212 protein-coding genes, 3 tRNA genes, 1 other RNA gene, 1 pseudogene and 2 riboswitches (2 of these 219 running past the window's edge) are annotated in these 228,337 nt (G+C 74.2%); of the genes and pseudogenes, 141 read left to right on the plus strand and 76 right to left on the minus strand.

The window, feature by feature from the left end:
* Positions 1-290 carry the 3' portion of an ECF transporter S component gene (locus I598_RS14345; protein WP_068203576.1) on the plus strand. It extends 283 nt beyond the left edge of the window, so the window shows 290 of its 573 coding nt (coding positions 284-573); its start codon lies beyond the left edge, outside the window; the stop codon is at positions 288-290.
* A 416-nt stretch (positions 291-706) separates the two neighbouring features.
* On the opposite strand, the gene I598_RS14350 is transcribed toward I598_RS14345, so the two are convergent.
* Positions 707-937, minus strand: coding sequence for a DUF4231 domain-containing protein (locus I598_RS14350; RefSeq protein ID WP_232314174.1), 231 nt, complete (start codon positions 935-937; stop codon positions 707-709).
* 47 nt (positions 938-984) lie between these two features.
* On the opposite strand from I598_RS14350, the gene I598_RS14355 reads away from it, so the two are divergent.
* From I598_RS14355 to I598_RS14380, 6 genes are all read left to right on the plus strand, one after another.
* Entirely contained in the window at positions 985-1,605 is a 621-nt protein-coding gene (locus I598_RS14355) for a mycothiol-dependent nitroreductase Rv2466c family protein (RefSeq protein ID WP_068203578.1), read from the plus strand.
* A 29-nt stretch (positions 1,606-1,634) separates the two neighbouring features.
* Entirely contained in the window at positions 1,635-2,558 is a 924-nt protein-coding gene (locus tag I598_RS14360) for an LLM class F420-dependent oxidoreductase (RefSeq protein ID WP_068203580.1), read from the plus strand.
* A gap of 245 nt (positions 2,559-2,803) precedes the next feature.
* A complete protein-coding gene (locus I598_RS14365; protein ID WP_068203582.1) occupies positions 2,804-4,579 on the plus strand; it encodes a glycosyltransferase family 2 protein in 1,776 nt (591 codons plus the stop codon).
* Positions 4,576-5,307: an efflux RND transporter periplasmic adaptor subunit gene (locus I598_RS14370; protein ID WP_068203584.1), complete on the plus strand. Its 732-nt coding sequence runs from the start codon at positions 4,576-4,578 to the stop codon at positions 5,305-5,307. Before I598_RS14365 ends, I598_RS14370 begins: the two co-directional genes overlap by 4 nt.
* Positions 5,304-7,400, plus strand: coding sequence for a glycosyl hydrolase (locus tag I598_RS14375; RefSeq protein ID WP_068203586.1), 2,097 nt, complete (start codon positions 5,304-5,306; stop codon positions 7,398-7,400). The genes I598_RS14370 and I598_RS14375 overlap by 4 nt, the downstream gene beginning before the upstream one ends.
* A 63-nt stretch (positions 7,401-7,463) precedes the next feature.
* On the plus strand, positions 7,464-8,819 hold the full coding sequence (locus tag I598_RS14380) for a uracil-xanthine permease family protein (protein WP_068203588.1): 1,356 nt from the start codon (positions 7,464-7,466) through the stop codon (positions 8,817-8,819).
* Positions 8,820-8,821: 2 nt separating this feature from the next.
* Here I598_RS14380 and I598_RS14385 read toward each other — a convergent pair whose 3' ends face one another.
* The 3 genes from I598_RS14385 to I598_RS14395 all read right to left on the minus strand — a co-directional run bounded on the left by I598_RS14385 (position 8,822) and on the right by I598_RS14395 (position 10,013).
* A complete protein-coding gene (locus I598_RS14385) occupies positions 8,822-9,484 on the minus strand; it encodes a LytR C-terminal domain-containing protein (protein ID WP_068203592.1) in 663 nt (220 codons plus the stop codon).
* A gap of 37 nt (positions 9,485-9,521) precedes the next feature.
* Positions 9,522-9,818, minus strand: coding sequence for a type II toxin-antitoxin system VapB family antitoxin (locus I598_RS14390; RefSeq protein ID WP_068203594.1), 297 nt, complete (start codon positions 9,816-9,818; stop codon positions 9,522-9,524).
* Positions 9,819-9,928: 110 nt separating this feature from the next.
* Positions 9,929-10,013 (minus strand) — tRNA-Ser (locus I598_RS14395).
* Positions 10,014-10,177: 164 nt separating this feature from the next.
* Between I598_RS14395 and ffs the strand changes: the two genes are divergently transcribed.
* From ffs to I598_RS14420, 5 genes are all read left to right on the plus strand, one after another.
* Positions 10,178-10,274, plus strand: an RNA gene (gene ffs, locus I598_RS14400) — signal recognition particle sRNA small type.
* 357 nt (positions 10,275-10,631) lie between these two features.
* Positions 10,632-11,528, plus strand: coding sequence for a MetQ/NlpA family ABC transporter substrate-binding protein (locus I598_RS14405; RefSeq protein WP_068203596.1), 897 nt, complete (start codon positions 10,632-10,634; stop codon positions 11,526-11,528).
* Between the two features lie 154 nt (positions 11,529-11,682).
* The gene (locus I598_RS14410) at positions 11,683-12,900 is read left to right on the plus strand and encodes a methionine ABC transporter ATP-binding protein (protein WP_068203598.1); all 1,218 of its coding nucleotides are present in this window, start codon (positions 11,683-11,685) and stop codon (positions 12,898-12,900) included.
* Positions 12,897-13,550 carry a methionine ABC transporter permease gene (locus I598_RS14415; RefSeq protein WP_068203600.1) on the plus strand — a complete coding sequence of 218 codons (654 nt, stop codon included), beginning with the start codon at positions 12,897-12,899 and terminating at the stop codon, positions 13,548-13,550. The genes I598_RS14410 and I598_RS14415 overlap by 4 nt, the downstream gene beginning before the upstream one ends.
* A 73-nt stretch (positions 13,551-13,623) precedes the next feature.
* The gene (locus tag I598_RS14420; protein WP_157557256.1) at positions 13,624-14,478 is read left to right on the plus strand and encodes a hypothetical protein; all 855 of its coding nucleotides are present in this window, start codon (positions 13,624-13,626) and stop codon (positions 14,476-14,478) included.
* Between the two features lie 14 nt (positions 14,479-14,492).
* On the opposite strand, the gene I598_RS14425 is transcribed toward I598_RS14420, so the two are convergent.
* The 3 genes from I598_RS14425 to I598_RS14435 are packed head-to-tail and all read right to left on the minus strand — an operon-like array spanning position 14,493 to position 16,551.
* A complete protein-coding gene (locus I598_RS14425) occupies positions 14,493-15,284 on the minus strand; it encodes a hypothetical protein (RefSeq protein ID WP_068203604.1) in 792 nt (263 codons plus the stop codon).
* Positions 15,281-15,997: an ABC transporter ATP-binding protein gene (locus I598_RS14430; protein ID WP_068203610.1), complete on the minus strand. Its 717-nt coding sequence runs from the start codon at positions 15,995-15,997 to the stop codon at positions 15,281-15,283. Before I598_RS14430 ends, I598_RS14425 begins: the two co-directional genes overlap by 4 nt.
* Positions 15,994-16,551 carry a TetR/AcrR family transcriptional regulator gene (locus I598_RS14435; protein WP_083973355.1) on the minus strand — a complete coding sequence of 186 codons (558 nt, stop codon included), beginning with the start codon at positions 16,549-16,551 and terminating at the stop codon, positions 15,994-15,996. The genes I598_RS14430 and I598_RS14435 overlap by 4 nt, the downstream gene beginning before the upstream one ends.
* 89 nt (positions 16,552-16,640) lie before the next feature.
* Between I598_RS14435 and I598_RS14440 the strand changes: the two genes are divergently transcribed.
* The 19 genes from I598_RS14440 to I598_RS14530 all read left to right on the plus strand — a co-directional run bounded on the left by I598_RS14440 (position 16,641) and on the right by I598_RS14530 (position 36,141).
* Entirely contained in the window at positions 16,641-19,547 is a 2,907-nt protein-coding gene (locus I598_RS14440) for a DNA polymerase III subunit gamma and tau (protein WP_068203612.1), read from the plus strand.
* Complete coding sequence (locus I598_RS14445; RefSeq protein WP_068203613.1) at positions 19,544-19,966, plus strand: NUDIX hydrolase; 423 nt, start codon at positions 19,544-19,546, stop codon at positions 19,964-19,966. Before I598_RS14440 ends, I598_RS14445 begins: the two co-directional genes overlap by 4 nt.
* The gene (locus tag I598_RS14450; protein WP_068203614.1) at positions 19,963-21,540 is read left to right on the plus strand and encodes a serine hydrolase domain-containing protein; all 1,578 of its coding nucleotides are present in this window, start codon (positions 19,963-19,965) and stop codon (positions 21,538-21,540) included. Before I598_RS14445 ends, I598_RS14450 begins: the two co-directional genes overlap by 4 nt.
* 141 nt (positions 21,541-21,681) lie before the next feature.
* Positions 21,682-22,629, plus strand: a complete 948-nt coding sequence (locus tag I598_RS14455; protein WP_068203615.1) for an ABC transporter ATP-binding protein — start codon at positions 21,682-21,684, stop codon at positions 22,627-22,629.
* Positions 22,626-23,453, plus strand: a complete 828-nt coding sequence (locus I598_RS14460) for an ABC transporter permease (protein ID WP_083973357.1) — start codon at positions 22,626-22,628, stop codon at positions 23,451-23,453. The genes I598_RS14455 and I598_RS14460 overlap by 4 nt, the downstream gene beginning before the upstream one ends.
* Before the next feature lie 35 nt (positions 23,454-23,488).
* A complete protein-coding gene (locus I598_RS14465; RefSeq protein WP_157557258.1) occupies positions 23,489-24,751 on the plus strand; it encodes a sensor histidine kinase in 1,263 nt (420 codons plus the stop codon).
* The gene (locus tag I598_RS14470; RefSeq protein ID WP_068203620.1) at positions 24,748-25,353 is read left to right on the plus strand and encodes a response regulator transcription factor; all 606 of its coding nucleotides are present in this window, start codon (positions 24,748-24,750) and stop codon (positions 25,351-25,353) included. Before I598_RS14465 ends, I598_RS14470 begins: the two co-directional genes overlap by 4 nt.
* A gap of 70 nt (positions 25,354-25,423) precedes the next feature.
* A complete protein-coding gene (gene recR, locus I598_RS14475; RefSeq protein WP_068203622.1) occupies positions 25,424-26,023 on the plus strand; it encodes a recombination mediator RecR in 600 nt (199 codons plus the stop codon).
* Positions 26,024-26,108: 85 nt separating this feature from the next.
* On the plus strand, positions 26,109-26,630 hold the full coding sequence (locus I598_RS14480) for a DUF5063 domain-containing protein (RefSeq protein WP_157557339.1): 522 nt from the start codon (positions 26,109-26,111) through the stop codon (positions 26,628-26,630).
* A gap of 47 nt (positions 26,631-26,677) precedes the next feature.
* Positions 26,678-27,457: a TSUP family transporter gene (locus I598_RS14485; RefSeq protein ID WP_068203624.1), complete on the plus strand. Its 780-nt coding sequence runs from the start codon at positions 26,678-26,680 to the stop codon at positions 27,455-27,457.
* 109 nt (positions 27,458-27,566) lie between these two features.
* Positions 27,567-28,865, plus strand: a complete 1,299-nt coding sequence (locus tag I598_RS14490) for an aspartate kinase (RefSeq protein WP_068203626.1) — start codon at positions 27,567-27,569, stop codon at positions 28,863-28,865.
* A 6-nt stretch (positions 28,866-28,871) separates the two neighbouring features.
* The gene (locus tag I598_RS14495) at positions 28,872-29,987 is read left to right on the plus strand and encodes an aspartate-semialdehyde dehydrogenase (RefSeq protein ID WP_068203628.1); all 1,116 of its coding nucleotides are present in this window, start codon (positions 28,872-28,874) and stop codon (positions 29,985-29,987) included.
* Between the two features lie 593 nt (positions 29,988-30,580).
* Complete coding sequence (locus I598_RS14500) at positions 30,581-30,967, plus strand: GntR family transcriptional regulator (protein ID WP_068203629.1); 387 nt, start codon at positions 30,581-30,583, stop codon at positions 30,965-30,967.
* Positions 30,964-31,947: an ATP-binding cassette domain-containing protein gene (locus I598_RS14505; RefSeq protein WP_083973360.1), complete on the plus strand. Its 984-nt coding sequence runs from the start codon at positions 30,964-30,966 to the stop codon at positions 31,945-31,947. The genes I598_RS14500 and I598_RS14505 overlap by 4 nt, the downstream gene beginning before the upstream one ends.
* Positions 31,944-32,699 carry a hypothetical protein gene (locus tag I598_RS14510; protein ID WP_068203631.1) on the plus strand — a complete coding sequence of 252 codons (756 nt, stop codon included), beginning with the start codon at positions 31,944-31,946 and terminating at the stop codon, positions 32,697-32,699. The genes I598_RS14505 and I598_RS14510 overlap by 4 nt, the downstream gene beginning before the upstream one ends.
* The gene (locus tag I598_RS17725) at positions 32,696-33,481 is read left to right on the plus strand and encodes a hypothetical protein (protein WP_068203632.1); all 786 of its coding nucleotides are present in this window, start codon (positions 32,696-32,698) and stop codon (positions 33,479-33,481) included. The genes I598_RS14510 and I598_RS17725 overlap by 4 nt, the downstream gene beginning before the upstream one ends.
* Before the next feature lie 50 nt (positions 33,482-33,531).
* Complete coding sequence (locus I598_RS14520; protein ID WP_068203634.1) at positions 33,532-34,536, plus strand: ABC transporter ATP-binding protein; 1,005 nt, start codon at positions 33,532-33,534, stop codon at positions 34,534-34,536.
* On the plus strand, positions 34,533-35,354 hold the full coding sequence (locus I598_RS14525) for an ABC transporter permease (RefSeq protein WP_068203636.1): 822 nt from the start codon (positions 34,533-34,535) through the stop codon (positions 35,352-35,354). Before I598_RS14520 ends, I598_RS14525 begins: the two co-directional genes overlap by 4 nt.
* Positions 35,355-35,409: 55 nt before the next feature.
* Positions 35,410-36,141 carry a glutamine amidotransferase gene (locus I598_RS14530; RefSeq protein ID WP_068203638.1) on the plus strand — a complete coding sequence of 244 codons (732 nt, stop codon included), beginning with the start codon at positions 35,410-35,412 and terminating at the stop codon, positions 36,139-36,141.
* Positions 36,142-36,162: 21 nt separating this feature from the next.
* Here the strand turns inward: I598_RS14530 and I598_RS14535 are convergent, their stop codons facing one another.
* Positions 36,163-36,660 carry an NUDIX domain-containing protein gene (locus I598_RS14535; RefSeq protein ID WP_068203646.1) on the minus strand — a complete coding sequence of 166 codons (498 nt, stop codon included), beginning with the start codon at positions 36,658-36,660 and terminating at the stop codon, positions 36,163-36,165.
* 351 nt (positions 36,661-37,011) lie between these two features.
* On the opposite strand from I598_RS14535, the gene I598_RS14540 reads away from it, so the two are divergent.
* Positions 37,012-38,127 carry a 3-deoxy-7-phosphoheptulonate synthase gene (locus I598_RS14540; protein WP_083973362.1) on the plus strand — a complete coding sequence of 372 codons (1,116 nt, stop codon included), beginning with the start codon at positions 37,012-37,014 and terminating at the stop codon, positions 38,125-38,127.
* 75 nt (positions 38,128-38,202) lie between these two features.
* On the opposite strand, the gene I598_RS14545 is transcribed toward I598_RS14540, so the two are convergent.
* A complete protein-coding gene (locus I598_RS14545) occupies positions 38,203-39,183 on the minus strand; it encodes a type IV toxin-antitoxin system AbiEi family antitoxin domain-containing protein (protein WP_068203648.1) in 981 nt (326 codons plus the stop codon).
* A 273-nt stretch (positions 39,184-39,456) separates the two neighbouring features.
* Between I598_RS14545 and sigK the strand changes: the two genes are divergently transcribed.
* Together sigK and I598_RS14555 are read left to right on the plus strand one after the other, a co-directional pair.
* Positions 39,457-40,023 (plus strand): ECF RNA polymerase sigma factor SigK, encoded by a 567-nt coding sequence (sigK, locus tag I598_RS14550; RefSeq protein ID WP_068203650.1) that lies wholly within the window; start codon positions 39,457-39,459, stop codon positions 40,021-40,023.
* Positions 40,016-40,834, plus strand: coding sequence for an anti-sigma factor (locus tag I598_RS14555; RefSeq protein WP_068203652.1), 819 nt, complete (start codon positions 40,016-40,018; stop codon positions 40,832-40,834). The genes sigK and I598_RS14555 overlap by 8 nt, the downstream gene beginning before the upstream one ends.
* A gap of 195 nt (positions 40,835-41,029) precedes the next feature.
* Here the strand turns inward: I598_RS14555 and I598_RS14560 are convergent, their stop codons facing one another.
* A complete protein-coding gene (locus I598_RS14560; RefSeq protein ID WP_068203654.1) occupies positions 41,030-41,728 on the minus strand; it encodes a fasciclin domain-containing protein in 699 nt (232 codons plus the stop codon).
* A 111-nt stretch (positions 41,729-41,839) separates the two neighbouring features.
* On the opposite strand from I598_RS14560, the gene I598_RS14565 reads away from it, so the two are divergent.
* Entirely contained in the window at positions 41,840-42,478 is a 639-nt protein-coding gene (locus I598_RS14565) for a hypothetical protein (protein WP_068203656.1), read from the plus strand.
* 38 nt (positions 42,479-42,516) lie between these two features.
* The gene (locus I598_RS14570; RefSeq protein ID WP_068203658.1) at positions 42,517-44,553 is read left to right on the plus strand and encodes a cytochrome c biogenesis protein DipZ; all 2,037 of its coding nucleotides are present in this window, start codon (positions 42,517-42,519) and stop codon (positions 44,551-44,553) included.
* Between the two features lie 80 nt (positions 44,554-44,633).
* On the opposite strand, the gene I598_RS14575 is transcribed toward I598_RS14570, so the two are convergent.
* The 5 genes from I598_RS14575 to I598_RS14595 form a co-directional block, all read right to left on the minus strand.
* Positions 44,634-45,974, minus strand: a complete 1,341-nt coding sequence (locus I598_RS14575; RefSeq protein ID WP_068203659.1) for a DUF4232 domain-containing protein — start codon at positions 45,972-45,974, stop codon at positions 44,634-44,636.
* A 103-nt stretch (positions 45,975-46,077) separates the two neighbouring features.
* Positions 46,078-47,277 (minus strand): NAD(P)/FAD-dependent oxidoreductase, encoded by a 1,200-nt coding sequence (locus I598_RS14580; protein ID WP_068203660.1) that lies wholly within the window; start codon positions 47,275-47,277, stop codon positions 46,078-46,080.
* Between the two features lie 85 nt (positions 47,278-47,362).
* Positions 47,363-48,073, minus strand: coding sequence for an HdeD family acid-resistance protein (locus I598_RS14585; RefSeq protein ID WP_068203661.1), 711 nt, complete (start codon positions 48,071-48,073; stop codon positions 47,363-47,365).
* Positions 48,074-48,194: 121 nt separating this feature from the next.
* Positions 48,195-49,169, minus strand: a complete 975-nt coding sequence (locus I598_RS14590) for a LacI family DNA-binding transcriptional regulator (protein ID WP_068203663.1) — start codon at positions 49,167-49,169, stop codon at positions 48,195-48,197.
* A gap of 28 nt (positions 49,170-49,197) precedes the next feature.
* Positions 49,198-50,250: a serine hydrolase domain-containing protein gene (locus I598_RS14595; RefSeq protein ID WP_068203665.1), complete on the minus strand. Its 1,053-nt coding sequence runs from the start codon at positions 50,248-50,250 to the stop codon at positions 49,198-49,200.
* Positions 50,251-50,391: 141 nt separating this feature from the next.
* Between I598_RS14595 and I598_RS14600 the strand changes: the two genes are divergently transcribed.
* Positions 50,392-50,940 carry a DnaJ family domain-containing protein gene (locus I598_RS14600; protein ID WP_068203667.1) on the plus strand — a complete coding sequence of 183 codons (549 nt, stop codon included), beginning with the start codon at positions 50,392-50,394 and terminating at the stop codon, positions 50,938-50,940.
* Positions 50,941-51,001: 61 nt separating this feature from the next.
* Here I598_RS14600 and I598_RS14605 read toward each other — a convergent pair whose 3' ends face one another.
* Positions 51,002-51,496: a low molecular weight protein-tyrosine-phosphatase gene (locus I598_RS14605; protein WP_068205324.1), complete on the minus strand. Its 495-nt coding sequence runs from the start codon at positions 51,494-51,496 to the stop codon at positions 51,002-51,004.
* Between the two features lie 152 nt (positions 51,497-51,648).
* The gene (locus tag I598_RS14610; protein ID WP_068203670.1) at positions 51,649-51,888 is read right to left on the minus strand and encodes a hypothetical protein; all 240 of its coding nucleotides are present in this window, start codon (positions 51,886-51,888) and stop codon (positions 51,649-51,651) included.
* Positions 51,889-52,115: 227 nt separating this feature from the next.
* On the opposite strand from I598_RS14610, the gene I598_RS14615 reads away from it, so the two are divergent.
* Complete coding sequence (locus I598_RS14615; RefSeq protein ID WP_157557260.1) at positions 52,116-52,898, plus strand: hypothetical protein; 783 nt, start codon at positions 52,116-52,118, stop codon at positions 52,896-52,898.
* A gap of 202 nt (positions 52,899-53,100) precedes the next feature.
* Here I598_RS14615 and I598_RS14620 read toward each other — a convergent pair whose 3' ends face one another.
* On the minus strand, positions 53,101-53,865 hold the full coding sequence (locus tag I598_RS14620) for a hypothetical protein (RefSeq protein ID WP_198155704.1): 765 nt from the start codon (positions 53,863-53,865) through the stop codon (positions 53,101-53,103).
* Positions 53,858-54,520: a helix-turn-helix domain-containing protein gene (locus tag I598_RS14625; RefSeq protein WP_068203676.1), complete on the minus strand. Its 663-nt coding sequence runs from the start codon at positions 54,518-54,520 to the stop codon at positions 53,858-53,860. Before I598_RS14625 ends, I598_RS14620 begins: the two co-directional genes overlap by 8 nt.
* Positions 54,521-54,578: 58 nt before the next feature.
* On the opposite strand from I598_RS14625, the pseudogene I598_RS14630 reads away from it, so the two are divergent.
* A pseudogene (locus I598_RS14630) lies at positions 54,579-55,037 on the plus strand (transposase); the annotation flags it as partial.
* A 185-nt stretch (positions 55,038-55,222) separates the two neighbouring features.
* On the opposite strand, the gene I598_RS14635 reads toward I598_RS14630, so the two are convergent.
* The 3 genes from I598_RS14635 to I598_RS14645 all read right to left on the minus strand — a co-directional run bounded on the left by I598_RS14635 (position 55,223) and on the right by I598_RS14645 (position 58,684).
* Positions 55,223-55,299, minus strand: a tRNA-Pro gene (locus I598_RS14635).
* 98 nt (positions 55,300-55,397) lie between these two features.
* The gene (locus I598_RS14640) at positions 55,398-56,312 is read right to left on the minus strand and encodes a metallophosphoesterase (protein WP_068203677.1); all 915 of its coding nucleotides are present in this window, start codon (positions 56,310-56,312) and stop codon (positions 55,398-55,400) included.
* Positions 56,309-58,684, minus strand: a complete 2,376-nt coding sequence (locus tag I598_RS14645) for a transglycosylase domain-containing protein (RefSeq protein ID WP_068203679.1) — start codon at positions 58,682-58,684, stop codon at positions 56,309-56,311. The genes I598_RS14640 and I598_RS14645 overlap by 4 nt, the downstream gene beginning before the upstream one ends.
* Before the next feature lie 121 nt (positions 58,685-58,805).
* Between I598_RS14645 and I598_RS17730 the strand changes: the two genes are divergently transcribed.
* Positions 58,806-58,964 (plus strand): DUF4177 domain-containing protein, encoded by a 159-nt coding sequence (locus tag I598_RS17730; RefSeq protein ID WP_157557261.1) that lies wholly within the window; start codon positions 58,806-58,808, stop codon positions 58,962-58,964.
* A gap of 5 nt (positions 58,965-58,969) precedes the next feature.
* Positions 58,970-59,437, plus strand: a complete 468-nt coding sequence (locus I598_RS14650; RefSeq protein WP_068205325.1) for a RidA family protein — start codon at positions 58,970-58,972, stop codon at positions 59,435-59,437.
* A 350-nt stretch (positions 59,438-59,787) separates the two neighbouring features.
* On the opposite strand, the gene I598_RS14655 is transcribed toward I598_RS14650, so the two are convergent.
* Complete coding sequence (locus tag I598_RS14655) at positions 59,788-60,465, minus strand: Crp/Fnr family transcriptional regulator (protein ID WP_068203680.1); 678 nt, start codon at positions 60,463-60,465, stop codon at positions 59,788-59,790.
* Positions 60,466-60,593: 128 nt separating this feature from the next.
* On the opposite strand from I598_RS14655, the gene nth reads away from it, so the two are divergent.
* Positions 60,594-61,403, plus strand: a complete 810-nt coding sequence (nth, locus tag I598_RS14660) for an endonuclease III (protein ID WP_083973366.1) — start codon at positions 60,594-60,596, stop codon at positions 61,401-61,403.
* 14 nt (positions 61,404-61,417) lie between these two features.
* Here the strand turns inward: nth and I598_RS14665 are convergent, their stop codons facing one another.
* Genes I598_RS14665 through I598_RS14675 form a run of 3 tightly spaced genes read right to left on the minus strand, consistent with a single transcriptional unit; the run spans position 61,418 to position 63,517 of the window.
* Entirely contained in the window at positions 61,418-61,783 is a 366-nt protein-coding gene (locus I598_RS14665) for a nuclear transport factor 2 family protein (protein WP_068203682.1), read from the minus strand.
* Positions 61,784-61,792: 9 nt separating this feature from the next.
* Positions 61,793-62,731 (minus strand): alpha/beta fold hydrolase, encoded by a 939-nt coding sequence (locus tag I598_RS14670; RefSeq protein WP_068205327.1) that lies wholly within the window; start codon positions 62,729-62,731, stop codon positions 61,793-61,795.
* 42 nt (positions 62,732-62,773) lie between these two features.
* Positions 62,774-63,517: a winged helix-turn-helix transcriptional regulator gene (locus tag I598_RS14675; RefSeq protein ID WP_068203684.1), complete on the minus strand. Its 744-nt coding sequence runs from the start codon at positions 63,515-63,517 to the stop codon at positions 62,774-62,776.
* An 86-nt stretch (positions 63,518-63,603) separates the two neighbouring features.
* Between I598_RS14675 and I598_RS14680 the strand changes: the two genes are divergently transcribed.
* Entirely contained in the window at positions 63,604-64,338 is a 735-nt protein-coding gene (locus I598_RS14680; protein ID WP_068203685.1) for a hypothetical protein, read from the plus strand.
* A gap of 15 nt (positions 64,339-64,353) precedes the next feature.
* Here the strand turns inward: I598_RS14680 and I598_RS14685 are convergent, their stop codons facing one another.
* Positions 64,354-65,007 carry a YceI family protein gene (locus tag I598_RS14685; RefSeq protein WP_068203687.1) on the minus strand — a complete coding sequence of 218 codons (654 nt, stop codon included), beginning with the start codon at positions 65,005-65,007 and terminating at the stop codon, positions 64,354-64,356.
* 137 nt (positions 65,008-65,144) lie between these two features.
* On the opposite strand from I598_RS14685, the gene I598_RS14690 reads away from it, so the two are divergent.
* Both I598_RS14690 and I598_RS14695 read left to right on the plus strand, forming a co-directional pair.
* The gene (locus tag I598_RS14690; protein WP_068203689.1) at positions 65,145-65,609 is read left to right on the plus strand and encodes a TlpA family protein disulfide reductase; all 465 of its coding nucleotides are present in this window, start codon (positions 65,145-65,147) and stop codon (positions 65,607-65,609) included.
* Complete coding sequence (locus I598_RS14695; protein WP_068203691.1) at positions 65,606-66,064, plus strand: DUF4395 domain-containing protein; 459 nt, start codon at positions 65,606-65,608, stop codon at positions 66,062-66,064. Before I598_RS14690 ends, I598_RS14695 begins: the two co-directional genes overlap by 4 nt.
* A gap of 27 nt (positions 66,065-66,091) precedes the next feature.
* Here the strand turns inward: I598_RS14695 and I598_RS14700 are convergent, their stop codons facing one another.
* Positions 66,092-66,469, minus strand: coding sequence for a DsrE family protein (locus tag I598_RS14700; protein ID WP_068203696.1), 378 nt, complete (start codon positions 66,467-66,469; stop codon positions 66,092-66,094).
* Between the two features lie 153 nt (positions 66,470-66,622).
* Here I598_RS14700 and I598_RS14705 point away from each other — a divergent pair, with 153 nt between their 5' ends.
* The 3 genes from I598_RS14705 to I598_RS14715 are packed head-to-tail and all read left to right on the plus strand — an operon-like array spanning position 66,623 to position 69,493.
* Positions 66,623-67,186, plus strand: coding sequence for a heme-binding beta-barrel domain-containing protein (locus tag I598_RS14705; RefSeq protein ID WP_068203698.1), 564 nt, complete (start codon positions 66,623-66,625; stop codon positions 67,184-67,186).
* A 14-nt stretch (positions 67,187-67,200) separates the two neighbouring features.
* The gene (ygfZ, locus tag I598_RS14710) at positions 67,201-68,349 is read left to right on the plus strand and encodes a CAF17-like 4Fe-4S cluster assembly/insertion protein YgfZ (RefSeq protein ID WP_232314176.1); all 1,149 of its coding nucleotides are present in this window, start codon (positions 67,201-67,203) and stop codon (positions 68,347-68,349) included.
* Between the two features lie 7 nt (positions 68,350-68,356).
* Entirely contained in the window at positions 68,357-69,493 is a 1,137-nt protein-coding gene (locus I598_RS14715) for an FUSC family protein (RefSeq protein WP_068203701.1), read from the plus strand.
* 17 nt (positions 69,494-69,510) lie between these two features.
* Here the strand turns inward: I598_RS14715 and I598_RS14720 are convergent, their stop codons facing one another.
* A complete protein-coding gene (locus I598_RS14720) occupies positions 69,511-71,514 on the minus strand; it encodes an MDR family MFS transporter (RefSeq protein WP_232314177.1) in 2,004 nt (667 codons plus the stop codon).
* Between the two features lie 119 nt (positions 71,515-71,633).
* Between I598_RS14720 and I598_RS14725 the strand changes: the two genes are divergently transcribed.
* The 5 genes from I598_RS14725 to dtd are packed head-to-tail and all read left to right on the plus strand — an operon-like array spanning position 71,634 to position 74,101.
* Positions 71,634-71,924, plus strand: coding sequence for a type II toxin-antitoxin system Phd/YefM family antitoxin (locus I598_RS14725; RefSeq protein ID WP_068203703.1), 291 nt, complete (start codon positions 71,634-71,636; stop codon positions 71,922-71,924).
* A 4-nt stretch (positions 71,925-71,928) separates the two neighbouring features.
* A complete protein-coding gene (locus I598_RS14730; RefSeq protein WP_068203705.1) occupies positions 71,929-72,351 on the plus strand; it encodes a type II toxin-antitoxin system VapC family toxin in 423 nt (140 codons plus the stop codon).
* 9 nt (positions 72,352-72,360) lie between these two features.
* Entirely contained in the window at positions 72,361-72,687 is a 327-nt protein-coding gene (locus I598_RS14735) for a DUF2516 family protein (RefSeq protein WP_068203707.1), read from the plus strand.
* A complete protein-coding gene (locus tag I598_RS14740) occupies positions 72,681-73,679 on the plus strand; it encodes an asparaginase (protein ID WP_068205329.1) in 999 nt (332 codons plus the stop codon). The genes I598_RS14735 and I598_RS14740 overlap by 7 nt, the downstream gene beginning before the upstream one ends.
* Entirely contained in the window at positions 73,676-74,101 is a 426-nt protein-coding gene (gene dtd / locus I598_RS14745) for a D-aminoacyl-tRNA deacylase (protein WP_068203708.1), read from the plus strand. The genes I598_RS14740 and dtd overlap by 4 nt, the downstream gene beginning before the upstream one ends.
* A 91-nt stretch (positions 74,102-74,192) precedes the next feature.
* Here dtd and I598_RS17735 read toward each other — a convergent pair whose 3' ends face one another.
* Together I598_RS17735 and I598_RS14755 are read right to left on the minus strand one after the other, a co-directional pair.
* Entirely contained in the window at positions 74,193-75,281 is a 1,089-nt protein-coding gene (locus I598_RS17735; RefSeq protein ID WP_068203714.1) for an LPXTG cell wall anchor domain-containing protein, read from the minus strand.
* Positions 75,282-75,410: 129 nt separating this feature from the next.
* A complete protein-coding gene (locus I598_RS14755) occupies positions 75,411-77,303 on the minus strand; it encodes a DUF4012 domain-containing protein (RefSeq protein ID WP_068203715.1) in 1,893 nt (630 codons plus the stop codon).
* Positions 77,304-77,461: 158 nt separating this feature from the next.
* Between I598_RS14755 and I598_RS14760 the strand changes: the two genes are divergently transcribed.
* The 6 genes from I598_RS14760 to I598_RS14790 all read left to right on the plus strand — a co-directional run bounded on the left by I598_RS14760 (position 77,462) and on the right by I598_RS14790 (position 86,398).
* The gene (locus I598_RS14760; RefSeq protein WP_068203717.1) at positions 77,462-79,078 is read left to right on the plus strand and encodes a helix-turn-helix transcriptional regulator; all 1,617 of its coding nucleotides are present in this window, start codon (positions 77,462-77,464) and stop codon (positions 79,076-79,078) included.
* 251 nt (positions 79,079-79,329) lie between these two features.
* A complete protein-coding gene (locus I598_RS14770) occupies positions 79,330-81,912 on the plus strand; it encodes a glycosyl hydrolase family 18 protein (protein ID WP_083973372.1) in 2,583 nt (860 codons plus the stop codon).
* Between the two features lie 102 nt (positions 81,913-82,014).
* Positions 82,015-83,682 carry a glycosyl hydrolase family 18 protein gene (locus I598_RS14775; RefSeq protein ID WP_068203726.1) on the plus strand — a complete coding sequence of 556 codons (1,668 nt, stop codon included), beginning with the start codon at positions 82,015-82,017 and terminating at the stop codon, positions 83,680-83,682.
* 210 nt (positions 83,683-83,892) lie between these two features.
* The gene (locus I598_RS14780; RefSeq protein WP_068203728.1) at positions 83,893-84,480 is read left to right on the plus strand and encodes an RNA polymerase sigma factor; all 588 of its coding nucleotides are present in this window, start codon (positions 83,893-83,895) and stop codon (positions 84,478-84,480) included.
* A gap of 14 nt (positions 84,481-84,494) precedes the next feature.
* Positions 84,495-85,898 carry a hypothetical protein gene (locus I598_RS14785; protein WP_157557262.1) on the plus strand — a complete coding sequence of 468 codons (1,404 nt, stop codon included), beginning with the start codon at positions 84,495-84,497 and terminating at the stop codon, positions 85,896-85,898.
* A 56-nt stretch (positions 85,899-85,954) separates the two neighbouring features.
* On the plus strand, positions 85,955-86,398 hold the full coding sequence (locus I598_RS14790; RefSeq protein ID WP_068203732.1) for an OsmC family peroxiredoxin: 444 nt from the start codon (positions 85,955-85,957) through the stop codon (positions 86,396-86,398).
* 241 nt (positions 86,399-86,639) lie between these two features.
* Here the strand turns inward: I598_RS14790 and I598_RS14795 are convergent, their stop codons facing one another.
* Positions 86,640-87,758 (minus strand): NAD-dependent epimerase/dehydratase family protein, encoded by a 1,119-nt coding sequence (locus I598_RS14795; protein WP_068203734.1) that lies wholly within the window; start codon positions 87,756-87,758, stop codon positions 86,640-86,642.
* Between the two features lie 321 nt (positions 87,759-88,079).
* Here I598_RS14795 and I598_RS14800 point away from each other — a divergent pair, with 321 nt between their 5' ends.
* Positions 88,080-90,977, plus strand: coding sequence for an FAD-binding and (Fe-S)-binding domain-containing protein (locus tag I598_RS14800; RefSeq protein ID WP_083973624.1), 2,898 nt, complete (start codon positions 88,080-88,082; stop codon positions 90,975-90,977).
* A 10-nt stretch (positions 90,978-90,987) separates the two neighbouring features.
* On the opposite strand, the gene I598_RS14805 is transcribed toward I598_RS14800, so the two are convergent.
* Complete coding sequence (locus I598_RS14805; RefSeq protein ID WP_068203739.1) at positions 90,988-91,620, minus strand: TetR/AcrR family transcriptional regulator; 633 nt, start codon at positions 91,618-91,620, stop codon at positions 90,988-90,990.
* Positions 91,621-91,680: 60 nt separating this feature from the next.
* Here I598_RS14805 and I598_RS14810 point away from each other — a divergent pair, with 60 nt between their 5' ends.
* Genes I598_RS14810 through I598_RS14820 form a run of 3 tightly spaced genes read left to right on the plus strand, consistent with a single transcriptional unit; the run spans position 91,681 to position 95,201 of the window.
* Positions 91,681-92,394, plus strand: coding sequence for a hypothetical protein (locus I598_RS14810; RefSeq protein WP_232314178.1), 714 nt, complete (start codon positions 91,681-91,683; stop codon positions 92,392-92,394).
* On the plus strand, positions 92,391-94,541 hold the full coding sequence (locus tag I598_RS14815; protein WP_068203744.1) for a YhgE/Pip domain-containing protein: 2,151 nt from the start codon (positions 92,391-92,393) through the stop codon (positions 94,539-94,541). The genes I598_RS14810 and I598_RS14815 overlap by 4 nt, the downstream gene beginning before the upstream one ends.
* Positions 94,542-94,595: 54 nt before the next feature.
* Positions 94,596-95,201: a nitroreductase family protein gene (locus tag I598_RS14820; protein ID WP_068205330.1), complete on the plus strand. Its 606-nt coding sequence runs from the start codon at positions 94,596-94,598 to the stop codon at positions 95,199-95,201.
* A gap of 25 nt (positions 95,202-95,226) precedes the next feature.
* Here the strand turns inward: I598_RS14820 and I598_RS14825 are convergent, their stop codons facing one another.
* Positions 95,227-95,721, minus strand: coding sequence for a MarR family winged helix-turn-helix transcriptional regulator (locus I598_RS14825; RefSeq protein ID WP_068203746.1), 495 nt, complete (start codon positions 95,719-95,721; stop codon positions 95,227-95,229).
* A 39-nt stretch (positions 95,722-95,760) separates the two neighbouring features.
* On the opposite strand from I598_RS14825, the gene I598_RS14830 reads away from it, so the two are divergent.
* The gene (locus I598_RS14830) at positions 95,761-96,741 is read left to right on the plus strand and encodes a DMT family transporter (RefSeq protein WP_068203748.1); all 981 of its coding nucleotides are present in this window, start codon (positions 95,761-95,763) and stop codon (positions 96,739-96,741) included.
* Here the strand turns inward: I598_RS14830 and pdxR are convergent.
* Entirely contained in the window at positions 96,657-98,135 is a 1,479-nt protein-coding gene (gene pdxR / locus I598_RS14835; protein WP_068203750.1) for a MocR-like pyridoxine biosynthesis transcription factor PdxR, read from the minus strand. The two genes, I598_RS14830 and pdxR, sit on opposite strands and share 85 nt — an antisense overlap.
* 77 nt (positions 98,136-98,212) lie before the next feature.
* On the opposite strand from pdxR, the gene I598_RS14840 reads away from it, so the two are divergent.
* Positions 98,213-99,196 (plus strand): aldo/keto reductase, encoded by a 984-nt coding sequence (locus I598_RS14840; protein WP_068203756.1) that lies wholly within the window; start codon positions 98,213-98,215, stop codon positions 99,194-99,196.
* A 24-nt stretch (positions 99,197-99,220) separates the two neighbouring features.
* On the opposite strand, the gene cofC is transcribed toward I598_RS14840, so the two are convergent.
* Both cofC and cofD read right to left on the minus strand, forming a co-directional pair.
* Complete coding sequence (gene cofC / locus I598_RS14845) at positions 99,221-99,919, minus strand: 2-phospho-L-lactate guanylyltransferase (protein WP_083973374.1); 699 nt, start codon at positions 99,917-99,919, stop codon at positions 99,221-99,223.
* 17 nt (positions 99,920-99,936) lie between these two features.
* Positions 99,937-100,878, minus strand: coding sequence for a 2-phospho-L-lactate transferase (gene cofD / locus I598_RS14850; RefSeq protein ID WP_232314179.1), 942 nt, complete (start codon positions 100,876-100,878; stop codon positions 99,937-99,939).
* A 77-nt stretch (positions 100,879-100,955) separates the two neighbouring features.
* Between cofD and I598_RS14855 the strand changes: the two genes are divergently transcribed.
* Both I598_RS14855 and I598_RS14860 read left to right on the plus strand, forming a co-directional pair.
* A complete protein-coding gene (locus I598_RS14855; RefSeq protein ID WP_068203758.1) occupies positions 100,956-101,276 on the plus strand; it encodes an MTH1187 family thiamine-binding protein in 321 nt (106 codons plus the stop codon).
* A gap of 161 nt (positions 101,277-101,437) precedes the next feature.
* The gene (locus I598_RS14860; RefSeq protein ID WP_068203759.1) at positions 101,438-103,276 is read left to right on the plus strand and encodes a restriction system modified-DNA reader domain-containing protein; all 1,839 of its coding nucleotides are present in this window, start codon (positions 101,438-101,440) and stop codon (positions 103,274-103,276) included.
* 46 nt (positions 103,277-103,322) lie between these two features.
* Here I598_RS14860 and I598_RS14865 read toward each other — a convergent pair whose 3' ends face one another.
* Positions 103,323-104,282, minus strand: a complete 960-nt coding sequence (locus tag I598_RS14865) for a zinc-binding dehydrogenase (protein ID WP_068205332.1) — start codon at positions 104,280-104,282, stop codon at positions 103,323-103,325.
* A 57-nt stretch (positions 104,283-104,339) separates the two neighbouring features.
* Between I598_RS14865 and I598_RS14870 the strand changes: the two genes are divergently transcribed.
* Complete coding sequence (locus I598_RS14870) at positions 104,340-105,326, plus strand: hypothetical protein (RefSeq protein WP_068203760.1); 987 nt, start codon at positions 104,340-104,342, stop codon at positions 105,324-105,326.
* A gap of 4 nt (positions 105,327-105,330) precedes the next feature.
* Here I598_RS14870 and I598_RS14875 read toward each other — a convergent pair whose 3' ends face one another.
* From I598_RS14875 to I598_RS14895, 5 genes are all read right to left on the minus strand, one after another.
* Positions 105,331-105,795, minus strand: a complete 465-nt coding sequence (locus I598_RS14875) for a VOC family protein (protein WP_335583266.1) — start codon at positions 105,793-105,795, stop codon at positions 105,331-105,333.
* Between the two features lie 69 nt (positions 105,796-105,864).
* On the minus strand, positions 105,865-107,091 hold the full coding sequence (metX, locus tag I598_RS14880) for a homoserine O-acetyltransferase MetX (RefSeq protein WP_083973376.1): 1,227 nt from the start codon (positions 107,089-107,091) through the stop codon (positions 105,865-105,867).
* Positions 107,092-107,124: 33 nt separating this feature from the next.
* A complete protein-coding gene (locus I598_RS14885; protein WP_068203762.1) occupies positions 107,125-107,895 on the minus strand; it encodes a hypothetical protein in 771 nt (256 codons plus the stop codon).
* A gap of 43 nt (positions 107,896-107,938) precedes the next feature.
* A complete protein-coding gene (locus I598_RS14890; protein ID WP_068203763.1) occupies positions 107,939-109,000 on the minus strand; it encodes a zinc-binding dehydrogenase in 1,062 nt (353 codons plus the stop codon).
* A gap of 152 nt (positions 109,001-109,152) precedes the next feature.
* Positions 109,153-109,650, minus strand: coding sequence for an inorganic diphosphatase (locus I598_RS14895; protein WP_068203765.1), 498 nt, complete (start codon positions 109,648-109,650; stop codon positions 109,153-109,155).
* 158 nt (positions 109,651-109,808) lie between these two features.
* Here I598_RS14895 and dacB point away from each other — a divergent pair, with 158 nt between their 5' ends.
* The 20 genes from dacB to I598_RS14995 all read left to right on the plus strand — a co-directional run bounded on the left by dacB (position 109,809) and on the right by I598_RS14995 (position 130,969).
* Positions 109,809-111,227 carry a D-alanyl-D-alanine carboxypeptidase/D-alanyl-D-alanine endopeptidase gene (gene dacB, locus I598_RS14900; protein WP_068203766.1) on the plus strand — a complete coding sequence of 473 codons (1,419 nt, stop codon included), beginning with the start codon at positions 109,809-109,811 and terminating at the stop codon, positions 111,225-111,227.
* Positions 111,228-111,262: 35 nt separating this feature from the next.
* Positions 111,263-112,327, plus strand: a complete 1,065-nt coding sequence (locus tag I598_RS14905) for a zinc-dependent metalloprotease (RefSeq protein ID WP_068203771.1) — start codon at positions 111,263-111,265, stop codon at positions 112,325-112,327.
* Between the two features lie 13 nt (positions 112,328-112,340).
* Positions 112,341-113,399: a tRNA lysidine(34) synthetase TilS gene (gene tilS / locus I598_RS14910; RefSeq protein WP_068203773.1), complete on the plus strand. Its 1,059-nt coding sequence runs from the start codon at positions 112,341-112,343 to the stop codon at positions 113,397-113,399.
* A 10-nt stretch (positions 113,400-113,409) separates the two neighbouring features.
* Positions 113,410-113,961: a hypoxanthine phosphoribosyltransferase gene (gene hpt, locus I598_RS14915; RefSeq protein ID WP_068203774.1), complete on the plus strand. Its 552-nt coding sequence runs from the start codon at positions 113,410-113,412 to the stop codon at positions 113,959-113,961.
* Positions 113,962-114,069: 108 nt separating this feature from the next.
* Positions 114,070-116,190: an ATP-dependent zinc metalloprotease FtsH gene (ftsH, locus tag I598_RS14920; RefSeq protein WP_068203776.1), complete on the plus strand. Its 2,121-nt coding sequence runs from the start codon at positions 114,070-114,072 to the stop codon at positions 116,188-116,190.
* 17 nt (positions 116,191-116,207) lie between these two features.
* Positions 116,208-116,816 carry a GTP cyclohydrolase I FolE gene (folE, locus tag I598_RS14925; protein ID WP_472382569.1) on the plus strand — a complete coding sequence of 203 codons (609 nt, stop codon included), beginning with the start codon at positions 116,208-116,210 and terminating at the stop codon, positions 116,814-116,816.
* A gap of 3 nt (positions 116,817-116,819) precedes the next feature.
* Positions 116,820-117,758, plus strand: a complete 939-nt coding sequence (gene folP / locus I598_RS14930; protein WP_068203777.1) for a dihydropteroate synthase — start codon at positions 116,820-116,822, stop codon at positions 117,756-117,758.
* A 14-nt stretch (positions 117,759-117,772) separates the two neighbouring features.
* A complete protein-coding gene (gene folK, locus I598_RS18190) occupies positions 117,773-120,109 on the plus strand; it encodes a 2-amino-4-hydroxy-6-hydroxymethyldihydropteridine diphosphokinase (RefSeq protein ID WP_232314180.1) in 2,337 nt (778 codons plus the stop codon).
* Between the two features lies 1 nt (position 120,110).
* Positions 120,111-120,584 (plus strand): DUF3180 domain-containing protein, encoded by a 474-nt coding sequence (locus tag I598_RS14940; protein ID WP_068203779.1) that lies wholly within the window; start codon positions 120,111-120,113, stop codon positions 120,582-120,584.
* Between the two features lie 227 nt (positions 120,585-120,811).
* The gene (locus I598_RS14945) at positions 120,812-121,114 is read left to right on the plus strand and encodes a hypothetical protein (protein WP_157557263.1); all 303 of its coding nucleotides are present in this window, start codon (positions 120,812-120,814) and stop codon (positions 121,112-121,114) included.
* A 38-nt stretch (positions 121,115-121,152) separates the two neighbouring features.
* Positions 121,153-121,755 carry a hypothetical protein gene (locus tag I598_RS14950; protein WP_157557264.1) on the plus strand — a complete coding sequence of 201 codons (603 nt, stop codon included), beginning with the start codon at positions 121,153-121,155 and terminating at the stop codon, positions 121,753-121,755.
* Positions 121,752-122,777, plus strand: coding sequence for a peptidoglycan-binding domain-containing protein (locus tag I598_RS14955; RefSeq protein WP_083973378.1), 1,026 nt, complete (start codon positions 121,752-121,754; stop codon positions 122,775-122,777). The genes I598_RS14950 and I598_RS14955 overlap by 4 nt, the downstream gene beginning before the upstream one ends.
* Before the next feature lie 8 nt (positions 122,778-122,785).
* A complete protein-coding gene (locus I598_RS14960) occupies positions 122,786-123,412 on the plus strand; it encodes an ABC transporter ATP-binding protein (RefSeq protein WP_232314181.1) in 627 nt (208 codons plus the stop codon).
* Positions 123,413-123,474: 62 nt separating this feature from the next.
* Positions 123,475-124,503, plus strand: coding sequence for a hypothetical protein (locus I598_RS14965; RefSeq protein WP_157557265.1), 1,029 nt, complete (start codon positions 123,475-123,477; stop codon positions 124,501-124,503).
* 58 nt (positions 124,504-124,561) lie between these two features.
* Entirely contained in the window at positions 124,562-125,086 is a 525-nt protein-coding gene (locus tag I598_RS14970; RefSeq protein WP_068203794.1) for a PH domain-containing protein, read from the plus strand.
* Positions 125,083-126,762 carry a PH domain-containing protein gene (locus I598_RS14975; RefSeq protein ID WP_068203796.1) on the plus strand — a complete coding sequence of 560 codons (1,680 nt, stop codon included), beginning with the start codon at positions 125,083-125,085 and terminating at the stop codon, positions 126,760-126,762. Before I598_RS14970 ends, I598_RS14975 begins: the two co-directional genes overlap by 4 nt.
* Positions 126,759-127,733 carry a Rossmann-like and DUF2520 domain-containing protein gene (locus I598_RS14980; RefSeq protein WP_068203799.1) on the plus strand — a complete coding sequence of 325 codons (975 nt, stop codon included), beginning with the start codon at positions 126,759-126,761 and terminating at the stop codon, positions 127,731-127,733. The genes I598_RS14975 and I598_RS14980 overlap by 4 nt, the downstream gene beginning before the upstream one ends.
* Positions 127,730-128,701: a pantoate--beta-alanine ligase gene (gene panC / locus I598_RS14985; protein ID WP_068203804.1), complete on the plus strand. Its 972-nt coding sequence runs from the start codon at positions 127,730-127,732 to the stop codon at positions 128,699-128,701. The genes I598_RS14980 and panC overlap by 4 nt, the downstream gene beginning before the upstream one ends.
* Before the next feature lie 85 nt (positions 128,702-128,786).
* Positions 128,787-129,296, plus strand: coding sequence for an aspartate 1-decarboxylase (gene panD / locus I598_RS14990; protein WP_083973626.1), 510 nt, complete (start codon positions 128,787-128,789; stop codon positions 129,294-129,296).
* Positions 129,293-130,969 (plus strand): L-aspartate oxidase, encoded by a 1,677-nt coding sequence (locus tag I598_RS14995; RefSeq protein ID WP_068203806.1) that lies wholly within the window; start codon positions 129,293-129,295, stop codon positions 130,967-130,969. The genes panD and I598_RS14995 overlap by 4 nt, the downstream gene beginning before the upstream one ends.
* 208 nt (positions 130,970-131,177) lie before the next feature.
* On the opposite strand, the gene nadC is transcribed toward I598_RS14995, so the two are convergent.
* A complete protein-coding gene (gene nadC, locus I598_RS15000) occupies positions 131,178-132,131 on the minus strand; it encodes a carboxylating nicotinate-nucleotide diphosphorylase (protein WP_068203808.1) in 954 nt (317 codons plus the stop codon).
* 77 nt (positions 132,132-132,208) lie between these two features.
* On the opposite strand from nadC, the gene lysS reads away from it, so the two are divergent.
* The 7 genes from lysS (at position 132,209) to I598_RS15035 (ending at position 138,171) form a co-directional block, all read left to right on the plus strand.
* Positions 132,209-133,723 carry a lysine--tRNA ligase gene (gene lysS, locus I598_RS15005; protein ID WP_068203809.1) on the plus strand — a complete coding sequence of 505 codons (1,515 nt, stop codon included), beginning with the start codon at positions 132,209-132,211 and terminating at the stop codon, positions 133,721-133,723.
* Positions 133,724-133,734: 11 nt separating this feature from the next.
* Positions 133,735-133,920: a hypothetical protein gene (locus I598_RS15010; protein ID WP_068203810.1), complete on the plus strand. Its 186-nt coding sequence runs from the start codon at positions 133,735-133,737 to the stop codon at positions 133,918-133,920.
* A 73-nt stretch (positions 133,921-133,993) separates the two neighbouring features.
* Positions 133,994-134,326, plus strand: a complete 333-nt coding sequence (locus tag I598_RS15015) for a histone-like nucleoid-structuring protein Lsr2 (RefSeq protein ID WP_068203811.1) — start codon at positions 133,994-133,996, stop codon at positions 134,324-134,326.
* 99 nt (positions 134,327-134,425) lie between these two features.
* Positions 134,426-135,487 carry a lactonase family protein gene (locus I598_RS15020; RefSeq protein WP_068203812.1) on the plus strand — a complete coding sequence of 354 codons (1,062 nt, stop codon included), beginning with the start codon at positions 134,426-134,428 and terminating at the stop codon, positions 135,485-135,487.
* A 26-nt stretch (positions 135,488-135,513) separates the two neighbouring features.
* Positions 135,514-136,818 (plus strand): glycosyltransferase, encoded by a 1,305-nt coding sequence (locus I598_RS15025; RefSeq protein ID WP_068205336.1) that lies wholly within the window; start codon positions 135,514-135,516, stop codon positions 136,816-136,818.
* Between the two features lie 47 nt (positions 136,819-136,865).
* A complete protein-coding gene (locus tag I598_RS15030; protein WP_068203813.1) occupies positions 136,866-137,306 on the plus strand; it encodes a nitroreductase family deazaflavin-dependent oxidoreductase in 441 nt (146 codons plus the stop codon).
* Between the two features lie 124 nt (positions 137,307-137,430).
* The gene (locus tag I598_RS15035; protein ID WP_068203814.1) at positions 137,431-138,171 is read left to right on the plus strand and encodes a phosphoglyceromutase; all 741 of its coding nucleotides are present in this window, start codon (positions 137,431-137,433) and stop codon (positions 138,169-138,171) included.
* Positions 138,172-138,403: 232 nt separating this feature from the next.
* Here the strand turns inward: I598_RS15035 and phoU are convergent, their stop codons facing one another.
* A complete protein-coding gene (gene phoU / locus I598_RS15040; protein WP_068203816.1) occupies positions 138,404-139,087 on the minus strand; it encodes a phosphate signaling complex protein PhoU in 684 nt (227 codons plus the stop codon).
* 158 nt (positions 139,088-139,245) lie between these two features.
* Between phoU and I598_RS15045 the strand changes: the two genes are divergently transcribed.
* The 6 genes from I598_RS15045 to pstB all read left to right on the plus strand — a co-directional run bounded on the left by I598_RS15045 (position 139,246) and on the right by pstB (position 145,598).
* Positions 139,246-140,532, plus strand: coding sequence for a sensor histidine kinase (locus I598_RS15045; RefSeq protein WP_068203818.1), 1,287 nt, complete (start codon positions 139,246-139,248; stop codon positions 140,530-140,532).
* A complete protein-coding gene (locus I598_RS15050) occupies positions 140,529-141,239 on the plus strand; it encodes a response regulator transcription factor (protein WP_068203820.1) in 711 nt (236 codons plus the stop codon). Before I598_RS15045 ends, I598_RS15050 begins: the two co-directional genes overlap by 4 nt.
* Before the next feature lie 335 nt (positions 141,240-141,574).
* Positions 141,575-142,696, plus strand: a complete 1,122-nt coding sequence (locus tag I598_RS15055) for a phosphate ABC transporter substrate-binding protein PstS (RefSeq protein WP_068203822.1) — start codon at positions 141,575-141,577, stop codon at positions 142,694-142,696.
* Positions 142,697-142,829: 133 nt separating this feature from the next.
* Positions 142,830-143,813, plus strand: a complete 984-nt coding sequence (pstC, locus tag I598_RS15060; RefSeq protein ID WP_068203823.1) for a phosphate ABC transporter permease subunit PstC — start codon at positions 142,830-142,832, stop codon at positions 143,811-143,813.
* Positions 143,813-144,775: a phosphate ABC transporter permease PstA gene (gene pstA, locus I598_RS15065; RefSeq protein ID WP_068203824.1), complete on the plus strand. Its 963-nt coding sequence runs from the start codon at positions 143,813-143,815 to the stop codon at positions 144,773-144,775. The genes pstC and pstA overlap by 1 nt, the downstream gene beginning before the upstream one ends.
* Before the next feature lie 43 nt (positions 144,776-144,818).
* A complete protein-coding gene (gene pstB / locus I598_RS15070) occupies positions 144,819-145,598 on the plus strand; it encodes a phosphate ABC transporter ATP-binding protein PstB (RefSeq protein ID WP_068203825.1) in 780 nt (259 codons plus the stop codon).
* Between the two features lie 72 nt (positions 145,599-145,670).
* Here the strand turns inward: pstB and I598_RS15075 are convergent, their stop codons facing one another.
* Complete coding sequence (locus tag I598_RS15075; protein WP_068203827.1) at positions 145,671-146,144, minus strand: hypothetical protein; 474 nt, start codon at positions 146,142-146,144, stop codon at positions 145,671-145,673.
* Positions 146,145-146,392: 248 nt separating this feature from the next.
* Here I598_RS15075 and I598_RS15080 point away from each other — a divergent pair, with 248 nt between their 5' ends.
* The 3 genes from I598_RS15080 (at position 146,393) to ispF (ending at position 148,243) form a co-directional block, all read left to right on the plus strand.
* Positions 146,393-146,875, plus strand: a complete 483-nt coding sequence (locus tag I598_RS15080) for a CarD family transcriptional regulator (RefSeq protein ID WP_068203829.1) — start codon at positions 146,393-146,395, stop codon at positions 146,873-146,875.
* Positions 146,876-146,985: 110 nt separating this feature from the next.
* On the plus strand, positions 146,986-147,723 hold the full coding sequence (gene ispD, locus I598_RS15085) for a 2-C-methyl-D-erythritol 4-phosphate cytidylyltransferase (protein WP_068205337.1): 738 nt from the start codon (positions 146,986-146,988) through the stop codon (positions 147,721-147,723).
* A gap of 10 nt (positions 147,724-147,733) precedes the next feature.
* Positions 147,734-148,243: a 2-C-methyl-D-erythritol 2,4-cyclodiphosphate synthase gene (gene ispF, locus I598_RS15090; RefSeq protein WP_068205338.1), complete on the plus strand. Its 510-nt coding sequence runs from the start codon at positions 147,734-147,736 to the stop codon at positions 148,241-148,243.
* 7 nt (positions 148,244-148,250) lie between these two features.
* On the opposite strand, the gene I598_RS15095 is transcribed toward ispF, so the two are convergent.
* Positions 148,251-149,612 (minus strand): D-arabinono-1,4-lactone oxidase, encoded by a 1,362-nt coding sequence (locus tag I598_RS15095; protein ID WP_232314182.1) that lies wholly within the window; start codon positions 149,610-149,612, stop codon positions 148,251-148,253.
* A gap of 44 nt (positions 149,613-149,656) precedes the next feature.
* On the opposite strand from I598_RS15095, the gene I598_RS15100 reads away from it, so the two are divergent.
* The 3 genes from I598_RS15100 to rlmB are packed head-to-tail and all read left to right on the plus strand — an operon-like array spanning position 149,657 to position 153,299.
* Positions 149,657-150,826, plus strand: coding sequence for an alanine racemase (locus I598_RS15100; protein ID WP_068203833.1), 1,170 nt, complete (start codon positions 149,657-149,659; stop codon positions 150,824-150,826).
* Positions 150,827-150,871: 45 nt separating this feature from the next.
* Positions 150,872-152,302, plus strand: a complete 1,431-nt coding sequence (cysS, locus tag I598_RS15105) for a cysteine--tRNA ligase (protein WP_068203838.1) — start codon at positions 150,872-150,874, stop codon at positions 152,300-152,302.
* Position 152,303: 1 nt separating this feature from the next.
* Positions 152,304-153,299 (plus strand): 23S rRNA (guanosine(2251)-2'-O)-methyltransferase RlmB, encoded by a 996-nt coding sequence (gene rlmB, locus I598_RS15110; protein WP_068203839.1) that lies wholly within the window; start codon positions 152,304-152,306, stop codon positions 153,297-153,299.
* A 502-nt stretch (positions 153,300-153,801) separates the two neighbouring features.
* Here rlmB and I598_RS15115 read toward each other — a convergent pair.
* From I598_RS15115 to I598_RS15130, 4 genes are all read right to left on the minus strand, one after another.
* Positions 153,802-155,094, minus strand: a complete 1,293-nt coding sequence (locus I598_RS15115) for a DUF4032 domain-containing protein (RefSeq protein WP_068203840.1) — start codon at positions 155,092-155,094, stop codon at positions 153,802-153,804.
* Between the two features lie 146 nt (positions 155,095-155,240).
* Positions 155,241-156,356, minus strand: coding sequence for an ABC transporter ATP-binding protein (locus I598_RS15120; RefSeq protein WP_068203842.1), 1,116 nt, complete (start codon positions 156,354-156,356; stop codon positions 155,241-155,243).
* 178 nt (positions 156,357-156,534) lie between these two features.
* Positions 156,535-157,377 (minus strand): trehalose-phosphatase, encoded by an 843-nt coding sequence (gene otsB / locus I598_RS15125; RefSeq protein ID WP_068203844.1) that lies wholly within the window; start codon positions 157,375-157,377, stop codon positions 156,535-156,537.
* Positions 157,370-158,836, minus strand: coding sequence for an alpha,alpha-trehalose-phosphate synthase (UDP-forming) (locus tag I598_RS15130; RefSeq protein WP_068203845.1), 1,467 nt, complete (start codon positions 158,834-158,836; stop codon positions 157,370-157,372). Before I598_RS15130 ends, otsB begins: the two co-directional genes overlap by 8 nt.
* A gap of 203 nt (positions 158,837-159,039) precedes the next feature.
* Between I598_RS15130 and I598_RS15135 the strand changes: the two genes are divergently transcribed.
* The 3 genes from I598_RS15135 to I598_RS15145 all read left to right on the plus strand — a co-directional run bounded on the left by I598_RS15135 (position 159,040) and on the right by I598_RS15145 (position 162,188).
* The gene (locus I598_RS15135) at positions 159,040-160,974 is read left to right on the plus strand and encodes a protein kinase domain-containing protein (RefSeq protein WP_232314183.1); all 1,935 of its coding nucleotides are present in this window, start codon (positions 159,040-159,042) and stop codon (positions 160,972-160,974) included.
* Positions 160,975-161,138: 164 nt separating this feature from the next.
* Entirely contained in the window at positions 161,139-162,008 is an 870-nt protein-coding gene (locus I598_RS15140) for a DsbA family protein (RefSeq protein WP_068203846.1), read from the plus strand.
* Positions 162,009-162,112: 104 nt separating this feature from the next.
* A tRNA-Thr gene (locus I598_RS15145) sits at positions 162,113-162,188 on the plus strand.
* A gap of 68 nt (positions 162,189-162,256) precedes the next feature.
* Here the strand turns inward: I598_RS15145 and I598_RS15150 are convergent.
* Positions 162,257-163,084: an SGNH/GDSL hydrolase family protein gene (locus I598_RS15150; RefSeq protein ID WP_232314184.1), complete on the minus strand. Its 828-nt coding sequence runs from the start codon at positions 163,082-163,084 to the stop codon at positions 162,257-162,259.
* A 22-nt stretch (positions 163,085-163,106) separates the two neighbouring features.
* Positions 163,107-163,757 (minus strand): uracil-DNA glycosylase, encoded by a 651-nt coding sequence (locus tag I598_RS15155; protein ID WP_068205340.1) that lies wholly within the window; start codon positions 163,755-163,757, stop codon positions 163,107-163,109.
* A 234-nt stretch (positions 163,758-163,991) separates the two neighbouring features.
* On the opposite strand from I598_RS15155, the gene I598_RS15160 reads away from it, so the two are divergent.
* The 4 genes from I598_RS15160 (at position 163,992) to groL (ending at position 167,321) form a co-directional block, all read left to right on the plus strand.
* Positions 163,992-164,297: a DUF3263 domain-containing protein gene (locus I598_RS15160; protein WP_068205341.1), complete on the plus strand. Its 306-nt coding sequence runs from the start codon at positions 163,992-163,994 to the stop codon at positions 164,295-164,297.
* A gap of 69 nt (positions 164,298-164,366) precedes the next feature.
* Positions 164,367-165,059 carry a LytR C-terminal domain-containing protein gene (locus tag I598_RS15165; protein ID WP_068203849.1) on the plus strand — a complete coding sequence of 231 codons (693 nt, stop codon included), beginning with the start codon at positions 164,367-164,369 and terminating at the stop codon, positions 165,057-165,059.
* A gap of 160 nt (positions 165,060-165,219) precedes the next feature.
* Positions 165,220-165,423 carry a cold-shock protein gene (locus tag I598_RS15170; RefSeq protein WP_068203856.1) on the plus strand — a complete coding sequence of 68 codons (204 nt, stop codon included), beginning with the start codon at positions 165,220-165,222 and terminating at the stop codon, positions 165,421-165,423.
* A 272-nt stretch (positions 165,424-165,695) separates the two neighbouring features.
* On the plus strand, positions 165,696-167,321 hold the full coding sequence (gene groL / locus I598_RS15175) for a chaperonin GroEL (RefSeq protein ID WP_068203858.1): 1,626 nt from the start codon (positions 165,696-165,698) through the stop codon (positions 167,319-167,321).
* Positions 167,322-167,454: 133 nt separating this feature from the next.
* Here groL and I598_RS15180 read toward each other — a convergent pair whose 3' ends face one another.
* From I598_RS15180 to I598_RS15195, 4 genes are all read right to left on the minus strand, one after another.
* A complete protein-coding gene (locus I598_RS15180) occupies positions 167,455-167,745 on the minus strand; it encodes a WXG100 family type VII secretion target (RefSeq protein WP_068203860.1) in 291 nt (96 codons plus the stop codon).
* Between the two features lie 175 nt (positions 167,746-167,920).
* Positions 167,921-168,649: an HD domain-containing protein gene (locus I598_RS15185; RefSeq protein WP_068203862.1), complete on the minus strand. Its 729-nt coding sequence runs from the start codon at positions 168,647-168,649 to the stop codon at positions 167,921-167,923.
* 129 nt (positions 168,650-168,778) lie between these two features.
* Positions 168,779-170,446, minus strand: coding sequence for a sensor histidine kinase (locus tag I598_RS15190; protein WP_083973386.1), 1,668 nt, complete (start codon positions 170,444-170,446; stop codon positions 168,779-168,781).
* A complete protein-coding gene (locus I598_RS15195; protein WP_068203863.1) occupies positions 170,443-171,174 on the minus strand; it encodes a response regulator transcription factor in 732 nt (243 codons plus the stop codon). The genes I598_RS15190 and I598_RS15195 overlap by 4 nt, the downstream gene beginning before the upstream one ends.
* A gap of 86 nt (positions 171,175-171,260) precedes the next feature.
* On the opposite strand from I598_RS15195, the gene I598_RS15200 reads away from it, so the two are divergent.
* Complete coding sequence (locus I598_RS15200) at positions 171,261-172,496, plus strand: winged helix DNA-binding domain-containing protein (RefSeq protein ID WP_068203864.1); 1,236 nt, start codon at positions 171,261-171,263, stop codon at positions 172,494-172,496.
* A 74-nt stretch (positions 172,497-172,570) separates the two neighbouring features.
* A complete protein-coding gene (locus tag I598_RS15205; RefSeq protein ID WP_068203865.1) occupies positions 172,571-174,034 on the plus strand; it encodes a hypothetical protein in 1,464 nt (487 codons plus the stop codon).
* On the opposite strand, the gene I598_RS15210 is transcribed toward I598_RS15205, so the two are convergent.
* The gene (locus I598_RS15210; protein WP_068205343.1) at positions 174,025-174,627 is read right to left on the minus strand and encodes an NYN domain-containing protein; all 603 of its coding nucleotides are present in this window, start codon (positions 174,625-174,627) and stop codon (positions 174,025-174,027) included. The genes I598_RS15205 and I598_RS15210 overlap by 10 nt on opposite strands.
* A 75-nt stretch (positions 174,628-174,702) precedes the next feature.
* Between I598_RS15210 and I598_RS15215 the strand changes: the two genes are divergently transcribed.
* Positions 174,703-175,479, plus strand: a complete 777-nt coding sequence (locus tag I598_RS15215; RefSeq protein WP_232314185.1) for a type 1 glutamine amidotransferase — start codon at positions 174,703-174,705, stop codon at positions 175,477-175,479.
* A 109-nt stretch (positions 175,480-175,588) separates the two neighbouring features.
* Positions 175,589-179,989: a S8 family serine peptidase gene (locus tag I598_RS15220; protein ID WP_068203867.1), complete on the plus strand. Its 4,401-nt coding sequence runs from the start codon at positions 175,589-175,591 to the stop codon at positions 179,987-179,989.
* A gap of 129 nt (positions 179,990-180,118) precedes the next feature.
* Here the strand turns inward: I598_RS15220 and I598_RS15225 are convergent, their stop codons facing one another.
* From I598_RS15225 to I598_RS15240, 4 genes are all read right to left on the minus strand, one after another.
* Complete coding sequence (locus I598_RS15225; RefSeq protein WP_068203869.1) at positions 180,119-180,856, minus strand: PspA/IM30 family protein; 738 nt, start codon at positions 180,854-180,856, stop codon at positions 180,119-180,121.
* Between the two features lie 60 nt (positions 180,857-180,916).
* The gene (locus I598_RS15230; RefSeq protein ID WP_232314186.1) at positions 180,917-182,962 is read right to left on the minus strand and encodes a TPM domain-containing protein; all 2,046 of its coding nucleotides are present in this window, start codon (positions 182,960-182,962) and stop codon (positions 180,917-180,919) included.
* Positions 182,963-183,070: 108 nt separating this feature from the next.
* Entirely contained in the window at positions 183,071-184,276 is a 1,206-nt protein-coding gene (locus I598_RS15235; RefSeq protein ID WP_068203871.1) for an AI-2E family transporter, read from the minus strand.
* 58 nt (positions 184,277-184,334) lie between these two features.
* Positions 184,335-185,243, minus strand: a complete 909-nt coding sequence (locus I598_RS15240; protein WP_068203872.1) for an NAD(P)-dependent oxidoreductase — start codon at positions 185,241-185,243, stop codon at positions 184,335-184,337.
* A gap of 96 nt (positions 185,244-185,339) precedes the next feature.
* Between I598_RS15240 and I598_RS15245 the strand changes: the two genes are divergently transcribed.
* Positions 185,340-185,678 carry a winged helix-turn-helix transcriptional regulator gene (locus tag I598_RS15245; protein ID WP_068203873.1) on the plus strand — a complete coding sequence of 113 codons (339 nt, stop codon included), beginning with the start codon at positions 185,340-185,342 and terminating at the stop codon, positions 185,676-185,678.
* Positions 185,679-185,690: 12 nt separating this feature from the next.
* Here I598_RS15245 and I598_RS15250 read toward each other — a convergent pair whose 3' ends face one another.
* The 4 genes from I598_RS15250 to I598_RS15265 all read right to left on the minus strand — a co-directional run bounded on the left by I598_RS15250 (position 185,691) and on the right by I598_RS15265 (position 191,914).
* Positions 185,691-186,689 (minus strand): TIGR03557 family F420-dependent LLM class oxidoreductase, encoded by a 999-nt coding sequence (locus I598_RS15250; RefSeq protein ID WP_068203874.1) that lies wholly within the window; start codon positions 186,687-186,689, stop codon positions 185,691-185,693.
* Positions 186,690-186,865: 176 nt separating this feature from the next.
* Positions 186,866-188,545 (minus strand): DNA repair helicase XPB, encoded by a 1,680-nt coding sequence (locus I598_RS15255; RefSeq protein ID WP_068203875.1) that lies wholly within the window; start codon positions 188,543-188,545, stop codon positions 186,866-186,868.
* A 67-nt stretch (positions 188,546-188,612) separates the two neighbouring features.
* Entirely contained in the window at positions 188,613-190,943 is a 2,331-nt protein-coding gene (locus tag I598_RS15260; protein WP_068203876.1) for a helicase-associated domain-containing protein, read from the minus strand.
* A 56-nt stretch (positions 190,944-190,999) separates the two neighbouring features.
* Positions 191,000-191,914 (minus strand): NAD-dependent epimerase/dehydratase family protein, encoded by a 915-nt coding sequence (locus tag I598_RS15265; protein WP_068205345.1) that lies wholly within the window; start codon positions 191,912-191,914, stop codon positions 191,000-191,002.
* 339 nt (positions 191,915-192,253) lie between these two features.
* Between I598_RS15265 and I598_RS15270 the strand changes: the two genes are divergently transcribed.
* From I598_RS15270 to I598_RS15290, 5 genes are all read left to right on the plus strand, one after another.
* Entirely contained in the window at positions 192,254-193,744 is a 1,491-nt protein-coding gene (locus I598_RS15270) for a sugar transferase (protein ID WP_232314187.1), read from the plus strand.
* Positions 193,745-193,800: 56 nt separating this feature from the next.
* Positions 193,801-194,490 (plus strand): TetR/AcrR family transcriptional regulator, encoded by a 690-nt coding sequence (locus tag I598_RS15275; RefSeq protein WP_068205347.1) that lies wholly within the window; start codon positions 193,801-193,803, stop codon positions 194,488-194,490.
* Between the two features lie 113 nt (positions 194,491-194,603).
* Positions 194,604-194,987, plus strand: a complete 384-nt coding sequence (locus I598_RS15280) for a cold-shock protein (protein WP_068203878.1) — start codon at positions 194,604-194,606, stop codon at positions 194,985-194,987.
* 43 nt (positions 194,988-195,030) lie between these two features.
* Entirely contained in the window at positions 195,031-195,819 is a 789-nt protein-coding gene (locus tag I598_RS15285; protein ID WP_418268498.1) for a DUF3027 domain-containing protein, read from the plus strand.
* On the plus strand, positions 195,816-198,884 hold the full coding sequence (locus I598_RS15290; protein ID WP_068203881.1) for a sacsin N-terminal ATP-binding-like domain-containing protein: 3,069 nt from the start codon (positions 195,816-195,818) through the stop codon (positions 198,882-198,884). Before I598_RS15285 ends, I598_RS15290 begins: the two co-directional genes overlap by 4 nt.
* Positions 198,885-198,887: 3 nt before the next feature.
* Here I598_RS15290 and I598_RS15295 read toward each other — a convergent pair whose 3' ends face one another.
* Positions 198,888-199,133 (minus strand): DUF2530 domain-containing protein, encoded by a 246-nt coding sequence (locus tag I598_RS15295; RefSeq protein WP_068203884.1) that lies wholly within the window; start codon positions 199,131-199,133, stop codon positions 198,888-198,890.
* Positions 199,134-199,235: 102 nt separating this feature from the next.
* Here I598_RS15295 and I598_RS15300 point away from each other — a divergent pair, with 102 nt between their 5' ends.
* The 5 genes from I598_RS15300 (at position 199,236) to rfbB (ending at position 204,314) form a co-directional block, all read left to right on the plus strand.
* Entirely contained in the window at positions 199,236-200,330 is a 1,095-nt protein-coding gene (locus I598_RS15300) for a hypothetical protein (RefSeq protein WP_068203885.1), read from the plus strand.
* Positions 200,311-201,129 (plus strand): GSU2403 family nucleotidyltransferase fold protein, encoded by an 819-nt coding sequence (locus tag I598_RS15305; RefSeq protein WP_068203886.1) that lies wholly within the window; start codon positions 200,311-200,313, stop codon positions 201,127-201,129. Before I598_RS15300 ends, I598_RS15305 begins: the two co-directional genes overlap by 20 nt.
* A gap of 79 nt (positions 201,130-201,208) precedes the next feature.
* Positions 201,209-201,601, plus strand: a complete 393-nt coding sequence (gene tagD / locus I598_RS15310) for a glycerol-3-phosphate cytidylyltransferase (protein WP_068203887.1) — start codon at positions 201,209-201,211, stop codon at positions 201,599-201,601.
* A 112-nt stretch (positions 201,602-201,713) separates the two neighbouring features.
* Positions 201,714-203,171 carry an NCS2 family permease gene (locus I598_RS15315; protein WP_068203888.1) on the plus strand — a complete coding sequence of 486 codons (1,458 nt, stop codon included), beginning with the start codon at positions 201,714-201,716 and terminating at the stop codon, positions 203,169-203,171.
* 147 nt (positions 203,172-203,318) lie between these two features.
* Positions 203,319-204,314 (plus strand): dTDP-glucose 4,6-dehydratase, encoded by a 996-nt coding sequence (gene rfbB / locus I598_RS15320; protein ID WP_068203889.1) that lies wholly within the window; start codon positions 203,319-203,321, stop codon positions 204,312-204,314.
* Between the two features lie 61 nt (positions 204,315-204,375).
* Here the strand turns inward: rfbB and I598_RS15325 are convergent, their stop codons facing one another.
* Complete coding sequence (locus I598_RS15325) at positions 204,376-204,993, minus strand: dTDP-4-dehydrorhamnose 3,5-epimerase family protein (protein WP_068203890.1); 618 nt, start codon at positions 204,991-204,993, stop codon at positions 204,376-204,378.
* 113 nt (positions 204,994-205,106) lie between these two features.
* Between I598_RS15325 and rfbD the strand changes: the two genes are divergently transcribed.
* Entirely contained in the window at positions 205,107-205,919 is an 813-nt protein-coding gene (rfbD, locus tag I598_RS15330; protein ID WP_068205348.1) for a dTDP-4-dehydrorhamnose reductase, read from the plus strand.
* A 3-nt stretch (positions 205,920-205,922) separates the two neighbouring features.
* Here rfbD and rfbA read toward each other — a convergent pair whose 3' ends face one another.
* The gene (gene rfbA / locus I598_RS15335) at positions 205,923-206,786 is read right to left on the minus strand and encodes a glucose-1-phosphate thymidylyltransferase RfbA (RefSeq protein ID WP_068203893.1); all 864 of its coding nucleotides are present in this window, start codon (positions 206,784-206,786) and stop codon (positions 205,923-205,925) included.
* Positions 206,787-206,899: 113 nt separating this feature from the next.
* Between rfbA and I598_RS15340 the strand changes: the two genes are divergently transcribed.
* The 6 genes from I598_RS15340 to I598_RS15365 all read left to right on the plus strand — a co-directional run bounded on the left by I598_RS15340 (position 206,900) and on the right by I598_RS15365 (position 214,633).
* Positions 206,900-208,534: a DUF2142 domain-containing protein gene (locus I598_RS15340; protein ID WP_068203895.1), complete on the plus strand. Its 1,635-nt coding sequence runs from the start codon at positions 206,900-206,902 to the stop codon at positions 208,532-208,534.
* Between the two features lie 124 nt (positions 208,535-208,658).
* On the plus strand, positions 208,659-209,606 hold the full coding sequence (locus tag I598_RS15345) for a glycosyltransferase (RefSeq protein ID WP_068203897.1): 948 nt from the start codon (positions 208,659-208,661) through the stop codon (positions 209,604-209,606).
* On the plus strand, positions 209,603-210,829 hold the full coding sequence (locus I598_RS15350) for a glycosyltransferase (RefSeq protein ID WP_068203899.1): 1,227 nt from the start codon (positions 209,603-209,605) through the stop codon (positions 210,827-210,829). Before I598_RS15345 ends, I598_RS15350 begins: the two co-directional genes overlap by 4 nt.
* Positions 210,826-212,550 (plus strand): methyltransferase domain-containing protein, encoded by a 1,725-nt coding sequence (locus tag I598_RS18195; RefSeq protein WP_232314188.1) that lies wholly within the window; start codon positions 210,826-210,828, stop codon positions 212,548-212,550. The genes I598_RS15350 and I598_RS18195 overlap by 4 nt, the downstream gene beginning before the upstream one ends.
* Positions 212,550-213,287 carry a class I SAM-dependent methyltransferase gene (locus I598_RS15360; protein WP_068203901.1) on the plus strand — a complete coding sequence of 246 codons (738 nt, stop codon included), beginning with the start codon at positions 212,550-212,552 and terminating at the stop codon, positions 213,285-213,287. The genes I598_RS18195 and I598_RS15360 overlap by 1 nt, the downstream gene beginning before the upstream one ends.
* A gap of 56 nt (positions 213,288-213,343) precedes the next feature.
* Positions 213,344-214,633: an MFS transporter gene (locus I598_RS15365; RefSeq protein ID WP_068203903.1), complete on the plus strand. Its 1,290-nt coding sequence runs from the start codon at positions 213,344-213,346 to the stop codon at positions 214,631-214,633.
* Between the two features lie 31 nt (positions 214,634-214,664).
* On the opposite strand, the gene serC is transcribed toward I598_RS15365, so the two are convergent.
* Positions 214,665-215,792, minus strand: a complete 1,128-nt coding sequence (gene serC, locus I598_RS15370; protein ID WP_068203905.1) for a phosphoserine transaminase — start codon at positions 215,790-215,792, stop codon at positions 214,665-214,667.
* 106 nt (positions 215,793-215,898) lie between these two features.
* Here serC and I598_RS15375 point away from each other — a divergent pair, with 106 nt between their 5' ends.
* From I598_RS15375 to I598_RS15390, 4 genes are all read left to right on the plus strand, one after another.
* Positions 215,899-216,597: a metal-dependent transcriptional regulator gene (locus tag I598_RS15375; protein WP_068203907.1), complete on the plus strand. Its 699-nt coding sequence runs from the start codon at positions 215,899-215,901 to the stop codon at positions 216,595-216,597.
* A gap of 132 nt (positions 216,598-216,729) precedes the next feature.
* Positions 216,730-216,904, plus strand: a riboswitch (cyclic di-AMP (ydaO/yuaA leader).
* Positions 216,905-216,906: 2 nt separating this feature from the next.
* A complete protein-coding gene (locus I598_RS15380) occupies positions 216,907-217,689 on the plus strand; it encodes a C40 family peptidase (RefSeq protein ID WP_068203909.1) in 783 nt (260 codons plus the stop codon).
* Positions 217,690-217,941: 252 nt separating this feature from the next.
* A riboswitch (cyclic di-AMP (ydaO/yuaA leader) is annotated at positions 217,942-218,126 on the plus strand.
* Positions 218,127-218,129: 3 nt separating this feature from the next.
* The gene (locus tag I598_RS15385; RefSeq protein ID WP_083973391.1) at positions 218,130-218,942 is read left to right on the plus strand and encodes a C40 family peptidase; all 813 of its coding nucleotides are present in this window, start codon (positions 218,130-218,132) and stop codon (positions 218,940-218,942) included.
* 161 nt (positions 218,943-219,103) lie between these two features.
* Entirely contained in the window at positions 219,104-220,045 is a 942-nt protein-coding gene (locus tag I598_RS15390; protein ID WP_068203911.1) for a universal stress protein, read from the plus strand.
* Between the two features lie 63 nt (positions 220,046-220,108).
* Here the strand turns inward: I598_RS15390 and I598_RS15395 are convergent, their stop codons facing one another.
* The 4 genes from I598_RS15395 to I598_RS15410 all read right to left on the minus strand — a co-directional run bounded on the left by I598_RS15395 (position 220,109) and on the right by I598_RS15410 (position 223,350).
* The gene (locus tag I598_RS15395; protein ID WP_068203913.1) at positions 220,109-220,933 is read right to left on the minus strand and encodes an ABC transporter permease; all 825 of its coding nucleotides are present in this window, start codon (positions 220,931-220,933) and stop codon (positions 220,109-220,111) included.
* Positions 220,930-221,955, minus strand: a complete 1,026-nt coding sequence (locus I598_RS15400; RefSeq protein ID WP_068203915.1) for an ATP-binding cassette domain-containing protein — start codon at positions 221,953-221,955, stop codon at positions 220,930-220,932. The genes I598_RS15395 and I598_RS15400 overlap by 4 nt, the downstream gene beginning before the upstream one ends.
* A gap of 61 nt (positions 221,956-222,016) precedes the next feature.
* On the minus strand, positions 222,017-222,406 hold the full coding sequence (locus I598_RS15405; protein WP_068203917.1) for a GntR family transcriptional regulator: 390 nt from the start codon (positions 222,404-222,406) through the stop codon (positions 222,017-222,019).
* The gene (locus I598_RS15410) at positions 222,403-223,350 is read right to left on the minus strand and encodes a hypothetical protein (RefSeq protein WP_068203919.1); all 948 of its coding nucleotides are present in this window, start codon (positions 223,348-223,350) and stop codon (positions 222,403-222,405) included. The genes I598_RS15405 and I598_RS15410 overlap by 4 nt, the downstream gene beginning before the upstream one ends.
* 93 nt (positions 223,351-223,443) lie before the next feature.
* Between I598_RS15410 and I598_RS15415 the strand changes: the two genes are divergently transcribed.
* Positions 223,444-224,913, plus strand: coding sequence for a serine hydrolase domain-containing protein (locus I598_RS15415; RefSeq protein ID WP_068203920.1), 1,470 nt, complete (start codon positions 223,444-223,446; stop codon positions 224,911-224,913).
* A 121-nt stretch (positions 224,914-225,034) separates the two neighbouring features.
* Here the strand turns inward: I598_RS15415 and I598_RS15420 are convergent, their stop codons facing one another.
* Both I598_RS15420 and I598_RS15425 read right to left on the minus strand, forming a co-directional pair.
* The gene (locus I598_RS15420) at positions 225,035-227,068 is read right to left on the minus strand and encodes a pectinesterase family protein (RefSeq protein WP_157557266.1); all 2,034 of its coding nucleotides are present in this window, start codon (positions 227,066-227,068) and stop codon (positions 225,035-225,037) included.
* A protein-coding gene (locus I598_RS15425; RefSeq protein WP_083973393.1) for a pectinesterase family protein crosses the window boundary here: on the minus strand, positions 227,065-228,337 show its 3' portion. The gene runs 308 nt beyond the window's last position; 1,273 of the gene's 1,581 nt are visible here — the last part of the coding sequence; its start codon lies beyond the right edge, outside the window — the gene reads right to left on this strand; the stop codon is at positions 227,065-227,067. The genes I598_RS15420 and I598_RS15425 overlap by 4 nt, the downstream gene beginning before the upstream one ends.

The raw sequence follows: 228,337 nt of genomic DNA on the forward strand, positions 1-228,337 counted from the left end.
CCGTCGAGATCGCCTTCCTCGTCACCCGCTACCGCGTGTGGAAGTCGTGGCTGTTCTACCTCGACGCCGTCGTCTTCGGCGCCCTCTACGTCGCCTCCGGCTGGGCGGCGTTCAACATGTCCGCCATGGCGCCGGGCGTGCTCGCCGTCTTCGTCGCGCTGATGATCGGCAGCTTCGTCGTCTGCACCGCCATCGGCCTGTTCCTCGCCCGGCGCCTCGCTCAGGCCGGCGTCGCACGCGGTCTCGCCCCCACGGCGCGAGTCAGCGCAGGTTTCGGCGAGTCAGCGTGAACTTCGTTCAATCAGCGCACGGTGGCGCGAGTCAGCGCGGATGGGCGCGAGTCAGCGTGGACTTCGTTCAGTCAGCGCAGGTTGCCGCGAGTCAGCGTGCGTCGGGTTCGGACGTCGGAGGGTGCCGCGCGTCGTCGCGTTCACGGGCCCCGGGGGGCCCTCCACTTCGGGTTGGACGACGACGCGCGGCACCCTCCGACGTCCTTTGCCCTCGCGTTCCGCGAGAGTCACGTCGTCCGAGCGCTGACTCACGCCGTCGTGCGCTGACTCGCGGAAACCCGCGCTGACTCGCGGGGACCTGCGCTGACTGGCGGGGACCTGCGCTGACTGGCGGGACCTGCGCTGACTGGCGCCGTCGTGCGCTGACTGGCGGGAACCTGCGCTGACTGGCGCCGTCCTGCGCTGACTCGCGGCGTTCAGGCGCGGCGGTCGGGCTCGTCGAAGCCGACGGGGCGGCGCAGCGCGCGCTGGAGGTAGCGGACCTCGCGGACGGCGATGCCCGCGGCGAGGGCGAACGGCAGCCAGGCCCAGGGACGGCCCCGAAGAGCGGCGACCAGGGCGACCACGGCGATCAGCCCCGCGCCGACGACGGTCGCGACGCTCGCCCAGCGCACCGACCGGACGGCGGCGACCACGTTCTGCAGCACGTTGCGAGCGTAGCCCTCGACGTCGTCGGCGGGGGTACCGTGCCCAGGTGACTTCCACCGAGACCACCACACCTGTCGTCGACGTGTACGTCGACCCCTTCTGCCCGTTCGCCTGGGTGACGTCCCGCTGGGCGCTCGAGGTCGCGGAGCACCGCGACGTGGCCCTCACGTTCAAGCTGATGAGCCTGTACCTGCTGAACCAGGACAAGGACATCCCGGACGGCTACCGCACGATGCTGGACTCGAGCCGCGGACCGGGACGGGTCGCGGCGGCCGTGCAGACGGAGCACGGGCCGGAGGCGTTCAGCCGCTACTACACGGCGTGGGGCACGCGCTGGCACGACGCCGGCGTGAAGGACGTCGACGTCGTCGTCGCGGAGTCGCTCGCCGAGGCCGGCCTGCCCGCCGAGCTCGCCCAGGCCGCGACGTCCGACAAGTACGACGCCGCGCTGGAGCAGAGCCACCACGCGGGCATGGACCCGGTGGGCGACGAGGTCGGCACGCCGACCTTCCACGTGGACGGGGTCGCGTTCTTCGGGCCGGTGCTCACGCGCGTCCCGCGCGGCCAGGAGGCGGTGGGGATCTTCGACGCGGCGGTGACGCTGGCGGCCTACCCGCACTTCTTCGAGCTGAAGCGGACGCGCACCGAGTCCCCCGTCCACGCCTGACACGCCACCAGCACGAACCAGGAGCCACCATGACCCTCGACCTGCGCATCTTCACCGAGCCCCAGCAGGGGGCGTCCTACGACACCCAGCTCGCCGTCGCGCGCGCGGCGGAGACCCTCGGCTTCAGCGCGTTCTTCCGCAGCGACCACTACGTGGCGATGGGCGGCGACGGCCTGCCCGGCCCCACCGACTCGTGGACCACCCTCGCCGGGCTGGCCCGGGAGACGTCGACGATCCGGCTGGGGACCCTGGTGTCGTCGGCGACGTTCCGGCACCCGGGCGTGCTGGCGATCCAGGTGGCGCAGGTCGACGAGATGTCGGGCGGCCGCGTGGAGCTGGGGCTGGGCACGGGCTGGTTCGCGGCGGAGCACGCGGCGTACGGCATCCCGTTCCCGGACAAGAGGTTCGGGATGCTGGAGGAGCAGCTCGAGGTGATCACCGGGCTGTGGGGCACGCCGGTGGGGGAGACGTACAGCTTCTCCGGCGAGCACTACACGCTGACGGACAGCCCGGCGCTGCCGAAGCCCGCGCAGGCGCGGATCCCGATCGTCGTCGGTGGTGGCGGCCCCCGCCGCACCCCGGCGCTGGCGGCCCGGTTCGCCGACGAGTACAACCAGTCGTTCCCGGAGATCGACTCGATCGGCCCGCGCATCGCGGTGATCGAGGAGGCGCTCGCGGCGGCGGGCCGTGCGCCGGGGTCGCTGACGCAGTCGGTGGCGCTGGTGACGGCGGTCGGTGCGGACGAGGCGGAGTTCGCGCGCCGTGCGACGGCGATCGGCCGGGAGCCGGCGGAGCTGCGGGAGCACGGGATCGCGGGCACGGTCGCGGAGGCCGTGGACCGCCTCGGTGCGCTGCGCGAGGCGGGCGTCGAGCGGGTGTACCTGCAGGTCCTGGACCTGCAGGACCTCGAGCACCTGGACCTGGTCGCGCGCGAGGTCGCCACGCAGCTCTGAGCCCGGGGCGCGGCCGGCCCGCTCCCCGGAGGAGCGGGCGTGTGAACGGGCGGTTGCGCGGGGCGAACGGTCCCGTTGCGGGCTCGTGGAGATTCGGGACGCGTCCCGCTTCACCCGTGACACGCGCCACACCGCGGCCTACGTTGAGCAGCAGACGAGGAAGTGGGTTCCCCAACGCGGGGGACCCACTTTCTGCGTTCCCGGGGCCTTTCCCGCTGTGCTGTACCTCTCGAAGGGACACGCCGATGACCACGCTCGACACGCGCAGCTCGGAGCTGCCGTTCCCCGCAGGGCCTCCACCGGCGCAGACCACGACCATCCAGGGCGACCCCCAGGCCGCCGCCCGCCGTCGGGACGCGAACGCCGCCGCGCACTCGCCGTCGCTGATGCTCATCATGATGCTCGCCACGCTGGGTGCGGTGGCGTACGGGGTGTTCCTCCTCGACCCGGACCACCGGGGCGACTGGCTGCCGTACGTGCTCGTGATCGTCGCGGAGTGCCTGCTGCTGGGGCTCGCGCTGCTGGCCATGTGGACGGTGCTGTCGTCGGGCTACAACCCGCGCGACTTCGCCTACCACCACGCGCGGGACCGCATGTTCGACGCCCCGGAGATCCTCCGCACGGGCGCCACGGACGACCCGACCCGGTGGCGCCTGTACCTGCACGACCGACCCGTGGCCGTCGACATCTTCATCACGACCTGCGGGGAGGACGTCGACACGATCGCCCGCACCGTGCGGGCCGCGATGGCGGTGCACGGCGAGCACCGCACCTGGGTGCTGGACGACGGCCGCGACGACGAGGTGCGCGACCTCGCCGCGACCCTCGGCGCCCGGTACGTGCGGCGGCTGTCCAGCGGCGGCCAGAAGGCCGGCAACATCAACCACGCGCTGAGCATCGCCAAGGGCGAGCTGTTCGTGGTGCTGGACGCGGACTTCGTGCCGAAGCCGGACCTGCTCGTCGAGACCGTCCCGTTCTTCGTGCGCGACGACGTCGCGTTCGTCCAGTCGCCGCAGACGTACGGCAACATGCACACCCTCATCTCGCGGGGTGCGGGGTACATGCAGGCGGTGTTCTACCGTTTCGTGCAGCCCGGCCGGAACCGGTTCAACGCGGCGTTCTGCGTCGGGACGAACGTGGTGTTCCGGCGCGAGGCCATCGACGACATCGGCGGCATGTACACGGACTCGAAGTCGGAGGACGTGTGGACGTCCCTGCAGCTGCACGAGCGAGGCTGGCGGTCCGTCTACATCCCGCAGACCCTCGCCGTCGGCGACACGCCCGAGACCATCGTCGCGTACGCGAAGCAGCAGCTGCGCTGGGCGACGGGCGGGTTCGAGATCCTCCTGCAGCACAACCCGCTGTCACCCCGCCGGCGGCTGACCGTCGACCAGCGGCTGCAGTACTTCGTCACCTCGACGCACTACCTGTCGGGGATCGCGCCGCTGCTGCTCCTGCTGGTGCCGCCGCTGCAGATCTACCTGGACCTCGCCCCCATGCGGCTCGACGTGTCCGTCGGCACCTGGCTGCTGTACTACCTCGGCTTCTACGGGCTGCAGATCGCGCTCGCGTTCTTCACGCTGGGGTCGTTCCGCTGGGAGGTGCTGCTGCTGTCGGCGGTGTCCTGGCCCATCTACGTCAAGGCGTTCTGGAACGCCCTGACCGGCAAGCAGCAGGCCTGGTCGGTCACCGGGCGCACGGGCGGCGCCACGTCCCCGTTCGAGGTGATCGTGCCGCAGGTGCTGTGCTTCGTCTTCCTGCTCATCACCTCCGTGGTGGGGGTGTGGAAGCACGGCGGCGACGACGGCCTGCCCGGCCTCGCCGTCGCGTGGAACATCACCAACACCGTCATCCTCGGCGGCTTCCTCGTGACGGCGCTGCGCGAGCACCGGGCCGCCGTGCGCGAGCAGCGCGCCGCCCGCCGTCCGGCCCGGGCCACCCGCCCGGTCCGCACGACCCGCACCACCCGGAAGGTCGCCCGGACCGACCGCCAGACCGTGACCACCGGAGGTGCCGCATGACCTGGGCCACGCGCATGAAGCTCGCCGTCGGCGTCGTCGTCATCCTGGCGCTCTGCGCCACCCTCACCCTGGTGCTCAACCGCCGGCTGACGCAGGCGCTGTCGTCGCAGGCCACGATCGTCTCCGAGGAGGTCGCCGTCGGCACCGACTACGCGGGCACGATCGTGGAGTCGTTCGTCGACGAGGGTGACGCGATCGAGGCCGGCGAACCGATGTTCCGCCTGCGCAGCCTCGTCCTCGCCCACGACCTGTCCATCGGGCTGGTGTCGAAGAAGGCCGCCTCGTACGAGGTGACGGACGACGGCGAGATGACCGTGGTCGCGCCGGTCGACGGCGTGGTGGCGGAGATCGACGCCACCCCCGGTGGGTTCGTCCAGTCGGGCACCGTCATCGCGACGCTGTACGAGGAGGGGACCACCCGGGTCGACGCGCGCCTGCTGCTCGACCCCGCCGACTTCGCCCGCATCGAGAAGGGCACCTACGTCCGCATCGTCCTGCCCGACCAGTCGGAGCTGCCGGGGGAGGTGGACACGATCGGCGTGCAGAACACCCGCAACCGCGCCGAGGCGACGGTGAGCGTCGTCAGTCCCACGCTCACCCAGCAGGCCGCCGAGGCTCTCGTCCTGCCGGGCACCCCCGTCGTCGCGCGCGTCGAGCTCCGCGACGAGGGACCGATGGCGGGCCCGGACCTCGCCTTCCAGCGGTTCCTGCAGAGGCTGGGCCTGTGAGGCGGCCGCTCGCCGCGGGCGCCGCGGTCGTCCTCACCCTGCTGACGGCGTGCACGACGACGGACGCCGTGACCGCACCGGTGCCGGCCGCCTCGGGCGTCGCGGTGGCCGACGCGCAGGCGCCGGACGTCGACCCGGCGTCGCTGCCCGCCGCCGACACCCCCGCCGTGCCCCTGCGTCTCGCCGAGGGCCTCGCGCCGCCGACGAACCGCTGGTTCTCCGGCCTGGTGTTCGGTGACACCCCGCAGCCGGTGTTCCCGCTGCCGGTCTCGATGGGGCTCACCGCGTCCGGGTTCGCCTACGGGCTGCCCGAGGTGTCCGCCGACGGGACGCTCGTCATGGGCGGGCACGCACCGCAGGTCCAGGCCGACCTGCGCGAGCCGGTCACGGGCGTCGTGTCGGGCTACGACGCCGCCACCGTCGCCGTCGACCTCGTCGCGGGCGACGACGCGGTGTTCGGCACCCTGCACCTCACCCGCGGCTCCCCGGTCGTCGCGTACACCGCGGGGCGCGACCACGACCTCGACCTCAACCAGCCGTTCGCCGCCGCCGACGGGCTCCCGGACGACGTCGCGGCGGCCCAGGTCGCGGGCCGCACCCACGTGCTCGTCGGCGCGGACGGGCTGGACGTGGGCGAGGTCCTCGCCGACGGCGGCACGTCGCTGGCGCTCGCGGCCGGGGACACGGTGTCGTGGCTCGTCGCGCCGGACGGCGGCGAGGACGTGCTCGGCGACCTCGTCGAGGCGGTGCGCGACCCCGTGGTCTCCGCCGAGGTCGGGTACACGACCGCGGCGGACGAGGTCACGACGTCGGTGACGTACGTGACCGCCGGGGGTGGGGACGCCGTGGTCGTGCGGTTCCCGCACCAGGCGGGCGCCGCCGACGACGCGACCTGCGACCTGGGCACGTACGCGACGGTGCTCGGCACCGCGTCCGTGTGCGTCGCGTCCACCCTCGGCTGGACGGCCCCCGCCCGCGAGCCCGCCGCGGCGCCGGACCTGTCCGGCCTCGACGGCGGCCTGCGCGACGAGATCGCCGACCAGGTCGGGGCCGACGTCGAGGCGTCGCTCGCGGAGGTCCGCCCCGCGGACACCTACTTCGGGGGCAAGGCCCTGGCGCGCGACGCCAACCTGTGGCTGCTCGCGCGGGAGCTCGGGCTCGACGACGCCGCGGCGGAGCTGCACGAGTCCCTCGTGACGGACCTGCGCACCTGGACCGAGCCGGACGGCTGCACGACCCGGCCGGAGCGCTGCTTCACGTTCGACGAGTCGCTGCGCAGCGTCGTCGGCCAGGCGCCGTCCTTCGGCAGCGACGAGGGCAACGACCACCACTTCCACTACGGCTACTTCCTCTACGCGGCCGGGGTGCTGGCCGCCGAGGACCCCGCGCTGGGGGACGAGGTCGCACCCGTCGTGGACCTGCTCGCCGCGGACGTCGCCGCGGCCGCGGCCGTGCCCGTCGAAGGGGGTGCCCCCCTGCCCGCCCTGCGGGTGTTCGACGTCGTCATGAGCCACTCGTGGGCGTCGGGGCCGTCGCCGTTCGCGGACGGGAACAACCAGGAGTCGTCGTCGGAGGCCGTGAACGCCTGGAACGGGCTGGCGCTGTGGGCGGACGCCCGTGGCGACGAGGCCCTGGCAGGCCAGGCCCGCTGGCTGCTGTCCGCGGAGGCCGCCGCCGCCCGCGCCTACTGGACGGACTTCGACACCACGGACCCGGTGGTCGAGGGTCTGGAGGCCTCCGTGACGTCCCTCGTCTGGGACGGCAAGCGGGAGCGGGCGACGTGGTTCTCGGCGGAGCCGAGCGCCGCGCTGGGCATCCTCGTGCTGCCCGTCACGGGCGTGTCGACGTACCTGGGCGGGGACCAGGACCGGGTCCGCGCCAACCTCGTCGAGGCCCTCGGCACCGACGACCTGTGGGCGGACCCGGCCGCCTGGGACGTCATGTTCGGCGACCAGCTGCTGTCGTACGCCGCCCTGCTCGGGCCCGACGACGCCGCCTCCGCGCTCGAGGTCGCCCGCGACCTGCCCGACGAGCGCATCGACGACGGCTCCACCCGGTCCTGGCTGCTCGCCTGGCTCGGCTCGCAGGCCTGACCGCACCGACCCGCGCCGGTACAGTGAGGCAGCCCTTCACACCTTCTTCACGGACGGAGCATCATGCAGCGCGGATGGACCAGGCACGGCGACGGGCGCCGGGTCGCACCGGGGGAGGTCGTCGCCCCCGGCGAGCGGCTGTCGTGGCCGCGGACGATCGGCATCGGACTCCAGCACGTCGTGGCCATGTTCGGCGCGACGTTCCTGGTGCCGATCCTCACCGGCTTCCCGCCGTCGACGACGCTGTTCTTCTCGGCGATCGGCACCATCGGGTTCCTGCTCATCACGGGCAACCGCCTGCCGAGCTACCTGGGGTCCAGCTTCGCGTTCATCGCGCCGATCGGTGCCGCCACGGCGTCGGGCGGCCACTCGGCGGCGGTCGGCGGCATCCTCGTCACCGGCCTGCTCCTGGTCGTCGTCGGGGTGGTCGTGCACTTCGCCGGCCCGCGCTGGATCGACGTCGTCATGCCGCCGATCGTCACCGGCGTCATCGTCGCGCTCATCGGCCTCAACCTCGCGCCGGCGGCGTGGAACAACTACTCGCAGGCTCCCGTGACGGCCACGGTGACGCTCGCGTCGGTGATCCTCATCTCCGTGCTGTTCCGCGGCATCCTCGGTCGCCTGTCCATCCTGCTCGGCGTCCTCGTCGGGTACGTCGTCGCGGTGGTGCGCGGCGAGGTGGACTTCACCCAGGTCGACCAGGCGAGCCTGTTCGGGCTGCCCGAGTTCACCGCCCCCACGTTCGACCCGTCGGTGCTCGGGCTGTTCCTGCCCGTCGTGTTCGTCCTCGTCGCCGAGAACGTCGGCCACGTGAAGTCCGTGGCGGCGATGACCGGTCAGAACCTCGACGACAAGATGGGTCGTGCGCTGCTCGCCGACGGCGTCGCGACGACGCTGGCTGGCACCGGCGGAGGGTCCGGCACCACCACGTACGCGGAGAACATCGGCGTCATGGCGGCCACCCGCGTCTACTCGACGGCCGCCTACTGGGTGGCGGGGATCGGTGCGCTGCTGCTGTCGTTCTCGCCGGTCTTCGGGGAGATCGTCAACAGCGTCCCGGTCGGCGTCCTGGGCGGCGTCACGACCGTCCTGTACGGCATGATCGGCGTGCTCGGCTTCCGCATCTGGGTGCAGAACCGGGTGGACTTCGCCGACCCGGTGAACCTCACCACCGCCGCCGTGCCGCTCGTCATCGGGATCGCGAACTTCCGGTGGACGGTCGGCGACCTGGTGTTCGAGGGCATCGCCCTGGGCACCGCCGCGGCGCTCGTGGTCTACCACCTCATGCGGACGATCGGCCGCTGGCGCGGGACGACGACGGAGATCGCCTCCCCGGCGTCGGCGTCGATGACCGACGCACCCGACGGCACGGACCCGGTCCGCGCGGCGGACGACGCGTCCGGCGTCAGCTCCGACTGAGGTCACCCCTCGGGCGGGGCCTCTTCCTGGGGGTCCCGCCCGAGGCCGTACTCGCGCGCGACCGGGGTGAGCTGGTCGAGCGGCACGCAGCCGGGGCGGTTCTGCAGCGGCTGGTCGGCGGCCAGGGGGACCTCCTCGACCGGCAGCGGCTCCACCCACTCGCTGCCGACGACGAGGTCGACGACCCCGCCGTTGCGGTCGTCGAGGATGAGCTCGATGTCGGAGAACTGGGCGGCGAGCGTGTAGGCCGCGGCGATGCCGTTGGCGCCGTAGCGGATCTCGGACAGCCCGTCGACGGACCGGGAGAAGTCACCCGAGTCGCGGACGTCGAACCCGCGCTCGCTGAGGACCTCCTCGTTCGCGCCGGCGAGGGCGAACCGGTCGTCGGCGGCGTTGTAGATCCGCACCCGCACCTCGTCGTACGGCAGCGGCAGCGTGCCGTCCTCGGACTCCGGCAGGCAGGCGGGACGCATGGCGGTGACCGCCGTGACGGGGGTGTGGATCGGCTCGGCGAACGGCGCCTCGATGGTGTCCGTGTAGATGGCCAGCGCCCCGAGCCCGGCGAGGACGAGGAAGGTCAGGAGCAGCCCGAAGACGACGGCCTGGCGTTCGTGCTTGCGTCGGCGTCGAGCGACGCGTGCAGGGTCCGGGGCAGTCGAGGTCACGCGACGAAACTACCCGAGATTCCGGCGATCGCCGGTCTCACGCCACCGTGAGGACGCGAGCGTGCAGGATGGGGCGCTGCTGGAGCGCGGCGCGGACGGCGCGGTGCAGCCCGTCCTCGAGGTAGAGCACGCCGCGGTACTCGACGACGTGGGCGAACAGGTCGCCGAAGAACGTGGAGTCGTCCGCGAGGAGCGCGTCGAGGTCGAGGGTGCGCTTGGTGGTGACGAGCTCGTCGAGGCGGACCTGGCGCGGCGGGACGTCCGACCAGTCCCCGACGCCGTCGCGTCCGTGGTCCGGGTACGGGCGTCCTGCTCCCACGGCCTTGAAGATCATGGCTGCCATCGTAGGGGGCGGTGCTCGCGGGCCCTCCGGTACCTGTGGCGGTGGCGTGCAGGTCCGGGGACGACGAAGGCCCGCACCGTGCGGTGCGGGCCTTCGGCCGGCGGAGGATGGGGGATTCGAACCCCCGAGGGCGTGAACCCAACACGCTTTCCAAGCGTGCGCCATAGGCCGCTAGGCGAATCCTCCTTGGTGCCACCCGCGACACGTCTGTGCAGGCAACTCCAGCAGAATAGCGGACGCAGGGGCTCGACTCCGAATCGGCGGGTTGTGAGGTGCGCGACCCGTCGGGGGCGGCCGGCGGGAGCAGACGCCGGGTTTCGGAACGAGGGCCGGTCTCGGCTAGGGTGGGGGCAGACCCCTCGTGCGGCACCATCTCGCCGAACTCCCCCAGGGCCGGAAGGCAGCAAGGGTAAGTGAGCTCTGGTGGGTGCGCGAGGGGTCCTTTGCGTTCTCCGGCGCGGCAATCTGCCCCATTTGGGCGGCGGTCTCGCGATGTGGACGCACGACCATCCGCTGGATGGGATTTTCCGCCGTTCGAGTTGGAGATCCGTCCGTCGTGGTGTTCCTCTGGGGTCATGCACCGCACCGTCAGCCCAGCACCCAGCCCCGCGCGCCGCACCCGGCGCGCCGGCATGTGCTGTCCTGCGGCCAGCGGGCGAATGCGCCAGGGCTGACCAGCCCTCGCACCCGCCGTCGTCCACCGACGGCGCCGCCCGCCGCGCGCTGATGGCCGCGGCTCGCACCCCCCTCTCTCCGCACCGGCGAGACCCGCCGTCGTGCAGCCCTGCCCCGAAGGACACCACCGTGAACCTGCGCACCACCCTGCTCACCGCCGGCGCCGTCGCCTCCGTCCTCGCCCTGACCGCCTGCGGCGGCGACAGCGAGGCCGCCGCCCCCGCGGCCGGCACCCCCGAGGACCCGATCCGCATCGGCGTCGTCTCCTCCGGCGAGGACTACTGGACCACCTTCACCGAGGCCGCCGCGGCCGAGGGCATCACCGTCCAGATCGAGAACTTCTCCGACTACCAGCTCCCCAACCAGGGGCTGAGCGACGGTGACCTCGACCTCAACCAGTTCCAGCACCTGCAGTTCCTCGCCGGCTACAACGTGGCCCGCGGCGAGGACCTCACCCCCATCGGCGCCACCGCCGTCTACCCGCTCGGCCTCTACTCGGCGAAGCACGCGAGCCTCGACGAGATCCCCGCCGGCGGCCAGGTCGCCATCCCCAACGACGAGACCAACCAGGCGCGCGCCCTCCTCGTCCTCCAGGAGGCCGGCCTCATCGCCCTCCAGGGCGGCGGCAACTCGTTCTCCACGCCGGCCGACGTGATCGCCGAGGAGTCGAAGGTCACCGTCACCCCCGTGGACGCCGCGCAGACCGCGCTCGCCCTGCAGGACGTCGACGCCTCGATCATCAACAACGACTTCGTCGGCGATGCGGGCCTCACCGTGGACGACGCGATCTTCTCCGACGACCCGGACGCGTCCGCGGCCGAGCCGTACATCAACATCTGGGTGTCGCGTGCCGAGGACGCCGACGACGAGACGCTGAACCAGCTCGTCGACATCTTCCACACCACCGAGGTCGAGGAGGGCGTCATCGCCGCCTCGGGCGGCACCGGCGTCATCAAGGACAACGACGCCGCCGACCTCCAGACCATCCTCGACGGCATCGAGTCGAACCTCGCCGACCAGGGCTGACCCGTCGCCGCGAGTCAGCACTGCCGGGCGCGAGTCAGCGCAGGTGCCCGCGAGTCAGCGTGCGAACCCGGGTGTTCCTGCGCTGACTCGCGCCCATCTGCGCTGACTGGCGCCGATCTGCGCTGACTCGCCCAGCCGTTCTGAAAGGAGAGTCGTGAGCGAGCCCATCATCAGCTTCCGCGACGTCGTCAAGGAGTTCCCCGCCCATCGAGGGCTCGGACGTGGCCGACGTCGCGACGCCGCGGTGCGCGCCGTCGACGGCGTCACGCTGGACGTCGAGGCAGGCGAGATCTTCGGGGTCATCGGCTACTCGGGCGCCGGCAAGTCGACGCTCGTGCGGCTCGTCAACGCGCTGGAGACGACGACGGCGGGGTCCGTCGTCGTCGACGGCACCGACCTGACCGGGCTGAGCGAGGCGCGGCTGCGCCCCGTGCGGGCCGGGATCGGGATGATCTTCCAGCAGTTCAACCTGCTGTCGTCGCGGACCGTCGCGGGCAACGTCGCATACCCGCTGGAGGTCGCGGGCTGGTCCCGCGCCGACCGCGACGCCCGGGTGGCCGAGCTGCTCGACTTCGTCGGCATCGCGGACAAGGCGAGCGTCTACCCGTCGAAGCTGTCCGGCGGGCAGAAGCAGCGCGTCGGCATCGCCCGCGCGCTCGCCGCGAACCCGAGGATCCTGCTCGCCGACGAGGCCACGAGCGCCCTCGACCCCGAGACCACGGCCGACGTCCTCGCGCTGCTGCAGCGCGTGAACCGGGAGCTCGGCATCACCGTGGTGGTCATCACCCACGAGATGGAGGTCGTCCGGTCGATCTGCCACCGGGTGGCGGTGATGGAGCACGGGCGCGTCGTCGAGCTCGGCGACGCGTACGGCATCTTCAGCTCCCCGGCGCACGCCGTGACCCGCCGGTTCGTCGCCTCCGCGCTGCGGGACCGGCCTTCCGACGCCGTCCTGACGCGCCTGCGCACCCGGCACGCGGGGCGCATCGTGTCCGTCCGGGTGGACGAGGTCGCGGGGTCGTCGGCGCAGGTCATGGGTGCGCTGGCCGACCACGGCGTCACCGGCACCATCGTCTACGGCGGGATCTCCGAGGTGGCCGAGCGTCCGTACGGCTCGCTCACGCTCGAGCTCGTCGGGTCCGACGACGCCGTGCACGCCGCGCTCGACGCGCTGCGGTCCGTGACCGCCGTCGTCGACCACGGCACGGCGGCCCACCCGCTCGACACCGACGACATCCCCAGCGGCCGGGCACCGGGCGCCGAGGGGACCGACCGTCCGGCCGGCGACCGGCCCGCGCCGCCCGCTCGCCCGCCTCTCGGTGGCGGGCTGTTCGGCGGCACCACCGGCACCGTGGAAGGGAACGCCCGATGAGACCGGATCTTGTCCCCCTGCTGGTCGACGCGTTCGGCCAGACGATGTACATGGTGCTCATCACGCTGGTGGTGGGCGGGTTCTTCGGCCTGGTGATCGGGCTCGGCCTGTACCTGACGCGGCCCGGCAACCTGCTGGCGAACCGGGGCGTGTTCGCGGTGCTGAACGTGGCGGTGAACATCGTCCGGCCGGTGCCGTTCCTCATCTTCCTCGTGGCGCTGGGCCCGGTGACGCGCGCGCTGGTGGGCACCACGATCGGTATCGAGGCGTTCACGTTCGCGATGTGCGTCATGGCGTCGTTCGTGTTCGCGCGTCTCGTGGAGCAGAACCTGGTGTCCATCGACCCGGGTGTCATCGAGGCGGCGCGCGCGATGGGGGCGTCACCGCTGCGGATCGTGCGCACGGTGGTGGTGCCCGAGGCGCTGTCCCCGCTGATCCTGGGGTACACGTTCCTGTTCGTCGGGGTGCTCGACATGTCCGCCATCGCCGGGTACCTGGGTGCCGGCGGTCTGGGCGCCTTCGCGATCGACTACGGCTACCGCCAGTTCGACTGGGCGGTCACGGCGATCGTGGTGGTCGTCATCATCGTCATCGTGCAGCTCGTGCAGTGGTTGGGCAACGGCCTGGCGAGGCGGGCGCTGCGCCGCTGAGCCGCGGTGCCTCGAACCTCAGGGGTCGCTCAGGAACCGTGTGGTTGCCCGGGCGAACCGGCATCATCGGCGGATGACCAGCGACCGACCCGGGGCGCACGGCGTCCGACCTGTGCTGAAGGTGCTCGGCGGCCTCGCCCTCGTGGTGGTCCTGGCGCTCGCCGCCGTCGTGGTGTGGGCTGTCGTCACGGTGACCGGCCGGTCGGGCGGTGGCCTGGCCGACGAGCTGGCCGAGCGGGTCGCGATCGGCATCGCGGACGACGTCGAGGGGTCGTACGCCGAACCGCTCGACGCGGAACGTCTCGCCCAGCAGGCGGTCGCCGACCCGCGGCTGCCATCCGACCCGGCCGTCGACTACGACGTCGTCGCGCTCGCCTGGGAGGGCGACTCGGGGGAGGACGGCGCGATCGTCGACGTCGCGATCCACGTCGACGTCGCCTCCTGGTCGGACGGCGCGATGTTCGGCGAGCGGCGCGACGCGAGCTCCGCGACGCAGTGCTGGCGGCTCGTGGTGCGGGCCCACGAGCACGACGACGTCGCGGACCACGAGCAGATCGACTGCCCGCCGGGCGCCCTCGCGGCCGGCGCGACCGCGCGACCGTCCCCGACGCCGCTGCCGTCGCTCGGCCCCGACGCCGAGCAGGTCGTCCTCGGCGTCCTGGACGCGCTGCCCGACGGCGCGACGGCCGACGACGCCGAGACGGCGCTCGCGGCGGCGTTCGACGAGTTCGTCGACGTGCGCGCCGAACGGGAGGGCGCCGAGCTGGTCGCGACGGTCGGCGTCCTGCGGTCCCGGGACTGCGTCGTCGGGGTGCGGCCCGACGGCGAGGCGGCGTGGCGGTTCAGCGACTTCGACCGGATCCTGCTCGAACCGGGGGAGCTCGGCTGCGCCCCGGGCCTCTACCTGCGTCCCGTCGTCACGCACTGACGGCGACGCCACGGTCAGACGTCGGTGAGGCGCCGCCACTGCACGACGAGTGCGCCGAGGGCGGCGGGGACCACCGCGGCGGTGAGCGCCAGGGCAGCACCTGGCACGCTCGCCGCGGCGGCCTCCCCGCCGGTGCCCGTCCACAGCGACGGCACCGCCCACGGGAACCACGCCCCGCCGCCGAGCATCACCACGACCTGCGTGACCGCGACCGTCCCGATCAGAGCCCCCACGGTCGCCAGCGGGCTGCGCGTCCAGGTCGCGACCGCGGCGAACGGCACCGCGAGCCCCGCCGCGAGCACTCCCGCGACGACGGCCCGCCCGGCGGCTGCCGCGTCGGCAGCGTCCCACCCCGCACCCGGGTCGAGCGCCGACGTCACCGCCGCGCAGGCGACCACGACCGCCGTCGCCACCACCGCGCAGCCGGCCGCCCAGGCGAGGACGACGACGGCGCGGGCGAGCGCGACGACGTCGCGGGGCACGGCCAGCGCGAACCAGCCTCCCGCGCGCCCGTCGGCCAGCGGCACGCCGAACGCGGCCGCCAGCGCGAACCCGCCGGCCAGCAGCACGGCCACGGAGAGGACCTGGCCGGCGGCCGTCAGCTGGTCGGCCGCGGCGTCGGCACCGCCGAACCCCGCCAGCTTGGCGCCGCCCGTGCCGACCAGGGCTCCGGACCGGGCGAGCGCCACCAGCCCGACGCAGGCCGCCGGGACGAGCAGCACGAGCAGCGGCGTCGCGAGCCTGACGACGGTCGACCGTCGCCAGGCGACGGCCTCGACCCGCAGCGCCGTGGCGAGCCCGGTCACCGTGTCCCCCCGTCCGCGGCGAGCACCGCCCCGAAGAACCGCTGCTCCATCTCCGCACCCGGCGCGAGCCCGCCCACGACCCGCCCCGCGTGCACGACCAGCACGCGGTCCGCGACGCGCGCCACCTCGTCGAGGTGGTGGCTCGACACGAGCACGGCCGCGCCGGCGTCCGCGAGGGACCGCACGAGGGTGCGCACGACGACGACCCCGCGGGGGTCGAGGGTCGCCGTGGGTTCGTCGAGCACGAGCGCGGCGGGGGTGTGCACGGCAGCGCACGCGATGCCGAGCCGTTGCGCGTTCCCGGCCGACAGGGTGCGGGCGCGGGCGTCGGCCCAGGCGCCGAGGTCGAGCCGGTCGAGAGCGGCGGCGCAGGCGGAGGGCACGGAGCCGCGGTCGAGCCCGTGCAGCAGCGCCGCGGTGCGCAGGTTCTCCCGGACCGTGAGGTCGGGGTCGACGAGCCCGGCGCCGACGCAGTGCCCGAAGCGGCGGGCGGCGGCGGGGGTGAGCCGGGCCGGGTCCTGGCCGTGGACGCGGGCGCGCCCGCCGTCGGGCCGCAGGCGACCGGTGAGCACGCGCAGGGCGGTGGTCTTCCCGGCGCCGTTGAGCCCGACGAGGGCCACGACCTCACCCGGCGCGACGGCGAGGTCGAGGCCGTCGAGGGCGGTGCGGCCGGCGAACGTGTGGCGCACCCCCGTGAGCTCGAGCGCGCTCATGGCGTGCCGGCCAGGACGTCGAGCGCGCGGCCCACGGTGGCGTGCAGGGGTGCGGCGGGGTCGGCGGCGAGCAGCGCGGCCGTGCAGGCGGCGAGGCAGGCCGCGGCCGCGACGGAGGCGTCGAGACGGGGCGTGCCGTCGGCGACGAGCCGGTCGACGATCGCGGTCTCGGTGGCGGCGGTGGCGGCGACGACGGCGGGGCGCAGCGTGGGTTCGGCGGCGACGACGGCGACGCGGCGGCGTGCGACCTCGTCGTCGTCGGGGTCCACAGCGTCGAGCGCGGCGAGGAGCCCGCGGCGGACCCGTTCGAGGGGCGGCAGGTCGGCCGGTTGCGCGCCGACGGCGGCGGCGACGAGGGGGTCGAACGGGTCGGTGACGACGACGGCATCCTTCGTGGGGTAGTGGCGGAAGAACGTCATGGGGGTGATGCCGGCGGCGTCCGCGATCCGGTCGACGGTGGTCGCGGCGTAGCCGTGCTGCTCGAACAGGTCGAGGGCGACGGCCTGGATGCGGTCGCGGGTCCGTCGTGCGCGGGGGGTCGCCGGGATGCTCACCCGTCGATCGTCCCACAGATGTGAGTAACTAACATTTCAGGTCGGGCCCGGCCTCGTGCCTGTCGGCGTCGGCGTCTATCGTTGGCCCGGTGACCACCGCTCTGTACCGCCGCTACCGGCCCGAGACGTTCGCCGAGGTGATCGGCCAGGAGCACGTCACCGCCCCGCTGATGCAGGCGCTGCGCAGCGGGCGCGTCAACCACGCCTACCTGTTCTCCGGCCCGCGCGGCTGCGGCAAGACGACGTCGGCGCGCATCCTCGCGCGCACGCTCAACTGCCACCGCAACACCCCCGAGCAGCCGATCGACACCCCCTGCGGCGAGTGCCCGTCGTGCGTCGAGCTCGCGCGTGGCGGCTCCGGCTCGCTCGACGTGGTGGAGATCGACGCCGCGTCGCACGGCGGGGTCGACGACGCCCGCGACCTGCGCGAGCGCGCGACCTTCGCGCCCACGCGCGACCGGTACAAGATCTTCGTCATCGACGAGGCGCACATGGTGTCGCCCGCGGGCTTCAACGCCCTGCTGAAGATCGTCGAGGAGCCCCCGCCCCACATCAAGTTCGTCTTCGCGACGACGGAGCCCGACAAGGTCATCGGCACCATCCGGTCGCGGACGCACCACTACCCGTTCCGGCTGCTGCCGCCCGACGTGCTCGGCCCGTACCTGGAGCAGCTCTGCACCGCCGAGGGCGTCGAGCTCGGTGCGGGCGTGACCCCGCTGGTCACGCGTGCCGGCGGCGGCTCCGCCCGGGACACCCTGTCCGTGCTGGACCAGCTCATCGCCGGCGCCACGGGAAAGACCGTCGAGTACGACACCGCCGTCGGCCTGCTCGGCTTCACGCACGCCACGCTGCTCGACGACGTCGTCGACGCGATCGCCGCGCGCGACGGCGGCTCGATCTTCCGCGTCGTGGACCACGTCGTCGCGACGGGGCACGAGCCGCGCCGGTTCGTCGAGGACGTCCTCGAGCGGCTGCGCGACCTCATCGTCATCGCCGTGTCCGGGGACGCCGCGGGCGCCGTGCTGCGCGACCTGCCCGCCGACCAGCTCGACCGGATGCGGCACCAGGCGGCGAACCTCGGGGTCGCGGAGCTGTCCCGTGCCGCCGACCTCGTCAACGACGCCCTCACCGAGATGGCCGGGGCCACGTCACCGCGCCTCCACCTGGAGCTGCTGTGCGCGCGGCTCCTGCTGCCCGGCGCCGACGACGGCACGCAGGGCCTCGCCGCCCGGCTCGACCGGCTCGAGCGGGGCGCCGTGGCCGCCGGGCCGGTCGCGCCCGCCGGGCAGGCGCCCGTGTCCGCCGCCCCCGCAGGAGCGACGGCCGGTGTCGGCGGAACCGGAGCCGCCGCAGCCGTGCCGGCGACACCTGCCCCGGGCGTCGCCGGGGCGGACGGCGGGCTGTCCGGTGTCGCCGCCGCGCGGGCCGCGCTCCTGGCGAGCCGCCGATCCACCGGTTCCGCGGGGTCCGCGGCCTCCGCCGTGGAGGTGCCGGCCCCTGCCCCTCCCTCTGCCGGAGGACCCTCCGGGCCCGGCGACGGCGCGCACCCCGACCGCGACGTCGAGGTGACGGCGAGTGCGGCGACGCCGTCGAACCCGGCGGACGACGCGGGGCAGGATCCCGACGTGGCGCCGCAGGCGGCCGACGGGAGCCCGGAGGTCGGTGCCCGCACCGCCGTCGTGGCCGCGCCGTCCCCGCATGCTCCGGCGAGCACGGTCCCCGAGCAGGCCGTGACCGGTGCGCCGAGCACCGAGGCCGCCGCCGCGACCTCGGCCCAGGGCGAGCCTGAGCCCTCCGAGCCCGCGCCGTCCGTGGCGCCCGCCGCCGTCGAGCCCGAGCCCTCCGAGCCGGAACCCCGCACGGCGGGCGCGGCCGACGCCGCGGCCGACGCCTCACCGTCGCGGCCCGCGGCCGCGTCGGACGGCTCGGCCGACGGCCAGGCAGCCACGGCCGCCGGCACGCCGACCACGCCGAGCACGCCGGTCGGCAGCGTCTCCGCGCCCGCCGGCACGACCGCGGAGGATGTGCGGCGCCGCTGGGACGAGGTGGTCGCGAACCTCACGAGCCCGGTGACGCGCGCTCTGGTGGACCAGAACGCGCAGGTCGCCTCGCTGACGGGGGACCGGCTGCTGCTCGCGTTCCAGACCGAGCCGCTGGCCCGCAACTTCTCGCAGCCCCGCCACCTCGAGGCGTTCGGCGACGCGCTCTACCAGACGCTCGGGCTGCGCGCGCAGGTCGACGTGACCGTCGGGGCCCCCGGTCCCGGCGACGGCCCTGCCGCCGGCCGGCAGGACGCCGGCTCCCCGCAGGCCTCGACCGGCCGTCCGCCCGGGGGACCCGTCGGCGGTACCGGGAACGCCCGGTCCGGGCGCTCCGGCGGTGCGGGCCCCGATCGGGGGGGACGGTCCGGGCACCACGCCGCGGGCGACGCCCTGGCCGACGAGGACCCGGGCGACCCGGGCGACCCCTGGCCGGACGTCCCGCCACCCCCGGACGCGCCCGACGCTCCCGACGTGGCCGACTCCGGCCGCGGGACCGGTGCGGGGCCGACCGGTGCCACCGGTCCGGCGCCGGGCAGGGGAGCGGCCGAGGCTGCCGACGCCGCCTGGCTCGCGGGCACCCCGACGCGCGCGGTCGCGCCCGCGGCTGAGCCCGCGCCGGCGCAGCCGCCTGCCGGTCGGTCGGGGGGCAGCGCGTCGTCGGCCGCACCCGCCGGCGACCGTCCCTCCAGCGGCACGAACGGCCCGAGCGGCGCAGGCGGCACGCCGTCGTCCGGCGCGCGCGCCGCGGCGGCGCGGGCGGCGGCCCGTCCCACGGCGTCGGCCGTGCCGGACCGTCCGGCCGCCCCGGAGCCGCCGCCGGACCCCGGCTACGCCGACGGCGACGACGCCTCCGACGACGACCCGGACATCGCGTCCACCGGTCTCGTCGGCGTGCCGCTGGTGGTCAAGATGCTCGACGGCGCGGTCATCGACGAGGTCGTCGACCAGCCGTGACGACGCCGACCACCCTGCACATCGTGGCGGCCGTCATCGAGCGCGACGGCCGCGCCCTGCTGGTCCGCAAGCGCGGCACGACCGCGTTCATGCAGGTGGGCGGCAAGATCGAGCCGGGGGAGGACCCGATCGCGGCGCTCGTGCGGGAGTGCGCGGAGGAGATCGGGCTCGTCGTGGACGCCGCGCTGGTGCGCCCGCTGGGCCGCCACCACGCGGTGGCCGCGAACGAGCCCGACCACGTGGTGGACGCGCACGTGTTCGCCGTCGACCTGCCCGACGGCTTCGAACCGGCACCCCGGGCGGAGCTCGCCGAGGTGGTGTGGGTCGACCCGGCCGCACCGGCGACCACGCATCCCGTCGCGCCGCTGTCCGTGGACCTGCTCGCCCGTGCCGGAGGTCGGGCAGACTGGCCCGCGTGACGACGACGCACCTGCTGCCCCGCGCGAACCCCGAGTCCCAGGGGGTCGACCCCGCCGCCCTGACCAGGCTGGTCGAACGTCTCGACGGGATCGACGACGTCCACAGCCTCCTGGTGCTGCGGCACGGGCACGTGGTGGCCGAGGCGTGGTGGGACCCGTTCACCGCCGCGGAGCCCCACAAGATGTTCTCGGTGTCGAAGTCGGTGACCGCCACGGCCGTCGGGCTCGCCGTCGCCGAGGGCCTGCTGGACGTCGACGACCGCGTGCTCGACCTGCTGCCCGACGACGCGCCGTCCGACCCGGGGGAGAACCTCGCCCGGATGCGGGTGCGCGACCTGCTGACGATGACGTCAGGTCACGACGCCGACACGATGCTGTTCACGCTGCACGACCTGCACCGGCCGGGCGGGTCCTGGGCGCGGGACATCCTCGCGGCGCCCGTCCCGCACGAGCCGGGCACCCGGTTCGTCTACAACACGGGGGCGACGTACCTGGTCAGCGCGATCCTGCACCGGCTCACGGGCGAGCGGATGCTCGACTGGCTGACGCCGCGGCTGTTCGCGCCGCTCGGCATCGTGGGCGCCACGTGGGAGCAGTGCCCGGCCGGGATCGACGTCGGCGGGTACGGGCTGCGGCTCACCACCGAGCAGCTCGCTGCCCTCGGGCAGCTCTGGCTGCAGCGGGGCCGGTGGGAGGGACGCCAGCTGGTCCCGGCGGCCTGGGTGGACGAGATGACGTCCGCGCAGGTGCCGAACGGCCCGCGGGACGAGCCGGGGGAGCCTGGCGACTGGTCCCAGGGGTACGGCTTCCAGTTCTGGCGGTGCCGGTTCGGCGCCTACCGCGCCGACGGCGCCTTCGGGCAGTTCTGCGTCGTGTGGCCCGAGCACGACCTCGTCGCCGTCCTCACGAGCGGGACGGCGCGCACCGCGGCCGAGCTCACGGCGGTGCTCGCCGAGCTCGGCCCGGCGTGCTCGCCGGCGCCTGCCGAGGTTGCCGTACCGGCGTCGGACGGCGTCCCGTTCGCGCCGCCCGGTCTCGCCGTGTCGTGGCCGCGAGGTGCGGCGGGCACGCCGCTGGGGGCGATGGTCGAGGGCGCGCCGTTCGTCCTGGCGCCGCACGCGGGGGACCACCTCCCCGGCGGGTCCCCGGACGCCGACCCGGACACCGGCGACGAGGCCGACCCGGACGCCGCACCGGGCAGCCCGGACGACGAGCGGGCCGGTGCGTTCCTGCGCTGGCACGCCGTCGCCGTCCACCACGCCCCCGACGGGATCGAGCTGCGCTGGACGACGGAACCGGACGGGCCCTGGCACACCGTGCGCTGCGGCGTCGGACGCTGGACCACCGGTGAGGTGGTGCTGGTCGACGAGCCGATCCGGGTCGCGGGCGCCGCGGCCTGGACCGCGCCCGACACCCTGCTGCTCCGCCTGCTCTGGCAGGGGACGCCGTTCGCGCTGGACGTCACGCTGCGGTTCGGCGGCGACGGCGAGGGGCGGCACGTCGAGGTGGCCGTCGACCAGAACGTCGCGTTCGGGCCCACCGCCCTGCTGCGCGCGACCGGCCTGGGGGCCTGACCGGCCCGCCGGCCGGCACCGGACCGCGCCGGACCGCACCGGACCGGGATGACAGATGTCACGCCGCACCCGTGCGCTCCGCACACGAACCGGTGAGAGGTGGCACTACCTGCGACGACGCCCCCGCGGCAGGCTGGGGTCATGACCGAGAACATCATCTCCCTGCGCGGCGTCCGACGCCGCTACGGCCGGTTCGAAGCGGTGCGCGGCGTCGACCTCGACGTCCGCCGCGGCGAGCTGCTGGCCCTCCTCGGGGTCAACGGCGCCGGCAAGACCTCGCTGGTCGAGCTCGTCGAGGGCCTCGCGCCCGCCGACGGCGGCACGATCAGCGTCCTCGGGCACGACCCGTACCGCGAGCGGCACCGCGTCGTCGGCGGCCTCGGGATCATGCTCCAGGAGGCCGGCTTCTCCGCCGACCTCACCACCGCCGAGACGGCCCGCATGTGGGCCGGCACCCTCGGCGCCCCGCGCGACGTCGACGAGGTGCTCGCCTCGCTCTCCCTCGACGGGCGGGCGGACGTCCGCGTCGGCAGCCTGTCCGGCGGCGAGCGCCGCCGCCTCGACCTGGCGCTGGCGATCCTCGGGCGTCCCGAGCTGCTCATCATGGACGAGCCCACCACGGGCCTCGACCCGGAGAGCCGTCGCGCCGTGTGGCGGCTGGTGCGTGGCCTGCTCGACGACGGCATGACGGTGCTGCTCACCACGCACTACCTGGAGGAGGCGGAGGCGCTCGCCGACCGCATCGCGATCATGCGGGCGGGGCGGGTGGTCCGGGAGGGCACGGTCGCCGAGACCGTCGCCGCGGAGCCCGCCCGCATCGAGTTCGTCCCGCACTCCGACGGCGGCGAGCGGCTCACGCTCACCCCGTCCGACCTGCCCGTGCTCGCCGGGACGGTGGGCGTCGAGGTCGACCGCGACCGCGTGCTGCTGCAGACCACCGCGCTCCAGCGCGACCTGGAGGGCCTGCTGGTGTGGGCCCGTGAGCGCGGAGTGGTCCTGGAAGAGCTCGATGCGCGCGCCGCGTCGCTCGAGCAGGCGTTCCTGTCCCTGGCGCAGGGCGCCGACACCGACGAGGAGGTTGCCGCATGAGCACCACGACCGTTCCTGCCCCTGCCGCCCGCGCGACCGCGCCGCGGTTGCGGAGGCTGATGTCCCTGACCCGCGCGGAGACGCTGCTGCTGCTGCGCAACCGCACGGCACTGATGTACGCGCTGGCGCTGCCGGTGGCGTTCGTCCTGCTGTTCTCCGTCGTCGGTGGCATCGGTCGCGAGGACGCCGTCGGCCAGGAGGTCTCGGCGGGCGTCCTGGTCACGCTGCTGACGATCTCGTTGATCTTCGTCGTCTACTACAACATCACCACCGCGTACGTGGCCCGCCGTGAGGACCGGGTGCTGCAACGACTCCTCACCGGCTCGGCGTCGCGGCTCGACGTGCTGCTCGCACCCGCCGTCCCGCCCGCCGTGATCGTGCTGGCCCAGGTGGTGCTCGGGTACGTGGCGGTCACGCTGCTGCTCGACCCGCCCGGCCTGGTGAACCCGGTGCTGGTGCTGCTCGCCGCGGTCGGCGGCACGGCGGTCATGGTGGCGCTCGCGGCGGCCACGGCCGGCATGTCGAGGACGGTCGAGTCGGTGCAGCTCACCACGCTGCCCGTCATCGTGCTGGTGCTGCCGTTCGCGGGGATGTTCCCGCTGCCGCAGGGCAGCGTCATCGACACCGTCGCGCGGTTCACGCCGCTGCGCGGCGTCACGGACCTGCTGTGGCTCGGCCTGACGGGCCGGGACGCGGACGGCGCCACCCTGACCTTCGCCGAGACGTTCGTGGCGGCCGCGCAGCCGCTCGGCGTCGTGATCCTGTGGACGGCGCTGGCCGCCTGGGCCGCACGACGGTGGATGCGCTGGGCCCCGCGTCGGTGACCGGCGCGCACCGAGGGGCGTGGCAGGCTGGCGGGGTGACCTCCCACCGGCCTGCCGCGTCCCTCGCGGGCGGTGCCCGCGGCGTCGAGCTCTACACGCGGGTCACCCTCTACCTGTTCGTGCCGCTGGAGGCGTTGTTCTACGTCTACGCGGTGGTCGCCGTCGCGGACAGCGCGGAGCCGCTGCCGTCCGCCGGCGCCCTCGGCGCGCTGCTGGTGACGGCGGTCGTGCACATGGGGCTGTGCTTCTGGACGATCCACGTCGGGTTCGACGAGCCGCTGGTCGACGGCGGGCGCCCGCACCCGGCGATGGTCGCGATGCTCACGGCGACGGCGGTGCTGGCGGCGCTCGCGCTGGTGGTCCTGCCGGGCGGGGAGGGCTGGGCCGACGCCCGGTCGCTGACGATCGGCGTGTGCGGCGCGGCGACCTTCGGGGCGCTGGCCGTCGGGTTCCCGTTCCGCCGGCTGGCGGTGGCGGCGGTCGGGCTGCCGGTGCTGGTCGTCGCGCTGGCCGCGCTGGACGGCGGGCTCGGGGCGGGCACCGTGTCCCTGGCGGTCTTCCTCTACGCCGCGACCCTGTTCTGGACGGGCACGGTCCGGCTGTCCGTGTGGGTGCTGGAGGTGGTGCGCGAGCTGGAGGCGACCCGCGAGGTCGCGGCCCGGCTCGCGGTCGCCGAGGAGCGGCTGCGCATCTCGCGGGACATGCACGACGTCGTCGGGCGGGCGCTGTCCGCGGTGGCGGTCAAGAGCGAGCTGGCGGCGGCGCTGGCCCGTCGCGGCGACCCGCGGGCCGCGGACGAGATGGACGAGGTCCGCACGCTGGCCCACGACTCGCTGCGCGAGGTGCGCGGCGTCGTCGCGGGCTACCGGTCGGCGGACCTCGCGACCGAGCTCGCCGGGGCGCGGTCCGTGCTGCGCGCCGCCGGGATCGCGGTGCGCGTCGTCGGGGACGTCCCCGCCCTCGACCCGTCGCGCCAGGAGGCGCTGGCCTGGGTGGTGCGGGAGGCCGTGACGAACGTGGTGCGGCACTCGCACGCCACCCGCTGCCGCCTCGACCTGGACCGCGACGCCGCCGCCGGCGACGTCGTGCTGCGGGTCACCAACGACGGCGTGGCGCGCACCGCCGACGCGGTGGGCGCGGCCGACGCTCCCGGCGACGTGCCCCGCCCGCCCGGCGGCACCGGCCTGGCCGGGCTGCGCGAACGCCTCGCCGCCGTCGGCGGCAGCCTCGACGTCGCCGCGCACGGCCACGAGTTCACCGTCACCGCCCGCGTCCCGAGCCCTGGAGCGACCGCATGATCCGCATCGTCCTCGCCGACGACGAGACCCTCATCCGGGACGCCGTGGCGCGGCTGCTCGACCTGGAGGACGACCTCGAGGTCGTCGCGGTGGCGGGCAGCGGCCCCGAGGCGCTCGCCGCGATCCGCCGGGAGCGCCCCGACGTCGCGGTGCTCGACCTGCAGATGCCGGGCGCGGACGGCATCGAGGTCGCCGAGGCGCTGCTCGCCGAGCAGCCGGCGTGCGGGATCGTCATCGTCACCGGGCACGGCCGGCCGGGGCACCTGAAGAAGGCGCTCGGGTCCGGGGTGCGCGGGTTCCTGCCGAAGTCGGTGCCGGCGACGGTGCTGGCGGACACGATCCGGCAGGTCGCCGCCGGGGGCCGGTACGTCGACCAGGAGCTCGCGGCGGAAGCCATCGCCGCGGGGGACTCGCCGTTGACGGCCCGCGAGGCCGACGTCCTGGAGCTCGCGGCCGACGGCGCCCCCGTCGAGGAGATCGCGGCCCGCGCCGCGCTCGCCCCGGGCACGGTGCGCAACTACCTGTCGTCGGCGGTCGCGAAGCTCGGAGTCACGAACCGGCACGAGGCCGTGCGGCTCGCCCGCGCGAAGGGCTGGGTCTGAGTCTGAGCCCGCCGGTGCGGCGCCCCGCGAGGTGCGCGGGAGCGTCACCGGCGGGCCGTAGGCTGAGGGCGTGTACGAAGGCGCGGTCCAGGACCTGATCGACGAGCTCGGCCGGCTGCCCGGCGTCGGGCCCAAGAGCGCGCAGCGGATCGCGTTCCACCTGCTCGCCACGGACGCGTCGGACGTCCGCCGCCTGGTCGACGCGCTGACGGAGGTCAAGGCGCGCGTCCAGTTCTGCGAGACGTGCGGCAACGTGGCGGAGTCCCCGACGTGCCGCGTGTGTGCCGACCCGCGCCGCGCCGACGACGTCATCTGCGTCGTCGAGGAGCCGAAGGACGTCGTCGTCGTGGAACGCACCCGCGAGTACCGCGGCCGGTACCACGTGCTCGGCGGGGCCATCAACCCGCTGGAGAACGTCGGCCCCGACGACCTGCGCATCAGCCAGCTCCTCACCCGGCTCGCGGACGGCACGGTCACCGAGGTGATCCTCGCCACCGACCCGAACGTCGAGGGCGAGGCCACCGCCACGTACCTGTCCCGGCTCATCGCCCCCATGGGCGTCACCGTGTCCCGCCTGGCGTCCGGACTGCCCGTCGGGGGAGACTTGGAGTACGCGGACGAGGTGACCCTCGGCCGTGCGTTCGAAGGACGACGGGTCGTCGGGGCCTGACCGGCCCGCGCGGTCCACGACAGGACAGGTGAGCACCGTGCCAGAGATCGCAGCAGACTCCGAGCTCCGCGAGGTCGCGGAGCTGATGTCCGCGCAGGCCCGCACGTTCCTGTCGACCACCACCCAGGTCGCGTCCGGCGGGTTCCCCGGCGCGGAGATTTCCCTGCTCATCCTCGCGACGTCCGACCTGCTGGCCGCGGGCGCCCGCCTCGCCGCGATCGTCGACGTCGTCCCCGCCGAACGGTTCGAGCCCGACACCGGGCGCCAGACCGACGTCGACCCGCTGCGCGACGCCCTGGCGCAGATGTTCGACGGCTTCGACGACTACGCCGAGGTCGCGGACCCGCTGCTCGGCCCCGAGGTCGTGCCCGCCACCATCTCCGGCGACCTCGCGTGCGTCACCGAGGAGGTCGCCAAGGGCCTCCAGCACTTCGACGACGGCCACGAGCTCGAGGGCCTGTGGTGGTGGCAGTTCAGCTACCTGTCGATCTGGGGGGACCGCGCGTCCTCCGTGCTGCGGGTCCTGCAGGCCGTGCTCGCCCACCTGCGCCTCGACGTCGAGGACGACGTCGCCGCCGAGGCCGAGTACGACGCCCTGCACTCCTGACCGGACTCCCGGGGCCGCCGCACGCGAGCGCCACCTAGGATCGGCGGGTGCTCGATCTCGACGTCACCACGATCCTCCTGCTCGTCCTCGCGGGCCTCGCCGCCGGGTGGGTGGACGCCGTCGTCGGTGGCGGCGGGCTGATCCAGCTCCCCGCGCTGCTGCTCGTACCCGGCATCTCACCGGTGCAGGCGCTCGCGACGAACAAGCTGGGCTCCATCATGGGGACCTCGGTCAGCGCGCTCACGTACTACCGGCGCGTCGGGCCCGACCTCACCACCGCGGCGCCGATGGCGCTCACCGCGCTGGTCGGTGCGTACGGCGGCGCCGCCCTCGCGAGCTACATCCCCGCCGAGCTGTTCACCCCCATCATCCTCGTCGTGCTCATCGCCGTGGCTGTCTTCACGATCCTCAAGCCGCAGCTCGGCGCCCACGACGACCTGCGCTGGGAGGGCAACCGGCACCGGTGGACCGCCGCCGGGATCGGTGCCGTCATCGGCGCGTACGACGGCCTCCTCGGACCCGGCACCGGCACGTTCCTCGTCATCTCCCTGGTGAGCATCCTCGGGTACGCGTTCCTCCCGGCGTCGGCGCTGGCGAAGATCGTCAACTTCGCCACCAACCTCGGTGCGCTGCTGTTCTTCGTGCCGCACGGCGCCGTGATCTGGGGGCTCGGCCTCGCGATGGGCGCGGCCAACCTGGTCGGCGGGTACGTCGGCGCGCGGATGGCGGTCGCGAAGGGCAGCGGGTTCGTGCGCGTGGTGTTCGTCGTCGTCGTCGGGGCGCTGATCCTGCGGCTCGGGTACGACGTCCTCACCGACCTCGTGTGACGGTCGCGCCCTGGCGTCGACGGGACGGGCCGCTACCATGGTCGGCGCAAGCATCAGCACCGGCGGACCGTTGAGAGAGACGGAGGCCGGCGAGGAGGAAGCAGCACACATGGCACTGATCGTGCAGAAGTACGGTGGGTCGTCCGTCTCGGACGCCCAGTCCATCAAGCGGGTGGCGAAGCGCATCGCCGAGGCCCGACGCGCAGGGAACGACGTGGTCGTCGTGGTGAGCGCCATGGGCGACACCACGGACGAGCTCCTCGACCTCGCCGGGCAGATCAGCCCGAGACCCCCGCAACGAGAGCTCGACATCCTGCTCACGGCAGGCGAGCGGATCTCCATGTCGCTCCTCGCGATGGCGATCACCAACCTCGGCGTCAAGGCGAAGTCCTTCACGGGCCAGCAGGCCGGCCTCATCACCGACGCCGTCCACGGGCGGGCCCGCATCGTCGACGTCGTCCCGCACCGCATCCGCGAGACGATCGAACGCGGCCAGGTCGCGATCGTCGCAGGGTTCCAGGGCGTCAGCAGCAACAACGACGTCACGACGCTCGGTCGCGGCGGGTCCGACACCACCGCCGTCGCGCTCGCCGCCGGCCTCGACGCCGACGTCTGCGAGATCTACACCGACGTCGACGGCGTGTTCACCGCCGACCCGCGCATCGTCCCCAGCGCCCGCAAGATCGAGCGCACCACCTACGAGGAGATGCTCGAGCTCGCGGCGTCCGGCGCCAAGGTGCTCGCGCTGCGCAGCGTCGAGTACGCCCGCCGCTACGGCGTCCCCGTCCACGTCCGCAGCTCGTTCTCCGGCGCGACCGGCACGATGGTCGTCGGCACGCACGGCGACCTCATCGACCCGAACGCCTCGCACGACCAGGAGGAAGCCATGGAAGACCCGATCATCTCCGGCGTCGCGCACGACCGCAGCGAGTCCAAGATCACCATCGTCGGCGTGCCCGACGTGCCCGGCCAGGCCGCGCGCATCTTCGAGGTCGTCGCCGGCGCCGGCGCGAACATCGACATGATCGTGCAGAACGTGTCGGCCGCGGCCACCGGCCTCACCGACATCTCGTTCACCCTGCCGCACGGCGACGCCCGTCCCACGATGGCCGCCCTCAACGCCGTCAAGGACGAGCTGAAGTTCGCCGAGCTCGAGGTCGACGACCAGATCGGCAAGCTGTCGCTCGTCGGCGCCGGCATGAAGTCCCACCCGGGCGTGTCCGCGCGCCTGTTCGGCGCGCTGCGGGACGCGGGCGTCAACATCGAGATGATCTCCACCTCGGAGATCCGCATCTCCGTCGTGACCCGCGAGGACTCCCTCGACGACGCGGTCCGCGCCGTGCACACCGCCTTCCAGCTGGACTCCTCCGACGGCGAGGCCGTCGTCTACGCCGGGACGGGGCGGTGATCTGACATGGCTCTCATCAACGACTCCGGGGTGAACGTCGCCGTCGTCGGCGCGACCGGCCAGGTGGGCGGGGTCCTGCAGCGGCTCCTCGCCGAGCGGGCGTTCCCCGTGCGCGACCTGCGCTTCTTCGCGTCCGCGCGCTCGGCCGGCACGACGCTGACCTACGAGGGCGTCGAGGTCGTCGTGGAGGACGTCGCGGCGACCGCGACCGACGACCTCGCCGACATCGACGTCGCCATCTTCTCCGCCGGCGGCGGCACGTCGCGCGAGCACGCGCCCCGGTTCGCCGAGGCGGGCGCCGTCGTCATCGACAACTCCTCCGCGTGGCGCCTCGACCCCGAGGTGCCGCTGGTCGTGTCCGAGGTGAACCCCGAGGCGATCGCCGAGGCCGCCAAGGGCATCGTCGCGAACCCGAACTGCACCACGATGGCCGCGATGCCGGTGCTCAAGCCGCTGGCCGACGAGGCCGGGCTGGAGCGGCTGCGGGTCGCGACGTACCAGGCGGTGTCCGGGTCCGGGCTCGGCGGCGTGCGCGAGCTCGCCGACCAGGCGCGGGCCGCCGTCGCCGGTGACCTGGAGGGCCTCGCGCACTCCGGGTCGGCCGTGGCGTTCCCCGAGCCGGAGAAGTACGTCGCACCCATCGCGTTCGACGTCATCGCGCTCGCCGGGAACCTCGTGGACGACGGGTCGGGCGAGACCGACGAGGAGCAGAAGCTCCGGAACGAGTCCCGCAAGATCCTCGGCCTGCCCGACCTCGCTGTGGCCGGGACGTGCGTGCGGGTGCCCGTCTTCTCCGGGCACTCGCTCGCCATCCACGCCGAGTTCTCGTCGCCCATCACCCCCGAGCGGGCGCGCGAGCTGCTCGCCGCGGCACCGGGCGTCGAGCTCGTCGACGTCCCCACGCCGCTGCTGGCGGCCGGGGCCGACCCGTCGTACGTGGGCCGCATCCGCACCGACCAGTCCGTGCCGGGCGGCCGGGGCCTCGTGCTCTTCGTGTCCAACGACAACCTGCGCAAGGGCGCGGCGCTCAACGCAGTCCAGATCGCCGAGCTCGTCGCTGCCGACCTGGCCGAGCTGTCGACCATCGACCTCGCCGAGGCGGCGGCCGCCGCCGACATCTGACGCGTCGCGCGAGTCGGCGCACGTCGGCGTGAGTCAGCGCACGACGGCGCGAGTCAGCGCACGACGGCGCGAGTCAGCGCAGGTCGGCGTGAGTCAGCGCACGACGGCGCGAGTCAACGCGCAAGGGCCCGACGGCGAGAGATCGCCGTCGGGCTTCGTCGTGCCTGGGTGACCTGACGGCGTGGCAGGACGTGGCAGATGTGTTGCCACGTCCACCAGACCTGTCAAAGAGGCGTGCGAACTTTGACAGGTGGGACGGACGAGCCGTTCATCACATCCGTGACGGATGTCGGCGCGACCCCGGCCGCGCGCGAGGCGCTCTGCGCCACCGGTCGGCGCTCTATGCAGGGTTCGAAGAGGTCGGACGGCGTGCCGTGCCGTGTCGCGCCGATCTGCGCTGACTCGCGCCCGGCTGCGCTGACTCGCGCCGTCGTGCGCTGACTGGCGCCGCTGTGCGCTGACTCGCGCCCGGCTGCGCTGACTCGCGCCCGACCGCGCTGACTCGCGCCGACGGGTTGACGCCGTCGTGCATCCATGGTTCATTAGTGGAGTAATGAACCCCAGTACTACAGAACCATCGTGAGGAGGCCCGCGTGTTCGACGGACCCGAGCCGATCTACGTCCAGATCGCACGGATGATCCGGGCGCAGGTGCTCGCCGGTGATCTCGCGGAGGAGGAGCAGGTCATGTCCACCACCCAGTTCGCGACGACGTTCCGCATCAACCCGGCCACCGCCGCCAAGGCGTTCGCCGGTCTGGTGGACGAGGGCGTGCTCTACAAGCGCCGCGGTCTCGGCATGTTCGTCGCGCCCGGCGCGCGGGAACGCCTGCTCGACCAGCACCGCAAGGCCTACTTCGACGACGTCCTCGCCCCCGCCCTCGCCCAGGCGGCGGTCCTCGGGATCAGCGCCGACGACGTCGTCGCCTACGTCCGGGGCACCGACGGCCACGCCCGACCGACCACCACGGAGAAGTCATGACGCCCGCACCCTTCGGCGCCCGCCTCGACGACGTCGTCGTCGAGTTCGGCAGGCAGCGCCGGCTGACCACCGACGGCAGCACCGTCACCAGCGACGCGACGACCGCTCTCGCCGGCGTCGGCCTGACGCTGCGCCCCGGCGTCATCACCGGCGTGCTCGGCCGCAACGGGGCCGGCAAGTCCACGATGCTGTCCCTGCTGGGCGCGTTCACCCGGCCGACGTCGGGCACCGTCCGGCTCGGCGCCGGGGACGTCGCCCCCGAGCAGTGGGAGGACCCGTGGGAGAACCCCTGGGTCACCGCCAACGTGCAGGTGGTCCGCGAGAGCGGGGACCTCCAGGACGACGAGAAGGTCGTCGAGACGCTCAAGTACTACGAGGCGATGCGGCCCGCCTGGGACGCCGAGCTCGCGGGCCGGCTCCTCGACCTGTTCGAGGTCGACGTCCGCAAGAAGCCGGCGGCGCTGTCCCGCGGCAAGCGGTCCGCCGTCGGCGCGACCATCGGCCTCGCCGCCCGGGCGCCGATGACCGTGTTCGACGAGGTCTACCTCGGCATGGACGCGCCCACCCGGTACGCGTTCTACGACGAGATCCTCGCCGACTACGCCGAGCACCCGCGCACGATCCTGCTGTCCAGCCACCTGGTCGAGGAGGTCGAGCGGCTGTTCGAGGACGTCGTCGTGCTCGACCGCGGCCGGGTGCTCCTCGCAGAGACGGCGGAGGAGATGCAGGCCCGCGGGTTCAGCCTCACCGGTCCCTCGTCGGCCGTCGACCGGCTCGTCGGCGGGCGCCGGGTGCTGCACCGCCAGCAGCTCGGCGCCACCGTCCAGGTCACACTCGAGGGCACGCCGGTCGACGGCGAGGCCGCCGCCGCGCGCGACGCCGGCGTCGAGATCGGGTCCCTGCCGCTGCAGGACCTGTTCGTCCGGCTCACCGACCCGCGGCGCGACCGCGCCGCCGACGATGCGAGGGCCGCCCGATGACGATCTCCCTGGACGAGCGCGCGGCGTTCGAGGCCGAGATGCGCCGGCGCGGGTTCCGCCGGGTCGTCGACTGCGTGACCGGCGGCGGCGTGATCTTCGGCGCCGGGTTCTGGGCGGTGTTCACGCTGTTGGCCGTGATCGTGCCCGTCATCGTCGACCACTACGGCAACGAGATGGGGGGCGGCGTCCTCATCGGCGCGGAGTACAGCGCCCGCTGGTTCGCCTTCACGCTCGGGATCATCCTCGTGTCGATGATCATGACGAACCACGTCGCCGCCGGTGGCACCCGCCGGTCGCTCTTCACCGGTTCCGTCGTCGCCGCCGTCCTCACCGGGGCGGTCTACGGCGTGCTCAACGTCGCCGCGTTCCTCGTGGAACGGGCCGTGTTCACCGGCTTCGGCTGGACCTGGCACGCCCCGGGCGACGTCCTGCCCGACGGGATCGGCTGGTGGGCGGGCGTCGCGCTGTCCGAGCTGCTCGTCGTCACCGTCTACGTCATGGTCGGCATCGCCGTCGCGGTGGGCTACCAGAACCACGGCGTGTGGACCGGCACCCTGCTGATCGTGCCCGCGCTCGTCCTGCTCGCCGCCGTCGAGGTGGCCGCCGGGACCGGCACCGCCGACGACCTGCTCGGCCACCTCCGCACGGGCTCCGGCCCGCTGTGGTACGCCTTCGGCCTGGTGGTCGTGGCGGCCGCCGCGGGCTGGATGCACGTCCACCTGTCCCGGCTGCGACTGCGACCCACGCGATGAGCGCCGCCCTGCCGACCGCCCCCGGCCGAGCGACGCGCCCCGGCGAGCTCCGCGCCCACACCGCCCAGCGGCGTGCCGCGTCGATCGCGCGCCGCCGGTTCGCCCGCGGCCTGACGCTCGCCGGGCTGCTCTTCTGGACGGCGTGGACCTTGCTCGTCCTCGGGGCGCCGCTCGTCGTCGCCCGCTGGGGCGGCGAGCTGGACGGCCTCACCTACGACGCGGCCGGCAGCCCCGCGCGCTGGGTCGTCTTCGGCACCGGCGTGGCCACCACCGCCGGGCTGCTGCGCATCCACGTCGCCGCCGGCGGCAGCCGGGCGGCGTTCGTCCGGGGCGCGGCAGGCGCCGCGCTGCCCGTCGGGGCGGTCTTCGGCGTCCTCACCGTCGCCCTCGTCCTCCTCGAGCGGGCCACCTACGCCCGGGCCGGCCTGCCCTGGCAGGGCGCCGCGGCGGCGCTCGACCCCGCGACCTGGACCGGTGCCGCGGTCGTCGTCGTCACCGAGGCGATCGGCGCCGTCGCCTACGTCCTCGTCGGCGTGGCGGTCACGGCCGTCTACCGCCGGTTCGGCGCCCTGCGCGGCACGCTCCTGGCCCTGCCCCTGCTGGTGCCCTGCGTCGTCGTCGACCTCACCACCCGCTCCGGCGTCTTCGGCCTGCCTGTGCGCGGCGCCTACGCCGACACCGCGCTCGGCGCACCCCTCGCCGTCGCCGGGGCCCTCCTGGCCGCCGCCGCGGCGGCGGTCCTCGCGCACCGGCTGCTGCGCACCGTCCCGCTCCGCCCCTGACCCGCCCACCGACCGCACCACCCAACGCACCACCCAACGAGGAGAGCATCATGGAAGCACCCGTCGTGGAGGTGACGAACCTCCGCAAGACCTACGGCCCCAAGGTGGCCGTCGACGACGTGTCGTTCACGGTCCGGCCCGGCGAGATCTTCGGGATCCTGGGCCCCAACGGCGCCGGCAAGACCACCACCGTCGAGACGCTCGCCGGGCTGCGGCACGCCGACGCCGGGACGGTGCGCGTCGCCGGGATCGACACCCAGCGCGACCCCGCCGCCGTCCGCGACATCCTCGGCGTGCAGCTCCAGGAGGCGACGCTGCACGACAAGATCACCGTCGCGGAGGCCCTGCACCTGTTCGCCGGGTTCTACGCCGACCCCGCCGATCCCGCCGAGCTGATGGACATGCTCGACCTGGCCCCGCACGCCGGGCGCCAGTTCGCCAAGCTGTCCGGCGGGCAGAAGCAGCGCCTGTCCATCGCGCTCGCCCTCGTCGGCAACCCGCGCATCGCCGTCCTCGACGAGCTCACCACCGGTCTCGACCCGCAGGCGCGGCGCGCCACCTGGGACCTCGTGGAGCGGGTGCGGGACCGCGGCGTGACGATCCTGCTGGTCACCCACTTCATGGAGGAGGCGGAGCGGCTCTGCGACCGCCTCGTCGTCATCGACGCCGGACGGGTCGTCGCCGAGGGCACCCCGCGTGGCCTGATCGACGGCCTCGACGACGGCAGCACCGTCGTCCTGCGGTTCGGGGTCGCGCAGGCGTCCCGCGCCGTCGAGGTGCTCGACCGTCTCGTCGGGCCGGACCACGACGTGCGGCAGGTCGAGGCCCTCGACGCCCCCGGCGAGATCGCGGTCACGGGGACCGCGCGCGTGCTCTTCGCCGTCGTCCCCGCCCTCGCGGCGGCCGACCTGGTGCCGGACGACGTCCGCACCGTCACGCGGACCCTCGAGGACGTGTTCCTCGCCGTCACCGGCCGCACCTACGACCCCGGCACCCACCGCGAGGACTCGGCGGCCAGTCCTCAGCCCGCCCTGGCCGAAGGAGGCCGGTCATGACCACGACCACCGTCCCCACCACGCGGGCGCAGGCGGCCCGCCGCAGCTCCGGCTGGCGCGGCCTCGGCCTCCTGCTGCGTACCGAGACCCGCGTGTGGCTGCGCGACTTCACGTCGGTGTTCTTCGGCGTCCTGTTCCCGTCGGTGCTGCTGATCGGGGTCGGCTACGCGATCCCCGGGATGCGGGAGCCGATGACCCAGGACATCCCCCCGGACTCCGCCTGGTACGGCATCCCGGCGATCATGGCGTACCTGCCCACGGTCCTCGCCATGGCGGTCGGCACGCTCGCCGTGCTGTCCCTGCCGGTCACCTTCGCGACCTTCCGCGACAAGGGCGTCCTGCGGCGGTTGTCCACCACCCCGATGCGTCCGCAGGGGATCATCGTCGCGCACCTCGTCATCAACATCGTCACCAGCCTGGCCGGGGTCGCCCTCGCCCTGGTCGTCACCCAGGTGGCGTTCGACCTCGTGGCTCCCGACAGCGTGGGCGTCGTCGTCGTCGGCCTCGTGCTGGGCATCCTGTCGATGTTCTCGCTGGGCATGCTCATCGCCGCGCTCGTCAACAAGCCGTCGACGGCGAACGCCGTCGGGTCGCTGATCTACTTCCCGCTGCTGTTCCTGGCGGGGCTGTGGACGCCGGGACCGATCATGCCGGACTTCATCCGTGAGGTCGGCGTGTACACCCCGATGGGGGCTGCCGCGCAGGCCATGGACGCCGGCTGGTTCGGCGGGGACCTCCCGCTGCAGCAGTACGTCGTCATGGCGGTGTGGACCGCCGTGCTCCTGCCGCTGTCGATCCGCCTGTTCCGCTGGACCTGACCGGTCCGCGCCGCCCCTCGCGCGCTCGCGCGGGGGGCGGCCTAGCGTGGTGGTCATGAAGCCGTTCCTGCTGCTGGCGACGCGCGCCGAGGACGTCGCCGCCGACGGCGAGTACGCGGCGTTCTGCCGGTTCGGCGGCCTGGAGCCCGCCCGGCTGCACCGGGTGCGGCTGGAGGCCGGGCCGATGCCGGACCTCGACCTCGACGACTACGCCGGGATCGTCGTCGGCGGCGGCCCGTACAACTCCTCGGACCCCGAGGTCGAGAAGTCGGACGACCAGCGCCGCGTCGAGCGGGAGATGAACGCCCTGCTCGACGTCGTCGTCGCCCGGGACCTGCCGTTCCTCGGCGCGTGCTACGGCGTCGGGACGCTCGGCGCGTACGCCGGGGGAGCGATCGACCGCACCTTCGGCGAGGACGTCGGGCTCGCCACGATCGAGCTCACCCAGGAGGGTGCCGCCGACCCGCTGCTCGCCGGGCTGCCGCCGGCGTTCTCCGCGTTCGTCGGGCACAAGGAGGCCGTGCGCACCCTCCCGTCCGGGGCGGTGCGGCTCGCGCTGTCACCGCGGTCGCCCGTGCAGATGTTCCGGCTCCAGGACAACCTGTACGCCACCCAGTTCCACCCCGAGCTCGACCTCGCCGGGCTGGTCCAGCGGGTGCGCGTCTACCGCGACCACGGGTACTTCGCCCCCCAGGACGCTGACGCCGTCATCGCCCGGGCGTCGTCGCGCCGGGTCACGCAGCCGCCGAAGATCCTGCGGAACTTCGTCGAGCGGTACGGGGGCTGACGTCGGCCAGGCCGGCTGCGTTCAGCGGACGAGCACGGTGCCGTCGTGCGGGGCGGCGAGGTAGCGCTCGACGAGCGCCAGCCGCTCGCGGGTCGAGGCCGCGAGGTCCGCGGGCAGGTCGTCGGGCGGGAACCAGCCGACCTCGGTCGACTCGTCGTCCGCGACGTGCGCGGCCGACGCCGCCTCCGCCGAGACGGGTCGCGCCACGAAGCACAGGTCGAGGTACGCGGTGCGGTCGCCGTTCGGGTAGGTGACCTCCGGCGTGGTGGACACCGCGGCCAGCGCCTCCACCTCGACCTCGACGCCGGTCTCCTCCAGCACCTCCCGCGTGATCCCGCGCGCCGGCTCCTCGCCCGGCTCGAGGATGCCGCTGACCAGCGCCCACAGGCCGTTGTCGGCGCGCCGGCCGAGCAGGAGGCGGCCCGCGTCGTCGCGCACGACGGCGGTCACGCCGGGAAGCCACAGGGGAGCGGTGCCGACGTGGGCACGCAGGGCGAGGACGAAGTCGGGGACCGGCATGCGCCGACGCTAGCCGACACCGTGTCCGTGCGGGCCGCCGTCGGGCCGCTGTGCGGTCCCTCACGAACCGGGCCCGCATCGTGGACACGCCTGGACGACGCGCTCGGGGGCGGCGTACTGTCGTCGCCGTGAACATCCGTTGGTATTGGCGCTTTACGCCGGCTCCGCTGGGAGCTCGGCGGGCTCGCGCCTGACCGACACCTTCCACCGGAGCCAGCACAGGGCCTGGGACGCGTCTGCGTCCGGGCCCTTCGTCGTCGGACGGGCCTCCGGTCGGGATCGGGTGCTGTGCGGCGACCACGCCGGTCCACCCCAGCCCCGAACCCGACGCACCGACGACCTGGAGCCCCGATGAGCAGCACCGCCACCCCGGCGCGCGACGCCCGCCCGGACCATACTGAGCTGATGGCCGAGACCTCCGACCTGCGCGTCCGCGCGCTGGACCCCCTGCCCGCACCGCGGTCCCTGCGCACCGAGCTGCCGCTCGGCACGACGCGCAGCGACCTCGTCACGACGTCCCGCCGTGAGGTGCGCGACGTCCTGCGCGGCGAGGACGACCGGCTCGTCGTCATCGTCGGCCCCTGCTCCGTGCACGACCCGGCCGCGGCCCTCGACTACGCGAACCGCCTCGCACCCGTCGCCCGCGAGCTCTCCGAGGACCTCGTCGTCGTCATGCGCGTCTACTTCGAGAAGCCGCGCACCACCGTCGGGTGGAAGGGGCTCATCAACGACCCGCACCTGGACGGCTCCCACGACGTCCACCACGGCCTGCGGCTCGCCCGCGAGGTGCTGCTCGGCGTGCTCGACGCCGGCGTGCCCGCCGCGTGCGAGTTCCTCGAGCCGACCAGCCCGCAGTACATCGCGGACGCCGTGACCTGGGGCGCCATCGGGGCGCGCAACGCCGAGTCGCAGGTGCACCGCCAGCTCGCGTCGGGGCTGTCGATGCCGGTCGGGTTCAAGAACGCCACCGACGGCGACGTGCAGATCGCCGTGGACGGCTGCATCACCGCCGCCAGCGAGCACACGTTCTTCGGGGCGGACGCCGAGGGCCGGGCCGCCGCCGTCGAGACGGCCGGGAACCCCGACTGCCACGTCATCCTCCGTGGCGGGCGGGGTGGCCCGAACTACGGTGCGGACGACGTCGCGGCGGCCCTGGCCACCGCCCGCACCTCCGGGCTCGGCGGCGCCGTCGAGGCGGGCGTCGTGGTGGACGCCTCGCACGGCAACTCCGGCAAGGACCACGTGCGTCAGGCGGAGGTCGTCCGCGAGATCGCCGCGCGCCTCGCCGACGGCGAGCGCGGCATCTCGGGTCTCATGATGGAGAGCTTCATCGAGGCGGGCGCCCAGGCTCCGGGGCCGCTCGACGAGCTGGTGTACGGCCGGTCCGTCACCGACAAGTGCATGGACTGGTCCACGACCGCCGAGCTGCTCGGCGTGCTCGCCGGCGCCGTCCGCGCGCGCCGCTGACCCTCGAGGCCGTCGAGCGTCTCTGGATGTCGCGATGCGAGCGCTGATGCGCGACGTCCAGAGACGCTCGGCCCGTCAGGGGAGACGCAGGACGACGTCGGGCCGCACCGGGCGTGGTCGCCACCCCGACTCCCGCAGCAGCGCGGAGACCTCCACGCCGACGCGGCCGTGCCAGGCGTCGGCCCCCGTGCAGCGGCGCACGACGGTCCGTCTTGTCACGAGGAGGTTCTGCCGCTCCCGGTCGCGGAACACGGCGCGGGGGAGCGAGTGGACCTCCTGACCGTCGACCTCGACGAGCAGCCACGTGCCGTCCGGGAGCAGCCACGCGAGATCGACCCGGCCGACCCGGCCACCGGCCAGGAACGGGAGCTGGACGACGTCGGGCGGGACGCCCTCGTCGAGGCACGACAGCCGCGCCCAGGTCTCGGCCGGCGACTCGGCGCGTCCGTCGGCCTGCGACCACCACTCGTGGGTGCGCGCCACGCCCCGTCGTCCGGCCGCGGCGCGGTGCGCGGCAGCGAGACCCGCACGGGTGACGAGACCCTGGTGGAGCGCGGAGTCCATCAGTGCGACCGCGTGGCGCCGGCCGACCTCGGGCACGGCCTGCGTCAGGGCCCGGTCCACCGGCACGCAGGGGAGAAGACCGTCGACGAGCACCGGGTCCGCGACCGGCGAGCGTCGTAGCCGGACGCCGGATCGCGTGGCCCGCGGCGCGCCGGTGGGCACCGAGACCTCGGGCGTGATGGAGAGGGGCGCACCCTGCGCGCCGTGGAGGACGAGTGCGCACAGCCCGGTCGCGACGGAACCCGGATGGGCGAGGAGCCCGAGGACCGCGGACCGCCGGCGACGACGGTCGGGGCCGTCGGCCGCACCGGGCGGGGGCCCGAGGTCGACGACGCCTCGGACGGGCCGCTCCCACTCCTTGGCGCGAACCCTGGCGGCGACCTGGGCGTTCGTCAGGCCCGCCGCCGCGCACTGCCGGACGGCGAGCAGCCCTTCCTGGCGGGCGGCCAGGGCGACCAGGTGGACGGGGAGGGGAGAGGGACGACCGGACACCTGGGGGAGCGAACCAGGTCGGCGGGCGCGCCGCCGTCGTCATCCACAGGTCTCGTCCGTCGAGCGTCTCTGAATGTCGGGAGTCCGGCGTTGGTTCGCGACATTCAGAGACGCTCGGCGGACGGGCGCTCGGCGGTGGCGGCCGTGGCTGCGGTGGGGATGGACCCATCCGCGCGGCCGTCGGCACCGAACCACTGGTGTCCCGGACGGTCCGGGACGACGGCGGGAGGCACGCAGATCGACCCGGCACGCACCGTGCGGCACACTGTTCGGGTGCCACCACCGGGGACGACACCGATCGACGACGCGCTCGTCGCGTGCGCCGACGGCGACGCCGCGACCTTCGGCGCCGTGTACGACGCGCTCGCGCCCGTCGCGCACGGCACAGCGCTCGCGGTCCTGCGCGACCCGGACCACGCCGCCGAGGTGACGCAGGAGGTGATGGTCGAGGTGTGGCAGACAGCAGCACGGTTCGACCCCGCCCGCGCCTCCGCGCGCACCTGGGTCGCGACGCTCGCCCGACGGCGGGCCGTCGACAGGGTGCGGTCCGAGCAGTCGCGACGCGACCGCGACCAGCGTGACGTGGACTCCTCCCGGGCCGGTGCGGACCGGGACGTCGTCGCCGAGGACGTCGAGCGTCGGCTGGAGGGTGCCGCGGTGCGCCGCTGCCTCGACTCGCTCACGCCGACCCAGCGGGAGGCCGTCGTCGACGCCTACTACGGCGGGCGGACCTACCGGGAGGTCGCCGACCGGCTCGGCGCCGCGCTCCCGACCGTGAAGTCCCGCATCCGCGACGGCCTCGGCCGCCTGCGCGACTGCCTGGGGGTGAACCGTGGCTGACGACTACCGCGACGCCTGGGACCTGTTGCCCGCGTACGCGCTCGACGCCGTCGACGACCTGGAGCGGCGTGCCGTGGAGCGGCTGCTCGCCGACGACCCGGCCGCGCGCCGGGCGCTGGACGAGTACCGCGACGTCGTGGCCGCGTTCACCGTGGAGGCAGAGCCTCCGGCGCACGTGCGCGACGCCGTGCTGGCGCGCATCGCCGATGCGCCTGCGGGCGCTGCCGAACCCGACGCGACCGCCCCTCCCGTCCCGCTGGTGCGGCCCGGCACGTCGCCCGGCGACGACGTCGGCCAGGACGGGACGCCGGTGTCGCCCGCCGGGTCGACGTCCGACGGCGTGGTGCCGATCGACCGGCCCCGTCGCCGCCGCTGGACGTTCGTGGCGGCCGCGGCCGCCGCGGTGGTCGCGGTCGCCGTGCCGACGACGGTCGCGGTGCAGGCCCGCCAGGAGCAGGCCGTCATGCAGGAGCGTGCGGACGCCGTCGCCCGGATGATGGCCGACCCGTCCGCTCAGCTCATGCGGGGTGAGGTCACCGGCGGCGGTGAGGCGACGGTGCTGGTGGCGGGTGACGACTACCTGTTCAGCGCGACCGGGCTGCCCGGCCCGGGCGACGGGCAGGACTATCAGCTGTGGGTCGTGGGGGCGGACGGCGCGGTCTCCCCGGCGGGCGTGCTGCCGACCGACGACGGCGCGACGGAGCAGCTGGTGCAGGACGTCCCGGGTGTGGGCGTCGCGGTGACGATGGAGCCCGAGGGCGGTTCGGAGCAGCCGACGTCGGACCCGATCGTCGTGCTCGCACAGGGATGACCCGGAGCGAGCTGGCGAGTGCAGGGGCAGCGCGACCATGGGTACCGCGGATGACCCGGAGCGAGCCGGCGAGCCCGACCCGGCCACGTGCACCGGTGCCGGACCGGCCCAGACGCGAACCGGCCCGCCTCGTCGGGTGACGAGACGGGCCGGTGGTTCCGCTCCGGGCGCCCCCTGCGCGCCCGGGGCGTGGGATCACATGGTCGGCATGAGGACGGAGTCGATGAGGTACACGGTGGCGTTCTGCGTCATGACGCCGCCGCAGACGACGTTCGCGTCGTTGACCATGAGCTCGTCGCCGGAGCCGGTGACCTCGAGGGTGTCGCCCTGGACGGTGGTGTGCTCGCCGGGCAGGTCCTCGGGGAGGGTCTGGCCCTCGACGACGTGGTAGGTGAGGACGGACGTCAGGAGGTCGGCGTCGGTCGACAGGGTGTCGAGGGTGGCGGCGTCGACGGCCTCGAAGGCTTCGTCGACGGGGGCGAAGACGGTGAACTCGCCGCCGTTGAGGGTGTCGACGAGGTTGACGTCGGGGTTGAGCTCGCCGCTGACGGCGGACACGAGCGTGGTGAGCATCGGGTTGTTGGACGCGGCGACCGCGACGGGCTCGGTGGACATGCCCTCGATGGAGCCGGCGCCGTCGGGCACCTGCTCGGCGTACGCCTCGCAGCCGGGGCCGACGAGGTTGGCGGCGGGGTCCATGGCCATGTCGGACTCCATGTCCTCCTCCATGGGGGACTCGGAGGCCATGTCGTCCTCCATCGGGGTCTCCTCGGTCATGGTGTCCTCGGAGCCCGACATGTCACCGCTGTCGTCGGAGGAGCAGGCGCCGAGCGTCAGCAGGGCCAGGGTGGCGAAACCGGCGGCGGCGGTGCGGGTGCGAGTGGATGCCTTCATCGTTCTCTCCTTGCCTCGTCGCCCCGACCTCTCCGGGGCTTCACGGGTGGTTCGGAGCGGTGCGGCGGGTGGATGGCTCCGGATCGAACTTTTTCTCGGCAGACTCGGGTCATGAGCGCGAGGGCGGCGGTGCGGCGGTTCGACGGGGCGATCCTCGGCGTGGGGACGACGTCGGGCACCCGGCTGGTGGTGGGTCGCTGGGCGAGGTCGCCGTTCGGCGCGTTCGCGGACGTGATGGTCGAGGACGTGGCGGGGCGGCGCCTGCTGATGGCTCCGGCGCACGTGGCGGGCTTCGTCGCGACGACCTACGGGTTCGACGACGTCTGGGAGGGGCCGGTGGTCGCGCGGCGGGAGGCGGCGCCCGCCGAGGGCGCGGCGGCGGCCTCGCGGGCGATCACGGTCGTGGCGGGTCCGCTGCGGCTGCGCGCGGTCGTCGGGCCGCGTACCGCGCTCGGGCGGCTGCTGCGCACGGTGCCACGCCCGCTCGCGACCTCGTCGTCGTTCACCCTGGTCACGGACCCGGTGGCGCGGCTCCTGGTGGGTGGCGTCCGCACCCGCGGGTCGGCGGGCGGGGGCCGGCTGGAGACGTACGGCGCGACGGACGTGCACGCCGTCGTGGCGGTCGAGGCGACGTGGGACGGGGCGGACCTCGGGTCGTTGGCGGACGTCGACCCGCCGGTGCGGTTCGGGTTCGGCTCGACGCCGCGGCGTCCGTCGTTGACGACGGTGACCACCACGGTGCGGGGGTAGCGGGCCATCCGCGGGGCCGCCGGCTCCGAACCGGGGTCATGGAGACGCTCATCCTCATCGGTCTGCTCGGCGGTCTGATCACCGGGATCTCGCCGTGCATCCTGCCGATGCTGCCGGTCATCTTCTTCGCGGGCGGGGTCGAGGGGGCTCGGGAGCGGTCCGCCGACGCCTCGGACGACGCGGACCCGGACACGCCGGACGGCGAGCACGCCCGGGACGGCGCCGCGCAGCCCGTCGCGGCGGCGACGTCGGGCGGGGGCGTCGACCCGGCGCTGTTCGCCGGGGCGCCGCCGGTGCGGGTGGGTCGCGGGGGTCGCGTGGTGACCGGCGCGGCGGCCGGTCGCGGGCCGGTGTCGGTGCCGATCTCCGGTGACACCTTGCCGGACGCTGCCGATGCCGGCGACACCGGTGCCGGGTCCGTCGCGCCGGCGGGCATCCCGGGCGACGCGGACGTGTCACGACGTCGGGCCGCGCGGTCGTGGCGGCCCTACCTGGTGATCGCGGGTCTGGTGGTGAGCTTCAGCGTCTTCACGCTGCTGGGTTCGCTCATCCTGGGTGCGCTGGGGCTGCCGCAGGACCTGCTGCGCTGGCTGGGCATCGGGCTGCTCGTCGCGATCGGCGTGGGGATGATCGTGCCTCGCTTCGAGGAGGTCCTGGAGCGGCCGTTCCTGCGGGTCGCCGCGTGGGGCTCGCGTCGCGGGCCGAGCCAGGATCGTGGCGCGTTCCTGCTGGGGCTGGGCCTGGGCGTGCTGTACGTGCCGTGCGCGGGGCCGGTGCTGGCCGCGATCACGGTGGCGGGCGCGACGGGCGACATCGGTCCCGGCACCGTGGCGCTCACGGTGAGCTTCGCCGTCGGCGCGGCGATCCCGCTGCTCGTCTTCGCCCTGGCCGGACGTCGGGTGGCCGAACGGGTGCGCGGCTTCCAGCGGCACCAGCGCGGCATCCGGGTCGCCGGGGGCGCCGTCATGATCGCCCTGGCCGGGGCGCTCGCGCTGAACCTGCCGGCCCAGCTCCAGCGGGCCCTGCCGGACTACACCGGCACGCTGCAGGAGCGGCTCGACTCCAGCGACGCCGTCGACGAGGCGCTGGGCCTGGGCGGCATCGTCACGGACACGAACCGCGAGCTGTCGAACTGCACGAGCGGGTCGACCGAGCTCGCGGACTGCGGCACCGCGCCGCCGCTGACCGGGATCACGCAGTGGCTGAACACGCCGGGCAACGCTCCCGTGGACCTGGCGGACCTGCGCGGCAAGGTGGTGCTGATCGACTTCTGGACGTACTCCTGCATCAACTGCCAGCGGGCGCTGCCGCACGTCAACGCCTGGTACGACGCGTACGCCGACGCCGGGCTGGAGGTGATCGGGGTGCACACGCCGGAGTTCGCTTTCGAGCGCGAGACGCGCAACGTGATCGCGGGCGCCGAGGACCTCGGCGTCGACCACCCGATCGCGCAGGACAACTCCTACTCCACGTGGACGGGCTACCGGAACCGGTACTGGCCGGCGGAGTACCTCATCGACGCCGACGGCACGGTGCGCTACCTGAAGTTCGGCGAGGGGGACTACGCCACGACCGAGCAGCACGTCCGGGACCTGCTGCGCGCGGCCGACCCGACCGTGGAGCTCCCGGAGCCGACCGACATCGAGGACTCCACCCCGGACGGCTCCACGACGCCGGAGACGTACCTCGCGCTCAACAAGGTCTTCAACTACTCGGGGCCGACGGCGTACGGGAGCGGGGAGCGGGAGTTCGAGGCGCCGGAGGAGCAGCCCGCGGACACGTTCTCGCTCGCCGGGACCTGGGAGGTCGACTTCCAGGGGGCGACGTCGGTGTCCGACGACGCCCGGCTGCGGCTCGGCTACCGGTCCACGGACGTGTACGCCGTCCTCGGCGGCGAGGGCACCGTGACCGCGCGGGTTCTCGCCGACGACGGGACGGTGCGGGCCGAGCGGGAGATCGACGTCACGGGGAGCCCGACGCTCCACGACGTGCTGCGCGGGGACTCCCCGACGTCGGGCACGGTCGAGCTGGACGTCCCGCCGGGCGTGACGGTGTACACCTTCACCTTCGGGTGACGAGCCCGGGCGCGGGCGTCCCCACCCGTCTCGCGCCGGCCCCCGCGGAGCGGGACGGGTGGGGTCGCTCGCGCCCGGTCTCAGGGGACGGACCACCCCGACGACGCCTGGACCCACGGGCTGACGCGCACCTCGGCGCCGTCGAGGACGTCGAGGGTGGCCGGCCCGGCCTCCGTGCCGAGACCCGGCGCGATCTCGGGGACGAGGCGCACGGGGTCGGCGTCGGTGACGGTCGTGACCTCCACCGCGACGGTGACGTCCGGGTCGTTCGCGGTGGACATGGCACCCCACTGGAGGGTCGACATCACGGACTCCCCGGCGGGCACCACCACCCGCCCCGGGACGACGCCGTCCGCCGCGGCGACGACCCGGACGTCGTCCTGGGGTGCGTCGGCGGCGTCGAGGAACACGAGCCGGGGCACGCCGTCGACGGCGCACGACCGGCCGGACGTGTTGCGCGCCAGGACGGAGAGGTAGCGCTGCCCGGCTGCGGCGTCCGGGGCGGAGAGGGTCGGTTCGAGGTCGTCGCCGGTGCAGTCGGGCGCGTCGTGATCCGCGGGCCAGGCCTCCACGCCGTCGGGCAGGGGCACCGTGTGCGGCACGACGGCGGGTGGTTCGAGCCCTGCGACCCAGACCTGCACCGGCTCGCCGTCCGGCACGGTGATCTCGGCCTCGGAGGGGGTCACGACGGACGCCTCGTCCTGCGTGGCGAGCCACGCGGCGAGCTCCTGCGCGGCGGCCGCCGACGTGGCGGTCACGGTGAGCAGGCTCGGCGACGCCTGGTTCCACGTGAAGACGGCGGAGGTGACGTCGGGGCGGGCGGCGACGTCGGCGACGAGCCGGGCGGTGGCCTCCCGCGGCACGAGCCCGGCCGCGTACGTGGCGGTGCCGTCCGCGGTCCGCAGGGTGGCCGGTGGGGTGAACAGGTCGGCCCGGGCCACGAGGTCCGCGGCGACGGCGAGGTCGGCCGGGTCCGGCACGGTGACGGTGGTGTCGTCGACGGACACCGCACCGGCGGCCAGCAGCCGGTAGGCGAGCGCGACGGTGCCGTCGTCGGGCGAGTAGAGCTCGACGGGGCGCTCGCCGGCGTCGTCCGGCTCACCGGAGACGACCGTGACGTGGACGGCCGACGGCGTGCCCCAGCCGGTCGGGGCGAGCGCGGACGCGGCGTCGTCGGCGGCCTGCTGCGCGGCGTCGGGCGCGAGGTCGGGGTCGAGGTGCACGGTGACGCTCACGGCCCCGCCGTCGGCCTCGTCCCAGGCCTGCGCCTCGACGTCGACGACGCCGGGTACCTCGGCGGCCTGCCCGACGTCGTCGCGGACCCCGGACGGCAGCCCCGCGTCCCACGGGCTCCACCAGAGCAGGCCGAGGAGCGCGACCGCCACCACGACGACGGTCAGGGCGGCGAGGCGGCGAGGCACGTCGACGATCCTGGCACCTCGCGTGCCGGTCCGGGTGAGGGGGCGGTGCAGGACGTGTGTCGGCGCTCCCCCCGATCACGTCCAGAGACGCTCGACGGGCAGGTCAGGCGGCGAACGCCTCCAGCGCGGCGCGGTCGACGGGTCCGGTGGCGCGGATCAGCTCCTCGGCGTCGTCCATGCGGTCCCACACGTTGATCCCCATCGCGCCCTGCACGCGACCGCCGTCCACCCAGAACAGCACGCACTCGCGGTCCGCCACGGACCCGCTGACGACGACCTCGCCCTCGGTGAGCCCCTTCGCCTCCATGCCGAGGTCGAGCTGGTCGGAGTAGAAGTAGGGGAGCACGTCGTAGGGCGCGCTCTCCCCGAGGATCGCGCGGGCGGCGTGCCTGCTCGTCTCGTCGGCCGTGGCCCAGTGCTCGAACCGCAGCAGGCGCCCGTAGCGCAGCGACGGGACGGCGGCGATGTCGCCCGCCGCCCAGACGTCGGGCGCGCTGGTGCGCAGGGTCCCCTCGACGGCGAGGCCGCCGCCCGCGGAGCCCGGCACCAGCTCGATCCCGGCCTGCGACGCGAGCTCGGTCTCCGGCGTCACGCCGATCCCGACGACGACGGTCACCGCGTCGAGCGTGGTGCCGTCGTCGAGGCGTACGCCGGTGGCGTGTCCGTCGCCGAGCACCTCCACGACGCTGCGGCCGTGCAGCAGCCGCACCCCGTGCTCGGTGTGCACGCCGGTGAAGATCGCCGCCGCCTCGGCGCCGAGCACGCCCAACGGGTGCGCCTCGCGCCCGACGACGGTGACGTCCCGCCCGAGCTGCCGCGCCGACGCCGCGACCTCCATGCCGATCCAGCCGTCCCCGACGACCACGACCGGGCCGTCCTCGGCGAGCGCTGCGGCGAGCCGGTCGGCGTCGGCGACGCTGCGCAGGTGGTGCACGCCGTCGTGGTCCGCGCCGGGCACGTCGAGGCGTCGCACGCGGGAGCCGGTGGCGAGCAGCAGCCGGGAGTACCGCAGGGTGCCGCCGGGCGCCGTGTCGACGGTGCGGCCCGCGACGTCGAGGGCGAGGGCGGTGGTGGCGGTGCGCAGGTCGACGCCGTGGTCGGCGTACCAGCCGGCGTCGAGCGGGGTCAGGGTGTCCCGGCCGGCCTCGCCGCGCAGGTAGTCCTTGGACAGCGGCGGCCGCTCGTAGGGCACCTCCGCCTCGGCGGCGACGACGACGAGGTCGCCGTCGTAGCCCTGCTCGCGCAACGTCTCGGTCGCGCGGGCCGCGGCGAGCCCGCCTCCGACGACGACGATCGGATCCATGCTGATCCTCCATGACCTGGGTGGGTGCTCGTCTCACACCTTGTCACGGGGCTCGCGCGCGCGCCGTGGGGCGGCGGCGAGGGGATCAGCGGGGTCGGTCGACGGCGGAACCGTCGCCCTCGTCCCACTCGTCGCCGGTCGGGCCGCCGGTCGTCGTCCGGTCGGTGGCGTCCTCGCGGGGTCGGGGGGCCCGGCCGCGGGCGCCGGCGCGCTTGTCGAGGTCCTTCTGGCGCGTGGTGGTGGAGAGCCCGCCGACGGCGAGGACGGCCCCGGAGAGCACGAGGTAGAGGCCGAGGAGCATCGCGACGGTGGTGACGTCGTCGGTGGGGCGGGCGAGGACGGCGACGCCCAGGATGATCCACAGGACCGCGTTGACGAGCTGCCAGTCCCACGCGAGGTTGCGGGTGACGCGGCCACGGAGCCCGGCGATGACGCCGAGCACGCCGGCGATGCACGCCCAGATCCCGACGGCGAGGAACACGACGGACGAGGTCATCGACGGCCACAGCACGATGAGCGCGGCGGCGACGATGCTGATGATCCCGGCGATCAGCCGCCACTGCTGACCGTCGTCCTGCGCGGACCGGGCGGCGTACCCCTCGAGGGCGAGGAGGATGCCCTGCGCGGCGATCGCGATGCCGATGAGCCACCGCAGCGCCTCCAGCCCGCCGTCCGGGTTGACGAAGAGCAGCACCCCCACGACGAGGTAGGCGACGGCGCGGAGGTAGACGAGCCCCCACAGCCTGCGGGCAGTGCCCATCGTCCGCTGGGAGAGCGGTGTGCCGCTGTCGGTCATCGAGGGCCTCCCCGTCGCCGGTCCTGGGTCGATGGTACGAGCGGGGTGCGCCGGAAGTGCTGTGGACACGCCCGTCGTCGAGCCGCGCTGACGTGCGCGGAGACCGGTGCGATCCGCCGGCTCAGGACGAGGAACGCCGGACGACGACGCTCGGCTCCGTCGGCGAAGGCGGCAGCGGGGCGCCGTCGAGCACCGCCTCGACGCACGCCGCGAGGTGCGCGGCCTGGGCGGCGGACGGCTGGCTGATGCTGGTCAGCGGCGGTGCGGCCAGCGCGGCGGCGGGCACGTCGTCGAGGCCGATCACCGCGAGGTCGCCGGGGACGGCGAGCCCCGCCGCGCGGGCACCTGCGAGGACCGCCAGGGCGACGTCGTCGTTGTAGCAGGCGACGGCGTCGACGCCCGTCTCGACCCAGGACCGGACGGTCTGCGTCGCGGGCAGGCGGAGGTCGAGGGTGACGCACGGCGGCTCCGGCAGGCCGAGCCGGGCGCACTCGGTGCGGATACCGTCCGTGCGCAGGTCCGCGAACTCCCGCAGCCGCCGGTCCGGCGTCGTGGCGACGGCGACCTGCCGCCGTCCCCGCTCGACCAGGTGCTGCACCTGGAGGGCGCCCAGCCCGCGCTGGTTCCCGGCGTCGATGCCCGGGTGGCCGCCGTCGCCGGCGTCCCCCGCCCCGACCACCTCGATGCCCGCCTGCCGCAGGGCCCGCAGGTCCTCGTCGGGGAAGTGCGTCAGCCCGACGACGACGCGCGGCGTCACCGCCCGCCACAGGTCGCTCAACGGGCGCGACGGACGATGGTGGTGCACCAGGAGGAAGAGGCCGCGGTCGGCGAGCGCGTCGGTGAGCAGGTCCAGCACGGTGTCCACCACGGGGCCCGTCGGCCAGTCGGGCAGGACGCACACGACCAGGTCGCTCCGCCCGCGCCGCAGGGCGCGGGCCGCCGCCGACGGCGCGTACCCGAGCCGGACGGCGGTGGTTCGGACGAGCTCGCGGGTCGCGGTCGAGATGTTGGCGCCCGGGGTGTCGTTGAGCACGTAGCTCACCGTTGTGCGGGACACCCCGGCGGCGCGCGCGACGTCGGCGCTGGTGACAGGCATTGTCGGACCTCCGGTGGTTGCCCGCACTCTACGCGGGCCCGGTGTCCTCCGCGTCGCCCTGCTCACCGTCGCCCGGGTCACCGTCGAAGAGGGTCGCGAGCGCGCCGATCACCGGCCACGCACCCTCCGAGCTGTTGCCGAGCACGCTCACCGTGGTCGCCGTCGCCGGGTCGTGCGTCGACCGGAACGACACCCCCGGGTCGTAGCCCTCGATGATGAGCGCGTCGCCCGTGCTGTGCACGAACACGCCCATGCCGCTGCGCATGTCCTCACCGGGCACCTCGTGGCGGGGCCGGACCATCTCCGCGACCGTCGCGGGACCGACGATCCGGCCGGCGAGGAACGCGCGCCAGAAGTCGTGCAGGTCTGTGGCGGTGGTCCACGCGCCACCGTCACCGTTCCCCAGCACCGGCAGGTGCAGCACGTTCGTCACGTTCCCCGACTCCTCGAGGTAGCCGTGGGCGGTGTGGCCCGGCAGGTCGTCGGAGCGGAGGTAGTCGGTGGCGGTGAGACCGGCCCGGTCGAGCACCTCGCCCCGGACCAGGTCGTGGAACGTGCGGCCCGCGACCCGCTCCGCGACCACCGCAAGGACCATGTACCCGCCGTTGTTGTACATGAAACGGGTCCCGGGCGGCGACGCCTGCGGGAACCCGGTGAGCTCCGGCAGGAACGCCGCCGCCGAGTCGAAGACGTGCACCGGCTGCCGCAGGACGTGGTCGTGGGGGTCCCAGTCGGCCTCCTCGTCGAGGTAGTCGCCGATGCCCGAGGTGTGGGTGAGCAGGTGCTCCACCGTGACGGCGTCGTCGATCTCCGGCAGGTCGTCGCGCAGGATCGTGCGCACCGGCGTCGTCAGCGCCAGCGCGCCCTGCTCCACGAGACGCAGCACCGCCAGCGCCGTGAACATCTTGGAGCCGCTCGCCATCGCGAACCGCGTCGACGGCGTGCACGGCACCCCGAGCGCGCGGTGGGCGAACCCGTGCGCCTGCTCCAGGACCCGTTCGTCGCCGACGTCGATCGTGACGACACCCGTGAACGCGTCCTCCTGCACCGCCCGCGCGAGCGCCTCCTCGTCGATCCGCATCTCCCGATTGTGCGTCGACGGAGGCCTGCTCGCGCAGCGAATTTGCCGGCGGCCGCGCGGAACCTCATGCGTCGGTTGTCGACGGGTGAGGAGGGACGGCGTCGGACGGAGGGGTTCGGCGTCGGTTCGTAGGGTGGGTCCATGAGCGACGACGACCCCGTCCGCCGGGCGGCGCAGTACCGCGTGGACCGGGACGCGGCCCGCGACCGGGCCGCGCAGGAGCCGGCCCGCGCCGACCGGACCGGCCCGGCCGACGAGGGCACCGCCGAGCCGCAGGACCGGCCGCCGCGCCGCATGGACGACCGTGCCCTGTGGGTCGACACCGTCATCGACCAGGCGATGCGCCGCGGTGAGTTCGACGACCTGCCCGGTCAGGGCAAGCCGCTGCGAGGGATCAAGGGCACCCACGACCCCGACTGGTGGCTCAAGAACCTCGTCGAGCGCGAGCAGATCACCGGCGTCCTGCCCGCCGCCCAGCTGCGCCGCGACGCCGCCGAGCTCGACGACACCGTCGATCGCGAGAGCGACGAGCGCGGCGTGCGACGGGTCGTCGAGGACTTCAACGCCCGCGTCGTCGACGCGCGACGGCAACTCCTGGGCGGCCCGCCCGTCGTCACGCCCACGCGCGACGTCGACGCCGAGGTGCAGAGGTGGCGCGAACGCCGCCGTGCCCGCGGGATCCGCGACTGACCGGAGGCGTGTCGGTCGGGCGTCGTCACGGACGCGGCAGCCCGGCCCGGACCCGGAATCCTCAGGCGGAGGTGTGGGCCGCGAGACCGGCGCGGACGTGCTCGACGATGCCGTCGGCCGCCGCTTCGATCTCCGCGATCGTCGTCTCGAACCCGGCCTGGTCGCCGTACCAGGGGTCCTCCACGTCGATCAGGTGCTCGTCCAGCAGGCCGACGGTCGGGGCCGCCGGGTCGAACGACCGGAACATGCGGACCGGCGCGTTCGGCGCGAGGGACCGCAGCCGGCGAGCGTGCTGCGACGTCATCGCCAGGACGAGGTCGCGCTCCCCGAGATCGGCCGACGTCACCTGCCGCGCGCGGTGCCCGTCACCCGCCGGGTAGCCGTGCGAGGCCAGGGTGCGGCGGGCGCGCGGGTCGACGGGGTTGCCCCGCTCCTCGTCGCTGACGCCGGTCGAGTCGACCACGACACGGTCGGCCAGGCCGGCGGCCTCCAGCCGGTCCCGCAGCACGATCTCGGCCATGGGGGAGCGGCAGATGTTTCCGGTGCAGACGGTCATCACGCGGTACGGGCTCACCCGTCCATCATCCACGATCCGCACGGTCCGGCGGTCGGTCGTCCCGGTGACGTGCGTCGCGTCCGGGCGCGCCGGAACCTCTGCTCCACCTCGCTCCTGACCTGGTGCGGCGCCGGTCCCGTGCGCCCGCGCCCTCACGGGCGGTGAGGCCGCTTCTCGTTGCCGCGCCGGTAGTTTCCCGTGGCCCGGGCGAGCAGGAGCTGGACCTCGTCCTCGTCAGCGCGGTCCGCGGCCCGCTCCAGCGCCGCAACGAGCCGTGCGGCCGCCGCGCCGGCGACCGTCACGACGACGCGTCCTTCGCGCGCGACCCGGACCCGGCCGTCCTGGGTGACGTGGTGATCGAACGGGTGGGGGAACGCCTCGGAACTTGCCATCACGCCACGCTAGGAGGTGCCGGACGGCGTGCGCACGATCTTTTCGAACGTGTGGTCGCCCACGAGACGTTCCAGGTCATCGCGGAGCCGTGACAGCTGACCGGACGCCGTCGCGATCCAGGGCGGCATGGGCGTCAAGCTGCGCATGGGCGAGCAGGGCACTCGCGCGACCGCAGATCTCGATGTCTCCACGCGTGCGCGTGGAGAAGATTTCGAGCAGGCGTTCGGTGACCGGCTCGCACGCGGTGGGGTTGAGGGTTCCGGCATCCAAGGGTGCGCTGCGCCGTGACCCCGATGCCCCGGCCCGGGTCGCCTGCACGGCCTCGGTGCGTGCGGTGCGACTCCACGACCCCGGGCTTGCCGAGCCGCAGTACGTGATGCACCCCTACCGGGTCTCGATCCCGTTCCTCGGCAAGGCGTGGGCAGGCCTGGACGTCGAGGTCTCCGACCCCGAGATCGGTCCGTTCGCCCACACCCGCAGGCAGATCGACGGGCACCTAATGGAGTTCGGCGACCACTTCGGGTTCGGCGACCTGCAGCCGGTCGAGCTCGTCGATCTGGAGTACCAGATCTCAGAAGGTCCACGCCGTCACCGACCCCGACGACGTGCGGGCCCACGACCTGGTGGACCTGCAGCTGCTGTGGTTGCGCGCCCCGACCTGAGCGTGCTGCGGCAGATGTGCGTGCGCACCTTCGCCTTCCGCAATCAGCAGTCCTGGCCCCCGCTGCCGCTGCGGCCGATGGATGACTGGTCCCTGGCGTATGCCGACGCGCGCGACGAGACTCTCGTCGACGGGACCACTCCGATCCTCGCGACGCTCGACGAGGCCCGCGCCTGGCTCGCCGACAAGGTGCGCGAGATCGACGAGGTCTACGCACGCTGCAGACCTGGGCGGACGCGACACTGGTGCCGGTGCACGAAAAGGTCTGCGCCGCTTCGCAAGCCCCAGAAAGCCCCCAGCGACCACGAAGAGGTCTCTCGGAGGAAGCGAGCAGGACCGCTGCCCTGAACAAACGCCTAGGTCAGCGGCCCTTCTCGGCTGGTCGGGGTGACAGGATCTGAACCTGCGACCTCTTCGTCCCGAAGGGCAGTAGCACTGCTCGCGACCTGGGGAAGCGCACGTGTTTCCGCGCTTTGTCGTCCTTGGCTGTCGGTCGCCGTCGGACCGGCAGGGAGGCCGTAGATGCTCACTTAGTGCCCGGGGTAAACCACTAGTTCGTGAGGATCCGCAGTGCTGCCTGGCCTTCGCGACGGGCCTCACCCGGGATCGCATTCCAGTAGCGGGAGTCGTCGGGCAGTTTCCGCGTCAGTGTGGCGATGCGCTGACGGTCCGAACCGGCAAACGTCTCACGGATGGCGAATGGGTCATCGAGGCAACACAGCAGCGCGGCCGCGTCTTGAAGATGACGCTCGGGGTTGCGGGAGTCGGTGCGGTAGGCCGCGGCCTTGAGGATGAGCGCCCCGAACACGTTGGGCACACTGATGGTCGTCCGGCACTCGTCGATGACGAGATCTGCGTTGACGGTGCGGCGCAGCGCCTGGGTGCCGCCTTCGATCGCGACGAGGTCGTGGCCGCGGATCAGCTCGACCACACTCGGTGCAGCGTGGTCTGCGACCAGGACGTCGACGACGTCACTCGTGACCAGGTCGATGCGGTCGGTTCCGCGGACGAACCGGTGCGCGGTGCGCTCGCGCGGGTCGATCGAGGTGAGCATCCGGTATCCGAGGGACTCCAGGGCGCGCGCGGCCTTGGCCGGTAGGCCGCGCGTGGTCTCAACGTGCAGCACGATGTCGACATCGTTGGTCGGCCGGACGACGTCCAGGCCGTGGTGGATCGTGTGGAACTGGGTCATGAGCCCGCCGACGAGGGTCCACGCGGTGTGCGGTAGTGCGCCGGCGATCTCGGCAACATTAGGCCAGGGCGCGAGCCATCCGCCCGGTGGGGTCGCGACGGCGATGGTGGTGCGGTCAGCCACGCAGCTTCTCCAGGGCATCGGTGAGGGCGTCCAGGCCGGCGACGCGCTCGCGGACATCGAGCGACCCGGCAAGGTCCAGTGCGGCGAGCGCGGTGCCTGCATCGGCGAGGCGCGTGATCGTGGCGATCGGGAATGCGGTCGCGCGGAGTGTGATCCTGCCATCGGTGTCTCGGGTCAGCCCGAACCGGCGTTCCAGGTTGCCGAGTTCGTCCACGGCGACGTAACCGTCGATCGCGTTGGCCTCCGCCAGCCCGAGCTGGGGCCGCACGGCGCTCGTGCCGACGATCGCACCCCTCAGGCGCCCGGCGACGGTCGAGTGCCCGGCGTACCGGAAGGTATCGGCGCGATCCCTCGCCCTGTCGACCAGGTCCGCGGAACTCATGGTTCGAAGCCGCGCCTTGAGCCGGGACCGTTGGCTGGCGCCCATCCATGACGCCTCGAGCCCTGACAGGATTGCGACCGAGCCCCACGCCGTCTCCGGCAACCACGCCCTGGTGCGTCGTTGACCGCGCTCGGCAAGAAACGCCTCGATCGAGTCCGAGTCGATGACCCCACGTGCGAGTGCCGTCAGCTCACCCTGGGCGACGAGATGCTGCACCTGCCGAGTCGAGACCCCCAGGCGCTCGGCTGCATCCCGCACGGCAACCAACGACATGACAGACAGTTTCGCCTAAGCGAAACAATCAGTCAATTGATCACGCTGAGGAGCCAAGGACCCCTTGTATCGTGCGCGCCGGACTCTGCACACCGGCGCCGACCTGCTGACCGACAAGCAGCAGGCACGTCTCGAGGCGGTGTTCGCCATCGAGGAACATGTAGAGGTCGAGGCGACCTGGGGCATCTACCAGCGCATGATCACCGCCTACCGCCACCCCGACCGCGCCCAGGGCCAGGCTCTCATGACCGCCGTGATCGACTCCCTGACACGCGGCGTCCCCGCCGCGCTGAGCGAGCTCGTCACCCTCGGCCGGACCCTGAAGAAACGCGCCGCCGACGTGCTGGCATTCTTCGACCTGCCCGGCACGAGCAACGGCCCCACCGAGGCCATCAACGGTCGTCTCGAGCACCTGCGCGGCTCCGCCCTCGGCTTCCGCAACCTGACCCACTACATCGCCCGGTCCCTGCTCGAGGCCGGAGGCTTCAGACCGCTGCTACACCCTCAGATCGGATGAGCCACTCTGCCGGAGCCCTGGCCTCGACCCCTACCCAGCCGCCACCACCGGCGCCCGGCGTGTCACCCGAGCACCCCCTCATCTGCGCTGAGCCAGTTAATGAAGCACCCCGGTTTCGTGGCGCTCGGGGTAAGACGAAAGGCCCTCCGCGCCAAGCGTTTCCGCTGGCCGGAGGGCCTTCCTGGTGGTCGGGGTGACAGGATTTGAACCTGCGACCTCTTCGTCCCGAACGAAGCGCGCTACCAAGCTGCGCCACACCCCGAGGGATCACGTCCGCTCGACGAACCTGGGCCGAGCCCGGGCCCCGCGTGCGGAAGCCTGCTCAGAATAGCCGACGATCGGCCCGGAACGAAAATCAGATCAGCGCCGTGCGGTGAACGTGATCAAGGTCGCCTCCGGGCGGCACGCGAACCGCACCGGCGCGTACGGGGAGGTGCCGGCACCGGCCGACACGTGCAGCCACGTCGAGCCCTCGCCGCCGTGCTCGTCGGGGCGCGCGTCGGGCCAGCCGTGCAGGCCCTTGACGCGGTGGCGGTCGATGTCGCAGTTGGTCACCAGCGCGCCGTAGAACGGCAGGCAGAGCTGCCCGCCGTGGGTGTGCCCGGCGATGATCGCGTCGACGTCGTCGGCGTGCATCTGGTCGAGGACCCGCACGTACGGGGCGTGGGTGACGCCGAGGCGCAGCACGGTGCCCGACGGCGCCTCGGCGGCCTCCGGGTAGACGTCACGGTCGATGTGCGGGTCGTCCACGCCCACGAGGGTCACGGGGCGGCCGTGGACCTCGACGACGTCCCGGCGGTTGTCGAGGTCCGCCCAGCCGGCGGCGGACATCGCCTTCGCGAGCTCGTCGGCCGGCAGGTCGGGCTGCCGGCGGAACGGGAGCCGGGCGTCCGGCAGCAGGTAGCGGGCCGGGTTCTTGAACGAGGGGGAGTAGTAGTCGTTCGACCCCATGACGAACGCGCCCGGGAAGGCCAGGAGCGGTTCCAGCGCGTGCAGGAGAGGGGCCAGGGAGTCCGGGTGGGCGAAGTTGTCGCCGGTGTTCACCACGAGGTCGGGCTCCAGGGCCGCCAACGACCGCACCCACTCGATCTTGCGGCCCTGGCCCGGGGTGAGGTGCAGGTCGGACACGTGCAGCACGCGCACGTCACGCTCGCCGGGAGTCAGCACGGGCACGGTCACGCGACGCAGCGTGAAGAGCTTCGTCTCCAGGTGCGCGTAGGCGAGTCCGGCCGCCGCGACGCCGACAGCGCCGCCGAGCAGCTTCAGCGGGTTCAGTCGTCGCTCCCGCCGTCGCCGCCACGACCGCCGCCGTTCCCGTTCCCGTTGCCGGGGCCGTTGCCGTTCCCGGGGCCGCCGGAGTCACCGGAGTCGCCGTCGTCCGAGCCCGAGTCGCCGCCGTCGTCGCCGGAGTCCTCGTCGGAGTCTCCGTCGTCGGTCGTCGGAGGGGCGGGCGGCGCGGCCACCTGGCCGATGAGGTCCGGGTCGGGCTCGCCGAAGTCCTGGACCGGCATGCCCTTGACCGCCTGGTCCATGTACGTCTTCCAGGCGGGGGCGGCCACGGACGAGCCGTACAGCGGCTCGAAGTACTCGCCGTCGACCCACAGGCCGTTCGTGTGGTCCTCCGTCTGGCTCTCGATCGACCCGACCCACACCGAGGTCGCGAGCTGCGGCGTGAAGCCGCTGAACCAGGTCTGCGCGGCCAGCTGCGAGGTGCCCGTCTTGCCGGCCACCGGACGGCCGTCCTCGAGGCCGCCGAGGCGACGCGCGGTGCCGTCGGTGAACACGCGCTCCATGGCGTACACCATGGTGTTGGCGATGTTGCTCGCGAGGGCGTTCTTGTCGCAGTCGGCCTGCGGCACCTCGTAGCTCTCGCCGCCCGGGCCGGTCACCTCGTTGATCGCGACCGGCGAGCAGTAGGTGCCGCCCGAGGCGATCGTCGCGTACATCGACGCGACGGCCAGGGGAGACGTCTCCTGCGTGCCGACGATCATCGGCGCGACGACGTCGATGTCCTTCTCCTTGACGTCCGTCGTGCGCAGCGGGCCCCGGTCCTCGACGTCGCCCGTGCTCTTGCTCGTCGGTCGGAAGCCCATCTCGTAGGCGGTGTGCCGCAGGTCGCACAGGTTGAGCTGGTAGCCCATGGACACGTAGGCCGTGTTCACCGACTCGTAGGTGGCCTGGAGCACCGGCATCGTGCCGCCCGTGTTCCCCTCCGCGTTCCGCGGGTCCCAGGGCGACGTACCCAGACCGTTCGTGCACGGCGACGCCTGGAAGTTCCCGACCGTGTAGGTCGTGTGGTTCGCGCTGACGCGCTCGTTCAGCGTGTGCCCGGACCGCAGCCACTCCGCCAGCACCACCGGCTTGAAGTTGGACCCCGGCTGCAGGCCGCCCGACGCGCCGTGCAGGTAGTCCGCGTTGAAGTTGACGGTGGTGTCACGGCTGGCCTTGTCGCCCTCCGCGGTCCCCGAGTACGGCACGTTCTGCGCCATGGCGAGGATCTCGCCCGTGCCCGGCTCCACCGTGACGATCGCCGCCTCCAGGTTGGAGTCGTCGTCCTCCGGCACGGCCTGGTTGATCGTCTTGTACGCCGCCTTCTGCTTCTTCCAGTCCAGCGTCGTGTGGATCTCCAGGCCGCCCCGGTACAGCAGCTCCTGACGGTCCGCGCGGGTCTCCCCGAACGCGGGGTCCAGCAGGACCTCCTTGATGACGTAGTCGCAGAAGAACGCCGCCTGGTTCGCGGCCTGGCAGCCCGCCGACGTCGGGGTGACGTCCAGGGTGTCCTCGATCGGCGTCGCCTGCGCCTCGTCGCGCTGCTCGTTCGTGATGTAGCCGAGCTTCCACATGTTCTGCAGGACGGCGTTGCGCCGCTCCTCCGCCTTGTCCGGGTTGCGCGTCGGGTCGAAGAGGCCGGGAGCCTTCGTCACGCCCGCGATCGTCGCCGCCTCGACGGGCGTGAGGTCCGCCGCGGACTTGTCGAAGTAGTAGCGCGACGCCGACTCCACGCCGTACACGCTCGCCGAGCCGAACTGGGCGACGTTCAGGTAGCCCTGGAGGATCTCCTCCTTCGAGATCTGCTTCTCGAGCGCGACCGCCATCTTCGCCTCGCGCAGCTTGCGGTTGAGGGAGTCCTCGTGCGCGTCGATCACGGCGAACGGGTCGTCGTCCTGCAGCGCCGACTCGATCAGCATGTTCTTCACGTACTGCTGCGTGATCGTCGACGCGCCCTGGGTCGAGTCGCTGCTGAAGTTGTTCACCGCGGCACGCGTGATGCCGCGCGCGTCGATCCCGTTGTGCTCGTAGAAGCGCTCGTCCTCGATCGCGATCACCGCGTGCTGCATGTGCTCCGAGATCTGGTCCAGCGGCACCACGATGCGGTTCTGGTAGTAGAACGTCGCCAGGAGCCGGCCGTTCGACGCGTAGATCCGCGACTGCTGGGACAGCGGTCGCGGCTCCAGCTCCGCCGGGACCTCGTCGTAGATCTCGATCGTGCTGTCGGCGGCGGCGTTCGCGCCCGCCACGGCAGGGATCACGAACCCGGCGGCGAGCACGCCACCGGCCCCCGCGGCCAGCACGAAGGCGAGCAGCAGGGCGACCAGCTGGCCGGCCGGGATCGTTCGGGTGATGCGGCGGGACTCGGGTGACGCCATGGTGAACAGCCTAGAGGTTGACCTCCGGGCCACGACCCGAACCCGACGGGGCGCGTGTGCAGGTCCTGTGGAATGGTCGTGCCGGGCATCGAGCAGAGGGCCGCCGGGCTACCATCGCGCCATGGCTACCACGTGGGAGTACGCGACCATCCCCCTCCTGATCCACAACACCAAGGCGATCCTCGACCAGTGGGGTGCGGACGGCTGGGAGCTGGTCCAGGTCGTGCCCGGACCTGACGGCACCGGCCTCGTGGCCTACCTCAAGCGTCCCGGGGCGTGACCGTCGTGAGCGTCGAGGCACGCCTCGCCGAGCTCGGCATCACCCTCCCGGGCGTCGCCGCACCCGTCGCGGCCTACCAGCCCGCCGTCCGCTCCGGTGCGCACGTCTACACGGCCGGGCAGCTCCCGTTCGTCGACGGCGCCCTGCCCGTCACCGGCAAGGTCGGCGACGGCGAAGGCCTCGTCGACCCGGCGACCGCCGCGGACCTAGCCCGTACCTGCGCGCTCAACGCCCTCGCGGCCGTCCGCAGCGTCGCCGGCACCCTCGACGGCGTCCGCATCGTCAAGGTCACGGGCTTCGTCGCGAGCGACCCGTCGTTCACCGGTCAGCCGGCCGTCCTCAACGGGGCCAGCACCGTCCTCGGCGAGATCTTCGGCGACGCGGGCACCCATGCCCGCTCCGCCGTCGGCGTCGCGGTCCTGCCGCTGGACTCCCCGGTCGAGGTCGAGATCATCGCGGAGCTCCCCGCCTGATCCCGACGGGGTTGCGGTGATCGTCGCGCTCGCGCTCGCGGGGTGACGGTGAGGTGCGCGCGGCCGCGTTCACGCGCCCCAGGGGGCGCTCCACCTCGGGCAGGAGACGGCCGCGCGCACCACACCGCCACCCCGCTCCGTCGTCGGCTCACGTCCGGCGCACGACGACGACGCATCGTGACCACAGGTGTCGTCGAGCGAGGCGCGACCCAGACGACGAAGCGGGAGGGCGAGGGTGCTCCGCGTCGTCGTCCCACCCGAAGTGGAGGTCGCGCAGCGACCGTGAACGCGACGACGCGGAGCACCCTCGCCCTCCCGCAAGGAGTCGAGGACGAAGGCCGAGCGGAACCTCAGCGGGCGCGACGTTCCAGCCGGTCGAGGTCGAGGAGCACGACGGCGCGGCCCTCGCGGCGCACCCAGCCGCGGGTGGCGAAGTCGGCCAGCGCCTTGTTGACGGTCTCGCGGGACGCGCCGACGAGCTGGGCGAGCTCTTCCTGCGTGAGGTCGTGCGCGACGCGGACGCCCTCGTCGTTGGTCTCGCCGAACCGGTTGGACAGGTCGAGCAGCGCCTTGGCGACCCGGCCGGGGACGTCGGAGAAGACGAGGTCCGCGAGGGTCTCGTTGGTGCGGCGCAGACGGCGGGCGAGCGCACCGAGGAGCGTCGTGGCGACGCTGGGGTGCTGGGCGATCCACTGCACGAGGGCCTGGTGCCGCAGCTCGTAGATGAGCGCCTCGGACACCGACGACGCGGTGGCGGTGCGGGGGCCGGGGTCGAACAGGGAGAGCTCGCCGAACATCTCCCCGGGGCCGAGGATCGACAGGAGGTTCTCGCGGCCGTCGCTCGACCGGCGTCCGAGCTTGATCTTGCCCTGCGCGATCACGTAGAGACGGTCGCCCGGCTCGCCCTCGCGGAACAGGACGTCCCCGCGGCTCAGCTCCACGGGCACCATGGAGGCGAAGAGCGCCTTGGACTCCTCGCTCTCCATGTCCGAGAAGAGGGGGGCAGAGAGCACGACGGTGTCGTCCACAGCATTCCTCACGATCTCTCAGGGCCGACCTGGCGCCGGCCCGGTCTGCGCACAAGTGTGTTCCAGGTCTCAGTCTGCCTCACCAGGGGGCTCCGCGCCCGGAGGCTCGTCGCGTCGACGGCCGGGGGATGAACGACCGGCGCGCGCCGGAAGTTCCGTCAGGAGCGGGACCGGCCGGTGTCGGAGGCGGTGGATACGCTGCGGTGGTGCCCACGGTGAACCGCCAGCAGCCTACCCCGTCCGGTGAGTCGCACCTGTCGTTGGTGCGTCGTGCGCGGAAGGTGGACCGGGTGCTGGCCGAGACGTACCCGGACGCGCGGGCGGAGCTGGACTTCACGACGCCGCTGGAGCTGTTGGTGGCGACGGTGCTGTCGGCGCAGACGACGGACGTGCGGGTGAACGCGACCACGCCGACGCTGTTCGCGCGGTACCCGGACGCGGTGGCGCTGGCGGCGGCGGACCCGGCGGAGATGGAGGAGATCCTGCGGCCCCTGGGGTTCTTCCGGGCGAAGTCGCGGGCGACGATCGGGCTGGCGCAGGCGCTGGTGGAGCGGTTCGACGGCGAGGTGCCGCCCCGGCTGGCAGACCTGGTGACGCTGCCGGGCGTGGGTCGCAAGACGGCGAACGTGGTGCTGGGCAATGCGTTCGGCATCCCCGGGATCACGGTGGACACCCACTTCGGCCGGCTGTCGCGCCGGCTGGGCTTCACCACGGAGGAGGACCCGGTCAAGGTGGAGCACGCGGTGGGCGCGCTGTTCGAGAAGCGCGACTGGACGATGCTCAGCCATCACCTGGTGTGGCACGGGCGGCGCGTGTGCCACGCGCGGCGTCCGGCGTGCGGGGCGTGCCCGGTGGCGCGCTGGTGCCCGTCGTCGGGCACCGGGGAGCAGGACCCGGTGGCGGCTGCGAAGCTGCTGAAGCCAGGGCCGCGCGGCTAGGGCACGGCTGCCGGTCAGGCAGGTTCGGACGCCGGTGCGAGGGTGGCGGCCAGCACCCGCCAGCTCTCGCCCGCGCGCACCCAGAGCCGCGTGTAGGTCAACCGCGCGGAGACCGCGGTGCCGCCCTGGATCGCGTCCACCGCGGCGACCAGCCGGGTCACTCCGCTCAGGGCGTCCTCCTGGACGTCCAGCGACTCCTCCTCCAGGCGGGTGATCTGCAGCAGACCCGAGCGGTAGCCCTCCAGGTCGTCGTCCTTGGAGAAGACGGACCCGTCCGGGCCGACGCCGACGCAACGGGGATGCAGCAGCTCCTCCAGGGCGCTGACGTCGCCGCCACGCTGGGCGGCCTGGAGCGCGCGCTCGGCCTCGAGAAGACTCATCGCCCGAGTCTAGGCAGCGGGGAGGCTCATCATCGGCGCCAGCCACTCCGTGAGGAGTGCGTTGACCTGCTCGGGCGCCTGCTCGGGCAGGAGGTGCCCGGCGCCGTCGACGGTCTCGAACCGGAAGCGGCGGGCGAGGGCAGCGCCGTCGACGTCGGCGTTCCCTGGTCGCCAGAACGCGTCGACGGAGCCGTGGACCTGCAGGACGGGCACCTCGATGGGCCGGCGCAGCGCGGCCAGGTAGTGCCGGCCGTCGGGCCGCACGGAGGTGCGGGTGAGCCACCGGACCGCCTCGACGGCGCTGTGCGCGGCGAACGGGATGCGCAGCACGTCGCGGTAGCGGGCGAGGTCCTCCTCCGGCAGCGGCGTGCCGCCCCCGGCGCTCAGGACGGCGTCGACGCCGCGCCCGTCGACGAGCCGTCGCTCGGGCAGGGACGGGATCTGGGCGAGCGTCAGGAGCCGCTTCGCGGCGGGGGTGAGGAGGCGCCGGGGCGGGACGTGCAGCCGCAGCGGGTGCGGGGCGGACAGCGCGGCGACGCCCGCGGTGATCCCGGGCTGCAGGGCGGCCATCGCCCAGGCGAGGATCCCGCCGGTGCCGCAGCCCACGACGACCGCCTGCTCGTGCCCGAGCGACCGGACGACGCCGGCGACGTCTCGCGTGCGGGTGGGGACGTCGTAGCCGGACGGTGGCTTGTCGGAGGCGCCGGTGCCGCGCAGGTCCATCGCGGCGACGCGGATCCCGGCGTCGGCGAGGCCGGTGAGCTGGTGGCGCCAGGTCCACCAGAACTGGGGGAACCCGTGCAGCAGCACCACGAGGGGTCGGCGGTCGCCGTGGGTCCGTGCGGGCCCGGCGGTGGCGACGTGGAAGCGGGACCCGTTGGCGGGCACGAGCTCGTGGCGCCAGGGACCCTCGACCAGGGCACGGCTGTAGTCGGTGGCGTCGGACATGGCGGTCACGCCCGCAACCTACCGGCTCGGAGGCCGACCGGCTCAGCCGCCGGAGGTCACCGGCGCGGCGGAACCCTGGCTGCCGGACTCGCTGCCGCTCTCGGCGACGCGGTCCTTGGGCGGGTCGAACCGGTAGCCGACGTTGCGGACGGTGCCGATGAGCTGCTCGTGCTCGGGGCCGAGCTTGGCCCGCAGGCGCCGGACGTGCACGTCGACGGTGCGGGTGCCGCCGTAGTAGTCGTAGCCCCAGACCTCCTGGAGCAGCTGGGCGCGGGTGAACACGCGGCCCGGGTGCTGCACGAGGTACTTGAGGAGCTCGAACTCCTTGTAGGTGAGGTCGATGGGGCGGCCGCGCAGCCGGGCGGTGTAACCGCCGGCGTCGATGGCGAGCTCGCCGGCGGAGATCTCCTGCGGGGAGTCGTCGGCCGGTCCGCGGGCGGACCGCTCGACGACGAGCCGCAGCCGGGCCTCGACCTCGGCGGGGGAGGCGTTCTCCAGCAGGAGGTCGTCGGCGCCCCACTCGTGGTTGACGACCGTGAGCCCGCCCTCGGTGAGGACGAGCACGAGCGGCACCGTGAGACCGGTGGCGTGCAGCAGTCGACAGGTCGTGCGGGCGGCGACCAGGTCGCGGCGCGCGTCGAGCAGGACGACGTCGGCGTCCGGGGCGTCCACCAGGGCGGACGGCTCCATCGGCAGCACACGCACCTTGTGCGTGAGCAGGCCGAGTGCGGGCAGCACCTCGACCGAACCGCCGGTCGCCGGGGTCAGGATCAACAGCTCGGCCACGCGTGCTCCTCCCGTTGCCGCTGGTGGCAAAGGTACCGTGCCGTGAGCGACAGGTCACAACCGACCACCATGGGAGACTCGACCCCGTGACCGTGACCTCCCGCGCCGTGACGACCGCCGTGCTCGCCACCCTCCTGGCGGTCGCGTCGTTCGTCGGGCCGCTGTGGACGGCGGTCGCGGCCGCGCTGCTCGTCGTGCTGCTGGCCGTGGGCTGGGCCCCGCTGCTGCGGCTCCCTGCGGAGGGTGCGACGACGCTCGTCGTCCTGGTCGCGGGGCTGGGCGGTCTGGCGGTCACGTGGTTCACGCAGGGCGAGCCGGTGCTGCGGAACCTGCCGCTGGTGATTGCGATGTCGCTCGTGCTGGCCTTCGTCGCCCAGATGCTGCGGCGCGGCGGCCGGCCACGGCTCGTGGAGTCGGTGAGCGGCATGACGGCGGGCGTCGTGGCGGCCGTGTGCGCGGCGGGCTGGGTGGCGGCGGTGCGCACCGACGCGGGCGCGGACCTGGTGACGACGAGCGCGGTGGCCCTGGCCGTGGGGTCGGCGGTTTCTGCGCTGCCGATCGCGGCGGGCTGGACCGGGTCGCTGCTCGCGGCGGCGCTGGGCGCGGCGGCCGGCGTGGGCGCGGCGTCCGCCCTGCCGGAGGTGGAGCCGCTGCTGGGGCTGGTCGTGGGTCTGGTGGCGGGTCTGGTGGCGGCCGCCCTGCGGTTCCTGTTCGACCGGCAGCCCACGCTGGCGCGACGACGGGCGGCCCTGGCCGCCGTCGCGGTCCCCGTCACGGTGACGGGGATGCTGGTCCTGGTGGTCGGTCGCCTGCTCGTCTGACGGCCGGGCCGCGCGTCACTCGGCGCGGATCGCCTCGCCGGCGAGCTCGATGCGGACCTTCTTGGCGACGAGGACGCCGCCGGCCTCGAGGGCCACGTTCCACAGCAGGCCGAACTGCTCCCGCTCGAAGTCGGCGGTGGCGCTGAACCCGAAGAGGTTGCGGCCGTAGGGGTCGGTCCCGGCGCCGCCGAACTCGGCGTCGAGCGCGATGGGCCGCGTGATGCCGCGGATCGTCAGCTCGCCGTGCAGCACGAAGCTGGTGCTGCTCCCGGGGTCCCGCTGGAGGCCGAGCCGACCGGGGCTGCTGCGCTTGAGCATCGCCCACGAGAAGATCGGGTCGGGTGCCGGCTGCCACTCGATGCCCGTCGAGCGGAACTCGATGGTCGGGTGGTTCTCGACGTCGAGGAAGTCGGGGCTCTTGAGGTGGGTGTCGCGGTCGTCGAGGTGCGTCGAGATGGAGGCGGACTCGATGGTGGCGGTGACCCAGGAGTCGAGGGGGTCCTCGGCCACGTGGATCGTCGCGGACCCGGTGCCGAACTCGCCCCGGACGGGGCTGACCATCATGTGCATGGCGAGGAACCCGATGCGCTTGTGCGCCTCGTCGAGGTCGTACCTCCCCGGTGCGGGGATGACCAGGTCGTTCCAGGTCCGGGTGGGCGCTGCGGGCATCGTGGGCCTCCTGAGGGGCGGCGCGGGGAGCACGGGACGGGCACAAGGGTGCGTCGGGGGTGAGGCCCCGGGCAACGACCCGGGAACATCCATGCAAACCGATATGTTCCCACCCTGGCACGGAGGAGGTCACGCGAATGTCCGAACAGTGGACGATGCTCGCTCTGCTCGTCGCCGTCACCACGCTCGTCGGCCTGGTGTGGCGCCGGGCCCAGGGTCGTGTCCGGACGACGGTACCGGCTGCCGGGTCGGGGGTCGACGACGGGTGGGGCGCCGAGGTGGAGACGGCCGGGGCGACGCTCGGTGAGCGGGCGACGTTCCTCCAGCTGTCGGCCGAGGTCTGCTCCGCCTGCCGTTCCACGGCGCGGACGCTGCGCGCCGTGCGGGACGCCGAACCGGGGGTCGAGCACGTCGAGGTCGACGTCGACGACCGGCCCGACCTCGTGCGGCGCGCCGGTGTGCTCCGCACCCCGACCGTGCTCGTCCTGGACCCCACGGGTTCCGAGGTGGCCCGTGCGTCGGGCACGATGTCCTCCGACCAGGCGCGCGAGGCCCTCGCCGCCGTCGACCGCTCCGGTCGATCCCCGAGGAGGACCCCGTGACGACCGCCACCACCCGCACCGGCATCGACCCGCGCGGCCCGCGCGTCGGCGCGGGCATCACCGCCGCGCTGCTCGCCGTCGTCGTCCTGCTCGGCGCGACCACGCCCGCGCTGCTGCTGCTGGCGTTCGTCGCGCTGTCGTTCGTCCCCGGCGCCGTCAAGGGCCCGCAGGCCACCTGGCAGGGGTGGCTGTTCCGCGTCCTCGTGCGGCCGCGGCTGGCGCCGCCGACCGAGCTGGAGGACGTCGCACCGCCCCGCTTCGCCCAGCTCGTGGGTCTCGTGGTGACGGGCGTCGGCGTCGTGGCGGGCCTCGCGGGCGCGACGGCGGTCGTGCCGTGGGCGGCGGGCGTCGCGTTCCTCGCGGCCGCGCTCAACGCCACGCTGGGGCTGTGCCTCGGGTGCGAGGCCTACCTGCTGCTGAGCCGGCTGCGCCGGCGCGCAGGTCGCGCCACCTGACGCAGCGCGCGTCGGCGCCGCCCGGGGTCAGTAGACGAGCGCCTGGGCCCCCGGCCGCAACGACTCCTCGACGAACACCGCCGCACCCGCGATCCGCACCCCCGGCAGCACGTCGTCCTCGGTGATGCCGCGGCGGGCCGCGCACTGCGTGCAGACGGTGACGGTCCCCGCGGCCAGGACGGCGTCCAGCAGGTCCGCCGCCGGGGCGGCGTGGTCGAGCTCGAGCTCAGCCGCCCGCCCGGGCACCCCGAACCAGGCGGCCTCGCCCGTCAGCCACAACGACACCTCGACGCCCGCGGCCACCGCCGCTGCCGCCACCGTGAGCACCTGGTTCGCGGCCTCCGGCCGGTCGGTCCCCGAGGTCGACTTCAGGACGAGCGTGCGCGCCGGTGTGGTGTCGGTCATAGCGCGACCCTAACCGCACGTCGGTGGGTACGATCTGAGCATGTCGGTCCACGCGCTCGAGATCTTCTTCACCAGCCTCCTGGTCGTCACCGTCGGCGTCATCACCTGGTTCGCCGGGTACGTCGTCTACAAGCTGTTCCAGGGTCAGCGCTGATGCCTTTCGCCTTTCCCGACGGCCTCGCGCCCGAGGTGTACCCCCTGGCCTGGCTGGTCGGCCGGTGGGCGGGCACGGGAGTCGTCAAGTACGAGGGCATCGACGAGACGCCCTTCGTGCAGGAGCTGGTGTTCGACCACGACGGCGGCCCCTACCTGCGTTTCGAGTCGACGATCCGTGTCCGTTCCGGTGCGGCCGCCGACGGCGAGGTGCCCGACGGCGAGACCGGCGACGACGCCGGGTTCGACACCGTCTGGTCGACCGAGACCGGGTACTGGCGCATCTCGACGGACCGCCCCGACGGGCTGCCCGAGGACAAGCACGTCGTCGAGGCGCTCGTCACGGACGCGTCCGGGCGGCTCTCCCTGTTCCTCGGCGCCGTCGGTGACGGCCGGGTCGACCTGGCCACCGACTTCGTCGCCCGGACCTCCACCGCGGCCGAGGTGACCGCCGCGAAGCGGCTCTACGGCAACGTCGAGGGCCGTCTCCTCTGGGTCGAGGAGCTCGCCGCCTTCGGTCACCCGATGGCGTCGTACGCGTCCGGGGAGCTCGACCGCCAGTGACGTACCGCAGCCCGTTGCTCAGCAGGTCCGGGGCGGTCGCCGCCACCGGACCCGACGCCGGCGTCGCCTGGCACTACGGCGACCCGGTCGCCGAGCAGCGCGCCCTGGTCCGCGGCGGCGCCGTCGTCGACCAGTCGCACCTGGGCGTCGTCCGGCTCACCGGGCCGGACCGCCTCACCTGGCTGCACTCCATCACCTCGCAGGACGTGCAGGCGCTGCCGCCGCGCACCTCCACCGAGCTGTTCGTGCTGTCCCCGCAGGGCCGCGTCGAGCACGCGCTCGCCGTGGTCGACGACGGCACCTCCACCTGGCTCGTCACCGAGGCCGACCACGTCGAGCCGCTGGTCGCCTGGCTGACCCGGATGCGGTTCATGATGCGTGTCGAGATCGACGACGTCACCGGCGAGTACGCCGCGCTCGGCGAGCCCGTCGACGCCGAGGGCACCGCCGACGAACCCGTCACCTGGCGGGACGCCTGGCCCCACGTCGCGCCCGGCGGGACCCGGTACGGCGCACCGGCCGACGAGCACCCCGGCGCCGACCGTCCGTGGCGCCTCGTGCTCGTCCCGCGCGCCGACCTGGACGCCGCCGTCGCCGCGCGCGAGGCCGCGGGCTGGCGGCTCGCCGGCACGTGGGCGTCCGAGGCGCTGCGCGTCGAGGCGTGGCGGCCCCGCCTGGCCCGCGAGGTCGACGACCGCACCGTCCCGCACGAGCTCGACTGGCTGCGCACCGCCGTCCACCTGCACAAGGGCTGCTACCGCGGTCAGGAGACGATCGCGCGCGTGCACAACCTCGGCCGCCCGCCGCGGCGCCTCGTGTTGCTCCACCTGGACGGCTCCCAGCACGTCGTGCCCGACGCCGGCGCCGAGGTCCGCCTCGACGGCCCGGACGGCAAGGTCGTCGGCGTGGTGACGACCCTCGCGCGGCACCACGAGCTCGGCCCCGTCGCGCTCGCCGTGGTCAAGCGCAACGTCCCGCAGGACGCGCTGCTCGCCGTCGTCGGACCGGTCGGTCCGGGCCCCGGCGCCGAGGAGATCGTCGTGGCCGCCACCCAGGAGGTCGTCGTCCCCGGCGACGGCGTCTCCGCGGACCGGCCCGAGTCGCGCGGCGAGACGATGCGCGGCCTCACCCCTCGCGGCAGCGGCGCGCAGAGCCTGCTGTGACCCGCCCGTGAGCGACGGCCCCGAGGCCCGCCCGGCGGGCGAGGTCGCGGGCGCCGCGCTCCGGACGCTCGTCCGGCAGGTCCGGCTCCGCCAGGGGTTCGGGCGGGTGCGCAGCGGGTTCTGGCCCGTCGTGCAGGCGTCCCTCGCCGCCGGTGCCGCGTACGCGATCGCCCACTACGGGCTCGGCCACGACCAGCCCTTCTTCGCGGCCGTCGCCGCGTGGGTCTGCCTCGGCTACACGTTCGACCGGGACCCGCGGCGTGTGGCCGAGGTCGCCGTCGGCGTCGCGGTGGGCGTCGGGATCGGCGACGTCGTCGTCCACCTCATCGGGTCCGGCTGGTGGCAGCTCACCGTCGTCCTGCTCGTCTCCGCGCTGCTCGCGCGCTTCATCGACCGCGGGCCGCTGCTCGTCACGCAGGCCGGGGTCCAGGCGATCGTCGTCGTGGGGCTGCCGGCCGCGACAGCCTCCGCCGGGCCGCTCAGCCGCTGGACGGACGCCCTCGTCGGCGGTCTCGTCGCGCTCGCGGTGACCCTGCTGACACCCGACGACCCACGACGCCGGCTGCGCGTGCTCGCCGGGGAGGCGACCACCGAGCTCGCCGAGACCCTCGAGTCGGTGGCGCGCGGGCTGCACGACCAGGACGTCGACGAGCTGGCGTCGGCGCTGGTGCGCGGGCGGGCGTCGGAGCCGGTCCTCGCCGACTGGATCCAGAGCGCCCGGCGGTCCGCCGAGGTCGCGCGGGTGAGCGTCAACCGGGCGCGACGCGACGACATCCTGCGGCTCGTCGACCAGGCCGTCCTGGTGGACCGGGCCATGCGCAGCGTGCGGCTGCTGGCCCGGCGCGCCCCGACGGTGGTCGCGGCGGACGGCACGTGGCCCGAGGTGGGTCCCACCGCGGAGGTCGTGGAGCGCTGCGCCGCGGGCGTGCGCCTGCTGGCGGGTGCGCTGGCCGACGGCACCTCGACGGAGGGCGCGCGCGAGGTGCTGTCAGACGCGGCGCGGCGGGCCGACCCGCACGCGCTGGGCGGCGACCACTTGCGGGTCGCGTCGCTCGCGCTGCTGGTCAGGTCTCCGCTCGTGGACGTCCTGGAGGCCGCCGGAACGGACGCGCGGGACGCGCGGGCGATGCTCCCCGAGCTCTGAGGCACCCGGGGCGGCGCTCAGCCCCGCGCGTCCTCCGGGTCGCGGTCGAGGATCGCGGCGATCTCGTCGGCCAGCGCGTCGATCTCCGGCTCGTCGCCGGGCCACTCCCGCACGAGCTGCTGGATGCGGCGCCGCTCGGCCTCGCGCAGCACCTCCGCGGCCAGGTCGGTCTGGTCGTTGGCGAGCACGGTGTCGCCGTCGAGCACCACCATGCCGCGGGCCGCGAGGCCGGTCGCGACCGCGCGCACCGTGGAGGGCGCGGCGTGGGCGCGCGCCGCCATGACGTCCACCTCGCGGGTGCGCTTGAGCGCGACGCGCGTGACCATCCACGCCTCCTCGGGGGACAGGTCGGCGTCGGGGGCGGTGATCTCGTAGACCCGCAGCGGGTCGGCGCGCCCGACGCGGCGCCACAGGATCATCCGGAGCTCTTCGAGCGACGTGCGGCTCGACGGCAGCGCGAACGCCTCGCCCGCCGCGAGGCCCGCGGCCTCGGTCGGCTCGGTGTCCCGGGTGGCCGTGCGGAGCTCGACCTGGGGGAGCAGCCAGGCGAACGCGAACGCGACCAGCGCCACCGGTACCGCGAACAGGAACACCGTCTGGATGGTGGCGGTGTAGCCGTCGAGGAACCAGCCCTGCACCTCCGGCGGGCACTGGGCCAGCCCTGCCACGCTCGCCTCGAGCGACTCGGGTCCGCACGCGCCCGTGGCGCCCGCGGGCGGCGCGGTGGTGAGGTTCGTCGTGAGCCCGCCTGCGAAGATCGTGCCGAAGACGGCGACGCCCACGGACGAGCCGATCGTGCGGAAGTACGTCGCGCCCGACGTGGCGGTGCCGAGGTCGCGGTACGCGACGGCGTTCTGGACGGCGATGACGAGCACCTGGTTGATCAGGCCGAGCCCGAGGCCGAGCACGAACATGCTGCCCGCGGCCTGCAGGGTCGACGTGTCGCGGTCCATCAGGGACAGCAGGTACAGGCCGACGGCGGTGGTCGCCGTCCCGATGATCGGGTACGGCTTGTACCTCCCCGTCCGGGTGATGAGCTGGCCGGACACGATGGACGTGAGCAGCAGCCCCAGCATCATCGGGGTCATCTCGAGGCCGGACGCGGTGGGGGAGGAGCCCTTGACGGTCTGGAGGTAGAGCGGCAGGTAGGTGATGGCGCCGAACATCGCGAAGCCCGACACGAACCCGACGACCGCGGCGACGCTGAACACCTTGTTCGAGAACAGGCGCAGCGGGAGCACCGGCTCCGTGGCCCGGCGCTCGACCACGACGAACGCGACGAGTCCCGCAACGCCGAGCGCGGCCCACGTGTAGGTGGTCAGCGAGCTCCAGCCCCACACGGTGCCGCCCAGGCTCGTCACCAGCACGATCGCCGTGGAGACGAACGCGAGCAGGACGATGCCGGCGTAGTCGATCCGCGGCCGCGATCCCGGCTTGATGCGGGGCAGCACGGAGGCCACCACGACCAGCGCGACGATCCCGATCGGCACGTTGATGTAGAACACCCACTGCCAGGACAGGTTGTCCACGAAGAAGCCGCCCAGCAGCGGGCCCGCCACCGACGACACGCCGAAGACGGCCCCGAACAGGCCCTGGTACCGGCCCCGTTCCCGCGGCGAGACGACGTCGCCGATGATCGCCTGGCTGAGCACCATCAGCCCGCCGCCGCCGATGCCCTGCAGCGCGCGCCAGGCGATGAGCTGGCCCATCGTCGTCGACGTGCCGCACAGCATCGACCCGACGAGGAAGATGACGATGCAGACGATGAAGAGCTCCTTGCGGCCCAGCAGGTCGCCGAGCTTGCCCCACAGCACCGTCGTGGCCGTGGAGGCCAGCATGTACGCGGTCACGACCCACGACAGGTGGTCGGCGCCGCCCAGGTCGCTGACGATCGTGGGGAGCGCGGTGGAGACGATCGTCTGGTCGAGCGCCGCGAGCAGCATCGCGAGCATCAGGCCGGCGAAGATCGCCCAGACCTTGGACTGTGGAAGTGCCTGCGGGTCTGCCGTCTGAGCGCTCACCAGGGTGCCCTCCTCGTCCGTCGCTCCCTGGGAGCCTGCCACGACTGCCCGGTGAGCGCCCGGCGACGCCGACCGCCCGGCCTGTTCGCCGGGGTCGACCTGCGGTAGCGTCACCGGTCATGGAGGTCGCCGTCAGTGCCTTGCGTGCCGAGCTGAAGTCGTGGATCGAGAAGGCCCGAGGAGGCGAGGAGGTCGTCATCACCGACCGGGGTGTGCCTGTCGCGCGCCTGACCGGCGTGGCCAGCGCCGACCTCCTGTCCGACCTGGTGCGCGAGGGTCTCGTGACCCCCGCGCGTGCCGAGCGCCCGCTGCACGCCGTCCCCGCGCCGGAACCCGCCACGTCGGCCCCGGTCGCGGCCGCCCGCGGCACGTCGGCGCTGTCGGGTCTCGTCCGGCGCATCCGCCGCTGACCCGATGGCCCTCGTCTACTTCGACGCCAGCGCCCTGGTGAAGCTCTGCGTCCGCGAGCCCGGCTCCGAGCTGGCCAGCGCCCTGTGGAACCGTGCGGACGTCGTCGTGACGTCGTGCCTGTCCGATGTCGAGCTGCGGGCCACGCTCGCCGCGGGCGGCCGCGCCGGCGTCCTCGACGACGCCGCTCGGCGGCGCGCCGCCGAGCGGTGGGACGCGCTGTGGCCCGCGCTGCACCGGGTCGAGCTGACCGAGTCCCTGGCGGGGTCGGCGTCCGCGCTCGCCGGCGGTCCGCACCCGCTGCGCGGCGCCGACGCCGTGCATCTCGCCAGCGCGCTCGCCGTCGCGGGGCCCGACACGCTCGTCGCGGCGTGGGACGAGGGTGTCGCGTCCGCGGCGCGCTCCCACGGGCTGCGCGTCCTGCCGTAGCCTGGGCGCGTGATCGGCAACCTCCAGCTGTACGTCCTCATCGCCCTGGCGGTCGTGGTCTTCGTCGTGCAGGTCTACGCGCTCGTCGACGCGCTGCGTCGTCCGGCCCGTGGCTACACGTCCGAGGGCAAGCTCACCAAGCCGATCTGGCTGCTCATCCTCGGCGTGGCGACGGCCATCGGGTTCCTCGGGCTCCCGCCCCTCATGGTGACCTCGCGCAGCTTCCTCAACCTCATCGCCTGCGTCGCCGCGATCGTCTACCTCGTGGACGTGCGCCCGCGCCTGCAGCCGTACGGCACCGGCAAGGGACGCCCGCAGCGTCCCAGCGGCTGGTGACCGCCGCCGTCGCCCGGGGCGCGGCACCGCTCGCCGAGGTCGTCCGCGGCGACCTCGTGGAGTCCGTGCACCTGGGCCACCTGGTCGTGCTCGACGCCGCCGGTGACGTCGTCGTGTCCGTCGGCGACCCGGCCACCACCATCTGGCCGCGATCGTCCCTCAAGCCCGTGCAGGCCGTCGCCATGCTCCGTGCGGGGCTGGACCTGCCGTCCGAGCACCTGGCGCTCGCCGCCGCGAGCCACGACGGCACGGCCCGGCACGTCGAGGTGGCGCGCGCGATCCTCGCGGGCGCGGGCCTGACGCCCGACGACCTCGCCAACACCCCTGACCTGCCGCTCGACCCGGCCACCGCGGCCGGCTGGCAGGTCGCCGGGCACGGGCCCGACCGGCTCACCCAGAACTGCTCCGGCAAGCACGCCGCGATGCTCGCCACGTGCGTCGCCGCAGGGTGGCCCACCGACGGCTACCTGGCCCTCGACCACCCGCTGCAGCAGGCCGTCCGCGCCGCCGTCGCCGAGCTCTGCGGCCCCGACGGCGCCGTGCACGCCACGGTCGACGGCTGCGGGGCACCGCTGTTCTCCACGACGCTCGTCGGCCTGGCCCGCGGCTTCTCCCGCCTCGTGACCGCCCCCGCCGGGAGCCCTGAGGCGCGGGTCGCGGCCGCGATGTCCGGCCACCCCGCGCTCGTCGGCGGGGAGCACCGGGACGCGACCGCCGCGATGCGGGCCGTGCCCGGGGCGGTCGCGAAGGACGGTGCCGACGGCGTGTACGCCGCCGCGCTGCCCGGCGGTGCGGCGATCGCCTTCAAGGTGCTCGACGGCGCCGGGCGTCCCCGGCCGGCCGTGCTCGTCCGTGCCCTGCTGCTCGCCGGGGCGGCCGCCGTGCCCGGCGCCGACGTCGACGCCCTGGACGCGCTCGCCCGGACCCCGGTGCTGGGCGGCGGGCAGCCGGTCGGCGAGGTCCGGGCCGTCGTCGGGCAGGAGCAGGCATGAGGGCCGTGGTGCAGCGTGCGACGCGCGCGAGCGTGACCGTCGACGGCGAGGTCGTCGGGAAGATCGACCGGCCGGGTCTCGTCGTCCTCGTCGGGGTCACCCACGACGACGGCCCCGACGACGCCGCGACGATCGCGCGCAAGGTCGCGGAGCTGCGCATCCTGCGCGGCGAGCGGTCGGCCTCCGACGAGGGCGCACCTGTGCTCGTCGTCAGCCAGTTCACGCTCTACGGCGACGCGCGCAAGGGGCGGCGCCCCACCTGGCAGGCGGCAGCGCCCGGTCCGGTGGCCGAGCCGCTCGTGGACGCGGTCGTCGCCGACCTGCGCGGGCGCGGGCTGGAGGTCGCCACCGGCGTGTTCGGCGCCGACATGGCGGTCGAGCTCGTCAACGACGGGCCGATCACGCTCCTGCTGGAGACCTGAGGCCGGCGTCCCCGCCCGACGACCCGGAAGCGGACGCACCGCGGGCCCCCGACGGGTGCGCGTCGGGGGCCCGTGGTGCGTCCGAGGGAGCTCAGTCCTCGGCGTGCCGGCGGCGTCGCACCAGCAGGACCGTGGCGGTGCCGACCGCCAGCAGGCCCGCGGCCAGCGCGATCAGGCCGGCGACCTCGCCGCCCGTGCGAGGCAGCTCGCTCTCGCCCGGGTCGTTGGGGTTCGCTCCGGGGTCGTTCGGGTTCTCGCCCGGGTCAGGGGTGTCGCCCGGCTCGCCCGGGGGCACCTCCTCCTCGACGCAGTTCTCCGTGTCGTCAGGGTAGGTGACCGTGACCGTCACCTCGGGGTTCACGGCGAACGTGACGTCGACGTCACCCACGGCCCAGCCGAAGTCGCGGGTGTTCTGCCACATGTTGTTGACCAGCTCCCACCCCTCGTCGGCCGGCAGGTCGACGAACCGTTCCGGGTAGGCGCCGGGCCAGAGCACGCGGCCCGACAGCGGCTGGTCGGCGTGCACGTAGTCCTCGCCGTCGGGGTTGTCCCAGGTGAGCGTCACCGTGTCGTTCGGTGTGCCGGTCACCTCGACGGCGTAGTCGAGGTAGGTCACCCCGGCCACGCAGAGCGGGGTGAGGGTGTCCACGTCGATGGTGGGCTCGGGGGTGCCCGGCGGGGTGGCGCAGGCGGGCGACGCCTCGGGGTAGCCGACCGTCGCCGTCGCCGTCGGGTTCACCTCGAACTCGAGGGACACCGAGGGGCGCACCCAGTCGAACTCGTCACCGACGACCCACTCGCCGTCGACGAAGCTCCAGCCGGGCCAGTCGAGGGCCTCGCCCTCGGGACCGACCTCGGCGCCGGGCCACAGGACCCGGCCCGTGAGCGGGAGGCCCGCCTGCACGACGTCGTCGCCCTCCGGGTTGACCCAGGTGATGTCGACGGTGTCCGGCGGGTCCTCGAGGTTCTCGACGTCCACGGCGTACCGCAGGTACGGGACGTCGCCGTCGCAGATCGGCTCCAGCACGTCGACGGTGAGGACGGGCGGCGGGGCGTAGCCGTCGACCTCTGCGGAAGGGCTCTCCTCGGGCGAGGGCTCGACGTCCGCCACCGCTGTCCCGGCCCCGCCGAGCACGAGCGTCGCGGCGAGCACCGTCCCCGCTGCGGCGCGTGCGCGCACCGCTCCTCGTCGACTCATCCGGCTGCCCTCCTGGTCGGTCCCTGCGAGTGCAGAGTGCTGCCCACGCTAGTGAGGAGGGAAGTCGTACGGATCAGGCGGTGCGGGTGAAACCGGCCGGAAAACGATGTTTCACCCGCAGACGGGGACGTCGAGGACATGCAGCCCCGACGACGACACGGTCGGGGTGGCCCACACCTCGAGGTCGCCCGGCCGGGCGGACCCCTCGCCGCGCGCCGCCGTGGCCGACTGGCCGACCGTGACGTCGACGGCGGTCGAGTCGCCCGGGTCGAGGTCGACCGTGACCGCGACGCGGTCCCGGCCGTGGACGTCGAGCGTCTCGCCCGCCACGGGCCCGTCGTCCCGCGTCAGCCGGGGGACGTCGCCGCCCCGGGTGCCGTACGCGGACAGCGTGAGCTGCATGCGACCCCGGTCGGGGTCGTCCGGCGGCCCCGCGACGTAGTCCGGCAGGGAGGCCGCGGCGTCGGCGTCCAGCCGGTTCGTCAACGTGACCCGGACCGTGTCGGCGCGTCCCTCGCCGGTGCAGACCGACTCCGCGACGCCCACCTGCACCTCGAGGTAGGCGCTGAGCTTGCCCACGACCAGGTCGTCGAGGAAGACCCCGACCGCGTCGCGCGCCCGGTCGTCGGCGAACGTCCCCGCCACGAGGGTCCCGGCGAGGTCGGCCTGCTCGTCCGGTCGCGCCGACCAGACGAGCAGCCGGTGCTCCCGGGCGGCCCGCTCGAACGCGGCCAGCAGGTCGGCCGGTGCGACGTCGCCGTTCGAGAGCTCGTCGAGGACGGCTGCCGCCACCACCGCGTAGAACCGGTCGGCCTGCTCGTCGTCGAGCACCTCGTAGGTGCGCCGCAGGAGGAGGTCGACGACGGTCTCCGGCTCGGCGGTCACCCGGTCCGTGCCGATCGCCGCAGCGATGCCCCGCGGGAGGTCGACCCGTACCGGTCCGGTGGCCTCCAGCAGGTACGACAGCGCCACGGGATCGGTGGCGAGCACGCCGTCCACCTCGACGTCCTGCGACCGCCGCCACATCTCGGCGGCCAGAGGGCCGGTGGTCGCGAAGTCGGGGGTGAGCGTCACGTCCTGGACGAAGCGCCCGAGCCGGGTCGTGTAGGCCGCCTCGTCCGCCGGGTCGAGCGGCAGCACCGGGCGGCGGAACGGACCGACGTCACCGGTCGCGGCCTGGGCGCCCACCGCCACGCGGCCACCGTCGATCTCCACCTCCATGAGTGCGCCGGGGATGCCGCCGGCCGCGCGCAGCTCCGCGTTGGACATGCCGAGCAGCAGGTACCGCCGCGGTCCGTCCGCCCCGAGCATGGCGGGCAGGAGGGTGGTCGTGCGCTCGGCCGTGGCGAGGAGCCGGTCGAGGGCGCCGAGCTGGTCCGCGAGGTCGACGACGGGCCCCACGAACTCGGCCTGGACACGCTCGAGGTCGACGGCGTCGAGGTCGGCGTGCGCGGCCGTCACCACGTCGTGCGCGTGCGCCGTGTCGGCCGCTACCGCCGCGAGGGGGGCGAGGTCGATGCCCCCGTCGTCGGTGCGCGTCGTGCGGGCGGCGGCGTCCGCCGTCATGGCCAGCGCGGGCAGGGCGACGTCGGCGACGTCGTCGATCACCGCGGAGACGGTCGTGGCGGCGCCGACCGACGGCCCGATGCCGGGCAGGTGTGCGGCGAGCCACCACACGGGGCCGTCGGTGGCGTCGCGGGCCGTCTCGGTCGACTCCTGCAGGGCGAGCAGCGCCGGGTCGTCGGCGAGGGACGGGGCGTCCGGTGCGGGGTCGCGGAGCCTGTCCCGGATCGCCTGGGAGACGGCGGGGACGGTGGTGGCGGCCTCGTCGAGCGCGTCCCGTGCCACGAAGGCGTCGCGGACGATGAGGACGGCGCAGACGCCGACGACGACTGCCAGCAGGAGGATCGTCCCGAGGATGCCGAGCACCCAGCGGCGGGCGCGACGGCGGGGAGGGCGGCGTGCCGGCGAGGGCGCCGCCGTGCCGTCCGGCGAGAGGGCCATGACGGCACAGTAGAGGCTCCCGGCGGGGCGGACGGGCCGACGACCGGGTGAACCCGTCGTCCGGGAGAACTCGTGGTGAAGCCCAGGTGGCTTTATGCTGGACTCCTGACAAACCTGTGACCTGCGATGACATCGTACGGAAGGCTGGGTGGTGGACGATGACGTCGCACACGGGAGGGCCGTCCCTCGTCGTGGCCCCGCGGGCGTCGGGTGCCCCCGTCGCGCCGCACGTCGCGACGACCCTCGGCCGGTTCGGGGGCGACGACGACGACGCCGTCGACCTCCTGGCGGCCGCGCTCGACCGCGACCAGCTCTCCGGGACCGTGCACCTGCCGGAGCTGCTGCCCGTCCCCGCGCGCCCTGCGCCGCCCACCGACCCGACCGTGCGGCACGTCGCCCTGCTCGCCGCCCTCGCCGTCACGGACCGCGTCGACCTGCTGGTCCGGGCCGCCGGGTGCGCCGACGACGAGCTCCTCGACGCCCTCGACGGCCTCCTCGAGATGCGGCACGGCCGGTTCCGGCCCGCCGACCCGGGCCGCCTCGAGGGCGTCCGCGCGGGCGCCGACCTCGACGCCGTCACCGCCGCCCACCGCGACCTGTCCCGGGCGGCCCGGGCCGTGGGCGAACCCGGGGTGGCGCTGTGGCACACGGCCCGCGGCACCGTCACCGGCGACGAGCTGCTCGCCGACGGACTGGTCGAGCTCGCCGGGGTGCTCCTGCGTCGCGGTGACCCGGGCGCCGCCTACGACGTCGCCTGCGAGGCCGTCAGTCACGGCACGGGGGAGCGGCGGGCGCGGGCGTTCCTGCTCGCCGGGCGGTCCGCCCTGTGGAGCGGTCACCTCGTCGACGCCCGCCGGTGGCTGCACCGGGCGCGCCGCAGCGGGACCGAGGCCGTGGAGGCCGCGGCCGGCGCGGTGCTCGCCGCCGTCGACCTGCTGCTCGACGGCCGTGCGCCCGGGCCGGTGCCGGCGTCGGGACCGGGGGAGTCGTTGGCGACCCTGGTCGGGCTGGTCGCCGTCGACGCCCCCGGCCCCGTGGACCGGGCCGTGCTCGCGGACGTCGTCACGGCGCTGCGCCTGCTCGACCGCGACCCGGCCGCCGCCGCCTCCCTCGTCGCGCTGGCGGCCGTCCGGGCCGTGCCCGCCTGGTCCCGGCCCGGCACCTGGGCGGACGGCACCGGGCACCTCACCCCGCTCGCGGAGGCGCACCTGCGCGTGGTGCAGAGCCTCCTGCTGTTCTGCGGCGAGGACTCCGTGGCGGCCGCGGCCGTGCTCGACGACGCCGCGGCCCGGCTGCCGGTCGCCCACGTGGTCGGTGGCCTCGCCGTCGAGGTGGGTCGCCGGCTCGACCACGACCGCGAGGGGGCGCGTTCCCGTGCGACGCACGAGCTGTCGCGGATCGCCCCGCGGAGGCAGGTCGCGGCCGGGGCGGTCGCCGCGCTGCGCCGGGGCGGTGCGGCCGCCCCGGACGGGGCCGCCGCGGTGGCGCGCGCGACGACGTCGCTGGCGGGGGAACCGGCGCGGGGACCGGGCGCCGCCCGCCCCGCGCCGTGCGGCGACGAGCTCGAGCTACCCGCCGGGTGGGCGGAGCTGCTCACCGTGCGCGAGGTGGAGGTGACGCGGCTCGTGGTGGACGGTCTGGCGAACCGCGAGGTGGCCCAGCGGCTGTGCGTGTCGGTGCGGACGGTGGAGGTCCATCTGGGGCGCGCGTTCCGCAAGCTCGGGGTGCGCTCGCGCTCCGAGCTCGTCGTCCTCGCGCTGCGTCCCGCGCGGTAGCCCGCGCCCGCTGCTCGCCGTCCCCTGCGCGCCGCCGGTCCGGGCGGCGGCACGTGCCCGCCTCCTGTCGGGTACGGGAAAACACGTACGGGTGGATGCGCTTCCCGTCCGGTTCGTGTGGCTTCCCCTGATCCTTTTGAAAGGTAAGAGTCCTTACTTTTGCCCTGAACGGTGCTCGACGAGGAGCGCAGCGGGTCCCGGCCCGTCGTGGTGCTCGGCCTCCACCGACCGACCAGTGAGCAGGAGTTCCCATGAGAGCAACACCCTCGGTAAGGCACCGGATCGCCGCGGCGGCCGCCGCCGCGGCCCTCGCCGTCACCGGCCTCACCGCGATCGCCGCGACGACCACGGCGACGGCCGCCACCCCCTGCGCCGCACAGTGGAGCTCCACGACCGTGTACCGCGGCGGCGAGGTGGTCTCCTACGACGGCCAGAACTTCCGCGCGGGCTGGTACACCCAGGGCGACGCGCCGGGCGCGACCGCCTGGGGAGCCTGGACCTCCCAGGGCGCCTGCGGTGACACGACGCCCACGCCCACCCCCACCGCCAGCACCTCCCCGACGCCGACCCCGTCGCCCACGGCGACGTCCACCCCGTCGCCCACCCCCACGCCGTCGCCCACCGCGACGACGCCGCCCGCGTCCACCAACCCCGACGAGCAGTGCCGCCCCGACGGCATGGCCCCGACCGCGGGTGTCGACACCCCCTACTGCGACGTCTACGACACCGACGGCCGCGAGATCCTGCCCAACGGTCTCGACCGCCGCGTCATCGGCTACTTCACGAGCTGGCGCACGGGCAAGAACGGCCAGCCCGCCTACCTCGCGAGCGACATCCCGTGGGACAAGATCTCCCACATCAACTACGCCTTCGCGCACGTCGGCGCCGACGACCGGGTGTCCGTCAACGCCGACGTGGCGGGCAACGCCGCCACCGACATGACGTGGCCCGGCGTCGCGGGTGCCGAGATGGACCCGGCGCTCGACTACACCGGCCACTTCAACCTGCTGGCGAAGTACAAGGAGGCCAACCCGGGCGTCAAGGTGCTCCCCGCCGTCGGCGGCTGGGCCGAGACGGGCGGCTATTTCGACGGCGACGGGAACCGGGTCGCGTCGGGCGGGTTCTACACGCTCACCGAGTCGCAGGCCCGCATGGACACGTTCGCGGAGTCGGTGGTCGACATGATCCGCGACTACGGGTTCGACGGCATCGACATCGACTACGAGTACCCGACGTCGAACAAGGACGCCGGCAACCCCGACGACTTCGCGATCTCCAACGCCAAGCGCGGCGAGCTCTTCGCCGGCTACGTCGCCCTGATGAGGACGCTGCGCGAGCACCTCGACGTCGCGGGCGCCCAGGATGGCGAGTACTACCTGCTCACCACCGCCACGCCGTCGTCCGGCTGGCTGCTGCGCGGCATGGAGGTCTACCAGGTCACCGAGTACGCCGACTACGTCAACATGATGACGTACGACCTGCACGGCGCCTGGAACGAGTACGTGGGCGGCAACGGCGCCCTGTTCGACGACGGCAAGGACGCCGAGCTCACGGCGGGCGGCGTCTACACCGCCTACGAGGGCAACGGCTACCTCAACGGCGACTGGGCGGCGCACTACTTCCGCGGCGCCATGCAGGCGGGCCGCATCAACATGGGTGTGCCGTTCTACACGCGCGGCTTCCAGGGCGTCACGGGCGGGACCCACGGCATGGGCGGGCGTGCCGCCGCGCCGTCGTCCGCCGTCTGCCCGCCCGGCACGAACGGAAAGTGCGGCAACGGTGCGGACGGCATCGACAACCTCTGGTACGACTCCGACCCGCAGGGCGTCGCCATCCCCGCCGGCGTGAACCCGATGTGGCACGTCCTCAACCTCGAGGACGGCGTCGTCGGCGACTACGCGGCGTCCTACGGGGTCCCCACCACCCTCGAGGGGGCCTACACCCGCCACTTCGACCCGGTGACGAAGAACGAGTGGTGGTGGAACGAGCAGACCAGGACGTTCCTGTCCGGCGACTCGACCGAGGCGATCTCCGCCAAGGCCGACTACGTCAACGACACCGGTCTCGGCGGCCTGATGATCTGGGAGCTCGCGGGCGACTTCGACTACGACCAGGCCGCGGGCCAGTACGGGATGGGCAGCACGCTCGTCGACCTCATGCACGCCAAGTTCTCCGACGGCGGCGCGTACGGGGCCTCCAAGGCCGAGCGGACGATGCCGACCCAGGCGCTCGACGTCGACCTGGAGTACACGGAGTTCGCGCTCGGGGACAACAACTACCCGATCTCCCCGAAGGTCGTGCTCCACAACGACGGCGCGACCGACATCCCGGCCGGCGCGACGGTCACGTTCCAGTACGGCACCACCGACACCGGGAAGATGAGCGACTGGTCGGGGTACTCGACGACGTCGACGGCGGGGCGCAGCGGCCCCAACGTCGGCGGCCTGGGCGCGAACTTCCACACCGCGACGTTCACGGTCCCGACCGGCGGCATCCCCGCGGGCGGATCGATCACGAACCAGCTCAAGTGGGCCCTGCCGGTGGCGCAGTTCTCCAACGTCACGATCACCGTCGACGGCACCGAGTACGCGACCACCTACGACCACCCGCGCGGCGTCACCGTCGTCGACCTGCCGTCGGGCGGCACGGGTGGTACCGGTGGCACGGGTGGTACCGGTGGTGACTGCACCGCGGCCGCCTGGGACGCCACCGCCGTCTACACCGGCGCGGCCGTCGTGTCCCACGCCGGCCGCACCTGGACGGCGAGGTGGTGGACGCAGGGCGACACGCCCTCGGCCGCCGCCGGCCCCTGGACCGACCAGGGCGCCTGCTGACCGACCCCTCTCCTCCGGCCGCGTCGCCCGCCCCCTCCGGGCGGCGCGGCCGGGCCTCCCCGCACCGCCCGACGTCGTCGGGCACCACAGGAAGGAACCACCATGTCCAGTGCACGCAGGCCGAGGCGGATCGTCGCGGCCCTCACCAGCGCGGCGGTCGTGCTCGCCGGCGCGATCGGCGCCGTCGCCGCGACCACGGCGTCGGCGGCCGAGACGTCGTCCGGCGACAGCGCCATCAACGGCTACCGCAACGTCGGCTACTTCACCCAGTGGGGCGTCTACGGCCGCGACTTCCGGGTCAAGGACCTCGTCACCTCGGGCGCCGCGGACCAGCTCACCCACATCAACTACTCGTTCGGCAACATCCACCACCAGACCCTCGAGTGCTTCATCGCCAACAAGGCGCAGGGCACCGGACCCAACGGGTCCGACGGCGCGGGCGACGCGTGGGCCGACTTCGGCATGGGCTACACGGCCGCGAACTCGGTCGCGGGCGTCGCGGACAGGTGGGACCAGCCGCTCGCCGGGTCGTTCAACCAGCTCAAGCAGCTCAAGGCGCAGTACCCGCACATGAAGGTCATGCTGTCGATCGGCGGCTGGACCTGGTCGAAGAACTTCTCCAAGGCCGCCGCCACGCAGGCGTCCCGCGAGAACTTCGTGTCGTCCTGCGTCGACCTCTACATCAAGGGCAACCTGCCCGTGATCGACGGCCGCGGCGGCGCCGGTGCCGCGGCGGGCGTGTTCGACGGCATCGACATCGACTGGGAGTGGCCCGGCTCGAACAACGGTGAGGTCGGCAACCACGTCGACACCGTCAACGACAAGGAGAACTTCCGGCTCCTGCTCGCCGAGTTCCGCGAGCAGCTCGACGCCTACGGCGCCACCACCGGCAAGGACTACCTGCTCAGCGCGTTCCTGCCCGCCAACCCGGACGACATCGCCGCCGGCGGCTGGAACGACCCGCGCATCTTCCAGTCCCTCGACTACGGCAACGTCCAGGGCTACGACCTGCACGGCGCCTGGAACAAGACCCTCACCGGCCACCAGATCAACCTGTACGACGACCCGGCGGACCCGCGCCCGGCGGCGCAGCAGTTCTCCGTCGACAAGGCCGTGCAGGAGTACGTGTCGGCGGGTGTCGACCCGGCGCAGCTCGGCCTGGGCATGGCGATGTACGGCCGCGGCTGGAAGGGCGCGACGTCGTCGCAGCCGTGGGGCACCGCGACCGACGCCGGTCCCGGCACCTGGGAGGCGGGCAACGAGGACTACGACATCCTGAAGAACCTGGGCACCGGGTACTACGACGCCGCGACGGGTTCCGCGTGGCGCTGGAACGGTGACCAGTGGTGGTCGCTGGACACGCCGCAGACGGTCGCGCAGAAGTCGCAGTACATCCGCTCGACGGGCCTCGGCGGCGCGATGTGGTGGGACCTCTCCGGGGACGAGCAGGGCGACCTCCTCGACGCCGTGGCGGCCGGCCTGTTCACCGGTGCCGAGGGCCCGGTGGACCCCGGCACCGTGACGCCGACGCCGACGCCGACGCCGACCCCGACGCCGACGCCGACGCCGACGCCGACGCCGACCCCGACGCCGACGCCGACGACACCCCCGGCGTGCGCGGGCGCGACGTGGAACAGCACCGCGGTCTACACCGGCGGGAGCACCGTCGTGTGGAACGGCCGCACGTGGCGCGCGAAGTGGTGGACGACGGGCGAGGAGCCCGGCACCACCGGTCAGTGGGGCGTCTGGGAGGACCGCGGAGCCTGCTGACCCGACCTGCCCCCGGCGACCCGCCGGGCCCCGGCCGAGCGGACGACTCCCCGCCCGGGCCGGGCGACGACCCCCGACGTCCCGCGTCGGGGGTCGTCGTCGTCCCTGGGGACGGGCTGGGCGCGAGGTGCAAGAGTGGGCGCCCTCACGACACATGAGGGGTGAGGGCGCACCCGCGTCCGCGATCGAGGGCGACCGCCAGGAGGAGCGTTGACCACCACGACGGAGGCACCACCGCACGACGGCGCCTGGTTCGACGCGCTGTTCGCCGCGCACGCCGCAGCCGTGCACCGCTACTTCGTGCGGCGGCTCGCGACGTCCCGCGACGACGCCGAGGACCTGGCCGCCGAGGTGCTCGCGACCGCGTGGCGGCGTCGTGACGACGTCCCCGTCGGCGGCGAGCTGCCCTGGCTGTACCGCACCGCCGGGTACGTCCTCGCCAACCATCGGCGCAAGGCCCGCGCCCTGCCCGTCGCGGCCGTCCCCGAGGAACCCGACGACGTCGATCCCGCCGAGCTCGCCCTCGACGACGACCGGGTGCGCGCCGTCCTCGCCCGGCTCTCCGCCCGCGACCGCCGCGTCCTGCTGCTCGTCGCGTGGGACGGGCTCGGCGGGGACGACCTCGCCGCCGTCCTCGGGGTCTCCCGCGGGGGCGCCGACGCCGCGCTGTCCCGCGCCCGCGCCCGGCTGCGCACCGCGTGGTCGGAGGCCGAGCAGGACGACGACCAGACGGGCGCGCCACCTGGTGGCGACCGGACGGCGGACGGCGCGGCACGAGCCGCGAACGACGAGGCGTGAGGAGGGCTGTGGACATGGATGCACGGGACGAGGCCTACGACCGGCTGACCGGGGCCGACCCCGCCGACGGCACCACCACCCGCGAAGGGGTGCTGCGTGCCAAGGTGGACGCCCTCGCCGGGGACGTCGACACGGGGGAGCCCGGCGCGCACGACGGGGCCGGCGCGCCGGTCGCTGAGCCCGACGGCACCGTCGACGAGCTCGCCCCCCGCCGGCGGCGACGCTCCACCCTGCTCGTCGCCGCGGCCGTGGCAGGCGCCGTCGTCGTCGGTGGCGGTGGCTACGCCGTCGGCACCGCCACCGCGGGCGAGGAGCTGCCCGCGTCCGACTCCCTGCCGCCCATCACCCTCGGTGGCGGTCAGGGCGGGAACGAGGCCGCCTCCGGGGCAGGCCTCCGTGCCGCCACCGAGGAGATGGCCTCCGCGGGCGACATGGCCGTCGGGGGAGACGCGGCCACGTCGTACGACACGTCGATGCCGAGCTGGTTCGACGGCCGCGCCACCTTCTCCTCCGACGGTCTGTCCACCAGCCGGGGCGAGGCCACCGCCTACGCGTACGACGCCACCCAGGTCGCGACCGAGGAGGGCGCCGCCCGCGCCGCCGAGGCGCTCGGCGTCGAGGGCGAACCCCGCTGGGAGTGGGGCTCCTGGTCCGTCGGTCCGCAGAACGGCACCGGTCCCAACCTGTGGCTCTCGGCGGACTCCACCGCGTACCTCAGCTACAACGACCCGGCCGCCGACCCCTGGCGGTGCGAGGAGATCAGCGCCGAGGAGCTCGCCGAGCAGGAGGCCGACCCCGCCGTCACCGGTGACCAGCAGTGCGCCGAACCCACGGGCACCGTGTCCGTGAAGAAGGCCGTCGGCGAGCTCCGCACCCTCATGGAACGCCTCGGCGTCGACCCCGACGGCTACGAGTTCGAGCCGTCCACCGACTCCGAGCCCGGCTCCCGCTGGGTCAGCGCCTACGAGGTCGTCGACGGGCGGCGCACCGGCGCCACCTGGAGCGCCACCGTGTCGAAGGAGGGCGTCGCCTGGCTCGACGGGTTCCTCGCCACCCGCACCGAGCTCGGCACCTACCCCGTCATCAGCCCCGCCGACGCCGTCGAACGCCTCGGCGACCCCCGGTTCGGGCAGAACCTGTGGCCCGTCACCTACAGCCCCGCCCTGGAGACCCGGATGATGGAGGAGCCCACGGACTCCGGCCCCACCGCGCCGCCCGCGCCGCCTACCGCCGGGGATGCCGTGCCCTGGCCCGTCACCGACGTCACCATCACCGAGGCGAGGCTGGGGCTCGCGCAGGAGCACCGCACCGACGCCGCGACCCTGCTGCTGCCCGCCTACGAGCTCAGCGACGCCGACGGCAACGTGTGGACCGTCGTCGCCGTCGCGGACGACGCGCTCGACATGACCGACTCCTGACGGACGTAGCGGGGTACGGTCGGACGGTCCCTGCCGTACCCCGCGAAGGAGTCGTCATGCCCGTCCGTACCGCCCGCACCGCCTGGAACGGCACCCTGCAGGAGGGCACCGGTCAGCTCGAGCTCACCAGCTCCGGCGCCGGCACCTTCGACGTGTCGTTCCCGCGCCGCGCCGCCGACAAGGCCGAGGGCGTGACCAGCCCCGAGGAGCTCATCGCCGCCGCGCACTCGTCGTGCTACGCGATGGCGTTCTCGTCCGAGCTCGGCAAGGTCGGCGGGACCCCCGAGCAGGTCGAGGTCTCGGCCGACGTCACCCTCGGGGCCGACGCCGACGGCAACCCCGAGATCACCACGATCGCGCTGACCGTCCGCGGCTACGCCTCCGGCGTCGACGAGGCCGCTTTCAAGGCCGCGGCCACCGCCGCCAAGGCCGGCTGCCCGGTCTCCAAGGCCCTCGCCGGCGTCGGGGAGATCACGCTCGACGTCACCTGGGAAGGCTGACCCCCCGCACCTCCGCCGAGCCAGCGCTGGTCGGTTCGCCGGGGGTCGGGGTTGCCGGGCACGGTCGCGTTCACGCGCCCCAGGGGGCGCTCCACTTCGGGTTGGACGACCGTGCCCGGCAACCCCGACCCCCGGCTTCGTCGTGTCGGTCGCGAGTCAGCGCACATCGGCGCGAGTCAGCGTGAGCTTCGTTCAGTCAGCGCACCTCGTCCCGACCACGGCCGGACCCCGCGCTGAATCGCTATGTGCCCTTCTTCGTCAGCGGCGGGGTGGTGCCCGTGGTACCGGCGAGGACGCCGTCGAGGACCTCGTCGAGGACGTCGGCCTGGGACCGGGTCGGCGACCAGCGCAGGACGGTGCGGGCGCGGGTGGAGTCCATGACGACGTCGGCGGCGGCCATCTCGAGCCAGCCGGGGTCGATGGGGACCACGCGCGCCGCCGAGCCGATCTTCAGACCGGTGCGGGCGAGGGACAGCGGCACGGGGACGCGGTGGCCTGCGGCGAGGAGGTCGGCGAGGTCCTGTCCGGTGAGGGCGCCGTCGGGGGCGAGGTTGAAGGCGCCACCGTGCCGGCCGACGATCGCGGTGCGGACGGCGGCTGCGGTGTCGTCGGGGTGCAGCACCTGGAGGCGGACGCCGTCGGGGAACGGCACGAGGGGGAACCGCGGCTGCTCGGCGGGCTCGGGCTCGCCCTGCCAGCCGCGCACGAGCCCGCCGACGGCACGCCCGACGGGGCCGGCGGCGACCTTGAGGCCGATCCGCCCCACCGGTCCGAGGAAGTACCGGCCGATCTCGGCGCCGGCCTCGCGCTGCAGCATGATGGCGGGACGCATCCGCGTGACGGTGAGCCAGGGCTCGCGCTCCTCGACGGCGTCGAGCATCGCCTCGACCTCGGCCTTGTCGCGGGCGTAGGGGGAGCCGGGGACGCCGTCGGTGGGCCACGTCTCGTCGATGGCGTGCCCGTCGGTGGGGCCGGGGGAGTAGACGCCCGACGCCGACATGAAGATCAGGTGGGGTACGCGGTGGCGCACGACGGCGTCGGTGACGGCGCGGGCGCCGCCGACGTTGAGGGAGTGCAGCACGTCGGGCTTGCGGGCGGGCTGGATGGCCCACACGAGGTGGACGACGGCGTCGGCCCCGGCGAGCGCCTCGTCGAGGCTCGCGTCGCGGGTGCTGGTGTCGGCGAGGTCGGCGCGCACCCACTCGGCGGTGTCGAACGGCGGCCCCACGGTGCTGGACCCGTCTGCGCGGGGCACGCGCCGGGCGACCCCCACGATCGAGGTCACGGCGGGTTCGTCGACGAGCGCCCGCAGGATGGACGTCCCGACGTTCCCGGTGGCACCTACGACGACGACGCGCATGGGGTGACGCTATCGGCGCGTCCGGGGTGGCGCACGACGACGGTCCAGCGGTGCACCCTGTGCACCTGCGACCGGTGGCCTGGCCTGGGAACACGCCCTGCTCGCGGACGGTGCGGCGGCCCGAGCGACGGGCGGTGGCAGAATCGCCCCGTGCCTGCCCAGTCGACGACCACCCCGGACGGACCCGCCGCGAACGCTGACGTGCCGAGCGTCGAGGACGCGAGGGCTGCGGCGCTCGCGGCCCAGCAGGAGGCCGAACGGGAGGCGCAGCAGGCCGCTGCCGACGCCCGCGAGGCGGTGGCGGCGGCGTTGCGCACGGTGATGACGGGCACGGTCGACACGACGACGCGCCGTCGGGCCGAGTACTCGACGGACGCCTCGAACTACCGGGTGGTGCCTGAGGTCGTGGCGTACCCGACGTCGACGGACGACGTGCTGGCGGCACTGGAGGTGCTGCGCGAGCTGAAGGTGCCGGTGACGGCGCGCGGCGCGGGGACGTCGGTGGCGGGGAACTCGATCGGCCCGGGCGCGGTGCTGGACTTCTCCCAGCACCTGCACACCGTGCACGAGGTGGATCCCGAGGCGCGGACGGCGGTCGTGGACCCGGGCGTGGTGATGTCGTCGTTGCAGCGGGAGGCGGCGCCGCACGGGCTGCGGTTCGGCCCGGACCCGTCGACGCAGAACCGGGCGACGCTCGGCGGGATGATCGGCAACAACGCGTGCGGCCCGCACGCCGTGGCGTACGGGCGGACGGCGGACAACGTGGTCGCCCTGGACGTGGTGGACGGCCGGGGCCGCCGCTTCACGGCGGGCAAGGGGGACGCGACGTTCGCGCAGGTCCCGGGTCTGGCGGACCTGGTGCGCGCGAACCTGGCGCTGATCCGCACGGAGTTCGGCCGGTTCGGCCGGCAGGTGTCGGGGTACTCGCTGGAGCATCTGCTGCCCGAGAACGGGTCGAACCTGGCTCGGATGCTGGTGGGCACGGAGGGCACGCTGGTCACGCTGCTGGGCGCGACGCTGGAGCTGGTGCCGGTGCCGAAGGCGCCGACCCTGGTGGTCCTCGGGTACGCGGACATGCCGTCGGCCGCCGACGACGTGCCGGTGCTGCTGCGCCACGACCCGCTGGCGATCGAGGGTCTGGACGCGCGGCTGGTCGACGTGGTGCGGCGGGCGAAGGGTGCGGACGCGGTGCCGGCGCTGCCGGAGGGTGCGGGCTGGCTGATGATCGAGGTGGGCGGCACGTCGCCGGGGGAGGCGCGCGAGGTCGCCGAGATGATCGTGGGCGCGTCGTCGGCGCTGGGCGCGGCGATCTACCCGGCGGGGCCGGAGGCCACGAAGATGTGGCAGATCCGGGCCGACGGCGCGGGGCTGGCCGGGCGGACGCCGTCGGGCGAGCAGGCGTGGCCGGGCTGGGAGGATTCCGCGGTCCCGCCGGAGAAGCTGGGCGACTACCTGCGCGACCTGGATGCGCTGATGGCGCGCTACGGTGTCGACGGACTGCCGTACGGGCACTTCGGCGACGGGTGCGTGCACCTGCGCATCGACATCCCGCTGGAGACGTCGGGCTCGGTGCTGCGCACGTTCATGACGGACGCCGCGGAGCTGGTGGGCCGGTACGGCGGCTCCCTGTCGGGCGAGCACGGCGACGGCCGCGCCCGGTCGGAGCTGCTGCCGGTGATGTACTCGCCGGAGGCGATCGCCCTGATGGAGCAGGTCAAGGCGCTGTTCGACCCGGACGACGTCCTCAACCCGGGCGTGCTGGTGCGTCCCGCGGCCGTGGACGCGGACCTGCGGCGCCCGGCGGCGCACGCGGTGCCGTCGACGCTGCCGGTGGGGGAGCGCGGCCTGGTCGGTTCGGGCACGCTGCGGGGGATCTCGAAGAAGGCGGGGTACGCGGGCTTCAGCTTCGCGCACGACCACCACGACCTGACCACCGCGGTGCACCGGTGCGTCGGCGTGGGCAAGTGCCGCGCGGACAACCACGCGTCGGGCGGCTTCATGTGCCCGTCGTACCAGGCGACGAAGGACGAGAAGGACGTGACCCGCGGGCGGGCGCGCGTGCTCCAGGAGGCGGTCAACGGCACGCTCGTCGGCGGCCTGGCGGCGCCGGAGGTGCGGGAGTCGCTCGACCTGTGCCTGAGCTGCAAGGCGTGCTCGTCGGACTGCCCGGCAGGCGTCGACATGGCGCAGTACAAGTCGGAGGTGCTGCACCGTACGTATCGCGGGAAGCTGCGCCCGATGGACCACTACGCCCTCGGCTGGCTGCCCCGCTGGGCGCGGCTGGCGGGGGTCGCGCCGCGCACCCTGAACCGCGTGCTGTCGGTGGACTGGGTACGGCGTGCGGTGCTGTGGGCGGGCGGCATGGACACCCGCCGGAAGATGCCGCAGTTCGCGGAGATGCCGTTCCGGCGCTGGTGGAGCCTCGGGTACGCCACGCAGGGCGTGCCCGGGATGGCGTACCGCCAGGAGCCGGGCACGGTCCCGGGCCGGGGCCGGCCGAAGGTCGTGCTGTGGACGGACTCGTTCAGCGACGCCCTCGCCCCGTCGGTGCCGCAGGCCGCCCTCACGGTGCTCGACGCCGCCGGCTACGACGTGATCGTCCCCGACCAGCAGGCCTGCTGCGGCCTGACGTGGATCTCGACGGGCCAGCTCGACGGGGCGCGGCGCCGGCTCGCCGACCTGCTGTCGGTGCTCGGCCCGTACGCGGTGAACGGCATCCCGATCCTCGGGCTGGAGCCGTCGTGCACGGCGGTGCTGCGCTCGGACCTGCAGGACCTGTTCCCCGACGACCCGCGGGCCGCCGCCGTGGGCCGCGCGACGCGGACGCTCGCCGAGCTCCTCACCGACCCGGCCACGGCGCCGGCGGAGGACTCCGGCTGGTCGGTGCCGGACCTCAGCGACGTCACGGCGGTCGTCCAGCCGCACTGCCACCAGCACTCCGTGATGGGCTTCGCCGCGGACCGGGCGCTGCTCGCGGGGGCGGGCGCGACGGTCACCGAGCTGGCGGGCTGCTGCGGCCTGGCCGGGAACTTCGGCATGCAGAAGGGCCACTACGACGTGTCGGTGGCGGTGGCGGAGAACGCGCTGCTCCCGGCGCTGCGGGCGCGGGGCGACGACGACGAGTACATCGCCGACGGGTTCTCGTGCCGCACGCAGGCGCTCCAGCTGGAGGGTGTCGAGGGCAAGGCGCTGGTGGAAGTCCTGGCCGAACGGCTGTGAGCCCGTCCGCTCAGCGGGTCGCCGTTTTGCGGCGGGTGAGCTCGACGACCGCGGAGCGTGCGGGTTCGGGGAGCTCGGGGACGAGCACGACGAGGCTCGACAGGAGCAGGCGTTCGAGCTCGTCGCGCTCGATGTCGCTGCCGCCGAGCCAGGCGGCGGTGAGGTTCTCCACGAGGGCGACCCAGCCGTCGGCGAGCAGGCGCAGACGCTCGCCCGGCGTGAACCCGAGCGTGTCTGCGGTGGCGACGAGCCGGGCCAGCATCCGCCCGCGGACCTTTTGGAGCGCCTCGCCGGTGGCGGGGTCGTCGGCGAGGGTGCCGCGCCAGATGCCCTGCCAGACGTGCCGGTGGGCGGTCACCGAGTCGACGAACCGGGACATGACGTAGGCGGGGCGTTCGGCCAGGGGGCGGTCGTCGGGCTCGAGGGCGGCGTCGAGGTGGGCGACGGCGTCGAGGGCGACGGCGCGGCGGAGCTTCGCGGTGGAGCCGAAGTAGTGGAAGACGAGGGCCTTGGACGCGCCGGCGGCCTCGGCGACCCGGGCGGGGGTGAGGGTGTCGAGGCCGTGGGCCTCGGCCTGCTCGCAGGCGACGGCGAGGAGCTGGCGGTGCCGGTCGGCCGGGTCCTGCCGGGTGTGCGAGGTCATGGTGCCGTTCTACCGCGCTTGTTGACCGTTGGTCAACAGCAGGCGTAGCGTTGTTGACCGATGGTCAACGAAGGAGGGTCGATGCAGGTCGTGCTGGACGGCGTGGCGGTCGACGGACGCCGCGAGCCACTGCTCGCCACGATGGATCTCGCATGGTCGACCGGGGAGGCCGTGCTCGTCGCCGCCGAGCCCGGCCACGGGCACACCGCGCTGGCGCTCGCCGCCACCGGGCGCCTCGCCCCGAGCGCCGGGCGCGTGCTCGTCGACGGCGGCGAGGCCGAACCCGCCGCGCTGCGCACGGTGAGCGCCGTCGTCGACGTCCCCGGCGTCAACGAGCCGGACGACGCACTCACGCTCGCCGACGTCGTCGCCGAGGGGCTCGCCCTCGCCGGCCGGCCGTCCCGGCCCCGCGACGTGCGCGCCTTCCTCGACGAGCGCGCGCTGTCCGGCGACCGGGACCGCCGCGTCGACCAGGTGTCCGGCGCCGTGCGCACCTCCGTCCTTGCCGGGCTCGCCGTCTCCGACCCCGCCGTGCGGTTCGTCGTGCTCACGCTGCCCGACCGCCACGGCGGCGACCCCGCCGGCTGGTGGGACCTCGCGCGCGGCCTCGCGGCCACCGGGCTCGGCGTCCTCGTCGGCTGCACCCGCTCGTCGGCGCGCGACCTCGGCGTCGACCTGCCGCCCGCCGTCGGCGACTCCCGCCACGCACCACCGCGCGCCGTGCGGCGCGAGACCTTCTCGGACGCCCCCGACGTCGCGGAGGAGGTCCGATGACCGCGCTGCTCGCCCGCCTGCTCGTCCCGGTGCGCCTGGGCGCCTCGGAGGCCCGCCGGCTGTCGGCCGGCACGCTGCCGAAGCTGGCGATCCTGGCGATGGCGCTCATCCCGACGCTGTACGCGGGGCTGTACCTGTTCGCGAACCACGACCCGTACGGCCACCTCGACGAGGTGCCCGCGGCGCTGGTGGTGCTGGACGAGGGCACGACCACGACGGACTCCGTCTCGGGGGAGACGTCGGAACGCACGTTCGGCGAGGACGTCGCGGAGGACCTGCTGGACGACGGCGGGTTCGGCTGGGTCGAGACGTCCCAGCGCGACGCGGAGGCAGGCGTGCGGTCGGGGCGTTTCGACGCCGCGCTGGTCATCGGCGAGTCGTTCTCCGCGGACCTGGTCTCGTCGGGGGAGTTCGAGCCGCGGCAGGCGTCGCTGACGCTCGTCACGAACGACGCGAACAACTACCTGGCCGGGACGATCGCGGACACGATCGTCGGTCAGGTGCGCGACGCCGTGGCGCAGGAGGTGGGCACGGAGGCCGCCGACGAGTTCCTGCGGGGCTTCGCGTCCATCCACACGAATCTGGCGGACGCGGTGGACGGCGCGGACCGGCTGCTGGACGGGACGCAGGACCTCACCGACGGCGTGCGGTCGGCGGACGACGGCGCGCACACCCTCGCCGACGGCGCGACGCAGGCGGCGGACGGCGCCGCGGCGCTGGACGCGCAGGTCGCGCCGCTGGCGGACGCCACCTCCCGGCTCGACGACGGAGCCCGGCAGCTCGACGACGGGCTGGGCGACCTCGAGGACGCCACGGCCTCGCTGCCGGCGTCCACCCGGCAGCTGGCGGCCGGGGCGCAGGAGGTCGCGGACGGCAACGACCAGGTGGCGGACCTGGGGCGGCAGGCCGCCGACGCGGCCGGGCAGGTGCTGCCCGCGCTGGACGCGGCCCGCGACGACGTGGTCGCGGCCGTCGCCGACGGGCTGGACGACCTGGTGGCGGACGGGACCCTCACCCGCGACCAGGCGGACGCGCTGGCCGCCGACGTCGCGGACCGCGTCACGCCCGCCCTCGACGACGAGCGAGCCCAGGTGCAGGACGCCGTCGGGCAGGTCGAGGACGCGTCCGGGAAGCTCGACACCCTGGCGGACGGCGCGCAGCAGGTGGCGGACGGCGCCGCGACCCTGGCGGCGTCGACGCCGCAGCTCACCGACGGCATCGCGTCCGCCGCGGACGGGGCGGGGCGGCTCGCGGACGGCACGTCCGAGCTCGCCGCGTCCACGCCCACGCTCCTCGACGGTGTGTCCCGCCTCGCCGACGGCACGACGCAGGTGGCGTCGGGGGCGGGCGACCTCGCGGACGGCACGTCACGGCTCGTCGACGGGGCCGGTGACCTGGGCGACGGCACGTCGGCGCTGCGTGACGGGCTGGCCGAGGGCCTCGGCCAGGTGCCCGACGTCGACGACGACACCCGCTCGGCCACGGCGGACACGCTCGGCGACCCGGTCGAGGTGCGCGACCAGGCGCTGAGCTCCGCGGGGACCTACGGGGGCGGGCTGGCGCCGTTCTTCCTGTCGCTGGCCACGTGGATCGGCGCGTACGTGCTGTTCCTGCTGGTGCGGCCGCTGTCGACGCGCGCCCTGGCGGCGGGCCGGTCCGGCCTGGCGGCGGCGCTGGGCGGCTGGTTCGTCCCGGCCGCGATCGGCGTCGTGCAGGTGGCGGTGATGCTCGGGGTGACGACGTTCGCGCTCGACATCACCCCCGCGCACGGCCTCGCGACGGCACTGTTCCTGGTGCTGGTGTCCGGGACCTTCGTCGCCGTCCTCCAGGCGCTCAACGTGTGGCTGGGTGCGGCCGGGCAGTTCCTCGGCCTCGTGCTCATGCTGGTCCAGCTCGTCACCGCGGGCGGCACGTTCCCGTGGCAGACCATCCCGGAGCCGCTGCGCGCGCTGCACCAGTTCCTGCCGATGACGTACGCCGTCGAGGGGCTGCGACAGCTCCTGTACGGCGGGAGCGTGGCGACGGCCGCGGGGGCGGCGGGCGTGCTGGCGGGCGTGCTCGTCGTGGCCCTCGGGCTGACGGCGCTGGCCGCACGGCGACAGCGGGTCTGGTCGGTGACTCGGCTGCAGCCCGAGCTCGTCCTGTGAGCCGCCCGGCGGGGCCTGCGCGTGTGGGCCCCGGGGTTCGGCATGCTGGTGCCCATGGAGTTCCGTGAGGTGGTCCGCCGGCGGCGGATGGTGCGTCGGTTCGGTCCGGAGCCGGTGGCGGCCGAGGTCGTGGACCGGCTGCTGGAGCACGCCGTGCGTGCCCCGAGCGCGGGGTTCACGCAGGGCTGGTCGTTCCTCGTGCTGGACACCGCCGTGGACCGCGAGCGGTTCTGGGCCGCGACCACCCCGTCGGCGTCGGCACGCGACATGTCGGCGTGGCTGGACGGGATGCGCACCGCGCCGGTGCTGGTCGTGGTGCTCGCGTCGAAGGCCGCCTACCTGGGCCGGTACGCCGAGCCCGACAAGGGCTGGACGGACCAGGAGGAGGCGCGCTGGCCGGTGCCGTACTGGCACGTCGACGCGGGGATGGCGTCGCTGCTGATGCTCCAGACCGCCGTGGACGAGGGCCTGGGGGCCTGCTTCTTCGGCATCGGCGCCGGTGAGCGCCCGGCGTTCGCGGCGGAGTTCGGCGTGCCGCCGCAGTGGGAGCCGACGGGTGTGGTCGCCGTCGGGCACCCGGCGGCGGGCGGTGCGGCGGGGTCGCCGTCGCGGCGTCGGCGCAGGGCGCTGGACGACGTCGTGCACCGCGGGTCGTGGTGACGCGTCCGACGACCGGGCGATCCGGTCACTCGTAGGCGGCGAGCCAGCGGCGCAGGATCCCCTCGAGCGCGGCCTGGTCGGTGGGCGAGAGCTGGTCGACGAGGCGGCGCTCGTTGGCCATGTGCTCGGTGAACGCCGTGTCGATGACGCGCAGCCCGGCGGGGGTGAGGGCGACGACGCGCCGTCGGCCGTCGCCCTCGGCCGGGCGCCGCTCGACGAGTCCGGCGGCGACGAGCCGGTCGAGGCGTTTGGTGACGGCGCCGGTGGTGACCATGGTGTGCTGCGCGATCTCGCCGGGCGCCCGTTCGTAGGGGGCGCCGGCGCGCCGGAGGGTGGCCAGGACGTCGAACTCGCCGAATCCGAGGCCGTGCCGCGCGTAGACGGTGTCGAGCTCGTCGTCGAGGTGCGTGGCGAGCCGGTGCAGGCGGCCGATGATCCCCTGGGGTGCGACGTCGACGTCGGGTCGCTCGCGTCGCCAGGCCTCCTGGATCCGTGCCACACGGTCCGTCGGTGCGTTCATCCCCGGAATATAACTTCCACGGAAGCGATTATTGCTTCCGTGGAAGCCAACTGGAAGTGGGTCGCCCTCACCGCGGTCGCCCCGATCGCCTGGGGATCGACGTACGTCGTCACGCGACAGCTCCTCCCGCCCGACCAGCCGTTGTGGGGAGCCGCGCTGCGCGCCCTGCCCGCCGGGCTGCTCCTGCTGGCCGTCGCCCGACGCCTGCCTCGGCGCGACTGGTGGTGGCGGTCCCTCGTCCTCGGCACCCTCAACGTCGGGGCTTTCTTCGTCCTGGTCTACGTCGCCGCGACCCTCCTGCCCTCGTCCGTCGCCTCGACCGTCATGGCTGCCGCGGCCCTCGTCCTGCTGCTCCTCGCCTGGCCGCTGCTCGGCGAACGCCCCACCCGGTGGGGAGCCGCCGGGGCCGTCATCGGCATGGCAGGCGTCGTCGTCCTCGTCGCCGACGGCGGCGCCGACGTCCCGCTCGTCGGCGTCCTCGCCTCCGTCGCCGCCATGCTCATGTCCTCCGTCGGCTTCGTCCTCACCAAGCGGTGGGCGCCCGACGAGCCGATGGGCGCCGTCACCGCCTGGCAGCTCACCGCCGGGGGACTGCTCCTGCTCCCGGTCGCCCTGGTCGTCGAGGGCGGCCCGCCGCCGGTCGACGCCGCCGCCCTCGGCGGGTTCGCCTACGTCGCCGTGATCGCCACCGCGCTGGCGTTCCTCGCCTGGTTCAGCGGCCTGCGCCGGCTCCCTGCCGGCACCGTCGGCCTCGTCGGCCTGCTCAACCCCGTCACCGGCGTCGTCCTCGGCACCCTGCTCGCCGGCGAGGCCTTCGGCCCGCGCCAGGCGGTCGGCGCCGCGCTCGTGCTCGCCGGCGTGCTGCTGGGGCAGCGCCCCGCGCGGCGGCGGGGCGCACGGCGCGCGGCCGTCGAGGCCCCCGGTCGGCCGGCCTCTCAGCCGGAGCCCGTCGCCTCCGCGACGCAGGCCGCCAGCCGTGCCACCGCCTCGTCCAGGCGGGCGTCCGCCAGGTTGCCGTAGCCGAGCACCAGCGAGCGCGACCGTGCCCCCGGGTGGAACTGGTAGCGCCGCAGGTCCACCAGCCCCACGTCGAGCCGGGCCGCGGCGCGCACCACCTCCGCCGCGTCCGGAGCGGTGGCCGGCAGGTGCGCCAGGAGGTGCAGGCCCGCCGCCAGGCCGGTGAGCCGCACCTCCGGGAGCGCGGCGGCGAGCGCCGCCGACAGGGCGTCGTGCCGCCGCCGGTACCGGCCGCGCGCCGCGCGCAGGTGCCGGTCGTAGCCGCCCCCGGCCAGCAGCCGCGTGAACGTGAGCTGGTCGAGGACCGACGGACCGCCGCCCGGGGCGTCGGCGAACGCGGCCCGCCACGCCGTCGGCAGCACCGTCCACCCCACCCCGACCGCCGGGGCGAGCGTCTTGCTCACCGACCCCAGCAGCACCACCCGCTCCGGGTCGAGGCGTTGCAGCGCCGCGACGGGGCGGCGGTCGTAGCGGAACTCCGCGTCGTAGTCGTCCTCCACGACCAGGCCGTCCGCCGCCCGCGCCCACGCGAGGACCTGCTCGCGGCGCTCGCCGCTCAGGGGCACGCCGGTGGGGAACTGGTGCGCCGGGGTCAGCAGCGCGACCCGGGCCCCGGTCCGTGCCGAGGCCGCGACCAGCGCCTCGACGTCGACGCCGTCCGCGTCCACCGGCACCGGGACGGGTTCGAGCCCGGCGCGGCGGGCGACGTCGCGCAGGACCGGCCACGACGGGTCCTCGACCAGCAGGTGCCGGTGCCCGGCGGCGTGCAGGGCGACGGCCAGCCGGCCCATCGCGTCGGTGGCGCCGCGGGTCAGGACGACCGCGGTGTCCGGGGCCTCCACGAGGCGGGACCGGCGCAGGTGCGCGGCCACGGCCGCCCGGGCCGCGGGGTGGCCCGCCGGCGGCGCGGCGGCGAGGTCGTCGTTGCTCGCCGTGGCCAGGGACTCCCGGGCCGCCCGCAGCCACGCGGCGCGGGGGACGTGCCGCAGGTCGGGGACGCCGGGGCGCAGGTCGTGGCGGGGACGCGGGGGGAGCGGGGGCACCGTGCCCGACGTCGGGGCGGCCGACGCCGCCGGGCCGGCGGGGGCGGCGCGGCGCGGGCGCGGCACGGGCGGCGTCGAGAGCGGCACCCGGGTCCCGGAACCGACGCGGGCCTCCAGCACGCCCTCGGCGACGAGCCGCCCGTACGTCTCGGTGACGACCCAGCGCGAGACCCCGAGCGACTCGGCGAGCAGGCGGCTGGCGGGCAGCGTCGCCCCGGCGGGCAGCCGCCCGGCGGCGACGGCGTCCCGCACCGCGCGCTCGAGCCGGGCGACCCGCGGACCGTCGTCGGCGCCCAGGTCGAGCAGGGTCTCCCAGGCGAGGTCGACCGGCAGATCGGTCTGGTCGGATGCCATGCCAATGGACCGTACACCCGGACCGATCGCTCCGTAGCGTCGTGGACGAAGCGACCCACCCACCCCAGGAGCGAACCATGCGCTACACCACCCTCGGCGACGGCGACCGCGCGTTCGACGTCTCCACCCTCGCCCTCGGCACGATGCTCCACGGCACCGCCGTCGACGAGGAGACGTCGTTCGCGATCCTCGACCGCTACGTCGCGGCCGGCGGCACGTTCCTCGACACGGCCAACAACTACAGCCTCTGGGCGGGCGGCCACGGCCGCGACAGCGAGGACGTCCTCGGCCGGTGGCTCGCCTCCCGCGACGCCCGCGACGAGGTCCGTCTCGCCACCAAGCTCGGCGCCGCGCAGAAGGACCGCAGCAAGCCGTTGTCCTCCACCCCGCCCACCAACTACCAGGGGCTCGGGGCCGACGTGATCCGGCGGGAGGCGCAGGAGAGCCTGCGCCACCTCGGCGTCGAGAAGATCGACCTGCTCTACGGCCACGTCGACGACCTCGACACCCCGCTCGCCGAGACGGTCGGCGCGTTCGGCAAGCTCCAGGCGGAGGGCGTCGTCGGGCTCACCGGCATCTCCAACGTCGCGACGTGGCGGGTCGTCGAGGCCAGGGCCGAGGCCGAGCGGCAGGGCGTGCCCGGCTACTCCGTCGTCCAGGAGAACTTCTCCTACATCTACCCGCCGCCCGTCCCGTCCCGCCAGGACTGGGCCAACGCCGACCTGCTCGACTACGCCGCCTCCACCGGCGTGGACGGCCGGCCGCGACTGTCGGTCGTCGCCTACTCGCCCGTCCACCAGGGTGCGTTCGCCCGGGACGACAAGCCGCTCTACGGCGGCACCGACCGGCCGGGCAACCGGGCCCGGATCGCGGAGCTGCGCCAGGTCGCCCACGAGCTCGGTGCCACGCCGTCGCAGGTCGCCCTCGCCTGGCTGCTGGGCGGCGACTGGCCCGTCGTCCCGCTCATCGGCCCGAGCTCGGTGGCCCAGCTCGACGAGCTGCTCGACGCCGCGGAGCTCGACCTGTCCGCCGACGTGCGCGAGCGCCTCGACGCCGCCTGAGCCGTCGGGTGCCGCCGCCGGAGGTCAGCCCGGCGTCGCCCCGACGTCGACCCGCAACCGGCGCCGCACCAGGGGCGGCAGGTCGTCCCAGTCCGCCAGGGTGTCGAGGTCCAGCGCCGTCCCGGGGCGGTCCACGACGGCGCAGGTCAGTCCGGCGGCAGACGCCTCCCGCTCGTGGGCGGCCCGGGACCCCGCGCCGAACCGGAACGCGAAGCCACCGCGCCCGGCCGACGACGGCACGACCAGCAGGTTGGTGCCCGTGCCGTGCCGGTCGGTGGCTATCACGACGTCGACGGGCTCGGCCAGCACGGCGGCGACGTCGGCGGCGGTGAGCAGCGGCAGGTCGGCGTGCACCACCAGCAGCCGCCCGGGCTCCGCGCCGTCCCGGACGACGGCCCGGGCGTGCTCCAGGGCGGCGTTCAGCCCCGGTCGTCCGGCCGGCTCCGCGACGAGGTCGGCACGTCGCGCGCGGTTCGGCAGCCCGGGCTGCCGATCCGGCGTCGTCCTGCCGACCGGATCCTCGTCCGCCGCCAGCACCCGTCCCACGAACGCCGGGTCGGCGGTCACGACCACCACCCGGTCCACCGCCGCGCACCCGGCCAGCACGTCCAGGACGTGCCGCGCCAGCGCCACCACCAGCCGCCGCCGGGCCGCCGGGTCCAGCGCGGCCGCCAGCCGCGACTTCCCGCTCACCCCGTCGCGCAGCGGCACGACGGCGGTCACCGGGCCGCCCGAGCGTGTCACGCCGGGGTTCGCACGAGCCCGAGCAGCTCGCCGGCCAGGCGTTCGCGGCCCGCCGGCCCGCCCATGATCGTGTCCGTGACGACGACGTCGAACCCGAGCTCCGCGATCGGTGCGGCCAGCGCGGCGTCGGCGTCGTCGATCACCATGACGTCCGCCAGGTCGGCGTAGAGGCGGGCGACGCCGAGGGCGGAGACGTCGTGGCCGAGGGTCTCGAGGATCTGCGCGGCCGGGCCCTTGACCGCCCGGCCCCCCACGATGGGGCTCACGGCGACGCGTCGCGCCGCGGTGGCGCGCACGGCCTCCCGGACGCCCGGCACCGCGAGCACCGGCTCGACCGACAGGAAGGGATTCGACGGCGCCACGACGAGCAGGTCGGCACCCGTCACCGCGTCCAGCACGCCGGGCGCGGGACGCGCGGCCTCGATGCCGTCGAACGTGAGCCCGAGGACGGCGTCGGCGTGCTGCCGGCGCACGAAGTACTCCTGGAACGCGAGCGTGCCCGACGGCGTCCCGACGAGGGTGCGCACCGGGTCGTCGGTGACGGGCAGCAGCCGGGCGTCCACCCCGAGCGACGTCGCCAGCGACGCCGTGACCGCGCTCAGCGGCACGCCCTCGCGCAGCCGGGCGGTGCGCACGACGTGGGTGGCGAGGTCGCGGTCGCCGAGCGTGAACCACGTGTCCTCGCCGAGCCGCGCGAGCTGGTCGAGCACCGCGTACGACTCCCCGGTCAGGCCCCAGCCGCGGTCCTCGTCGTCCAGGCCCGCGAGGGTGTACATGACCGTGTCGAGGTCGGGGGAGACGTGCAGGCCGTGCCGCACCGTGTCGTCGCCGACGTTCACGACGCAGGTCGGGGCGTCGTCGGGCTGCGCCAGCGCGAAGCCGTGCGCGAGGCGGGCGCCGCCGACGCCACCGGCCAGGACCGTCACCGAGATGCTCACGCGACGAGCCTAAGCGCCCCGGCGCGGCACCGGCTCCCGCCTGTACGACGGGCGCCGCCCGGGGGGAGGATGGGCCCATGGCCGTCTTCGCGTTCTCCGTCGCCCCGCTCGGTGCGGGCGAGTCCGTCACCCAGCAGGTCGCCGAGGCGGTGCGCATCGTCCGCGAGTCGGGGCTCCCGAACCGCACGACGTCGATGTTCACCGAGATCGAGGGCGAGTGGGACGAGGTGATGCCCGTCGTCCAGCGGGCCACCGAGGCCGTCGGCGCGGGCGGGCACCGGGTCTCCCTCGTGCTCAAGGCCGACATCCGTCCGGGCCGGACGGGCCAGCTGGACGCCAAGGTCCAGCGTGTCGAGCAGGCGCTGGCGGCCGACGAGCAGGAGTCCGGACACGCGTGACGTGCCGGGCGGGTCCGATCTGTCCGTCCTGGGCGTCACACCCGCCATGTCCGTGACCCAGGCCACCGACCTGGGGTGTTGCAGATCACCGGGAACCCGGCCGTAGGCTATGTCGAATCGCGGCCATGCGGGTCGTGTGCTATCCCGGGAGATCCGCCGTCATGCCACTGTTCGAGGTCGATGCCACCCGGCCCCTCCTCGTCCAGTCCGGGCAGGCCGCCGGTACCGCCGAGCCGGGCCTGGCGACCACCGCGCACCGCGTCGTCGACTCCCACATCGACGGGCTCCTCGGCGAGCAGATCTTCCCCGTCGCGCAGGGGGTCGGGCCCGACGAGCCGCACCTCCTGGCCCTCGACGCGACCGGGTCGCCGGTGGTCGTGGAGCTCGTCGCCGAGCTCGACCGCTCCGCCCTGACGCGGGCCCTGGACCACGCCGGCTGGGCGGGCCGGCTGACGCGCGGCGAGCTCGCGTCCCGGTACCACGGCGGCCCCAACGCGTTCCAGCGCGACATCGCCGCCTTCTACGACTCCGTCCCGATCACGCGGTCCCAGCCGGGACGGTCGAGCGCCCGCCTCATCGTCATCTGCCAGGAGGCCGGGGAGGAGATCCTCAACGCGGTCGACTTCCTGCGCCAGCCGACCATGCCGGTCGAGGTGCTCAAGATGGGCGTCATGCACACGCAGGACGGGCGCCGGTTCGTGGACGTCTCCCCGCTGGTCATCCACCCGGCGTCCGGCGCGACGTCCCCGCAGCTCTCCGGTGCCGCCCCCGCGGCCCGTACGGCGGTCGCGGACGGTGACGGCACCTTCGCCGAGGGCGTCCAGGTCGGCCTCGCGCTGACGGACCGGCAGCCCGTCCCGAGCGTCACGGCCCCGACGGGGGCGGGCACGGCCGCGCAGCCCGTCGTCGCGCGCCCCGCCGCTGCCCGCCGGTCCGAGCGCACGGCCGCGCCGACGAGCCGGTCGGCGGCGCGTGCCGCCGCGGCCGCGGCGGCCCCCGCGGCGGAGGCCGCCCCTGCGGCGCACCCCGCGGAGCGCGCCCCCGAGCGTCCGCCCGCACCCCGCAGCCGCGCCGCCCGCCGCGAGCAGACCGGTCCGCGCAGCCTCGCCCTGCCGGCCGTGCCGCCGGCCCCCGCGCCGGCCGCCTCCCACGCCCCGGTCCCGCCGCCCCCGCCCGCCGCCCCCGAGCCGCCGCGGCGTCGTTCGCGCGCGGACAGGTTCCGGCCAGGTGCCCCCGCTCCCGAGGTGACCCCCGAGCTCGCGGCGTTCACCGCCGCGTCGGCAGGTTCCGCGGAGGACCTCGACCTGGCCGAGCTGGCCCGCCGCACCACGTCCCCGGCGAGCGCCGACACGGCGACCCTGGGCGAGGACTTCGCGCGGGCCGCGGCCCCGAGCTTCCGCCGGTCGGTGCCGCGGGCGGAGCCCGCCCCCTGGGACGCGCCCGCGCCCCGCGCGCACGAGCCGCGGCCCTGGGACCCGCCCGCGCCGCGAGCGGCCGAGCCCGCCCCGTGGGACCGGTCGGCGTCGCGCGCCGCCGACCCGCTGGACACGTCCGTGCCGCTGTCGGCGATGGAGGAGGAGCGGCCCTGGTCGCCGTCGACCCCCGAGCGCTGGACGAGCGCGTCGGACGACCTGCCCCGCCTCGAGGTGCCGCCGCTGGAGGCGCCCTCCTACACGCCGCCGCCGGAGCGCGACCTCTACGACACGGGCGCGACGGCCGTGACCGAGGTCGACGAGGTGGACGGCGACCTCGTCGCCCTGGCGAGCGTGCTGGGTCAGCCGACCCGGCTCGTCTGGGAGCGGCCCCGCCGCCGCCAGCGGTTCGACGCGGTGCTGCACCCCGACGGCGTCATCGAGCTGCCCGACGGCACCGTGTTCCGGCACCCCGACCGCGCGGCGACGGCCGCGTGCGGCGCGCCGACGGACGACGGCTGGAACGTGTGGCGCCTCGAGCCGGAGGGGCTCTCGCTGCTGGAGGCCTACCGGGCGCGGTTCGCCTGACCGGTCGCCCCGGACCCCGTCCCGGCGTGCGTGCCGGCGGGACCGGTCAGGGCAGCACGACGATCTTGCCGGTCTGCTCGCCCGCCGCGAGCCGGGCCAGCCCGGTGCGGACGTCGGCGAGCCGGACCTCGGAGTCGACGACGGGCCGCACCCCGGTGCGGGCGCAGAACCGGAGCAGCGCGGCGAGGTCCTCCCGCGAGCCCATCGTGACCCCCTGGACGCGGATCTCGGTGAAGAACACCCGCGTGAGCTCGGCGGGCGGCGCGTCACCGCTGGTCGCACCGCAGACGACGATCGTGCCGCCGGGTCGCACGGAGCGCACCGAGTGCGCCCAGGTGGCCTGGCCGACGGACTCCACGACGGCGTCGACGCGGGCCGGCAGCCGGTCGCCGGGCGCGACGGCGTGCGCCGCCCCGAGCTCCAGGGCGCGGGCGCGCTTCGCCTCGTCGCGGGACGTCGCGACGACCTCCAGCCCGGCGGCGGCCCCCAGCACGATCGCGGCGGTGGCGACCCCGCCGCCCACGCCCTGGACGAGCACCCGGTCGCCGGGGCGCAGGTCGGCGGCGCGGAAGAGCATCCGGTAGGCGGTCAGCCAGGCCGTGGGCAGGCACGCGGCCTCCGCGAACGACAGCCCCTCGGGCTTGGGCAGGAGGTTGGCGGTGGGGACCGCGACCCGCTCGGCGAGAGTGCCGGGGTACCGCTCCGACAGCAGCGAGCGGCGCTCGCGCGGCCCGACGCCGTGGCCGTCCGCACCGATCACCCCGTGCACCACGACCTCGCTGCCGTCCGGCGTGACCCCGGCGGCGTCCGTGCCCAGGATCATCGGGAGCTGCTCGGCGGTGAGGCCGACGCCGCGCAGGGACCACAGGTCGTGGTGGTTGAGGCCGGCGGCCCGCACGTCGACTGTCGTCCAGTGCTCTCGTGCCTCCGGCTCGGGCCGGTCGGTCACCTCGAGGGCGTCGAGGGGGGAGTCCGGGGCGAAGCGGGCGACGGTGGCGGCGAGCATGGAGCCACGGTAGACCACCTGCTGGACGTGTCCGGCGACCCGGCTAGGTTGGACCCCATGCCTGACGACGTGCACCCCGGAACCTCCGAGACGGCCGTTCCCCGGTCGGACGCCGAGACGTCCGCGCTGCTGGAGGCCGCGCAGCGGGACGCCACGCTGCTGGCCGACCGCCTGGCCCGGCGGGGCCGGGCGGCGAGCGCGCTGGACCGGGCCTCCGCCGACGTGACGGCGATGCGACAGCGGCTCGCGGACGAGTCGGCGGACGTGGCACGGCTCGAGTCGTTCAGCGCGACCCGGGTGTGGGCGGCGCTGCGGGGCGACCGGGCCGAGCGGCTGGACGCCGAACGGGCGGAGCAGCAGTCGGCCGAGTACGCGGTGGCCACGGCGGAGGCGCGCCGGCGGGCGGCGGAGGCGGAGCTCGCGGTGGCGGAGCAGGCGATCGCGGCGCTCGGTGACGTGGCGGGCCGCCGTCAGGAGGCGTTCGTGGTGCGCGAGGCGTGGCTGTCGGCGCGCGGCGGACCGGTGGCCGCCGAGCTGGCCGAGGTCGCCGCGACCGTGGGCCGACGCCGGGCCGAGGTCGTGGAGATCGCCGAGGCGGACGCCGCGGCCCACCAGGCCGGCTCGGCGCTCGGTGCGGCGGCCGACGAGCTGCGCAGCGCGAGCGGCTGGTCGACGTACGACACGTTCCTCGGCGGCGACTGGATCGCGAGCATGGCCAAGCACCAGCGCCTCGACCAGGCGTCCGACCTGGTGCGGGCGGCCGACGCCGCCCTCGCGCACCTCGCCGTCGAGCTCGGCGACGTCGGCGAGCGCGGGGTGGGGCCGATCGGCGTCGAGGGCCTCGCCCGCACCTTCGACATCTGGTTCGACAACGTGTTCAGCGACTGGGCGGTGGCGAGCCACATCAAGGACGCGCAGGACCGCGTGGCCGAGGCGCTGTCCGCCGTCGACCACGTGCGCCGCCGGTTGGCGGAGCGCCGGGAGGCGGTCGCCCTCGACCTGACCGCGCTCGCCCGCCGTCGCGAGGAGCTGCTGCTGGCGTGACCTCTCAGGCGGGGCCGACGTCGAACATCCAGGGGACGCCGTACCGGTCGGTGAGCTGCCCGAAGTGGTCGCCCCACGGCGCCTTCTCGAACGGCAGGACGTCCGTCGCGCCGGCGGAGAGCGCGGTGACGGCGGTCCGGACGTAGTCGAGGTCGGCCTCGGACCCGGTCAGTGCCACGGTCACGCCGGTCGTGGGGGTGGCATCGGGCATGGACGACGGGGTGTCGGCCGCCATGAGGACGAGGCCGTGCTCGGTCTCGAGCTGGCCGTGCATGACGAGGTCCTGCTCGGCCGGGTCGTCGCTCATGCCGGGCATGGACCCGTACGTCATGATCTCGACCTCGCCGCCGAGCGCGGACCGGTAGAACTCCAGCGCCTCGCGGGCCTCGCCCTTGAAGTTGAGGTACGGGTTGAGACGGACCATGGTGACCTCCGGGGGACGGGTGCCGCCGTCGTCGGCGACGTCCACCACGCTAGGCGCAGCCGCCGACACCCGCCCGGCACCTCGGGCCCGGGACGTGGCGCGCGGCCGGTGGGGCTAGACAACGTCCGCGCGGGCGACCTCGCCGAGGAGGTCGCGCACCAGGGGCCCGAGCTGGTCGTGCTCGATGAGGAAGCCGTCGTGCCCGAAGTCCGAGGTGATGGTGTGCACGGGGACGTCGTCGCCGAGCGCGGCGGCGACGCGGGCCGACTGCGCCGGCGGGAACAGCCGGTCGCTGTCGACGGCCACGACGAGCGGGCGGGCGGTCACCTGGGCGAGCGCCGCCTCGACGCCCCCGCGGTCGCGGCCGATGTCGTGGGTCATCATCGACTCGGTGAGACGCAGGTAGGAGTTCGCGTCGAACCGGCGGGCGAGCTTGTCGCCGTGGTGGTCGAGGTAGGACTGCACGGCGTAGCGACCGTCGACCAGGGGGTCCTCGCCGCCCTGCGGGAGGCGGCCGAACCGCTCGTCGAGCTCGTGCGCGGTGCGGTACGTCGTGTGGGCGATCTGCCGGGCCACGGCGAGCCCGGCGTGCGGGCCCTCGCCGTCGGGGGCGTCGTAGTAGTCGCCGCCGTTCCAGCGGGGGTCGGCGCGGATGGCGCCGAGCTGCGGGTGGGCCCAGGCGATCTGGTCGCCCGAGGACTGCGCGCACGTGGCGACGGCGGCGAAGGACCGCACCTCGATCCCGGCCTCCGGGCCGAGGATCGCCCACTCGAGCACCCGCATGCCACCCATGGACGCGCCGACGACGGCCGCCCAGCTCTCGATGCCGAGGAGGCGGGCGAGCTCGATCTCCACCATGACCTGGTCGCGGGTGGTGACCCGCGGGAACCGGCCGCCCCACGGGTGTCCGTCCGGTGCGGTGGACGACGGCCCGGTCGTGCCCTGGCAGCCGCCGAGCACGTTCGGTGCGACGACGAAGTAGCGGTCGGTGTCGACGGGAGCGCCCGGCCCGATCATCGACTCCCACCATCCGGCGGTCGACTGGCCTGGTCCCGCAGCACCGTGGACGTGCGCGTCGCCGGTGAGGGCGTGCAGCACGAGGACGGCGTTGGAGCCGTCGGGGGCGAGCTCGCCGTAGGTCTCGTAGGCGACCCGTACGTCGGGCAGCCGGGCTCCGCTCTCCAGGTCGAACGTGCCGACGTCGGCGAACCGCCGGTCGGCGACGGGGTCGCCCTCGCGCCAGGCGCCCGACGCCGGCACGGGACCGGCGGGAGGGCGGCGCGGACCGCGCGGCGCCCGGAGGGCGGGTGCGGCCTGGGTGGCGCGGGTCGGTGCGGTCATGCACTCGACGGTAGGCCCCCGTCGAGCACCTGCCTACCTGATCTCACGATGCGGGACCACATTCTGAGACGAGCGGCCTCCGGGGCTGTCGACGGCGTCGTCCGTCGGGACCTCGCCCACCAGCAGCAGGGGACGCGTCGGCAGCGGGTGCAGCCCGAACCGGGTGTACAGCCGCACACGGTCGGTCGACGCCGCGACGGCGGCCACCGTCTCGCCCGGTGACGCGAGGTCCAGGACATGGGCGGCCACCTGCCCGAGGCCGCCGCGCACGTCAGGTGCTGCCGCGGTGGACACCAGCCAGTCGGCCGCCCGGAAGGCGCGGACGTCCTCCCGGCGCTGGGCGGCGGACGCCCCGCGTGCCGCCGACGCGTGCACCCGCAGGATCCGGACGTGGACCCGCGCCGTCTCGGCCAGCACCACGAGGATCGCCGCCACCGGCCAGGACAGCACCGCCACCACCACGGCGGAGAACGCGTCACCCAGCTCGACCAGGACGCTCAGCGCGCCGACGAACAGCCCGACCGTGGCGCCCCCGAGGACGGCGAGCAGCAGCGCGCGGGCCACGCTCGCGACCTGCGCCCGCAGGCCCTGGCGCACGACCCGTGCGACGACGTCCGCGCCGTCGTGGACCCAGCCGCCCTGCAGCACCAGGAGGACGACCCAGACGGGCCAGGTCACGACCGCGAGCACGCCGGTGCGCGCCGGGGCGAACGCCCGGCCGAGGGTCGCCGCGACGCGAGGCACGTCCTGGAGGCGGACCGGGGACAGCGAGGTGGACGGTGCCCCGACGGGCGTGTTCAGCACGGCGGAACTGTAGTCCCTGGGCCGGCGTCGCCGCCGCGGCGGCTCAGGGGCGCAGCAGCACCTTCGTCGCCCGCCGCTCGTCCATCGCCGCGTACGCCTCGGCGGCGTCCGCCAGCGGCATCTCGGCGTCGAACACGAGACCCGGCCGGAGCGCCCCCGACAGCACGTCGTCGAGCAGGGTGGCCATGTGGGTGCGGGCCGGGGCCATGCCACCGCCCACCGTGATGTTGCGGCCGAACAGCTGGCGCACCGGCAGGGTGGGGCCGCCGTGCGGCACCCCGACGAACCCGACCCGGCCGCCGCCGCGCACGGACGCCAGGGCCTGCGCCATCGACTCCTCGGTGCCCACGCACTCCAGCGCCGCGTCGGCGAGGTCGCCGGCCAGGAGGGCGCGGAGTGCCGCCACGCCCTCGTCACCACGCTCGGCGAGGACGTCCGTGGCGCCCAGCTCGCGGGCGAGGGCCGCACGGTCGTCGTGGCGGGACATCGCCACCACCCGCTCCGCGCCGAGGCGCCGCGCCGCCGCCACCGCGCAGAGACCGACCGCGCCGTCACCCACCACGACCACGGTGTCCCCGGGGCCGACCCCCGCCGACACCGCCGCGTGGTGCCCGGTGGACATGACGTCGGACAGGGCGAGCAGGTGCGGCAGCAGGCCCGCCGCCTCGACCTCCGCCTCCGTGCGCCCCACGGGGAACAGCGAGTGCTGGGCCAGCGGGATCCGTACCCGCTCGCCCTGTGCGCCGTCGACGGGGTGGCCGTCCCGGTCGGTCGAGCCGAAGAACGTCACGACGTCGCACGCCGACGGGAACCCCGCCCGGCAGGACTGGCACCGCCCGCAGCTCAGCGAGAACGGCACGACGACCACGTCGCCCACGGTCGCCGACGTCACCTCGGAGCCCAGCTCCTCGACGACCCCGACCAGCTCGTGCCCGATGGGGTGCGGGGACCTCGTCGGCGCGACCCCGCGGTACGACCACAGGTCGGAGCCGCACACGCAGGCGGCCAGCACCCGCAGCACGGCGTCGTGCCCGGTTCGGAGCACTGGGACGGGGCGGTTCTCGACGCGGACGTCGCGGGCGGCGTGGATCACGGTGGCGAGCATGGGCACCACCGTAGGCGGGCGCGGCCCGCGTGCGCGCCGTGAGCCTCGCCGGGGACGAAGCAGGCCGGCAGCCGCGCACCACCGGCAGGAGTCCCTGCCCGGGTCGACGTGCTGCCGGCCTCGGCCGACGGTCGGCGGTGCCGACGGTGCTCTCAGTGGGTGTTGTACCCGGCGTCCTTCGCGCGCTGGAACGAGCGCTCGATCTCCGCCTGGGCCTCCTCGCGGCCGACCCAGTGGGCGCCCTCGACGGACTTGCCCGGCTCGAGGTCCTTGTAGACCTCGAAGAAGTGCTGGATCTCCAGGCGGTGGAAGTCCGAGACGTCGTCGATGTCCTGGCGCCACGCGGCGCGCTGGTCGCCGAGCGGCACGCACAGCACCTTGTCGTCGCCGCCGGCCTCGTCGCGCATGCGGAACATGCCCAGCGCGCGGCAACGGATCAGGCAACCGGGGAACGTGGGCTCCTCCAGCAGGACGAGAGCGTCCAGCGGGTCGCCGTCCTCGCCGAGGGTGCCCTCGATGAACCCGTAGTCGTCCGGGTAGCGGGTGGAGGTGAAGAGCATGCGGTCCAGACGGATGCGACCGGTCTCGTGGTCCACCTCGTACTTGTTCCGCTGTCCCTTCGGGATCTCGATGGTGACGTCGAACTCCACTGTTCCTCCAGTCGTGGGTGCTTGCGCGCCCCCTCAGTGTGCCATGCGGGGCCTGTCCGACAGCCGCGGCGGAGGCCCGACGAGGGGTCGGAACGTGCGAGAATACGCCCTGACGAACCTGCTTGTGACCAGGTTCACGGACGGGGGAGGTCGAGCGGATGGCGTGGCGGCTCAGGGTCGGCGCCACCGTGGTCACCGTGCTCGCCGTCTTCGGCGGCTACCTCGTGGCCGACGCCTACGACGTCGTCCCCGGCATGGTCACCCTCGACCCGCCCTACGAGGACCCCGCCCCGTTCCCCTCGGCGCCCGGCGCCACGACGGGTCCGAGCCCTGCCGTGGCCGTCCCCGCGCTGCCCGAGGACGCTCCCGTCCCCGGTGCCGACGAGGTCGGTGACCTGGTGTCCGACGTCGCGGGCGACTCGCGGCTGGGGAAGCGGGTCGGCATCGTGGTGGCCGACGCCGCGACCGGCGACACCCTCGCCTCCGCCGCGCCGGAGACCCTCATGATCCCCGCGTCGACGCAGAAGATCCTCACCGCGGTCGCCGCCCACGTGCGTCCCGGCGGGGAGGTCACCCTCCCCACCCGCGCCATGCTCGAGGGCGACACCCGCGTCGTCCTCGTGGGCGGCGGCGACATGATGCTCGCCGCGGGCGCGGGGGACCCCGACGCCGTCAACGGCCGCGCCGGGCTCGGGGACCTCGCCGCGCAGGTCGCCGCGCAGATCACCCTCAGCGGCACGGACACCGTCACGCTCGCCGTCGACGACACCCTCTTCACCGGGCCGGCCGTCGCACCCACGGTGCGCGCCAACGACGTCACCGACGGCTACGTCGCGCCCGTCGCCGCGCTCGCCGTCGACGTCGCCCGCCTCACCGACGACAAATACGCGCCGCGCGAGGCCGACCCTGCGATGGCCGCCGCCGAGGCGTTCGCGGACGCCCTCGCCGACCACGGTCTCACCGTGCGCGGGCAGATCACCCGGGACGCCGTCGCGTCGTCGGCCCGCGAGGTCGGGCGCGTCGAGTCCGCGCCGCTCGGGCAGATCGTCAGCTACCTGCTCGAGGAGTCCGACAACACGCTCACGGAGGTCGTGGGCCGCCTCGTGGCGATCGACGCCGGTCTGCCCGGCTCGCAGGACGCCGCGATCAGCGAGGTCCTGGCCGTCGTGGAGGGGCTCGGAGTCGACCTCGACGGTGCCGTGCTCACCGACCTGTCCGGGCTCGGCACCGGGTCACGGCTCTCGGCCCGCCAGCTCGTCGACACCCTGGAGATCGCTGCCGCCGACCCGGCGCTGCGCGAGACCGTCACCGGGCTGCCCGTCGCCGGCATGGAGGGCACCCTCGCCGACCGGTTCCCCGACGGCAACCCCGGCCGCGCGTTCGCCAGCGCCAAGACCGGCAGCCTGCCCGACGTCCGCTCCCTGGCCGGGACGGTCGTCACCGCCGACGACCGGCTGCTGATCTTCGCCGTCGTCGCGGACCGGATCCCCGAGGGCGGGTCGTTCGGCGCCAACATGATCTTCGACGACCTCGTCGGCGACCTCGCGTCCTGCGGCTGCACCGCCGAAGGTCCCTGACCCGTGCGCCCGGGTCCCGTCGTTACGGTGGACCCGTGACGTCCAGCAGCCCCACCGTCGACTGGCCCACCGCCGCCCAGATCGCCCGTCGTGTCGCCCGCCCGGGTCCCGTCGCGTCGCGGGCCGAGCTCGACGACCTCGTCGGCGGGCTGCGCACGGCCGCCGACGACGCCGTGGAGCACGTCCTGCGCGTGACGCGCATGCAGCCCGCGGACGTCGACCTCGGCGACGTCCGCGTCGTCGACCGGGCCACGTGGGCGTTGGCGAACACGCGCTCCATGGCCCGCCTCACCGACCCCGTCCTCGCCGGCCTCGGAGGCGACGCCCCCCTGCCGGAGTCGTCCGCGGCCCGGCTCGCCGGCGCCGCCGAGGTCGGGGGACTCCTCGCCCTGCTGTCCAGCAAGGTCCTCGGCCAGTTCGACCCCTACGGCCCCGGTCGTCCCGTGCTGCTGCTCGTCGCGCCGAACGTGCTCGTCGCCGAACGGGCGATGGGGCTCGACGGCCGCGACTTCCGGCTCTGGGTGTGCCTGCACGAGCAGACGCACGCCCTGCAGTTCGCCACCGCCCCGTGGCTCGCCGACCACCTCGCCGGCCGTCTCACCGACCTTCTCGGCGACCTCACCTCCACCTCCCTCGGGCTCGCGCGCGCCCCGCTGCGGGAGAAGGTCGCCACCGTCGGGCGGGCCGTCGTCGACGCGGTGCGCGGTGAGCTCACCACCCCGCTCGACCTGGTGGTCGGCGCCGAGCAGAAGCGCCGCCTCGCCGAGATCACCGCCGTCATGGCCCTGCTCGAGGGGCACGCCGACGTCATGATGGACGCCGTCGGGCGGCGCGTCGTCCCCAGCGTGCGCACCATCCGCGCCCGCTTCGAGCGGCGGCGCGACGGCGAGGGCGCGCCCCGCGCCGACGTCGTGCTGCGGCGGCTGCTCGGCATGGACGCCAAGCTCGCGCAGTACCGCGACGGCGCCGCGTTCGTCCGTGAGGTCCGCCGGACCGTGGGCGTCGACGGCCTCAACGCCGTCTGGGCGGCGCCCGAGAACCTGCCCGGCGAGCGGGAGATCGCGGACGCCCGCGCCTGGGTCCGCCGCGTGCACGGCTGAGGCGACGACCCCGATGGCTCGCGTCGACCCGGCGCTCGCGGCGGCCCGCACCGCGGTCCGGGCGGACCTCGCCGACCTGCCGGCCGGCGCCACCGTGCTCGTCGCCTGCTCGGGCGGCGCCGACTCCCTCGCGCTGGCGGCGGTCGTCGCGACGGAGGCTCGCAGGGTCGGCCGGTCGGTCCGGTCCCGGGGCCACGCGGTGCGGGCGGGCGCGGTCGTCGTGGACCACGGCCTCGTCGACGGTTCGGCCGAGGTCGCCGACCGCGCCGGCGAGCAGTGTCGCGACCTCGGCCTCGATCCCGTGGTGGTGCGCCGGGTGCGGGTCGAGGGGTCGCCCGCCGGGCTCGAGGCGGCCGCCCGTGCCGCCCGGTACGCGGCGCTGGACACCGCCGCCGACGAGCTCGGTGCCGACGTGGTGCTGCTCGGCCACACCCTCGACGACCAGGCGGAACAGGTGCTGCTCGGCCTGGCCCGCGGCAGCGGCGCCCGGTCGCTCGCGGGCATCCCGCCGCGGCGCGGCCGCTACCGGCGCCCGTTCCTCGGCCTGCGTCGCTCCGCCACCGAGGCGGTGTGCGCCGCCGTCGGCGTCACGCCGTGGCACGACCCCACCAACGCGCCCGACGGCGGCCCGTTGCGCTCCCGGGTGCGCGGTCACCTGCTGCCCGTGCTGACGGACGTGCTCGGGCCGGGCGCGGTCGAGGCGCTCGGCCGCAGCGCGGCGCAGCTGCGCGACGACGCCGACCTCCTGGACGCCCTCGCGGCCGACCTCCTGGCGCGCAGCCGCGTCGTCGGCGACACCTCCCTGCCGCGAGACGTCGTCCTGGACCCCGACGTGCTGGCCGCCGCCCCGCCCGCGCTGCGCCGTCGGGCCCTGCGCGCGGCAGCGCTCGTGGTCGGCTGCCCGGCCGGGACGACGACGGCCGCGCACGTCGACGCCCTCGACGCCCTGGTCGTCCGCTGGCGGGGGCAGGGCCCCGTGCACCTCCCGGGGGACGCACGGGCGCTGCGCGCGTGTGGCAGGCTAATCCTGCGGTCGTCCCGCACGCCCGCGCACCCCCGCCCCACACCCTAGGAGTACCCCCGTGGACCAGTCGGACGTCTCCGGCGACCTCGCCGACATCCTGCTCACCGAGGACCAGCTCGGCACGCGCCTCGACGAGATGGCCGCCCAGATCGACGCCGACTACGCGGGCAAGGACCTGCTGCTCGTCGGGGTGCTCAAGGGCGCCGTCATGGTGATGGCCGACCTGTCGCGCCGCCTGCACCACCCGGTCGAGATGGACTGGATGGCGGTCTCGTCCTACGGCTCGGGCACCAAGTCGTCGGGCGTCGTGCGCATCCTCAAGGACCTCGACTCCGACCTGGCGGGCCGCAACGTGCTCATCGCCGAGGACATCATCGACTCGGGCCTGACCCTGTCGTGGCTCGTGCAGAACCTGCGCTCGCGCGGGCCGGCGTCGGTGGAGATCGCGACCATGCTCCGCAAGCCGGACGCCGCGAAGGCCGACGTCGACGTCAAGTACGTCGGGTTCGACATCCCCAACGAGTTCGTCGTCGGCTACGGTCTCGACTACGCCGAGAAGTACCGCAACCTGCCCTTCATCGGGACCCTCGCCCCGCACGTCTACTCCTGACCTCGACGCCCTGGGCGAACACCCGGGGGAACTCGCGGCGCGCGCGTGTAGTTTCGTTGGACGAACCACCGCCCGAACGAAGGGATGCGGGGCAGCACCCCGCCACGGATGAACCTCAAGAAGATCTTCAGCGGACCGCTCGTCTGGATCGCGATCGGCCTCGTCGTCGTCGCGCTCGCGTTCTCCGCCTTCTCGGGCGAGCGCATCAGCCGCGTCGAGACGTCCCAGGGCCTGGAGCTGCTCTCCGGTGACACGGTCGAGCACGCGCTCATCGTCGACGGCGAGCAGCGCGTCGAGCTGGAGCTGAGCGAGGCGTACGTCTCGGACGCCGACACCGACGACGAGGTCGACCACGGCACGAAGGTCGACTTCTTCTGGGTGCAGCCGCAGGGCGAGGACGTCGTCGCGGCGGTCTCCGGCGCGGACCTCGCCGACGGCTACGACACCGAGGTGCCGCAGCCCTCGTTCTGGGGATCGATGCTGTCGTTCCTCGTGCCGTTCATCATCATCCTGGCGATCTTCTGGTTCGTCATGTCCCGCATGCAGGGCGGCGGCAACCGGGTGATGGGCTTCGGCAAGTCGAAGGCGAAGCTCGTCAGCAAGGACATGCCGCAGGTGACGTTCGCGGACGTCGCGGGCGTGGACGAGGCCGTCGAGGAGCTGCAGGAGATCAAGGAGTTCCTCGCCGAGCCGGAGAAGTTCCAGGCGGTGGGGGCGAAGATCCCCAAGGGCGTGCTGCTGTACGGCCCGCCCGGCACGGGCAAGACGCTGCTGGCGCGTGCGGTGGCCGGCGAGGCCGGGGTCCCGTTCTACTCGATCTCCGGCTCCGACTTCGTCGAGATGTTCGTCGGCGTCGGCGCGTCCCGCGTGCGCGACCTGTTCGAGCAGGCGAAGAACAACGCCCCCGCGATCATCTTCATCGACGAGATCGACGCCGTCGGCCGGCACCGGGGCGCCGGCATGGGCGGCGGTCACGACGAGCGCGAGCAGACGCTCAACCAGATGCTCGTCGAGATGGACGGGTTCGACGTCAAGGCCAACGTCATCCTCATCGCGGCGACCAACCGCCCCGACATCCTCGACCCGGCGCTGCTGCGTCCCGGCCGCTTCGACCGGCAGGTCGCCGTCGAGGCGCCGGACCTCAAGGGCCGTGAGCACATCCTCAAGGTGCACTCGCAGGGCAAGCCGATGGTCGAGTCGATCGACCTGGAGGCCATCGCGCGCCGCACGCCCGGCTTCACCGGTGCCGACCTGGCGAACGTGCTCAACGAGGCCGCGCTGCTCACCGCCCGCTCGGGTGCGCAGCTGATCGACGACCGTGCGCTGGACGAGGCGATCGACCGCGTCATCGCGGGCCCGCAGAAGCGCACGCGGGTCATGAAGATCAAGGAGCAGAAGATCACCGCGTACCACGAGGGCGGCCACGCCCTGGTGGCGGCGGCGATGCGCTACACCGACCCGGTCACCAAGGTGACGATCCTGCCGCGCGGCCGGGCGCTCGGGTACACGATGGTCATGCCCACGGAGGACAAGTACTCCACGACGCGCAACGAGCTGCTCGACCAGCTCGCATACGCGATGGGTGGTCGCGTCGCCGAGGAGATCGTGTTCCACGACCCGACGACGGGGGCGAGCAACGACATCGAGAAGGCGTCGGCCATCGCCCGCAAGATGGTCACCGAGTACGGCATGAGCGAGAAGGTCGGCGCGATCAAGCTCGGCACGGGCTCGTCGGAGCCTTTCATGGGCCGCGACATGGGCCACCAGCGCGACTACTCCGAGGCCGTCGCCGGCACGGTGGACCACGAGGTCCGCAAGCTCGTCGACGCCGCGCACGACGAGGCCTGGGAGGTCCTGACCCAGTACCGCGACGTCCTGGACGACCTGGTGCTGCGCCTGCTGGAGAAGGAGACGCTCAACCAGGCGGAGCTCGCGGAGATCTTCACGCCGGTCGTCAAGCGCGACGCCCGCGACGTGTGGCTGTCCAGCGAGCAGCGCACCGTGCACACCCGCGGCCCGGTGATGACCGACGGCGAGAAGGCCGCGTTCTCCTCCAACGGCGTCCGTGGCGGCCTGCCGCAGGACGAGGCCGCCGTGGTCGGGAACACCGAAGCCGAGGCGTCGGCCGTCGGCACGGTGACCGCGCCCGCCCCGGCGGACGGCGAGCCCACGCCGGACGGCACCGACGGCCGCGGCACGGACGGGACCGACGACGGGAGCCGCGCGTGAGCGGGTCCGACCTGCCGCTGAGCCCGGTCTCCCTGGGCGTGCGCGCGGCCGCCGACGTACCCGCCTACGACGAGCCCCGCGCCGAGGCCGCGGTGCGTGAGCTGCTGCTCGCCGTCGGCGAGGACCCGGAGCGGGAGGGCCTCAAGGACACGCCCGCCCGCGTGGCGCGCGCCTACCGGGAGATCTTCGCCGGGCTCCGCCAGGAGCCGGAAGAGGTGCTGACCACCACGTTCGACCTCGGCCACGAGGAGATGGTGCTGGTCAAGGACATCGAGGTGTACTCCACGTGCGAGCACCACCTGGTGCCCTTCCACGGGGTGGCGCACATCGGCTACATCCCCAACACCGACGGGCGCATCACCGGCCTGTCGAAGCTGGCGCGGCTGGTCGAGGTCTTCGCCCGCCGCCCGCAGGTCCAGGAGCGCCTGACGACCCAGATCGCTGACTCGCTCGTGCGCATCCTCGACCCGCGCGGCGTCATCGTCGTGGTGGAGTGCGAGCACCTGTGCATGTCGATGCGCGGGGTCCGCAAGCCGGGGGCGCGGACGGTCACGTCCGCCGTCCGCGGCGGCATGCAGAACGCCGCCACCCGGGCCGAGGCGATGAGCCTGATCCTCGGGCGGTAGCCGATGTCCTCTCGCGACGTCGCGGTCGCCGGGCTGCCGGAGCTCTCGGGCACCGGCCGCTGCCTGGTCATGGGCGTGGTCAACATCACCCCGGACTCGTTCTCCGACGGCGGGGAGTGGTTCGAGCCCGAGGCGGGCGTCCGGCACGGGCTGGACCTGCTGGCCGAGGGCGCGGACGTGCTCGACGTCGGCGGCGAGTCGACCCGCCCGGGTGCGGAGCGGGTCTCGGAGGACGAGGAGCTGGCGCGCGTCATCCCGGTCATCGGGCGTCTCGCGGCGGCCGGCGCGGTGGTGTCGGTCGACACGACCCGCGCCCGCGTGGCCGCCGAGTCCGTCGCGGCGGGCGCCCGCATCGTCAACGACGTGTCCGGCGGGCTCGCCGACCCGGCGATGGCGGACGTCGTGGCACGCACCGGTGTCGCCTACGTGGCGATGCACTGGCGCGGGCACAGCGACGTCATGGACGACCTCGAGGTGTACGACGACGTCGTGGCGGACGTGCGCGCCGAGCTCGCGCAGCGGCTGGACGCGCTGCACGCGGCGGGTGTGGCGCCCGAGCAGGTGATCCTCGACCCGGGCCTCGGCTTCTCCAAGGCGGGCGCCCTGAACTGGCCGCTCCTGGCGCACCTCGACGCCCTGCACGCGCTGGGCCGCCCGGTCCTGGTGGGGGCGTCCCGCAAGCGGTTCCTCGGGCACCTCCTCGCCCGCCCCGCGGCCGACGGCCGGGCCGACCCCGTCCCGCCCGCCGCACGCGACCACGCGACCGCCGCGGTCTCCGCGCTGGCCGCCCGGGCGGGCGCCTGGTGCGTGCGCGTGCACGCCGCGCGTGCGAGCGTGGACGCGGTGCACGTGGCCGCGGCGTGGGAGGATGCCGCCCGCACCATCGACGACGACCCGGTGCGCCGTCCGGCGCACCCGCAGCAGACGGAGGCACCCGAGTGACGTACGGCGACACCGTGACGGGCCCTGACGGCCATCCGCTCGACCAGATCCGGTTGACGGGTGTGACCGCGGTCGGGTACCACGGCGTGCTGCCCGCGGAGCGGGTGGAGGGGCAGACGTTCCGCGCGGACGTGGTGCTGCACCTCGACACCTCCGCGGCGGCCGTGTCCGACGACCTGGACGCCACCGTGAGCTATGCGGAGGTCGCCGAGGACGTGCACGCGATCCTCGCGGGCGACCCCGTGGACCTCGTGGAGACGGTCGCCGAGCGCGTCGCGGCGGTGGTGCTCGCCCGCCCGGCGGTGCACGCCGTCGACGTGCGCGTCCACAAGCCGGAGGCCCCGATCGCCGTCCCGTTCGAGGACGTCGAGATCGTGGTGCGCCGGGACCGCGTGCGGCTGCCGTCGGTGCCCCTCCCGGTGCTCGATGCCGAGCCCGCGGGGTCTGCCGCGGAACCGGCCGCCGTCGCGCCCGCCCTGACGCTCGTGCCCGACGTCGTCGAGGACGAGGTGCCCGCCGCGCCGGACGTGGCCGCGGCCGTCGCCGTCCCCCCGCCGCCCGCGCCGGAGCCCGAGACCGCCGTGGAGCCGGAGCCGGAGGTCCACCCGCTGGACCGCTCGCCGGAGCACCCCGTCGACGCCGTCATCGCGCTCGGCGCGAACCTGGGCGACCCGCAGGCCACGCTCCGTGCCGCCGTCACCGACGTCGACCGCGTGCCCGGCGTGCAGGTCATGGAGGTCTCGCCGCTGGCCCGCACCGCCGCCGTCGGGCCGGAGCAGCCCGACTACCTCAACGCCGTGCTGCTCGTGCGGACCACGCTGTCGCCGCGCGACCTGCTGAGCGTGTGCCAGGAGGTCGAGCTGCTGCACGGCCGAGTCCGCGAGGAGCGCTGGGGACCGCGCACCCTCGACGTCGACGTCGTGCAGTACGACACCCTCACGGTGTCGTCCGACGACCTCGAGCTGCCGCACCCGCGCGCCCACGAGCGCGCGTTCGTGCTGGTGCCGTGGGCCGAGCTCGATCCGGAGGCCGTGCTGGGCGGCCTCGGCGGCGGCCCCGTGGCGCAGCTCGCCGCGACCGCACCCGACCGCGGGGGCATCCGCTGGCTCGCCCTCGACTGGCTGACCGAGCCCGCTCTCACCGGCCCCGTCCCGGTGCAGCCCGAGCCGGTGGCCGAGGAGCTTGCCGTCGAGGATCAGGCTCCGGCCCAGGACGAGCCGCAGCCCGGCCTGCCCGACGCGGGGGAGGAGCCCCCGGCGCCGGCACCCCACGACGCAGCCGGTCAGCCGCACGGCGAGCCCACCCCCGCGTGGGGTGCCCCGCAGCCCGCGGCCTGGGAGCCGGAGCAGCCCCCGGCGTGGCAGCCCGAGCAGGGCCCGGCCGAGCCGCAGCAGCCGCAGGCCTGGGCGCCCGAGCAGCCGCAGGCGCCGCAGGGGTGGTCCTCCGGTCAGGAGCCGGAGCAGCCTCCGGCGTGGGTGCCGGAGCCCCCGGCCGCCCCGGCAGAGCCCGTGCACGGTGCGACGCCGCCGTGGACGCCCCAGCAGGGGTTCGCCGAGCCGCAGCAGCCGTCGGCACCGCAGGCCGCCGCCACCGGGTGGACGCCCGAGCCCGTGGAGGAGCCCGCCGCGTGGGCGCCGCAGCCCGTCGCGCAGCCCGTCTGGGAGCCTGCCCCCGCCGCCGCGCCCGCGCCGGAGACGCCGCAGACCTGGCAGCCCGAGCAGCCGCAGGCCTGGCATCCCGAGCAGCCGCAGGCCTGGGAGCCGGAGCAGCCGCAGGCGTGGCAGCCGACGGCGGCCGCGGCCGTCGTCGAGGCGACGCCGTGGGCACCCGCAGCGCCGGCACCGGCCGACCCGCCGTCGAACCACGCTCCCGCCCCGGCGGCGGTGCCGGCCCCGCCGGCCCTCGTCGTGCCGTCGCCCCCGGGCCCCCAGGCGGTCGAGCGGCCCGCCGAGCCCGGACGGGCCGACGCCCCGACGGCCGCGGACGTGTTCCCGGCCTCCGTCCGGCAGCCCGAGCAGGCCCGCACGCAGGAACCGCGCGCCGCCGAGCCGTACCGTCCCGAGCCGACCGCCCCGGCGTTCCCGCCGGAGCAGTACCAGCCAGAGCCGTACCAGCCGCAGCAGTACCAGCAGTACCAGCAGGAGCAGCCGGCCGCGCCGTACCGCCCCGAGGCGTACGCGCCGCAGGCCGCTCCGGCCTTCCCCGAACGTCAGGAGCCGCCGGCCTACGTGCCGGAGGCCTTCAGCGGCCCGCAGCACGTCGTCCCGGTCTCGACCGTCCAGGCGCCGCCGTCGGTGCCGCCGCAGGGCTTCGGGGGCGTCGGGGGCGCCGACCCCGCGGGGCGCGCCTGACGTGCGCCGCACCCGGGTCCGCACGCTCGCCGGGCTGACGATCCTCGTCGCCGTCGGCGGCGCGGCGATCCTGCGCCTGCTGGAGGGTCGTGGCACCTACCTGCCCGGTGCCGCCTGGGTCGAGGTCGTCGCGCTCGTCCTGCTGGCAGGCCTGGTCCTGTGGGCCGGGTGGGGCGTGCGGGCCTACCTCAAGGGCGACCGGCCCGAGCTCGACGGCCTGCGCGCCGCACGGACCTTCGCGATGGCCAAGGCCGCCGCGTACACGGGCGCGCTCCTCGCCGGCCGGTACGCCGCCGCGGTGATCGTCGTCCTGCCCCAGCTCGAGGTCGAGGCGCGCCGCGCCCAGGCGGTCGTGTCCGGCGTCGCCGTGGTCGCCGCGGTCGGCCTCGCCGTCGTCGGGCTCGTCGTGGAGAAGTTCTGCCAGCTGCCGCCGCCCGAGGACGGCGCCGAGGACGCCGAGCCGCTGGCCTCCTGAGGACGGCGGAGCCTTGGGTGGCTGTCGCGACCTCGAACCAGTGGCATCAGGGGTATCTGACGCCCTGACCAGCATCGATGGTTGACCCGGTCCCACATGTGTCGCTAGTTTGTGGCCGCAACGACGGGGCGCTCCGCAAGACCAGGGGCGCTCCGCAAGACCAGGGGCGCTCCGCAACAGAAGGTGCAATGATGCGCAATTCCTCTCGCCTGACGCTGGCGACCCTGATGGCCGCCGGACTCGTGATCACCGCCGGCGCGACATCGTCGCAGGCGGTCGAGGTCACTCTTCAGAGCGGGACCGCCGTGTGCACGGCCAACGCCACGAAGCCGTCGCTTGCCGCTTCGGCCTCGGCGTATGCGTGCCCGCTGGTCCAGGTCAACATCCGGTACAACCGACTCGGGACGAACTACACCAACTACGGCGAACAAGATACGTACTCGTACGCGAAGGCGGGGACGTCGACGATCGTGTCCCGCGCGGTGCGCGCCAAGCTCGGCGGCAGCTGGTCCGCCTGGAAGACGTACTGATGGGTCGGCGGTCGGCCGCAGCCGTGGCGGTCCTGGCGATGGTGGTTCTGCCATCCGGCTGCACGGCACAGACCGAGCGGGCAGGCGCCGAGGTGCCGGAGCTGTGGCGCGCTCAGATCGACCAGGTGCTGGCCACGGACGACCCTGACGTGACCGTCGAGCACCGCGCGATCCTCGAGGACTACGCGGTCAGCGATGCCGAGTACCAAGGACTTCGCCAGGAGCTCTCCGACTGCCTCACGGATCACGGGATCGAGCACACCATGGACCCGGCCGGCGGGGGCCTGGAGACCGCAGACCTCCCCGGTGACGCCGAGGGGTCCCAGACGATGGAGCTGTCGACCGCCTGCATGGACGGCACGACAGGCCCGGTGGAGTCGATCTACCTCGGTATGCGGGAGAACCCCGAAGGGCTCGGCCAGGGTGAGGCCCTGCGACGCTGCCTGGACGACGCGGACGCCACGGAGTACGCGGGTGTCTCGGAGGACGAGCTGGAGCGGTTGATCACGACGGCGGAGCTGAAGCCGACGACGGCGGAGGCCCAGCTCTGCACCATGGACCCGTTCGGCTCGCAAGGAGTCTCGCTCGACGTCGCGCGTCAGGTCCTGGACCAGGAGCAGCGCGAGGTCGTCGACGAGTGACGAAGAGATCCCGGGTTCGGGTGAGCGTCGCGGCGGCGCTGCTCGCCGCCGTGGCGCTCGTCGCCGCCGGCGCCGTGGCCGCACTCCTGCTGCTGCCCGGCCCGGCCGCGGGCACGCCGGAGGTGCAGGTCGGCGGTAGCGCCGTCCGCGTGACGACGGAGCCGTTCGACGGCGCACGACAGGTGTCGGTCACGGCCACGGTGGTGCCGTCCAAGACCCTGACGACCACCGAGACCGGCCGGGTGACGGCGTCGGCCTGTTCGGCAGGACGAGAAGTTCGGTCCGGGGACGTGCTCCTCACCGTCGACGACCGCCCTCTGCTTGCTCTCGCCACGGACGTCCCGCTCTGGCGAGACCTCGGATCCGGCGCGCAGGGTGAGGACGTCCGGGCGGTGCAGACCGAGCTCGTGCGACTGGGCCACGACCTCGTGCCGGACGGCGACTACGGGCCGGCGACGCGCGCCGTCGTCCGCGAGATCCAGGAGGCCGTGGGCGTCGTGCGGCCGGACGGCTACCTCGCTGCCGCCGCTGTGGTGTGGCTGCCTCATCCCGCCGTCACGGTCTCGGAGTGTCTGCTCGGCGTGGGTGATCCCACCGGTGACGGGCAGGTCGCGACGGTCGCCGGTGGCTTGACCGCCCTGACCGTCGTCGAGCCACCAGGGGAGGGCTGGGTCGTCCGGCTCGACGGGACGACGGGTGCGGTCGACGCCGACGGCATCGTGCGCGACGCGGAGCTGCTCGCCGTCGCAGCCCAGAGCGAGCCGTACCTCCTGAGCCAGGAGGACGGCACGAACCGGTTCACGGTCGAGCTCGCCCTCGCCCAGGAGGTCGACGTCGCGGTGCTGCCACCGTCGGCGGTCGTCGCGACCGGCGACGGGAGGGGGTGCGTCCGCTCCGCCGACGGGGATTCCCGCACGGTCGAGGTGGTCGCGTCGTCGCTGGGGCAGACGATGGTGACCTTCGTCGGGGGGCCGCCTCCGCCGTCGGTCCTCGTGCGGCCTGACGACCGCACGACCTGCTGATGGTCTCGGTGAGTGCCACCGGACTCGCCCACCGGTTCGGCTCGTCGGCGTACCTTTTCGACGGTCTCGACCTGGAGGTGCGGGCGGGGGAGGTCGTGGCCCTGGTCGGGCCGTCCGGTTCGGGCAAGTCGACGCTGTTGTCGATCCTGGCCGGCTGGGTCACGCCGACCCGCGGGCAGGTGGTCCACCACGGCATCGCGCGGACAGGATGGGTGTTCCAGAACCCCCACGGCTCCCCGCGCCGCAGCGCGTTGGACCACGTCGTGCTGCCGCTGCTGGCGCACGGACGGACGCGCCGCGCCGCGGAGCCGGAGGCCCACGAGATCATGGCGCGGTTCGACGTCGAGGGTGTCGCCGACCGACCGTTCCGGGCGCTGTCCGGTGGCGAGGCGCAACGCCTGATGCTGGCTCGCGCCGTGGCCACCGCCCCGGACCTGCTGCTGGTCGACGAGCCGACGGCGCAGCTCGACCTCGCGACGTCGGCCACGGTGAACCGGGTCCTGGCGCAGGTGGGTCGCAACGCGACCGCGGTCGTCGTGGCGACGCACGACCCCGCCACCCGGGAGGCGTGCACCCGCGTGATCGACCTCGCGGACCACATGCCCGCCATGGGCGTGACGGGACCGGAGGCGTGATGCGCGGCCGTTCTGTCATCGGTGAGGCCGTCCGCAACGTGACCGGCGGGACCACGCGGGCCTTGAGCGCAGCGCTGGTCTTCGTCGTCCTGGTGGGCGGCCTGGCCGTCGCCGACGCCCGTGTGCTCGTCGCGGTGTGGCAGAAGGCCGACGCCTTTCGGTCGGCGGGTGCCGCCGTCACGACGCTCGTCTCGGAGTCCGGCCCGGTCGTCGACGGGTCCCGCTGCGCCGCGCTGGTCGGCGCCGGAGGCCTCACCGGATCGGCTGCACTACGTCCGGGGGAACCGGTGCGTGCGGCGAACCTGCCGGACTCCGACCTGACGGTCTGGGAGGCGACCCCAGGCCTCGTGGCCGTCCTCGCCCGGGTGGCGCATCCCGTCAGCAGGCTGTCGTCGGACGACGAGTCCGGTGTCTGGGTCGCCGACGATCTCGCCGCGACGCTCGGAGCCCGAGCGGGCGACGGGATCCTCCTCGCCGACGGCCGGACGATGCAGGTCGCCGGCGTCTATTCCTGGCCAGACGACGGGCGGGACCGCGTGCTGTCCTACGCCGTCGTCGTCCCGGTGGCTGCCGCCGGATCCTTCGAACGCTGCTGGGCAGAAGCCTGGCCGGCCGACTCCGAGGCCGCAGGCCTGTTGTACTCCGTCGCCGCGCCGGGAGCCGAGGACGTCCAGGTGGGCCGGCTCAACGCGACGCTCGGGTCGGAGCTCGACGTGGCGGCCGAGATCGCCACGCGGCCGACGGCGCCGGCGCCGCTCGTGGCGGTGGCGGTCGGGCTGGTCCTGGGGTTCCTGCTGGTGCGTACGCGTCGGCTGGAGCTCGCCTCGGCGCTGCACGCCGGGGTGGCGAAGCCGTTCCTGGCCTGGCAGATCGTGCTGGAGACGGGTGCGTGGCTGCTGGCTGCGGTGCTCGTCGGGGCGGCCGCGACGGGGGTGGCGTCGCTGATGGGCAACCCTGAGCCCTTCGTCGGGACGTGGCTGGCCGCGGTCTCGACGGTCGTCGTCGGCGCGGCGGCCGTGCTCCTCGGCACGGCGGTCGGGGCGCTGGCGGTCAAGGAGGTGCACCTCTTCCGGTATTTCAAGGACCGCTGACTGTGTCGTCGTGCGCCCTGCAGGTCTCGGCCAGAGCCAGGAATGACAAGATGGGCCCATGAGCAGCACCGATCCCGTGGCCGACGACACCGACGTCACACCCCGAGGGCCCTTCGAGCCCGCCGGGGTGGAGTGGACGCGCGTCTCGGACCGGCTGGTGCCGGTCCGCCTCCTCCTCACCGCGCTGTGGCTGGGCCTGCCCGCACTGGTGTGCGCGGTGCTGGCGGTGCTCCTGACGCCGTGGCTGTGGATCCCCGTGGCGGTGCTCGTGGTGCCGCTGGTGTGGGCGCTGCTGGTGATCCCGCGCCAGGTGCGCGCCCTCGGGTACGCCGAGCGCGACGACGACCTGCTCATCGTCAAGGGCATCCTGTTCCGTCAGCTCGTCGTGGTGCCGTACGGCCGGATGCAGTTCGTCGACGTCAACGCGGGCCCGCTGGCGCGCCGGTTCGGCATCGCGACCGTCCAGCTCCACACCGCGGCCGCGAGCTCCGACGCCGAGATCCCCGGACTCGCGCCGCAGGAGGCGGAGCGGCTGCGCGACCGTCTCACGGCGCGGGGCGAGGCGAAGCTGGCGGGCCTGTGAGCGGCGAGACCACCGGCACGACGCCGGAGCCTCCCGTCGACGACCGCCGGTGGCGGCGGGTGCACCCCGTCACCCCGCTGGTGCGGGCGTGGGCGGCCGTGGTGGCCCTGCTCTTCATCCTCGGGAACCAGGCGATCGACAGCATCGGGGTCGCGGGGGAGGTCGCCGGGCAGGTCGCCCGCTACTGGTGGGTGGGGCTGCTCGCGTTCGTGCTGTTCCTCGGGGTCGTGGTCGGGTTCACGGTGCTCGCCTGGCGCATGACCACGTACGCGGTGGACGACGACGCCGCGCACCTGCGTCAGGGCATCCTCTTCCGTCAGCAGCGGCACGCCCGGCTCGACCGGCTCCAGGCGGTCGACGTCCGCCAGCCGCTCGTGGCCCGGCTGTTCGGCCTGGCGGAGCTGTCCCTGGAGGTGGCGGGCGGCTCCGACTCGGCCGTGAGGATCGGGTTCCTGCGCCTGGACGACGCGAACCAGCTGCGCGCCGAGATCCTGGCCCGTGCGGCGGGCGTCAAGGCGCGCCGGGCCCGGGGACGGACCGACGTCGCGCCGGACCCGGAGGCCGCGGGCACCGCCGTGCCGGCCGCGGGCTCCGAGGAGAGCGCGGACGCCCCCGTCGGCACGACCGGCGACGACCGGACCGGCGCGACGGTCGCCGCGGCGCACACCGACGACGCGTCCCCCGTCACGGTGGACGCCGCCGTCGGGCACGTCCCCGGTCCGGACGGCGCCGGGCCCGCGGACCTCGACCTGCCCGCCGTGGAGGCGCCGGAGAACCAGGTCTACGAGGTGCCCCCCGGCCGGCTCGTCGTCTCGCTGCTGCGGCTGCCGGTGGTGTGGCTCATCCTGCTGGCGTTCGTCGGTCTGGGCGTCGCGGTGGGCGTGACCCGCAACTTCGGGCTGCTCGGCTCGGTGCTGCCCGGTCTGCTCGGTGGTGGCGCCTACCTGTTCAGCCGGTTCGCGGGGGAGTTCGGGTTCCGGGCGGCGATCTCGCCGGACGGCATCCGGCTGCGCCACGGGCTGCTGGAGACGCGTGCCCAGACGATCCCGCCGGGTCGCGTGCAGGCGCTGTCCCTCACGCAGGGCTTCTGGTGGCGCGGCAAGGGCTGGTGGCGCGTCAAGGTGAACGTCGCCGGGTACGGCGTCGAGGGCACCGACACCCAGCACGTGCTGCTGCCCGTGGGCCCGCGCGACGAGGCGCTCACCGCGCTGTGGCTCGTGCTGCCCGACCTGCGCACGGACGAGGTCGCACCCCTGCTCGACGAGGGACTGACCGGTGACGCCCGCTCCGACCGGACGTTCACCACGAGCCCCCGTCGCGCCCGCCTGTTCGACCCGCTGAGCTGGCGGCGCAACGGGTACGCCGTCACGGACCGGGTGCTGCTGCTGCGCACCGGACGCCTCAGCCGCAGCCTCGTCGTCGTGCCGCACGAGCGCACCCAGTCCCTCGGCCTGGAGCAGGGTCCGTGGCAGCGCCGGCGCGGCGTCGCGACGTTCGCCGTGCACTCCACGCCCGGCCCGGTCGCGCCCCGCGTGCCGCACCTCGACGACGCCGACGCCGCCGCGCTCATCGCCGCGCAGTCGGTGCGGGCCCGCACCGCCCGCGCCCACCAGGCCCCCGAGCGCTGGATGGAGGCGGTCGCGGAGCTCGCACCTGCCGGGACGGCGGCACCGTGACCGGGGTGCCGCCGTCGGCGACCCCCGCGGGGGACCCGGCGGCCCGGCCCGGCCGCCTCGGCGTCGGGATCATCGGTGCGGGCCGGGTCGGCGCCGTGCTGGGCAGCGCGCTGCGCTCCGCCGGGCACGTCGTCGTCGGCGCCTCCGGGGTCTCCGCGGAGTCCCGCGAGCGCATCGCGACCCTGCTGCCCGGCGTCCCGCACCTGGAGGTCACCGAGGTCGTGGAGCGGGCCGAGCTCGTGCTGCTCGCCGTGCCCGACGACGCCCTCGGCGACCTCGTGGCGGGCCTGGCGGAGGTGGGTGCCTGGCAGGGCGGCCAGCTGGTCGTCCACACCTCCGGCCGGTACGGCGTCGACGTCCTGGAGCCCGCCCGGCGCGCGGGGGCCATCCCGCTCGCCGTGCACCCCGCCATGACGTTCTCCGGGATGTCCCTCGACCTCGCCCGCCTGGAGGGCTGCACGTTCGCCGTCACCGCGCCCGCCGCCGTGCTGCCCATCGCGCAGGCGCTCGTGGTCGAGCTCGGCGGGGAGCCCGTCGTCGTCGCCGAGGAGGCGCGCGGGCTCTACCACGCCGCCCTCGCGCACGGCGCGAACCACCTCGTCGTCCTCGTCGCGCAGGCCGCCCAGGCCCTGGAGGCCGCGGGCGTCGAGCACCCCGGACGGGTCCTCGCACCGCTGCTCGGCGCCGCGCTCGACGGTGCGACCCGCGCCGCCGACCTGCGCGACGGCGTCGGGCCGGGAGCGATCTCCGCCCTCACCGGCCCCGTCTCGCGCGGGGACACCGGGACCGTCACGACCCACCTCGGTGTGCTCGGCGACCTCGCCGCCCGCACCGGGGCGACCGACGTCCCCGAGACCTACGCCATGCTCGCCCGCGGCGCCACCCGGCGCGCGCTCGCGAGCCATCGCCTCGACGCCGACGCCGCGCGACGTCTGCTCGACGTCCTCGACCTGCCGCAGGAGCAGCCATGACCGACGACACCCCGTCCCACGAACCGGCCCTCGGGGCCGCCACTCCCGGCCCCGCCGTGGTGAGCACGCGGGCGGACCTGCGCGACGCGCTCTCCGCGTGGACGCTCAGCGGCCCGGAGCCCACGGACCGCCGCGCCGTCGTGATGACGATGGGGGCGCTGCACGACGGGCACCTCGAGCTGGTGCGTCGCGCCCGCGAGGAGGCCGGGCCGACCGGTCAGGTCGTCGTGACGATCTTCGTCAACCCGCTGCAGTTCGGTGCCGGGGAGGACCTCGAGAAGTACCCGCGCGACCTGGACGGCGACGTCGCCCTGCTCGCCGGGGTGGGAGCGGACCTGGTGTTCGCGCCGACGCCGGACGTCGTCTACCCGGACGGCGACCCCGTGGTGCGCGTCAGCGCCGGCCGCATCGGCGAGGTGCTGGAGGGCGCCTTCCGTCCCGGCCACCTCGACGGCGTCCTCACCGTCGTGCTCAAGCTGCTCCAGCTCACCCGTCCCGACGTGGCGCTGTTCGGCCAGAAGGACGCCCAGCAGCTGCTGGCGGTGCGCCGCATGGCCCGCGACCTCGACCTGCCCGTCGAGGTCGTGGGCGTCCCGACCCGCCGAGAGGACGACGGCCTGGCCATGTCGTCCCGGAACGCGTACTTGTCGGCCTCCGAGCGGACCTCGGCGCTCGCGCTGTCGCAGGCGCTCGCGGGCGGGTCCCGGGAGGCGGCGGCCGGACGCGGCGTGGGGGCCGTCCTGGCGACGGCCTCGGGAATCCTCAACGCCGCCCCGGACGTTGTGGTGGACTACCTGGCGCTCGTCGACCCGGCTACCGTGGAAGAGGTGCCCGCCGAGCACACCGGCGACGCGCTGCTGCTGGTCGCGGCGCGCGTGGGCTCCACCCGACTGATCGACAACCAGGCCGTGGACGTCGCGCCCCCGCAGGAGGGCGACGCCGCAGGCCAGGAGGCACATCGTGACTGACGTGAACGCTTCGTCCGGCGCCGAGCACGGCGACCTCGGTGCTCACCGCGCGCCCGTGCGCCGGCCGGCGTCGCTCCAGCGACCCATGATGATCGGCAAGATCCACCGTGCGACGGTGACCCAGGCCGACCTGCACTACGTGGGATCCATCACGGTCGACACCGACCTGCTGGACGCCGCGGACCTCGTCCCCGGCCAGCAGGTCGACGTCGTGGACGTGACGAACGGCGCGCGCCTGACGACGTACGTCATCCCCGGCGAGCCGGGTTCCGGGCAGATCAGCATCAACGGCGCGGCCGCCCACCTGGTGAGCCCGGGCGACGTCGTCATCATCATCGCGTACGGCATGCTGTCCGACCGCGACGCCCGCACCTTCCTGCCGAACGTCGTGTTCGTCGACGGGGACAACCGCATCGTCGAGCTGCACGACGACCCGGGTCACGCCCCCGACGGCTACGGCCTGCTCGAGTCCGGCGTCCCCGCCGAGCCGTACCAGGCCGCCGGGCTGGTGCGCACCGCCGCCGGCCGTGCCGCGGCCGGCCTCGACGCCTCGGCGGTCGCCGAGCTCGCCGACGCCGGTTCGACGGCTCGGTGACGCCGGCCCGCCTCGCGCGCTCCCTCGCAGCCCCCGGACCGGGCTGGACGACGCACGCCGACGCCGTCGTCGTGGGCTCCGGCATCGCCGGTCTCACGGCCGCGCTCGAGCTCCGCACCCGCGTGCGGCGCGTCCTGCTCGTCACCAAGGCCGAGCTGCGGTCGGGGTCGACCGTGTGGGCGCAGGGCGGGATCGCGGCCGTCCTCGACCCCGAGGACACCCCGGCGGCGCACCTGCACGACACGCTCGTCGCCGGTGTCGGGCTGAGCGACCCCGTGGCGGTCGAGGTGCTGGTCACCGAGGGGCCGGAGCGCGTGCACGAGCTCGTGGCGCGCGGGGCGACGTTCGACCGGGCCGCCGACGGCGGGATCGCGCTCACCCGCGAGGGCGGGCACCGGGCGGACCGCATCGCGCACGCCGGCGGCGACGCGACGGGCGCGGAGATCAGCCGTGCGCTCGTCGCGCAGATCGAGGCGGTGCAGGACGACCCCGGCATCGAGGTCGTCGAGAACGCGCTCGTGCTGGACGTCCTCACGGGTGCCCCGGACGCGGCGGGGGAGCGGCCCGTGGCGGGCGTGACCCTGCACGTGCGCGGCGAGGGCTCCCGCGACGGGGTGGGCGCGGTGCTCGCGCCGGTCGTCGTGCTGGCGACGGGCGGCGTCGGCCAGGTGTTCCGCTCGTCGACGAACCCGCCGGGCGCGACCGCCGACGGCATCGCCGCCGCCCTGCGCGCGGGCGCCGTCGTCGGCGACCTGGAGTTCGTGCAGTTCCACCCGACCGTGCTGTGGCTGGGCGCGGGCGCGCGCGGCCAGCTCCCGCTCATCTCGGAGGCGGTGCGCGGCGAGGGCGCGCTGCTGCTCGACGTCGAGGGGCACCGGTTCATGCCGGGCGTGCACGAGCTGGCCGAGCTGGCGCCGCGCGACGTCGTCGCGCACGCCATCGTGCGGCAGATGGACGCCACGGCCGCCGACCACGTGCTGCTCGACGCCCGTGGGCTCGGCCGGGACTTCCTCGCCCGTCGGTTCCCCGGCATCACCGCGCGCCTCGCGCAGGCCGGGATCGACTGGTCGGAGGAGCCCGTTCCCGTGGCGCCGGCCCAGCACTACCACTCGGGCGGCGTGGTCACCGACCTGCGCGGGCGTACCTCCGTGCCCGGCCTGTACGCCGTCGGCGAGGTCGCCTGCACGGGCGTGCACGGCGCCAACCGGCTCGCCTCCAACTCGCTGCTGGAGGGCCTGGTGTTCGCCCACCGGGCGGCGCACGACGTCGCGGCCCGGTTCGACGCCGGTGACCTCGCCGCGGCGCCCGCGCCCGTCGAGCGGCCCGGCGGGTCCGCGCTGGTCGCGGCGGCCGCCCGCTCCCGCGTGCAGCGCATCACGTCCGACGGCGCGGGGCCGATCCGCTCGGCGGACTCCCTCGCCGCCGCGGACGCGCGGCTCGCGCAGGTGACGACCACCGCCCACGAGGCCGCGGGCGTCGTCGCCGCCCCGCAGACCGCCGAGTGGGAGACCACCAACGTCCACCAGGTCGCCCGCGCCCTCGTGCGCGCCGCGTCCGTGCGCACCGAGAGCCGCGGCGGGCACTTCCGCACCGACTTCCCGGCGTCGGACCCCGCGTGGGAGCGGCGCGTCACGCTGCGCCTCGACGACGACGGCACGCTGGTCACCGCCTGACCTGCGTTGACTCGCGCTGACTCGCCGAATCCTGCGCTGACTCGCGCCCGCGTGCGCTGACTCGCGCCCGCGTGCGCTGACTCGCGCCCGCGTGCGCTGACTCGCGCCCGTCTGCGCTGACTCGCCGAATCCTGCGCTGACTCGCGCCCGCGTGCGCTGACTCGCGAGTCAGCGCACATCCCGCCGAGTCAGCGCACATCCCGCCGAGTCAGCGCAGGGCGGCGGGGTGCAGGTCGAGCGCGAGGTCGAGGATCGGGGCGGAGTGCGTGAGCGCGCCGACGGACAGGTGGTCGACGCCGGTCCCGGCGACCTCGCGGGCCCGGGCGAGCGTGAGGTTGCCGGTGGCTTCGAGCTCGACGTGCTCCGGCACGCCGTCGCGACCCTGCCGCTCCCGGACCGCGGCGACGGTCGCGGCGAGCACCGGCGTCGGCATGTTGTCGAGCAGGAGGAAGTCGGCCCCGGCGTCGAGGGCCTCCATCGCCTGCGCGGTGGTGTCGGCCTCGACCTGCACGAGGACATCGGGGAAGGTGGCGCGCACGGCCTCGACGGCGGCGCGCAACGACCCGGCGGCGACGACGTGGTTGTCCTTGACCATCGCGACGTCGTAGAGGCCCATCCGCTTGTTGGTGCCGCCGCCGGCGCGCACGGCGTACTTGTCGAGGGCGCGCAGCCCCGGCGTGGTCTTGCGGGTGTCGAGGACCTGCGCGCCGGTCCCGGCGAGCTCGCGCGCGAACGCGGCCGTGGCGGTGGCGACCCCGGACGCGCGGGAGGCGAGGTTGAGCATCGTGCGCTCGGCGACGAGCAGCACCTGGGTGGGTCCGCTCAGCCGGGCGAGCAGCGTGCCCGGTCCGACGGCGTCGCCGTCCTGGGCGTGGAACGTGACGTCGGGCACGGGCAGGCCGAGCCGGGCTGCCGACTGCGCCAGGGTCTCCGCCACGACGACGAGCCCGGCGACCGTGCCCGCCTCGCGGGCGACGAGGTCGGCGGTGCCGGTGGCCGACGCCGGGATCGTGGCCTGGGTGGTGACGTCGCGGCCGGGGGCGGTCCCGAGGTCCTCGTCCAGCGCGACGGCCACGGTCCGGGCGATCCAGCCGGCGTCGAGGCCGGGCTCGACGGCGCTGGGGGAGGCGTGCACGGGCTGGGGTGCGGCGGAGGAGGTCACGCGACAACGCTACCGGCGCCGCCGGACCGGCCCGCCGTCCGGACCGGCGCGAGCCACGACGACCGTAGAATCGACGGGTGACCACCCCCGAGAACCTTGATGCCGCCGTGTCCGACGACCTGCCCGAGCAGCTGCGCGTCCGCCGCGAGAAGCGTGACCGCATCATCGCCGAGGGGGGCGAGGCCTACCCGGTGAGCCTGCCTGTCACGCACACGATCGCGCAGGTCCGCGCCGCGTACGGGCACCTGGAGGCCGGTGTCGAGACGGACGACGTCGCGGGCGTCGCGGGCCGCGTCGTCTTCCAGCGCAACACGGGCAAGCTCTGCTTCGTCACGCTGCAGGACGGCGAGGGCAACCGCCTCCAGGCGATGCTGTCGCTGAACGCTGTCGGCGAGGAGGCCCTCGCCGCGTTCAAGGCCGACGTCGACCTCGGCGACCACCTGTTCGTGCACGGGCGCGTGGGTGCGTCCCGCCGGGGCGAGCTGAGCATCTTCGCGGACTCGTGGCAGCTCGCGGCGAAGGCGCTGCGCCCGCTGCCGGTGCTGCACAAGGAGCTGTCCGAGGAGGCGCGCGTGCGCCAGCGGTACGTCGACCTCATCGCCCGTCCGGCGGCGCGGGACATGGTGCGTGTGCGCGCCGGCGTCGTGCGCTCCCTGCGGGACAACTTCCACCGGCGCGACTTCCTCGAGGTCGAGACGCCGATGCTGCAGGCCGTCGCGTCGGGCGCGTCGGCGCGTCCGTTCTCGACGCACATGAACGCCTACGACATGGACCTCTTCCTGCGCATCGCCCCGGAGATCTTCCTCAAGAAGGCCGTCGTGGGCGGAGTGGAGAGGGTGTTCGAGATCAACCGGAACTTCCGCAACGAGGGTGCCGACTCCTCGCACTCGCCGGAGTTCGCGATGGTCGAGGCGTACGAGTCCTACGGGGACTACGACACGATGGCGGAGCTGACGCGCGATCTCGTGCAGACGGCCGCGACCGACGTCTTCGGTTCGACGCTGGTCACGCTCGTCGACGGCGAGGAGTACGACCTCGGCGGCGAGTGGGCCGATCTCAAGATGTACGACTCGTTGTCCGAGGCGATCGGCGAGGAGATCACGCCGGACACCTCCGTCGAAGAGCTCTCCCGGCACGCGGAGAAGGCGGAGATCTCCGTCGACCCGAAGAAGGTCAGCCACGGAAAGCTCGTCGAAGAGCTGTGGGAGCACCACGTGGGCGACCACCTGCACGCCCCGACGTTCGTGCGCGACTTCCCGGTGGAGACGTCCCCGCTGACGCGCGACCACCGGTCGGTGCCGGGGCAGGTCGAGAAGTGGGACCTGTACGTGCGCGGCTTCGAGCTCGCGACGGCCTACTCCGAGCTCGTCGACCCGGTGATCCAGCGGCAGCGCTTCGAGGCGCAGGCGCGGCTCGCCGCCGCGGGCGACGACGAGGCGATGGCGCTCGACGAGGACTTCCTCACCGCGATGGAGTTCGCCATGCCGCCCGCCGGCGGCATGGGCATGGGCGTCGACCGGCTGCTCATGGCGCTCACCGGCGCGGGCATCCGCGAGACCATCCTCTTCCCGCTCGTCAAGCCGACCCACTGAGGGGAATTGTCGTGGACACGTTCTGGGCCGTGATCGCCGGACTCATCCCTTCGATCGGCGTCGGACTTCTCTTCTGGCTCGCGATGCGCAAGATCATTCGCGCCGACCGGAACGAGAGGGCGGCGCTGGAGCGCGAGATGCACGCGGCACCCGTCGCTGTCGAAGGAAATGCGGACGCGAATTCTTCGGCACGGTGAGTTGACTTTCGTTTCTCGCGGGGTGCATGCTGCTTTCTGACAATGGATTGAATGGCGGAGAGGCGGCAAGCGCGTGGTACAGAAGACGAAGGTCGTGCTGATCGACGACATCGACGGCACCGAGGGCGACGAGACGGTCACGTTCGCGCTGGACGGCGTGACCTACGAGATCGACCTCACCTCGAAGCACGCGGCCGAGCTCCGGGAGTCGTTCGCGACGTGGATCGGCCACGCCCGCAAGGCGGGTCCCCGTGCCTCGGCACGCCCGTCGGCGGCCCGTCGGGGCCGGACCGACCGGGAGCAGCTGCAGAAGATCCGCGAGTGGGCCCGCGAGAACGGGCACACGGTCAACGAGCGTGGTCGCATCCCCAGCAAGATCCTCGACGCGTACGAGGCGGCGCACTGACCTCCTGAACGAGCCTGCGCCCCGGTCGGACCATCCCCGGCCGGGGCGCGGTGCTGCCCGGCGGCGTCACGGGCGGCGCCGGACGCCTACCCTGGTCGCATGACGCTCTCGACCCCGATGGCCCTGTGGATCGGCACCTACCCGGCCACGGGGGAGGCCGCGGGCAGCGGCGAAGGGCTGTGGCACGTCGACGTCGACGTCACGTCCGGCGAGCTGCACGCCCCGGTGCTCGCCGCGGCGCTCGCCGCCCCCTCGTTCCTCGCGCTGCACCCCGTCGCGCCCGTGCTGCTCGCGGTCTCCGAGACCGCTCCTGGTTCCCTGACGGCGCTGCGGGTCGGCCCCGGCGCCGCCCTCGAGCAGGTCGCGGTGTTCGGCTCGGGCGGCGACCACCCGTGCCACGTCGCCGCGTCCGGCACGTCCGTGTGGGTCACGAACTACGGCGACGGCGTGGCCGCGGCCTGGGCGACCGGCCCCGACGGCCTGCCGCTGGCGACCCACCACTCCCTGCACTCCGGCGACGGCACCGGCCCCGTCGCCGACCGCCAGGAAGGCCCGCACGCGCACCAGGCGACGGTCGTCGGGGACCACGTCCTGGTGACGGACCTCGGCGCCGACGTCGTGCGGCGCTACCCGGTGGACCCGACGCCGGACGACGCCGGTGAGGTCGCGGCGCGGCTGCCGGCGGGCACCGGCCCCCGGCACCTCGTGGTGCTGCCCGACGGCTGGCTCGTCGTGGCGGGCGAGCTCGACGCCCGCCTGCACCTCCTGCGCCCCGCCGGCGACGGGTGGGAGCACGCGGGCAGCACGCCCGTCTCCCCGCTCGGCGTCCCGGGGGAGGCGTTCCCCGGTCACGTGACCCTCAGCGAGGACGGCGGCCGCCTGCACGTCGGCCTGCGCGGCCCGGACGTCCTGGCGGTGCACGACGTCACCGGCGGCCCCGACGTCCGGCTCGTGCACCGGGCCGACGTCCACCTCGGTGCCGGGTCGTGGCCCCGGCACCACGAGGTCGTGGCCCGCCTGGGTGACGACGAGCTCGTCGTGGTGGCCCTGCAGAACAGCCAGGAGCTCGTCACCGTCCGGGTCGGGTCCGGCGGCGGGTCCGAGGTCCTGGCGCGCACGTCGTGGCCGACCCCACCCGCCTGCGTGCTGGTGGCCCGGTGACGACCGCCGGCGGCCCCCGGGTCGCGATGCTGTCCGTGCACACGTCGCCGCTGGACCAGCCCGGCACGGGGGACGCCGGCGGCATGAACGTGTACGTCCTCGAGCTGTCCCGGGCGCTGGCCCGGCGCGGCGCCGAGGTGGAGATCTACACGCGCGCGACGTCGTCGGCGCAGCCGAAGGTGGTCGACGCCGAGCCCGGCGTGCGGGTCGTGCACGTGGCCGCCGGGCCGTTCGAGGGCCTCGACAAGCACGACCTGCCGGGCCAGCTCTGCGCGTTCACCGCCGGGGTGCTGCGCGCGGAGGCGCACCGGCCCGCCGGCTGGTACGACGTCGTGCACTCCCACTACTGGCTGTCCGGCGAGGTCGGCTGGCTCGCCGCCGACCGCTGGGACGTCCCGCTCGTCCACACCATGCACACGATCGCGCAGGTGAAGAACGCCGCCCTCGCGCCCGGGGACACGCCCGAGCCGCGCGGGCGCGTCATCGGCGAGGAGCAGGTCGTCGCCGAGGCCGACGCCCTGGTCGCCTCCACGCGGGAGGAGGCCGACGACCTGGTCCGGTACTGCGGCGCCGACCCCGACACGGTGCACGTCGTCGCGCCCGGCGTCGACCTCGACGTCTTCTCGCCGGGCGACACCTCGCCGCAGGGCCGTCGGGAGCTCCGTGAGCGGCTCGGCCTGCCCGCCGGCCCGATCGTGCTGTTCGCCGGCCGGGTGCAGCCCCTCAAGGGTCCCGACGTGCTCGTCCGGGCGCTCGGCGTGCTCGCCGACCACGCCGGCGAGCGCTCCACCGACGGCACCGACGGCACCGACGTCGGTGCGTGGCGCGACGGCGGGGGAGCGGCCGTGCCGACGCTCGTCGTGCTCGGCGGGGCCAGCGGGCGCCCGACGGCCGTCCGCGAGCTCGAGGCCCTCGCCCACCAGACCGGCGTCACCGACCACCTGCTGGTGCGCCCGCCCGTGCCGCGGCACGAGCTCGCCGACTGGTACCGAGCCGCCGACGTCGTCGCCGTCCCCTCCCACAACGAGTCGTTCGGGCTGGTCGCCGCCGAGGCGCAGGCCTGCGGCACGCCGGTCGTGGCCGCCGCCGTCGGCGGCCTGCGCACCGTCGTCGTCGACGACGTCTCCGGCGTCCTCGTGGCCGACCACAGCCCGTGGACCTGGGCTCGCGTCCTCGGCGACCTGCTCGCCGACGACGAGCGCCGCGCCCGCCTCGCGGCCGGCGCCCGCCGGGCGAGCGAGCGGTTCTCCTGGGACCGCGCCGCCGCCGCCATGCTCGACGTCTACGCGCAGGCCGCCAAGACCCGCCGCGCCGACGCCCGCCGCTCCTAGGAGCACCGCCGGGAATGCGCAGGCCACCCGGCGTCGTTGGCCCGGGCATGCCGATCACCGGAGAGTACGTCCCCAGCCCCACGTCGCACGCCGCCACGCAGGTCGCCGAGTACGAGGCCTCGGGTGGCACCGAGAACAACACGATGCGCGGCAAGCCCGTCGTCATCCTCACCACGCTCGGCGCGAAGAGCGGCAAGGTGCGCAAGACGCCGCTCATGCGGGTCGAGCACGACGGCGTGTACGCCGTCGTCGCGTCGCTCGGTGGTGCGCCGCAGCACCCCGTCTGGTACTACAACGTCGTCGCGCACCCGCAGGTCGAGCTGCAGGACGGCGGCGAGAAGCACGAGTACACCGCCCGTGAGGTCACCGGCGACGAGAAGGCCCTGTGGTGGGAGCGGTCCGTCGCCGCCTGGCCGGACTACGCCGAGTACCAGAAGAAGACCGACCGGGAGATCCCGGTGTTCGTGCTGGAGCGCACCGGCGCCTGACCTCGGGAACCGCCGCACGTCCCGGACGGTGGCGTCCGTCGGCCCGACAGGGCGTCGCGGACGTCACCGTCCCGTCATCCGACCGTGGGTGCGCGGTGCGCGCGGGGCAGGGCAGGATGGACCCATGACGTACACCCTCGTGCTGCTCCGCCACGGCGAGAGCGAGTGGAACGCGAAGAACCTCTTCACCGGCTGGGTCGACGTGCCGCTGTCCGAGAAGGGCACCGCCGAGGCCAAGCGCGGCGGCGTGCTCCTCCAGGAGGCCGGCGTCACCCCTGACGTGCTGCACACCTCGCTGCTGCGCCGCGCCATCATGACGGCGAACCTCGCCCTCGACGCCGCGGACCGCCACTGGATCCCGGTCAAGCGGTCGTGGCGCCTCAACGAGCGCCACTACGGCGACCTCCAGGGCAAGGACAAGAAGCAGGTCCGCGACCAGTACGGCGACGAGCAGTTCATGCTCTGGCGCCGCTCCTACGACGTGCCGCCGCCGGACATCGAGCTCGGTTCGGAGTTCTCCCAGGATGCCGACCCGCGCTACGCCGGTGAGCCGATCCCGCGCGCCGAGGCCCTCAAGCAGGTCCTCGACCGGGCGCTGCCCTACTGGGACGGCGAGATCGTCCCCGACCTCCAGGCCGGCAAGACGGTCATGGTGGCCGCGCACGGCAACTCGCTGCGCGCCATCGTCAAGCACCTCGACGGCGTCGACGACGCGACGATCGCCGGGCTGAACATCCCCACCGGCATCCCCCTCGTCTACGAGCTCGACGAGGAGACGCTGCAGCCGACCAACCCGGGCGGCACCTACCTCGACCCCGAGGCGGCGAAGGAAGCCATCGCGGCGGTCGCCAACCAGGGCAAGTAGTCCTCTCGGGGACGTCGGGCAGCCGGAAGGCCCGGCCCCAGGTCGCGGATGACGACCAGGGGCCGGGCCTTCCTGCTGCCCGACGGCGTTGCGCGGGCGCGTTCCTCACGGATCAGCCTGCGATGCGTGAGGTTCCGCAGGGACGACGACGACCGACGCCGCGGTTCCTCACGGATGAGCGTGCGATGCGTGAGGAACCGCGACGCCGGTCGCGGGTGGTGCGTGGCGGGTGTCAGACCTCCGCGGGGGACGACGCCGGGGACGCGGTGGCCGCCGTGTCGAACTCGCCGGTCACGAGGTACGTGATGCGGCGTGCGACGGAGACGCCGTGGTCGCCGAACCGCTCGTAGTAGCGGCCCAGCAGGGTGACGTCGACCGTCTCCTGCGCGGTGCCCGTCCATGCCGGGTCGAGCGTGGCACCGAAGGTGTCCTGGTGCAGCATGTCGATCGCGTCGTCGCCCACCTCGATCTCCTCGGCGAGGGTGACGTCACGGGTCGACAGGAGCTCGGTGGTCCGGCGCGCGACCAGGCCGGCGGCCTCGTTCATCGCGACGAACGTGCCGCGGGCCGACGGCGGCACGGCCAGCGCCGGGTAGCGTCCGCGCGCGACCTCGGCGACGTGCCGGGCGAGGTCGCCCATCCGCTCCAGGGTCGCGCTGATGCGCAGCGCCGTGATGACGACGCGAAGGTCGGTCGCGACCGGCGCCTGCTGGGCCAGCAGGTGCACGCAGCGCTCGTCCAGCTCGCGCTCGAGCTGGTCGATGGTGCGGTCGGAGGCGATGACGTCCTGCGCGAGCTCGTGCTCGCCGTCGAGCAGCGCCGTCCCGGCCCGCGTGATCGCGGACTCGACGAGTCGGCTCATCTCGATCAGGCCGTCACCGATCTGCTTCAGCTCGGCGTCGAAGATCTCTCGCATGGGTGTCCTCTCGAAAAAAGGTGCCCGGCCACTCTCCCAGGATGCCCGGACCGTCAGGTGAACGCCGGTCGGTGCCCAGGTGAACAGTGGGCGACGCGCCGACGAGCGTTTGCCGCCCTGGCGTGGTGTGGTCTCCGGCGCAACCTAGGCTGAGGCTCGTGGAAGGAATCATCCAGGGGGTGACGGCCGTCGTCGCCGGCGTGCTCGGCGTCGTCGTGGGCGTCGTCGCCGCCCTCGCCTTCCGCTTCTCCGACCGCGCGCAGCGGCGCGACCCCGAGGAGTCCTCGGCCCAGCTCGACGCCGGGCTGGTGCGCGTCCTGTCGGTGCTGCGGTCCGCCGCGGTCGTGGTGGACGACGATGACGAGGTGGTGCGCGCGTCGCCACCCGCCTACGCCCTCGGCGTCGTGCGCAACGACGCCCTCGTCCACCAGTCGATCGTCGACCTGGTGCGCGAGGTGCGCCGCGACGGCGTCATCCGGGAGAAGGAGCTGGAGCTGCCGCGCGGCCCCATCGGGTCGGGCACCGTCCTGCTGCAGGTGCGTGTCGCACCCCTGGGGCTGGACAAGCTGCTCGTCCTGGCCGAGGACCGGACCGAGGCCCGCCGGGTCGAGGCGATCCGGCGCGACTTCGTCGTCAACGTGTCGCACGAGCTGAAGACCCCGGTCGGCGCGATCGCGCTGCTCGCCGAGACCGTGCAGGACGCCGCCGACGACCCCGTCGCGGTGCGCCGGTTCACCGAGCGGATGCTCGCCGAGTCCCAGCGGCTCTCCGCGCTCGTGCACGAGATCATCGAGCTGTCCCGGCTCCAGGTCGCCGGCGCGCTGCAGGCCGTGCGTCCCGTGCCGGTGCGCGACGTCGTCGACGAGGCCGTCGACCGCGCCCGCACCACCGCCGCCGGGAAGAACATCACCATCACCATCGGCGGGTCCGTGGACAGCGTCGTGTTCGGCGACCACAACCTGCTCGTCACCGCCGTGCGGAACCTGCTCGACAACGCGGTCAGCTACTCCGGGCCGAACACCCGTGTCGGGGTCGGCGTGCACGAGCGCGGCGGGCTCGTCGAGATCGACGTGGTCGACCAGGGCATCGGCATCTCCACCGAGGAGCAGCAGCGCGTGTTCGAGCGGTTCTACCGCGTCGACCCGGCGCGCTCCCGCGACACCGGCGGCACAGGCCTGGGCCTGAGCATCGTCAAGCACGTCGCGGCGGACCACGGTGGTGACGTCCGGGTGTGGTCGGAGCCCGGCAAGGGATCCACGTTCACCCTCCGTATACCTGCGGCCGATCTGCCCGTGCACGACAGGTCCGCGTCGTCGTCGGAGTCCTCCGCCGACACGCCCGACGAACACACCGACCGAGTCGTCCGACCCCTGCGCGAGCGGCGGCGGACGACCGACGACCACGGGCCCGCCGAGGGCCCGTCGAACGAGGAGGTAGGCGCGTGACGCGCATCCTGGTGGTTGAGGACGAGGAGTCGTACCGCGACCCGCTGACGTACCAGCTCACGCGGGAGGGGTACGAGGTCGTCGCGGTGTCGGACGGCAACGCAGCCCTCGAGCGGTACGACGACGGCGGGGCGGACCTGGTGCTGCTCGACCTCATGCTCCCCGGTCTCAGCGGCACGGAGGTGTGCCGCGAGCTCCGCCAGCGGGGGGACGTGCCCATCATCATGCTCACCGCCAAGGACTCGGAGATCGACAAGGTCGTGGGCCTGGAGCTGGGTGCCGACGACTACGTCACCAAGCCGTACTCGTTCCGCGAGCTCCTCGCGCGCATGCGGGCCGTCATGCGCCGGCGTGGCGCCGCGGCGGCCGAGAACGGCGTCTCGCACGACGACGGCGACGCGGTGCTCGAGGTCGGTCCGGTCCGCATGGACGTCGAGCGGCACACCGTCGCCGTGGGCGGTTCCACGGTGTCGCTGCCGCTCAAGGAGTTCGACCTGCTGGAGCTGCTGCTGCGCAACGCCGGTCGTGTCCTCACGCGTGGTCAGCTCATCGACCGCGTCTGGGGCGCGGACTACGTCGGCGACACCAAGACCCTCGACGTCCACGTCAAGCGGATCCGCTCGAAGATCGAGTCGGACCCGGGTGCGCCGTCGTTGCTGCTGACGGTGCGTGGGCTGGGCTACAAGTTCGCCGACGACGAGGGCTGAGCCGGAGCGAGCTCGCGAGTGCAGGCACAGCCCGACCGGGGGTGCCTGGGCTGAGCCGGAGCGAGCTCGCGAGTGCAGGCACAGCCCGACCGAAAGTCCGAGGGCTGAGCCGGAGCGAGCTCGCGAGTGCAGGCACAGCCCGACCGGGGGTGCCTGGGCTGAGCCGGAGCGAGCCCGCGAAGCGCCTCCGGGCAACCGTTCTCGCCAACCTGCCCACGGGTGTTCATGAGTCGTTCACCTTCTCCTTCTCACCGGTCCACCTGCGGTCCCTAGCGTCACGGACGAACGCCGGCGCCCGCCGGTGAAGTCACCGTGTGAACAGGATGGAACGACTCGTGAACCTCAGCCGATTCACCCGTGCCGGATCTGCCGTCGCCGTCGGCGTGCTGGCACTGAGCCTGGCCGCGTGCGGCTCGGACCCCGAGCCCGCCGGCGGCGAGACCGCCGGGTCGGACACCGGGGAGTCCATGGCCGCCGAGGGCGGTCTGTCGGGCGAGCTCTCGGGCGGCGGTGCGTCCTCGCAGGAGGCCGCGATGAACGCCTGGCGCGCCGGCTTCCAGCAGGCCAACCCCGACGCCACCATCAACTACGACCCGGTCGGCTCGGGCGGTGGCCGCACCGGTTTCGGTGACGGTTCGTACGCCTTCGCCGGTTCGGACGCGGCGCTGGACGAGGAGGAGATGGCGGCGGCCGAGGCCCAGTGCGGCGAGGGCGGCGTCATCCAGTTCCCGGGCTACGTCAGCCCGATCGCGATCGCCTTCAACCTCGACGGCGTCGACTCGCTCAACATGTCCCCGGAGACCATCGCGAACGTCTTCCTCGGTGAGATCACCACGTGGAACGACGAGGCGATCGCCGCGGACAACCCGGACGCCGAGCTGCCGGACACGGCGATCACGGTCGTGCACCGCTCGGACGAGTCGGGCACCACGGAGAACTTCGAGGAGTACCTCTACACGGTCGCCCCCGACACGTGGACCGAGGAGCCGTCGGGCGTCTGGCCGGTCGACGGCCAGGAGTCCGCGCAGGGCACCTCCGGCGTCATCGGTGCCGCGCAGGCCGGCCAGGGCACCATCACGTACGCGGACGCCTCGCAGGTCGCCGACCTGGGCACGGTGGCCGTGGGCGTCGGCAGCGACTTCGTGTCCTACTCGGCCGAGGCCGCGGCCGAGGTCGTGGCGCAGTCGCCGCGTGTCGAGGGCACCGGCGAGTACGTCTACACGATCGAGCTGCAGCGCGACATCGAGGGCACCTACCCGGTCGTGCTCGTCTCCTACACCCTCGCCTGCGGCACCTACGCGGACGAGGCCCAGGCCGAGCTCGTGAAGGGCTTCGTCTCGTACATCGCGAGCGAGGAGGGCCAGGAGGCCGCGGCGGCCGCCGCGGGTTCGGCGCCGCTGTCCGACACGATCCGCCAGGCCGTCCAGCCGGGTATCGACGCGATCGCGGCCGGCTGACCGAGACGACCTGACCGGCCCGTCGTCGGGCGGTCGGGCGGGGCGACCGAGGGGGACGCCCGGCCCGACCGCCCGACGTCGGGCCTGACGAACAGAGGCGACACCAGTGCCCAAGCACGAACGAGGTAGCTCCGTGAGCATCACCGACAGCCCACCCACGGTGGGCTCCCGCGCCGTCCGACGACGGTCCTCCGACCGCGGGTTCAACCGCGTCTTCCGATGGATCGCCGTCGGGTCCGGCGTCCTGATCCTGGCGGTGCTGGCGGCCGTCGCGCTGTTCCTGCTGTGGCAGGCGTGGCCGGCGATCACGGCGAGCCCCGACGAGCTGTCGGCCGCGGTGCCCCGCTACCCGGAGGACACGTCGCTGATCGCGTACGTCGGCCCGCTGGTCTTCGGCACGCTGCTGGCGGCGGTGCTGGCGCTCGGTGTCGCGACCCCCCTCGCGATGGGCGTCGCCCTGTTCATCTCGCACTACGCGCCGCGCCGCATCGCCCAGTTCCTCGGCTACCTCGTGGATCTGCTGGCCGCCGTCCCGTCCGTGATCTACGGCCTGTGGGGCTTCTTCGTCCTCGCGCCGGCCGTCGTGCCGGTGTGGGAGTGGCTGAACCAGTACCTCGGGTGGTTCCCCCTGTTCGCGGGGACGCCGTCGCCGACGGGCCGCGTGCTGGCCACGGTGGGCATCGTGCTCGCGGTGATGATCCTGCCGATCATCACGGCCGTGTCCCGTGAGGTGTTCCTCCAGACACCGAAGCTGCACGAGGAGGCCGCGCTGGCCCTCGGTGCGACGCGCTGGGAGCTCGTCAGGACGGCGGTCCTGCCGTTCGGCCGGTCCGGCGTCATCTCCGCGGCGATGCTCGGCCTCGGGCGGGCGCTCGGCGAGACGATGGCGGTCCTGATGATCCTGTCGCCCGGGTACCTGTACTCGTTCCACATCCTGGAGAGCGCTCAGCAGCAGACCATCGCCGCGTACATCGCCCTCGACTTCCCGGAGTCGAGCGGGCTCGCGGTGAACACGCTGATCGCCACCGGCCTCGTGCTGTTCGTCATCACGCTGGCCGTCAACATGGGGGCGCGTGCGATCGTGGCGCGCCGCAAGGACTTCTCGGGGGCCAACTGATGACCGCGACGACTCCCCACGTGCCGACCGCGGAGAGCACCGCCCTGGTGCGCGCCCGGCTGAGCGTGGTCGACACCGGCCGCAAGCGCAAGGACGTCACGATGACGGTCCTGATCTGGGGCGCGTTCCTCGTCGCGATGGCGCCGCTGGTCTCGCTGCTGTGGACGGTCACGACCAACGGCCTCGGCCGGATCAGCATGGACTTCCTCACGCTGTCCATGCGCAACGTGTTCGGCGGCGACCCGAACGGCGGCATCTACCACGCCATCGTGGGCACGCTGATCATCACCGGCCTCGCCGCCCTGATCTCCGTGCCGATCGGCATCCTCACGGCGATCTACCTGGTCGAGTACGGCAGGGGCTGGCTCGCCCGCTCGGTGACGTTCTTCGTGGACGTCATGACCGGCATCCCGTCGATCGTGGCGGGTCTGTTCGCGGTCGCGCTCTTCACCCTCATCGTCGGGCCGGAAGCCCGGTTCGGCTTCATCGGCGCCGTCGCGCTCTCGGTGCTGATGATCCCGGTCGTGGTGCGCTCCTGCGAGGAGATGCTCAAGCTCGTCCCGAACGAGCTCCGGGAGGCGGCGTACGCGCTCGGCGTCCCGAAGTGGCTGACGGTCGTCAAGGTCGTGCTGCGCACGTCGGTCGCGGGCCTGACGACGGGCGTCCTGCTCGCCGTCGCCCGCGTCATCGGCGAGACCGCGCCGCTGCTGGTGGCGGTCGGTGTCACCGACTCGATCAACATGAACCCGTTCGAGGGGCGCATGATGACTCTGCCGGTGTTCGCCTACCGGCAGTACAGCCAGGGTCAGGCCCCCTGCCCGGGTGGTGAGTCCGCGACCTGCGTGCCGGACATCGCGATCCAGAACGCGTGGGGTGCCGCCCTGACGCTGATCGTGATCGTCCTCGCCCTCAACCTCGTCGGCCGTCTGGTGAACCGCTGGTTCGCCCCGAAGCTGCGCTGACGCGCACGCCCGCCGACCCGCAGCACGAAAGAAGGAACAGACGATGGCACAGCGTATCGACGTGAAGGACCTGAACATCTACTACGGCGACTTCCTCGCCGTCCAGGACGTCAGCATGACGGTCGAGCCGAAGTCGGTGACGGCCTTCATCGGCCCGTCCGGCTGCGGGAAGTCGACGTTCCTGCGCACCCTCAACCGCATGCACGAGGTCATCCCCGGTGCGCGCGTCGAGGGCAAGGTCGAGCTGGAGGGCGTCGACCTGTACGGCGCCGACGTCGACCCGGTGGCCGTGCGCCGCACGGTCGGCATGGTCTTCCAGCGCCCGAACCCGTTCCCGACGATGTCGATCCGGGACAACGTGCTGGCGGGCGTGAAGCTCAACAACCGCCGCATCTCGAAGGCGGACGCCGAGGACCTGGTCGAGTCGTCGCTGCGCGGTGCGAACCTGTGGAACGAGGTCAAGGACCGGCTGGAGAAGCCGGGCTCGGGCCTCTCGGGCGGTCAGCAGCAGCGTCTGTGCATCGCGCGCGCCATCGCCGTGAAGCCGCAGGTGCTCCTCATGGACGAGCCGTGCTCGGCGCTCGACCCGATCTCGACGATCGCCATCGAGGACCTCATCGGCGACCTGAAGCAGGAGTACACGATCGTCATCGTGACCCACAACATGCAGCAGGCCGCCCGCGTGAGCGACCGGACGGCGTTCTTCAACATCGCGGGCACCGGCAAGCCGGGCAAGCTCATCGAGATGGACGACACGGCGACGATCTTCTCCTCGCCGGCCGAGAAGTCGACGGAGGACTACGTCTCCGGCCGCTTCGGCTGAGCCGTCACGCACGACGAGGGCCCCTTCCCGCTCGCGGCGGGAAGGGGCCCTCGTCGTGCGTCGGGGTGCCGGTCAGGGCACGTACGGGGCGTACTCCGGCAGGGTGGAGTCGAACACCGGGAGGTAGAACTCCTCGGTGGCGTCGCCGGCGGTGAGGGTGGCCTGGAGGTTGCTGCCGGGGCCCGCGGCGACGGCGTCGAGGGCGACCTGCTCGCCGTCCTCGGTGCCCAGGTAGACGGTCTCCTGCGCCGGGACGGTCACGGTCACGGGCGCCGAGCCGGTGGCGGTGAGGGTGAACGTCATGTCCTCCGCCGAGCTGTTGTCCAGCGCGCCGAACAGGGCGCCCTCGGTGCCCTCGGCCGCCGCCAGGACCATGAGGTTGAGACCGCGGGCGTCGACGTCCGCGAAGTCGACGCGCGTGCCGTCGGAGGGCGCGTAGCCCAGCTCGGTCGTCACGGGTGCGCAGGCCCCGAGGAGCAGGACGCTCGCGGCGGCTGCGCCGGCGGCGACGACGGCGGGGCGGGCAGGACGGGCGGAGCGAGCCACGAGCTCTCCTTCGGCTGTGCTGTGCGCGCCGACCTGGGGTGGTGCGCACCGTTCGTCTCGGGTGGAGGTGGGCGCAGAGCGCCCGCACCCATCCTAGTGGGGTCTTGACGGTCATCTCGCGCGGGGTCGAGAACGGGCCTCTGACCTGCGAAGACGATGATTTCCGACGGTTCGTCGACCGCAGCGACCCCTCGGGGGGCGAACCCTATCGTGATAGACTCGTGCATTGGGAAAGGGGACATCTGCAGATGACGTTCACAGTAGGCGAGACGGTTGTCTACCCGCATCACGGCGCAGCCCTGATCGAAGAGGTCAAGACGCGCAAGATCCGCGGCGAAGAGAAGATGTACCTCAAGCTCAAGGTCGCCCAGGGTGACCTGACCATCGAGGTCCCGGCGGAGAACGTCGACCTCGTGGGTGTGCGCGACGTCGTCGACCAGGAGGGCCTCGACCGCGTGTTCGACGTCCTGCGGGCGCCGTACACCGAGGAGCCGACCAACTGGTCGCGACGGTACAAGGCCAACCTGGAGAAGCTGGCGTCGGGCGACGTCATCAAGGTCGGCGAGGTCGTCCGCGACCTGTCGCGCCGCGACGCGGACCGCGGCCTGAGCGCCGGGGAGAAGCGCATGCTGGCCAAGGCCCGGCAGATCCTCGAGTCCGAGGTCGCCCTCGCCGAGGGCGTCGACGAGGAGAGGGCCGGCGCCATCATCGACGAGGTGCTGGCCTCCTGACGGACCGCCCGGTCCGACGAGCCACGAAGGGTGGCCGCCCCGCACGGGGCGGCCACCCTTCGCCGTCCCCACGGCGCTGCGAGCCCCGCGCCCGCGGTTAGGGTGTGCGCGTGGCTACGCTCGCGGTCATCACCGCCGCCGGGGAGGGCACCCGGCTCGGGCTCGACGTGCCGAAGGCGCTCGTCGACCTCGACGGGGCGCCCCTGCTCGTCCACGCCGCCCGCAACGTCTGCGCGTCGGGAGCGGTGGACGTCGTCGTCGTGACCTGCCCGGCCCGTGCCGTCGCCGAGTTCACCGCTCTGCTGGCCGCCGACGAGCGCGTCGACCGGCCCGTCGTCGTGGTGGCCGGTGGCGCGACCCGCCAGGAGTCCGTCCGGGAGGGCCTGCGGGCGGGGACCCACGCCGCGACGGACACCCCCGACATCGTCCTCGTCCACGACGCCGCCCGGCCGCTCGCGCCCCCGGACCTCGTCCGACGGGTCGTGGCCGCGGTGCGGGCAGGGAGCCCGGCCGTGGTGCCGGGGCTGCCCGTGACGGACACGATCAAGGAGGTCCGCCCCGGCGGCACGCAGGTCACGGGGGAGCGGGTCGTCGCGACGGTCGACCGCACGCCGCTGCGCGCCGTGCAGACGCCGCAGGGCTTCGACCGCGACCTCCTGCTCCGCGCCCACGACGCAGCCGAGCGGGACGGCGTCGAGGCGACCGACGACGCGGGCCTGGTCGAGGCGCTGGGCGTCGCCGTCCACGTGGTGCCCGGTGACCCTGCCGCCGCGAAGATCACGACCACCGAGGACCTCCTCGTCGCCCGCTGGCGGGTGCGGGACGCCACCCGGCCGGCGGGACGCTAGCGTGACCGGCATGCCGTCCGCGTCGCACCTGCCGGGCCGGAACCTGCCACGCACCGGCGTCGGCGTCGACGTCCACGCCCTCGCTCCCGACGGCGAGGACCGCCCGCTGTGGCTCGCGGGCCTGCACTGGCCGGGGGAGCGCGGTCTCGTCGGGCACTCCGACGCCGACGTGGCCGCCCACGCCGCCGCCGACGCCCTGTTCTCCGCGGCGGGGATCGGGGGCCTCGGCACCCACTTCGGCACCGCCGAGCCGCGCTGGGCCGGTGCCCGCGGCACCGAGCTGCTGGCCGAGGCCGGTCGCCGCGTCCGTGCCGCGGGGTTCGAGGTCGGCAACGTCGCGGTGCAGGTGATCGGCAACCGGCCCCGTCTGGAGCCGCGGCGCGACGAGGCGCAGGCGGTGCTCTCCGCGGCGCTGGACGCCCCGGTGTCGCTCAGCGCCACCACGACCGACGGGCTCGGCCTCACCGGTCGTGGCGAGGGTGTCGCCGCGATCGCGACCGCTCTCGTCGTGCCCCGGTGAACCCTCCTCAGGGCGTGCCGAGCACCCGGTCGGTGTAGTCGTTGCGGAACACCCCGTGCGGGTCGACCGCGGCGCGCACGCGGGCGACGTCGTCGAGCGGGTAGTGCGCGGCGAGGTCGGCGGCCGTGCGGGTGTGCAGCTTGCCCCAGTGCGGGCGCCCGCCCGCGGCGACGAAGATCTCCTCGGCGGCGTCGAAGTACGCCCGGTAGGGCATGCGGTGGTACTGGTGCACGGCCACGTACGCCGACGCCCGGCCGCGCGCCGTCGAGAGCCACACGTCGTCGGGCGCGGTGCAGCGCACCTCCACCGGGAACGGCACGGGCTCGCCCGACGCCGCGAACCACGCGGCGAGCTCCCGCAGGACCCCGGGCAGGGCCTCGCGCGGCAGCGCGTACTCCATCTCCACGAACCGCACGCGCCGCCGGGTCACCATCACCCGGTCCGACGGCGCGACGTGCGTGCGGTCGCCGAGCACGGCCGCGCTCAACGCGTTGAGCCGGGGCACCGTGCGGGGCGCCGCGGTGGCGACTTGCATGATCGCCCCCAGCGCACCGTTCGCCAGGACCTCCTCGTCGAGCAGGCTGCGGGCGGCGTGCCCGCCCCGGCGCAGCAGGCCCGACGGGCCGCGCCGGGACGCCTCGTAGACCGCCGTCCCGGCGTCGTCCACCAGGTCGTGCGTCCACGTCAGCATCCGGTCGGTGCCGGGGAACCAGTAGGCGTCCGTGCGGTGGTGGTCGTCGAACAGCGCGTCGATGCCGCCGACCACCTCGTCCCACGGCCGCACCCGCTCCACCGAGCGCAGCAGGTAGGCGGGCACGACGTCGAGGGTCACCGCGGACAGGATCCCCACCGAGCCCAGGCCCAGCCGCGCCACCTCGAAGAGCGCCCGCTCCGGGGAGCCGGGGGCGTCGGCGTCCGACACGGACCGCACCGTCCCGTCGGCCACCACGACCCGCACGCCGCGGACCTGCGTCGCCAGCCCGCCCAGCCGGGCACCCGTGCCGTGCGTGCCCGTCGAGATCGCGCCCGCGACCGACTGCCGGTCGATGTCGCCGAGGTTGCGCATCGCCAGCCCCCACGAGCCCAGCAGCGCGTTGAGCTCGTGCAGCCGGGTGCCCGCCCCCACCGTGACGAGCGCGCCGCCGGGGGTCCGCTCCACCGACTCCAGCCCGGAGAGGTGGTCGAGGCTCAGCAGCAGACCGTCCGTCACGGCGGCGTCCGTGAAGGAGTGCCCCGCGCCGACGGCACGGACCCGCAGGCCCTCCGCCGCGGCCTTCGCGACCAGCTCGCCGAGCTCGGCCTCGTCGCGCGGCTGCGCGCGGCGCGCGGGGGTGGCGGTGTACGTCCCGCCCCAGGTGCTGAAAGTCACAGCGCACACTCTGCCACCTCCCCGTCCCGGTGTAGCGTGCCGCCATGACGACGAACCGGCTCACCCGGGCGACGGCCGGGGTGCCCGGACCGGTCGCCGTCGTCGACCTCGACGCGTTCGACGCCAACGCCGCCGACCTCCTGCGCCGCGCCGCCGGGACACCCGTCCGTCTCGCCGCGAAGTCCGTCCGGGTGCGCTCCCTCGTCGCCCGCGGCCTCGACGCGGGCTTCCGAGGCATCATGGCTTTCACTCTCGCCGAGGCCCTGTGGCTCGTCGAGCAGGGTCTCCGGGACGTCCTCGTCGGCTACCCCACGGTCGACCGGGACGCGCTCGCCCGGCTCGCGGCCGACCCGAGGGCCCGCCGCGAGATCACCCTGATGATCGACGACGCCGCCCACGTGGCGCTGCTGCGCGCCGTCCTCGCCGACGCCGCCGACGCCGCCGACGGCCCCGACGTCACCGTGTGCCTGGACGTCGACGCGTCGCTCCGCCTCGGCCGGATCCACCTCGGCACCCGCCGCTCGCCCCTGCGCACCCCCGAGCAGGTCGCGCACCTCGCCGCCCACGCCGAGCGCGCCGGCCTGCACGTCCGCGGGATCATGACCTACGAGGCGCAGGTCGCGGGCATCCCCGACACGGCCGTCAACCGGGTCGTCAAGGCCTTCTCCGTCCCCGACGTCGACCGCCGCCGTCACGCCGTCCTCGACGCCCTGCGCACCGTGCTCGGCCGCGACGTCGAGCTCGTCAACGCCGGCGGTACCGGCTCCCTCGAGACGTCCGCCGCCGGTCCCGGCGTCACCGAGGTCACCGCCGGCTCCGGCCTGTTCGTGCCCGGCACGTTCGACGGCTTCCGGTCCTTCGTCCCGCGGCCCGCCGCCTACTTCGGGCTCGACGTCGTGCGCACCCCCGCCCCCGACTGGGCCACCGCGTTCGGCGGCGGGTACGCCGCCTCCGGGCCTGCCGGCACCAGCCGCCTGCCCCGCCTCGTCACCCCCGGCTGGGAGCTCACCCGGCGGGAGGCCGCCGGGGAGGTGCAGACGCCGATGCACCGCCGCCGCGGGGGCCGCCCCCTCGCCGTCGGGGACCGCGTCTGGTTCCGGCACGCCAAGGCCGGCGAGCTCATGGAACGCTTCGCCGTCGTCCACCTCGTGCGCGGCGACGACGTCGTCGACGTCGTCCCCACGTACCGCGGCGAGGGCCACACCTTCGGCTGAACCGTCCCGGGAGGTCGAACGGGGCCCGGCCGGTACGCTTGACCGGTGACCTTGCACCTCTATGACACCGCGACGCGCGCCGTGCGCGAGCTCGTTCCGCGCACCCCGGGCAAGGTCGGCATCTACGTCTGCGGTGCCACCGTGCAGTCCGCACCCCACGTCGGCCACCTCCGCCCCGTCGTCGCGTTCGACGTCCTGCGGCGCTGGCTCGAGCGCTCCGGCCTCGACGTCACCCTCATCCGCAACATCACCGACATCGAGGACAAGATCATCGCGAAGGCCGCCGACGCCGGCCGCGAGTGGTGGGCGCACGCCGCCGTCTTCGAACGTGAGTTCTCCGCCGCCTACGACGCGCTCGGCGTCCTGCCGCCGACGTACGAGCCCCGCGCCACGCAGCACATGCCGCAGATGATCGAGCTCATGGACCGGCTCGTCGAACGGGGTCACGCCTACGCCACCGGCCCCGGCAACGTCTGGTTCGACGTCCGCTCCTGGCCCGACTACGGCACCCTCACCCGGCAGCGCCTCGACGACCTCAACCCCGAGGCCACCGACGACGCCGCCGCCGGCGAGAAGAATGACCCGCACGACTTCGCCCTGTGGAAGGCCCCGCGCCCCGGCGAGCCCGCCACCGCGTCCTGGGACAGCCCCTACGGCCGCGGTCGCCCCGGCTGGCACCTCGAGTGCTCCGCCATGGCGCAGCGCTACCTCGGCGACGCGTTCGACATCCACGGCGGCGGCCTCGACCTCCGCTTCCCGCACCACGAGAACGAGCAGGCGCAGGCCCGCGCCGCCGGGTACGGGTTCGCGGACCGCTGGATGCACTCCGCGTGGGTCACCCAGCAGGGCGTCAAGATGAGCAAGTCGCTCGGCAACGGGCTCCTCGTCAGCGAGCTGTTCGCCCAGGCGCCCGCCCCCGTCGTCCGCTACGCGCTCGCCGCCGTGCAGTACCGCTCCATGCTCGAGTGGAGCGCCGACACCCTCGACGAGGCGCAGGCCACCTGGGACCGCCTCACCGGCTTCGTCGGCCGCGCCACGGAGCGCGTCGGCGCCGTACCGACCGACGAGATCCGCACCGTCACCCTCCCGGCGGCGTTCACCGCCGCCATGGACGACGACCTCAACGTGCCCGCCGCGCTCGCGGTCGTGCACGAGACGCTGCGAGCCGGCAACACCGCGCTCGCCGCAGCCGACGACGACGCGGCCCGTGCCGCGCTCGTCGCACTCCGCGGGATGCTCGACGTGCTGGGGCTCGACCCCGCCGACCCGCACTGGACCGCCACGACCGACGACCGCGCCGCCGAGGCGCTGGACTCGCTCGTGCGCGCCGAGCTCGACGCGCGGGCAGCGGCCCGCGCGGCCAAGGACTGGGCCACGAGCGACGCCATCCGAGACCGCCTCGTCGCGGCCGGCGTCGTCGTGCAGGACTCACCGGACGGCGCCCGCTGGGCGCTGGCCGACTCGAAGGGGGAATGACATGGCCGGCAACTCGCAGCGCCAGGGAGCCACACGCAAGGGTGGCGCCAAGAAGGGCGCCAAGGTCGGCACCGGAGGCCACTCGCGCAAGTCGCTCGAGGGCAGGGGCCCGACGCCCAAGGCGGAGGAGCGCACCTACCACCCCGCGTACAAGCGCAAGGTCGCCGCGGACAAGCGGCGCGCCGCCGAGACCGGCGCCGGAGCCCGCAAGGGCGTCGCCCGCGGCACCCGCAAGGCCACCGGTGGCGCCGAGGTCGTCGCCGGTCGCAACGCCGTCGTCGAAGCCCTCCGCTCCGACGTCCCCGCCACCGCCGTCCACATGGCCGAGCGGATCGAGCACGACGACCGCACCCGCGAGATCCTCGAGCTCGCCAGCATCAAGGGCGTCCGGCTCCTCGAGTCGTCCCGCGGTGCGCTCGACCAGCTCACCGAGGGCTCCGTGCACCAGGGCGTCGCCATGGAGGTGCCGCCGTACGAGTACGCCAGCATCGACGACCTCCTCGACGCCGCCGCCGAGTCGGGCGAACCGCCCCTCATCGTCGCCCTCGACTCCGTCACCGACCCGCGCAACCTCGGCGCCGTGCTCCGCTCCGCCGGCGCTTTCGGCGCCCACGGCGTCCTCGTCCCGTCCCGACGCACGGCGTCCCTGACGGCCTCCGCGTGGAAGGTCTCCGCCGGTGCCGCCGCGCGCGTGCCCGTCGCCAAGGAGACCAACCTCGCGCGCACCCTCACCGACCTCAAGAAGGCCGGGCTGTTCGTCGTCGGCCTCGACGCCGGCGGGGACACCACCGTCCGCGAGCTCGCCTTCTCCACCGACCCGCTCGTCGTCGTCGTCGGGTCCGAGGGCAAGGGCCTGTCGCGGCTCGTCCGCGAGGCGTGCGACGCCGTCGCGTCCATCCCGATGTCGTCGTCCGTCGAGTCGCTCAACGCCGGCGTCGCCGCGGGCATCACCCTCTACGAGGTCTCCCAGGCCCGGGCTGCAGCCGCCACCGCCTGACGCGAGTCAGCGCAGGTCGCGCCGAGTCAGCGTGAACTTCGTTCAGTCAGCGCACGCTGGCGTGAGTCAGCGCTCACGTCGCCGAGTCAGCGCACGATGGCGTGAGTCAGCGCACGGTGTGCGTGTCGGGGGTCGCGTGTGGTCCCGGACGTCGACGACGTCGGAATGATGCCAGGGGCCACGGTCCGTGTGCGCTCGGCGGGCGCAGGCCGTGCTGAGTCGCACCGGCGAGTGCTGAGTCGCGCCGTCGTGCGCTGACTGAACGACGTTCACGCTGACTCGCGAGGATGCGCGAGGCGAGGATCGCAGCGAGTCCGGGGTCGGGACGGGGCGCGCACGGTCGTCAGGCCCGAAGTGGAGCGCCCCCTGGGGCGCGTGAACGCGATCGTGCGCGCCCCGTCCCGACCCCGGACGGACGCACGCCGACCTGTGCTGACTCGCGCCGACGAGCGCTGACTCGCGCCGGTGTGCGCTGACTCGGCGCGACCTGCGCTGACTCGCGTCAGGGGGTGTCGTCGGCGGGGTCGGCGGCGGCGTAGTGGAAGTAGTCGGCCTCGGGGCCCTCGTCCGGCTCCTCGCCGGGGGCGAGCCCCAGGATGGCCTTCTCGTCGGGGCGGTACCGCAGGACGTTCTCGACGTAGGAGGCGACGGTCTCCGGCATGGGGACGTCCCGCTTCGCCTGCTCCGAGATGAACCACCGGTGGTCGAGGATCTCGTGGTAGAGCTGCGCGGGCTCGAGCTTGCGGCGCAGCTCGCGGGGCACGGCCCGGATGGTGGGCTGGAAGACGTTCTGCAGCCAGTCCTGCGCGACGATCTGCTCGTCGTCCTCCTGGCGGTCGGTGGCGGCCTGGTAGGAGTCGAGGTCGTTGAGGAGTCGGCGGGCCTGGTTGTCCTGCACGTCGAGGCCCGTGATCTTGAGCAGGCGGCGTGCGTGGTGACCGGCGTCGACGACCTTGGGCTGGATCTGGACGGTGGTGCCGTCGATGTCGGTGGTGATGGACAGCTCGCCGACGTCGAAGCCGAGGTCGTTGAGGCGCTCGATGCGGGCGGCGACCCGCCAGCGTTCGTCGGAGCCGAACGCCTCGACGCCGGTGAGGGCTCGCCACAGCTCGCCGTAGCGGGCGACGAGGGCGTCGCCGACGGCGACCTCGTCGATCTCGTCGTCGAGCAGCTCGCCGGCGGCGAGGTCCATGAGCTCGCCGATGATGTTGGTGCGGGCAAGGTCGAGGTCGTACTCGCGCTGCCCGCGGGAGAGCTCGCGGTGGAGCTGGCCGGTCTCCGCGTCGACGAGGTAGGCGGCGAACTGGTCGGCGTCGCGACGGAACAGGGTGTTCGACAGGGAGACGTCGCCCCAGTAGAAGCCGACGAGGTGCAGGCGGACCATGAGCACGGCGAGGGCGTCGATGAGGCGGTCGGCGGTGGAGGTCTGCAGCCACTGGCTGAACACCGACCGGTAGGGCAGGGAGAACGCGAGGTGCTCGGTGACGAGCGCGGCCTCGAGGTGCTCCCCGGTGTCGGAGAGGCGGCCGGTGACGACCCCGATGGGGCGGACGGACGGGATCTCTAGCTTGCGGAGCTGGCGCAGCATCGCGTACTCGCGGAACGCGATCTCCTCGCTGATCTCCTTGATGGCGAGGACCTTGCCGTCGAGACGGACGAACCGCACGACGTGCCGGGAGATGCCGCGGGGGAGGGCGGCGAGGACGTCGGCGGGCCACTGGGCGAGCGGCAGGCGCCACGGCAGGTCGAGGAGGGCCGAGTTCGGCGTCGCCGACGTGATCTGCAGCTGGTCCACGGCATCTCCTGGTTCGGTGCGGGGCGGCCGGGACGACCCGGGCGAACGAAGTGGGGCGAGTGCCAGCCTAGACGGCGACGGGGCGGGCCCGGCCGATGCCGGACCCGCCCCGTGTCGTGCCGGGCGTCACGCCCCGCCGCCTCGTGTCAGAGGCGGTTGCCGGTGGCGGCGGAGAAGACGTGCGCCTGGCCGGGCTTGATGGTGACGTGGATGGTGTCGCCCTTCATCGGGACGTCGCGCGGATCGATGCGCACGATGACCTGGTCGGACGAACCGGAGTGCAGCTCGCCGGCGACGCCCTCGGACTTCAGGTCGCCGTAGACGAACGCGTCCGAGCCGAGCTCCTCGACGAGGTTGACCTCGACCTGGAGCGCGCCCTCGGTGCTGGCGGAGACGACGTCGAGGGCCTCGGGGCGGAAGCCGACCGTGACCTTGCCGCCGTCGGCGTCGGTGAGCTGCGAGACGACCTCGCGCTCCAGCGGCACGGCGGCGTGGCCGACCATGGCGCGGCCGTCACGGACGTCGAACGTGCCGACGTTCATGGCGGGGGAGCCGATGAAGCCCGCGACGAAGACGTTCGACGGGGTGTCGTACATCTCGCGGGGGGTGCCGACCTGCTGGAGCAGACCGTCCTTGAGGACCGCGATGCGGTCGCCCATGGTGAGGGCCTCGGTCTGGTCGTGGGTGACGTACACCGTGGTGACGCCGAGACGACGCTGGAGGGACGCGATCTGCGTGCGCGTCTGGACGCGGAGCTTGGCGTCGAGGTTCGACAGCGGCTCGTCCATGAGGAACACCTGCGGCTGGCGCACGATGGCGCGGCCCATGGCGACGCGCTGGCGCTGACCACCGGAGAGGGCCTTCGGCTTGCGGTCGAGGTACTCGGTGAGGTCGAGGATCTTCGCCGCCTCCTCGACGCGCTGACGGATCTCGGCCTTGGGGGTGCCGGAGATCTTCAGCGCGAAGCCCATGTTGTCCGCGACGGACATGTGGGGGTACAGCGCGTAGTTCTGGAAGACCATCGCGATGTCGCGGTCCTTCGGCTGGACGTCCGTGACGTCGCGGTCGCCGATGTAGATGTGTCCGCCGTTGACGTCCTCGAGGCCCGCGAGCATGCGGAGCGAGGTCGACTTGCCGCAGCCCGAGGGGCCGACGAGGACGAGGAACTCGCCGTCCTCGATCTGCAGGTTGAGCTGGTCCACGGCGGGACGCTCGGTGCCCGGGTAGACGCGGGTCGCGTGGTCATAGGTGACCGAAGCCATGATGATTCCCTCCACCGGCAGGTACGTGCCGGACGATCCGTAGTGGTCGGGTGTGCTGCGTTCACGACTGGCGTGTCAGCGGCGACACAATGCTGTTGTCGGGCCGGTCCCGGATCGTCCCGGGGCGGCTCGCGCTCGATCGTACATGCTGGTGACGTCGATCACGTCACCGGGCAGGTCAGCCGCCCGCGACGACCAGGTCGGCGAGGTGCTGGATCGTCGCGGCGACCTCGGCGGGACCGTCGACGCGGTACGCCGCGACCGTCTCGCCGGGGCCGACCTTCAGGGAGACGTCGTCCGGGCCGAGCACCGCGAACGCCTTCTCGTCGGTGGTGTCGTCCCCGGCGTACAGCACGCGCGACGGCGGTGCGCTGCCGTCCGGGCCGGCGACGTCCTGCGCGACGACGTCCCGCAGCCGCTCCACGGCGATGCCCTTGGAGGTGTGCAGCACGGCGATCTCGACGACGTCCTTGCCCTGCATCGCCTCGAGGCCGAGACGGGCGGCGACGGCGAGGGCGGCGTCGGTGGCGGCCGCGGTGTCCACGGGTCCGGCCTGGCGGGTGTGCAGCACGGCGGCGCTGGGCTTGTGCTGCACCCAGGCGCCGTCGCGCCCGGCCACGGCGGCGGCCAGCCCGGCGTTCAGCGCGTCCAGCGTGCGGGCCTGCTCGGAGGTCAGCTCCAGCGGCACGCCCTCGATGCCGGAGGACGTCGCGTGCCCCGTCTGGGCGCCGTGGCTGCCCACGAGGTAGGCCCCGGCGGGCGGGTCGGCGTGCCGGACGAGGTCGTCCAGGTCACGCCCGGAGACGAACGCGAGGCGCAGGTGCGGCGCGTCGGACGAGCCGGCCAGCGCGGCGAGCCGGTCGACGGCGGCGCGCACCTGCGGCGTCATCCGCGACGTCGTCGGGTCGTCGACGAGCGGCGCGAGGACGCCGTCGAAGTCGAGCGCGACGAGCAGCGCGGCGCCGTCGGCGGCGGCGAACGACGCGAGGGCGTCCCGCAGGCCGGTGGTGCGCTCAGACATGGGAGCTCCGGGACGGCACCGCGGTGAGCACGCCGAGGAAGGCCTTCGACCACTTCGCGACGTCGTCGGCCATCACCTTGCGGCGCAGGTTGCGCATCCGGCGCCGCTTCTCGCGCTCCTCCATGTGGGCGGCCGCCACGATGATGTCCTTCATCCCGTCGATGTCGTGCGGGTTGACGAGCAGCGGGCCCGGCGCGAGCTCGTCCGCAGCGCCCGTGAACTCGCTGAGCACGAGCACGCCGCCGAGGTCGTGGCGGGCCGCGATGTACTCCTTGGCCACCAGGTTCATGCCGTCGCGCAGCGACGTCACGAGCATGACGTCCGCCGCCAGGTACAGGGCGGCCATCTCCTCGGGCGGGTAGGAGTGGTGCAGGTAGTGGATGGCTGAGTGCCCGAGCTCGCCGAACTCGCCGTTGATGCGACCGACGAGCACCTCGACGTCGTCGCGCAGCTCCTGGTAGGCGCCCACGTTCTCCCGGCTCGGGCTCGCGACCTGGACGAGCGTGGTGTGCTCGACGTCGATGCGGCCGTCCTGGAGGATCTCGCCGTACGCCTTGATGCGGTGCCGGATGCCCTTGGTGTAGTCGAGCCGGTCGACGCCGAGCATCATGACGTCGGGGTCGCCGAGATCGGTGCGGATCTCCTTCGCCCGCGCCTGCACCTCGGGGCTGCGCGCCAGCTGGTCGAAGTAGTTCGTGTCGATCGAGATGGGGAACGCGGCGGCGCGCACGCGCCGACCGGGGCGGCCGTGCTCGTCGAGGGTGGTCACGATCGACCCGCGCGTCGTGTGGCCCGTCAGCCGGCGCACCGAGCGCAGGAAGTTCGACGCGTCGCCGCCGCGCTGGAAGCCGACGAGGTCGGCGCCCAGCAGACCCTCGATGATCTGCTTGCGCCACGGGAGCTGCTGGAACAGCTCGACCGCGGGGAACGGGATGTGGTCGAAGAACCCGATCCGCAGGTCGGGGCGGAGCTCGCGCAGCATCTTCGGCACGAGCTGGAGCTGGTAGTCGTGCACCCACACGACGCCGCCGTGCGCGGCCTGCGCGGCCGCCGCCTCGGCGAACCGCTGGTTGACCTTCCGGTACGCGTCGAACCACTGCCGGTGGTAGGTGGGCGGGGCGATGACGTCGTGGTAGAGCGGCCACAGCGTGTCGTTGGAGAAGCCCTCGTAGTAGCGCTCGATCTCGCCGGCCGACAGCGTCACCGGGACGAGCAGCATGCCGTCCGCCTCGAACGGCTCGTGCGCGAGGTCCGGTGCGCCCGACCAGCCGACCCACGCGCCGTCGGCCTCGCGCATGACGGGCTCCAGGGCCGTCACGAGCCCGCCGGGGGACCGCTGCCAGTCCACCTCGCCGTCGTCACCGACGGAGAAGTCGACGGGGAGCCGGTTGGCGACGACGACGAGGTCGTACCCCTCCGACCCGTCGGCTCCGGTGCTTGCCGAGTCCTGACCTGCCAAGGGTGCACTCTCCTCAGGTTGTGGCGCGGTGCCCTCCGCGCCGGGCGGGGCATCCTTCGCGAACCCTACCGAGGTGCCCGGGGCCCCGCGCGACCGGCGACGAGGATCACACCGGTGGGATCCCGGCGTCGTGGCGGCTCCGGGGCGTCCGCCAGGGGCGTGCCGGGACGCGACGGCCGGGGCGCGGCGCTACGGTGTGGGCCATGAGGACGGGCGACGACGCGCAGGTGATGGCGGGAGCGCCCGCGGGCGGCGCCGACGGAGCCCTGGAACCCGGGACCGACGTCGGCGGCTACGCGGTCGTGTCCGTGCTGGGACGCGGGGCGATGGGCGCCGTCTACGAGGCGGTCGACGGCGGCGGGCACCGGGTGGCGCTGAAGGTGCTGCACGCGCACGTCGACGCCAACCCGGCCGGGCGCCAGCGGCTGCGCCGGGAGGTCGCGGCCCTCCAGCGGCTGCGCCACCCCGCCGTCGCGCAGGTGCTGGACGCCGAGTTCGAGGGACCGCACGCGTTCGTCGTCACCGAGCTCGTCGACGGCCTCACCCTGGAGGAGGAGGTCGACTCGCGCGGGCCGCTCGACCTTGCCGACCTGTACTCCCTGGCCGACCAGCTCGCCGACGCCCTCGAGTCCGTGCACGCGTCCGGCGTCGTGCACCGCGACCTCAAGCCGTCGAACGTCATGGTGACGCCGGAGGGCCCGAGCCTCATCGACTTCGGCATCGCGCAGAGCCCCGGCGACGCCCGCGCCACGATGACGGGGTTCGTCATGGGCACACCGGGCTACATCGCGCCCGAGCTGCTCGACGGCGGCGACCCCGTCCCCGAGACCGACTGGTGGAGCTGGGCCGCGCTGCTCGCCTTCGCCGCGACGGGGCGTTCGCCCTTCGGCGTGCGCCCCACCGACCTGGTGCTGCGCCGCTCCCGCGAGGGCCGTGCCGACCTCGTCGGCGTGCCCGCCCGCACCGCGCAGGCGCTCGCGGGGGCGCTCCAGGCGGACCCGGCGCGCCGGTGGGGCCCCACCGAGGTGGTGCGCGCCATGAGCCGCGACCTCGCGGACGCCGACGTCGACGACGCGGGTGCCTCCGTCGACCCGCAGGCGACGCAGCGCATCGTCGTGGCGGCCGGTGCGGCGACGGCGGCGGTGGCGGGCGCGACCGCGACGTCGAGCGGTCCGGACACCGCGCCCGGCGACGCGACGGCGGACGTCGCGAGCCCGGTCGACGGGGACGGCGCGACCCAGGCGGTCGTCGCCGACCCCGCACCGCAGTCGGAGCGGACCGCCGTCGTGCCGCGGCAGGACGCGCCCCCGCCTCCGCCGCCCGTCCCGGCCGCCGAGGAGACGGCCGTGATGACCGCGCTGGAGCGGGACCGCGCCCAGGCGCAGGACGGCGGCACGCAGGCGGTCCCCGTGGGTGCCGCGCGGTACCGCACGTACGACGAGATCACCGAGGACTCGCCCCCGCCCGCCGACCCCGCCCCGCAGGCCCCGGCGGGGCCGTACGTCGCACCGGTGCACAAGCGCCGCTGGGGCACCGTGCTGGCGCTCGGGGTGCCGTTCGTCGTCCTCGCGGCCGTGTACCCGCTGGTCGCCTTCGGGGTCTTCGTCGGTGTGACGGTGCTGTGCCGGATCGTCGGGACGTCGGGGCAGCGGTTCCACGAGCGGCGCGAGGTGCACGGGGTGCGCAGGTCGGACGGCTGGATGGCGGTGCTGGCCTTCCCGTACCACGCGGTCGTCGGCGCGCTCGGCATCATCCCCGCGGCGCTGGTCGGGGGCTGCGTGGGCCTGCTCGCCATGATGGGCGGGTACTGGCTGTTCGGCGACGGCAACTGGATCGTCGACCCGATGACGGACGTCGAGTCGCGCTCCGTCGGAGGTCGCAACGAGCCGACCGTGTTCGCCTGGGTGCTCGCCGCCTCGATGGTGCTCGCGGTCCTGTGCACCTGGTTCGGCCCGGCGGGCCGCACGGCCCGGGACGGCGCGCGCCGCATCCTCGACAACCTGGCGCCCGGCCTGGTCGGGGCGGCGATCGTCGTCGTGGTGTGCCTGGTCGGGTCGTGGATCCTGCTCGGTGCGATCACGAGCGACCCGTACGAGATCAACTGGTGGCCCATGGACGGACCGCCCTCCTTCTTCTGACTCCCAGGTTCCTCACAGGCGACGTCCCTACCCTGGCGCGCGTCACGCGCGACCACCGGTGCCGGTCCGCTGCGGGTCCCCCGGGCCCCGGGCGACGGCCGCCCCGGCGGTAGGCTGACCGCCGGATCCGCTTCGTTCCACCGACCCGAAGGGCCGTCACGCAGATGTCCAACCAGAGCAAGGCCGAGCGCCGCGAGTCCGCGCGGGCCGAGGCCCTCGCCCGTCAGCAGGCCCAGGCCAAGCGCGACAAGCGCAGCCGGGTCATCGTCTTCAGCGCGCTGGGCGCCGCGATCCTCGCGCTGGTCGTCGTCGCCGGGTTCATCCTGTGGAACGAGGCGAGCAAGTCGACCGTCGACGACATCCCGCTGGCCGAGGTCACGTCCGTGCCGGCGACGGTCGTCGAGGGGGGCGGCGTCACGCTCGGCTCCGACCTCGTGGCCGGCACCGAGAACGCCGACGCGCCCGTCGTGGACGTCTACCTCGACTACATGTGCCCCGTCTGCGGCCAGTTCGAGGACGTCAACGCCGCCGACATCGAGACGATGCTCACCGGCGGTGACGCGACCGTCGTCGTCACGCCGGTCGCGATCCTCGACCGGCTGTCCCGCGGGACCGACTACTCGACGCGTGCCGCGTCGGCCGCCTACTGGGTCGCCGACCGCGCGCCGGAGCAGTTCTACGCCTTCCACAACGCGCTGTTCGCGAACCAGCCGAAGGAGAACTCCTCCGGGCCGGACAACGAGGAGCTCGCCGCGATCGCGGAGGGCGCGGGCGTCCCCGCCGACGTCGCCGCCGGCATCTCCGACGGCACCGCGCGCGCCACCTTCGGCCAGTACACGTACTCGCTGACCAACGACGCGACCGCCAACCCGGACCTCGTCAACTCCGGGGGCGGCTTCGGTACGCCGACCGTGCTCGTCGACGACACCCGCTTCGAGCAGTGGGGCACCCCGGGCGCCCTGCTCGCGGCCGTCCAGGGCGGCGCGCCGGCCGAGCCGTCCGGCGAGGCCTCCGAGGAGCCCGCGGACGAGTGACGCACCCCGTGCGGGCGTGAGCCCTGCGGTCCCGACCCGTCGGGACCGCAGGGCTCACGGCGTCCCGGACCGAGGGCCGTCCTCGGTAGGATGAACCCCGCCGCGCCGCCTTAGCTCAGCTGGTAGAGCTCCCGTCTTGTAAACGGAAGGTCGTCGGTTCGAACCCGACAGGCGGCTCCAGCACGCACGACGGGCGGGTCGCAGGGATTCCTGCGGCCCGCCCGTCGTCGTTCCCGGGCGCCCGTGGCTCAGCGCTGCGACGGCGGCCAGGGCTCGGTGGTCGGCCACTTGGGCGTGCGGCCGTCGCCCGACGACGTGCCGCGCAGGCGCCGCTGCACCCACGGCACGACGTGCACACGGGCCCACTGCGCCTCGGCGCGGGCACGCTCGCGCAGGGCGACGGCGGACGCGGCGGGCAGCGGCTCGTCGAAGTCCGGGTCGTCCGGCTCCAGGCCGAGCCCGACGAGCGCGGCCTGCGCGATGCGACGGTGGCCCTCGTCGGTGAGGTGGATGCGGTCGTCGGACCACAGGCGCAGGTCGAACAGGGAGCGCAGGCCCCACGTGTCCACGACGTACGCCCCGTGGCGGCGGGCGATCGACCAGATGTTGGAGTTGTAGCGTCCCACGCGCCCGTTCGTGCCCCGCAGCGCGCCGCCGGCCTTGAAGCCGGTGCCCAGCAGCACGTCGGCGCCGGTCGCCCGGATGTGCACGACGGCGTCCTCGAGGGTCGCCGAGATGGCGTCGATGTCGGCCTGGGGGCGCAGGATGTCGTTCCCGCCGCCGACGAGGGAGACGAGGTCGGGCTTCATCGCGAGGGCGACGGGGGCCTGCTCGGCGATGATCTGCCGCATCTTGCGGCCTCGGATGGCGAGGTTGGCGTACTCGAGCCCGGGGGAGCGTTCGGCGAGGGCGTCGGCGAGCCGGTCGGTCCAGCCGCGCTGCACGGCGTCCGACTCGGTGCCGACGGGCGCGGGGGAGCCGTCGGCGTGCGGGTACGGGTCCCACAGGCCCTCGGAGAACGAGTCGCCGATCGCGACGTAGCGGGTCCAGCGCGGGGTGGCGGGTGCGGCGGTCACCCCGCCATTCTGCACCGATTGCTCAGGGCAGCGACCAGTCGACGGGGTCCGCCCCCTGCTCCACGAGGAGCGTGTTGACGCGCGAGAAGGGCTTCGACCCGAAGAAACCGCGGTACGCGGACAGCGGGCTCGGGTGTGCCGACTCGACCCACGGCACGTCGCCCAGCCAGGGCTTGAGGGACGCCGCGTCGCGGCCCCACAGGATCGCCACGAGCGGGCCGCCCCGTGCCACCAGCGCCTTGATCGCCGCCTCGGTGACGGCCTCCCAGCCCTTGCCGCGGTGCGACGCCGACGCGCCCGGCGTGACGGTGAGCACCCTGTTGAGCAGCATCACGCCCTGGTCGGCCCAGGGGCGCAGGTCGCCCGACGACGGCGTGGGTGCGCCGACGTCGTCCGCCAGCTCCGTGTAGATGTTGACGAGCGACTTCGGCACCGGGCGGACGTCCGGCTGCACGGAGAACGACAGGCCCATCGGGTGCCCCGGCGTGGGGTACGGGTCCTGCCCGACGACGAGCACGCGCACCTCGGCCAGCGGCCGGCGGAACGCCGCGAAGACGTCGCCCGGCGCGGGCAGGTACCGGCGCCCGGCCGCGACCTCGGCGCGCAGGAAGTCCCCCATCGCGTGGATCTGCGGCTCCACGTCGGCGAGGGCGCGGGCCCAGTCGGGGGCCATGACCGTGTCCAGCGGCGGGCGTGCCCCGCCGGGCGCGGCCGGGGCGGGGTCCGCCGCTGCGGCGGGCGTCGTCGTCTCCACGGCGACGAACCTACCCGGACCGCCCGGCACGGCACAGCCCCGGCGGGCGGCCGGGCGCGGTCGGCCCGCAGCGGGGCGCGAGGTCGCGAATCGCGGGGCGCGGCGCCGTCGGGAAGCGTCCACGATGCCCCATACTGGGGCGCTATGAGCGAGATGCTGGTCCAGGAGGTCGAGGCCTCTGTCGCGGCGGACCCGACGACCGAGGTCGCCGGCCTGACCGACCGCGACCGGGAGATCCTCGCGTTCGAGAAGCAGTGGTGGAAGTACGCCGGCTCCAAGGAGCAGGCCGTGCGCGAGCTCTTCGACATGTCCGCCACCCGCTACTACCAGGTGCTCAACGCGCTCATCGACACCCCCGGCGCGCTCGAGCACGACCCGATCCTCGTCAAGCGCCTGCGGCGCATGCGCGCCACCCGGCAGCGCTCCCGCACGGCACGCCGGACCGACACGCCCGGCTGACCAGCCCCTGACGCGGTTTCGCCGGGATCCTTGACGGGTCCCCGGGGTGGAGCCGCTACCCTGTGCGGCGTGACCAAGAGCCAGTACCCGTACCCGCCCGACGAGTTCGACGTCCGCGGCCCGGAAGGTGCGCCGGTCGGCGTGCACCGGGAACCGCGCAGCGGGTGGTCCTCGGTCTGGCCGTTCCTGCTGGTCGCGGTCGTGTTCGCCGGTCTGGCCGTCGGGATCGTGTCGTACCTGTCCAACGACAGCGGTGACACCGCCAACCCGCCCGCGGCGTCCGAGCAGTCCGCCGCCCCTGAGGGGGACGCGAGCGAGGAGCCGACCGACGGCGAGAGCGCCGCCGAGGGCGAGGGTGACGGCGGTGACGGCGCCACCGACGAGAGCTCCGAGGAGCCGACCGCCGAGGAGACCGAGGAGGAGGCCGCCTCCATGCCCGGTGACGCGTCCGCCGCGAACCTCGCCGCGCGCGTGGTGGTCTGGAACGACGACGCCGGCACGGGCCAGGCCGGTGCGGGGCAGGGCGTCCTCGCGGGCGCCGGGTTCTCCGACGTCGACGCCCAGGACGCGGTGAACGCGTCCGTCGAGCTGGCCGGCGTCTACGCCGACAGCACCGTCCTGTACGGCGCGGACCGCGCCGACACGGCGACCGCCGTCGCGGAGGCGCTCGGCGTCGACCCGGCGAACGTGCAGGAGTCCGACGACGTCACGAACCACCCGACCGACGCCGTCTGGGTGATCCTCACCGAGCCCGTCGACTGACGACCCGTCGCCCGGGCGACGCGTTGATGCAGGTCGGAGAGCCCTGCCGCACACTTGCGACATTCCCGGCACGGGTGCTTCCCAGCCGTGACCTGCGCCACTAGTCTCCTTCTCACCGCAGGGCGCCTGCCCGGTGGCACAGGACGACGAGGAGAAGGACATGGCCCAGGGAACCGTCAAGTGGTTCAACGCGGAAAAGGGGTACGGCTTCATCACCCCGGCCTCGGGCGGGCAGGACCTGTTCGTGCACTACAGCTCGATCGAGACCGACGGGTACCGCTCGCTCGACGAGGGTCAGCAGGTCGAGTTCGAGGTCGGTCAGGGGCAGAAGGGTCCGCAGGCCGAGCAGGTCCGCCCCCTCTGAGCTGAAGCAGCCTCCGCGAAGGCCGGCACCCAGCACGCCCGTCCCTGGGCGGGTGCCGGCCTTCGTCATGCCCTCGGCGAACGTCTTGCACTCTCGAGGGGAGAGTGCCAATAATGGGTTAGCACTCTCGACTGTCGAGTGACAGTCGCAGGGTGGAGAACCTCGGTCGAACGGTGAGGCCCGTCCGCGCGCGTGACAGGAACGCACGCGACGGGTCGTCCGTCGCGGGCACCGTCCGACCACCGACACGCCACAGCGGAGGACCAGTCCCCATGGCCAAGATCATCGCGTTCGACGAGGAAGCTCGTCGGAGCATGGAGCGCGGGCTCAACCAGCTCGCCGACACCGTCAAGGTCACGCTCGGCCCCAAGGGCCGCAACGTCGTCCTCGACAAGAAGTGGGGCGCCCCCACGATCACCAACGACGGTGTCTCCATCGCCAAGGAGATCGAGCTCGAGGACCCGTTCGAGAAGATCGGCGCCGAGCTCGTCAAGGAGGTCGCCAAGAAGACCGACGACGTCGCGGGTGACGGCACCACCACCGCCACCGTGCTCGCCCAGGCGCTCGTCAAGGAGGGCCTGCGCGTCGTCGCCGCCGGTGCCAACCCGATCGCCGTCAAGCGCGGCATCGAGAAGGCCGTCGAGGCCGTGACCGAGCAGCTGCTCAACGCGGCCGTCGACGTCGAGACCAAGGAGCAGATCGCCGCCACCGCCGCGATCTCCGCCGGTGACACCGCGATCGGCGAGCTCATCGCCGAGGCGCTCGACAAGGTCGGCAAGGAGGGCGTCATCACGGTCGAGGAGTCCAACTCCTTCGGCCTGGAGCTCGAGCTCACCGAGGGCATGCGCTTCGACAAGGGCTTCCTCGCCCGCTACTTCGAGACGGACCCGGAGCGCCAGGAGGCCGTCCTGGAGGACCCGTACGTCCTCATCGTCGAGTCGAAGATCTCGAACGTCAAGGACCTGCTCCCCGTCCTCGACCAGGTCATGAAGTCGGGCCGCTCGCTCCTCATCATCGCCGAGGACATCGAGGGCGAGGCCCTCGCGACCCTGGTGCTGAACAAGATCCGCGGCACCTTCAAGTCCGTCGCCGTCAAGGCCCCGGGCTTCGGCGACCGTCGCAAGGCCATGCTGCAGGACATCGCGATCCTCACCGGCGGCCAGGTCATTACCGAGACCGTCGGCCTCAAGCTGGAGAACGCGACGCTCGAGGAGCTCGGCCAGGCGCGCAAGGTCGTCGTCACCAAGGACGAGACCACCATCGTCGAGGGCTCCGGCGACGCCGACCTCATCGCGGGTCGCGTGAACCAGATCCGTAGCGAGATCGAGAAGTCGGACTCCGACTACGACCGCGAGAAGCTCCAGGAGCGTCTCGCGAAGCTGGCCGGCGGCGTGGCCGTCATCAAGGCCGGCGCCGCCACCGAGGTGGAGCTCAAGGAGCGCAAGCACCGCATCGAGGACGCGGTGCGCAACGCCAAGGCCGCCGTCGAGGAGGGCATCGTCGCCGGTGGTGGCGTCGCCCTCATCCAGGCCGGTGCCGCCGCCTTCGCCAAGCTCGAGCTCGAGGGCGACGAGGCGACCGGTGCGCAGATCGTCAACGCGGCGATCTCGGCCCCGCTCAAGCAGATCGCCATCAACGCCGGCCTCGAGGGCGGCGTCGTGGCGGAGAAGGTCCGCGGTCTCGCCTCGGGTCACGGCCTCAACGCCGCGACCGGCGTGTACGAGGACCTGCTCGCCGCGGGCGTCAACGACCCGGTGAAGGTCACGCGCTCCGCGCTGCAGAACGCTGCGTCGATCGCCGCGCTGTTCCTCACCACCGAGGCCGTCGTCGCCGACAAGCCGGAGCCCGCCGCTGCCGGTGGCGACCCGACCGGTGGCATGGGCGGCATGGACTTCTGATCCACGCCGCACGGCGCGCACCCGCGCGCTGAGCACGGACGACGGCCGGTCGTCCCGGGACATCCCGGGGCGACCGGCCGTCGTCGTGCCAGGGGTGGCCGTGGCCAGGACGTGCGCCCCGGCCGAAGCCCGGTCAGCGCGGCGTGAACAGGCGCGTCGCCGCGGACTCGGCGTCCGCGTAGGTCGTCGACGCCGACTGCAGCGCCGTCGTCACCGCGTCGAGCGCGGACTCCACCTGCGTCTGGGCGGTCTGCCACTGCGTCATCACCCCGGCGAACGACGTCGCCGCCCCGCCCTGCCAGCTCGCCTGGAGGTCCTGCAGGTGGCGCATCATCGCCCCGACCTCCGTCCGGATGGCCCCGACGGACCCGTTCACCGCCGCGCTCGCCTGCGCGACCCGCTCGCTGTCGACCTGATACCGCACGTCGTCTCCTTCGTCGTCCCCGGTCGGGCCGGGCTGACGACGACGCTACGGAGGCGCGTCCCGAGGCGCCGCCGTCGTCCACAGCCTGTGGACGAACTGCTGACTCGCGCCGACGAGCGCTGACTCGCGAGGGTGTGCGCTGACTCACGCCGCGACGGGCCCTCGGTGGAAGGCGTCAGCGCGGGGCGGGACCCGCGGGGGACTCGGCCTCCAGGCGCTTGCGCTCCTTGGCGAGGCGGTGCAGCTCGGCCTCGAGGTTCTGGCGGGCCGGCTCCTCCCACGTGATGCCGAGCGGGCTGGAGTACAGGCGCGGGCGACCCAGCAGCTTGGTGATGACCTTGATGCGGGCGTCCAGGTAGTCCGACAGCGGGATGTGGGCGTACTCCGCGCGGATCTCGGCGATGTACTCCTTGTAGCGCTGCGGCTCGGCGGCGAGCATCCCGAGGTCCGCGTCGTTGAGGACGGCCGAGTCGAAGTCGCCGGCGCGCGGCTTGTGCCGGGCCAGGGTGTCGACGAGCTCGGCGACCCGGTCGGCGGCGTCGACGGGCACGCCCATCTCGACCAGCTGGGTGCGCGCGAGATCGGCGCTCAGGGTGGTCTGCTCACCGCCCCGCGTCGCGTACGCGACCTTGCGGGCGGCGTCGAAGACCGCACCGTGGTACCAGGCGGCGAGCCGCACCAGGTCGGGCTCGTGCGTCTCGTGCGCCAGCTCCTCCACCCGGTGCAGGACGGCCGCGAGGTGCCGCAGGTTGTGGAAGTGCCGGTCGGGCTCCGACCAGCGCTCGATGAGCTCGTCACCGACGTCGCGGACGGCGTCCTCGGAGGCGGTGGCGCCGGCACCCCGGCAGGTACGCACGAACGCGGAGGCGAACCACTGCGGTGCGTCGGCGCTGAGGACGCCCATCGCTATCAAGACCTTCTGTGTCGGACGGTTGCCAGGACGGCTGCCAGGACGGACGAGTCGGGAGGAATGACCGGCCCACCTCCAGCCTACGACCGGGTACCGACGCTCGTCGGGCCGTTGCAGGGTGGTTCAGGACCGTGACGCATCGTAGTCGTCCCGGCGGGGGAGCATGACCCGCACCGTCAGACCGCCGCCCGGCGTCGTGCCGACCTCGGTGCGGCCGCCGTGCGAGGCGAGGATCGCCGCGACGATCGCGAGCCCCAGCCCGGAACCGCCGGAGCTCCGGTTCCGGGAGGAGTCCGCCCGGTAGAAGCGCTCGAAGATCTTCGCGGCCTGCTCCTCGCTGATGCCTGGGCCGTGGTCCCGGACCTCGACGACGGCGGCCCCGTCGGGCCCCCTGCCGAGCAGGATCTCCGCGGGGGAGCCCGCCGGGGTGTGCCGCGCGACGTTGCCGACGAGGTTCGTCAGGACCTGACGCAGCCGGTCGGCGTCGCCGGTGACCACCAGCGACGGCGGCGCCGCGGACCCCGGCGCGAGGCCGGCGACCGTGACGGTGCGGGTCGGGTCGAGGGCGTGCAGGTCCTGCGCGGTGTCCCGCACCATCGGCACGAGGTCCACCGCCTCCTGGCGCATCGGGCGACCCTCGTCGAGGCGGGCGAGCACGAGCAGGTCGTTGACCAGCGTGCCCATGCGGCGGGCCGAGTCCTCGATCCGCACCATCGTGTCCTCGACCTTGTCGCCCGTGTCCAGCGCGCCCATCCGGTACAGCTCGCCGTAGCCCTTGATGGTCGCCAGCGGGGTGCGCAGCTCGTGGCTCGCGTCCGAGACGAACCGGCGCATCCGCTGCTCCGACGCCTCCTGGGCGGCGAACGCCACCTCGATCTGCGCGAGCATCGTGTTGAGGGAGTGGGACAGCGACCCGACCTCCGTCGAGCGGGGCTGCTCCGGGACGCGCTGCGACAGGTCGCCGTCGGCGATCGCGGCCGCCGTGGACTCGATGCGGCGCAGCGGCCGCAGCGAGTGCTGCACCAGCCAGAACGCGCCCAGGCCGCCGAGCAGCACGATCCCGATGCCCGACCACAGCAGCGACCGGGTGAGGAACGAGACCGTCTTGTCGACCGCCGCCATCGGCAGCCCGACGTACGCCACCCCCGCCTGCGGCCCGTCCACCGTGCTGATCCGCACCGGCACGGTCACCACCCGCCAGTCGGTCGGCTCGGCGCCGCCGCTGCCCGTCGTCGTGAACGGCTCCTCGCCGCGCTCCACCGCCTCGTCGACCGTCTCGTCCGGCAGCACGGGCGTGCCGTACTGCTCCTCGGTCTGCGGCCAGGCGTGCGCCGGGTAGGTGGTGCCCTCCGTGTCGCGGAGCACCAGCACGTACTCGCTGGGGCCCAGTCCCTGCCCGGTCCCGCTCAGGTCGCCGAACGCCGACTTGTCGCGCACCGCCTGCGTGAGCTGGCTGTCGAGCTGTTTGACCAGGTACTCCGACACCACCGCGCGGGTGGCGAAGCCCGCGAACACCAGGCCGGCGCCGAGCAGGAGCACGATGATCGCCACCAGCCGGGCGCGCAGCGGGACCCGGGCGAACCAGCCCCAGCGCGTCCGCCCGTCACCGGCCGTCCCGTCCGCGTCGTCGTCCGCGGGCGGGCGCAGCGCGTCGGACGGCGTCGCGTCGGGCGTTGCGTCGGGTGTCGGGTCCGCCGTCGCCGACGTCGCACCCGTCGTCGGGCGCGACGGGCCCGGCGTCGCACCGGGGGCGGCGAACACCGGGTCGTCGGCGGGCGGGCGGGACGTCATCGCTGCGGTGCCCGCAGGAGGTAGCCGACGCCGCGCTTGGTGTGGATCAGCGGCGGCAGCTCGACGTCCGCGCCGTCCGGGCCGGGCACGGTCAGGTGGTCGATCTTGCGCCGCAGGTAGGAGATGTAGGACTCGACGATGTTCGCGTCACCGCCCCAGTCGTACTGCCACACGTGGTCGAGGATCTGCGCCTTCGACAGCACCCGGCCCGCGTTGAGCATGAGGTAGCGCAGCAGCTTGAACTCGGTGGGGGAGAGGTCGATCTCGACCCCCGCGCGGCGCACCTCGTGCGAGTCCTCGTCGAGCTCCAGGTCGCCGACGCGCACCACCGCGTCGTCGTCCGGCGCGGCACCCGCGGTGCGGCGCAGCACCGCGCGGATGCGGGCCACGACCTCCTCCAGGCTGAACGGCTTGGTCACGTAGTCGTCGCCGCCGACGGTGAGGCCCTGGACCTTGTCCTGGGTGTCGTCGCGCGCGGTGAGGAAGAGCACCGGCGTGTGCCGTCCGGTCGAACGCATCCGACGGGTCACGGTGAACCCGTCCATGTCGGGCAGCATGACGTCCAGCACGACCAGGTCGGGCTCGGTGTCGCGCACCAGCTGCAGAGCGGTGTTCCCGTCGCCGGCGGCGTGCACCTCGAAGCCTGCGAAGCGCAGGGACGTGGACAGCAGCTCGCGGATGTTGGGCTCGTCGTCGACGACGACCAGCCGGGCCTCGGGTTCGCTCATGACGTCCAGTCTGCAACCCGGCGCTGGGAGATGCCTGGGAGACCTCTCGGTGCCCGCCCGGGCGGGTCGTCCGGCACGATGAGACCGTGCGCATCGACGGTGACCATCGACGCCGGCTGCTCGTGTCGCGGCAGCTCGCCCTGGGGCTCGACGCGCCCGGACGGCCCGCCGCCACCACGCCGGAGGAGGTCGCGGACCGGCTCGTCGCCCTGCACGCCACCGACCCGTCGAGCGTCCATCTCGCCGTCCTCGCGCGGGTCCCCGACCTCACGCTCGACGACGTGCAGGCCGCGCTCCACGTCCGCGCCGGGCTCGTCAAGCTGCTCGCCATGCGCCGCACCGTGTTCGCCGTCCCGCGCCATCTCGTTCCCGTCGTGCACGCCGCCGCGTCCGCCGACGTCGCCCCGCGGCTCCGTGCCCGGCTGCTCAAGGAGCTCGCGACCCTGCCCACCGAACCGCCCGTCGAGGACCCTGACGCCCTGCTCGCCGCCGCGGAGTCGCAGGTGCTCGACGTGCTGCGCGAGCACGGCCCCGCCGACGGCACCGAGCTGACCCGTCGCGCACCTCTCCTGCGCACCGCGTTCCTGCCCGCCACCACCCGGGCCTGGGACGTGCGCCGGCACCTCACCGCCCAGCTCCTGCCGCTGCTGTCCGCCCAGGCGCGGATCGTCCGCGGCGCGCCGAAGGGCGCCTGGACCTCCAGCCGGCACGTATGGTCGCCCATGACCGACCTGTTCCCCGACGGCGTCCCCGACGTCGACCCGTCCGTCGCGCGACGCGAGCTCGCACGACGCTGGCTGGAGGCGTTCGGGCCCGCCACCGAGGCCGACCTGCGCTGGTGGACCGGGTGGAACCTCGGCCGGACCCGGGCGGCGCTCGCCGACCTGGACCTCCGGGAGGTCGAGGTCGACGTCGCACCGCCCGGCGCCGACCCGGCGCTCGTCGCCGGTGTCGTGCTGCGCGGTGCCGACCTCGACGCCCCCGCCGTCGACGACCACGTCGCGCTGCTGCCCCCGCTCGACCCCACGACGATGGGCTGGACCCACCGCGACTGGTACCTCGGCGACCACCGGCCGGCGCTCTTCGACAGCGCCGGGAACGCGGGGGCGACCGTCTGGTGGCAGGGAAGGGTCGTCGGCGCGTGGACGGTCCGCGAGGGCGGCGACGTCGCCCACCGACTGCTGGAGGACGTCGGCGCCGACGGCGCGGCCGCCGTCGGCGCCGAGGCGGCCCGGCTCGGCACGCACCTGGCGGGCAGCAGCGGGACCGTGGTCGCCTCGGTCACACCGCTCTACCGGGAGCTCCGCGCGTCACCCGGGTGAGATCCGCTCGACGGGCGGGCCGCGCGGGCCGTGGATACGCTCACGGCGACCGCCGTCACCAGGGAGGACACCCGATGAGCGAGCAGCAGACAGCCCGTCCCCGCGCGTACGCGGTGCGGCGGGTGGTCGCGGGCTTCATGGTCGTCATCACCACGCTGCTCGTGGTGGCGTCCTGCGTCGCCGTGTGGGCGCACCGGACGGTGTTCGACACGGACCAGTTCATGGAGACCGTCCAGCCCGCGCTCGACGACCCCGCCCTGTACGAGGCGGTCGCCGACCTCGTCTCCGAGCAGACCCTCGTCGCCCTCGACCTCGACACGCGCGTCTCCGCGCGGCTCGAACAGCTCGACGAGCTCGCCAGCGCCGCCCTGCTGACGCGCCTCGACGTCGAGTCGCGGCCCCTGCTCGACGCGCTCCTCGACCGCGTGGACCGCCCGTCGCTGGCCGCGCTCACCCCCGCCGTCGTGGGGCCCCTGGAGGACCGCGTCGACCAGACCATCCACCGCCTCGTCACCTCCGGCGCCCTGCGGGAGCGCGTGCCGCAGCTCGTCGAGCGCGCCCACACCGCCGCCATCGGCATCGCCCGCGCCGACCTCGAGGACTACCCGAACGTCTACCTCACCGACGACGACGTCATGCTCAACACGGTGCCGCTCGTCGCCGAGGCGCTGCGCGAGTCGCTGTCCGGGCTCCAGGGCGTCCTCGGCGACGTCCAGCTCCCCGACGCGATCACCGAACGTGCCCCGGAGGCACGGGCGCAGCTGGGCGAGGCGCTGGGCGAGCGGCTGCCCGACGACTTCGGGCAGGTCCGCCTCATGGACCGGCCGACCTTCGAGCTCGTCCAGGACACGGTGCGCATCGTCGACCGCACGATCTGGGCGCTCCTGGCGGTGACCGTCCTCGCGATCATCGGCACCGTCTGGGTCGCGCCCGACCGCCGTCGTGGCACCATCCAGCTCGGCATCGGGATCGTCGCCGCCCTCGTGATCGTCGTCGCGCTCGTGTCGAGGCTCAAGGAGATGGTCGTCGACGTCGCCCGCACACCGGACGGCGAACGGGTCGCGGCCACCCTCTACGACACCGTCTCCGGCGAGGTGCACGCCATCTTCTGGCTCGTCGGGATCATCGCCGCCGTCGCCGTGGTCGCCGGGCTGCTGGTCGGCCGGCCCGCGTGGATGCGGGCGGCCGAGGACCGGTGGCCGTGGGCGCGCACCGTGACCGGGCAGGACGGCCGGATGGGCCGCTGGGTCGCCGCCCACGCCGACCTGCTGCGCCTCGCCGTGCTCGTCGTGGCCGTGCTCGTCGTCGTCCTCACCGGCTTCTCCTGGGCGGCCCTGCTGCTCGTGCTGCTGCTCGGCGGACTCGCGCTGTGGGTGATCTCCAGCATCGGGCGCACCGCCGGTGTGCCCGGCGAGCACGGGGTCGACCCCGCGCCCGACGTCCCGCCCGGACCCGGGACGCCGCCCGGACCCGGGACGCCGCCCGGACCCGGCACCGGGCCGACGGTCGGTGCCGGGTCCGAGACGCCTCAGAGGTAGCGCAGCGGGTCGAACTCGTCGATCGGGATGATCCGCACGCGCGGCAGCGGGCTCGTGAACGCGTCCACGTCGCCCTCCAGGTCGAAGATCTCCAGGCCGTCCGGCACCAGGCCGGCGAGCTGCAGGTTGACGAACTCGCGGAAGGCGAGCAGCCCGACCCGGCGGTCCTGACCGACCAGGCGCTCCACCTGCGGCAGGAAGTCGCCGTCGTGGCTTGCCAGCAGGACGTCCGCGTCCCGGTCGACGATCGCGTCGAGCGTCATCTGGATACCGAGGTCGACGACCTTCTCGTCACCGTTCGCCGCCAGGGGGATCGGCCGGTACCCCATCGCCATGAGGGCCTGCACGAACGGCATCGGCATCTGGCCGCTGGTCGCGTTGAGGAAGAACAGGGGGACGACGTCCTGGCCCCACACCTTCTGCGCGAAACCGGTGATGCGGTCCCAGCGGGGGCGCTCCTCCGGGTTCGGGCGCCGGTTGAGGACGTTCATCCCCAGCGTCGCGTCGATGTTCTCGCCGTCCACCAGCAGGTAGGTGACACGGGCGGGGCGCTGCGCCGGGGCGGCGGACGCCTCGGTGAAGAGGGAGGCCATGCCCCCAGGGTACGCGGGCGGGACCGTCGCGAGGGGCTGGATGGGCACGGGGTGCCGGGAGTACCGTGGGCGACCGTGCACGAGATCATCCCGACCGCGGCGCCCCGGGTCACGGTGCTGCAGCACTCCTCCGACGTCCCGCTCGACCGGTTCGCACGGTCGCTCGGCGAGGTCCGCCTCGTCCGCCTCTACGCCGGCGACGCCGTGCCCGCCCTCGACGAGTGCGGTGACGGGCTCGTCGTGCTGGGCGGCCAGATGAACGCCTACGCCGACGACGTCGCGCCGTGGCTCCCGGCCGTGCGTGCGCTGCTCGCCGAGGCGGTGGCCGCCGGCCTGCCGACGCTGGGGATCTGCCTCGGCGCGCAGCTCCTCGCCGTCGCCGGGGGTGGGAGCGTGGCCATCGCCGCACCGCCCGGGCGCGAGGCCGGCGTCGTGCCGGTCCGGTGGCGTCGCGAGGCCTGGGACGACCCGGTGCTCGCCCCCGTCGTCCAGGCCACCGGCGCGCAGCGTCCCGACGACCTCGAGCACCCCGCCCGCACCACCGCGGTGGTGTCGATGCACGCCGACGCCGTCATCGAGCCGCCCCGGGGCGCGCAGTGGCTCGGCTGGTCCGACACCTACCCCTACCAGGCCTTCCGCTGGGGTTCGGCGCTCGGTGTCCAGTTCCACCCCGAGGCGAGCCCGTCGCTCGCCGTGCGGTGGGCGCTCGGGCACACCGACGTCGACACCGCCGCCGTGCACGCGCAGGTCGTGGCGCACGACGCCGTCCTCGCCGCGACGGGCGAGCTCCTCGCCGCCGCGTTCCTCGACCAGGTGCGGGCCGCCGTCGGCCGGGAGGCCACCGCCGCCTGAGAGCTCCCTGGCGAGGTCCTGCCATGGCGGGAACCCGCCAGCGCGGACCGTTGACCACGGCAAACGCGTTCCACGACGGTGCGAGGGTCCCTTCTCACGAGGAGCCTCGATGACACCCACGCACCACCGCGTCCGCGCGGGGACCCACCGGACCCGCAGCGCCGGACGGCTGACCGCCGTCGTGCTGGCGGCCGCGCTCGGCGCCACCGCAGCCGTGCCGGCCGCGGCCACCGCCGATCCCGACCGTCCAGCCCCCGCGTCCCACGCCCCGCTCACCGCTCTCGACCCCGACGTCGTCGCCGACATCACCGGCCACGACGACCCCTACCTCGACACCGAAGCCCCCAGCGGCTTCGACCCCGTCGTGGAGGGCGACGACGCCGCGGCGCTCGACGCCAAGCTCGGCGACGCCGACCAGCTCGCCCTCACCGAGGCGCAGGCCGCCGAGGAGGACATCGTCACCGTCCTGCTCGCCGTCGAGCCGGGAACCGTCGACGAGGTGCAGGAGGCGGTCGCCCGCCACGGCGGCTCCGTGGGACGCGCCGAGGACGACCTCGGCTACGTCCGCGCGACCGTCCCCGTGGACGACCTCCCCGCGCTGGTCGCGCAGGACGACGTCCTCGCGGTCGACCTCGACCGCGAGGTGGAGGTGCCGGACCCTGCTCCCGTCGACACCCCGGCCGGCGGTGCCGCCGCCCGCGCCGCGGTCACCGGCGGGCCGGGCGCGCCGTCCGCCAAGACCCCGACGAAGAACCCGTACCTGCCCACCGGCGAGACCGGCGCGGCGGACTTCACGAGGACCCACCGCACGTCCGACGGCCGTGGCACCGTCATCGGGATCCTCGACACGGGCGTCGACCTCGCCCATCCCGCCCTGCGGACCACCACCGACGGCAGGCCCAAGGTGGTCGGCTGGTTCACGGCGACCGACCCCGTGGTCGACAACGACGCGACGTGGCAGCGCATGACGACGACGGTCACCGGTCCGTCGTTCCGCTACACCGGCACCCAGTACACGGCCCCCGCGGGCACGTACCGCATCGCGGGACCGCTCGAGAGCTCGTCCGCGCGGGCCGAGGCGCTCGGCGACCTCAACCGCGACGGTGACACGACCGACCGCGTCGCGATGCTCTACGACGAGACGACGCACGAGGTCCGCGTGGACACCGATGCGGACGGCGACTTCGTCGAGGAGACGCCGATGCTGCCGTTAGACGTCGACGGCCAGGTCGGGCAGCTCGGCACGGACGACCCGGACACCGACGTCGTCGAGAGCATGCCGTTCGTCGTCGAGGTCCGCGAGGACGTCGACCTCTCCCCGCTCGGCGGCATCAACGTCGGCCGGACCGCCGACTACGTCAACCTCGGCGTCGTCTCCGGCCAGCACGGCACGCACGTCGCCGGCATCGCGGCAGGCAACGGTCTGTTCGGCGGGGCCGTGCAGGGTGCCGCACCGGGTGCCCAGATCGTGTCCGCCCGTGCGTGCACATGGAACGGCGGCTGCACGTCCGTCGCGCTCACCGAGGGCATGATCGACCTCGTGGTGGAGCATGACGTCGACGTCGTCAACGTCTCGATCGGCGGCCTCGTGCCCCTCAACGACGGGTCGAGCGCCGTCGCGCGGCTCTACGACGAGCTGGTCGACACCTACGACGTCGACATCGTCGCGTCCGCCGGCAACGACGGTCCCGGTCTCAACACCGTCGCCCCGCCGTCGACCGGTGACTCGGTCATCAGCGTGGCCGCGTCCGTCAGCGACGACACGTGGTTCGCCAACTACGGCGCGCGCGTCCCCACCGACCTCGCCCTGTTCCCGTTCTCGGCGCGCGGGCCCTCGGAGGACGGCTCGCTCAAGCCGACGCTCGCCGCTCCGGGTGCGGCCGTCTCGACCACCCCGACGTGGCTGCCCGGCGCGTCCGTCCCCGAGACGGGCTACGACCTGCCCGCCGGCTACAGCATGCTCAACGGCACGTCGATGGCCGCGCCGCAGGTCGCGGGTGCGGTCGCGGTGCTGCGTTCGGCCGCGCAGGCCCGCGGGCTCGAGGTCTCGGCGGAAGGCATGCGCACCGCGCTCATGGACAGCGCCGACCTGATCGACGACGTCCAGGTGGCCGAGCAGGGTGCCGGTGTCGTCGACGTCGCCGGCGCCTGGCGGCGGATCGTCGTCGACGGCGTCCTGCGACCTGGGCACGCCGAGTACACGGTCTCCGCGCCGGTGTGCAGCGAGCTCTCGGGTGCGCTGACGACCCCCGACCACGGCGTCGGGGTCTACGACCGCTGCCTGCCCGCCGACGGCGGTCTCGCGCCGGGTGAACGCACCACCTACGACGTCGACGTGACCCGCACGACCGGCGCGGCCGGCACGCGGCTCCACCGGCTGACCCTCGTCGGCGACGACCGCACGTTCGACGTGCCGCCGGTGGTGGCCCTGCGGCGGGGCGACACTCGGACCGTGGCCGTGCAGGCGCGGCCCCGCACCGCGGGCCTGCACTCGGCGCTGCTGCGCGTCGACGACCCGCTGACCCCGGGCGTGGACCACGTGGTCCCGCTGACGGTCGTGGCCTCCGAGGTCGCGGCGGCGCCGCGGCGCACGGTGGTCTCGCAGGGCACCGTGCCGCGCGGCAGCGCGACGTCGATGTTCGTCGCGGTGCCCGAGGGTGTGCAGAACCTGCAGGTGTCGCTCACCGGTTCCGGTGGGAAGCCGACCTCCGGCGACGTACGGGTCCGCGCGTTCGACCCCGTGGGCCTGCCGGTCGACGGCCCCGACGCGTGCTACGTGGCCACCGCGACCTGCGACCCCGCCGAGCACTCGTACGAGCGACCTCGGGCGGGCGTCTGGGAGCTCGTGGTCGAGGCGTCCCGCCGGTCCGGGAGGGCCGAGCCGGGGTACCGGGTCGAGGCGGTGCTCCAGGGTGTCACCCTCGAACCCGCGGCGGTCACGCTCGACGGGCTGTCCGTGCACACCCCGGAGCAGGTCACGCTCATGGCGACCAACGACTGGGGAACGCTGGACGTGCGGCCGGCCGAGGGAGCGCTCGGACGTACCGTCGCGCTGTGGTCCACCGTGGCCGACGGCGGGGTGGTGCAGAACCGGGTCGACGTGCCCCGCGACGGCACCCTCGTGGACCTGACCATCACACCGCGCGAGGACGACACCGACCTCGACGTGCTGTTCGTGCACGCCGCCACCGGGCGACTCGTCGCCCGCGGGCAGGAGGTCGGGTCGGTGGCCGAGCGGGTCGTCGTCCGCGACCCGATGCCCGGCTCGTACTACCTCGTGGTCCAGGGGACCTCGTTGCCGGGCGAGACGGCGGCCTTCGACTACGTCGAGAAGATCTACTCCCCGTCGATCGGCGCCGTGACCGCCACGGACACCGGTTCCCGCGAGCTGCGGCCCGGAGCCTCGTGGGGGCTCGACGTCGGCGTCTCGGCGTTCGCCCACCCGTTCGGAGCACGCCCGCTCGTCGGCGCCGTCCCGCTGGTCAACCCGGAGGGTGCCTACGTCGGCAGCGCCGACGTCATCGTGTCGACGGTGACCACACCGCAGGCGACGGTCCTCGACGAGGACCAGCCGTTCGTCGGCACCGACATGAACTCGTCGGGGCTCGTGGTCGGCGACGACCAGATCTCGTCCCGCACCACGCCGGTCACGTGGACCGCCGAGGACGGTACCCGCGCGCTCGACATGGGCGCGGGTCGGACGAGGGGTTCGGCGTACGGCGTGAACGAGGGCGGGGCCGCCGCCGGACAGGTGATGTCCGCCGGCGGGACGATGGCCGCGGTGCTCTGGCGTCCCGACGGCACCCTCGTCGAGCTCGGCGCGCCGGACGGCGCGGACTACCGGGGCTCCTACGCGTACGGGCTGAACGACGCCACGCAGGAGCACGGGGTGCAGGTGGCGGGGATGTCCGTCCGCACCGAGCAGGTGGACGGCGTGAGCCGTCAGGTCACCGACGCCTGGGTGTGGACCGACGGCTCGGGGTTCCGGATCCTGCCGCACCTGACCGGCGACGGGCGGGCGACCACAGCCGTCGCGATCAACGACGCCGGCTGGGTCGTGGGCAGCTCGCTGACGGACGGCGTGCGGCACGCGGTCCGGTGGTCGCCGGACGGCGAGATCGAGGACCTCGGCGTGCTGCCGGGCATGTTCGACTCGTCGGCGCAGGCCGTCAACGCGGCGGGCGACGTCGTCGGGATCTCCGGCGACGACGCGTTCGTGTGGACCGCCGAGGACGGGATGCGACGCCTTCCCGACCTCGGGTTCGACGGCACCGTGACGGCCATCACCGACGAGGGCTGGGTGCTGGGTGACGCGCAGCTCGCACCGGAGGTCGCCACCCCCGTCGTGTGGGACCCGCAGGGCCGCCTGTACGACCTCGGCCGGATGGCTGACGGCTCGGCCGTGCTCCCGGCGCAGTCGTTGGCCATGCACGGGTCGGAGGTCCTCGTGTACGGCTTCCGGCCCTCCGGTTCGGGTGTCGTCCTGCTCGACCTGCCGTCACTGCCGTAACGCGCTGCGGCCACCGCCAGGGCCGAACCGGCCTGCGAGGTGCAGGCAGGGCCGGGGCCGGGAGACGTCGTCTCCCGGCCCCGGCCGCGCGTCCCGCCCGTCCGGCAGGTGGCGCGCAGAACTGGCCGGTCAGGACTCGATCTGCGGCGTCGGCGTGCCCGACTTCAGCGCGGCGAGACGCGCCTCGAGCTCGACGTCCTGCATCGAACCCTCGAGCTCGGCGAACTGCGACTCCAGCGACGACGCCGCGATCTCGGCCTGGCCCATCGCCTGGGCCTCCTCACGACGCACGGCCTCCTCGAAGCGGGACAGCTCGCTCGTGGGGTCCATGACGTTGATCGAGCCGATCGCGCCCTGGACGGCCTGCTGCGCCTGGGCGGCCTTCTGCCGGGCGACGAGCTGGTCGCGCTTGCTCTTCAGCTCGCCGAGGCGGTCCTTCATCTGGCCCAGGCCGGTCTTGAGCTTGTCGACGGTGACGCGCTGCTGCTCGATCATCGGCTGGGCGGCACGCACCTCGCCCTCGGCGTCGAGCTGCTTGCGCAGGGCCACCTTGGCGAGCTGGTCGAACTTGTCGGCGTTGACGGGGTCGCCGCCGGAGCGGTACTCGTCGGCCTTGCGGGACGCGGCCAGCGCCTTGGCGCCCCACTCCTGCACGGACTGGACGTCCTCGTGGTAGTCCTGCTCGGCGAGCCGCAGGTTGCCGATGGTCTGCGCGATGGCCTGCTCGGCCTCGGCGATGTTGTTCGTGTAGTCCCGGATGAGCTGGTCGATCATCTTGGCCGGGTCCTCGGCGCGGTCCAGCAGCGCGTTGATGTTGGCCTTCGCGAGCTGGCTCATACGCCCGAGGATGCTCTGCTTCTGCGTCATGTCGTGCCTTCCTTGGTCCGTGCTGTCACAGGTCTCGACGTCCGAGAGCCCCGGGAGGTTTCAGAACCGGCCGCCGCCGCTGCGACGACCACGCCCGGCACCGCCGCCGCGCCCGCCGCGGGCACGACCGCGCGAGGCACCCATGCCCCGGGCGCCACCGTACCCCCGGGGTGCGGACGGGCGGCGGCCACGCCCGCCGCCCGACAGCACGGAGTCGAGGAGGATGCCGCCGAGCACCATCCCGCCCAGGCCGGGGGACCGTGTCCCGTGCGAGCGGGACGGCCCGGCCTGCCGCGCGGACCACGCCTCGGCGTCGGCGTGCGCGGCCGCCGCGGCGGCGTCCGCGACCCGCTCGGCCTGCTGGGCGGTGCCGAGGGCGGCGTGCGGGTCGGTCTGGCCGGCGGCCTCGCCCGCGAGCCGGGTCGCCTCGGCGAGCAGGCCGCGGGCCTCCGCACCGACGGCGCCGCGCCGGGTCGTGACGAAGTCCTGCGTCGTGCGCAGCCGCACGTCGACCCGACCGAGCACGTCGCGCACGAGCGCCCGGGCGCGGGCGTCGGACTCGGCCTGCTGGCGCAGGGGTGCGAGCGTGGCGTCGAGCGCCGCCTCGGCGATGGCGAGGCGGGACAGGGCCGCGAGCGGGTCGCCGCCGTCGCGGGCGTCCTGCGCCTGGGCCGCGGCCTGGCGCGCCTCGGCGGCCGCGGCCCGCACGACCGGTTCGTCGGGGGCGAGCCGGTCGGCGTCCACGAGGTCCTGCGTGACCGACGCGACGGCCTTGTCCAGGGACGTCGCCGCGTGCGCGAGGTTCCGGTCCGCCGAGTCGACGGCATCGAGCAGCGAGCCCGCCTGGTCGAGCGCGGCCTGCGCGGCCCGCGCCTCGGCGACCGCCACCCCCTTCGTCCGCCGGCCGAGCGCGGCTCGACCCGCCTCCACCGCGGCACGGGCCCCCGCGATCAGCGTCGCCGCCTGGTCGGGGTTGCCCGTGACCGACGCGAGCGCCGTCGCCGGGTACGTGCGGGTGAGCCCGGACAGCACGCTGCGCGTCACCTCGATGCGGGCCTCGAGCTCGTCGGAGCGTGCCGCCGCCTCGTCGAGCACCTGCGGCGCCCGGGACTGCAGGGCCCGCAGGTCGTCGAACGCGCGGGCCTGCGCCTCCAGGGCCGCGGACGCCGCGGCGCAACGCCCGACGACGTCCCGCAGGACCGCGTGCTCGTGCGCCGGATCCACGCCGCCCGGCACGTCGGTGACCGAACCGCGCAGCGCGAACGCCGCCGCGACCTGCTCGCGCGCCGTGTCGAGCACGGCGGCGAAGTCCCGGGTCGCGTCCACGCCGAACTCCGCCTCGGCGAACGCCAGCTCCTGCGCGGACGACCGCACCGCGTCGTCGACCGCGACGAGCGCGCTGCCGGTCCGGCGCCGCAGCTCGTCCAGGTCCAGGCCGGCCAGCGGGTCCACCTGGCGACCCGACCGGCTCCGTGCCGCCTCGGCGCCCCGCGACGTCAGGTCGCGGTCCCGCCGCCGGGACCGGACGACCAGCACCACCACGACGACCAGCACGAGCCCGCCGGCCGCCACCAGCCATCCGAGGGGGAGTCCCGAGGTGTCGGGCTCGTCGACCGTCGTCTGCGCGAGGACCGCGTCCACCGCGGCGACGGTCGCGCCCGCCCAGTCGTCGTCCCGCAGCTCGTCCACCGCGGCGTCACGCACCACGTCGAGCTGGTCGTCGTCGAGCGCGACGTTCTGGTCCACGCTCATCCCGTACAGCCGGTCCTCCGTGGCGACCGCCAGCAGCAGGTCGTCCGGCCCGAGGCGGGCGTTGTTCGCCGTCTGGTCCGCCCAGGCCCGCCCGTCCGTGCCGTCGAACCGCTCCACGTACACGACGAACAGCTGGTACGACGTCTGCTCGGCGAGCTCGTCCAACGACGCCTGCACCTGCTCGAGGCCCGCGTCGTCGAGCACCCCCGCGACGTCCGTCACGTCCCCCTCGAGGTCGCGCAGCGGTGCCTCGGCGTGCGCGGCCGTGCCCGGCAGGCCGAGCAGCAGTGCCAGCAGGAGCACGACGACGGACGGTGCGGCCGGGCGTCGCCGCCCGGTCAGGGGGGACGGCATCACGTGGTGCATCGTCCCGCGCGGCCCGCCGCGTCGCAATCCGGGAGATCCCGGTTTGTCCGTCGCCGACCGGTCCTCCGGGGTGCGGCGGGGAGCCGGGCGACGGCCTCAGTCGAGGCCGTCGGCCTGCCGCTCGTCCACGGTGCGGGCCGCCTCGCGCGCCGCACGCCGGTTCCGCTCCCGGCGGCCCCCCCGCGGGGTGTCGGGGTCCGGCACCGGGTCGCGCAGCATGTCCGAGTCGACGAGCTCGTGCCGCTGCAGGTACGTGTTGCCCACCGCCTGGATGGTCGCCGCGATCGGCAGCGCCAGGAACGCGCCCAGCGCCCCGAACACGGCACCGAACGCCAGCACCGCGACGAAGCTCACCGCCGGGTTCATCTCCAGCGCCCGCGCCGACACCTTCGGGGAGAAGTACAGGTTCTCCAGCTGCTGGTAGGCGATGATGAACGCCAGGACGCCCAGCGCCTGCGGCAGCCCCTGGGACGTCAGGGCCACCGCCACCGGGAGCGCCCCGCCGATGTAGGTGCCGATCGTCGGCACGAACTGCGAGACCACGCCCGTGAACAGCGCCAGCGGCAGCGCGTACGGCGTCCCCATGATGACCAGGAACACGGCGGTGAACGCCGCCGACAGCGCTGCGAGCACGATCCGTGAGCTGATGAAGTCCGACACCTTCACCTGCGTGATCTCCCACAGCCGCAGCACCTCCGTCTGCCGGTCCGGCGTCAACCACCGGCACACCGCCACCCGGAACTGCGGGCCCGCCGCCATGAGGTAGTACGTCACCAGCCCGATCGTCAGCGCCGCGAACACGAACCCGACGATCGTCGCGCCCACCGCGATCGTGCCCGACGCGACGTCCGTCCCGTACTCGTCGAGCAGCTGCGTCAGCAGCTCGTCCGACGGCGGCCACGTGACGTCGAACGTGGACTCCGCCCACTGCCGCACCGACGCGTACAGCGACGGCAGGGACTCCACCAGCTGCACCAGCTGCTGCACGAACAGGTTGCCGAACATCGCCAGCACCACGACGGCCACGATCACCGACCCGAACAGCGCCGTCCCCGCCGCCACACCGCGCCGCCAGCCGTGGCGCACCAGCCACACCACGATCGGCTCCAGGGCGAGGGCCACGAAGAACGAGATCAGCAGGTACACGAAGATGGTGCTCAGCTGGCCCAGCGCCGACCACGTCCACGCCGCGACGAACACCGCCACCGCGCCCATGACGAGCACCCGCGGCACCCAGCGCGGCGGGCGGCTCGAGTCGTGCTGCAGCGGGCGGTCCGGGCTCGGGGCGACGTCGTCGGACATGCTCGCACCGTATTGCCTCACCGCCCGCTTGTCCCTGCGGTGGTGCTGCCGCCCGCGGTCACGCCGCCGGGTGGGCCCGTACCCGGTCCGTCCGGCGCAGCAGGTCGACGACGCGCGACCACGAGTCCGCCCCGTGCCCCGCGTCGACCGCGTCCTGGGCGAGGGAGCGCATCAGCTCCGGCAGGGCAGGGTCCGTCCCGCTCGCCCGGCTGGCGGCGACCATGTGCTCCAGCGCGCCCAGCTCCATGGCGATCGTGTCCTCGTGACCGGGGTGGGTCCCGGCGTCGACGTCGGCCGCCAGCGCGTCGACCGTCTCGGGCAGCAGCGCCAGCACGTCGCGGGCCCGGGCGGCGAAGGCGGTGGCGTCGAGCCCGGCGTCCGTGACCATCGCGGCCGCGTGCAGGAACGCCGTCATCCCCGCGAAATAGACCTCGAGCATCGCGGTGTCGAGCAGGGACGCCAGCCCGGGGTCGGTGCCGACGTGCTCGGTGCGCCCGGCGAGCCGTTCGAGCACGGCGCGATGGCGGTCGAGGAGGTCCGCGTCACCGGCGTAGAGGATCTGCGCCTGGGGCGTACCGATCAACGGGACGGGCACCATGATCGCGCCGAGCAGCACCGACAGCCCGCGCTCGGCGGCCCAGGCGTGCGTGGCACGGGCCTCGTCCGGCGTCGACGACGCGAGCACGACGACAGTGCGTCCCCGCAGGGCCTCGGGCGCCACGGAGTCGAGCACGGAGCGCGTCGTCCCGTGGTCCCGCAGGCAGGTGATCACCAGGTCGGCCGAGGCGGCAGCGGCCAGGTCCGGCGCGGCCACGGCACCCTCGGCGGCGAGCTCCTCCGTCCGCGAGCGGGTCCGGTTCCACACCACGGGGGGTGGTCCGGCGGCCAGCAGGGCCCGCGCGAGCGCGCTGCCCATGGGTCCGAGACCGACGACGGCGGTGGTGGGTGCGTGCTCGGTGATGGTCATACAGTGAGTCTCGGCAGAACCGGCTCACGGGTGAAGTACCCACTTTCACGTGCGTACCCACCTCGAGGTCAGTGGCCGCGGACGAGAGGGAGTGCCATGACCGAGTTCCTGTGCGGCCTCGACGCGGCGGTCGCCGTCGTCGGCGGCAAGTGGAAGCCGTTGATCCTGTGGGCGCTGTCGGTGCAGCCGCGCCGCACCGGTGAGCTGCGCCGTGAGCTGCCCGGCGTCTCCGAGAAGGTGCTGATCCAGCAGCTCCGCGAGCTCGAGCGCGACGGCGTGGTGCGGCGCGAGGTGCACGACCAGGTGCCGCCCAAGGTCGTCTACAGCCTCACCGACGACGGCTTCGCGCTCGACCGGGCGCTGCGTCCCCTCGGGGACTGGGGCGAGGAACGGATGATCCAGATCAACGCGGGGCGTCAGGCCGGCACGCCCTGACGTCGGCGCGCCTCACGTCGTCGCGTCGCCGGGCGCGGCGGCCCGCAGCATCTCCAGGAGCGGAACCGCTGCCGTCTCGAGGAACTCCACCTGCTTGGCGTCGCCGATCTGGTGCAGCGCCAGGTCGGTGAACCCGGCCTCCCAGAAAGCCGACGCCGCCTCGACGATCGCCTCGAGGTCGGGACCGCAAGGGATCGACTCCGCGACGTCCGCGGGCCGCACGAACGCGCTCGCGCTGTCGAAGGCCTCGGTGGTGGGCAGGTTGGCGTTCACGGGCCAGCCCAGACCGAACCAGCGGAACTGGTCGTGCGCGCGTCCGACAGCGGCGTCGCGGTCCGGGTCCCAGGAGATCGGCAGCTGCCCGAACTTCCGGGACGGCGGCAGCTCGGCCTCCTCGCGCGCGGCGTCCCACTGCTGCAGCAGGCCGGGCTCCGGCTCGGTCGCGACCAGATGGTCGGCCAGCGCGGCGAAGATCCCCACGGACTGTCGCCCCGACACCGCGACACCGATCTCCACGGGGTCGTCCGGCACGTCCCACAGGCGCGCGGAGTCCACCTGGAAATGGTCGCCGCGGAAGCTCAGCAGATCCCCCTCGAAGAGCGCCGCGATGATCTGCACCGCCTCGGCGAGCATCTCGTGCCGCTCGTCGACGGCGGGCCACCCTGCCCCCACGACGTGCTCGTTGAGGTTCTCGCCCGCGCCGAGGCCCAGGGTGAACCTGCCCTCGGACAGCAGCCCCATCGTGGCGGCCTTCTGCGCCACCACCGCGGGGTGGTAGCGCAACGTCGGACAGGTCACGAAGGACATCAGCCCGGTGCGCCGCGTCGCCTGGGCCACCGCGCCCAGCACGCTCCACGCGTACGGCGAGTGGCCCTGGGAGTCCAGCCACGGGAAGTAGTGGTCGCTCATCACCTCGAAGTCGAAGCCGACGTCCTCGGCCCGGACCGCGTAGTCGACGAGGCTCGTCGGGGCGGACTGCTCGGTCATCAGGGTGTATCCGAATCTGGTCACCCGTCCACCGTGGGACGGAAGCGGCCGGCCCGCACCTCGACGCCTCGGGCCCCAGCCTCTGCTGCACTGCGCCAGGCCCCAGCCTCTACTGCACTGCGCCCAGGTCCTCGCTCAGGTGGTCGGACCTGGGCTGCGTTCCGTGGCGGCCGGGTCCCTCGTTCCTCGGGCCCCAGCCTCTACTGCACTGCGCCCAGGTCCTCGGCGTCGACGATGCGGTAGGCGTACCCCTGCTCCGCCAGGAACCGCTGACGGTGGGCCGCGAAGTCCTGGTCCACGGTGTCGCGGGCGACGACGGCGTAGAAGTGCGCGGTGCGACCGTCCTGCTTGGGCCGCATGACGCGACCCAGCCGCTGCGCCTCCTCCTGGCGGGACCCGAACGAGCCGGACACCTGGACCGCGACCGACGCCTCGGGCAGGTCGATGGAGAAGTTCGCGACCTTCGACACCACGAGGCGGGAGATCTCGCCGGACCGGAACGCGCCGAAGAGGCGCTGCCGCTCCTTGACCGACGTCGCACCGGTGATCAGGGGCGCGTCGAGGTGCGCGCTCAGCTCCTCCAGCTGGTCGATGTACTGGCCGATGACGAGCACCTGGTCGTCCGGGTGGGAGGCGACGATCTGCTCCACCACCCGGTTCTTGCCCGGGGCGCACGCGGCGAGCCGGTACTTGTCCTCCGGCTCGGCCGTCGCGTACGTCATCCGCTCGTGGTCGGGCAGGGTGAGGCGCACCTCGACGCAGTCGGCCGGCGCGATGTACCCCTGCGCCTCGATGTCCTTCCACGGGGCGTCGAACCGCTTGGGCCCGATGAGGGAGAACACCTCGTCCTCGCGGCCGTCCTCCCGCACGAGCGTTGCGGTGAGCCCGAGACGGCGGCGGGCCTGCAGGTCCGCGGTCATCCGGAAGATCGGCGCGGGCAGCAGGTGCACCTCGTCGTAGACGATGAGGCCCCAGTCGCGGGCGTCCAGGAGCTCCAGGTGGGAGTACACGCCCTTCCGCTTCGTCGTGAGCACCTGGTAGGTCGCGATGGTGACGGGGCGGATCTCCTTGCGGGCGCCGGAGTACTCGCCGATCTCGTCCTCGGTGAGCGTCGTGCGGCGCACCAGCTCGTCGCGCCACTGCCGGGCGCTGACCGTGTTGGTCACCAGGATCAGCGTCGTCGTGCTCGACTGCGCCATGGCGCCCGCACCGACGATCGTCTTGCCGGCGCCGCAGGGCAGCACGACGACGCCGGACCCGCCGTGGAAGAACCCGTCGACGGCCTGCTGCTGGTAGGGGCGCGGCTCCCAGGGGGCCGCCTCCTCGTCCGGGTACACCGGACGGGTGGTGGGGGACAGGGCGATCGGGTGCGCCTCGCCGTCCACGTACCCGGCCAGGTCCTCCGCGGGCCAGCCCAGCTTGACGAGCGCCTGCTTGAGGTTGCCGCGCTCGGAGGCGTGGACGACGACGGAGACGTCGTCGAGCCGTTCGCCCACCAGTCCGGCGGTCCGCTTCGACTTCAGCACCTCGGCGAGCACGGCGCGGTCCGTCGACTCCAGCACCAGCCCGTGCGTCGGGTGCGAGTGCAGGGTGAGGCGTCCGTAGCGGCCCATCGTCTCGGCGACGTCCACGAGCAGCGCGTGCGGCACCGGGTACCGCGAGTACTCGATGAGGGTGTTGACGACCTGCTCGGCGTCGTGGCCCGCGGCGCGCGCGTTCCACAGGCCGAGGTCGGTGAGCCGGTAGGTGTGCACGTGCTCGGGGGCGCGCTCCAGCTCGGCGAACGGCGCGATGGCGCGGCGTGCGGCACCGGACTGCGGGTGGTCGACCTCCAGCAGGATCGACTTGTCGCTCTGGACGATGAGGGGGCCGTCGGGCATGGACGTCCTTCCAGGAGTGGGGGAACCTCGGTTCCAACGCGGACGGGGCGCCCGGTGTTCCGGGGCGTCAGGCGGGCTCCACCGACGCGATCCGGTGCACCGCCACGGTGAGCTCGGCCTCCCGGTCCGCGTCGAGGGCGCGCAGGCGCCCGCCGTCGAGCCGCAGCGGGCGCAGCGCCCGCCGCTCCAGGGCGCCCGTGCGCCCGGCCATCTCGATCCACACCACGCGCCCGTCGCGGATCGCCTCGTGGAGCAGCGCGAGGGCGTCCCCCGGGGAGGAGACCGGATCGTCCGCGACGGCGGGCGGCGGTGCCGGGGCCTCGACGGTCGTGGCCCGGTCCGACGGCGCGGAGCCCGCCGGCAGGGTGACCGACGTGGTGCCCGCCGTCGCCGCGACGGGGGTCGCGACGGGGGTCCCGCGCATCCGGGCGACGACGGCGGCCCGGGCGTCGTCGTCGGTGCCGCGGACCGTCGGCGCGTCCCGGCGGACGCGGCCCCGGTCGAGGCGCGGCGGCCGGGCCCGGCGGCCCACCGCCCGCCCGTCCGGTCCCTCGAGCGCCGAGAGCAGGCCGCGTTCGCGCAGCACGTCGTGCAGCTCGGCGGGAGGCACGGCGGCGCCGACCACCGTCGGCGCCAGCCGCACCAGTCCCAGCCGGGCGAGCCGTGGGTCCTCGACGAGCCCGGCGAGCACCGCAGGGTCCGCCGCCCGCACGTACGCCTGCACGGCTCCGACCCGCAGGGCCTCGTGGCGCCGGGCGGTGTCCCGGACGAGGTAGTCCAACGGCTGCGGGACGGGCACGGGAGAGCGGTGCGCCAGCTCGGCCAGCAGGTCGTCGCCGGAGCGGCCCTGGTCGAGGGCGCGGGTGACCGACGCCGTGGAGAACCGGACCGTCGTCGCGGCACCGCGGGACTCCACGTCGGCCGTCAGCGCGAGCAGCCGCGCCAGCTCGGCGTCGGGACGCCCGGGCACGATCCCCGTGAGGTCGCCCTGGAGGAGCACCTCGTGCACCTCGGCCGGGAGCGCGGCGCGCAGGCGCTCGGCGAGCACCACCCGCGTCACGTCGCCCGGGCCGTCCGTGCCGGAGCCCGGGGCGACACCGGTCAGCACGGCCCCCGGCGCGGACAGCGCGCCCGCCCCGGTGACGCCCAGCAGCGCGGCCTCGCGGAGCAGCCCCGCGACGGCGGCCTCCGGCGGCACCGCCCGTGGGGAGCTCCACCGCAGCACCTCGACCACGTCCCCGACACCCAGCGCAGTGCCCGGCTGCGCGTCCAGGACGTCGAGCACCGCGGCCCGCAGCCGGGGGACCCAGGGGCGGTGCAGGTCGGGGGACAGCGGCGCCCGCACGGTGCCCTTCTCGTCGCGCGACCCCACCTGCCAGGCGGTCCGGCGCGACGACGCCCAGGCGAGCGCGAGGCCGGCCCACCGGTCCGCGTCGTCGCCCTCCTCCCAGCGGTCCGCGTCCGCGGTCGGCACGTACGAGGCGGGGGAGTCGCCGTCGTCCGCGACGAGCCCCGCGGTGGCGGCCACCTCGACCACGACCGCCGCCGTCGACTCGTCCGTCTCCAGGTCGAGCGCGAGCCGCCGCAGGTCGCGGACGGTCAGCCCGCCGGCCCGCAGGGTGCGCGGCGGGTCGGCGTCCCAGGCGGCCACCAGGCGGGCGACGAGCCGCACGGCCTCCAGCGCGGCGCCGGCCGCCTCGGCGTCGACCGCGGCCGGGGGGACCGGGCGGCCCGGCGGTCGCGGCGCGACGAGCTGCGGGTCGCGGTGCGTGCGCCCGGCACGCAGGGCGAGGCCCACGTCCCGGGGCAGCAGGACGTGGCGGGCGTCGGTGCGCAGCAGCAGCCCGGCGTCCACCAGCCCGTCGACGGCCGTGCGCGCCGTGGAGCCGGGTGCCGGGACGACGCCGACGGGCGGACCCCAGGCGAGGGCGTCGAGGACCTGCTGCTCGGCCGCGGAGGCCCGCGGGAGGTCGAGGTCCGGCGCCGGGCCGTCGGACGGGCGGGCGGGGCCGAGACCTGCCGGGTAGGGCCCGAGCACCTCCTCCAGGCCGGGGGCCGGGTGCAGCCCGTCGCCGTCGTCCCACACCAGGCCCGCCGGGCGGGCGATCTCGAGCACGCGGCGCACGGCGTCGGCCGCGGTCCCGAGGGCGGCGGCGAGGTCGTCCGGCGCGACCGGCGTCCGGTCGGAGGCCAGCGCCACGAGGGCCTCGAGCACGGCGAGGGTGCCGGCGTCGAGGTGGGCGACGGCGCGCTCGGTGCTGGTGCGGCTCGCGGCGCGCGCGGCCAGGGAGCGCAGCGACGACGGGGCGGGGGTGCCGAGGTCGGGGCGAGCCGCGAGCAGGGCGACGAGCTCGTCGTCGCTGCGCTGCCGCACCCACTCGGCATAGGTACCGGCCATCTGATCGATGCTACGCGTCCTCGGTGGCTCCTCCGCGCGAACCGGGCTCCGGCAGGTCAGCCGGCGGTGGCCCGGCACACCTCGGCCCAGGGGGTCGGCATGATGCCGAACCGTTCCCGTGCGGCGGTGTCGTCGAGCACGTAGGGGCGCTCCCACTGGTAGATCAGCTCGCGCAGCTCGCGCATCAGCGGGGACACGGCCGCGGCGGCGGCGAGCACGCCGCCGCGCAGGGTGCGGACCGGCACGGGCGGCAGGTCGACGGCGGCCAGGACGTCGCCCAGCGCCTCGGCCTGCGTGCGCGGCGGGTTGGACGGCACGTGCCAGGTGCGGCCGTGCGCGCCCGGGTCGGCGGCCGCCGCGGCGAGGGTGCGGGCCACGTCGCGGACGTCGGTGAAGGTGTGCGGCTGGTCGGCGCGGCCCATCATCCACACCGCGCGGCCCCGGCGGGCGGCGGGCACGACGCGCGACACGTGGCCGTTGGCGCCGACGCCGGGCCCGACGTAGTCAGACCCGCGCACCTCGACGGCGCGCACCCGTCCGGCGTCGTGCGCGGCGCGGGCGTCGGCCCAGAGCCGGGCGCGCAGGCGGCCCTTGTGGTCGGTCGCGGCGTCGGGCAGGTCCTCGGTCATCGGCCCGTCGACGGGGCCGTAGGGGTACAGGTTCCCGGTGATGGCGTACACCGCGCCGGACCGCTCGGCGGCGGTGAGGAGGCCGGCGGCCAGGGGCGGCCAGACCGCGTCCCACCGCGTGTAGTCGAGCGGGTTGGCGCAGTTGTACAGGACGTCGACGTCCCCGCAGACGGCGAGGAGCGAGCCGGCGTCGGAGGCGTCGGCGGCGACGTGGCGCACGCCCGGGACGCCGGTGTCGCGGCCGGACCGGGTGGCGACGGTGACGTCGTGACCGGCCTGGACGAGGTGGGCGGCGAGGCTGCGGCCGACGGGGCCCGCCCCGACGACGAGGTGACGGTTCATGATCATCGCTCCCTGTTGTGATCACTGCTCTCGAAACGAGCCTGGCACGGCGTCGACGCCAGCGCAAGAGCAGTGCTCTCCCGCCGTCGACGCGGCCTCGCGCGGGACGGCATCGAGGCCCGCCCGGCGCAAGTCCTGCCGCGGGTGAAAGAGGGGTGAAAAAGGGCCGTACCGGACGGGGGTGAAAAGGCGGGTGAAAGGCCGCTCAACGGTCACCGCAAAGGGCCCTCGCGCTCCTAGCATCAGGAAACGCCAGTCGTCCACCGTCGTCAGTACGACAGCCGCTCGTCGAGGAACATCGAGTCCCTCCGGAGCACCCGTTGTCGCGAGGAGCCCACCGTGTCGATCGCCGAAGTCAGGGAGTCAGCCCTCGGGGCGCTGCTCGGTGCGCGCGCGCAACGGTTCGAGGACGTCCAGGACACGTTCCGCCGGGAGCGCTGGCAGACGCGGTACCGCCAGCGGCTCATGGTCACCGACGCCCTCGCCGTGCTGGCGGCCGTGCTGATCGGCGTCACCCTCGCCCCCGTGCTGTTCAGCGGTGGCAACCCCGCCCTGTTCCCCGCGCTCGGACTCGTCATCACGGTCGGGCTGCCCGTCTCGGTCGCGCTCTGCAAGGGCTACGACCCCAAGGTGTTCGGCTCCGGGCCGGAGGAGTTCCAGCGGGTCTTCGACGCGACCTGGCGGCTCGTGGCGACCCTGGCGCTGGCGGCCCTGGTCGTCGGCTGGACGGGGATGCGGGAGGTGCTCATCGTCGCGGGCCCCGCGGCGCTGGCGCTGCTGCTCGCCACCCGCTGGTCGTGGCGCCGCGTCCTCGTGCGTGGACGCTCCGGCGGCCGCTACACGACGTCCATGCTCGCCGTCGGGCTGCGCGACCAGGCGGAGCGGCTCATCGAGGAGATGCACGCCCGCAGCTCCGGCTACCGGGTCGTCGGGGTGTGCGTGGCGGGCGACGAGATCCGGCCGGGCGAGCACATCCTCGGCGTCCCGATCCTCGGCGACGCCCGCGACGCCGCCGCGGTCGCCACCGCGTGCGGCGCGGACTGCGTCGCCGTCAGCGGCTCCGACGTGATCACCGCCGACGTCGTGCGCAGCCTCGGCTGGGAGCTCGAGCCCATCGGCGTGGACCTGCTGCTCACCGCCGAGCTCGCCGACGTCGCCGGCCCCCGCATCACCGTCACCCCCGAGCAGTCCGTCTCGCTGCTCCACGTCGAGGCCCCCCGGTTCTCCGGGCCGAAGTACCTGGCCAAGACGGTCATGGACTGGACCGGTGCGCTCCTGGTGACCCTCGCCGCCCTGCCCGTCATCGCGGTCGTCGCCGCCGCGGTGGCCACGACCAGCAAGGGGCCGGTGCTCTACCGCCAGGACCGCGTGGGCCGGCACGGTGCGACGTTCCCGATGCTGAAGTTCCGGTCGATGCGGGTCGGCGCCGACGCCGAGCTGCACGTGCTGGGCGGCGAGAACCACGCCGACGGTGCGCTGTTCAAGCACCGCGACGACCCGCGGGTGACGCGCGTGGGCCGGGTCATCCGCCGGTACAGCCTCGACGAGCTGCCCCAGCTCTTCAACGTGCTCGCCGGCCAGATGTCGCTCGTCGGGCCGCGGCCCCCGCTGCCGCACGAGGTCTCCCGGTACGAGGCGCGGATGCGCCGTCGGCTGCTGGTCAAGCCGGGCATCACCGGGCTGTGGCAGGTGGGCGGCCGGTCCGACCTGCCGTGGAAGGAAGCCGTCCGCCTGGACGTGTACTACGCGGAGAACTGGACGCCGTTCGGCGACCTGCTGATCCTCGCCCGCACGGCCAAGGTCGTCCTCACCGGCCGCGGGGCCTACTGACGCAAGAGCGCTGCTCTGCTTCGCGAGCACCGGACCGCCGTGGCATGCTCGGCCGCATGACCGCCCGGACCGCCCGCCAGATCGCCCGCGCGACCCTCACGCGCGAGATCCTCGACGCAGCCCGCGCCCGGCTCGCCACCGACGGCCCCGGAGGGCTCTCCCTGCGGGCGGTGGCCCGCGACGTCGGCATGGTCTCCTCCGCGGTGTACCGCTACTTCCCGAGCCGCGACGCCCTGCTCACCGCGCTGCTCGTCGAGTGCTACGACGAGCTCGGGTCCGCCGTGGAGGCCGCCGACGCCGCCGTCGACCGGACCGACCACGCCGGCCGCTGGCTCGCGGCCTGCCGCGCGGCCCGCACCTGGAGCGTCACCCATCCCGGCGAGTTCACCCTGCTCTACGGCACGCCCGTGCCCGGCTACGCGGCGCCGCCGGACACCGTCGGGCCCGCCGTCCGGGTCGTGCTCGTCCTCGCGGCCATCGCCGCGGAGGCCGAGGGGGACCTCGGGCCCGGCGTCTCCGACGTCACCGGGCTCGTCTCCGCCGCCGGGCAGTACCTCGTGCGGCGCGGCTGGCCCGCACCGCCCGCCGAGGTCGTCGCCCGCACCCTCATGGCCTGGTCGGGGGTGTTCGGCACCCTCTCCTTCGAGCTGTTCGGCCACCTGGACAACGCCGTCGCCGACCCCGCCGACTGGTTCGACGCCGTCGCGGCACGGCTCGGCGCCGACGTCGGCATCCGGCCCGCCTGATCACCCGCACGGCGCCGTGGGCCGATGCGACGTCCACCCTGCGGCGCCGGTACCCTGGGACACTGCCTCGGCACCCGTCGAGCGCACGGACGTACGAGCACGAAGAGGTTGAGGTGCCCACCGGCAAGGTCAAGTGGTACGACGCCGAGCGCGGCTTCGGTTTCATCGCGGGCGAGGACGGCGGAGAGGTCTTCCTGCACGCCTCCGCCCTGCCTGCCGACGTGGCCGGCCCCCAGCCCGGTGCCCGGGTCGAGTACGGCGTCGCCGACGGCCGGCGCGGACCCTCGGCGCTCGCCGTGAAGATGCTCGACGCCGCGCCGTCGGTCGTGAAGGCCAAGCGCAAGCCGGCCTCCGAGATGGCGGCCATCGTCGAGGACCTCATCAAGGTGCTCGACCGCACGGGCGACCAGCTCAAGCGCGGCAGGTACCCGGAGGGCGACGCCGGTCGCCGGGTCGCCACGATGCTGCGCGCGGTCGCCGACACCCTCGATTCCTGAGAGCGAGACGAACATGGCACCCGCCGACGCGAAGCCTCGTCGCGTGAGCTCGCGAGCCCGCAACGACGCCGTCCTGGTCGGCGCCGTCGACGTGGCGCGCGCCGCCGCGCAGGAGGTCGCCGGCTCGCCCGACGACGTCGGCGAGCACCTGGGCACCACGGCCGAGGCGGAACGCCTCATGTCCCACCACTTCGCCGCGACCATGAAGGGCTACCAGGGGTGGCACTGGACGGTCACGGTCGCGCGGGTCCCGCGCGGCAAGGTCGCGACGGTCTGCGAGATCGAGCTGCTGCCCGGGGACGACGCGATCCTCGCGCCGCAGTGGGTGCCGTGGTCGGAGCGGCTGCGCCCCGGCGACGTGCGCCCCGGCGACACCCTGCCGTTCCGCCCCGACGACCCGCGCCTCGAGCCGGGCTGGACGCCGACGGGTGACGAGGAGCTCGACGGCGTCGCCATCGACGAGCTCGCCCTCGCCCGTGCCCGCGTGCTGTCCCCGCAGGGCCGTGACGAGGCCGCGGAGCGGTGGTACCGCGGGTCCCGCGGGCCCACCGCGCCCGGTGCCGTCGCGGCGGCGTCCGAGTGCGTGACCTGCGGCTTCCTCGTCCCGCTGCAGGGTCCGCTCGGCCAGCTCTTCGGGGTGTGCGCGAACGCCTGGTCGCCCGACGACGGCAAGGTGGTCTCGCTCGACCACGGCTGCGGCGCGCACTCCGAGACCGACGTGGAGGAGCGGCCCAGCGAGTGGCCGGACCGTGCCCCGTTGATCGACGAGGCCGTCATCGAGCCGGTGGACCCGGCCGCCGCCGACGAGCCGGCAGGTGACCGGGCCGGGTGAGCGACGACGTCTTCGGGACCGACGCGCTGCGGCACGCGGTCACGGAGTCGTGGCTCGGGTCGGCCACACGCTTCCGTGAGGACGCGAACACGGAGGAGGACCACGCCCGGGGCCACTACCGTGACCGCGTCGTCGTGGAGCTGCTGCAGAACGCCGCCGACGCCGCGGCACGTGCCGGTGTGCAAGGTCGTGCCGTGGTCCGCCTCGACGCCGGCTCCCGGGTGCTGCGGGTGGCGAACGACGGCGCTCCGCTGGACGCCGACGGCGTCGCCTCCCTGGCGGCGCTGCGCGCCTCGGCGAAGGCCCCGCAGGCCGGGGTCGTGGGCCGGTTCGGCGTCGGGTTCGCCGCGGTGCGGTCCGTCGCCGACGACGTCGTGGTCGCGTCGCGCGACGGCGGCGTCCGGTTCTCGCTCGCCGCGACACGGGACGTGCTGCACGGGCTGACCGCACGGGCGCAGGCCGCCGACGCCCCGCTCCAGGTGCGCCGGCTGGCGGCGGACGTCGCAGCCCGCGGCGACGACCTGCCGGTGCTGCGGCTGCCGTTCCCGGCGCCCGCGGTGGCCGACGGCGAGCACGTGACGGTCGTGGAGGTGCGGCTGCGCGACGACGCCGCCGTCGCCGCCGTGCGCGCCCAGCTCGCCGAGGTCGACGAGGTGCTGCTGCTCGCCTTCGGCGGCCTCGACGTCGTGTCGGTCGACGCCGGCGCGCCCGAGGGCGCGCGGGAGGTCCGGCGCCCGGACGCGTGGCCGACCCGGTCGCGGACCGGACGGTTCACCGACGCCGACGTCGCGGGCCTGCCGCGCGAGCACCGACGCGCCGACTGGTCGCTCACCTGGACGCTGCCGCCCGCGGGCGTCCCCGCGCAACGGCGGGTGCTGCGCGCCCCCACGCCGACGGACGTGACCGTCGACCTGCCCGCCGTCCTGGTGGCGACGTTCCCCGTCGACGCGGGCCGCCGCGGCGTGCTGCCCGGCCCGGCCACCGAGCTGCTCGCCGCCGAGGCCGGCCGCGCGTACGCCGACCTGCTCGCCGACCTCGCGGCCGGCGCCGTCGCCGAGCCCCGGGACCCCGCCGTGGAGGTCCTCGACCTGGTCCCGACCGGGCTGCCCGGCTCCGACCTCGACGCCGCCGTCCGGCGGGCCGCCGTCGACGCGCTGCGCGCCGTCCCGCTGCTCCCGGCGCCCGCCGGGGACGACCCCTCAGGTCCGGCCGGGCCGGACGACGCCCCGCGGCTCGTCGCGTCGCGGGACGCGCACGTCGTCGCGGGCGACGCGGGCGACGACCCCGCGCTCGTCGCGGCGCTCGCCCCCGTGGTCCCCGGCCTCGTGCGGGTCGGGGCCCGGCACCAGGCGACCGTGCGGGCGCTCGGCGGCACCGTCGTCCCCCTCGCCGACCTGGTGGACGAGCTCCCCGCGGCCCTGCCCGCCGCGCACTGGCACACGCTGCTCGACGCCCTGGAGCCCCGCGCCCACGAGCCCGGTGTGCTGGAGGCCCTCGCCGGCGCCCGCGTCCCGCTCGCCGACGGCCGGGTCGCCGGGGTCCGGGGCGCCGTCGTCCTGCTGGAGGACGACGACGACGGCGACGAGGCGTCGCTCGCCGCCACCGCGCGGGTGCTGGGCCTGCGGGTCGTGCACCCGGACGTCGCGCACCCGCTGCTCGTGCGGGCCGGCGCGGTCGCCACGGACGCGCAACGCATGCTGCACGACCCCGAGGTCCGGCGGGCCGCCCTGGACGCTGCGCACTCGGTGCTCGACGGCGACGCCGACCCGGGCGCCGTCGAGGTCGTGGCGTCGGCCCTGGCGCTCGTCCGGCTCACCGCGGGAGCTGCCGCGCCGTTCTGGACGGGCGAGCTGCCCGTCCTGACGACGGACGGGGACCGGGTGGCACTGCGCGAGACCACCCTGCCGGGCACGTGGGCCGCCGGGGTGCTCGACGGGCTCGCCACCGTCGACGCCGAGCAGGTCGCCCGGTACGGCGCGCCCGTGCTCGCGGCGGCGGGGGCGCGCACCCAGCCGGAGGTGTACGTCGTCGCGGACGTCGTGACGCCCGAGCCGGGGGAGCCCGACGACGACGGCCCCGACCAGCCCGCCGGCTGGCTCGCCGGCTGGTCGGACTACCTCGACCTGCTGTCGTCCCGGTTCGGCGTCGGCACGGCGCTCGGCGACCTGGAGACCGTCGCGGACCTCGACGCCGTCGCCGACGACGCGTGGCCCGACGTGCTCGCCCGGCTCGCGGGTGACCCGGCGACCCGGCGGGCGCTGCTCACCCCCGTCCGGCGGGGCCGGACGAGCGTCCCGTCGTACACCGCGTGGTGGCTGCGCGAGCGACTCGGTGCGCCGTTCGCCCTGCACGACGGCGTGCCGCTGCTGCCCCCGGCCCCGGCGGAGACCACCGGGCTCGACGTCCCCGTGCTGCGCGCCCTCGGCGGCGTCGACGCGCTCGGCGACCTCGACGTCTCCGACTGGCCCGCGGCGCTGGACCGGCTGCCCGCCGTCGGGTCGGGGCTGCCGCTGCGCGACGCCCTCGTGGTGTGGCGCGGCCTGGCCGGCGTCGCCGCGCGGCTCGACGCCTCCGACCGCGCCGCCGCGCTCGACCCGCTGCCCGACCGGCTGCCCGCGCTCGACGCGAGCGCCGTCGTCGTGCACCGCGCGGACGACGTCGAGGTGGCCGGCACGGCCCGCTGGGCGGCCCTCGGCGCGGTGCTGCCCGCCCCCGCCGACGAGGCGGAGGCGCTGGCCGACCTGCTGGACCTGCCACTGGCCGGCCAGGAGGGCATGCCGGCCCCCGACCTCGCCGGGGTCGAGCGGCCGCTGGACCCGCGGGTCGTGGCGCTCGACCACCGGATGCCGCAGCACTGGTCCGCGCACGAGCGGCTGTCCGTCGCGGGGCGGCCCGTGCCGTGGTGGGTGGACTCGACGGGCCGCGTGCACGCGACGTCGACGGCGGGACTGGCGGCCGCGCTGGCGGACGTGCTGGGCCGGCCGGACCGCACGGCCCTGCTCGCCGCCGTGCTGGCGGACCCCGGCCGGGCCGTCGCGCTGTGGGCGACGACCGCCTGGGGCTGAGCCTCAGACCTCGTCGCGGTGGCGGTGCGCCCAGACCAGCCCGAGGCCGCCGAGCGCGACCCCCGTGCCGCACACGAGGAACGCCGTGAGCGTGCCGTCGCCGGTGGCGAGCCGCACCCCGGTGACCACCAGCGCGACCGTCCACACGGCGATCCCTGCGAGCACCGCCCGGCGCAGGTCCCCGCGCGGCGGCTCCGGCGCGGAGCGCCGCCGTTCGGGGTGCAGGAGCAGCGAGACGACGGAGGGCACGTGGCGATCGTACGCCGCACCAGGTGGGCGCCCCGAGGAGCAGTGCCAGGTTCAGGTAATTCAGAGGTTCCGCTGCGTGCGGAACTCGGCTATTTTCTGAACATGAAGCCTGAACGGTCTGGGGAACCGCCCTCCTCGCGCGAACTGCTCGATGGCGCGATCCGAGGGCTGAGGGAACGCCTGCCCGATCGTTGGGACCTGACGGCGAACCAGCGTGACCCCTCGTCTGGCAACGGGCCCGAGGCCTCGGTCGCGATCCGGTCGCCCGACGCACGAGTCGCCACCCTCGTTGTCGCGGTTCGACGAACGCTTGGATCTCGGGACTGGCTCGAAGTGGCCGAACGACTGGAACGGCAGGTGTCGGACAGTGATGCGGACGGGGCGCTCGTCGTCGCGCGTTACATCTCACCCGGCACGCGGGAGCGGTTGGACGCCCGCGGCATCTCGACGTTCGACGCCGCAGGCAACGTGCACATCAGATCCGACGATCCGGGATTGTTCATCTCGTCCCAAGGTGCCAAGGCCGACCCGTGGCGGGGACCTGGTCGACGTCGGGACACGCTGCGCGGCGAGCCCGCCGCACGTGTGGTCAGGACTCTCGTCGACCGGCGAGGCCCTTGGCGGGTCCGGCGTCTGATCGAGGCGTCCGGAGCCTCGACCGGCTCGGTCTACCGGGTCGTCGAGCTGCTCGAGGCCGAAGCGCTGATCACACGGGACGGCAACGAGTTCGTCGTCCCGGAATGGCACCGGCTCCTGCGCCGATGGGCTGAGGACTATGCCTTTCAGACCACCAACAGGGTGAGCAGGTGGATCGCACCTCGCGGGCTGGACGACGCGATGGGGCGGCTGGTGGAGTCCGGCGACCCTACCTATGCGGTGTCCGGATCCGTAGCCGCGGCCGCATGGGAGGAGTACGCGCCCGCTCGATCGCTTTGGGTCTACTCCGCATCTCCCGGTGCCCTCGCCGACGCGATCGGACTTCGTCGGGTCGACGCCGGGGCCAACGTGCTGATCGCGGAGCCCGCGTATGCCGTGGCGTTCGACGGTGTGACCACCAGCGGCACCGATCAGTTGCGGAGGGTCGCGCCCGCACAGGCGGTCGCCGACCTTCTGAACGGCCCGGGACGAGCGCCCTCCGAGGGAGAGCACCTGATGGACTGGATGGAAAGGAACGAGCGTGCCTGGCGCCTCGAATGACCTGCTGATTCGATCAAGGTCTGTGCTCCTCGATGCTCTGGCTGCCCTCGGAGCGCATCGCGACGCAGTCGTCGTGGTCGGAGCGCAGGCCGTCTACCTTCGGGCGGGCGAGGTCGACGTCGCTCTCGCCGAAGCGACCAAGGACAGCGACGTCGCGCTCGACCCGCGGAGGCTCGCCGACGATCCGCGGGTCGAGGAAGCGATGCGCGTGGCAGGCTTCCTCCCTGCCGAGAGCGGGCAGCCGGGCGCCTGGGTGGACCAGGACGGTATCCAGGTGGACCTCATGGTTCCCGAGCGGTTCGCCGGCTCCGGCGGTCGGCGTGGCGCACGGATCCCACCGCACTCCCGCACGGCGGCCCGGCGGGCGAGCGGTCTGGAAGCCGTCCTGATCGATCACGGCGAGATGGAGATCTCTGCACTGGCACCTGACGATCGCCGGGTCGTCACGGCGCTCGTCGCCGGCCCCGGAGCGTTGCTCGTGTGCAAGCTCCACAAGCTCGGTGAACGTGTGGACTCACCTGGCCGTCTCAACGACAAGGATGCACACGACATCTATCGCCTCCTGCGTGCGGTGTCGACGGCGGAACTGGCTGGTGCGTTCGGGCGGCTCCGGGACGACGTGGTGAGCGAAGCTGTCACGCTGCGCGCCATCGACTGGATGGAGGAACTCTTCGCAGCGGGGCCCCAGGGGCTGGGCTCCCGCATGGCCGGTCGCGCCGAGGACGGGATCGGCGATCCCGACGAGGTGTCGGCCTCCGTCGCCTTCCTCGCGGACGACCTCGTCCGATCACTGTCTTGAGGCGGGTGGTCGGCGAACACCTAGGATGAACACGCGGCGAACAGCACGTGACGCACGCCCCTGCGACGAAGGACGAGGCATGAAGCGAGTCATCACCTACGGCACCTACGACCTGCTGCACTACGGGCACATCGAGCTGCTGCGTCGGGCCAAGGCGCTGGGTGACTACCTGATCGTGGCGCTGTCGTCGGACGAGTTCAACGCGGGCAAGGGCAAGAAGTCGTACTTCACCTTCGAGGAACGCCGCCGGATGCTCGAGGCGATCCGGCACGTCGACCTCGTCATCCCGGAGCACACCTGGGAGCAGAAGGCCACCGACATCCAGCTCTACCACGTCGACACCTTCGTCATCGGCGACGACTGGACCGGCAAGTTCGACGAGCTCAAGGAGGTGTGCGAGGTCGTCTACCTGCCGCGCACGCCGGAGATCTCGACGACGCAGATCAAGGCCGGGCTGGCCGCGAAGGGCTGATCCCGGCGACCGTCGGGCGTGACGCGGGTCACGCCCGGCGGGCCGTTGCCTCGGTCACATTCCGACACGCGGACCTCCGGCGAACCTTCACAGGTCTGGCACGATTGGCCGCATGGCGAACCAGACCACCGCGCCCGCGCCCGGGCAGAGCGGCATCGACCGCTTCTTCAAGATCACCGAGCGAGGCTCGACCGTCGGACGCGAGATCCGTGGCGGTCTCGTCACGTTCTTCGCGATGAGCTACATCATCGTGCTCAACCCGCTCATCATCGGCACCGTCCAGGACGGCACCGGTCAGGTGCTCGGTGGCGGCACCGAGGCCAGCGCGGAGTCGCTGGGCATGGTCGCCGCGGCCACGGCGCTCGTCGCGGGGCTCGTCACGATCCTCATGGGCGTGTTCGCCAACTTCCCGATCGCGCTCGCCGCAGGCCTCGGGCTCAACGCCGTCGTGGCGTACTCCATCGCCGGCCTGCCGGACGTCACCTGGGCCGACGCGATGGGCCTGGTGGTCATCGAGGGCCTCATCATCCTCGTGCTCGTCCTCACCGGGTTCCGCGAGGCCGTGTTCAACGCGGTGCCCGTCGAGCTCAAGACCGCCATCTCCGTCGGCATCGGCCTGTTCATCGCCCTCATCGGGTTCGTCAACGCCGGGTTCGTCGTCCCCGGCGAGGGCACGCCGCTGGCGCTCGGCAACCTCGGCACCTGGCCCATCCTCGTCTTCGTCGTCGGGCTGCTGCTCGTCATCGCGCTGTTCGTGCGCAAGGTGCGCGGCGCCATGTTCATCGGGATCCTCACCGCGACCGTGCTCGCCGTGATCCTCGAGAACACGCTGCACATCGGGTCCAAGGCCGGGGGCAACCCGAACGGCTTCAACCTCAACGCCCCGGAGTTCGACGGCGTCGCGCAGGTCCCCGACTTCGGTCTGCTCGGCCAGTTCTCGCTCCTCGGGTCGTTCGAGAACATCGCCGCCGTCACCGTGGTGCTGCTCGTCTTCTCGCTGCTCATCGCCGACTTCTTCGACACGATGGGCACGATGGTCGCCGTCGGCGCCGAGGCCGGGCTGCTCGACGAGCAGGGCAACCCGCCCAAGACGCGCGCCATCCTCGTCGTCGACTCCCTCGCCGCCATGTTCGGCGGCATGGGCTCGGTGTCCTCCAACACCGCCTACGTGGAGTCCACCTCGGGCGTCGGCGACGGCGCCCGCACGGGCCTCGCGTCCGTCACCACGGGTGTCGCGTTCCTGGCGGCGACGTTCCTCGCGCCGCTCGTCGCCCTCGTGCCCTACGAGGCCGCCGCCCCGGCGCTGGTGTTCGTCGGCTACCTCATGATGATGCAGGTCGCGAACATCTCCTGGCGTAACGTCGAGATCGCCATCCCGGCGTTCCTCACCATCGTGCTCATGCCGTTCACGTACTCCATCGCCGACGGCATCGGTGCCGGCTTCCTCGCGTTCGTCGTCATCAAGCTCGCGCTCGGCAAGGTGCGCCAGATCCACCCGCTCATGTGGATCGCGTCGCTCATGTTCGTCGTGTACTTCCTGCTGGAGCCGATCCAGAACGCCATCGGCTGACCCGGTCGCCGCTCGACGGCCCGGCCGCACCGTCACGGTGGGGCCGGGCCGTCGGCTTTTCCGCTCCGCCCGGCCGAGGGGATAAATTGTGGGCGCGACGGTCCCGTTCCCGGGTGCTCGTCCCCCCGAACTCTTCCTGGAGACCAGATGCGACTGCTCGTCACCGGTGGCGCCGGGTTCATCGGCGCCAACTTCGTCCACCAGACCGTGCGCGAGCGCCCCGACGTCGACGTGACGGTGCTCGACGCGCTGACGTACGCGGGCGACCGCACGTCGCTCGACGGCGTCGCGGGCTCGGTCCGGTTCGTCGAGGGGTCGATCACCGACGCGGACCTCGTGGACGGGCTCGTGGGCGAGAGCGACGCGGTGGTGCACTTCGCGGCGGAGTCGCACAACGACAACTCGCTGGACGACCCGTCGCCGTTCGTGCAGACGAACGTGGTCGGCACGTTCACGCTGCTGGAGGCGGTCCGTCGCCACGGGGTGCGGTTCCACCACATCTCCACCGACGAGGTGTACGGGGACCTGGAGCTGGACGACCCGGCGAAGTTCACCCCGGACACGCCGTACAACCCGTCGAGCCCCTACTCGTCGACCAAGGCGGGCTCGGACCTGCTGGTGCGGGCGTGGGCGCGCTCGTTCGGCGTCGAGGCGACGATCTCGAACTGCTCGAACAACTACGGCCCGTACCAGCACATCGAGAAGTTCATCCCGCGCCAGATCACGAACCTCGTCGACGGGGTGCGCCCGCGCCTGTACGGGGCGGGTCTGAACGTGCGCGACTGGATCCACGTCGAGGACCACAACGCCGCGGTGTGGGCGATCCTCGACGGTGGTCGCCCGGGGGAGACCTACCTCATCGGCGCGGACGGCGAGACGAACAACCTCGACGTGGTGCGCACGCTGCTGGAGATCTTCGGCCGGGACGCCGACGACTTCGACCATGTCGCGGACCGGCCGGGCCACGACCTGCGCTACGCCATCGACGCGTCCCGGCTGCGCGACGAGCTCGGCTGGACGCCCCGCTACACCGACTTCCGCGCGGGCCTGGAGGCCACGGTGCAGTGGTACCGGGACAACGAGTCCTGGTGGCGCCCGCACAAGGCCGCCGTCGAGGCGAAGTACGCCGCCACCGGCCAGTGAGGCCATGACGTGGGCCGCTCGTCCCTCGGGGGACGGGCGGCCCTTCGTCGTCGGTGCGTGCTCAGTTCCGCAGCGAGGCCAGGTGCTCCTCGACCGCGGCGAGGGTGGGCAGCAGGCCCTGCTGCTCGGCCTCGGCGAGGGTGGGTGCGACGGCGTCCTTGTCGGACAGCTGCGGCGTCAGCGGGGAGCCGTCGCGGGCGGTCGTCGGCCACTCGATGCCGATCGCAGGGTCCAGCGGGTGGATGCCGTGCTCGGCGCCCGGGTTGTAGCCCGTGGAGCACAGGTAGAGCACGGTCGAGTCGTCCTCGAGCGCCATGAAGGCGTGGCCGAGGCCCTCGCCGAGGTAGATGGCGCGGCGGTCGACGTCGTCGAGCAGCACGGAGTCCCACTGCCCGAACGTGGGGGAGCCGACGCGGAGGTCGACCACGACGTCGAGCACGGCACCCTTCGCGCAGGTGACGTACTTGGCCTGGCCGGGCGGGACGTCGGCGAAGTGGACGCCGCGCAGCACGCCCGCGGCGGACACGGAGCAGTTGGCCTGCGCGAGGTCCAGCGGGTGCCCGACGGCGTCGGCGAACGGGCCGGCCTTGAACCACTCGAGGAACACGCCGCGCGGGTCGCCGAACTGTCGCGGGGTGATCTCGAACGCGCCGGGGACGGACAGCTCGCGGAACTGCACGGTCGTGCTCCTTCGCCAGGGGTCGGGTGTCCTAGGATCCTACGGTGACCGCCACCCCTGACCTCACCGCCCGTGCCGACGACCGACGCTGGCTCGTGGTGGGCGCCGGCGGCATGCTCGGCACCGATCTCGTGGCGCGGCTGACCGACGCCGGGACCGACGTCGTCGGGCTGCGCCGTGCCGACCTCGACGTCACCGACGCCGCCGCCGTCGCACAGGCCGTCGCGGGCTTCGACGTCGTCGTCAACGCGACCGCGTGGACGGCCGTCGACGACGCGGAGACGCAGGAGGCGGCGGCCTTCGCGGTCAACGCGACGGCGGTGGCGCACCTGGCCCGGGCGACGCACGCGGCCGGGGCGCGCCTCGTGCACGTGTCCACGGACTACGTGTTCGACGGCACCGCCACCACCCCGTACGCCGAGGACGCCCCGGTCGATCCCCGTTCGGCGTACGGCCGGACGAAGGCCGCCGGCGAGTGGGCGGTCCGCGCCGAGGCACCGGACCACCTGATCGTGCGCACCGCGTGGCTCTACGGGGCGCACGGCGGGTGCTTCCCGAAGACGATGGCGCGCCTCGCCGCGGACCGCGACCTGCTCACGGTGGTCGACGACCAGGTCGGCCAGCCCACGTGGACCCGCGACCTCGCGGACCTGGTCGTGCGGCTGGTGGACGCCGCAGCACCCGCCGGGACCTACCACGGCACGTCGTCCGGGCAGACGTCGTGGTACGGCTTCACCCGCCGCGTCGTGGCGAGCGCGGGCCTGGCCACCGCCGTCGAGCCGACGACGAGCGACCGGTTCCCGCGCCCCGCCCCGCGGCCCGCCTACTCCGTGCTGGGGCACGACGCCCTGCTCGCCGCGGGGGTCACGCCGATCAGGGACTGGGCCGAGCGCTGGGACGCCGCGGCGCCCGAGGTCCTGGCGTAGCCGTCAGTCGTCGAGCAGGCCCAGCAGGTAGCGGCCGTAGCCCGACTTGACGAGCCTCTCGGCGCGCACGCGCAGCTCGTCGTCGCTGAGGAACCCGCGACGCCAGGCGACCTCCTCCGGGGCACCGACCTTGAGGCCCTGACGGCTCTCGATGGTGCGGACGAAGTCGCTCGCCTCCAGCAGGGAGTCGAACGTCCCGGTGTCGAGCCAGGCCGTCCCGCGGGGGAGGACCTCCACCTGGAGGCGACCCTGCTCGAGGTAGGTGCGGTTGACGTCGGTGATCTCGTACTCGCCCCGCGCGGACGGCCGGATGCTCTTGGCGATCTCGACGACGTCGTTGTCGTAGAAGTACAGGCCGGGCACGGCGTACTTCGACCGCGGCGCGGCCGGCTTCTCCTCCAGCGAGATCGCCCGTCCGGACTCGTCGAACTCGACCACGCCGTACGCCGACGGCTCCGCGACCCGGTAGGCGAAGACGGCGCCGCCGTCGACGTCCCGGAACCGCACGAGCTGGTCGCCCAGGCCCTGGCCGTAGAAGATGTTGTCGCCCAGCACGAGCGCCGCGGCGTCGTCGCCGAGGAACTCCTCGCCGAGGACGAAGGCCTGCGCGAGCCCGTTCGGCTGCTCCTGCACGGTGTACTCGATCGAGATGCCGAACTGCGACCCGTCGCCCAGCAGGCGCCGGAACTGGTCGGCGTCGTGCGGGGTGGTGATGACCAGGACGTCCCGGATCCCCGCCAGCATCAGCGTGGACAGCGGGTAGTAGATCATCGGCTTGTCGTACACCGGCACGAGCTGCTTGCTCACGCCGAGGGTGATCGGGTGCAGCCGGGTGCCGGAGCCGCCGGCCAGGATGATTCCTCGCATGGCGGCATGATCCCACGGTCGGCGGTGGCGCCGAGGTGCGGGTCCGCACCGGGACGGCGGCCGTTCGGGCGGGGTTCACCCGCCGGACGGCATCGTTTGCGACAATGAGCCCTGTGACGCGTGACACGCCGCCGTGCGAGCGTGCCTATCGCCGCACCCTCGCCCTGCTGACCCTCGCCGTGGCCCTGTGGGCCACCGCGTGGGCGGTGCTGACGCCCGGGTTCCGGTCGCCCGACGAGCAGAACCACCTCAACTCGGTGGTGCGGCTGGCGTACGGCGGCGGCTGGCCCGCGCCGGGGGAGGCGCACTTCGCGCCCGTGACGGTGCAGGCCGTCGCCGAGGCGGCCTACCCCGCGGACCTGCCGGGTCGCTGGCAGCACCGCCCGCAGGAGACCCAGTTCGTCGAGGTCACCCCGGTGCCCGACGACGAGCGGGTGCGGATCTCCGCGCAGAACGCCCTGCCCGCCGCCGGGACGAGCGCCGACGTCGACCAGATGACCCAGCACCCGCCCGCCTGGTACGCGCTCGGCGCGCTCACCCTGCACGCCACGGGCACGGCGGACGCCCGCTGGGACGAGGCGCTGCTGGTGCTGCGCCTGCTCGACGTCGTGCTCTTCGCCGCGACGGTCCCGCTGGCCGCGGCCACCACCCGGCGGCTCACCGGCTCCCGGTCCGCGGCGCTGCTCGTGGCGCCCCTGCCCATGCTGGTCCCGCAGGTGGGGCACATCCTCGGCGCCGCGAACAACGACGCGCTCGTCGTGCTCACGGGCGCCGGCGTCACCTACCTGGCGGCACGCGTCGTCACCGGCGACCTGCGGTGGCGCACCGCCGTCGGGATCGGCCTGGTGCTCGGCGTCGGGCTGCTCACCAAGGTGATGCTCGCGTTCGCGATCCCGACGGTGGTGGCGGCCTACCTCCTCGCACCCGGACCGCGCAGCGCCCCACGGGCCGGTCCCCGGCTCGCGGCCCGAACCCTGCGCGGGTTCGTCGCCCTCGCGGTCGGGTTCGTCGTCGGCGGCTGGTGGTGGGCGCGCAACTGGCTGGTCGACGGCGCCGTGCAGCCCGTCGGCCTGCCCCGCGACTACACCGGCATGACCCGCGTCCCCGCCGACGAGGTCGTGTCCGACGCGATCGGCCGCACCGCGCAGGCGTTCTTCGGCAACCTGGCCTGGCTCGAGGTGCGGCTGCCCGGCACGTTCGTCGTCGTCGGCTCGACGCTGCTGGTCCTCGCCGGCCTCATCGCCCTCGCCCTGCCCGGCGCCCGCCGCGGCGCCCTCGCCGTCGCGCTGCTCCCCGCCGGGCTGTTCGCCGGCGTCGTGGTCAACGCCCTGCGGCACTGGTCGGAGACCGGGGTGCTCGTCGCGCTCCAGGGCCGGTACGTCTTCGGTGGCCTGACCGCGCTGGCCGCGCTCGTCGGGATCGCCGTCTGGCACGCGCTCGGCCACCGGGAGCGCCGCCTCGCCCGCGCCGTGCCGGTCGCCGCCGCGGTCTGCGCCGTCGCCGCGGTCGCCGGGCTGGTCTGGGCGTTCGGCGCGATGTACCAGGGACCCGGGGACACCGTCGTGGACGCCTGGCAGCGCTGGGTCGCGTGGAGCCCGCTGGGCGGCGGGACGCTCGCCGCCGTGCTGGTGGTGGTCGGCGCCGGGCTCGTGGCCGCGGTCCTGGCCGCCGCCCGGTGGCACCACGCCGCGACGACCACCGAGCGGCGGGCCGAGCCCGTCGGTGACCTGGCACGGAGCGGCGCCTGACAGCGCGCGCCCGACCGCCGCACCGCGCCCGGGACGTCCGCCCCCCACCACCACCCCGTGGCTAGACTCGCCGCCGTCGGCGCCCCCGCGCCGACGAGCGTGCCGCCGAACCGGAGAGGGCTCGATGAAGCTCGTCGTCCAGATCCCGTGCCTCGACGAGGCCACGACCCTGCCGCTCGTCCTCGCGACGATCCCGCGGGAGGTCCCCGGCTTCGACACGGTCGAGATCCTCGTGATCGACGACGGCTCCACCGACGGCACCGCGGACGTCGCCCGCAACCTCGGCGTCCACCACGTGGTGCGGCACACCCGGACGATGGGGCTCGCGCGCTCGTTCCGCGACGGCGTGGACCTCGCGCTCGCGCACGGCGCCGACGTCGTGGTGAACACCGACGGCGACAACCAGTACCCGTCGGCGATGATCCCGGACCTCGTCGCGCCGATCGTCGCGGGCGAGGCCGACATCGTCGTGGGGGACCGGCAGACCGCCACCATCGAGCACTTCAGCCCGTTCAAGAAGGCGATGCAGCGGTTCGGCAGCCGCGTCGTGTCCGCCGCGGCGCACGCCGACCTGCCCGACGCCGCCAGCGGGTTCCGCGCCTACTCGCGCGCCTCGCTGCTGCGGCTCAACGTCGTCACGCAGTTCAGCTACACGATGGAGACGATCATCCAGGCGGGCAACAAGCACCTGCGGATCGCCTCGGTGCCCATCACGACCAACCCGAAGACCCGCGAGTCGCGGCTGTTCCGCAACATCTGGCAGCACATGGGGCGCTCCGGGCGGGCCATCGTGCGGAGCTTCATCATGTTCCGCCCGCACCTGGTGTTCCTCACCCTCGCAGGCGTGTTCCTCCTGACGGCGCTCGTCCCGGCCGTGCGGTTCCTCGTCTTCTTCCTCCAGGGGGAGGGCGACGGGCACGTCCAGTCGCTGGTGTTCGCCGCCGCGATGCTCGTCGGGGCGCTGCTGTGCCTCGCGCTGCTCGTCATCGCCGACCTGCAGCGCACCAACCGCACCCTCATCGAGGACTCCCTCGAACGGCTCAAGCGGATCGAGTACGGGCGGGACGCGTGATCCTTGCCCTCGGCACCTACGACGCCGCCCGCCACCCGCGCGCCGGCATCCTCGTCGCCGGGCTGCGCGCCCGCGGGTACGCGGTCGCCGAGGTGAACCACCCGCTCGGGTTCAGCACCGCCGAGCGCGTCCGGATGCTCCGCCAGCCGTGGCGGCTGCCCCTGCTCGTCCTGCGGCTCCTCGCCTGCTGGGCGCTGCTCGTGCGCGGCGACGTCGCCCACCGGCGCGCGCACGGCGCCCCGGACGCGGTGCTCGTCGGGTACCTCGGCCACTTCGACGTCGTCCTCGCGCGGCTGCTCCACCCCCGCACCCCGGTGCTGCTCGACCACCTCGTCTTCGCCGGCGACACCGCCCTCGACCGCGGTGCCCGGGGCCTGCGCGTCCGGCTGCTGCACGGCCTCGACCGGCTCACGCTGGCCTGCGCCGACGTCGTCGTCGTCGACACCGCCGAGCACGCGGAGCTCGCGGCCCGGGTCGCCCCGCGAGCGTCTCTGAAAGTCAGGATTCAGCCCCCTGATCCGGACTTTCAGAGACGCTCGCGCGCTCGGGAGGTGGTCGTCGTCCCCGTCGGCGCGCCCGAGAGCTGGTTCGTCGCGTCGGACGGCGTTGCGGCCCCGGCGTCGTCCGGCTCGCCACTGCCCGACGACGGCACCCGGGCCGGCACGGCGCTGCAGGTCATGTTCTTCGGGCTGTTCACGCCCCTCCAGGGCGCGGAGGTCGTCGCCCGGGCGCTCGCGGACGCGCTGCCCCGCGCCGTCGCCGCGGGCCGGCCGATCACCGCCACGCTGATCGGCACCGGGCAGGACCACGCCGCCGCCCGGGCGGCGCTCGCGGGCACCGACGGCGTCCGCTGGGTGGACTGGGTCGAGCCCGACGAGCTCCCCGCGATCGTCGCGGCCGCCGACGTCTGCCTCGGCATCTTCTCCGACACCCCCAAGGGCCTGCGCGTGGTGCCCAACAAGGTGTTCCAGGGGCTCGCCGCGGGATGCGTCGTCGTCACGTCCGACACCCCGCCGCAGCGACGACTGCTCGCCGGGCACGTCGAGCTCGTGCCGCCGGCCGACCCGGCCGCGCTCGCCGACCGGCTGCTCGCCCTCACCGACCCGGCGACCCTCGCCGCCGCCCACGACCGCACGCGCGACGCGCGGCACCTCGTCACCCCGGACGCCGTCGTCGGCCCGTTGGCCGACGCCCTCGCAGCCCGCGGGGTGGTGCCCCGGTGATCACCCGTCTGCTCGCGGTCCTGCGGTCCCCCTGGTTGCGGTGGTCGTTCCTCGTCCTGGCCGTCGCCCTCGCCTGCTACGCCGTCTGGGCGGTGCGCGACGACCTCGCCACCGCGCTCGCCACCCTGCCCGCGACCCGCCTCGCCGGGGCGTTCGGGCTCTCCCTGGTCTTCGTGGGCAGCACGCTGCTCTCCTGGCGTGCCGTGCTGGCCGACCTCGGGTCGCCCGTCGGCGGTCGTGCGGCCGTCTCGATCTTCGGGATCAGCCAGCTCGGCAAGTTCGTGCCGGGCGGGGTGTGGAACGTCGTGGCGGCCGCCGAGGTGGGTGCCGACCACGGGGTGCCGCGGGCCCGCACCATGACGGCCACGGCGGTCGCGACCGGGATCGGCGTCGTGTCGGGGGCCGTGACCGGCGTGCTCGCCCTGCCGTTCCTCGCCGCCGACGCCCTCGGGTCGTGGGCCTGGGCGCTGTGGCTGCTCCCGTGCGTCGCCGTGCTGCTCCTGCCTCCGGTGCTCAACCGGCTCCTGGCGGCGGCGTTCCGGCTCGCCCGGCGCTCGCCGCTGACCGCGCTGTCGTGGCGGGGGCTCGGTGCCGCCGCCGGCTGGGCGGTCGCCGGCTGGGTGTGCGCGGGCGGCCAGGTGTGGCTGCTCGCCACCGGGCTCGGCATGCCCGCCGACGTGTCGAACCTCGCGCTCACCGTCGGCGGGTACGCGCTGGCGTGGACCGTCGGGTTCCTCGTCGTCGTGGTCCCCGCCGGGGCCGGCGCGCGCGAGATCGTGCTGCTCGCCGTCCTCGCCGGGCTGCTCCCCGACGCCGAGGTGCTCCTCGTGGTGCTGGTCAGCCGGGTCCTCGTGACCCTCGCCGACCTGGCCTACGCCGGCGTCGGCGCGCTGCTGCGGCACGGCGGGCGGCACTTCGCCCCGCTCCCGCCGCACGCGTGGCTGCGCTGGGACGTGGTGCGCCGCGCCCTGCCGCGCCGCCGTTCGTCCGTGCTGGAGATCGGCTGCGGCCAGGGCGCCGTCGGCATGCGCATCGCCGCCCGCCACGACTACACGGCCGTCGAGCTCGACGAGACGTCGTGGCGGACGGCGGCGGCACGCGTCACCGGTGTCGATCCTGCCGCCCGGGTCCTGCACGGGGGCGACGCCGTGCTCGGCCCCGACGAGCGGTTCGACGTCGTGTGCGCGTTCGAGGTGGTCGAGCACGTGGACGACGACGCCGCCGCGCTGGCCGACTGGTCCGCGCGCCTGCGTCCCGGCGGGATGCTGCTGCTGTCCACCCCGGCGTGGCCGGACCGGTTCGGGCCGTGGGACGTGCTGGCCGGGCACTACCGCCGCTACGACCCCGCCGACCTCGCCGCCCGGCTCCGGGACGCCGGGCTCGTGGACGTCGACGTGCGCTGCTACGACGCGCCGCTCGGCTACCTGCTGGAGGCGGTCCGCAACCCGCTGGCCCGGCGTCGGGAGCGGGCCGCGGCTGCCGCCCGGCCGGGCGCGGCGGACCCGGCGGACGCCGCGGCCCTCGCCGCCCAGACCGCGAGCAGCGGACGCCGGTTCCAGCCGTCGTCGCGTGCCGTCGGGGCGCTGGTGGCCGTCGGCGTCGCGCCGTTCCGGCTGTGGCAGCGCGCGCTGCCGCGCCACGGCACCGGCCTGGTCGCCGTCGCGCACGCCCCCGCCGACCGTTCCACCGTTCACCCCGCCGACCCCGCTGGAGGCACCTGATGGCGACGCTCCCACCCCTGACCCCGTTCGGTGCGCTGCGCTGGGACGTGACGCGGCGGCTGTTCCCGCCCGCGTCCCGCGTCCTGGAGGTCGGCTGCGGGCAGGGCTCCGTCGGGGTGCGGCTCGCCGCCGCGGGGCACGACTACACGGGCGTCGAGCTCGACGGGGACAGTGCCGCCGTGGCGACCGCCCGGCTCACCGCGGCGGGGCTGCCCGGCACCGTGGTGCACGGGTCGGTCGAGACGGCCGACCTGCCGGGCGGTTACGACGTGCTCTGCGCGTTCGAGGTGCTGGAGCACGTCGACGACGACGCCGGCGCGCTCGCGTCCTGGCTCGGGCAGCTCCGCCCCGGCGGGCTCGTCCTCGTGTCCACGCCCGCGTGGCAGGCGAGGTTCGGGCCCATGGACACCGCCGTCGGGCACTTCCGTCGCTACGACCCGCCGCAGATGCGTGCGCTCCTCGCCGACGCCGGGCTGACCGACGTCGGCGGCCGCCTCTACGGCGCGCCCCTCGGGTTCGTGCTCGAGTCGGTCCGCAACCGGGTGGCACGCCGTCGGCTGGCGGCCGACGGCACCACCACCCAGGAGCGCACCGCCCGCTCCGGGCGCCTGTTCCAGCCGTCGTCGGCCGTGCAGGGAGCCGTCGTCGCCGCCGGGACGTGGCCGTTCCGCGTCGCGCAGCGCGCCCTGCCGCGCACCGGTCCGGCGCTCGTCGCGTGGGGCACGCTGCCCGCCTGAGGGCACCTTCCGGACGGCGGGAACAGATCCGGGGCCTCCGTTGTTGCCCCGGGCAGATGAGTGCGACCTTCTCCTCCCTCAAGTACCCGAACTACCGGATGTGGTTCGGTGCTGCGCTGGTCGCCAACGTCGGCACCTGGATGCAACGCATCGCGCAGGACTGGCTGGTCCTCACCGAGCTCACCGACGAGTCGGGCGTCGCCGTCGGCATCACCACCGCGCTGCAGTTCCTGCCGTTCCTGCTGATCGGTCCGTGGGCGGGCCTCCTCGCGGACCGGCTGCCGCGCCGCCGCCTGCTGATGTGCACGCAGGGCGCCATGGGCTTCCTCGCGCTCGCCCTGGGCGCGCTCGTGCTCTCCGGCGAGGTGCAGCTCTGGCACGTGTACGGGTTCGCGCTCGCCCTGGGCGTCGCCACGGCGTTCGACAACCCCGTCCGGCAGACGTTCGTCGCCGAGCTGGTGCCGCCCGAGCGGCTCGCCAACGCGGTGGGCCTGAACAGCGCGTCGTTCAACGCCGCGCGGCTGGTCGGTCCCGGTGCGGCCGGGCTGCTCATCGCCGCGGTCGGGTCCGGCTGGGTGTTCGTCATCAACGGCGTGACGTTCGCGGCCACCATCGCGGCGGTCGGGCTGATGAAGCCGGCGCTGATGTGGGCCAGGCCGCGCGCACCGCGCGCCAAGGGGCAGATCCGCGAGGGCGTGCGCTACGTCCGCAGCCGGTCCGACATCGTCGTCATCATGGTCGTCATGGCGGTCGTGTCGACGTTCGGCCTCAACTTCCAGCTGACGTCCGCGATGATGGCCCGCGTCGAGTTCGACCGCGGCGCCGGCGAGTTCGGCCTGCTCGGCTCGGTCCTGGCGATCGGGTCGCTCGCCGGCGCGTTGCTCGCCGCGCGCCGCGACCGGCCGCGGGTGCGGCTGGTCATCGGCTCGGCCTTCGCGTTCGCGGTCGCCACGGCGGTCAACGCGCTCATGCCGACCTACCTGGGCTACGTGCTCACCTGCATCCCGGTGGGGCTGGCGTCCCTGACGATGATGACGGCCGCGAACTCCACGATCCAGACGTCCGTCGACCCGGTCATGCGGGGGCGCGTGATGGCGCTCTACATGATGGTGTTCCTCGGCGCGACGCCGATCGGGTCGCCGATCGTCGGCTGGGTGGGCGAGGCGTTCGGCCCGCGCTGGGCGATCCTGCTGGGCTCGGCGGCGACGTTCGCCGTGGCCGTCGGCGCGACGATCTGGGCGATGCGGAGCTGGCGGGTCACGCTGCGCTACCGCGTGCGCCGTCGCCCGCACCTCGAGATCGTCTACCTGGACGCTCCCGCCGTCGAGGTGGCGAAGGCCGCCTGACCCGACGGCGGGAGCCCGCCCGGGCGGGTGCTCAGCCGAGGTGCTCGACGACGTGGTCGACGCACGCGGTGAGCGCGGCGACGTCGTCCGGCTCCACGGACGGGAACATCCCCACGCGCAGCTGGTTGCGGCCGAGCTTGCGGTACGGGAAGGCGTCGAGCACGCCGGCGTCGCGCAGGCGCCGCACGACCGCGTCGGCGTCCAGGGCGTCGTCGAGGTCGATCGTCCCGACGACGGTGGACCGCTCGGCGGGGTCGGTGACGAAGGGCGTCGCCCACTCGCGGGCCTCGGCCCACCCGTACAGCAGCTCGGCCGACCGCCGGCTCCGGGCGACGGACCAGTCGAGCCCGCCCTGGCCGAGCAGCCACTCGACCTGGTCGGCCAGCATGACGAGGGTCGCCACGGCGGGCGTGTTGAGGGTCTGGTACTGGCGGGAGTTGGCCGCGGCCGTGGTCAGGGACAGGAACTCCGGCACCCAGCGGTGGCCGCCGGACGCCTCGACCTCGGCGGCGCGCTCCAGCGCGGCGGGGGAGCACAGCGCGAGCCACAGACCGCCGTCGGCGCCGAAGACCTTCTGCGGGGCGAAGTAGTAGACGTCGGTCTCCCGCAGGTCCACGGGCAGCGCGCCCGCGCCCGAGGTGGCGTCGGTGAGGACGAGGGCGTCGCCCTGCGCCGGCCGGACCACGGGCGCCATCGCGCCGGTGGACGTCTCGTTGTGGGGCGTGGCGTAGACGTCGACGTCGTCGGACGGCGTCAGCCGGGCGACCCCGCCGGGGGCGACCTCGACGACCTCGGGGTCCAGCAGGAAGGGGGCGCGCCGGGTGGCGGCGGCGAACTTGCCGCCGAACTCGCCGAAGACGGCGTGCTGCGCGCGGCGGCGCACGAGGGACGCGGTGGCGACCTCCCAGAACGCCGTCGACCCGCCGTTGCCGAGCACCACCTCGTAGCCGTCGGGCAGGTCGAAGAGCTCGGCGAGGCCCGTGCGCACGCGCCGCACGACGTCCTTGACCGGTGCCTGCCGGTGCGACGTGCCGAGCACCGGGCGGGCCGGGTCGCCCGCGGCGACGAGCGCGTCGACCTGACCGACCCGGACCTTGGACGGGCCGGAGCCGAACCGGCCGTCCGAGGGCAGCAGCGACGCGGGGATGTGCAGGGTCATGTCGGCTCCGGGGCTCGCGGTGTGTGGCCAGCGCCGCCCGCTGCCGGGCACGGCGAGCAGGGCGGGTGCGAATAGACTAGGCCCGGGCCTCAAGACGGGAGTGGACGTGACCGACCTGATCGACACCACCGAGATGTATCTCAAGACGATCTACGAGCTCGGCGAGGAGGGCATCCCGCCGCTGCGCGCCCGGATCGCGGAGCGTCTCGGGCACTCGGGCCCGACCGTCTCCCAGACGGTCGCGCGCATGGAGCGCGACGGCCTCGTGATCGTCACGGGCGACCGCCACCTCGAGCTCACCGACGCGGGCCAGGCGAAGGCCACCCGCGTCATGCGCAAGCACCGTCTCGCGGAGCGGCTGCTGACGGACGTCATCAAGCTCGACTGGGAGCACGTCCACAACGAGGCGTGCCGCTGGGAGCACGTCATGAGCGACCTCGTGGAGCGTCGCCTCGTCACGCTCCTGGACCACCCGCACCACGACCCGTACGGCAACCCGATCCCCGGGCTGTCCGAGCTGGGGGAGCAGTACGAGGAGGTGCCGTTCCTGGACGGCGTCCAGTCGCTGCCGTCGTACCTGGCGAACCGGCCCGACGGCGGCACCATCGTGCTGCAGCGCATCGCCGAGCCCGTCCAGGTCGACGACGAGTTCCTCGCCCGGCTGGCGGGCGTCGGGCTGCTGCCCGGCGTGCGGATCACCGCGCAGCGCTCCGGCGACGACTACGTGGTGCAGGCCGTGGAGGGCGACGAGGCCCTCGAGCTGCCCGACGACCTGGCGAAGCACCTCTTCGTCGCCCGGGCCTGAACGCCCCGGTCGGCCGGGGACGGACCCGGTCGAACCGGGCGTGACCGGAACGTGACATCGCTGGCCGGTTCCGGTACGGTCGGACTCGCTCGCCCGGGGTGTCCTGGGCGGGTGCCGGGTCGGACGCCGAGTCCTGCCACCGTCCCGGTTCCCACGGACGACCGTATGGCAGGAGCGGGGGACCCATTCCGGGCATCGGAGACGGTGTCCTCGGGGTGAAGCCGGTCAGGGCGCGAGTCCTGGACGGCCGGGTGATTTCTCCCACCCGAACCCGACAGCTGACCTCGTAGGCGACCGGAGAGGTAGACCATGACTGCTCGCACCACGAGTGGCAAGCATCGTGCCGCACGCCGTCCGCTGATGGCCGCGCCGACCGCCGCTGCCGCCGGCCGCCGTGCCGCCGTCGTGGCCACCGCCGGTGGCCTCCTGATCTCGACCATCGGTGGCGCCACCGCTGCGCACGCCGCGCCGGTCGACGCGGACGCCGCGAAGAAGCTCAGCACCGTCGACCTGGGTGCGCTGACCGACCAGGCCCGCCAGGCCCTGGAGTCCGCGCCGGTCGTGACGGTCGCCGCCGAGGCGAAGATCGACGTCGAGAAGGTCACGCCGAAGGTCGTCAAGAAGGTCGAGATCAAGGCCGCTCCGGAGCCGGAGCCCGTCGTCGAGCGCACCGTGGCGCCGTCGCGGTCCTCCGAGCGCACCGACCTCTCGGCGTCCACCGAGGCGCCGGCGGAGACCTCCTCGGCCCCGGCGTCCGCCGTCGGGTCGTCCGTCATCTCCGTCGCGTCGCGCTACGTGGGCGTCCCGTACGTGTCGGGCGGCTCCACCCCGTCGGGCTTCGACTGCTCCGGCTTCACGCAGTACGTCTTCGCGCAGGTCGGCGTCTCGCTCCCGCGGTCGTCCTCGGACCAGCGCTACGCCGGCACGGTCGTGTCCCGCGCCGACGCCCAGCCGGGCGACCTCATCTGGACGCCGGGCCACATCGCGATCTACGCGGGCGGCAACACGCAGATCGACGCCCCCCGCCCGGGCAAGACGATCCAGTTCCGCAGCATCTGGCAGTCCAACCCGACGTTCATCCGCGTCGGCTGAGTCGGCCAGCTCCGCTCGCCGAAGGGCCCGGTCCGCACCCGTGCGGACCGGGCCCTTCACCGTCCCTCCGGGCGCGGCGTGGACGCCGCTCCGGGCGCGCCGCGACGCCTCGTCGGCCGTGCCGCAGAGGCCGCGCACCGGCCGGATCCAGGGCCCGGGAGATCGTCGGTCACGAAGCCGTGATCGAAACGTGACATCGGGTCGCCGATCGGATACCGTTCATCCGTCGGTGGAGCACTCCTCCGACTCTCGACCGGACGCCGAGTCCTGCCACCGGTCGGGGAGACGGAACCCATGGCAGGAGCGGGGGACCCAATTCTGGGCATCGGAGACGGTGTCCTCGGGGTGAAGCCGGTCAGGGCGCGAGCCCTGGACGGCCGGGTGATTTCTCCCACCCGAACCCGACAGCTGACCTCGTAGGCGACGGGAGAGGAAAACTGTTGAACGCACGCACCACCACGCGCGGACGGCACCGCGCCGCACGCCGGCCCCTCATGGCTGCTCCTGCCGGTGCCGCCGGTCGACGGGTCGCCGTCGCCGCCGCTGCCGGTGGCCTCCTGGTCTCGACCATCGGTGGCGCCACCGCTGCGCACGCCGCCCCGGTCGACGCGGACGCCGCGAAGAAGCTCAGCACCGTCGACCTGGGTGCGCTGACCGACCAGGCCCGCCAGGCCCTGGAGTCCGCGCCGGTCGTGACGGTCGCCGCCGAGGCGAAGATCGACGTCGAGAAGGTCACGCCGAAGGCCGTCAAGAAGGTTGAGATCAAGGCCGCCCCGGAGCCGGAGCCCGTCATCGAGCGCACCGTGGCCCCGTCGCGGTCGTCCGAGCGCACCGACATCTCCTCGTCCTCGTCCACCGCGACCGAGACCGAGTCCGAGACCTCGACGCCCGTCGCCTCCAACGGCTCGCGGGGCTCGCAGGCCGTCTCCATCGCCGCGCGGTATATCGGCGTCCCGTACGTCGTCGGCGGCTCCTCGCCGTCCGGCTTCGACTGCTCGGGTCTGGTCACCTACGTGTACGCCCAGCTCGGCGTCTCGCTGCCGCACTCGTCCAGCGCGATCCGCAGCGCGAGCAACGTGTCCGTGGTCTCGCAGTCCGAGGCCCAGCCGGGCGACCTCATCTGGTCCCCGGGCCACATCTCGATCTACGCCGGCGGCGGCCAGCAGGTCGAGGCCACCCGCCCCGGTGGTTGGACCGTCCGCCAGTCCAGCCTCTGGCAGTCCAGCCCGGTCTTCCTCCGCGTCGTCGGCTGACACCCCCGCGCACCGTCCGACGCCTCGGCACCTCGACAGGTGCCGAGGCGTCGTCGTGTCACACGCCCTCGGATGCTTTGCTACGCCTTTCGCCCTGCTTTCGCTACTCTTGAACCAGGCTGTATCGGACGTCGAGGTCCGGACACGACGGGAGGCGCGAGATGACACGTCCTGAGGTGGTTCTGGTCGGGGTGGACGGATCCCCGGCGAGCCTGCACGCCCTCGACTGGGCCGCGGCCTACGCGGAACGCGTGGGCTGGGGCATCCACGTCGTGTGCAGCTACTCGCTCCCGTCCTTCACCGCCGCGTCCCTGGACGGCGGGTACGCCGCCCTCGACGACACGGCGATCGCCGAGGGCGCCAAGGCCGTCCTCGCGGAGGCCGAGGCGCGGCTCGCGGGCCGCGGGCTGAACGTCCAGGGCAGCGTGGCGACCGGTGACGCCGCCGGCGTGCTGGTCGAGCTGTCCGCCGAGCACTGCCTGGCCGTCGTGGGCACGCGCGGCCGCGGCGGGTTCACCGAACGGCTGCTCGGCACCGTGTCCTCGGCGCTGCCGGCGCACGCCCACTGCCCGACCGTCGTCGTGCCCTACCGCGGCGGCGCCGACGACCCGGAGCGTCGCGACGGCGACGCCGTCCACGACGTGCACCGCATCGTCGTGGGGGTGGACGGGTCGCCGTCCGCCGAGGTGGCGCTGCGCCACGCCGTCCAGCAGGCCGAGACGTGGGGCGCGGAGCTCGTCGCCGTCGCCGGGGTGCCGCTCGGCACGGGTGCCGGGATGCTGGCGTGGCTGCCGTCGCAGATCGACCACGAACAGGTGCTCGACGACGTCAAGGCCGGTCTGGACGTCATCGTCGACCGGGTCGAGTCCGAGCACCCCGGCCTCGTGATCAAGCGGCACGTCCTCGACGGTTCCGGGGCGGAGCTGCTCACCGAGTTCTCCACGGCGGCCGACCTGGTCGTCGTCGGCTCCCGCGGCCGGGGCGGATTCCGCGGGCTGCTGCTGGGCTCGACCAGCCAGGCCGTGCTGCACCACTCCAAGTGCCCGGTGCTCGTCGTGACCCGGCGGTGCGACAAGGAGCTCCAGGCCGAGTCCGCCGCCTGACCCGGTATGACGCGACGGCCCCGGCGAGAGCTCGCCGGGGCCGTCGCGTCGTCGCGGGTGCGGTCAGTGCTTGGTGCGGTACAGGTGCATGGTGATCGGCGCGAAGACCGCGGTCATCACCACGGCGGAGACCAGCACGGTGACGACCTCGCCGGTGTCGGGGACGCCCGCCATGAGGCCACGGACCGCGGTGACGACGTGGGTGACCGGGTTGAGCTCGACGAACCGCTGCAGGCCGGACGGCATGGTGGCCGGGTCCACGAAGATGTTCGACGCGAACGTGAGCGGCATGAGCACCATCATCGACACGCCCATGACGGCGTTCGGGGTCCGGAGCAGCAGCCCGAGGATCGTGAAGATCCAGCTCAGCGCGAAGGCGAAGACCAGCAGCAGCGCGACCCCGGCGACGACGCCGACGAACCCGCCCTCGGGCCGGAACCCGAGGATCAGCCCGAGCCCGATGCACATGATCGACGCGATCGTGTACCGCACGGTGTCCCCGAGCAGCGCCCCGACGATCGGTGCCGGCCGCCAGATCGGCAGGGAGCGGAACCGGTCGAACACGCCCTTGGTGATGTCCGTGTTGAGCGTGTAGCCGGTGTACACGGTGACGATGACGATGGTCTGCACCAGGATGCCGGGCAGCAGGAACTGGATGTACGTCTGCGTGGACCCGGCCAGCGCCCCGCCGAACAGGTAGGTGAACATCAGCGTGAAGATGACGGGCGAGACGAGCACGTCGAAGAGCTGCTCGGGCACGTGCTTGATCTTCAGCAGGGCGCGCCACGCGAACGTCAGCGAGCAGGACACGGCGCTGGGCCGCGTCGGGTGGGACTCCAGGGCGACGGCCTCGCGCAGCGTGGTCGTGCTGATGTCGACGGCGGTCATCGGGACACCTCCTCGGCGACGGCGGGCTCGGCGTCCGGCTCGTCGGTGGGCAGGGGCTTGCCGGTCAGGGTGAGGAACACCTCGTCGAGGCTCGGCTGTCCGAGGGAGAACTCGGGCACGGCGATCCCTGCGTCGCCGAGGGCGGGCAGGACCTGGGCGACGAGGTGCGCGCCGTCGTCGGGCACGCGGGCGCTCAGCGCGTAGGGGTCGGTGGGGATCGCCGGCTCGGTGCCGAGGGTGCGGCGGACGATCTCGGCGGCCTCGGCGCGGCGTGCGGAGTCGGCGAGCCGCAGGTCGACCGAGCCCTCCCCGACGGAGCGCTTGAGCTCGCTCGGCGTGCCCTGGGCGATGAGCCGTCCGGAGTCGATGACGCCGATGCGGTCGGCGAGCTGGTCGGCCTCCTCCAGGTACTGCGTGGTGAGCAGCACGGTGGCGCCGTCGTCGACGAGCACCCGCACGATGTCCCAGACCTGGTTGCGGGAGCGGGGGTCGAGGCCGGTGGTGGGTTCGTCGAGGAACAGCACCCGCGGCGACAGCACGAGGGACGCCGCGAGGTCGATGCGGCGCCGCATGCCGCCGGAGTACGTCTTGACCTGACGGCCCCCCGCATCGGTGAGGCTGAACGCCTCGAGCAGGTCGGCCACGCGGGACTTCGCGGCGGGACCGCGGAAGCCGTAGAGCCGGGCCAGCATCAGCAGGTTCTCCGTGCCGGTGAGGTCCTCGTCCACCGACGCGTACTGCCCGGTGAGGCCGACGGCCCCACGGACGGCGTCGGCCTCCGCGACGACGTCGTGGCCCAGCACGCGCGCGGATCCGGCGTCGGCGCGCAGCAGGGTCGCGAGGATCCGCACGACCGTGGTCTTGCCGGCGCCGTTGGGCCCGAGCAGGCCGAAGACGCTGCCGGCGGGGACGGCCAGGTCGACGCCGTCGACGGCCTTGGTGGTCTTCTTGCCGGAGGTGAAGTGCTTGACGAGGCCCGTGGCCTCGACGGCGAGGGGCGGTGCGTCCGAAGCGTCGCTCATGGGGTTCTCCTCGGTGGTGTCCTTCCAAACTAGAACCTAGGACGAACCACCGACAGGGTTTTCATCGGTCCCGCAGCACCGCACGCACGAGGTCGAGGATCGCCGCGTCGTCCAGGCCGTCGCCGCGGGCCTGCTCGACGAACGACCGGGCGGACCGCACCAGCCCGCCGCTGCCAGCTCCCGTGCCGCCCTGACCTGCGCGGAGAGCGGCGTCGGCGGCGACGACGGTCCCGGTGCGGCGACGCGAGACGACGACCCCCGACTGCTCCAGCTCGCGGTAGGCGCGCTGCACGGTGCCGACGGCGATCCCCAGGTCGTGCGCGAGGGTGCGTGACGCCGGGAGGCGGTCCCCGGGGGCCAGGTCACCGACGGAGACGAGCCCGGCGACCTGGCTGCGGATCTGCTCGTACGCGGGGGTGGGGGAGGCCAGGTCGACCCGGATCCCGGTCATCGGGCCGCCTGGGCCGGGGAGGTCAGTGTCGTGCGTCGCGTCGCGCCGATCGCGCTCGCGGCGACCGAGCCGACTCCCACGACGAGCGCCAGGACGAGGGCGGCCGTACCGAGCCCGGTGAGCACCGGGTCGGTCACCGCCTGGGACAGGTCGCCCTCGGTGACGATCGTGGTGCTCGCGTTCCGGGCGGCCTGCCCGGCGACGGCCAGCACGAGGGCGGTGGCGCCGCCGACGCAGAGCTGGACGACGCCGAGGAGGCGGGTCGCCGACGTGCGGCGGAGGGCGTCGTCCTGCTCGTGGCCGAGCCCGTCGAGGGGGGCGCGGCGGGCGACGACGCGGAGCGCGACGACCAGGCACACCAGCGCGACGGCGAGGCCCGCGAGCATCGGCACCCCGTACGGCCACCCGGGGTAGGGGCCGGCGGCGCCCGACACGGTGCCGACGCCCGGTACGGGACGCTCGGGGGAGGCGACGGTGGTGCCGTCGCCCGCGGCGGTGACGCCGGTGACCACGAGGACGACGGCGAGCAGCGCCGACGTGGCCAGGAGGATGTCGATCCGCCGGCCGCAGAGACCACGGGTGGTCCGGCGGGTCAGGGTCGCCGTGCGGACCACCCCCTGCGGCCGGGGCCAGGTGAGCTCGCCCGCGACGCGGACGAGGCAGGCGACGGCGGCGACGGCGAACGGCCCGGCGGCCATCAGCACGCCCGCCGCGGTGGGGGTCGGCAGGAACGACGAGGTCCAGGTGACCGGCAGGGCGAGCACGCCGACGGCGGTGAGGAGCGCGGCGAGCACGGTGGACAGGGTGATGAGGGTGTCGTGGCGGCGCGCGGCCCGGACGGCGGTGACGTCGTGACGCCCCGCCACCGCCAGGACGACCCCGGCGAGCAGCGCGGGGACGACGACGACCAGCCCGAGCAGCACGACGACGGCGAACAGGGCCACGGTTCCTCCGGTTCATTGAGTCAATGAGTTGATGCAATCAACCATAGCGGAGGGCGGGGACGCGCGACGACGGGACCGGGCTATCGTGACGCCATGACCCTCACCGGCGCCGTCGAGCGCACCCCCGCCGCGACGCCGGAACGCCTCAACGCGACGTACCTCGCGCAGTGGGTCGCCACCCAGGCCGCCCGGTACCGGGTGCCGGGCGTGCAGTTCGCGGTCGCCGTCGACGACGAGGTCGTGCTCGACGGCGCGTGGGGCGTCACCGACCTCACGTCCGGCACGCCGCTGCGCCCCGACCACCTGTTCCGCGTCGCGTCGCACTCCAAGACGTTCACCGCCACCGCGGTCGCGCGGCTCGTCGACGCGGGCTCGCTGCGCTGGGACGACCCGATCGGCACCTACGTGCCCGAGCTCGACCGCACCGGCGTCGGGGAGGTCACGGTCCGCGAGGCCCTCGGCCACACCGGCGGGCTGCTGCGGGACGGTCGTGACGCCGACTTCTGGCAGCTCGGCCTGCCGTTCCCCGACCGCGCCGCCCTGCTCGACGCCGTCCTCACCGGCGGGGAGGTCCTCGGCCGCGGCGAGGCGTTCAAGTACTCCAACCTCGCCTACGGCCTGCTCGGGCTCGTCGTGGAGGCCGTCACGGGGGAGCGGTTCGCCGACCACGTGCACCGCGAGCTCCTCGCGCCCCTCGGCCTGGACGACACCTTCGGCGAGCTCGACGACGAGATCGTGCGCCGCGCCGTCGTCGGGCACAGCGCCCCCGCCCCCGCCGCGCCCGGCCTGCCCGTCGTGTTCGCCGACGGTCGCCTGCCGGTGGCCGCGACGACCACCGGTGCGCTCGCCGCCGCCACGGGCTTCTGCTCCACGGCCCGGGACCTGGTGCGCTGGGCCATGGCGCACTGCGACGGCTCGACCCTGCTGCGACCCGAGACGCGTCGGCTGCTCCAGCGCGAGGAGTCCGCGTTCGAGCGGCCGCACGCGCCGCGCCGCGCGTACGGCCTCGGCTTCGAGCTGCGCGACCTCGACGGGCGTCGGCTCGTCGGTCACTCGGGCGGCTTCCCCGGGCAGATCACCCGGACCTGGTTCGACCCGACCGCCCGCGTCGCGGTGTCCGTCCTGACGAACGCGATCGACGGTCCGGCCGACGCGATCGCGACGGGCCTGTTCGCGCTGGTCGCGGCGGCGCTCGGTGCCGACGCGGCGTCCGGCACCGACACCGGGGCCGACGGCACGGGCGACGACGCACGGCTCGCCGACCTCGACCGGTGGACCGGACGGTTCGCCAACCTGTGGGGCAGCACCGACGTCGTGCGTCTCGGCCACGACCTCTGGCTGATCGACCCGCGCCGCGCGGACCCGTTCGACGGCGCGGAGCGGCTGCGGGTCGACGGGGACGTCCTGCGACCCGAGACCCACGCCGGGTTCGGGCCCGTCGGGGAGCCGGTGCACGTCCTGCGCGATGGCGACGGCACGCCGAGCGGGGTCGTCGTGGGTGGCGTGACCTCCTGGCCGGCGGACGAGTTCGAGCGGCAGCGGCAGGCCAGCACCCGCCGCTGACCGACCGCACGACCGCACGACCGCGTGGCCGCGGGAACGCCCCACGGGCGCGGCCGACCACGTCGACCGCGCCCGCGGGCCCCCGGTGCCGTGACCGGACGGTCACGGCACCCGGGTCGGCTCAGCCCCGCCAGGGGCGCCAGCGGTCGGCGCCGGACAGGTACGCCTCGCGCGTGTGCTCGCGGGCCTCGGCGCGGGAGAGCTGCGGGCGGCCGTCGCCGGTCCCGGCGCCGGGCCCGTCGTTGCGGTGCTCGCGCAGGAAGTCGTCCTCCCACGCCCAGCCGCTCATGTCCGACCAGGCCGGGGTGCCGACGTGCGCACCCAGCCACGAGTCCCGCACCACCATCGACGGCTCCACCAGCGGGTTGCTGCTGGGGTGCCACGGACGGCCGAGGAACACCGACCCGGCGGCCGCGTCCGAGGTGAACCGGGAGTCCACGAAGAGGAACCCCCGGCCGCCGGGCACGGTCGCCGGAGCCGCGACGTAGCCGTTGACCTCCTGGCCGCGGTCGAGCGAGTGGATCCGCGAGTCCTCCACGACGAGCGTGCCGCCGCCGTAGACGAAGTCGACGTCGCCCTCGACGTAGGAGTCGGTCATCCACACGCGCGACGGCGTCGGCTTCGAGCCCGGGTCCGCCAGGTAGGTGTCCTGGTTGCCGAGCAGGCGGACGCCGTCCAGCACGATGCGGTCGCCGGACGTGCGCAGCGCGAGCGCCTGGCTGCCGCCGTTCGCGGCCTCGTCGTAGGCGTTCTCGATCGTGACGTCCCGCAGGGTGACGTCGTCGGCGAGCACCGACACGGTGGGGGACCCGGTGTGCCCCCAGGTGCCGCCGTAGAACTTGGTCTGCCCCGCCGCGAGGTCGTAGCTGATCACCACGTCCTGCGCGTCACGGGTCGCACCACGGATCGTCAGGTCGTCGGTGCCGGGCCAGATGCGCACCACCTCGCGGTACACGCCCGGGGCCACCACGACCTCGACGGGGTGGGCGGCGCGGGACGCGGCGCCGACGGCCGCGCCGATGCTCGCGTAGTCGCCCGTGCCGTCCAGGGCAACGGTGACGCGACGCTTCACCGTCTCGTCCCGGCCGAGCGGGCCCGCGTGCGCGCCGACGAGAGCGGCGACCGTGCCCACGGGGTCGGCGTCGTACGGGTAGAAGGTCGACGGGTCGAAGGTCGGGCCGGTGTCGTCCTTGCGGCCGCGGATGTTCGTGAACCGGTTGTCGCGCGAGTCGACGCGGGAGGCGGGGTCTTTCGCGACGATCGCGTCCTCGCCGTGCTCGTACACGCTCGACTCGACGACGAGCTGCGACGCGCCGCGCGACATCGTGCCGTAGTGGGTCTGGCCGGAGAACCAGTTGTTGTACAGGTGCCCGGCCGCGACGTTGTCGATGCTGGCGTTGCGCTGGAACGTGTTCGAGAACTCGTTGTGGTGCATCGTGATCGTCGTGACGACGTTGTCGGTCCAGCCGACGCCGACCGTCTTGTTGTGGTCGCGGAACTGGTTCCAGGACAGCGTCACGGCGGTGGAGTCCTTGCGGACGTCGACCTGGCCGTCGCCGAGCCGGGTGAACTCGTTGTGGTCGATCCACACGTGGGAGGACGTGTCGAGGCGGATGCCGTCGTTGTCGTTGTCGGGGTCCTTGCCGTCCCAGTCACCGGCGACGTACGAGTCGCGGAACGTCAGGTTGCGGACGATGACGTTGGAGACCTCGTCGAGGAAGAGCCCGCCGTCGACGATCTCGGGGTCGCGCCCGATCCCGGCGATGGTCTTGTCCGAGGCGACCTCGATCATGTCGCCGTCGCCGACCACGATCTCGCCCCGGACGAGGATGGTCAGCGGCCCGGCCGACGCGGCCTGCTCGGCGAGCTGGTCGGCGTCGCGCACGACGACGGTGCGTCCGCCCGCGCCGCCGGTCGTGCCGTGCGGGAGGTCGTCCGTCGCGGTGGAGGCGAAGCCGGTCGCGACGGGCGACCAGACGGGGCCGTCGACGGTGGTGGTGCCGGGCGCGCCGATGCGGTCCAGCAGCGCGCTGCCGGCCGCGGCCGGGTCGGGGGAGTCGGCCTCCGCGGCCTGCGCGCCAGGGGCGAGCAGGGTGAGTGCGAGCAGCGGTGCGCCGGCGGCGGCCACCAGGCGGGCGGTGTGACGGTGTCTCATCGGGGGTCTCCTTCGGTCGTGTCGCCGAGGACGACGACGTCGCGCAGGACGGTGCGCTCACCGGCGTCGCGCAGGGCGTAGGCGGGGCTCGGACCGGCCGCGCCGTCGTAGGTGTTGGCGAGGGTCAGGTCGCGCAGGGTGACGCGGTCCGCGAGGACGGTCAGGGTGGGGGTGTTCGCCCAGTCGCTGTCGGGCTTGTCGTAGGTGACGACGACGTCGGACGGGTCGCCGGTCGCGCCCCGGACCGTCAGCCGGTCGGCACCCGGCCAGAGGGTCACCACCTCGCGGTAGGTGCCGGGGCGGACGACGATCTCGACGGGGTGCGGGGTGCGGGCGGCCGCACCCACCGCCGCGTGGATCGACAGGAAGTCGCCGGCGCCGTCCTGGGCGACGACGACCCGCCGCGCCGCCCGCTCCGCCGTGCCGACGACCGGACCCGCGTGGCGGCTCAGCAGCCGCGGGACCGCACGGACGTCGTCGAGCCGGTAGGAGTAGTGGTCCGAGGCCTCGAACGTGGGCCCGGTCTCGGCGGGCGCCTCGCCCCACACGTCGCGGAACACGTTGCCGCGCTGGTGCACGTGGCCGCCGTCGTCCGCGATGAGCGGCTTGCGGGCGTGCTCGAACACGCTGGCCTCGACGAGCACCTGGGCCCCGCCGCGGGCGTTCATCCCGTACGAGCTGACGCCCGAGAGCCAGTTGTTGTACACGTGCCCGGCCGCGACGTTGTCCAGGCTGGCGTTGCGCTGGTGCACGTTGGTGAACCGGTTGTGGTGCAGCGTGATCGTCGTGACGACGTCGTCGGTCCAGCCGACGCCGACGGTCTTGTTGTGGTCGCGGAAGTGGTTCCAGGACAGGGTGACGGCGGTGGAGTCCTTGCGGACGTCGACCTGGCCGTCGCCGAGCCGGGTGAACTCGTTGTGGTCGATCCACACGTGGGACGAGGTGTCGATGCGGATGCCGTCGTTGTCGTTGTCCGACGCCTTGCCGTCCCAGTCGCCGGCGACGTACGAGTCGCGGAACGTCAGGTTGCGGACGACCACGTTGGAGACCCGGTCGAGGAAGAGCCCGCCGTCGACGAGCTCGCCGCCCGACGCGGCACCGGCGATGGTCTTGTCGGAGGCGACCTCGATCATGTCGCCGTCGCCGATCTCGATCGTGCCGTCGACGAGGATCGTCCGGGGTCCCTCGGCGGCGGCCTGCTCGGCGAGCGCGGCCGCGTCCCGCACGACGACGGTGCGTCCGCCCGCGCCGCCGGTCGTGCCGTGCGGC

Origin of the sequence: Isoptericola dokdonensis DS-3, assembly GCF_001636295.1 — a bacterium.
GTDB lineage: Bacteria > Actinomycetota > Actinomycetes > Actinomycetales > Cellulomonadaceae > Isoptericola > Isoptericola dokdonensis.

Excerpts from the sequence above, each read along its gene's own strand:
- I598_RS14585 (WP_068203661.1), bottom strand. The coding sequence starts at position 48,073 with ATGACCGACAGCGGCACACCGCTCTCCCAGCGGACGATGGGCACTGCC.
- I598_RS14480 (WP_157557339.1), top strand. The coding sequence starts at position 26,109 with ATGTCCGCGCAGGCCCGCACGTTCCTGTCGACCACCACCCAGGTCGCG.
- I598_RS14625 (WP_068203676.1), bottom strand. The coding sequence starts at position 54,520 with ATGTCGTTGGTTGCCGTGCGGGATGCAGCCGAGCGCCTGGGGGTCTCG.
- I598_RS14815 (WP_068203744.1), top strand. The coding sequence starts at position 92,391 with ATGACCGCGCTGCTCGCCCGCCTGCTCGTCCCGGTGCGCCTGGGCGCC.
- I598_RS17725 (WP_068203632.1), top strand. The coding sequence starts at position 32,696 with ATGAGCGCCGCCCTGCCGACCGCCCCCGGCCGAGCGACGCGCCCCGGC.
- I598_RS15260 (WP_068203876.1), bottom strand. The coding sequence starts at position 190,943 with ATGGCCGGTACCTATGCCGAGTGGGTGCGGCAGCGCAGCGACGACGAG.
- I598_RS14705 (WP_068203698.1), top strand. The coding sequence starts at position 66,623 with ATGCCTTTCGCCTTTCCCGACGGCCTCGCGCCCGAGGTGTACCCCCTG.
- dtd (WP_068203708.1), top strand. The coding sequence starts at position 73,676 with ATGAGGGCCGTGGTGCAGCGTGCGACGCGCGCGAGCGTGACCGTCGAC.
- I598_RS15245 (WP_068203873.1), top strand. The coding sequence starts at position 185,340 with ATGACCGAGTTCCTGTGCGGCCTCGACGCGGCGGTCGCCGTCGTCGGC.
- I598_RS14665 (WP_068203682.1), bottom strand. The coding sequence starts at position 61,783 with ATGAGTCTTCTCGAGGCCGAGCGCGCGCTCCAGGCCGCCCAGCGTGGC.
- I598_RS15100 (WP_068203833.1), top strand. The coding sequence starts at position 149,657 with ATGACGACGAACCGGCTCACCCGGGCGACGGCCGGGGTGCCCGGACCG.
- I598_RS14600 (WP_068203667.1), top strand. The coding sequence starts at position 50,392 with ATGAGCGACGACGACCCCGTCCGCCGGGCGGCGCAGTACCGCGTGGAC.
- I598_RS15140 (WP_068203846.1), top strand. The coding sequence starts at position 161,139 with ATGTCCAACCAGAGCAAGGCCGAGCGCCGCGAGTCCGCGCGGGCCGAG.
- I598_RS14840 (WP_068203756.1), top strand. The coding sequence starts at position 98,213 with ATGCGCTACACCACCCTCGGCGACGGCGACCGCGCGTTCGACGTCTCC.
- I598_RS14825 (WP_068203746.1), bottom strand. The coding sequence starts at position 95,721 with ATGAACGCACCGACGGACCGTGTGGCACGGATCCAGGAGGCCTGGCGA.
- I598_RS14360 (WP_068203580.1), top strand. The coding sequence starts at position 1,635 with ATGACCCTCGACCTGCGCATCTTCACCGAGCCCCAGCAGGGGGCGTCC.
- I598_RS14610 (WP_068203670.1), bottom strand. The coding sequence starts at position 51,888 with ATGGCAAGTTCCGAGGCGTTCCCCCACCCGTTCGATCACCACGTCACC.
- I598_RS14380 (WP_068203588.1), top strand. The coding sequence starts at position 7,464 with ATGCAGCGCGGATGGACCAGGCACGGCGACGGGCGCCGGGTCGCACCG.
- folP (WP_068203777.1), top strand. The coding sequence starts at position 116,820 with ATGTCCTCTCGCGACGTCGCGGTCGCCGGGCTGCCGGAGCTCTCGGGC.
- I598_RS14365 (WP_068203582.1), top strand. The coding sequence starts at position 2,804 with ATGACCACGCTCGACACGCGCAGCTCGGAGCTGCCGTTCCCCGCAGGG.
- I598_RS14390 (WP_068203594.1), bottom strand. The coding sequence starts at position 9,818 with ATGATCTTCAAGGCCGTGGGAGCAGGACGCCCGTACCCGGACCACGGA.
- I598_RS15345 (WP_068203897.1), top strand. The coding sequence starts at position 208,659 with ATGAAGCTCGTCGTCCAGATCCCGTGCCTCGACGAGGCCACGACCCTG.
- tagD (WP_068203887.1), top strand. The coding sequence starts at position 201,209 with ATGAAGCGAGTCATCACCTACGGCACCTACGACCTGCTGCACTACGGG.
- I598_RS14510 (WP_068203631.1), top strand. The coding sequence starts at position 31,944 with ATGACGATCTCCCTGGACGAGCGCGCGGCGTTCGAGGCCGAGATGCGC.
- I598_RS15205 (WP_068203865.1), top strand. The coding sequence starts at position 172,571 with ATGAGCGAGCAGCAGACAGCCCGTCCCCGCGCGTACGCGGTGCGGCGG.
- I598_RS15420 (WP_157557266.1), bottom strand. The coding sequence starts at position 227,068 with ATGAGACACCGTCACACCGCCCGCCTGGTGGCCGCCGCCGGCGCACCG.
- I598_RS14590 (WP_068203663.1), bottom strand. The coding sequence starts at position 49,169 with ATGCCTGTCACCAGCGCCGACGTCGCGCGCGCCGCCGGGGTGTCCCGC.
- I598_RS14455 (WP_068203615.1), top strand. The coding sequence starts at position 21,682 with ATGACCGAGAACATCATCTCCCTGCGCGGCGTCCGACGCCGCTACGGC.
- I598_RS15275 (WP_068205347.1), top strand. The coding sequence starts at position 193,801 with ATGACCGCCCGGACCGCCCGCCAGATCGCCCGCGCGACCCTCACGCGC.
- I598_RS14805 (WP_068203739.1), bottom strand. The coding sequence starts at position 91,620 with ATGACCTCGCACACCCGGCAGGACCCGGCCGACCGGCACCGCCAGCTC.
- I598_RS14760 (WP_068203717.1), top strand. The coding sequence starts at position 77,462 with ATGACGTCGCACACGGGAGGGCCGTCCCTCGTCGTGGCCCCGCGGGCG.
- I598_RS15160 (WP_068205341.1), top strand. The coding sequence starts at position 163,992 with ATGCTGGTCCAGGAGGTCGAGGCCTCTGTCGCGGCGGACCCGACGACC.
- I598_RS15415 (WP_068203920.1), top strand. The coding sequence starts at position 223,444 with ATGACCCTCACCGGCGCCGTCGAGCGCACCCCCGCCGCGACGCCGGAA.
- panD (WP_083973626.1), top strand. The coding sequence starts at position 128,787 with ATGATGATCGGCAAGATCCACCGTGCGACGGTGACCCAGGCCGACCTG.
- I598_RS14540 (WP_083973362.1), top strand. The coding sequence starts at position 37,012 with ATGAGCAGCACCGCCACCCCGGCGCGCGACGCCCGCCCGGACCATACT.
- tilS (WP_068203773.1), top strand. The coding sequence starts at position 112,341 with ATGGCTCGCGTCGACCCGGCGCTCGCGGCGGCCCGCACCGCGGTCCGG.
- panC (WP_068203804.1), top strand. The coding sequence starts at position 127,730 with ATGACCGACGACACCCCGTCCCACGAACCGGCCCTCGGGGCCGCCACT.
- I598_RS14725 (WP_068203703.1), top strand. The coding sequence starts at position 71,634 with ATGGAGGTCGCCGTCAGTGCCTTGCGTGCCGAGCTGAAGTCGTGGATC.
- I598_RS14595 (WP_068203665.1), bottom strand. The coding sequence starts at position 50,250 with ATGCGGATCGACGAGGAGGCGCTCGCGCGGGCGGTGCAGGAGGACGCG.
- I598_RS14685 (WP_068203687.1), bottom strand. The coding sequence starts at position 65,007 with ATGCCCGCAGCGCCCACCCGGACCTGGAACGACCTGGTCATCCCCGCA.
- I598_RS15365 (WP_068203903.1), top strand. The coding sequence starts at position 213,344 with ATGAGTGCGACCTTCTCCTCCCTCAAGTACCCGAACTACCGGATGTGG.
- metX (WP_083973376.1), bottom strand. The coding sequence starts at position 107,091 with ATGACCGCACCGACCCGCGCCACCCAGGCCGCACCCGCCCTCCGGGCG.
- I598_RS15035 (WP_068203814.1), top strand. The coding sequence starts at position 137,431 with ATGACGTACACCCTCGTGCTGCTCCGCCACGGCGAGAGCGAGTGGAAC.
- I598_RS15360 (WP_068203901.1), top strand. The coding sequence starts at position 212,550 with ATGGCGACGCTCCCACCCCTGACCCCGTTCGGTGCGCTGCGCTGGGAC.
- I598_RS14730 (WP_068203705.1), top strand. The coding sequence starts at position 71,929 with ATGGCCCTCGTCTACTTCGACGCCAGCGCCCTGGTGAAGCTCTGCGTC.
- I598_RS14570 (WP_068203658.1), top strand. The coding sequence starts at position 42,517 with ATGGAGACGCTCATCCTCATCGGTCTGCTCGGCGGTCTGATCACCGGG.
- I598_RS14415 (WP_068203600.1), top strand. The coding sequence starts at position 12,897 with ATGAGACCGGATCTTGTCCCCCTGCTGGTCGACGCGTTCGGCCAGACG.
- pdxR (WP_068203750.1), bottom strand. The coding sequence starts at position 98,135 with ATGGCATCCGACCAGACCGATCTGCCGGTCGACCTCGCCTGGGAGACC.
- I598_RS15395 (WP_068203913.1), bottom strand. The coding sequence starts at position 220,933 with ATGACCGCCGTCGACATCAGCACGACCACGCTGCGCGAGGCCGTCGCC.
- I598_RS15405 (WP_068203917.1), bottom strand. The coding sequence starts at position 222,406 with ATGACCGGGATCCGGGTCGACCTGGCCTCCCCCACCCCCGCGTACGAG.
- ispF (WP_068205338.1), top strand. The coding sequence starts at position 147,734 with ATGCCGTCCGCGTCGCACCTGCCGGGCCGGAACCTGCCACGCACCGGC.
- I598_RS15240 (WP_068203872.1), bottom strand. The coding sequence starts at position 185,243 with ATGACCATCACCGAGCACGCACCCACCACCGCCGTCGTCGGTCTCGGA.
- dacB (WP_068203766.1), top strand. The coding sequence starts at position 109,809 with ATGGCGTGGCGGCTCAGGGTCGGCGCCACCGTGGTCACCGTGCTCGCC.
- I598_RS14890 (WP_068203763.1), bottom strand. The coding sequence starts at position 109,000 with ATGCTCGCCACCGTGATCCACGCCGCCCGCGACGTCCGCGTCGAGAAC.
- I598_RS15020 (WP_068203812.1), top strand. The coding sequence starts at position 134,426 with ATGACGCTCTCGACCCCGATGGCCCTGTGGATCGGCACCTACCCGGCC.
- I598_RS15390 (WP_068203911.1), top strand. The coding sequence starts at position 219,104 with ATGACACGTCCTGAGGTGGTTCTGGTCGGGGTGGACGGATCCCCGGCG.
- I598_RS15025 (WP_068205336.1), top strand. The coding sequence starts at position 135,514 with ATGCTGTCCGTGCACACGTCGCCGCTGGACCAGCCCGGCACGGGGGAC.
- I598_RS14565 (WP_068203656.1), top strand. The coding sequence starts at position 41,840 with ATGAGCGCGAGGGCGGCGGTGCGGCGGTTCGACGGGGCGATCCTCGGC.
- I598_RS15400 (WP_068203915.1), bottom strand. The coding sequence starts at position 221,955 with ATGAGCGACGCTTCGGACGCACCGCCCCTCGCCGTCGAGGCCACGGGC.
- I598_RS15265 (WP_068205345.1), bottom strand. The coding sequence starts at position 191,914 with ATGAACCGTCACCTCGTCGTCGGGGCGGGCCCCGTCGGCCGCAGCCTC.
- rlmB (WP_068203839.1), top strand. The coding sequence starts at position 152,304 with ATGGCCGGCAACTCGCAGCGCCAGGGAGCCACACGCAAGGGTGGCGCC.
- I598_RS14700 (WP_068203696.1), bottom strand. The coding sequence starts at position 66,469 with ATGACCGACACCACACCGGCGCGCACGCTCGTCCTGAAGTCGACCTCG.
- I598_RS15225 (WP_068203869.1), bottom strand. The coding sequence starts at position 180,856 with ATGACGCAGAAGCAGAGCATCCTCGGGCGTATGAGCCAGCTCGCGAAG.
- I598_RS15080 (WP_068203829.1), top strand. The coding sequence starts at position 146,393 with ATGACGTTCACAGTAGGCGAGACGGTTGTCTACCCGCATCACGGCGCA.
- pstA (WP_068203824.1), top strand. The coding sequence starts at position 143,813 with ATGACCGCGACGACTCCCCACGTGCCGACCGCGGAGAGCACCGCCCTG.
- I598_RS14460 (WP_083973357.1), top strand. The coding sequence starts at position 22,626 with ATGAGCACCACGACCGTTCCTGCCCCTGCCGCCCGCGCGACCGCGCCG.
- I598_RS14430 (WP_068203610.1), bottom strand. The coding sequence starts at position 15,997 with ATGAGCGCGCTCGAGCTCACGGGGGTGCGCCACACGTTCGCCGGCCGC.
- rfbB (WP_068203889.1), top strand. The coding sequence starts at position 203,319 with ATGCGACTGCTCGTCACCGGTGGCGCCGGGTTCATCGGCGCCAACTTC.
- I598_RS15120 (WP_068203842.1), bottom strand. The coding sequence starts at position 156,356 with ATGGCTTCGGTCACCTATGACCACGCGACCCGCGTCTACCCGGGCACC.
- ftsH (WP_068203776.1), top strand. The coding sequence starts at position 114,070 with ATGAACCTCAAGAAGATCTTCAGCGGACCGCTCGTCTGGATCGCGATC.
- rfbD (WP_068205348.1), top strand. The coding sequence starts at position 205,107 with ATGCTCGGCACCGATCTCGTGGCGCGGCTGACCGACGCCGGGACCGAC.
- I598_RS14520 (WP_068203634.1), top strand. The coding sequence starts at position 33,532 with ATGGAAGCACCCGTCGTGGAGGTGACGAACCTCCGCAAGACCTACGGC.
- I598_RS15210 (WP_068205343.1), bottom strand. The coding sequence starts at position 174,627 with ATGGCCTCCCTCTTCACCGAGGCGTCCGCCGCCCCGGCGCAGCGCCCC.
- I598_RS14530 (WP_068203638.1), top strand. The coding sequence starts at position 35,410 with ATGAAGCCGTTCCTGCTGCTGGCGACGCGCGCCGAGGACGTCGCCGCC.
- I598_RS14495 (WP_068203628.1), top strand. The coding sequence starts at position 28,872 with ATGGCTCTCATCAACGACTCCGGGGTGAACGTCGCCGTCGTCGGCGCG.
- I598_RS14865 (WP_068205332.1), bottom strand. The coding sequence starts at position 104,282 with ATGCTCGCCGCCACCGTCGCCCGCTTCGCCCCGGACTCCCCCCTCGAC.
- phoU (WP_068203816.1), bottom strand. The coding sequence starts at position 139,087 with ATGCGAGAGATCTTCGACGCCGAGCTGAAGCAGATCGGTGACGGCCTG.
- I598_RS15185 (WP_068203862.1), bottom strand. The coding sequence starts at position 168,649 with ATGGGCGTCCTCAGCGCCGACGCACCGCAGTGGTTCGCCTCCGCGTTC.
- I598_RS15220 (WP_068203867.1), top strand. The coding sequence starts at position 175,589 with ATGACACCCACGCACCACCGCGTCCGCGCGGGGACCCACCGGACCCGC.
- I598_RS14795 (WP_068203734.1), bottom strand. The coding sequence starts at position 87,758 with ATGCGCGTCGTCGTCGTAGGTGCCACCGGGAACGTCGGGACGTCCATC.
- I598_RS15380 (WP_068203909.1), top strand. The coding sequence starts at position 216,907 with ATGACTGCTCGCACCACGAGTGGCAAGCATCGTGCCGCACGCCGTCCG.
- I598_RS14505 (WP_083973360.1), top strand. The coding sequence starts at position 30,964 with ATGACGCCCGCACCCTTCGGCGCCCGCCTCGACGACGTCGTCGTCGAG.
- I598_RS15155 (WP_068205340.1), bottom strand. The coding sequence starts at position 163,757 with ATGGCCCCCGACTGGGCCCGCGCCCTCGCCGACGTGGAGCCGCAGATC.
- I598_RS14755 (WP_068203715.1), bottom strand. The coding sequence starts at position 77,303 with ATGGCCCTCTCGCCGGACGGCACGGCGGCGCCCTCGCCGGCACGCCGC.
- I598_RS17730 (WP_157557261.1), top strand. The coding sequence starts at position 58,806 with ATGGCTACCACGTGGGAGTACGCGACCATCCCCCTCCTGATCCACAAC.
- nth (WP_083973366.1), top strand. The coding sequence starts at position 60,594 with ATGAACGACCGGCGCGCGCCGGAAGTTCCGTCAGGAGCGGGACCGGCC.
- I598_RS14800 (WP_083973624.1), top strand. The coding sequence starts at position 88,080 with ATGACGGGCACGGTCGACACGACGACGCGCCGTCGGGCCGAGTACTCG.
- I598_RS15170 (WP_068203856.1), top strand. The coding sequence starts at position 165,220 with ATGGCCCAGGGAACCGTCAAGTGGTTCAACGCGGAAAAGGGGTACGGC.
- I598_RS15230 (WP_232314186.1), bottom strand. The coding sequence starts at position 182,962 with ATGCCGTCCCCCCTGACCGGGCGGCGACGCCCGGCCGCACCGTCCGTC.
- I598_RS14775 (WP_068203726.1), top strand. The coding sequence starts at position 82,015 with ATGTCCAGTGCACGCAGGCCGAGGCGGATCGTCGCGGCCCTCACCAGC.
- I598_RS14645 (WP_068203679.1), bottom strand. The coding sequence starts at position 58,684 with ATGGCGTCACCCGAGTCCCGCCGCATCACCCGAACGATCCCGGCCGGC.
- I598_RS14580 (WP_068203660.1), bottom strand. The coding sequence starts at position 47,277 with ATGGATCCGATCGTCGTCGTCGGAGGCGGGCTCGCCGCGGCCCGCGCG.
- I598_RS14605 (WP_068205324.1), bottom strand. The coding sequence starts at position 51,496 with ATGACCGTCTGCACCGGAAACATCTGCCGCTCCCCCATGGCCGAGATC.
- I598_RS14535 (WP_068203646.1), bottom strand. The coding sequence starts at position 36,660 with ATGCCGGTCCCCGACTTCGTCCTCGCCCTGCGTGCCCACGTCGGCACC.
- I598_RS15135 (WP_232314183.1), top strand. The coding sequence starts at position 159,040 with ATGAGGACGGGCGACGACGCGCAGGTGATGGCGGGAGCGCCCGCGGGC.
- rfbA (WP_068203893.1), bottom strand. The coding sequence starts at position 206,786 with ATGCGAGGAATCATCCTGGCCGGCGGCTCCGGCACCCGGCTGCACCCG.
- I598_RS15195 (WP_068203863.1), bottom strand. The coding sequence starts at position 171,174 with ATGAGCGAACCCGAGGCCCGGCTGGTCGTCGTCGACGACGAGCCCAAC.
- I598_RS14770 (WP_083973372.1), top strand. The coding sequence starts at position 79,330 with ATGAGAGCAACACCCTCGGTAAGGCACCGGATCGCCGCGGCGGCCGCC.
- I598_RS15300 (WP_068203885.1), top strand. The coding sequence starts at position 199,236 with ATGAAGCCTGAACGGTCTGGGGAACCGCCCTCCTCGCGCGAACTGCTC.
- I598_RS14470 (WP_068203620.1), top strand. The coding sequence starts at position 24,748 with ATGATCCGCATCGTCCTCGCCGACGACGAGACCCTCATCCGGGACGCC.
- I598_RS15315 (WP_068203888.1), top strand. The coding sequence starts at position 201,714 with ATGGCGAACCAGACCACCGCGCCCGCGCCCGGGCAGAGCGGCATCGAC.
- groL (WP_068203858.1), top strand. The coding sequence starts at position 165,696 with ATGGCCAAGATCATCGCGTTCGACGAGGAAGCTCGTCGGAGCATGGAG.
- I598_RS14790 (WP_068203732.1), top strand. The coding sequence starts at position 85,955 with ATGCCCGTCCGTACCGCCCGCACCGCCTGGAACGGCACCCTGCAGGAG.
- I598_RS14860 (WP_068203759.1), top strand. The coding sequence starts at position 101,438 with ATGCCACTGTTCGAGGTCGATGCCACCCGGCCCCTCCTCGTCCAGTCC.
- I598_RS14670 (WP_068205327.1), bottom strand. The coding sequence starts at position 62,731 with ATGTCCGACGCCACCGACTACAGCCGTGCCCTGGTCGAGGGTCCCTGG.
- I598_RS15235 (WP_068203871.1), bottom strand. The coding sequence starts at position 184,276 with ATGTCCGACGACGTCGCCCCGAGCCCGGACCGCCCGCTGCAGCACGAC.
- otsB (WP_068203844.1), bottom strand. The coding sequence starts at position 157,377 with ATGTCTGAGCGCACCACCGGCCTGCGGGACGCCCTCGCGTCGTTCGCC.
- I598_RS14490 (WP_068203626.1), top strand. The coding sequence starts at position 27,567 with ATGGCACTGATCGTGCAGAAGTACGGTGGGTCGTCCGTCTCGGACGCC.
- I598_RS14810 (WP_232314178.1), top strand. The coding sequence starts at position 91,681 with ATGGTCAACGAAGGAGGGTCGATGCAGGTCGTGCTGGACGGCGTGGCG.
- I598_RS14525 (WP_068203636.1), top strand. The coding sequence starts at position 34,533 with ATGACCACGACCACCGTCCCCACCACGCGGGCGCAGGCGGCCCGCCGC.
- I598_RS14560 (WP_068203654.1), bottom strand. The coding sequence starts at position 41,728 with ATGAAGGCATCCACTCGCACCCGCACCGCCGCCGCCGGTTTCGCCACC.
- serC (WP_068203905.1), bottom strand. The coding sequence starts at position 215,792 with ATGACCCTGCACATCCCCGCGTCGCTGCTGCCCTCGGACGGCCGGTTC.
- I598_RS14820 (WP_068205330.1), top strand. The coding sequence starts at position 94,596 with ATGGAGTTCCGTGAGGTGGTCCGCCGGCGGCGGATGGTGCGTCGGTTC.
- I598_RS15190 (WP_083973386.1), bottom strand. The coding sequence starts at position 170,446 with ATGACGTCCCGCCCGCCCGCCGACGACCCGGTGTTCGCCGCCCCCGGT.
- I598_RS14855 (WP_068203758.1), top strand. The coding sequence starts at position 100,956 with ATGGCCGTCTTCGCGTTCTCCGTCGCCCCGCTCGGTGCGGGCGAGTCC.
- I598_RS14370 (WP_068203584.1), top strand. The coding sequence starts at position 4,576 with ATGACCTGGGCCACGCGCATGAAGCTCGCCGTCGGCGTCGTCGTCATC.
- I598_RS14970 (WP_068203794.1), top strand. The coding sequence starts at position 124,562 with ATGAGCAGCACCGATCCCGTGGCCGACGACACCGACGTCACACCCCGA.
- I598_RS15255 (WP_068203875.1), bottom strand. The coding sequence starts at position 188,545 with ATGCCCGACGGCCCCCTCATCGTCCAGAGCGACAAGTCGATCCTGCTG.
- I598_RS14945 (WP_157557263.1), top strand. The coding sequence starts at position 120,812 with ATGGCCGCCGGACTCGTGATCACCGCCGGCGCGACATCGTCGCAGGCG.
- I598_RS14950 (WP_157557264.1), top strand. The coding sequence starts at position 121,153 with ATGGTGGTTCTGCCATCCGGCTGCACGGCACAGACCGAGCGGGCAGGC.
- I598_RS14420 (WP_157557256.1), top strand. The coding sequence starts at position 13,624 with ATGACCAGCGACCGACCCGGGGCGCACGGCGTCCGACCTGTGCTGAAG.
- I598_RS14785 (WP_157557262.1), top strand. The coding sequence starts at position 84,495 with ATGGATGCACGGGACGAGGCCTACGACCGGCTGACCGGGGCCGACCCC.
- I598_RS14690 (WP_068203689.1), top strand. The coding sequence starts at position 65,145 with ATGTCCGAACAGTGGACGATGCTCGCTCTGCTCGTCGCCGTCACCACG.
- I598_RS15030 (WP_068203813.1), top strand. The coding sequence starts at position 136,866 with ATGCCGATCACCGGAGAGTACGTCCCCAGCCCCACGTCGCACGCCGCC.
- pstB (WP_068203825.1), top strand. The coding sequence starts at position 144,819 with ATGGCACAGCGTATCGACGTGAAGGACCTGAACATCTACTACGGCGAC.
- I598_RS14870 (WP_068203760.1), top strand. The coding sequence starts at position 104,340 with ATGCCTGACGACGTGCACCCCGGAACCTCCGAGACGGCCGTTCCCCGG.